Annotated in this window: 231 protein-coding genes, 5 tRNA genes, 1 other RNA gene, 2 pseudogenes and 2 riboswitches (2 of these 241 running past the window's edge); of the genes and pseudogenes, 121 read left to right on the top strand and 118 right to left on the bottom strand. The window is 41.4% G+C overall.

Going from position 1 to position 230,686, the window contains the following annotated elements; translation table 11 throughout:
- Together CKK33_RS11810 and CKK33_RS11815 are read left to right on the top strand one after the other, a co-directional pair.
- Positions 1–906, top strand: the 3' portion of a protein-coding gene (locus CKK33_RS11810) for a sodium:solute symporter (protein WP_095704301.1). 591 nt of this gene lie to the left of the window's left edge; only the last 906 of its 1,497 coding nucleotides appear in the window; its start codon lies beyond the left edge, outside the window; the stop codon is at positions 904–906.
- A gap of 92 nt (positions 907–998) precedes the next feature.
- Positions 999–1,706: a TIGR00730 family Rossman fold protein gene (locus CKK33_RS11815; protein ID WP_095704302.1), complete on the top strand. Its 708-nt coding sequence runs from the start codon at positions 999–1,001 to the stop codon at positions 1,704–1,706.
- 70 nt (positions 1,707–1,776) lie between these two features.
- On the opposite strand, the gene CKK33_RS11820 is transcribed toward CKK33_RS11815, so the two are convergent.
- Entirely contained in the window at positions 1,777–3,735 is a 1,959-nt protein-coding gene (locus CKK33_RS11820) for a redoxin domain-containing protein (protein WP_095704303.1), read from the bottom strand.
- A 108-nt stretch (positions 3,736–3,843) separates the two neighbouring features.
- Here CKK33_RS11820 and CKK33_RS11825 point away from each other — a divergent pair, with 108 nt between their 5' ends.
- Together CKK33_RS11825 and CKK33_RS11830 are read left to right on the top strand one after the other, a co-directional pair.
- Positions 3,844–5,109, top strand: a complete 1,266-nt coding sequence (locus CKK33_RS11825) for a TCR/Tet family MFS transporter (protein WP_095704304.1) — start codon at positions 3,844–3,846, stop codon at positions 5,107–5,109.
- Positions 5,110–5,115: 6 nt separating this feature from the next.
- Positions 5,116–6,378 carry a TCR/Tet family MFS transporter gene (locus tag CKK33_RS11830; RefSeq protein ID WP_095704305.1) on the top strand — a complete coding sequence of 421 codons (1,263 nt, stop codon included), beginning with the start codon at positions 5,116–5,118 and terminating at the stop codon, positions 6,376–6,378.
- Here the strand turns inward: CKK33_RS11830 and CKK33_RS11835 are convergent.
- Positions 6,375–6,968: a DUF502 domain-containing protein gene (locus CKK33_RS11835; RefSeq protein ID WP_095704306.1), complete on the bottom strand. Its 594-nt coding sequence runs from the start codon at positions 6,966–6,968 to the stop codon at positions 6,375–6,377. The two genes, CKK33_RS11830 and CKK33_RS11835, sit on opposite strands and share 4 nt — an antisense overlap.
- Positions 6,969–6,984: 16 nt before the next feature.
- A complete protein-coding gene (locus tag CKK33_RS11840) occupies positions 6,985–9,444 on the bottom strand; it encodes a bifunctional UDP-N-acetylmuramoyl-tripeptide:D-alanyl-D-alanine ligase/alanine racemase (protein WP_095704307.1) in 2,460 nt (819 codons plus the stop codon).
- 57 nt (positions 9,445–9,501) lie between these two features.
- Here CKK33_RS11840 and CKK33_RS11845 point away from each other — a divergent pair, with 57 nt between their 5' ends.
- The 7 genes from CKK33_RS11845 (at position 9,502) to CKK33_RS11875 (ending at position 12,904) form a co-directional block, all read left to right on the top strand.
- Positions 9,502–9,984, top strand: coding sequence for a regulatory protein RecX (locus CKK33_RS11845; protein WP_095704308.1), 483 nt, complete (start codon positions 9,502–9,504; stop codon positions 9,982–9,984).
- A gap of 103 nt (positions 9,985–10,087) precedes the next feature.
- Positions 10,088–10,160, top strand: a tRNA-Gly gene (locus tag CKK33_RS11850).
- Between the two features lie 48 nt (positions 10,161–10,208).
- Positions 10,209–10,293, top strand: a tRNA-Leu gene (locus CKK33_RS11855).
- Positions 10,294–10,464: 171 nt separating this feature from the next.
- Positions 10,465–10,980, top strand: a complete 516-nt coding sequence (locus CKK33_RS11860) for a HEPN domain-containing protein (protein ID WP_095704309.1) — start codon at positions 10,465–10,467, stop codon at positions 10,978–10,980.
- Positions 10,981–11,121: 141 nt separating this feature from the next.
- Positions 11,122–11,499 carry a DUF1304 domain-containing protein gene (locus CKK33_RS11865; RefSeq protein WP_233138199.1) on the top strand — a complete coding sequence of 126 codons (378 nt, stop codon included), beginning with the start codon at positions 11,122–11,124 and terminating at the stop codon, positions 11,497–11,499.
- A gap of 122 nt (positions 11,500–11,621) precedes the next feature.
- Complete coding sequence (locus CKK33_RS11870; RefSeq protein WP_095704310.1) at positions 11,622–12,347, top strand: YoaK family protein; 726 nt, start codon at positions 11,622–11,624, stop codon at positions 12,345–12,347.
- A 173-nt stretch (positions 12,348–12,520) separates the two neighbouring features.
- Positions 12,521–12,904 carry a chorismate mutase gene (locus CKK33_RS11875; RefSeq protein WP_095704311.1) on the top strand — a complete coding sequence of 128 codons (384 nt, stop codon included), beginning with the start codon at positions 12,521–12,523 and terminating at the stop codon, positions 12,902–12,904.
- Between the two features lie 64 nt (positions 12,905–12,968).
- Here CKK33_RS11875 and CKK33_RS11880 read toward each other — a convergent pair whose 3' ends face one another.
- The 4 genes from CKK33_RS11880 to CKK33_RS11895 form a co-directional block, all read right to left on the bottom strand.
- Positions 12,969–13,364 (bottom strand): TraR/DksA C4-type zinc finger protein, encoded by a 396-nt coding sequence (locus CKK33_RS11880; RefSeq protein WP_095704312.1) that lies wholly within the window; start codon positions 13,362–13,364, stop codon positions 12,969–12,971.
- Positions 13,365–13,484: 120 nt separating this feature from the next.
- Entirely contained in the window at positions 13,485–14,315 is an 831-nt protein-coding gene (locus CKK33_RS11885) for a hypothetical protein (RefSeq protein WP_095704313.1), read from the bottom strand.
- A gap of 155 nt (positions 14,316–14,470) precedes the next feature.
- Positions 14,471–15,580 (bottom strand): mechanosensitive ion channel family protein, encoded by a 1,110-nt coding sequence (locus CKK33_RS11890; protein WP_233138200.1) that lies wholly within the window; start codon positions 15,578–15,580, stop codon positions 14,471–14,473.
- Entirely contained in the window at positions 15,580–17,367 is a 1,788-nt protein-coding gene (locus CKK33_RS11895; protein ID WP_095704315.1) for a glycoside hydrolase family 15 protein, read from the bottom strand. The genes CKK33_RS11890 and CKK33_RS11895 overlap by 1 nt, the downstream gene beginning before the upstream one ends.
- 156 nt (positions 17,368–17,523) lie before the next feature.
- On the opposite strand from CKK33_RS11895, the gene glgX reads away from it, so the two are divergent.
- The 5 genes from glgX to CKK33_RS11915 all read left to right on the top strand — a co-directional run bounded on the left by glgX (position 17,524) and on the right by CKK33_RS11915 (position 25,989).
- Positions 17,524–19,644, top strand: coding sequence for a glycogen debranching protein GlgX (glgX, locus tag CKK33_RS11900; RefSeq protein WP_095704316.1), 2,121 nt, complete (start codon positions 17,524–17,526; stop codon positions 19,642–19,644).
- 3 nt (positions 19,645–19,647) lie between these two features.
- Positions 19,648–21,447 (top strand): malto-oligosyltrehalose trehalohydrolase, encoded by a 1,800-nt coding sequence (treZ, locus tag CKK33_RS11905; RefSeq protein WP_095704317.1) that lies wholly within the window; start codon positions 19,648–19,650, stop codon positions 21,445–21,447.
- Positions 21,428–24,229 (top strand): malto-oligosyltrehalose synthase, encoded by a 2,802-nt coding sequence (gene treY / locus CKK33_RS11910; protein ID WP_255404596.1) that lies wholly within the window; start codon positions 21,428–21,430, stop codon positions 24,227–24,229. Before treZ ends, treY begins: the two co-directional genes overlap by 20 nt.
- 11 nt (positions 24,230–24,240) lie before the next feature.
- Positions 24,241–25,416 carry a 4-alpha-glucanotransferase gene (malQ, locus tag CKK33_RS19810; protein WP_255404605.1) on the top strand — a complete coding sequence of 392 codons (1,176 nt, stop codon included), beginning with the start codon at positions 24,241–24,243 and terminating at the stop codon, positions 25,414–25,416.
- A 99-nt stretch (positions 25,417–25,515) separates the two neighbouring features.
- Positions 25,516–25,989, top strand: coding sequence for a VOC family protein (locus tag CKK33_RS11915; RefSeq protein WP_095704318.1), 474 nt, complete (start codon positions 25,516–25,518; stop codon positions 25,987–25,989).
- 49 nt (positions 25,990–26,038) lie between these two features.
- Here CKK33_RS11915 and CKK33_RS11920 read toward each other — a convergent pair whose 3' ends face one another.
- Positions 26,039–26,341, bottom strand: a complete 303-nt coding sequence (locus CKK33_RS11920) for a hypothetical protein (RefSeq protein WP_095704319.1) — start codon at positions 26,339–26,341, stop codon at positions 26,039–26,041.
- Positions 26,342–26,536: 195 nt separating this feature from the next.
- On the opposite strand from CKK33_RS11920, the gene CKK33_RS11925 reads away from it, so the two are divergent.
- Positions 26,537–28,519, top strand: coding sequence for a tetratricopeptide repeat protein (locus tag CKK33_RS11925; RefSeq protein ID WP_095704320.1), 1,983 nt, complete (start codon positions 26,537–26,539; stop codon positions 28,517–28,519).
- A gap of 47 nt (positions 28,520–28,566) precedes the next feature.
- On the top strand, positions 28,567–28,989 hold the full coding sequence (locus tag CKK33_RS11930; protein WP_095704321.1) for a secondary thiamine-phosphate synthase enzyme YjbQ: 423 nt from the start codon (positions 28,567–28,569) through the stop codon (positions 28,987–28,989).
- A 32-nt stretch (positions 28,990–29,021) separates the two neighbouring features.
- On the opposite strand, the gene CKK33_RS11935 is transcribed toward CKK33_RS11930, so the two are convergent.
- The 3 genes from CKK33_RS11935 to CKK33_RS11945 are packed head-to-tail and all read right to left on the bottom strand — an operon-like array spanning position 29,022 to position 32,814.
- Entirely contained in the window at positions 29,022–30,092 is a 1,071-nt protein-coding gene (locus CKK33_RS11935) for an SGNH/GDSL hydrolase family protein (RefSeq protein WP_095704322.1), read from the bottom strand.
- Between the two features lie 3 nt (positions 30,093–30,095).
- Positions 30,096–32,462, bottom strand: coding sequence for an endonuclease MutS2 (locus CKK33_RS11940; protein WP_095704323.1), 2,367 nt, complete (start codon positions 32,460–32,462; stop codon positions 30,096–30,098).
- Positions 32,443–32,814 carry a DUF4296 domain-containing protein gene (locus CKK33_RS11945; RefSeq protein ID WP_095704324.1) on the bottom strand — a complete coding sequence of 124 codons (372 nt, stop codon included), beginning with the start codon at positions 32,812–32,814 and terminating at the stop codon, positions 32,443–32,445. The genes CKK33_RS11940 and CKK33_RS11945 overlap by 20 nt, the downstream gene beginning before the upstream one ends.
- Positions 32,815–32,856: 42 nt before the next feature.
- Here CKK33_RS11945 and CKK33_RS11950 point away from each other — a divergent pair, with 42 nt between their 5' ends.
- Genes CKK33_RS11950 through CKK33_RS11965 form a run of 4 tightly spaced genes read left to right on the top strand, consistent with a single transcriptional unit; the run spans position 32,857 to position 36,103 of the window.
- Complete coding sequence (locus CKK33_RS11950; RefSeq protein WP_095704325.1) at positions 32,857–33,537, top strand: YggS family pyridoxal phosphate-dependent enzyme; 681 nt, start codon at positions 32,857–32,859, stop codon at positions 33,535–33,537.
- Positions 33,538–33,566: 29 nt separating this feature from the next.
- Positions 33,567–34,040 carry a GNAT family N-acetyltransferase gene (locus CKK33_RS11955; RefSeq protein WP_095704326.1) on the top strand — a complete coding sequence of 158 codons (474 nt, stop codon included), beginning with the start codon at positions 33,567–33,569 and terminating at the stop codon, positions 34,038–34,040.
- On the top strand, positions 34,037–34,846 hold the full coding sequence (locus CKK33_RS11960; protein ID WP_158223431.1) for a DUF3298 and DUF4163 domain-containing protein: 810 nt from the start codon (positions 34,037–34,039) through the stop codon (positions 34,844–34,846). The genes CKK33_RS11955 and CKK33_RS11960 overlap by 4 nt, the downstream gene beginning before the upstream one ends.
- The gene (locus CKK33_RS11965; protein WP_095704328.1) at positions 34,847–36,103 is read left to right on the top strand and encodes an aspartate kinase; all 1,257 of its coding nucleotides are present in this window, start codon (positions 34,847–34,849) and stop codon (positions 36,101–36,103) included. It begins immediately after the preceding gene.
- Here CKK33_RS11965 and CKK33_RS11970 read toward each other — a convergent pair.
- Entirely contained in the window at positions 36,096–36,812 is a 717-nt protein-coding gene (locus CKK33_RS11970) for a DUF92 domain-containing protein (RefSeq protein ID WP_095704329.1), read from the bottom strand. The genes CKK33_RS11965 and CKK33_RS11970 overlap by 8 nt on opposite strands.
- A gap of 141 nt (positions 36,813–36,953) precedes the next feature.
- Between CKK33_RS11970 and CKK33_RS11975 the strand changes: the two genes are divergently transcribed.
- Together CKK33_RS11975 and CKK33_RS11980 are read left to right on the top strand one after the other, a co-directional pair.
- Entirely contained in the window at positions 36,954–37,625 is a 672-nt protein-coding gene (locus CKK33_RS11975; RefSeq protein ID WP_095704330.1) for a MarC family protein, read from the top strand.
- 97 nt (positions 37,626–37,722) lie between these two features.
- Positions 37,723–37,796: transfer RNA gene (locus CKK33_RS11980), tRNA-His, on the top strand.
- 37 nt (positions 37,797–37,833) lie between these two features.
- Here CKK33_RS11980 and CKK33_RS11985 read toward each other — a convergent pair.
- The gene (locus CKK33_RS11985) at positions 37,834–38,547 is read right to left on the bottom strand and encodes a 3'-5' exonuclease (protein ID WP_095704331.1); all 714 of its coding nucleotides are present in this window, start codon (positions 38,545–38,547) and stop codon (positions 37,834–37,836) included.
- 9 nt (positions 38,548–38,556) lie between these two features.
- Complete coding sequence (gene pbpC / locus CKK33_RS11990) at positions 38,557–40,950, bottom strand: penicillin-binding protein 1C (RefSeq protein ID WP_095704332.1); 2,394 nt, start codon at positions 40,948–40,950, stop codon at positions 38,557–38,559.
- A gap of 25 nt (positions 40,951–40,975) precedes the next feature.
- On the opposite strand from pbpC, the gene CKK33_RS11995 reads away from it, so the two are divergent.
- Genes CKK33_RS11995 through CKK33_RS12005 form a run of 3 tightly spaced genes read left to right on the top strand, consistent with a single transcriptional unit; the run spans position 40,976 to position 42,896 of the window.
- Entirely contained in the window at positions 40,976–41,701 is a 726-nt protein-coding gene (locus CKK33_RS11995; RefSeq protein ID WP_095704333.1) for a glycosyltransferase family 2 protein, read from the top strand.
- Positions 41,702–42,400: a tRNA1(Val) (adenine(37)-N6)-methyltransferase gene (locus CKK33_RS12000; protein WP_095704334.1), complete on the top strand. Its 699-nt coding sequence runs from the start codon at positions 41,702–41,704 to the stop codon at positions 42,398–42,400.
- Position 42,401: 1 nt separating this feature from the next.
- Positions 42,402–42,896 carry a metallophosphoesterase gene (locus tag CKK33_RS12005; protein WP_095704335.1) on the top strand — a complete coding sequence of 165 codons (495 nt, stop codon included), beginning with the start codon at positions 42,402–42,404 and terminating at the stop codon, positions 42,894–42,896.
- 30 nt (positions 42,897–42,926) lie between these two features.
- On the opposite strand, the gene rnhA is transcribed toward CKK33_RS12005, so the two are convergent.
- The 3 genes from rnhA to CKK33_RS12020 form a co-directional block, all read right to left on the bottom strand.
- Complete coding sequence (rnhA, locus tag CKK33_RS12010) at positions 42,927–43,397, bottom strand: ribonuclease HI (protein WP_095704336.1); 471 nt, start codon at positions 43,395–43,397, stop codon at positions 42,927–42,929.
- A gap of 92 nt (positions 43,398–43,489) precedes the next feature.
- Positions 43,490–43,571 (bottom strand) — tRNA-Leu (locus CKK33_RS12015).
- Positions 43,572–43,653: 82 nt separating this feature from the next.
- On the bottom strand, positions 43,654–44,442 hold the full coding sequence (locus tag CKK33_RS12020; RefSeq protein WP_095704337.1) for an ABC transporter substrate-binding protein: 789 nt from the start codon (positions 44,440–44,442) through the stop codon (positions 43,654–43,656).
- 44 nt (positions 44,443–44,486) lie between these two features.
- Here CKK33_RS12020 and hscB point away from each other — a divergent pair, with 44 nt between their 5' ends.
- The 3 genes from hscB (at position 44,487) to CKK33_RS12035 (ending at position 47,778) form a co-directional block, all read left to right on the top strand.
- Positions 44,487–45,014: a Fe-S protein assembly co-chaperone HscB gene (gene hscB, locus CKK33_RS12025; protein WP_369803561.1), complete on the top strand. Its 528-nt coding sequence runs from the start codon at positions 44,487–44,489 to the stop codon at positions 45,012–45,014.
- A 19-nt stretch (positions 45,015–45,033) separates the two neighbouring features.
- Positions 45,034–45,113 (top strand) — tRNA-Leu (locus tag CKK33_RS12030).
- A gap of 223 nt (positions 45,114–45,336) precedes the next feature.
- Positions 45,337–47,778, top strand: coding sequence for a bifunctional YncE family protein/alkaline phosphatase family protein (locus CKK33_RS12035; protein ID WP_095704339.1), 2,442 nt, complete (start codon positions 45,337–45,339; stop codon positions 47,776–47,778).
- A gap of 128 nt (positions 47,779–47,906) precedes the next feature.
- Here the strand turns inward: CKK33_RS12035 and CKK33_RS12040 are convergent, their stop codons facing one another.
- From CKK33_RS12040 to CKK33_RS19715, 3 genes are all read right to left on the bottom strand, one after another.
- Positions 47,907–48,659, bottom strand: coding sequence for a DUF481 domain-containing protein (locus tag CKK33_RS12040; RefSeq protein ID WP_095705840.1), 753 nt, complete (start codon positions 48,657–48,659; stop codon positions 47,907–47,909).
- Between the two features lie 80 nt (positions 48,660–48,739).
- Positions 48,740–49,306, bottom strand: coding sequence for a hypothetical protein (locus CKK33_RS19710; RefSeq protein WP_233138201.1), 567 nt, complete (start codon positions 49,304–49,306; stop codon positions 48,740–48,742).
- Positions 49,296–49,925 (bottom strand): DNA polymerase IV, encoded by a 630-nt coding sequence (locus tag CKK33_RS19715; protein ID WP_233138202.1) that lies wholly within the window; start codon positions 49,923–49,925, stop codon positions 49,296–49,298. Before CKK33_RS19715 ends, CKK33_RS19710 begins: the two co-directional genes overlap by 11 nt.
- A gap of 70 nt (positions 49,926–49,995) precedes the next feature.
- Between CKK33_RS19715 and CKK33_RS12050 the strand changes: the two genes are divergently transcribed.
- Positions 49,996–50,595: a 2'-5' RNA ligase family protein gene (locus tag CKK33_RS12050; protein ID WP_095704340.1), complete on the top strand. Its 600-nt coding sequence runs from the start codon at positions 49,996–49,998 to the stop codon at positions 50,593–50,595.
- A gap of 1 nt (position 50,596) precedes the next feature.
- Positions 50,597–51,163, top strand: coding sequence for a 2'-5' RNA ligase family protein (locus tag CKK33_RS12055; protein ID WP_095704341.1), 567 nt, complete (start codon positions 50,597–50,599; stop codon positions 51,161–51,163).
- Between the two features lie 54 nt (positions 51,164–51,217).
- On the opposite strand, the gene CKK33_RS12060 is transcribed toward CKK33_RS12055, so the two are convergent.
- The 3 genes from CKK33_RS12060 to CKK33_RS12070 form a co-directional block, all read right to left on the bottom strand.
- Positions 51,218–52,192, bottom strand: coding sequence for a YpdA family putative bacillithiol disulfide reductase (locus CKK33_RS12060; RefSeq protein WP_233138203.1), 975 nt, complete (start codon positions 52,190–52,192; stop codon positions 51,218–51,220).
- A gap of 93 nt (positions 52,193–52,285) precedes the next feature.
- An RNA gene (ffs, locus tag CKK33_RS12065) (signal recognition particle sRNA small type) lies at positions 52,286–52,384 on the bottom strand.
- Between the two features lie 88 nt (positions 52,385–52,472).
- Positions 52,473–52,982, bottom strand: a complete 510-nt coding sequence (locus CKK33_RS12070) for a 2'-5' RNA ligase family protein (protein WP_095704342.1) — start codon at positions 52,980–52,982, stop codon at positions 52,473–52,475.
- A gap of 444 nt (positions 52,983–53,426) precedes the next feature.
- On the opposite strand from CKK33_RS12070, the gene CKK33_RS12075 reads away from it, so the two are divergent.
- The 8 genes and pseudogenes from CKK33_RS12075 to CKK33_RS12110 all read left to right on the top strand — a co-directional run bounded on the left by CKK33_RS12075 (position 53,427) and on the right by CKK33_RS12110 (position 60,058).
- Complete coding sequence (locus CKK33_RS12075; protein WP_095704343.1) at positions 53,427–54,080, top strand: N-acetyltransferase; 654 nt, start codon at positions 53,427–53,429, stop codon at positions 54,078–54,080.
- Positions 54,081–54,178: 98 nt separating this feature from the next.
- Positions 54,179–55,375 (top strand): argininosuccinate synthase, encoded by a 1,197-nt coding sequence (argG, locus tag CKK33_RS12080; protein ID WP_095704344.1) that lies wholly within the window; start codon positions 54,179–54,181, stop codon positions 55,373–55,375.
- Between the two features lie 2 nt (positions 55,376–55,377).
- Complete coding sequence (locus CKK33_RS12085; protein WP_095704345.1) at positions 55,378–55,728, top strand: cupin domain-containing protein; 351 nt, start codon at positions 55,378–55,380, stop codon at positions 55,726–55,728.
- A 40-nt stretch (positions 55,729–55,768) separates the two neighbouring features.
- Complete coding sequence (gene argC / locus CKK33_RS12090; protein WP_095704346.1) at positions 55,769–56,803, top strand: N-acetyl-gamma-glutamyl-phosphate reductase; 1,035 nt, start codon at positions 55,769–55,771, stop codon at positions 56,801–56,803.
- 34 nt (positions 56,804–56,837) lie between these two features.
- A pseudogene (locus CKK33_RS12095) lies at positions 56,838–57,206 on the top strand (four helix bundle protein).
- Between the two features lie 36 nt (positions 57,207–57,242).
- On the top strand, positions 57,243–58,373 hold the full coding sequence (locus CKK33_RS12100) for an aspartate aminotransferase family protein (protein ID WP_095704347.1): 1,131 nt from the start codon (positions 57,243–57,245) through the stop codon (positions 58,371–58,373).
- A 66-nt stretch (positions 58,374–58,439) separates the two neighbouring features.
- Positions 58,440–59,390, top strand: a complete 951-nt coding sequence (locus tag CKK33_RS12105; protein ID WP_095704348.1) for an acetylornithine carbamoyltransferase — start codon at positions 58,440–58,442, stop codon at positions 59,388–59,390.
- Positions 59,391–59,446: 56 nt separating this feature from the next.
- Positions 59,447–60,058 (top strand): FMN-binding negative transcriptional regulator, encoded by a 612-nt coding sequence (locus CKK33_RS12110; RefSeq protein WP_095704349.1) that lies wholly within the window; start codon positions 59,447–59,449, stop codon positions 60,056–60,058.
- On the opposite strand, the gene CKK33_RS12115 is transcribed toward CKK33_RS12110, so the two are convergent.
- Both CKK33_RS12115 and CKK33_RS12120 read right to left on the bottom strand, forming a co-directional pair.
- Positions 60,055–61,305 carry a sodium:proton antiporter gene (locus tag CKK33_RS12115; RefSeq protein WP_095704350.1) on the bottom strand — a complete coding sequence of 417 codons (1,251 nt, stop codon included), beginning with the start codon at positions 61,303–61,305 and terminating at the stop codon, positions 60,055–60,057. The two genes, CKK33_RS12110 and CKK33_RS12115, sit on opposite strands and share 4 nt — an antisense overlap.
- A gap of 9 nt (positions 61,306–61,314) precedes the next feature.
- On the bottom strand, positions 61,315–62,613 hold the full coding sequence (locus CKK33_RS12120; protein WP_095704351.1) for an NAD(P)/FAD-dependent oxidoreductase: 1,299 nt from the start codon (positions 62,611–62,613) through the stop codon (positions 61,315–61,317).
- Between the two features lie 163 nt (positions 62,614–62,776).
- Between CKK33_RS12120 and argB the strand changes: the two genes are divergently transcribed.
- The 3 genes from argB to CKK33_RS12135 are packed head-to-tail and all read left to right on the top strand — an operon-like array spanning position 62,777 to position 65,167.
- Positions 62,777–63,568, top strand: a complete 792-nt coding sequence (argB, locus tag CKK33_RS12125) for an acetylglutamate kinase (protein WP_095704352.1) — start codon at positions 62,777–62,779, stop codon at positions 63,566–63,568.
- Between the two features lie 9 nt (positions 63,569–63,577).
- Entirely contained in the window at positions 63,578–64,393 is an 816-nt protein-coding gene (gene proC, locus CKK33_RS12130; protein WP_095704353.1) for a pyrroline-5-carboxylate reductase, read from the top strand.
- A gap of 9 nt (positions 64,394–64,402) precedes the next feature.
- Positions 64,403–65,167, top strand: coding sequence for a GDSL-type esterase/lipase family protein (locus CKK33_RS12135; protein ID WP_095704354.1), 765 nt, complete (start codon positions 64,403–64,405; stop codon positions 65,165–65,167).
- On the opposite strand, the gene CKK33_RS12140 is transcribed toward CKK33_RS12135, so the two are convergent.
- Positions 65,164–65,346: a hypothetical protein gene (locus CKK33_RS12140; RefSeq protein ID WP_233138204.1), complete on the bottom strand. Its 183-nt coding sequence runs from the start codon at positions 65,344–65,346 to the stop codon at positions 65,164–65,166. The two genes, CKK33_RS12135 and CKK33_RS12140, sit on opposite strands and share 4 nt — an antisense overlap.
- A gap of 104 nt (positions 65,347–65,450) precedes the next feature.
- Positions 65,451–65,645, bottom strand: a complete 195-nt coding sequence (locus CKK33_RS12145; RefSeq protein ID WP_095704356.1) for a cold-shock protein — start codon at positions 65,643–65,645, stop codon at positions 65,451–65,453.
- 260 nt (positions 65,646–65,905) lie between these two features.
- On the opposite strand from CKK33_RS12145, the gene CKK33_RS19815 reads away from it, so the two are divergent.
- Complete coding sequence (locus tag CKK33_RS19815) at positions 65,906–66,034, top strand: hypothetical protein (protein ID WP_255404597.1); 129 nt, start codon at positions 65,906–65,908, stop codon at positions 66,032–66,034.
- Position 66,035: 1 nt separating this feature from the next.
- Positions 66,036–66,359 carry a hypothetical protein gene (locus tag CKK33_RS12150; RefSeq protein WP_095704357.1) on the top strand — a complete coding sequence of 108 codons (324 nt, stop codon included), beginning with the start codon at positions 66,036–66,038 and terminating at the stop codon, positions 66,357–66,359.
- Here the strand turns inward: CKK33_RS12150 and CKK33_RS12155 are convergent, their stop codons facing one another.
- The 5 genes from CKK33_RS12155 to CKK33_RS12175 all read right to left on the bottom strand — a co-directional run bounded on the left by CKK33_RS12155 (position 66,360) and on the right by CKK33_RS12175 (position 71,049).
- Positions 66,360–67,709: a PhoH family protein gene (locus tag CKK33_RS12155; protein ID WP_095704358.1), complete on the bottom strand. Its 1,350-nt coding sequence runs from the start codon at positions 67,707–67,709 to the stop codon at positions 66,360–66,362.
- Positions 67,710–67,792: 83 nt separating this feature from the next.
- A complete protein-coding gene (locus CKK33_RS12160) occupies positions 67,793–68,179 on the bottom strand; it encodes a hypothetical protein (RefSeq protein WP_095704359.1) in 387 nt (128 codons plus the stop codon).
- A 271-nt stretch (positions 68,180–68,450) separates the two neighbouring features.
- A complete protein-coding gene (locus CKK33_RS19530; RefSeq protein WP_158223432.1) occupies positions 68,451–68,588 on the bottom strand; it encodes a hypothetical protein in 138 nt (45 codons plus the stop codon).
- Positions 68,589–69,004: 416 nt separating this feature from the next.
- Positions 69,005–69,763, bottom strand: coding sequence for a TIGR03915 family putative DNA repair protein (locus tag CKK33_RS12170; RefSeq protein WP_095704361.1), 759 nt, complete (start codon positions 69,761–69,763; stop codon positions 69,005–69,007).
- Positions 69,763–71,049: a putative DNA modification/repair radical SAM protein gene (locus CKK33_RS12175; protein WP_233138205.1), complete on the bottom strand. Its 1,287-nt coding sequence runs from the start codon at positions 71,047–71,049 to the stop codon at positions 69,763–69,765. The genes CKK33_RS12170 and CKK33_RS12175 overlap by 1 nt, the downstream gene beginning before the upstream one ends.
- Positions 71,050–71,140: 91 nt before the next feature.
- Between CKK33_RS12175 and CKK33_RS12180 the strand changes: the two genes are divergently transcribed.
- Together CKK33_RS12180 and CKK33_RS12185 are read left to right on the top strand one after the other, a co-directional pair.
- Positions 71,141–71,497 carry a DUF3140 domain-containing protein gene (locus CKK33_RS12180; RefSeq protein WP_095704363.1) on the top strand — a complete coding sequence of 119 codons (357 nt, stop codon included), beginning with the start codon at positions 71,141–71,143 and terminating at the stop codon, positions 71,495–71,497.
- A 46-nt stretch (positions 71,498–71,543) separates the two neighbouring features.
- Complete coding sequence (locus tag CKK33_RS12185) at positions 71,544–71,822, top strand: UBP-type zinc finger domain-containing protein (RefSeq protein ID WP_095704364.1); 279 nt, start codon at positions 71,544–71,546, stop codon at positions 71,820–71,822.
- Positions 71,823–71,928: 106 nt separating this feature from the next.
- Here CKK33_RS12185 and bioB read toward each other — a convergent pair whose 3' ends face one another.
- The 5 genes from bioB to ribD form a co-directional block, all read right to left on the bottom strand.
- On the bottom strand, positions 71,929–72,945 hold the full coding sequence (gene bioB / locus CKK33_RS12190; RefSeq protein WP_095704365.1) for a biotin synthase BioB: 1,017 nt from the start codon (positions 72,943–72,945) through the stop codon (positions 71,929–71,931).
- Positions 72,946–73,063: 118 nt separating this feature from the next.
- On the bottom strand, positions 73,064–74,413 hold the full coding sequence (gene mgtE / locus CKK33_RS12195; protein ID WP_095704366.1) for a magnesium transporter: 1,350 nt from the start codon (positions 74,411–74,413) through the stop codon (positions 73,064–73,066).
- 76 nt (positions 74,414–74,489) lie between these two features.
- A complete protein-coding gene (locus tag CKK33_RS12200) occupies positions 74,490–75,104 on the bottom strand; it encodes a YigZ family protein (protein ID WP_095704367.1) in 615 nt (204 codons plus the stop codon).
- Positions 75,104–75,982: a DMT family transporter gene (locus tag CKK33_RS12205; protein ID WP_095704368.1), complete on the bottom strand. Its 879-nt coding sequence runs from the start codon at positions 75,980–75,982 to the stop codon at positions 75,104–75,106. Before CKK33_RS12205 ends, CKK33_RS12200 begins: the two co-directional genes overlap by 1 nt.
- 10 nt (positions 75,983–75,992) lie before the next feature.
- Positions 75,993–77,042: a bifunctional diaminohydroxyphosphoribosylaminopyrimidine deaminase/5-amino-6-(5-phosphoribosylamino)uracil reductase RibD gene (ribD, locus tag CKK33_RS12210; RefSeq protein ID WP_095704369.1), complete on the bottom strand. Its 1,050-nt coding sequence runs from the start codon at positions 77,040–77,042 to the stop codon at positions 75,993–75,995.
- Between the two features lie 33 nt (positions 77,043–77,075).
- Here ribD and prmC point away from each other — a divergent pair, with 33 nt between their 5' ends.
- On the top strand, positions 77,076–77,945 hold the full coding sequence (prmC, locus tag CKK33_RS12215) for a peptide chain release factor N(5)-glutamine methyltransferase (RefSeq protein ID WP_158223433.1): 870 nt from the start codon (positions 77,076–77,078) through the stop codon (positions 77,943–77,945).
- Between the two features lies 1 nt (position 77,946).
- Here the strand turns inward: prmC and CKK33_RS12220 are convergent, their stop codons facing one another.
- The gene (locus CKK33_RS12220) at positions 77,947–78,852 is read right to left on the bottom strand and encodes a site-specific tyrosine recombinase (protein ID WP_095704371.1); all 906 of its coding nucleotides are present in this window, start codon (positions 78,850–78,852) and stop codon (positions 77,947–77,949) included.
- A gap of 41 nt (positions 78,853–78,893) precedes the next feature.
- On the opposite strand from CKK33_RS12220, the gene aroQ reads away from it, so the two are divergent.
- Positions 78,894–79,313 carry a type II 3-dehydroquinate dehydratase gene (aroQ, locus tag CKK33_RS12225; protein ID WP_095704372.1) on the top strand — a complete coding sequence of 140 codons (420 nt, stop codon included), beginning with the start codon at positions 78,894–78,896 and terminating at the stop codon, positions 79,311–79,313.
- A gap of 36 nt (positions 79,314–79,349) precedes the next feature.
- The gene (locus CKK33_RS12230; RefSeq protein ID WP_095704373.1) at positions 79,350–79,598 is read left to right on the top strand and encodes a hypothetical protein; all 249 of its coding nucleotides are present in this window, start codon (positions 79,350–79,352) and stop codon (positions 79,596–79,598) included.
- A 244-nt stretch (positions 79,599–79,842) separates the two neighbouring features.
- Here the strand turns inward: CKK33_RS12230 and CKK33_RS12235 are convergent, their stop codons facing one another.
- The 4 genes from CKK33_RS12235 to CKK33_RS12250 form a co-directional block, all read right to left on the bottom strand.
- On the bottom strand, positions 79,843–80,532 hold the full coding sequence (locus CKK33_RS12235; RefSeq protein WP_095704374.1) for a Sir2 family NAD-dependent protein deacetylase: 690 nt from the start codon (positions 80,530–80,532) through the stop codon (positions 79,843–79,845).
- A gap of 152 nt (positions 80,533–80,684) precedes the next feature.
- Positions 80,685–81,251 carry a DUF6580 family putative transport protein gene (locus CKK33_RS12240; protein WP_095704375.1) on the bottom strand — a complete coding sequence of 189 codons (567 nt, stop codon included), beginning with the start codon at positions 81,249–81,251 and terminating at the stop codon, positions 80,685–80,687.
- A gap of 51 nt (positions 81,252–81,302) precedes the next feature.
- Positions 81,303–82,400, bottom strand: a complete 1,098-nt coding sequence (locus CKK33_RS12245) for a DUF5074 domain-containing protein (protein WP_095704376.1) — start codon at positions 82,398–82,400, stop codon at positions 81,303–81,305.
- Between the two features lie 10 nt (positions 82,401–82,410).
- The gene (locus CKK33_RS12250) at positions 82,411–84,426 is read right to left on the bottom strand and encodes a TonB-dependent siderophore receptor (RefSeq protein WP_095704377.1); all 2,016 of its coding nucleotides are present in this window, start codon (positions 84,424–84,426) and stop codon (positions 82,411–82,413) included.
- A gap of 98 nt (positions 84,427–84,524) precedes the next feature.
- A riboswitch (cobalamin riboswitch) is annotated at positions 84,525–84,729 on the bottom strand.
- 46 nt (positions 84,730–84,775) lie between these two features.
- On the opposite strand from CKK33_RS12250, the gene CKK33_RS12255 reads away from it, so the two are divergent.
- Both CKK33_RS12255 and CKK33_RS12260 read left to right on the top strand, forming a co-directional pair.
- Positions 84,776–85,960 carry an AAA family ATPase gene (locus CKK33_RS12255; protein ID WP_095704378.1) on the top strand — a complete coding sequence of 395 codons (1,185 nt, stop codon included), beginning with the start codon at positions 84,776–84,778 and terminating at the stop codon, positions 85,958–85,960.
- 70 nt (positions 85,961–86,030) lie between these two features.
- Positions 86,031–86,906: an SRPBCC family protein gene (locus CKK33_RS12260; protein ID WP_095704379.1), complete on the top strand. Its 876-nt coding sequence runs from the start codon at positions 86,031–86,033 to the stop codon at positions 86,904–86,906.
- Between the two features lie 63 nt (positions 86,907–86,969).
- Here CKK33_RS12260 and rplT read toward each other — a convergent pair whose 3' ends face one another.
- From rplT to thrS, 4 genes are all read right to left on the bottom strand, one after another.
- Positions 86,970–87,314 carry a 50S ribosomal protein L20 gene (gene rplT / locus CKK33_RS12265; RefSeq protein ID WP_095704380.1) on the bottom strand — a complete coding sequence of 115 codons (345 nt, stop codon included), beginning with the start codon at positions 87,312–87,314 and terminating at the stop codon, positions 86,970–86,972.
- A 77-nt stretch (positions 87,315–87,391) separates the two neighbouring features.
- On the bottom strand, positions 87,392–87,592 hold the full coding sequence (gene rpmI / locus CKK33_RS12270) for a 50S ribosomal protein L35 (RefSeq protein ID WP_095704381.1): 201 nt from the start codon (positions 87,590–87,592) through the stop codon (positions 87,392–87,394).
- 119 nt (positions 87,593–87,711) lie between these two features.
- Positions 87,712–88,278: a translation initiation factor IF-3 gene (gene infC, locus CKK33_RS12275; RefSeq protein ID WP_095704382.1), complete on the bottom strand. Its 567-nt coding sequence runs from the start codon at positions 88,276–88,278 to the stop codon at positions 87,712–87,714.
- 1 nt (position 88,279) lies between these two features.
- Positions 88,280–90,205, bottom strand: coding sequence for a threonine--tRNA ligase (gene thrS / locus CKK33_RS12280; protein WP_095704383.1), 1,926 nt, complete (start codon positions 90,203–90,205; stop codon positions 88,280–88,282).
- A gap of 141 nt (positions 90,206–90,346) precedes the next feature.
- On the opposite strand from thrS, the gene CKK33_RS12285 reads away from it, so the two are divergent.
- From CKK33_RS12285 to CKK33_RS12305, 5 genes are all read left to right on the top strand, one after another.
- The gene (locus tag CKK33_RS12285) at positions 90,347–91,462 is read left to right on the top strand and encodes a PLP-dependent aspartate aminotransferase family protein (protein ID WP_095704384.1); all 1,116 of its coding nucleotides are present in this window, start codon (positions 90,347–90,349) and stop codon (positions 91,460–91,462) included.
- 132 nt (positions 91,463–91,594) lie between these two features.
- Positions 91,595–91,707, top strand: a riboswitch (SAM riboswitch).
- Positions 91,708–91,945: 238 nt separating this feature from the next.
- Positions 91,946–93,259, top strand: coding sequence for an O-acetylhomoserine aminocarboxypropyltransferase/cysteine synthase family protein (locus CKK33_RS12290; RefSeq protein WP_095704385.1), 1,314 nt, complete (start codon positions 91,946–91,948; stop codon positions 93,257–93,259).
- A gap of 80 nt (positions 93,260–93,339) precedes the next feature.
- Positions 93,340–94,395 carry a homoserine O-acetyltransferase gene (gene metX / locus CKK33_RS12295; protein WP_095704386.1) on the top strand — a complete coding sequence of 352 codons (1,056 nt, stop codon included), beginning with the start codon at positions 93,340–93,342 and terminating at the stop codon, positions 94,393–94,395.
- Positions 94,395–95,627 (top strand): homoserine dehydrogenase, encoded by a 1,233-nt coding sequence (locus tag CKK33_RS12300; RefSeq protein WP_095704387.1) that lies wholly within the window; start codon positions 94,395–94,397, stop codon positions 95,625–95,627. Before metX ends, CKK33_RS12300 begins: the two co-directional genes overlap by 1 nt.
- Positions 95,628–95,720: 93 nt before the next feature.
- The gene (locus CKK33_RS12305; RefSeq protein WP_143822953.1) at positions 95,721–96,923 is read left to right on the top strand and encodes a glycosyltransferase family 87 protein; all 1,203 of its coding nucleotides are present in this window, start codon (positions 95,721–95,723) and stop codon (positions 96,921–96,923) included.
- 78 nt (positions 96,924–97,001) lie between these two features.
- Here CKK33_RS12305 and CKK33_RS12310 read toward each other — a convergent pair whose 3' ends face one another.
- Genes CKK33_RS12310 through CKK33_RS12320 form a run of 3 tightly spaced genes read right to left on the bottom strand, consistent with a single transcriptional unit; the run spans position 97,002 to position 102,464 of the window.
- A complete protein-coding gene (locus CKK33_RS12310; protein WP_095704389.1) occupies positions 97,002–98,483 on the bottom strand; it encodes a dihydrolipoamide acetyltransferase family protein in 1,482 nt (493 codons plus the stop codon).
- A 44-nt stretch (positions 98,484–98,527) separates the two neighbouring features.
- Positions 98,528–99,775 (bottom strand): competence/damage-inducible protein A, encoded by a 1,248-nt coding sequence (locus CKK33_RS12315; RefSeq protein WP_095705842.1) that lies wholly within the window; start codon positions 99,773–99,775, stop codon positions 98,528–98,530.
- A gap of 4 nt (positions 99,776–99,779) precedes the next feature.
- A complete protein-coding gene (locus tag CKK33_RS12320) occupies positions 99,780–102,464 on the bottom strand; it encodes a putative LPS assembly protein LptD (protein WP_095704390.1) in 2,685 nt (894 codons plus the stop codon).
- Between the two features lie 104 nt (positions 102,465–102,568).
- Between CKK33_RS12320 and CKK33_RS12325 the strand changes: the two genes are divergently transcribed.
- Together CKK33_RS12325 and CKK33_RS12330 are read left to right on the top strand one after the other, a co-directional pair.
- A complete protein-coding gene (locus CKK33_RS12325; RefSeq protein ID WP_095704391.1) occupies positions 102,569–103,501 on the top strand; it encodes an N-acetylmuramoyl-L-alanine amidase in 933 nt (310 codons plus the stop codon).
- Positions 103,502–103,519: 18 nt separating this feature from the next.
- Positions 103,520–104,464 (top strand): MlaD family protein, encoded by a 945-nt coding sequence (locus CKK33_RS12330; protein WP_095704392.1) that lies wholly within the window; start codon positions 103,520–103,522, stop codon positions 104,462–104,464.
- A 106-nt stretch (positions 104,465–104,570) separates the two neighbouring features.
- Here the strand turns inward: CKK33_RS12330 and CKK33_RS12335 are convergent, their stop codons facing one another.
- The 4 genes from CKK33_RS12335 to CKK33_RS12350 all read right to left on the bottom strand — a co-directional run bounded on the left by CKK33_RS12335 (position 104,571) and on the right by CKK33_RS12350 (position 107,923).
- A complete protein-coding gene (locus CKK33_RS12335; protein WP_095704393.1) occupies positions 104,571–105,488 on the bottom strand; it encodes a ribonuclease Z in 918 nt (305 codons plus the stop codon).
- An 18-nt stretch (positions 105,489–105,506) separates the two neighbouring features.
- Entirely contained in the window at positions 105,507–105,884 is a 378-nt protein-coding gene (locus CKK33_RS12340; RefSeq protein ID WP_095704394.1) for an STAS domain-containing protein, read from the bottom strand.
- A gap of 47 nt (positions 105,885–105,931) precedes the next feature.
- Positions 105,932–106,876, bottom strand: a complete 945-nt coding sequence (locus tag CKK33_RS12345) for a phosphoribosylaminoimidazolesuccinocarboxamide synthase (RefSeq protein WP_095704395.1) — start codon at positions 106,874–106,876, stop codon at positions 105,932–105,934.
- An 81-nt stretch (positions 106,877–106,957) separates the two neighbouring features.
- The gene (locus CKK33_RS12350; protein ID WP_095704396.1) at positions 106,958–107,923 is read right to left on the bottom strand and encodes a PhoH family protein; all 966 of its coding nucleotides are present in this window, start codon (positions 107,921–107,923) and stop codon (positions 106,958–106,960) included.
- Between the two features lie 103 nt (positions 107,924–108,026).
- Here CKK33_RS12350 and CKK33_RS12355 point away from each other — a divergent pair, with 103 nt between their 5' ends.
- The 3 genes from CKK33_RS12355 (at position 108,027) to CKK33_RS12365 (ending at position 112,431) form a co-directional block, all read left to right on the top strand.
- Positions 108,027–108,803: an S-adenosyl-l-methionine hydroxide adenosyltransferase family protein gene (locus tag CKK33_RS12355; RefSeq protein ID WP_095704397.1), complete on the top strand. Its 777-nt coding sequence runs from the start codon at positions 108,027–108,029 to the stop codon at positions 108,801–108,803.
- 318 nt (positions 108,804–109,121) lie between these two features.
- Positions 109,122–110,948 carry an ABC transporter ATP-binding protein gene (locus tag CKK33_RS12360; RefSeq protein ID WP_095704398.1) on the top strand — a complete coding sequence of 609 codons (1,827 nt, stop codon included), beginning with the start codon at positions 109,122–109,124 and terminating at the stop codon, positions 110,946–110,948.
- Positions 110,949–111,033: 85 nt separating this feature from the next.
- Complete coding sequence (locus tag CKK33_RS12365) at positions 111,034–112,431, top strand: MBL fold metallo-hydrolase (protein WP_095704399.1); 1,398 nt, start codon at positions 111,034–111,036, stop codon at positions 112,429–112,431.
- A 40-nt stretch (positions 112,432–112,471) separates the two neighbouring features.
- On the opposite strand, the gene CKK33_RS12370 is transcribed toward CKK33_RS12365, so the two are convergent.
- Both CKK33_RS12370 and CKK33_RS12375 read right to left on the bottom strand, forming a co-directional pair.
- Positions 112,472–113,200, bottom strand: coding sequence for a (Fe-S)-binding protein (locus tag CKK33_RS12370; protein ID WP_095704400.1), 729 nt, complete (start codon positions 113,198–113,200; stop codon positions 112,472–112,474).
- Between the two features lie 9 nt (positions 113,201–113,209).
- Complete coding sequence (locus tag CKK33_RS12375) at positions 113,210–114,532, bottom strand: MFS transporter (RefSeq protein ID WP_095704401.1); 1,323 nt, start codon at positions 114,530–114,532, stop codon at positions 113,210–113,212.
- A 169-nt stretch (positions 114,533–114,701) separates the two neighbouring features.
- Between CKK33_RS12375 and rnr the strand changes: the two genes are divergently transcribed.
- The 4 genes from rnr to CKK33_RS12395 all read left to right on the top strand — a co-directional run bounded on the left by rnr (position 114,702) and on the right by CKK33_RS12395 (position 120,034).
- Positions 114,702–116,852, top strand: coding sequence for a ribonuclease R (gene rnr, locus CKK33_RS12380; protein ID WP_095704402.1), 2,151 nt, complete (start codon positions 114,702–114,704; stop codon positions 116,850–116,852).
- 69 nt (positions 116,853–116,921) lie between these two features.
- A complete protein-coding gene (locus CKK33_RS12385; RefSeq protein WP_095704403.1) occupies positions 116,922–117,896 on the top strand; it encodes a polyprenyl synthetase family protein in 975 nt (324 codons plus the stop codon).
- A gap of 13 nt (positions 117,897–117,909) precedes the next feature.
- Entirely contained in the window at positions 117,910–118,320 is a 411-nt protein-coding gene (locus CKK33_RS12390) for an energy transducer TonB (protein WP_095704404.1), read from the top strand.
- A gap of 115 nt (positions 118,321–118,435) precedes the next feature.
- Positions 118,436–120,034, top strand: coding sequence for a M1 family metallopeptidase (locus tag CKK33_RS12395; RefSeq protein ID WP_158223434.1), 1,599 nt, complete (start codon positions 118,436–118,438; stop codon positions 120,032–120,034).
- Positions 120,035–120,261: 227 nt separating this feature from the next.
- On the opposite strand, the gene rpmA is transcribed toward CKK33_RS12395, so the two are convergent.
- From rpmA to CKK33_RS12415, 4 genes are all read right to left on the bottom strand, one after another.
- The gene (gene rpmA / locus CKK33_RS12400) at positions 120,262–120,660 is read right to left on the bottom strand and encodes a 50S ribosomal protein L27 (protein WP_095704406.1); all 399 of its coding nucleotides are present in this window, start codon (positions 120,658–120,660) and stop codon (positions 120,262–120,264) included.
- Positions 120,661–120,705: 45 nt separating this feature from the next.
- Positions 120,706–121,014, bottom strand: coding sequence for a 50S ribosomal protein L21 (gene rplU / locus CKK33_RS12405; protein WP_095704407.1), 309 nt, complete (start codon positions 121,012–121,014; stop codon positions 120,706–120,708).
- Between the two features lie 81 nt (positions 121,015–121,095).
- Positions 121,096–121,602, bottom strand: coding sequence for a hypothetical protein (locus tag CKK33_RS12410; protein ID WP_095704408.1), 507 nt, complete (start codon positions 121,600–121,602; stop codon positions 121,096–121,098).
- A 35-nt stretch (positions 121,603–121,637) separates the two neighbouring features.
- Positions 121,638–123,035, bottom strand: a complete 1,398-nt coding sequence (locus CKK33_RS12415) for a dicarboxylate/amino acid:cation symporter (RefSeq protein ID WP_095704409.1) — start codon at positions 123,033–123,035, stop codon at positions 121,638–121,640.
- 47 nt (positions 123,036–123,082) lie between these two features.
- Between CKK33_RS12415 and CKK33_RS12420 the strand changes: the two genes are divergently transcribed.
- From CKK33_RS12420 to CKK33_RS12435, 4 genes are read left to right on the top strand one after another with little or no spacing between them, the layout of a single operon-like run.
- The gene (locus tag CKK33_RS12420) at positions 123,083–123,610 is read left to right on the top strand and encodes a hypothetical protein (RefSeq protein ID WP_198952466.1); all 528 of its coding nucleotides are present in this window, start codon (positions 123,083–123,085) and stop codon (positions 123,608–123,610) included.
- 45 nt (positions 123,611–123,655) lie between these two features.
- A complete protein-coding gene (locus CKK33_RS12425; protein WP_095705843.1) occupies positions 123,656–124,156 on the top strand; it encodes an RNA polymerase sigma factor in 501 nt (166 codons plus the stop codon).
- Positions 124,143–124,733, top strand: coding sequence for a hypothetical protein (locus CKK33_RS12430; RefSeq protein WP_143822954.1), 591 nt, complete (start codon positions 124,143–124,145; stop codon positions 124,731–124,733). The genes CKK33_RS12425 and CKK33_RS12430 overlap by 14 nt, the downstream gene beginning before the upstream one ends.
- Complete coding sequence (locus CKK33_RS12435; protein WP_095704411.1) at positions 124,733–125,248, top strand: N-acetyltransferase; 516 nt, start codon at positions 124,733–124,735, stop codon at positions 125,246–125,248. The genes CKK33_RS12430 and CKK33_RS12435 overlap by 1 nt, the downstream gene beginning before the upstream one ends.
- On the opposite strand, the gene CKK33_RS12440 is transcribed toward CKK33_RS12435, so the two are convergent.
- On the bottom strand, positions 125,196–125,600 hold the full coding sequence (locus CKK33_RS12440; RefSeq protein WP_233138207.1) for a GIY-YIG nuclease family protein: 405 nt from the start codon (positions 125,598–125,600) through the stop codon (positions 125,196–125,198). The genes CKK33_RS12435 and CKK33_RS12440 overlap by 53 nt on opposite strands.
- An 85-nt stretch (positions 125,601–125,685) precedes the next feature.
- On the opposite strand from CKK33_RS12440, the gene CKK33_RS12445 reads away from it, so the two are divergent.
- From CKK33_RS12445 to CKK33_RS12465, 5 genes are all read left to right on the top strand, one after another.
- Positions 125,686–126,465 carry a LexA family transcriptional regulator gene (locus tag CKK33_RS12445; protein ID WP_095704412.1) on the top strand — a complete coding sequence of 260 codons (780 nt, stop codon included), beginning with the start codon at positions 125,686–125,688 and terminating at the stop codon, positions 126,463–126,465.
- A 99-nt stretch (positions 126,466–126,564) separates the two neighbouring features.
- The gene (locus CKK33_RS12450; protein WP_095704413.1) at positions 126,565–126,909 is read left to right on the top strand and encodes a Spy/CpxP family protein refolding chaperone; all 345 of its coding nucleotides are present in this window, start codon (positions 126,565–126,567) and stop codon (positions 126,907–126,909) included.
- Positions 126,910–126,990: 81 nt separating this feature from the next.
- Positions 126,991–128,103, top strand: coding sequence for an 8-amino-7-oxononanoate synthase (locus tag CKK33_RS12455; protein ID WP_095704414.1), 1,113 nt, complete (start codon positions 126,991–126,993; stop codon positions 128,101–128,103).
- Positions 128,100–128,711: a dethiobiotin synthase gene (gene bioD, locus CKK33_RS12460; protein ID WP_095704415.1), complete on the top strand. Its 612-nt coding sequence runs from the start codon at positions 128,100–128,102 to the stop codon at positions 128,709–128,711. The genes CKK33_RS12455 and bioD overlap by 4 nt, the downstream gene beginning before the upstream one ends.
- Positions 128,712–128,734: 23 nt before the next feature.
- Positions 128,735–129,628 (top strand): 3-hydroxybutyryl-CoA dehydrogenase, encoded by an 894-nt coding sequence (locus CKK33_RS12465; RefSeq protein ID WP_369803563.1) that lies wholly within the window; start codon positions 128,735–128,737, stop codon positions 129,626–129,628.
- A gap of 21 nt (positions 129,629–129,649) precedes the next feature.
- Here CKK33_RS12465 and mutS read toward each other — a convergent pair whose 3' ends face one another.
- From mutS to CKK33_RS12485, 4 genes are all read right to left on the bottom strand, one after another.
- On the bottom strand, positions 129,650–132,259 hold the full coding sequence (gene mutS / locus CKK33_RS12470; protein WP_095704417.1) for a DNA mismatch repair protein MutS: 2,610 nt from the start codon (positions 132,257–132,259) through the stop codon (positions 129,650–129,652).
- Between the two features lie 122 nt (positions 132,260–132,381).
- Complete coding sequence (locus CKK33_RS12475) at positions 132,382–133,113, bottom strand: phytanoyl-CoA dioxygenase family protein (RefSeq protein WP_233138208.1); 732 nt, start codon at positions 133,111–133,113, stop codon at positions 132,382–132,384.
- A gap of 50 nt (positions 133,114–133,163) precedes the next feature.
- The gene (gene ccsA, locus CKK33_RS12480; RefSeq protein ID WP_095704418.1) at positions 133,164–135,668 is read right to left on the bottom strand and encodes a cytochrome c biogenesis protein CcsA; all 2,505 of its coding nucleotides are present in this window, start codon (positions 135,666–135,668) and stop codon (positions 133,164–133,166) included.
- A 10-nt stretch (positions 135,669–135,678) separates the two neighbouring features.
- Complete coding sequence (locus CKK33_RS12485; protein WP_095704419.1) at positions 135,679–136,089, bottom strand: cytochrome c maturation protein CcmE; 411 nt, start codon at positions 136,087–136,089, stop codon at positions 135,679–135,681.
- A 150-nt stretch (positions 136,090–136,239) separates the two neighbouring features.
- On the opposite strand from CKK33_RS12485, the gene CKK33_RS12490 reads away from it, so the two are divergent.
- On the top strand, positions 136,240–137,358 hold the full coding sequence (locus CKK33_RS12490) for an SIR2 family protein (protein ID WP_233138209.1): 1,119 nt from the start codon (positions 136,240–136,242) through the stop codon (positions 137,356–137,358).
- A gap of 115 nt (positions 137,359–137,473) precedes the next feature.
- Here CKK33_RS12490 and CKK33_RS12495 read toward each other — a convergent pair whose 3' ends face one another.
- The 5 genes from CKK33_RS12495 to CKK33_RS12515 form a co-directional block, all read right to left on the bottom strand.
- Entirely contained in the window at positions 137,474–138,910 is a 1,437-nt protein-coding gene (locus CKK33_RS12495; RefSeq protein ID WP_095704421.1) for a Glu/Leu/Phe/Val dehydrogenase, read from the bottom strand.
- Between the two features lie 159 nt (positions 138,911–139,069).
- Complete coding sequence (locus CKK33_RS12500; protein WP_095704422.1) at positions 139,070–139,279, bottom strand: CcmD family protein; 210 nt, start codon at positions 139,277–139,279, stop codon at positions 139,070–139,072.
- Between the two features lie 2 nt (positions 139,280–139,281).
- Positions 139,282–139,959, bottom strand: a complete 678-nt coding sequence (gene ccsA / locus CKK33_RS12505; RefSeq protein WP_095704423.1) for a cytochrome c biogenesis protein — start codon at positions 139,957–139,959, stop codon at positions 139,282–139,284.
- Between the two features lie 232 nt (positions 139,960–140,191).
- Positions 140,192–141,385 (bottom strand): carboxypeptidase-like regulatory domain-containing protein, encoded by a 1,194-nt coding sequence (locus tag CKK33_RS12510; RefSeq protein WP_095704424.1) that lies wholly within the window; start codon positions 141,383–141,385, stop codon positions 140,192–140,194.
- Positions 141,373–142,056: a heme exporter protein CcmB gene (locus CKK33_RS12515; RefSeq protein ID WP_095704425.1), complete on the bottom strand. Its 684-nt coding sequence runs from the start codon at positions 142,054–142,056 to the stop codon at positions 141,373–141,375. The genes CKK33_RS12510 and CKK33_RS12515 overlap by 13 nt, the downstream gene beginning before the upstream one ends.
- Positions 142,057–142,205: 149 nt before the next feature.
- Here CKK33_RS12515 and CKK33_RS12520 point away from each other — a divergent pair, with 149 nt between their 5' ends.
- Positions 142,206–143,015 carry an SDR family oxidoreductase gene (locus CKK33_RS12520; protein ID WP_158223435.1) on the top strand — a complete coding sequence of 270 codons (810 nt, stop codon included), beginning with the start codon at positions 142,206–142,208 and terminating at the stop codon, positions 143,013–143,015.
- A 5-nt stretch (positions 143,016–143,020) separates the two neighbouring features.
- Entirely contained in the window at positions 143,021–143,509 is a 489-nt protein-coding gene (locus CKK33_RS12525) for a methylated-DNA--[protein]-cysteine S-methyltransferase (protein ID WP_095704427.1), read from the top strand.
- On the opposite strand, the gene CKK33_RS12530 is transcribed toward CKK33_RS12525, so the two are convergent.
- The 8 genes from CKK33_RS12530 to CKK33_RS12565 all read right to left on the bottom strand — a co-directional run bounded on the left by CKK33_RS12530 (position 143,493) and on the right by CKK33_RS12565 (position 152,823).
- Complete coding sequence (locus CKK33_RS12530; RefSeq protein ID WP_095704428.1) at positions 143,493–145,442, bottom strand: response regulator; 1,950 nt, start codon at positions 145,440–145,442, stop codon at positions 143,493–143,495. The two genes, CKK33_RS12525 and CKK33_RS12530, sit on opposite strands and share 17 nt — an antisense overlap.
- 7 nt (positions 145,443–145,449) lie before the next feature.
- The gene (locus CKK33_RS12535; RefSeq protein WP_255404598.1) at positions 145,450–146,049 is read right to left on the bottom strand and encodes a chemotaxis protein CheB; all 600 of its coding nucleotides are present in this window, start codon (positions 146,047–146,049) and stop codon (positions 145,450–145,452) included.
- A complete protein-coding gene (locus CKK33_RS12540) occupies positions 146,039–146,869 on the bottom strand; it encodes a protein-glutamate O-methyltransferase CheR (RefSeq protein ID WP_095704430.1) in 831 nt (276 codons plus the stop codon). The genes CKK33_RS12535 and CKK33_RS12540 overlap by 11 nt, the downstream gene beginning before the upstream one ends.
- A gap of 13 nt (positions 146,870–146,882) precedes the next feature.
- Complete coding sequence (locus CKK33_RS12545; protein ID WP_095704431.1) at positions 146,883–150,326, bottom strand: response regulator; 3,444 nt, start codon at positions 150,324–150,326, stop codon at positions 146,883–146,885.
- Between the two features lie 95 nt (positions 150,327–150,421).
- On the bottom strand, positions 150,422–150,739 hold the full coding sequence (locus CKK33_RS12550; protein ID WP_095704432.1) for a hypothetical protein: 318 nt from the start codon (positions 150,737–150,739) through the stop codon (positions 150,422–150,424).
- A 112-nt stretch (positions 150,740–150,851) separates the two neighbouring features.
- Complete coding sequence (gene gldC, locus CKK33_RS12555) at positions 150,852–151,181, bottom strand: gliding motility protein GldC (RefSeq protein ID WP_095704433.1); 330 nt, start codon at positions 151,179–151,181, stop codon at positions 150,852–150,854.
- Between the two features lie 9 nt (positions 151,182–151,190).
- On the bottom strand, positions 151,191–151,496 hold the full coding sequence (locus CKK33_RS12560) for a hypothetical protein (protein WP_095704434.1): 306 nt from the start codon (positions 151,494–151,496) through the stop codon (positions 151,191–151,193).
- Entirely contained in the window at positions 151,465–152,823 is a 1,359-nt protein-coding gene (locus CKK33_RS12565) for a DEAD/DEAH box helicase (RefSeq protein ID WP_095704435.1), read from the bottom strand. Before CKK33_RS12565 ends, CKK33_RS12560 begins: the two co-directional genes overlap by 32 nt.
- 148 nt (positions 152,824–152,971) lie before the next feature.
- Here CKK33_RS12565 and CKK33_RS12570 point away from each other — a divergent pair, with 148 nt between their 5' ends.
- The gene (locus CKK33_RS12570) at positions 152,972–153,604 is read left to right on the top strand and encodes a hypothetical protein (RefSeq protein WP_095704436.1); all 633 of its coding nucleotides are present in this window, start codon (positions 152,972–152,974) and stop codon (positions 153,602–153,604) included.
- Between the two features lie 52 nt (positions 153,605–153,656).
- Positions 153,657–154,991 (top strand): dihydroorotase, encoded by a 1,335-nt coding sequence (locus tag CKK33_RS12575; RefSeq protein ID WP_095704437.1) that lies wholly within the window; start codon positions 153,657–153,659, stop codon positions 154,989–154,991.
- A 1-nt stretch (position 154,992) separates the two neighbouring features.
- On the opposite strand, the gene CKK33_RS12580 is transcribed toward CKK33_RS12575, so the two are convergent.
- Both CKK33_RS12580 and CKK33_RS12585 read right to left on the bottom strand, forming a co-directional pair.
- Positions 154,993–155,577, bottom strand: a complete 585-nt coding sequence (locus CKK33_RS12580; RefSeq protein ID WP_095704438.1) for a riboflavin synthase — start codon at positions 155,575–155,577, stop codon at positions 154,993–154,995.
- Between the two features lie 99 nt (positions 155,578–155,676).
- Complete coding sequence (locus tag CKK33_RS12585) at positions 155,677–156,429, bottom strand: hypothetical protein (RefSeq protein ID WP_095704439.1); 753 nt, start codon at positions 156,427–156,429, stop codon at positions 155,677–155,679.
- A 206-nt stretch (positions 156,430–156,635) separates the two neighbouring features.
- On the opposite strand from CKK33_RS12585, the gene CKK33_RS12590 reads away from it, so the two are divergent.
- Positions 156,636–157,091 (top strand): NUDIX domain-containing protein, encoded by a 456-nt coding sequence (locus CKK33_RS12590; RefSeq protein ID WP_095704440.1) that lies wholly within the window; start codon positions 156,636–156,638, stop codon positions 157,089–157,091.
- Position 157,092: 1 nt separating this feature from the next.
- On the opposite strand, the gene accC is transcribed toward CKK33_RS12590, so the two are convergent.
- The 3 genes from accC to CKK33_RS12605 form a co-directional block, all read right to left on the bottom strand.
- Positions 157,093–158,574, bottom strand: a complete 1,482-nt coding sequence (accC, locus tag CKK33_RS12595; RefSeq protein WP_095704441.1) for an acetyl-CoA carboxylase biotin carboxylase subunit — start codon at positions 158,572–158,574, stop codon at positions 157,093–157,095.
- 230 nt (positions 158,575–158,804) lie between these two features.
- Positions 158,805–159,299, bottom strand: a complete 495-nt coding sequence (locus tag CKK33_RS12600; protein ID WP_095704442.1) for an NADH-quinone oxidoreductase subunit B — start codon at positions 159,297–159,299, stop codon at positions 158,805–158,807.
- Positions 159,289–159,900: an NADH-quinone oxidoreductase subunit A gene (locus tag CKK33_RS12605; RefSeq protein ID WP_095704443.1), complete on the bottom strand. Its 612-nt coding sequence runs from the start codon at positions 159,898–159,900 to the stop codon at positions 159,289–159,291. Before CKK33_RS12605 ends, CKK33_RS12600 begins: the two co-directional genes overlap by 11 nt.
- Between CKK33_RS12605 and CKK33_RS12610 the strand changes: the two genes are divergently transcribed.
- Positions 159,899–161,113: an NAD(P)/FAD-dependent oxidoreductase gene (locus CKK33_RS12610; RefSeq protein WP_095704444.1), complete on the top strand. Its 1,215-nt coding sequence runs from the start codon at positions 159,899–159,901 to the stop codon at positions 161,111–161,113. The genes CKK33_RS12605 and CKK33_RS12610 overlap by 2 nt on opposite strands.
- On the opposite strand, the gene CKK33_RS12615 is transcribed toward CKK33_RS12610, so the two are convergent.
- The 4 genes from CKK33_RS12615 to CKK33_RS12630 form a co-directional block, all read right to left on the bottom strand.
- Positions 161,114–162,001, bottom strand: coding sequence for a Nif3-like dinuclear metal center hexameric protein (locus tag CKK33_RS12615; protein WP_095704445.1), 888 nt, complete (start codon positions 161,999–162,001; stop codon positions 161,114–161,116).
- A 1-nt stretch (position 162,002) separates the two neighbouring features.
- Positions 162,003–162,383, bottom strand: a complete 381-nt coding sequence (locus tag CKK33_RS12620) for a VOC family protein (protein ID WP_095704446.1) — start codon at positions 162,381–162,383, stop codon at positions 162,003–162,005.
- Between the two features lie 79 nt (positions 162,384–162,462).
- The gene (locus tag CKK33_RS12625; protein WP_095704447.1) at positions 162,463–162,981 is read right to left on the bottom strand and encodes a c-type cytochrome; all 519 of its coding nucleotides are present in this window, start codon (positions 162,979–162,981) and stop codon (positions 162,463–162,465) included.
- A gap of 70 nt (positions 162,982–163,051) precedes the next feature.
- Positions 163,052–163,897, bottom strand: coding sequence for an SDR family oxidoreductase (locus CKK33_RS12630; protein WP_095704448.1), 846 nt, complete (start codon positions 163,895–163,897; stop codon positions 163,052–163,054).
- Positions 163,898–164,057: 160 nt separating this feature from the next.
- Between CKK33_RS12630 and CKK33_RS12635 the strand changes: the two genes are divergently transcribed.
- Together CKK33_RS12635 and CKK33_RS12640 are read left to right on the top strand one after the other, a co-directional pair.
- Positions 164,058–164,420: a BlaI/MecI/CopY family transcriptional regulator gene (locus tag CKK33_RS12635; RefSeq protein ID WP_095704449.1), complete on the top strand. Its 363-nt coding sequence runs from the start codon at positions 164,058–164,060 to the stop codon at positions 164,418–164,420.
- Positions 164,421–164,425: 5 nt separating this feature from the next.
- Positions 164,426–166,270: a M56 family metallopeptidase gene (locus CKK33_RS12640; protein WP_095704450.1), complete on the top strand. Its 1,845-nt coding sequence runs from the start codon at positions 164,426–164,428 to the stop codon at positions 166,268–166,270.
- Positions 166,271–166,331: 61 nt separating this feature from the next.
- On the opposite strand, the gene CKK33_RS12645 is transcribed toward CKK33_RS12640, so the two are convergent.
- Positions 166,332–167,075: an SDR family oxidoreductase gene (locus tag CKK33_RS12645; protein WP_095704451.1), complete on the bottom strand. Its 744-nt coding sequence runs from the start codon at positions 167,073–167,075 to the stop codon at positions 166,332–166,334.
- A gap of 103 nt (positions 167,076–167,178) precedes the next feature.
- Between CKK33_RS12645 and CKK33_RS12650 the strand changes: the two genes are divergently transcribed.
- The gene (locus CKK33_RS12650; RefSeq protein WP_095704452.1) at positions 167,179–167,571 is read left to right on the top strand and encodes a helix-turn-helix domain-containing protein; all 393 of its coding nucleotides are present in this window, start codon (positions 167,179–167,181) and stop codon (positions 167,569–167,571) included.
- On the opposite strand, the gene CKK33_RS12655 is transcribed toward CKK33_RS12650, so the two are convergent.
- Positions 167,568–168,653: a DNA topoisomerase IB gene (locus CKK33_RS12655; RefSeq protein ID WP_095704453.1), complete on the bottom strand. Its 1,086-nt coding sequence runs from the start codon at positions 168,651–168,653 to the stop codon at positions 167,568–167,570. The two genes, CKK33_RS12650 and CKK33_RS12655, sit on opposite strands and share 4 nt — an antisense overlap.
- Positions 168,654–168,745: 92 nt before the next feature.
- Entirely contained in the window at positions 168,746–169,762 is a 1,017-nt protein-coding gene (locus CKK33_RS12660) for a low specificity L-threonine aldolase (RefSeq protein ID WP_369803565.1), read from the bottom strand.
- A 40-nt stretch (positions 169,763–169,802) separates the two neighbouring features.
- Between CKK33_RS12660 and CKK33_RS12665 the strand changes: the two genes are divergently transcribed.
- The 4 genes from CKK33_RS12665 to CKK33_RS12680 all read left to right on the top strand — a co-directional run bounded on the left by CKK33_RS12665 (position 169,803) and on the right by CKK33_RS12680 (position 173,689).
- Complete coding sequence (locus tag CKK33_RS12665; protein ID WP_143822955.1) at positions 169,803–170,453, top strand: hypothetical protein; 651 nt, start codon at positions 169,803–169,805, stop codon at positions 170,451–170,453.
- On the top strand, positions 170,440–171,144 hold the full coding sequence (locus tag CKK33_RS12670) for a hypothetical protein (RefSeq protein ID WP_095704456.1): 705 nt from the start codon (positions 170,440–170,442) through the stop codon (positions 171,142–171,144). The genes CKK33_RS12665 and CKK33_RS12670 overlap by 14 nt, the downstream gene beginning before the upstream one ends.
- A gap of 72 nt (positions 171,145–171,216) precedes the next feature.
- A complete protein-coding gene (locus tag CKK33_RS12675) occupies positions 171,217–172,308 on the top strand; it encodes an AI-2E family transporter (RefSeq protein WP_095704457.1) in 1,092 nt (363 codons plus the stop codon).
- A gap of 67 nt (positions 172,309–172,375) precedes the next feature.
- A complete protein-coding gene (locus CKK33_RS12680; protein WP_198952467.1) occupies positions 172,376–173,689 on the top strand; it encodes an MFS transporter in 1,314 nt (437 codons plus the stop codon).
- 61 nt (positions 173,690–173,750) lie between these two features.
- Here CKK33_RS12680 and CKK33_RS12685 read toward each other — a convergent pair whose 3' ends face one another.
- A complete protein-coding gene (locus tag CKK33_RS12685; RefSeq protein ID WP_095704458.1) occupies positions 173,751–175,208 on the bottom strand; it encodes an NADP-dependent isocitrate dehydrogenase in 1,458 nt (485 codons plus the stop codon).
- Positions 175,209–175,438: 230 nt separating this feature from the next.
- Between CKK33_RS12685 and CKK33_RS12690 the strand changes: the two genes are divergently transcribed.
- From CKK33_RS12690 to tatA, 3 genes are all read left to right on the top strand, one after another.
- Positions 175,439–176,578: a 5-(carboxyamino)imidazole ribonucleotide synthase gene (locus CKK33_RS12690; protein ID WP_095704459.1), complete on the top strand. Its 1,140-nt coding sequence runs from the start codon at positions 175,439–175,441 to the stop codon at positions 176,576–176,578.
- Between the two features lie 120 nt (positions 176,579–176,698).
- Positions 176,699–177,193, top strand: coding sequence for a 5-(carboxyamino)imidazole ribonucleotide mutase (gene purE, locus CKK33_RS12695; protein ID WP_095705846.1), 495 nt, complete (start codon positions 176,699–176,701; stop codon positions 177,191–177,193).
- An 87-nt stretch (positions 177,194–177,280) separates the two neighbouring features.
- Positions 177,281–177,439: a twin-arginine translocase TatA/TatE family subunit gene (gene tatA / locus CKK33_RS12700; RefSeq protein ID WP_095704460.1), complete on the top strand. Its 159-nt coding sequence runs from the start codon at positions 177,281–177,283 to the stop codon at positions 177,437–177,439.
- Between the two features lie 48 nt (positions 177,440–177,487).
- Here tatA and CKK33_RS12705 read toward each other — a convergent pair whose 3' ends face one another.
- Positions 177,488–178,051: a YqgE/AlgH family protein gene (locus CKK33_RS12705; RefSeq protein ID WP_095704461.1), complete on the bottom strand. Its 564-nt coding sequence runs from the start codon at positions 178,049–178,051 to the stop codon at positions 177,488–177,490.
- A 110-nt stretch (positions 178,052–178,161) separates the two neighbouring features.
- Between CKK33_RS12705 and pdxH the strand changes: the two genes are divergently transcribed.
- From pdxH to CKK33_RS12715, 3 genes and pseudogenes are all read left to right on the top strand, one after another.
- Complete coding sequence (pdxH, locus tag CKK33_RS12710) at positions 178,162–178,809, top strand: pyridoxamine 5'-phosphate oxidase (protein WP_095704462.1); 648 nt, start codon at positions 178,162–178,164, stop codon at positions 178,807–178,809.
- Positions 178,806–179,267 (top strand): annotated as a pseudogene (locus tag CKK33_RS19620) (NADH-quinone oxidoreductase subunit C); the annotation flags it as partial. The gene pdxH and the pseudogene CKK33_RS19620, both read left to right, overlap by 4 nt.
- A gap of 159 nt (positions 179,268–179,426) precedes the next feature.
- Entirely contained in the window at positions 179,427–180,554 is a 1,128-nt protein-coding gene (locus CKK33_RS12715) for an NADH-quinone oxidoreductase subunit D (protein ID WP_233138280.1), read from the top strand.
- A gap of 84 nt (positions 180,555–180,638) precedes the next feature.
- Here the strand turns inward: CKK33_RS12715 and CKK33_RS12720 are convergent, their stop codons facing one another.
- Positions 180,639–181,739: a S1C family serine protease gene (locus CKK33_RS12720; protein WP_095704464.1), complete on the bottom strand. Its 1,101-nt coding sequence runs from the start codon at positions 181,737–181,739 to the stop codon at positions 180,639–180,641.
- A 14-nt stretch (positions 181,740–181,753) separates the two neighbouring features.
- The gene (locus tag CKK33_RS12725; protein ID WP_095704465.1) at positions 181,754–182,320 is read right to left on the bottom strand and encodes an RNA polymerase sigma factor; all 567 of its coding nucleotides are present in this window, start codon (positions 182,318–182,320) and stop codon (positions 181,754–181,756) included.
- A gap of 167 nt (positions 182,321–182,487) precedes the next feature.
- On the opposite strand from CKK33_RS12725, the gene CKK33_RS12730 reads away from it, so the two are divergent.
- The 4 genes from CKK33_RS12730 (at position 182,488) to CKK33_RS12745 (ending at position 183,997) form a co-directional block, all read left to right on the top strand.
- Positions 182,488–182,718 carry a hypothetical protein gene (locus CKK33_RS12730; RefSeq protein ID WP_095704466.1) on the top strand — a complete coding sequence of 77 codons (231 nt, stop codon included), beginning with the start codon at positions 182,488–182,490 and terminating at the stop codon, positions 182,716–182,718.
- 126 nt (positions 182,719–182,844) lie between these two features.
- Positions 182,845–183,069 (top strand): hypothetical protein, encoded by a 225-nt coding sequence (locus tag CKK33_RS12735; RefSeq protein ID WP_095704467.1) that lies wholly within the window; start codon positions 182,845–182,847, stop codon positions 183,067–183,069.
- A gap of 124 nt (positions 183,070–183,193) precedes the next feature.
- Positions 183,194–183,448 (top strand): hypothetical protein, encoded by a 255-nt coding sequence (locus CKK33_RS12740; RefSeq protein ID WP_233138210.1) that lies wholly within the window; start codon positions 183,194–183,196, stop codon positions 183,446–183,448.
- A gap of 111 nt (positions 183,449–183,559) precedes the next feature.
- Positions 183,560–183,997 carry a hypothetical protein gene (locus CKK33_RS12745; RefSeq protein ID WP_095704468.1) on the top strand — a complete coding sequence of 146 codons (438 nt, stop codon included), beginning with the start codon at positions 183,560–183,562 and terminating at the stop codon, positions 183,995–183,997.
- 57 nt (positions 183,998–184,054) lie between these two features.
- On the opposite strand, the gene CKK33_RS12750 is transcribed toward CKK33_RS12745, so the two are convergent.
- Complete coding sequence (locus CKK33_RS12750; protein WP_095704469.1) at positions 184,055–184,222, bottom strand: phosphatidate cytidylyltransferase; 168 nt, start codon at positions 184,220–184,222, stop codon at positions 184,055–184,057.
- A 471-nt stretch (positions 184,223–184,693) separates the two neighbouring features.
- Here CKK33_RS12750 and CKK33_RS12755 point away from each other — a divergent pair, with 471 nt between their 5' ends.
- From CKK33_RS12755 to CKK33_RS12775, 5 genes are all read left to right on the top strand, one after another.
- The gene (locus tag CKK33_RS12755) at positions 184,694–186,145 is read left to right on the top strand and encodes an ATP-binding cassette domain-containing protein (protein ID WP_233138211.1); all 1,452 of its coding nucleotides are present in this window, start codon (positions 184,694–184,696) and stop codon (positions 186,143–186,145) included.
- 104 nt (positions 186,146–186,249) lie between these two features.
- Entirely contained in the window at positions 186,250–187,374 is a 1,125-nt protein-coding gene (gene mqnC / locus CKK33_RS12760; protein WP_095704471.1) for a cyclic dehypoxanthinyl futalosine synthase, read from the top strand.
- Positions 187,375–187,389: 15 nt separating this feature from the next.
- Positions 187,390–187,950, top strand: coding sequence for an SMC-Scp complex subunit ScpB (gene scpB, locus CKK33_RS12765; RefSeq protein WP_095704472.1), 561 nt, complete (start codon positions 187,390–187,392; stop codon positions 187,948–187,950).
- Positions 187,951–188,085: 135 nt separating this feature from the next.
- Positions 188,086–188,271: a hypothetical protein gene (locus tag CKK33_RS12770; RefSeq protein WP_095704473.1), complete on the top strand. Its 186-nt coding sequence runs from the start codon at positions 188,086–188,088 to the stop codon at positions 188,269–188,271.
- 82 nt (positions 188,272–188,353) lie between these two features.
- Positions 188,354–189,472, top strand: coding sequence for an N-acetyltransferase (locus CKK33_RS12775; RefSeq protein ID WP_095704474.1), 1,119 nt, complete (start codon positions 188,354–188,356; stop codon positions 189,470–189,472).
- Between the two features lie 32 nt (positions 189,473–189,504).
- Here CKK33_RS12775 and CKK33_RS12780 read toward each other — a convergent pair whose 3' ends face one another.
- The 3 genes from CKK33_RS12780 to CKK33_RS12790 all read right to left on the bottom strand — a co-directional run bounded on the left by CKK33_RS12780 (position 189,505) and on the right by CKK33_RS12790 (position 192,195).
- Positions 189,505–189,846, bottom strand: coding sequence for a helix-turn-helix domain-containing protein (locus CKK33_RS12780; RefSeq protein ID WP_095704475.1), 342 nt, complete (start codon positions 189,844–189,846; stop codon positions 189,505–189,507).
- Between the two features lie 80 nt (positions 189,847–189,926).
- A complete protein-coding gene (gene murC / locus CKK33_RS12785) occupies positions 189,927–191,282 on the bottom strand; it encodes a UDP-N-acetylmuramate--L-alanine ligase (protein ID WP_095704476.1) in 1,356 nt (451 codons plus the stop codon).
- Between the two features lie 67 nt (positions 191,283–191,349).
- Entirely contained in the window at positions 191,350–192,195 is an 846-nt protein-coding gene (locus CKK33_RS12790) for a universal stress protein (RefSeq protein WP_143822956.1), read from the bottom strand.
- 174 nt (positions 192,196–192,369) lie between these two features.
- Between CKK33_RS12790 and CKK33_RS12795 the strand changes: the two genes are divergently transcribed.
- Together CKK33_RS12795 and CKK33_RS12800 are read left to right on the top strand one after the other, a co-directional pair.
- On the top strand, positions 192,370–192,774 hold the full coding sequence (locus CKK33_RS12795; RefSeq protein WP_095704478.1) for an Rrf2 family transcriptional regulator: 405 nt from the start codon (positions 192,370–192,372) through the stop codon (positions 192,772–192,774).
- A gap of 51 nt (positions 192,775–192,825) precedes the next feature.
- The gene (locus CKK33_RS12800; RefSeq protein ID WP_095704479.1) at positions 192,826–193,464 is read left to right on the top strand and encodes an NAD(P)-dependent oxidoreductase; all 639 of its coding nucleotides are present in this window, start codon (positions 192,826–192,828) and stop codon (positions 193,462–193,464) included.
- A gap of 69 nt (positions 193,465–193,533) precedes the next feature.
- On the opposite strand, the gene prmA is transcribed toward CKK33_RS12800, so the two are convergent.
- The 7 genes from prmA to mce all read right to left on the bottom strand — a co-directional run bounded on the left by prmA (position 193,534) and on the right by mce (position 199,373).
- Entirely contained in the window at positions 193,534–194,370 is an 837-nt protein-coding gene (gene prmA, locus CKK33_RS12805; RefSeq protein ID WP_095704480.1) for a 50S ribosomal protein L11 methyltransferase, read from the bottom strand.
- Between the two features lie 119 nt (positions 194,371–194,489).
- A complete protein-coding gene (tpiA, locus tag CKK33_RS12810; RefSeq protein ID WP_095704481.1) occupies positions 194,490–195,254 on the bottom strand; it encodes a triose-phosphate isomerase in 765 nt (254 codons plus the stop codon).
- Positions 195,255–195,313: 59 nt separating this feature from the next.
- A complete protein-coding gene (locus CKK33_RS12815; RefSeq protein ID WP_095704482.1) occupies positions 195,314–196,528 on the bottom strand; it encodes a putative sugar nucleotidyl transferase in 1,215 nt (404 codons plus the stop codon).
- Between the two features lie 67 nt (positions 196,529–196,595).
- Positions 196,596–196,844, bottom strand: a complete 249-nt coding sequence (locus tag CKK33_RS12820; protein ID WP_095704483.1) for a type B 50S ribosomal protein L31 — start codon at positions 196,842–196,844, stop codon at positions 196,596–196,598.
- A gap of 102 nt (positions 196,845–196,946) precedes the next feature.
- Positions 196,947–198,404, bottom strand: coding sequence for a right-handed parallel beta-helix repeat-containing protein (locus tag CKK33_RS12825; protein WP_095704484.1), 1,458 nt, complete (start codon positions 198,402–198,404; stop codon positions 196,947–196,949).
- Between the two features lie 151 nt (positions 198,405–198,555).
- Entirely contained in the window at positions 198,556–198,963 is a 408-nt protein-coding gene (locus tag CKK33_RS12830) for an SMI1/KNR4 family protein (protein ID WP_095704485.1), read from the bottom strand.
- 11 nt (positions 198,964–198,974) lie between these two features.
- The gene (gene mce / locus CKK33_RS12835) at positions 198,975–199,373 is read right to left on the bottom strand and encodes a methylmalonyl-CoA epimerase (RefSeq protein WP_095704486.1); all 399 of its coding nucleotides are present in this window, start codon (positions 199,371–199,373) and stop codon (positions 198,975–198,977) included.
- Positions 199,374–199,566: 193 nt separating this feature from the next.
- On the opposite strand from mce, the gene CKK33_RS12840 reads away from it, so the two are divergent.
- The 4 genes from CKK33_RS12840 (at position 199,567) to CKK33_RS12855 (ending at position 202,274) form a co-directional block, all read left to right on the top strand.
- The gene (locus tag CKK33_RS12840; RefSeq protein WP_095704487.1) at positions 199,567–200,778 is read left to right on the top strand and encodes an IscS subfamily cysteine desulfurase; all 1,212 of its coding nucleotides are present in this window, start codon (positions 199,567–199,569) and stop codon (positions 200,776–200,778) included.
- 140 nt (positions 200,779–200,918) lie between these two features.
- The gene (iscU, locus tag CKK33_RS12845) at positions 200,919–201,332 is read left to right on the top strand and encodes a Fe-S cluster assembly scaffold IscU (RefSeq protein ID WP_095704488.1); all 414 of its coding nucleotides are present in this window, start codon (positions 200,919–200,921) and stop codon (positions 201,330–201,332) included.
- A 98-nt stretch (positions 201,333–201,430) separates the two neighbouring features.
- On the top strand, positions 201,431–201,757 hold the full coding sequence (locus CKK33_RS12850) for an iron-sulfur cluster assembly accessory protein (RefSeq protein WP_095704489.1): 327 nt from the start codon (positions 201,431–201,433) through the stop codon (positions 201,755–201,757).
- A gap of 67 nt (positions 201,758–201,824) precedes the next feature.
- Positions 201,825–202,274, top strand: coding sequence for a flavodoxin family protein (locus CKK33_RS12855; protein ID WP_095704490.1), 450 nt, complete (start codon positions 201,825–201,827; stop codon positions 202,272–202,274).
- Between the two features lie 16 nt (positions 202,275–202,290).
- Here the strand turns inward: CKK33_RS12855 and CKK33_RS12860 are convergent, their stop codons facing one another.
- The 5 genes from CKK33_RS12860 to CKK33_RS12880 form a co-directional block, all read right to left on the bottom strand.
- The gene (locus CKK33_RS12860; RefSeq protein WP_095704491.1) at positions 202,291–202,908 is read right to left on the bottom strand and encodes a TetR/AcrR family transcriptional regulator; all 618 of its coding nucleotides are present in this window, start codon (positions 202,906–202,908) and stop codon (positions 202,291–202,293) included.
- Positions 202,909–203,132: 224 nt separating this feature from the next.
- Positions 203,133–206,543, bottom strand: a complete 3,411-nt coding sequence (locus tag CKK33_RS12865; RefSeq protein WP_095704492.1) for an efflux RND transporter permease subunit — start codon at positions 206,541–206,543, stop codon at positions 203,133–203,135.
- A 21-nt stretch (positions 206,544–206,564) separates the two neighbouring features.
- Positions 206,565–207,668 (bottom strand): efflux RND transporter periplasmic adaptor subunit, encoded by a 1,104-nt coding sequence (locus CKK33_RS12870; protein WP_095704493.1) that lies wholly within the window; start codon positions 207,666–207,668, stop codon positions 206,565–206,567.
- A 33-nt stretch (positions 207,669–207,701) separates the two neighbouring features.
- Positions 207,702–209,048, bottom strand: a complete 1,347-nt coding sequence (locus tag CKK33_RS12875; RefSeq protein WP_095704494.1) for a TolC family protein — start codon at positions 209,046–209,048, stop codon at positions 207,702–207,704.
- An 80-nt stretch (positions 209,049–209,128) separates the two neighbouring features.
- Complete coding sequence (locus tag CKK33_RS12880; RefSeq protein ID WP_095704495.1) at positions 209,129–209,758, bottom strand: TetR/AcrR family transcriptional regulator; 630 nt, start codon at positions 209,756–209,758, stop codon at positions 209,129–209,131.
- 113 nt (positions 209,759–209,871) lie between these two features.
- Between CKK33_RS12880 and purB the strand changes: the two genes are divergently transcribed.
- The 3 genes from purB (at position 209,872) to CKK33_RS12895 (ending at position 213,970) form a co-directional block, all read left to right on the top strand.
- On the top strand, positions 209,872–211,215 hold the full coding sequence (gene purB / locus CKK33_RS12885) for an adenylosuccinate lyase (protein WP_095704496.1): 1,344 nt from the start codon (positions 209,872–209,874) through the stop codon (positions 211,213–211,215).
- Positions 211,216–211,387: 172 nt separating this feature from the next.
- Complete coding sequence (locus tag CKK33_RS12890) at positions 211,388–211,939, top strand: NifU family protein (protein WP_095704497.1); 552 nt, start codon at positions 211,388–211,390, stop codon at positions 211,937–211,939.
- Between the two features lie 117 nt (positions 211,940–212,056).
- Complete coding sequence (locus tag CKK33_RS12895; RefSeq protein WP_095704498.1) at positions 212,057–213,970, top strand: long-chain fatty acid--CoA ligase; 1,914 nt, start codon at positions 212,057–212,059, stop codon at positions 213,968–213,970.
- A gap of 22 nt (positions 213,971–213,992) precedes the next feature.
- On the opposite strand, the gene CKK33_RS12900 is transcribed toward CKK33_RS12895, so the two are convergent.
- Genes CKK33_RS12900 through CKK33_RS12910 form a run of 3 tightly spaced genes read right to left on the bottom strand, consistent with a single transcriptional unit; the run spans position 213,993 to position 216,341 of the window.
- Entirely contained in the window at positions 213,993–215,000 is a 1,008-nt protein-coding gene (locus CKK33_RS12900; RefSeq protein WP_095704499.1) for a hypothetical protein, read from the bottom strand.
- Between the two features lie 37 nt (positions 215,001–215,037).
- A complete protein-coding gene (locus CKK33_RS12905) occupies positions 215,038–215,658 on the bottom strand; it encodes a CatA-like O-acetyltransferase (RefSeq protein ID WP_095704500.1) in 621 nt (206 codons plus the stop codon).
- The gene (locus CKK33_RS12910; protein ID WP_095704501.1) at positions 215,658–216,341 is read right to left on the bottom strand and encodes an HAD family hydrolase; all 684 of its coding nucleotides are present in this window, start codon (positions 216,339–216,341) and stop codon (positions 215,658–215,660) included. Before CKK33_RS12910 ends, CKK33_RS12905 begins: the two co-directional genes overlap by 1 nt.
- Positions 216,342–216,637: 296 nt before the next feature.
- On the opposite strand from CKK33_RS12910, the gene lysS reads away from it, so the two are divergent.
- Both lysS and CKK33_RS12920 read left to right on the top strand, forming a co-directional pair.
- Entirely contained in the window at positions 216,638–218,359 is a 1,722-nt protein-coding gene (gene lysS / locus CKK33_RS12915; protein ID WP_095704502.1) for a lysine--tRNA ligase, read from the top strand.
- A 181-nt stretch (positions 218,360–218,540) separates the two neighbouring features.
- Positions 218,541–218,807, top strand: a complete 267-nt coding sequence (locus CKK33_RS12920) for a hypothetical protein (RefSeq protein WP_095704503.1) — start codon at positions 218,541–218,543, stop codon at positions 218,805–218,807.
- An 18-nt stretch (positions 218,808–218,825) separates the two neighbouring features.
- Here CKK33_RS12920 and CKK33_RS12925 read toward each other — a convergent pair whose 3' ends face one another.
- The gene (locus tag CKK33_RS12925; protein WP_095704504.1) at positions 218,826–219,377 is read right to left on the bottom strand and encodes a lipopolysaccharide assembly protein LapB; all 552 of its coding nucleotides are present in this window, start codon (positions 219,375–219,377) and stop codon (positions 218,826–218,828) included.
- A gap of 74 nt (positions 219,378–219,451) precedes the next feature.
- Between CKK33_RS12925 and ung the strand changes: the two genes are divergently transcribed.
- Positions 219,452–220,132 (top strand): uracil-DNA glycosylase, encoded by a 681-nt coding sequence (gene ung / locus CKK33_RS12930; protein WP_095704505.1) that lies wholly within the window; start codon positions 219,452–219,454, stop codon positions 220,130–220,132.
- Between the two features lie 38 nt (positions 220,133–220,170).
- On the opposite strand, the gene CKK33_RS12935 is transcribed toward ung, so the two are convergent.
- Positions 220,171–220,806 carry a DUF2306 domain-containing protein gene (locus tag CKK33_RS12935; protein ID WP_095704506.1) on the bottom strand — a complete coding sequence of 212 codons (636 nt, stop codon included), beginning with the start codon at positions 220,804–220,806 and terminating at the stop codon, positions 220,171–220,173.
- Between the two features lie 172 nt (positions 220,807–220,978).
- Positions 220,979–221,449 carry an Lrp/AsnC family transcriptional regulator gene (locus tag CKK33_RS12940; RefSeq protein ID WP_095704507.1) on the bottom strand — a complete coding sequence of 157 codons (471 nt, stop codon included), beginning with the start codon at positions 221,447–221,449 and terminating at the stop codon, positions 220,979–220,981.
- Between the two features lie 129 nt (positions 221,450–221,578).
- Between CKK33_RS12940 and CKK33_RS12945 the strand changes: the two genes are divergently transcribed.
- The 3 genes from CKK33_RS12945 (at position 221,579) to smpB (ending at position 224,706) form a co-directional block, all read left to right on the top strand.
- Positions 221,579–222,229, top strand: coding sequence for a metal-dependent transcriptional regulator (locus CKK33_RS12945; protein WP_095704508.1), 651 nt, complete (start codon positions 221,579–221,581; stop codon positions 222,227–222,229).
- Positions 222,226–224,112, top strand: coding sequence for an Nramp family divalent metal transporter (locus tag CKK33_RS12950; RefSeq protein ID WP_095704509.1), 1,887 nt, complete (start codon positions 222,226–222,228; stop codon positions 224,110–224,112). The genes CKK33_RS12945 and CKK33_RS12950 overlap by 4 nt, the downstream gene beginning before the upstream one ends.
- Before the next feature lie 144 nt (positions 224,113–224,256).
- Positions 224,257–224,706: an SsrA-binding protein SmpB gene (gene smpB, locus CKK33_RS12955; RefSeq protein WP_095704510.1), complete on the top strand. Its 450-nt coding sequence runs from the start codon at positions 224,257–224,259 to the stop codon at positions 224,704–224,706.
- 83 nt (positions 224,707–224,789) lie between these two features.
- On the opposite strand, the gene CKK33_RS12960 is transcribed toward smpB, so the two are convergent.
- The 3 genes from CKK33_RS12960 to CKK33_RS12970 form a co-directional block, all read right to left on the bottom strand.
- Entirely contained in the window at positions 224,790–225,446 is a 657-nt protein-coding gene (locus tag CKK33_RS12960; RefSeq protein WP_095704511.1) for a protein-L-isoaspartate(D-aspartate) O-methyltransferase, read from the bottom strand.
- A gap of 145 nt (positions 225,447–225,591) precedes the next feature.
- Positions 225,592–228,081: a primosomal protein N' gene (priA, locus tag CKK33_RS12965; RefSeq protein WP_095704512.1), complete on the bottom strand. Its 2,490-nt coding sequence runs from the start codon at positions 228,079–228,081 to the stop codon at positions 225,592–225,594.
- Between the two features lie 7 nt (positions 228,082–228,088).
- Positions 228,089–228,475: a DUF423 domain-containing protein gene (locus CKK33_RS12970; protein ID WP_095704513.1), complete on the bottom strand. Its 387-nt coding sequence runs from the start codon at positions 228,473–228,475 to the stop codon at positions 228,089–228,091.
- 86 nt (positions 228,476–228,561) lie between these two features.
- Between CKK33_RS12970 and CKK33_RS12975 the strand changes: the two genes are divergently transcribed.
- Together CKK33_RS12975 and CKK33_RS12980 are read left to right on the top strand one after the other, a co-directional pair.
- Complete coding sequence (locus tag CKK33_RS12975) at positions 228,562–230,154, top strand: hypothetical protein (protein ID WP_095704514.1); 1,593 nt, start codon at positions 228,562–228,564, stop codon at positions 230,152–230,154.
- A 109-nt stretch (positions 230,155–230,263) separates the two neighbouring features.
- Positions 230,264–230,686: the 5' end (the start) of a DUF5723 family protein gene (locus CKK33_RS12980; protein WP_095704515.1), read on the top strand. The gene runs 1,032 nt beyond the window's last position; the window shows 423 of its 1,455 coding nt (coding positions 1–423); its start codon is at positions 230,264–230,266; the stop codon falls past the right edge of the window.

Below are 230,686 nucleotides of genomic sequence, written 5' to 3' on the forward strand. Positions count from 1 at the left end.
CTGTCAATATACTTTATTTGCCGTAGCCTGGACATGAACATCTTTCAGGCAGCGGAGGCCATCAAGAACAGCAGTTATTCAAAGATCTTTTTCCTGGAAGATTTTATGGGTAGCCATTTTCACCTGAGCAAACAGTTCCTCGGTGGTTTGTTCATCACCGTAGGTATGACTGGCCTCGATCAGGACCTAATGCAGAAAAATCTCAGCCTAAGCAATATCAAGGAAGCTCAAAAGAACATGTTCAGCTTTACGGGCGTGTTCGTGGTGATCAATATTTTCTTTTTGAGCGTTGGTGCATTACTGTACATGTATGCGGCTAAAAACGGTATTACCGTTGCCAAGACCGATTATCTGTACCCTACCATTGCTTTAAATTACTTGGGTTTGGTACCCGCCATGGTGTTTATGCTGGGTTTAACAGCAGCTACATTTGCCACTACTGATTCTGCACTTACGGCGCTTACAACATCATTCTGCGTAGACTTTTTAGGCTTCAATAAGCGTAAAGATACCAACAGCAAAAGAATGGTGAACATTCGCCATTATGTGCATATCGCATTTTCAGGATTAATGTTTCTCACCATTATTGCCTTCAATGCGTTAAATAATGACGCGGTGGTAACGGCCATATTTAAAGTAGCATCATATACTTATGGCCCTTTACTTGGTTTATACAGCTTCGGTTTGTTCGTAAGCAAGCGGCAGGTAAATGACAAATTAGTACCATTTATTTGCCTGATTTCTCCGGCGGTTTGCTACTTCCTGAGTACAGATTCAAAAGAACTGTTAGGCGGATATGTATTTGATAACGAACTAATAATTGTGAACGGTTTAATTACATTTGCCGGGTTGTGGATCACTTCTAAACGAAAAGATGAGAAAGCCTTGAGAGTTGAGGTTGCTTAACCCGCTCCCTTTAAAACTTAAATAAATTTTTATTGTAATATGTATCTACTTCCGGCTTCCGATTTACCGGACCTCCGGACTAATTTTGTAACATGACTGGTGAAGAAAAAATAAGACAAGCATTTGAGAACAAGAACTGGCAGGAAATTAAAGTAACCGACTCCTGGCAGATATTTAAAATAATGGCCGAGTTTGTCGACGGCTTTGAGAAACTGGCCAAGATAGGCCCATGCGTATCTATATTTGGTTCAGCACGTACTCAAAACGATAATAAATATTACAAACTGGCTGAAGATACCGCTCGCCTGCTTACCGAACGAGGCTATGGCGTAATAACCGGCGGTGGCCCGGGTATTATGGAAGCAGGTAACAAAGGTGCTTATGAAGCCGGCGGTAAGTCGGTAGGTTTAAACATTGAGTTGCCTTTTGAGCAGTTCCATAATAAATATATCGACAGGGATAAGATATTGGAGTTCGATTACTTTTTTATCCGTAAGGTAATGTTCATGAAATATTCACAGGGTTTTATTATCCTGCCTGGCGGTTTTGGCACCATGGATGAATCCTTTGAAGCTATTACCTTGATACAAACCGGTAAAATAGCTCGCTTCCCCATCATTTTTGTGGGAAAAGATTATTGGAGCGGCCTGTTTAAATGGGTAGAAGAGCGCATGCTGGAAGCTGAACATAACATAAGCCCGGACGACTTGAACCTGTACCGCGTGGTAGATACTGCTGAAGAGGCAGTAGAGCATATTTTCCGTTTCTACGATAAATACGTGCTGAAACCCAATTTTTAAAAAAAAGTCTATAACAAAGAAAGCCGGCCTTACGCAAATAAGGCCGGCTTTCTTTGTTATTTGAAACAACTTACTTGAGCATTGTTACTTTTTGTGTTGATGCTACGGCATCCGGGTCAGAAGCCAGTTCAACCATATTGGTCACTTCATCAAGTACCGCTTCAGACGAACCTGAATAGCCCACATATTTAAACCGGATGTTACCATTTTTATCAATTACAAATTTGGTAGGTATACCATCAACCTTAAATTGAGATACTACTTTTGACTGTCGTCCGTCTTCCCCCTTTTCATCCATTAACACATGGAAAGTATACTTATTGTCGGCAATAAATTTTTGCACGTTTGGCTGGTAATTATCGCCATTCTCCCAGGTATCAATAAACAGGAATTTCACGTTATCATTGTCTTTAAACTTGTTTACAGCCATTTGCATACCGGGGAAAGAGGCCTTACAAGGGCCGCACCAGGTAGCCCAAAAATCAACTACAACAACTTTTCCTTTTAAACTGGCCAGTGATACCTCTTTACCATCAAAGTCTTTTAAAGCAAACGCTGGTGCAGGTGTATTGATCATATCTTTTATGAACTTATCTTTGGCTTTTAGCTCTTTTTGCTTTTCAATACCAGCAAGGTATTCTTTGTAGCCCGCTTCGCTGCCTTTACTTTTTGTATAAGCTATAGCCAATTGGGCCTTAAGGGCATCGGTACTTTTGCCATTTAATATGGTTTTTTCTATTACCTCTTTTGCTTTCGCGTATTGCCCATTAGCATTTAATATAGTAGCATAATGCTCATTTATCTCAGCATCCTGGCCTTTCATGGCATCATAAACGCTTTGTTCATACTTAAGTGCTTCTTTAAATTTGCCCTGTTTATTAAGAATATAGGCATAAGTATCGGCAAACATGTTGTAAGTAGAACGGTTATTCTCCATCAGCTGTGCCGGCGACATATACATACCGCTAAACTTGCCGGCTTTGTATTGCTCATCCAAGATATCTAAGGATTCTTTAGATAATGCTGCAGCTTCATCAAGCTTTTCACCCTTTTCGGCCCAGTTCCAAGCAACACTATTTAAACCTGAAGCTAAGGCCGATTTATTTTTGATCTGCGCGGCCCAATCTTTGTATTTAGCAATATTACCGGCATTTAAGTATGCTCCTGCCAACTGCACCCTAAAATTATCCTGTATCGTATTTTCCTCTGATTTTTCAGGAAATTTAGCAATATACTTTTTGTAAAGCTCTTCCTTTTTAACAAGGTCCTTTTCGTTATGGAACTCTGTCCCTAAAACATTTTTTGCGACCTCGCCATCAGGAAATTTAGCGGCAACAATAGTGCTTAAAGAATCAGCTTGTTTTATCTTACGTGTACGCAAAAACAAATTATACGCAAGTGTAAGATCAGCCTCAGTGGTGCTTTGCGCTAATTGCTGCATCTTGGCGCTGTAAGCTGCTTTGTCGGCCGCGTCCTTAGACATGGCTAACATAGACCAATAATTAGCCTCAAAATCTTTCTTACTTTGCGGGTAATTGGCAAACTCCTGTTTATATAAATTCAAGGCCTCAGGCACATTGGTTTTTATACCCGAGAAATAAGCGCCCATACCACTACCTATCAGGTATGCCTTCATCCCGTTGGCACCCTCCACTGGTTTATTGGCTTTATCATATACCAGGTAAACGTAACCATTATCGTCATTGGTGTCAACGATGCTTGCACTGCTGAGCTTTACAAATAAGGCTTTAGTATTAGCCGGTACAATAAAATCACCTTTAAGCTCATCACCGGCCTTTTTAAGCTCTATATCACTCACCGGGAATTTTTTATTATCTAAAAAATAAACGGATGCTTTAATATCACTCTTACCTTCCAGGGGCGTCCCTGTTGCGTTATAGTTAAGGCTTATTTTTTCTCCTGGTGAGGGAGTATCATCAGACAACCGGAGATGCTTTGCAGACTGTGCAAAGCTGTAATTCATCAACAAAACAGCCGGTATGGTTAAAAGGAGGTTTGGTTTTTTCATGGCAACTATAATTTTAGTCAATTTAATTATTTAGTGTATTAACTTCCAAATATTTATCTTAAAATTAATATGGCTCAAGCGGAAAAAATATTGTTTCTTTAGCTTTTTATGGACGCGCAATTACAACCTAAAAAGAAAAAAGCTGCCCTTAGCTTTATTTTTGTAACCCTACTTATTGATGTTATCGGCTTTGCTATTATCATCCCTGTTTTTCCTAAATTGATAGAGGGGCTTATACATAGTGGAATTAGTGAGGCTACCCGCTATTCGGGCTATTTACTTATGGCCTATTCCGTTATGCAATTCCTGTTTTCGCCATTGGTAGGTAATTTAAGCGATAAATATGGGCGAAGGCCGGTGTTATTGTTTTCTTTATTAGGTTTTGGTGTTGATTATCTTTTCCTGGCATTTGCTAAAACCATTTGGCTATTGTTTGTAGGGCGTGTTATAGCGGGTATCACCGGGGCAAGTTTTACTACCGCTTCGGCTTACATTGCCGACGTAAGCGAGCCTGAGAAAAGAGCACAGAACTTTGGTATGATAGGCGTTGCTTTTGGCCTTGGATTTATTATAGGCCCGGTTATAGGTGGTATACTCGGTAAAATGGACACACATTACCCCTTTTACGCGGCGGCGGCACTTGCCTTGCTCAACGCCGCATATGGTTTCTTTATATTACCCGAATCGCTTGACAAAGAACACCGCCGTGAATTGGACCTGTCACGGGCCAATCCGCTTGGCTCCCTGCTACAGCTGAAAAAATATCCAGCCATATTTGGCCTGGCCGCCTGCCTGTTTGTGGTATACTTTGCAGGGCATGCCGTACAAAGTGTGTGGACTTTTTATACAATGGAAAAGTTTCATTGGGATGAAGATACCGTTGGCTATTCTCTTGGCTTTATTGGCCTGTTGATAGCCGCGGTACAGGGTGGCTTGATACGTGTTGCCATACCAAAATTGGGGCAGGAACGCAGCGTTTGGCTGGGGTTGGTACTTTATGGCATAGGCATGTTGTTGTTTGGCCTTGCCAACAAAAGCTGGATGATGTTTGCCTTTATGATCCCTTATTCATTAGGTGGCATATGCGGCCCTGCCCTGCAAGGTGTTATGAGTAACGAAGTGCCTAAAAATGAACAGGGTGAATTACAGGGCGGCCTTACCAGTTTAATGAGCCTGAGCTCTGTGTTCGGCCCTGGCTTTATGACCTACATTTTTTATTATTTCACTAATAAAAACGCGCCTGTACAACTACCCGGCGCCCCATATTTCATCGCCTCGTTTTTAATGTTTGTAAGCGCGTTGCTTGCCGTACGCAGCTTTAAAAAAACGAAACAATCTGATGATAAATCTTATTATACCGGCAGCATACATTAACCGCACATGACCAAACCCGCCCAACACGGCAAAGCTGCTTTAGGATTCATATTCGTTACTATCTTTATTGATGTACTTGGTTTAGGTATTATTATACCCGTGCTACCTAAATTATTGGAGCAATTAGGACATGTTGACATTAGTACCGCCAGCCAGTACAGCGGTTGGTTAACGTTTACTTACGCTACCATGCAGTTTATTTTTGCGCCGGTGCTGGGTAACCTTAGCGATAAGGTAGGCCGCCGCCCGGTTTTGTTAGTATCATTAGTTGGCTTTGGGATAGACTATGCCTTAATGGCTTTTGCTCCTACTATATTATGGTTATTTGTGGGAAGGTTCATAGCCGGTATAGCCGGCGCCAGTACTACAACGGCAACAGCATATATCGCTGATGTAAGTACAGGAGATAAACGTGCGGCTAATTTCGGATTAATTGGTGCCGCAACAGGTTTAGGTTTTATATTAGGCATAGGACTGGGTGGCTTTTTAAGCGGTGTATGGATAAGATTACCTTTTATTGTAGCCGCGTCCCTGGCTTTATTGAATGCCGCTTACGGATATTTTGTGCTTCCCGAATCTTTATCTTTAAGAAACCGCAGGGCCTTTCAATGGAAACGGGCCAACCCGGTAGGTTCTTTATTACGCCTGCGCAACTATTCACGTGCGGTAAGTACTTTAATTACCGCCTATACCATTGTTTACATAGCTCAAAAAGCAGTAGAAAGCGTGTTACCTTTTTATGTAATAGAAAAATTCCAATGGACCACTTACAGCATTGGTGCGCTGGGCATATTCATTGGCGCGCTCATAGCTGGTATACAAGGAGGATTTGTACGCTGGACCATCCCTAAATTTGGCTTGCAGAAAAACATTATGGCTGGGATAGCCTTTTACGGGATAGGTTTATTAATGATATCCCTAATCAATGTTGGCTGGATGATGTATTTGTGTATGATACCTTATTGCCTGGGGGGTATAGGTGGCACAGCGCTACAGGGCTTCATCTCTGACCGTGTGCCTGCAAATGAACAAGGAGAACTCCAGGGTGCATTAACCAGTTTGGTAAGCATAACCACAGTAATAGGCCCGCTTTTGATGACCTCCGTATTCCACCACTTTACCGAGAAGGGAGCGGCTATATATTTCCCGGGCGCACCCTTTCTTTTAGGCGCCATACTCATGTTTATTAGCGTGGTATTAACTTTAAGAAGTTTTAAAGGTAAGGAAGACGACTCACATCAAATTCCCAAAACTACACCACATATTTAATCCAACCCACTTACACCGCCCGATATAACAAACTTCATCATATCAGCGGCATTTTTATCCAGTGGTTTTACTTTATCAGCAGCAATTATGACGATCTGCCCGGCAAAAGAATATGAATAAGGGAAATAAACCGCTACCTCGCCCGGTAGATTTAGCTTAGCCAGGTCTTTTTGCACCAGAAAACCTATCTTTTTCAGGCCAAACTCATTAACCTCTACAATAACCGGCTCATTAAATTTTTTTTCTTCCCCTACAAATGCCTCGGTAAGGTCCTTAATAGAAGAATACAGAAACTTGAATAAGGGTAACCGGTTAAGCCATCGCGCAAACCACCTTTTTATGGGATCGGTAATCACATTAGTAACCAGCACGCCAGCCACAAGCACTACTACAATAACGGTTACTATACCTAACCCGGGTATGTATAATGGTTTACCATGGCTGTCTACCCAAATCTCGCTACTTAAGTTAAGGGCGCTATCAATACGCGAAACGATCCAGAAAATAAGAAAAAAAGCGGCGCCTAAAGGCACCACTATGAGTAGCCCTTTAATAAAATAATTGAAGAGGGCGCGAAAAATGCGTGTCATTACAGCACAGGTTAAATCACTCGTAAAAGTACACTCTTTTTACACGTTGTGAAACATTTGTCAATATTTCATAAGGGATAGTACCTATCTGCGCAGCCAATTCCTCTATCCGTTGCTGTTCATTAAAAACAATCACTTCATCACCCTCTTTTACTTCAACATTGCTTACATCCAGCATACACATGTCCATCGTAATATTGCCCACTGTAGGTACCAGTGTGCCATTTACCAGCATTTTTCCGACACCGTTGCCAAAAGCGCGCAAATAACCATCCGCGTAGCCAATACGCACTGTGGCTATTTTACCATCACTTTTAAGGCTCCCATTACGCATATAGCCAATAGTTTCTGTGGCGGCAATCTTTTTCACTTGTGAAACGGTTGTTTTTAATGTAGCTATGGGTTGCAAAGCGGTACTATCACGTGGTACCGCGGCATCCACACCATACAGGCCTATCCCCAGGCGAACCATATCATACTGCGCGTTAGGCCATCGGCTGATACCTGATGTATTACTGATATGCTTGATTACGGTATATCCGAGGGTATCTTCAATAGCCTTATAGGCTTTCTCAAAACTGCTTATTTGTTTAAGGGTAAACAGGTCATGCTCAGTCGCATCGCTCGCTACCATATGTGAATATACAGATTGTACCTTAACGTATGGATTAACTTCCAAAAGATCACACAGGGCTTCAACCTCAAATTCCTCAAAGCCTACCCTATGCATTCCTGTGTCAATTTTTAAATGTATGGGATAGTCGCGTATATCATCAGTCTGAGCAAATTTTACAAACTCATCAAACAATAAAAAACTATACAAGGCTGGTTCAAGTTTATGCGCTACCAACTTATCAAAGGCTGCCGGTTCGGGGTTTAACACCATTATTGGTAATGTAATACCGGTTTCCCTTAAATCTATACCCTCATCTGTGTAGGCCACTGCAAGGTAATCTACCCTATTATACTGCAATATATTGGCTACCTCGAAGGTGCCGCTTCCGTAGGAGAAAGCTTTTACCATCACCATGATCTTAACACCCGGGTTAAGTTTACCCTTATAAAAGTTAAGATTATTAAGCAAAGTATTCAGGTTAATTTCCAGTACAGTTTCATGTGCTTTTTGCACCAACGCCCTGCTTATTTTTTCGAACTCGAAGCTCCTTGCTCCCTTAATAAGCACAGTTTCGTTATTCAGGTGAATACGTGTCAGATCTTTTAATAATTCCTCAGTATTATTATAAAAATGCAGCTTAGTGGCTTTAAACAAATCCCGATGTTCTGTTAAATCGCTTCCTACACCTATAAAGCGGTCTATCCCGGCGTTGCTCACCAATTGCGCTATCTGCAAATAAAGCTCATGTTGTTTTAGTCCTGATTGATAAATGTCAGAAAGAATGAGCGTTTTTTTGCTGTGTTGATTTTGCTGCGCCAGGAAGTTGAGTGCTATTTCTAACGACTGGATATCGGAGTTGTAAGAATCGTCTATAATAGAACAATCATTTATGCCGTCTTTTAATTCCAACCGCATGCTCACCGGCGCCAGGCGTTCTATCCTGTCATCACAGACGGCTGGTTCATATCCCATAGCCAGCATGGTAGCCCAGCAAATAATAGCATTTTCTATAGAAGCCTCATCGCGGTAAGGCACCAGGCATTCAATTTCCTGTTCCTTATACATAGCACGCATATAATGTTTACCTAATATAGATGTTTCACTAAAAACATACAACGTGGCGATGTTAAACTTACGGCTCCAGGTAAAACATTTATGCTCACGCATATCTTCCGGAAAGTCTATCAAAAGATCATATTGATAAACGATTTGGCTGCAGTTCCTGAACAGACGCAATTTTTCTTCCAGCTTTTGTTTAGGCGAGTCAAAGCCTTCGTCGTGCGCCGTACCCATGTGCGTAAGCACACCCATTGTAGGCTGTATAATAGCTTCCAGGCTGCTCATCTCGCCTGCTTTAGATATCCCAGCCTCAAATATTGCAAGGTTATTTCCCTCATTAATTTGCCATACCGACAACGGTACGCCTATCTGCGAATTATAACTTTTAGGATTTCTTACAATATTGCGTTCAGGGCTCATTAACTGATAGAGCCATTCTTTTACGATGGTTTTACCGTTGCTACCGGTAATTCCAATTACCTCTATATCAAATTGGCTACGATGGTGCGCGGCCAAAATTTGCAGAGCGGCCAGTACATTATCTACAATAAGGAAATTAACATCAACCGCAACCATCTCTGGTTGGTGTGTTACCACGAAGCTGCGTACCCCAGCGGTGTAAGCATCTGCAATAAATTCATGTCCGTCGCGACGACCATTCAGCGCAAAAAATAAGGAAGCCGGTGCATTGCTTATTCTTCTGCTATCAGTTAATAATATGCTTATTACGCTATCCTGCACTACAGTACCAGAAGCCTTTATTATGTTCTTGATATCTCCAACCGTAAACGTTAATTGCATGGCACTAATTTGATTATATTTCTGTAAAGAGAAGAATTTTAGCGAATATTGGTTTTAATGGAACCCATTAAAAAAACGCGGATAACTGATATAAATGTCGCACAAAAAAAGGCAGAACATTATTGCGCCTACCAGGAACGCGCGCAACAGGAAGTACGTGATAAACTTTATGAATGGGGATTATGGACTGACGCTGTAGAACTAATTATTAGTAACCTGATCTCTGAAAACTTCTTAAATGAGGAACGCTTTGCCAAAGCATATACACAAGGAAAGTTTAATCAAAAAGGATGGGGTAAAATAAAGATAAAACAAAGCCTGAAACAAAAAGGTGTATCGGCCATTTTGATAAAAAAAGCGCTGCAAACCATAGACATGGGTGCCTATTATCACAAATTAAAATTATTGATAGATAAGAAAACCGCAACCATTAACGAAAAAGTTGCCTTTAAGCGCCGTTATAAATTGCAGCAGTACGCACTAAGCCGCGGATATGAAAGCGACATAATAGCAGAGGTTTTGAAAGACAGTGACTTATGAAAAACTTCAAAAAAAGTTAACTTTTTACTTGCAGAAACTTCATTTCTACCTATATTTGCACCACGCAAAAAGCAAAAGATATTTGCATTTGTAAAATAGGCATGCGAAAGTAGCTCAGTTGGTAGAGCACGACCTTGCCAAGGTCGGGGTCGCGAGTTCGAATCTCGTCTTTCGCTCAAATCCCTTCCAATAGAAGGGATTTATTTTTAAAAGGTTAATCACCTGCTCAGATGGTGGAACTGGTAGACACGCAGGACTTAAAATCCTGTTCCCGTAAACGGAGTGCGGGTTCGATTCCCGCTCTGAGTACTTTAAAATGAAGCGATTAGGTGAAAGACACTAATCGCTTTTTTTATTTCGGGTGAAACATTTATTTTCTGTGTTTCGCTATCCATTTTGATATATACCCTATCTTCCTATATTATTGATAACCATCTATTTCTTATCACGCAAATAGTTGCAAGAATTCGAAATACGCTTATGGCAAAGAAAATTCAATCCCAAGAATATTTAATTGCATTCCGTGAAGCAGAGTGTTTTTTAAACGTCGCCAAAATGATTAAAGAAAAAACATTCTTGAAGTCTTTTACTCAAAAGGAAATTGCACAAAGTATAAATTTTGCATACGCCACACATGTTAACCATGCTTACGCATTTGAGTTATATTTAAAATGCCTAATGATTATTGAGAGTGGCGAATATGAACAGGGACATAAACTGCATGATCTTTTTAAATTACTTAGTAGCACTACTAGAACAAATATCGAAAATTACTTTACGTCAAATTTTATTTATAAAAGACGACATAGGCTATATGGTGGAATATTTGAAAAACCATCAATTTATAAACTTTTGGAAGAAGCAAATACAGCGTTTATTGACTTTAGATATTTATTTTCCAGAAAAAACTTACCAACCTACGAACTCGATAACGTTATAGAATGTGTCAGACATGAAATCTATAGATTAAAACCTGAACTAAAAGATATTTGGTAAACGTCTTCTATAGAGAATATTATTATTTTTTAATAACCAAACCAATCTTCGAATGGAAGCTAAAATAGGCTACTAACTTCATTAACTTAGTGAAGTAAATTGTTTTCTCTTTATATGCTATAAAGCTAATGCACACACCTTATGGAATATATGATAACCATTTCATCAAAAATATTTGTAGCAATAGTGGCTTTAGAGCATTTATTCATTTTGTGGATGGAAATGTTTGCCTGGGAAACTGTTGGCAAAAAAGTGTTTAAAAATGCATTGCCCGGTGAATTGTTTAAGCCAACAAAAAGCCTGGCTGCTAATCAGGGATTGTATAACGGATTTCTCGCGGCAGGACTACTATGGAGTTTCTTTATAAATGACGCCGCATGGCAAAAGAACATTGCCATTTTCTTTCTGGCCTGCGTGATCATTGCCGGCATATACGGAAGTATTGTTTCTTCCGGAAAGATATTCTTTACTCAGGCATTGCCAGCAATTTTCGCGTTAATATTTGTGCTACTCACTTAAAACGATCTTCAAATTTGAGCAGGCTAAATTCTTTATTGTTATTGCCAGTTATGCTAATTATGTATAAACTCCGGTAAAAGTGTAATACAGGAAACCTCGATATAATTTTCTTAATTTTAGCCATGCTTCGACATACAGGAGAAAGAAGAAGTTTTGCGCACAATTTGCGCCTGGCGATCTTGTTGTGCCTGAACGCCGGATTTATTAACGCGGCAGGCTTTATAGCGTTTGCCGTACTCACAACTAACGTTACCGGGCACGCGGCGTTATTGGCAGTACACCTTACCAGTGGCCAATGGCGGGCTGCGCGAATGGTAGCTTTATGGCTGATGCTGTTTCTATCCGGCGCATTTGCTTCAAGTTTATATATTGGCAAAGTAGGCCGCCACCGGTCTTTCGCCTATACTGTGCCTATCCTTGTCATTATCGTACTGTTACTGCTGGTGGCCGTATTTGGTTCCGGCTATAAACATACTTTGCCCGAAACTGAATATTTTGCAGGCAGCCTGCTTTTCGCAATGGGTATGCAGAATGCTTTGGTTTCAATGGTGTCTGGTTCAGTGGTACGCACTACCCACCTTACCGGTATGTTTACAGACCTGGGGATCGATCTTTCTACCGCTTTATTATCAAGGAAAAACCTCTCTGCAGCGCTCAAGCGCCGTTTACTACTCCGGCTCGCTATTATTATATTTTTTCTGCTGGGTGGAGTGGCTGGTGGTTTTGCCTTTCAGGGCTTACATTTCAAAGCGTTTTATTTTCCGGTAGCGTTATTGTTGGTAGTACTTTTTTATGACTATTTCCGTATCCGTTTCAAACAAGTTATACGTCATAAACTTCGCCGATAACAAACTTTTCAAAAGATTCAAGTTTAATTTACTGAAATATAACTTCATTGCTACAATGGACTTGCCTATAAGTAAGCAGCTGATCGTTCAAGAATAATTCTCTCCCCTTTTTTAATATGTAATTAACACTCTTATCCTTTATTTGTCGTTAAGTATTAAAACTTATAACATTTATGAAAAAAGCATCACCCCTATGCAAATCAGTTTGTGTGGCTATTCTGTTTTTGTTAATGGCTAAAACAACTTTACATGCACAAACACCTCAGATAAGCACACCTGCTGATTTTAACCGGGCACGCTTATCTATCGATTCATTAGACAAGCAACTCATTAAGCTCATTGGCGAACGTGAACGTGTAGTAAAAGCTATTGGTTTATACAAAGCCAAAAACAATATTCCGCCTTTACAGGCGGCAAGGTTTCAGCAGGTTTTAGATAAGGCTAAAAAAGCCGGAGAATCAGAAGGCCTTTCAGCTGAATTCGTAGAGGATCTAATGAACGCTATCCATAAAGAAAGTTTAAAAATTGAGAATGCCGTAAAAGAAGGGAACCGGTAACTCTTTATAAATAACAAAGCCGTGGTGAATTTCACCGCGGCTTTGTTATCAGCTCACATTTAGTTTAGTTTTGTTTAAGCTTTGCTTCCATGCTCATGGTAGTATGTGGTACAGCCATAAGCCTTTCTTTTTGGATAAGTTTACCTGTAACACGGCAAACTCCATAAGTTTTATTAGCGATACGTATCAGCGCAGCATCCAGTTGTTCTATAAATTTCTTTTGTCTTGATGCCAGCTGATGAAGGCTTTCTTTTTCAAGCGTAGCCGAGCCATCTTCGAGAGTTGAGTATGCGGCCGAAGTATCGTCAGTACCATTAGGGTTACTGTTACCCAATGATGCCGAAAGTGCTTCTAACTCCTCTTGGGCAACGGCCTTTTTTTGCAATATAATTTCTTTGAATTCTTCAAGTTCCCTATCTGAATATCGTGTTCTTTCGCGTAGTTCTGTTTGGTTTTCCATGATGCTTCTAACAAAAATCACACCCCAAGGTTTTGTGCCGTTTGCTTTTTTGGAGCGTAGTTTTTTAATTATTTTAAGATGATATAAGAGTTTAAAAATGTAGTTACAGCCGATTCCAAATTAATGAGGATACAACAATAAAGGCACATTTACCAGCTCGGGCTGATTGAGCATTAACTGCTTACCAATGAAATAATGATAGTGTTGCGAATGATTGATAAGTACAAGCGCATCATTACGCATGCCATGTATCAACACATCAGCTACAGTTGAAATATCTTTTGACGGGATATGATGGAAATTTAAATGCTCCCAATGCGTACACCGCCGTGCTGCCTCATAAAATAACTGCCTGGCAAAATCGGGGCTAAGATCAGGTAGTCCCGATGCGGCCATATGGCCTACATAGATACTGGTTTTAAAAGGCAGTGTTACTTTAGTGAGGTAACCTAAAACATCTGTGCGGCAATATCTTAAATCGGTTATGTATGTTATGCTCCTGAACTTTTTGAATGACCACGATGCGGGTATTAAAAATATAGGCGCGCTTATTTTATTTAATACAGTTTGATAGTCTATCAGTTTTCTACCGCTTACTGCTTTTACCGTTTCGGCACTGATCATTAATAAAGTAACATTATGCGCGTTAATAAAAGCCGCAAGTTTATGGCTATCCATTGATGATATATCCACCTCTTCAATACCAGTAAGTTCGCCTTTAATTGTAGCATTTAAAAGGTTCAGCTTCCTTAATAAAGTATCATCGCCATAAGTATCATCCTCAAACACTTCGGGGTGAGGAAAAGCAAAAGACAATGCTGGTTTGCTTGATTTTATCAGCCGGTTGCCGATAATCAATTTTGCATTGATCGCTTTCGCCATCATTAATGCAGACTCCGCCACATGCCTCGTTTCTACCGAATTGTCATTAATCACAAAAACCGATTTCATAGATAGTATAGATTTAATTCTTGGATGCGAATAGAAAGATATATCGCAAGTTATGGCGGGTTTAACAGCCATAAAATGATAACAATCACATGAATAATTGGTTTTAATTACTAATTAAATAATTTCTAAATATTAAAATCAGATTGCAAATGATATCAGGATTTATTGATATCTGTGTTGGAAATATGTTCAACAGGCTCATTGGCAAGCACATACCTGTTACGGGGTAAAGTTTCAGGATAATGCTCTTGTAAAAAAGCTACCATTTTTTCCCGTATGTCGCAGCGCAGGTCAAAGGCGTTTGATGAATTAGCCGCGCTAACTAATATTCTTAACTCAACAACATTTTCTTTAATATCGGTTACTTGTAGTTTACCTACACGCTTATCCCATAACGGCGACTCGTTGAGTAATCTGAGTAGTTCGTTTCGCATTGCCTCAGCGGGTATTTTGTAATCTACATAAATGAAAACCGTTCCTAATATTTGCGAAGTGGTTCTTGTCCAGTTTTGGAAGGGTTTTTCAATAAAGTAATTAATAGGTAGTATTAACCTGCGTTGGTCCCATATACTGATCACTACGTAAGTAAGTGTGATATCTTCTACCCTGCCCCATTCTCCTTCAACTACTAAAACATCATCAATTCGTATAGGTTGTGTAAAAGCAATCTGGAAACCAGCTAACAAATTGCCTAATGATTTTTGCGCGGCAAAACCAATGATAATCCCACCAATACCCACACCTGTAAGCAAACCTGCACCCAGTTTTCGTACATTCTCAAAACTCAGTAGTATAAGCGCCAGTGTAATTAGTACAATCAAAACAGTGGCAACCTGGCGCACGAATTGTAATTGCGTTCGAACTTTACGCTCCTTAAGGTTATCCTCTTTATTGAAATCATATTTATAGTAAATATAATCCTCAAGTATGGTGATAGCATTGATAAGCAAACTCGCAAAAGATATCAGTAATAGTATACCCAGCCATTTTTTTACATCATCAGCATAATCGTCTTTTAAAGTAAGGTAGGGTAAAAATAAGTTGATAACCAGTAGTGGTATAAAATGGTTAAGCGGGCGGCTAAAATGTGTTATAAACGATTTTAAAAAAGAGTAACTATTGTCTTTTTTGTTCTTGTAATAATTAAGTAAAAGCTTAACAATTACTTTTACGGCTATGCCAATAAGCAGTACTATGGCAATTATAGCCATGTTCCATAGCCAATGCGGCCATGTTTTAGACCAAACGTTTATTTGATTTTCCACTATAAAAATATAGGCCTGTCAAGTTTCATAGCAATACGGTATGCTGCATTCATTAAGCCAACATGGCTATATGCTTGCGGGAAATTACCCCATTGGCTGCCTGTTCTTTCATCAACGTCCTCACTGAAAAGTAATAGATGATTACAATATTTCAACAGTTTTTCAAACTCGCGCACAGCATCATCCAAGCGGCCAACGCATGCAAGTGCTTCTACGTACCAGAAAGCACATATCAAAAAAGTAGTTTTAGGCTTACCGAAATCGTCACTATGAATGTATCGATAGAACAAGCCATCCTCAGTTTTGAGTTCCTTCTCTAATGCTATCAAATGATCCTTTGCCTTTTCTGATACCGGATCAAGGTAATTCATCATGATCAATTGCAGTGTACTGGCATCCAGGTGAGGGCTGCCAACAGCGTGTGTATACACTTTTCGCTCAGGATCGTAGCAGTTTTCTATATGTGCAGCGGCACGTTCCTTAAGCGCTACCGCCCTCTCAACAAGATCGTTGTTGTTAATGGTAAGCGCCATTTTTTCTGCAGCATTGCACCCTGCCCACTGGAATAAATTACTGTAACAATGGATATGGGCTATGTTCCTGAACTCCCAGATCCCCGCGTCTTTTTCGTCAATAGTGCGTTCAATTTTATCCAGTATCGATGATATCCACTTGTCTGAATCTTTGCGTTCCGTAAATACAAAGCGGTGATCAGTATATAATGGCAATAAGGAAACAAGTACCTGCCCATATATATCATTTTGGATATGTTCCGAAGCCTGGTTGCCAATCCTAACCGGCTTGTTACCCATGTAGCCATCCAAATGATCCATAATTACTTCCGTCAGATCTTTTTGGGTGTTAATGCCATATAATGGCTGATACCTGAAGTGCTGCTTATCGCCAAAAGATATATCAGTAACATAACTAAAATACCGCTCCATTTCCTCAAAATGACCTATATGGTTGAGTGAGGTAAGCACATAGTAGGTATCGCGCAGCCAGCAATAGCGGTAATCCCAGTTACGACCGCTCCCCGGGAACTCAGGCAAACTGGTGGTACTGGCAGCAATTATGGCTCCGGTATCCTCGTATTGGTGTATCTTTAAAGCCAGGGCAGAACGGATTACATAAGGCTGATAAAAGCCTGCAATGGAAGAGTGCTTGATCCATAGCCGCCAGTATTCAGTAGTTTCCCTCAAATATTCTTCTGCTATGCCAGTTAATGATTTGTCAATTTCGGCACCATAATTCAACAACAAATATTTGGTTTCATTAAGAGCGAAATACGACTCCTCATCAAGATAGGTCAATGGAATATTGGAGGTAAGTGTCATCCTTTCTTCGCATCCTGTAAATTCAATTGAATCGCTACCCAGCAATTTTTCCCATTTCTTTTGACCGTAGTCGCATACTGGTTCACATTTTACCCGTATACGCGGATTGCCTTCCAATACCTCTATCTTCCTTATTAAAATTAATGGGCGGTAGTAACGGTCATGCTTGCGAAAGCGCGGGGCAAAGTCTGTTACCCGGTATTTACCATTTTCGCAGGTAACCTCTGTTCGTAAAATATTGGTGTTTTCCAGGTAATATTGCTTGGTAGTAAATTCGCCTTTGGGTTTAACAGAAAACTCCCCGCCTTTTTGTTTATCAAGCAATCCACCAAATATAAACTGGCTGTCAAATCGGGGCCAGCACATCCACTCTACATTGGTATCTGTAGCTATGTGTGCCAAAAAAGCGCAATTTCCAATTATCCCGGTTTGATAAGTATGTTTCTCCATCTTGTGGCTTTAAATAACCATAGCAACAACAATAGTTTGTAATTGTTACCAAAAACTATTTAAAGTTTTAAAAGAGTAAACACCTCGAATAAAATTTCTTAGAACGATAATTTTTAAATCCTAAAACATTATTCCTGAAAAAAGTATTTGATATGCATGAGTAATATATATCCCGGAAAACCTTATCCGCTCGGTGCAACGTATGATGGCAAAGGCGTAAATTTCGCCGTTTTTGCTGATAACGCTACAGGAGTTGAATTGTGCCTTTTCCAAACTTCGGAAAATGGCAACGAACCCGAAAAAAGAATTAAGCTAACTGAACGTACCCACCAGGTATGGCACTGCTATATACCCGGAGTTGAACACGGCCAATTATATGGCTACCGGGTTGATGGACCTTACGATCCTGAAAACGGACATCGTTTCAATCGCAATAAATTACTGCTCGATCCATACGCTAAAGCTATCTCCGGAACTATCAATTGGCACGATTCGCTTTTTGGATATGAGGTAGGTAACCCTGATGAAGACTTTAGTTTTAGTCAAACAGACAGTGCTCCGTTTATGCCTAAAGCTGTGGTGGTTGATAACTCCTATGACTGGGAAGACGATCAGCCACCCCGGATACCTTATCATCAGTCTATTATTTATGAGGCCCATGTAAAAGGATTGACACAATTGCACCCCGAAATTCCCGAAGATATAAGAGGAACCTATGCGGCTATTGGTCATCCGGCTTGTGTTAAATATTTGAAAGACTTGGGCATTACCGCTATAGAGTTGATGCCTATACATCAATTTGTGAACGATCGGCATTTAGTAGAGAAAGGCCTAAGTAATTATTGGGGATATAATACTATAGGCTTTTTTGCGCCGGATGTAAGGTATGCCGGTAATGTGCCCTGCGGCGACCAGGTACAGGAATTTAAGCAAATGGTTAAAAACCTGCACAAGGCGGGTATCGAAGTAATACTGGATGTGGTATATAACCATACGGGGGAAGGTAATCATATGGGCCCTACCCTTTCTTTAAAGGGTATAGACAATGCATCTTACTACCGGTTAACAGATGAAAACAAACGTTTTTACAATGACTATACCGGTACCGGTAATACGCTTAACGCTATGCTGCCAAATGTTTTACGTTACATTATGGATAGCTTGAGGTACTGGATAACAGAAATGCATGTTGACGGCTTTAGGTTTGACCTTGCCGCAACCCTTGCCCGTGAATTGCATGATGTTAACCGGTTAAGCGGATTTTTTGACATTATTTACCAGGATCCGATTATCTCGCAAGTGAAGCTGATCGCAGAACCATGGGACATTGGAGAGGGCGGCTACCAGGTTGGTAATTTCCCGCCGGGATGGGCAGAATGGAACGGTAAATTCCGCGATTGTATACGCGATTACTGGGTGGGTGCTGACAGCATGCTGGGCGAATTTGGCCAGCGTTTTACGGGCAGCCCCGACCTTTACCAGGATAATAACCGCAGGCCAACAGCAAGTATCAATTTTATTACCGCTCATGATGGCTTTACTTTAAACGACCTGGTTTCGTACAATGAAAAACATAACGAAGCTAATGGAGAGGACAACAACGACGGGGAGAATCATAACCGTTCGTGGAACTGTGGCGCCGAAGGCCCTACAGATGACCCGGAGGTAAACCAAATTCGCGACAGGCAAAAACGTAACCTGCTTACCACCCTATTTTTATCGCAAGGCGTGCCTATGCTGGTAGCCGGTGATGAATTTGGCCGCACGCAGCAGGGTAATAATAATGCCTATTGCCAGGATAACGAGATATCATGGGTAAACTGGGAATCAGCGGATCAAAACCTGCTGAATTTCACCAAAAGGCTGATTAATATAAAGAAAGACCATCCTGTTTTCCGCAGGAGAAGATGGTTTCAGGGCCAACCCGTTAAAGGCAAAGGGCTTGAAGACATTGCGTGGTTCTTACCTGAAGGTATGGAAATGGAAGATGAGAGCTGGAACCACGACTTCGCTCGCTCTTTAGGTATTTTCCTGAACGGCATGGGCATACACTCGGTAGATAATGAGGGTAACGCTGTCAAAGACGACAATTTCTACATTATGTTCAACGCCCATTATGAGTCGCTTGAATACAAAATACCTGAAAAGCTCTCTCAAAAAAACTGGCATGTGGTTTTAGATACAAGTGACGATAGCGTGCAGGATAAGCAGATCAATAGCAGCGAAAGCATCCATGTACCGGCACGGTCGGTAGTGATACTTTGTAACCCGTTATAAACCATGGAAACGAGCATTAACATGTTGACACCGGGGGTGAAAATAAGCCATGATACGGCAGATATAGTGCTTTGGGCACCTTTTGCAAAAGTAGCGGCTATAGTGATAAAGGATAAGGAAACATTAATGCTGCATCAGCGTGAACGCGGTTATTGGGCTTTGACAACAGATAAGCTACTTGTAGGCGATCAGTACAAATTTAGGCTGGATAACGGAAAAGAACTTCCTGATCCGGCCTCAAAGTACCAACCGGAGGGCGTACATGGCTGGTCGGAAGTGGTTGATCTTAATGCACATAAGCCTCATGATGATGACAGTTGGCAAAATATACCGCTTGCCGAATATATTATTTACGAGTTGCACACCGCCGCATTTACAACCGATGGCACTTTTAAAGGAATAGCGCAAAAACTAAGTTATTTAAAAGAATTGGGCATTACCGCCATAGAAATTATGCCGGTAGCCCAGTTTCCCGGCACGCGAAATTGGGGGTATGATGGTGTATTCCCTTATGCGGTACAAAACTCTTACGGAGGGTACAAAGGCCTTATGCAATTGGTTGATGCCTGCCATAAACAAGGTGTGGCAGTAATATTGGATGTAGTATATAACCACGTTGGGCCCGAGGGTAATTACTTTAACGAATTTGGGCCATATTTTACCTCCAAATACAATACTCCTTGGGGCAATGCAGTCAACTTCGATGATGCAGGCTCTGATGAAGTGCGTAAATACTTTATTGAGAATGTATTAATGTGGTTCAGAGATTTTGGGATAGATGCATTACGCCTGGATGCGGTACATGCCATTAAGGATTTTAGCCCTAAGCATATTTTACAGGAAATGCGTGAAGCTGTAGATGAATTGATGGCAAAAACCGGTAAGAAGCATTATCTAATCATTGAGTTTGACCTTAACGACAAACGATTCATTGATGGTATTGAAAACAACGGCTATGGAATGGATGCGCAATGGATAGATGAATTCCACCATGCATTACGCGTTACCGCCGGAGGCCAGCGGGATGGATATTACGCCGATTTTGACGGGATTGAACACCTTGCAAAAGCATACCAGGACGCGTATGTTTATGATGGCCTATACTCTTATGAACGCCAAAAAACATTCGGGGTAAAAACAAATAATCCCGGAGAGCAGTTTGTGGTGTTTTCTCAAAATCATGACCATGTAGGTAACCGCATGCTGGGTGAGAGAACCAGTATTTTGTTTAGTACCTCCATGCAAAAGCTAATATATGCCGCGGTAATGGTTAGCCCCTACCTGCCCATGTTATTTATGGGGGAGGAATATGGTGAATTAAACCCTTTCTTGTATTTTGTTAGCCATAGCGATGATGAACTCATCACCGCCGTAAGAGAAGGCCGCAAAAATGAATTTAAGGCTTTTCATTCAGATAACGAGGCGCCGGACCCACAAGCAGAACAAACCTTCTTATCCTCCCGCCTTAACTGGAGTTCGTTAGATCAACGTGAGCATCAGGCTATGCTGGCTTATTACCAATTATTAATTGCGCTCAGGAAAAATACACCTGCTTTGAATAACAATGATCGTAATAAATTGGAGATAAGTTTCCATAAAGAAAACCAAACCATTCAACTACACAGGTGGGAAGGCGAACAACATGTATACTGTTACCTTAACTTTTCACAAACAAAGCAGCCTTTTGAATTACCAGCCAATGAACGGCTTAACGTGATCTTCCGATCGGAAGAAAAAACAGACAACCGGGACAACATGCTGCAACCCGAATCGATCATCATTTATGCAAACTGTTATGTTTAATCCGGTGAGCACCTACCGCATACAATTTCACAAAGATTTTACCTTTTCGCAGCTGGATGCTATAATTCCTTATCTCAAACAGTTGGGTGTAAAAACGCTCTATGCATCTCCCATTTTTTCTGCTGTACCAGGCAGTAATCATGGTTACGATGGCACAGACCCGCTTACTATTAACCCGGAAATTGGAACCCTTAACGAATTAAGAAACGTCAGCCGTAAATTAAAGGAGGCGGGCATATCCTGGCTGCAGGACATTGTGCCCAATCACATGGCATTCCATCACCATAATGAATGGCTCATGGACCTCCTAAAGAATGGCCCTGAATCTAAATACAAAAACTATTTTGACCAAAGCCTTGCAGAAGGCACCTTGTTTCATGGGCCAATTATGGTACCCTTTTTAGGCGACGATTTACAAACAGTAATTGACAGTGGTGAACTAAAGCTAATTAATAAGGATAATAATTACTTTTTTTCTTACGCCGATCAGGAGTGGCCAGTGAATAATCACTCGGTTAAAGAACTACAGGTAGAAGATCTTGATGTAATAAATGATAACAAAGAACAACTCCTAAATATAGCCGCTAAGCAACATTACCGCCTGTGCAGCTGGAAAGAAACCGATGAACAAATTAACTATCGTCGTTTCTTTACGGTCAACAGCCTCATTTGTATTAACATCCAAAATAAAGAAGTATTTGACCACTTCCATCAGTTCATACACGAGTTAGTAAAAGAAGATATTTTTCAGGGAATCAGGATTGATCATATTGATGGGCTGTATGATCCCGATAACTATTTAAAAAGGCTAAGAGAGTTGTTGGGTGAACAGGTTTTTATCGTAGCTGAAAAAATCCTCGCTCATCAAGAAGATCTGCCCGCCTGGCCCATACAAGGTACTACAGGTTATGATTTCCTGGCCCAGGTAAACAACTTGTTCACAAACACTAAAGCCAAAAAGCCGTTTAGCCGCATTTATGAGCGTATCACCGGTAATCAGCCGACTATTGATGAGCAGATAAAAGATAAAAAGCGGCTTATACTTACTCATCACATGAATGGTGAGTTAAACAACCTGACAAACCTATATATCGAACAGGGACTGGGAAAATCTGAGGATAAGGAACTCATCAAACACGCTATCGAATCGTTTTTAGTAAACTTTCCGGTTTATCGTCATTACTATAATCAGTGGCCTCTAAGTTCAGCAGAGCAACAGCAGTTAAACGAGCTGACTAATACCGGTTACGACCTTTTTAGTAATCATGGAAATTTAAATAGCAACGATAAGTATTTACAATTTTATCAGCGATGCATGCAATTCAGCGGGCCTTTAATGGCTAAAGGTGTTGAAGACACGCTGATGTATACTTACAACCGGTTTATTGGACACAATGAAGTAGGCGACTCTCCTGCTTTTTTTGGCATCGATACCGATGCTTACCATTTGCTCATGCAAAACCGCAGGCAGAAATGGCCTTCAGCAATTAATGCTACATCAACACATGATACTAAACGGGGCGAAGATGTACGTGCAAGGCTAAATGTATTAACCTATTTGCATGACGAGTGGCAGGAAAAAGTTACGGAATGGCAGGCGCTTAACAAGGATTTGAAAACTAAGGGCGCGCCGGATAGCAATGACGAATATTTCATTTATCAAACCCTTATTGGTACTTATCCTGCACTAAATATAGATACCGAGAACTACGAGGAACGTTTATGTGCCTATTTGGAGAAAGTATTACGCGAAGCTAAAGTACACTCTAGCTGGGCAAATCCCAATGAGGTATATGAAACTGCCGTAAAAGATTTCGCATCCAAACTACTGGATAACACCAGGCCATTTTGGGAGAGCTTTACAACTTTTTGGAAGAAAGTAAAAGATTACGGCGTTGTTAATTCTCTTGCCCAACTTGTACTAAAAATGACCTGCCCAGGAACACCTGACATTTACCAGGGGTGCGAATTATGGGACCTCAGCATGGTTGACCCGGACAACAGGCGACCTGTTGATTATGAATTAAGAAAGCAATACCTGAACAGTGAATACGATATTAATACCCTTTGGGAAAATAGGGATACCGGGCAAATCAAGGCCTGGTTACTCGTAAAACTTCTCGAACTAAGGAGCAACTCACCTGACCTGTTCACATATGGTGAGTACAAAGCTCTAAAAGTTACAGGTAAGCATGCCGATAAGGTAATGGCTTTTGCAAGAGTGCACGAAAACAAATGGATAATAACGGCTGTGCCACTTTCATTGACACAATTTTCAGAAGCCGATATCGAAAGCCTTGAAAATCTTGACTGGGATAATACTAAAATACACCTGCCGGATGATGCTCCTTTATTCATGCATCATTTATTAACGGGCTTTAAAGGGCATATCCGTAAAAATATTAAGCTGAATGAAGTTTTCACTTCCTTGCCCTTAGCTGTTTTAGAACTTACCCAGTCAAACAACCAAAGAAGCGCTGGCGTACTGTTACATATTACGTCACTCCCATCAGGTTTTGGTGTAGGGGATTTTGGACCGGCGGCAAGAACATTTGCCATGCTTTTAAAAAAGGGCATGCAACGATACTGGCAGATATTGCCCTTGAGCCCTGTAACCGCCAGGGACGGATTTTCACCCTATAGTTCCAGCTCCAGCCAGGCAGGCAATATTTCGTTAATAAGCCCTGAGGATTTGGTTGAAGATGGGTTATTGACTGCTCTTGAATTACAGTTTGTCAAAAAAAGGAAAATGATTGGTTTGACTTATCATCTGCGGAGATAATTAAAAAACAACTGCTTGATATAGGCTGGGAAAACTATAAGCTCACTCATACAGAGCTTATGGAAAATGAATTCAAAAACTTTTGCAAAAACGAAGATTGGTGGCTAATTGACTTCGCCTTGTATTGTTTATTAAAAAAACAATATCATCAGGATGCCTGGAACAAATGGCCCGATGAATATAAATACAGGGAGCCGAAGGCTTTGGATGAGCTATCGCGAAACCATATTGATGAAATAGAGAAAATAAAATGGCAGCAATTCATATTTAACCGGCAGTGGCTGGCTTTAAAGAGGTACTGTAATCATTTAGGGATTAAAGTACTTGGCGACCTGCCATTTTATATCAGTTATGACTCGGCTGATGTTTGGGCGAATCCCGACATATTTGAATTGGATAGTAGCCTCAATATGATTAATGTGTGTGGTGTACCACCCGATTATTTTAATGAGGATGGCCAGCGTTGGGGCATGCCGATTTATGATTGGGATAAATTAAAGCAAAACAATTACAACTGGTGGGTTAAGCGTATCCAAAAAAATCTCATATGGTATGATGTACTACGGCTTGATCACTTCCGGGCATTTGCTGCTTACTGGAGTATCCCCGCCGAAGAATCCACAGCAAGGAATGGTAAATGGGTAAAAGGCCCGGGTGATGATTTATTTAAAGTATTAAGTTTAAATTTCCCTGATATGCCTTTTGTAGCAGAAGATCTGGGTGAAATTGATGAACCTGTACATACATTAGCCAACAAGTACCATTTACCAGGCATGAAAGTTTTACAATTTGCTTTTGGGGAAGATGTTGCCGATTCACCGCACATTAACCATCATCACTCACAAAACTCATTTGCTTATACAGGTACGCATGATAATAATACCATATTGGGCTGGTACCGACATGATGCGGATAAAACATCAATTAAAAATCTAAAGAAGTATACTGGTATCAAAAAGATCAATGAAAATAATATCGGCAACATCATGATACGCCAGGCTTTTTCGTCAGTTTCAGATACCGTTATTATTCCCTTACAAGATTGGCTTGGATTAGATGAAAAAGCCCGTATGAATACCCCGGCTACTGAAGCAGATAACTGGACATGGCAGTTAACATCAGACCAAATGATAGCTATCCCGTATAAGCATATGAGGAAGTTCGCTACTTTATTTGGCCGTGCATAAGTAATAATTTGACGTATTCAAGGTGTACACTTGTCGTTTTGTACCTGCATGCAGTTGATGTGTAATATTTAGATTCGTTTTCATTCTAAAGCTAATATCATGAAGAAAATTACGCCTTTTTTATGGTTCAATAACGATTTGCAGGAGGCAATAGAGTTTTATAAATCTGTCTTCAAGAATATTACCATTACTCAAACCAATACCTACCCCGAAGGTGGGCCCGAACCTGCTGGAAAATTAATGACGGCTTCATTTGTTATTGAAGGTCAGGAATTTGTAGCGCTTAACTGCACATCTGGATTCACATTTAATGAGTCCATCTCATTTGTAATTAATTGCGATACACAGGAAGAAATTGATCATTACTGGGAGGAGCTTTCCAAAGGCGGCCAAACATCCTATTGCGGTTGGTTAAAAGATAGGTTTGGCTTGTCGTGGCAAGTAGTACCTTCCATTATGGGTAAGCTCTACAGCGATCCGGATAAACAAAAAACCGCCCGTGTAATGCAGTCCATGATGCAGATGAGCAAATTTGATATAGCAACCTTAATGGCTGCCTACAATGGTGACTAAAAAATTTATTAAGTAAAAAGGCGGTATGACCGCCTTTTTACTTAATAAATTAATAAACCGCGTCAGGCGCTTTATAATCAAATATAAAATCTACAATTTTTTTAAGTTCGGGTATTTTCAATTTAGTACCCTTATATTCCCATTTTTCTTTTTCCTTGTCAATATTTATTTCTCCCAGGAAGTTAGGATCGTTTTCGTCCATAGGCTCATTGGGAATATCCTTGTGGATAAACTTATTCAAAAATCGTGAAGAGAAAATTTTGTATAGGCCGCTGCCCCATACACCTCTTTCAGATACAATTTCCACGTGTTTTTCGGGTTCGTTTCCTGTAACAAGTTTTAAGATTACCATATCGTCTAAATTATATTATTATGACAAAATTTTAAAGCGGTTGTTTGTTTTTTGTGACATTTATAGCGCTTTTCCTTTTAGATATTTTACACCGGCATATTAAAATTTGTACATCATAGTCGCCTTACAGCGAATGTATTTTAATACCTTTGGGTTCCCCTACTTATTGCTGCATGCCCCTAAGAAACTGTTAACGTGAATAACAACACGCTATTATTTAAGCTTCAACATAAAATTCTCATATGCCTGTTTATTGTAACAGGAGTAACTTATGCTTTAGCTTTTGGGCAGGTAAAAAAACAGGAGAATACTGATAGCATTGAGTATTATAATAAGCTTGTTTTACAGTACCGCTATAAAAACCCAGACTCGGCTACCTTTTACGCCAATTTAGGCCTTGCTATGGCCCGCAAGCAACATAACTATGCTGGTGAAGCAAAGATGCTTAATCAGTTGGGGATGATTGATGACAATGTGGGCGACTTTGAATCATCCCGAAAAAAATATCTTAGCGCTTACTCCCTCTATAAAAAAATTAACGATACCAAGGGTATGGCCACAGAGAATATACGCCTGGGAGTTGTCGAAATGAGGAAGGGTGTGTATGATAAATCTATCGACTATTTTTTGCAAGCCTTGCAACTTAGTCAGCGCAACGGCAACAAGTTTGGCCAAATGGAGGGTTACATTACTCTTGGTGAAGCCTTTGCCGGACAAAAGAAATATGACAGGGCTATAGAATATTACCGTATTGCTGAAAGGTTAAACCAGCAGATTCCTTTCTCAAACCTGTCGTTAAACTTATACAATGATATCGCCATAGCCTATCGTGAAACTGGCAGACTCAAAGAAGCTATCCCCTATCTTGTAAAAGGAATACAAAAAAGCGAGGTGCCTCAATATCAGGGGTTAAACATTACGCTTATTAATACCCTCGCTTCAGTTTATGCTAAGGCTGGGGACACTACCTCTTCAATTAAACTGCAGAAATCAGCGCTTGAAAAAGCTAAGAAGATCAATAACTATATCAGGCAGATCCAGATTTTAACGGGCTTAGCTACAACCTATCAACGGAGCAACCTGTCGCAATCATTATATTACTGGCAACAGGCATTTATACTATCTGACAGCCGCAAGGCATACAAGGAGCAAATAGATGAATTAAATGCTATGGCAGACATCTATAGTAAACAAAAAAACTACAAGGCGGCTTACGAAGCACGTGATAAACAATATAAAATTGCCGACGAGTTTTTCTATAAGAAAATGAGCAAACAGATCATCAGTCTGCAAAATGCTTATGAACTTAACCAGTATAAAGTACGTGAACAGCAATTCAGGTACGAGGAAAACCGGCGCATATTCAGGCAGAGGGTGTCATACGGCGTTATTGTAACTGTACTTATCATTTTAGGTATAGTGATCTTCTACTATTTCAGGATGCGCAAACTTAACCTCATGCTGCATCATATTAATGAAGAATTACAGGATCTTAATACGGTTAAAGACAAGTTGTTCTCTATACTGGGGCATGATTTGAGGTCGCCGTTTGTATCTGTCATCAACATGGTTGAAATAATTGATGACGATGAACTGGAACCCGAACAACGAAAAGCCCTGCTTAACCAATTGCAAAAAACCACCAAGGTATCGTTGGAAACCCTTGATAATTTATTGCGATGGGGCCAAAAGCAAATAAAAGGAACCCCCATACACCCATCGGCGTTTAATGCTCGTTTGGTTATTAGTAAAGTAACCGATTTCCTGCTTGATGTTGCCGCTAACAAGCACATCACTATTGAAAACCAGGTAAGTGAACAAACCGGTATTTATGCTGATGCCGACCATTTTGAGTTTATTATACGCAACCTGGTATCTAATGCCATTAAATTCAGTAATGTAAATGGTAAAGTGGTTATTACCGCCGAACAAAAAAATGGGGAAGTTGCCGTTACCGTAAAAGATAATGGTGTAGGCATTGCTCCTGAAAAACTTGCCGATATTTTAGATAGCACCAACGTTAGCACACGCGGTACAAGTAATGAAAAAGGTACCGGTTTGGGTTTGCTGTTATGTAAAGAATTCGCTGAACTCAATGGAGGACGGATTAGCGTAGAAAGTAAGATTGGAGAAGGTTCGGCGTTTACCGTTATCCTAAAAGAAAATAAGACATTTTAAAGGCATTTTCCGGCCAACACTATCAGCATTTTGTTTGTTTACCGTATATGAGAATATTTCAGCAACTGGTTTCACTTGCACCGCGCCAGCGGGGTTTTCATATCATCACCAATGAAGTATTGCATGCATTGCCTCAGATAGGTGAAATAAAAGTGGGTATTCTACAGGTTTTTATACAGCATACTTCGGCTTCATTATGCATTAATGAAAACGCCGATCCTACCGTGAGGCAGGATTTTGAAATGTACTTTAACAAAGCGGTGCCTGAAAATGACCCTGATTATTTGCATGACTACGAAGGCGATGATGATATGCCTGCGCATTTAAAAGCAGCCATGCTGGGAAGTTCAGTATCGATACCTATACATAATGGCCAACTCGCGCTGGGAACCTGGCAAGGAATCTATCTCTGCGAACACCGTAACCGTGGTGGCAGCCGCAACCTGGTGATCACCGCATGGGGCGAGTAAATTTCACAGCTGCCTACCACTAAATGCGTTCTTCACCACTTAAATGTCCTTTTTATATAGGCGATAAGGTCATCAGCCATTGCATTTTGTTCTTTCACACTTGGGTGACCGGGTGTGTTTTTGTAGGCAAAAAAGTGGGTGTAAATATTGGTATCGTTTAGCGCATCAACAGCTTCCTGGATATACACTGGCCAGGGCGAACCTGCTTGTGTAGCATCCATAGAACCAAGCGCACAAATTATTTTGGCTTCGGGATATTTACTTCTGATATTTTTTACAAACTCCCGGTATCGACTGATGATGAATTGCGGTGTGGGTGAGTTATTGCCAAACACTTTTTTAAATTGTTCATGATCTTTTGCTTTAACCAGCCATGAATCGTTCTGAAACAAGTTAATGACTACTATCTCGGGCGTAAACTTGTTAAAATCCCATCGGGTAGTGTCGTGAGCATAAGCCCTGTCATAAATATCAGGCATCACGTAGTCAAACCAACTAATAGTTATACCTATACCGCTTTTAGCTATGCAGTGCATATCGGCATTAAAATACCTGGCTGTAACATTAGCATAGCTGGCAAAACCATTTTCAAAATCGTTATCACCTCTATCCTTACCTGTTGTATCCTCATCAGCCATGCCGCAGGTTATTGAATCGCCATAGTATTCGATACGATGTTTAAAAACCGGCGGCGGCAATAATTGCCCGTCAACACTTAAAGAAAATATCCATGTACGTCCCCAATCGTATTCAGTACGCTTAAACAGCTGTAGCTGATGCTTTCCTTTTGACAAACCCGATGCTAAGGTATATTCTTTTTCCCCCTGAGCCGGTTTCAAAACGTTAGCTACTTTTCCGTCTATCACCACATTATAATAATTCAGGCCTTTTTCGTCGTTGAGTGTTGCTTTAACGGCTGTTCCTTTGAAATTAATAATAACGGATGCTCCTGTCCATGACAATTCTGCCGCAGTATCACGCAGGGGTACACGGCCCATATAAAATATCTTAGGGTTATTAAAATCAACTGTCTCCTGGGCACAACAAATGGCGCTAATGAAACAGTTAAACACAAGTAACAAACATCCTATTTTTTTCATCATTTGTTATTTTAAATACGCGTAAGTGATCCCGTCGCCACCCCTGTCAGGGTGTTCATCCTCCAACCGATCAACCTGATCATACTTTTTCAGATACTGTCGTATCATCTTACGCAATATGCCATCACCTTTCCCATGCAGGATCTTAAGGTTATTAAATCCCATCATCAAAGCACGGTCAAACAACTTTTCTATTGCATGCAGTGCATCTTCGGTACGCATGCCACGCACATCAATTTCGGGACTGAAGCTGGCCATGTCGCCGGTTTGCATGCTACCGCTGCTTTTACGTAGTTCTTTAGGTACTGATGAGCGCGAAACCTTTTCAACACGTTTCTTTTTCACTACCGTACGCAGCTCGCCCATGGCAATTACCACATTGTCCTTTATTAATTCAAGCACCTGGCCGGTGGTATCCGCATCAATCAGCTTAACCCAATCACCGGCTTTTATTTCCTCATTTACCTGCCCTGCCTGTTTAATGGGTTCGGCCTTTACGGTATTTTTCTTTACCTCATTATTAAGGTTCTCACGTAACGCGCGGGTAACATCCTTATCAGCATTGCTGCTTTTTATTTCAGCAATAGTATTTTCAACCAGCTTATTAGCGTTTAGGATAATATTTTTTGCTTCCTGTTTAGCCTCGCGCAAAAGGTTTTTCCTGTTCTCGTCTAAAAATGATTTTAACTCCTCATTTTCGGCAAACAGGGCATTCACGCGGCGTTGTTGCTTATCCAAACGCTGTTTGGTTTCCAATATTTCCTTTTTATCGCGCTCAAGATCTACCAGCAGGCTATCTACCTTTTTTTGTCCGGCGCTTATTTTGCTTTGTGCCAGGCTAAGTACATGTTGCGGTAAGCCTATCTTTTGTGCTATCTCAAAAGCGTATGAACTGCCGGGTTTACCCACCTCAAGCATGTAAAGCGGTTTCATTTCGGTATTATTAAACAGCATTGATGCGTTTTCAATACCCTCGGTGTTACTGGCAAATATTTTTAGGTTAGAATAATGCGTAGTGACCATGCCACGTACTTTTTTGTGATTGAGAGCCTCCAATACCGCTTCCGCGATAGGCCCACCAAATTGAGGATCGGTACCTGTACCAAATTCATCAATAAGTATGAGCGTTTTGCCATTGGCATCCTCAACAAACTTCTTCATTTTGGATAAGTGGGCACTGTAGGTACTTAGATCGCTCTCTATTGACTGGTCGTCCCCAATATCAACAAACAACTGCTTAAATACGCCCGCGATGCTATCAGCCCCTGCCGGTATTAATAAGCCGGCCTGTACCATCATTTGCAGCAAGCCTACCGTTTTCATACAAACGGATTTGCCACCCGCGTTAGGCCCCGAAACAACAATAATGCGTGTATGGTCATCAATATGCACGTTTAGCGGCACTACCGATTTATGCTCCTTTTTAAAATTCAGGAATAACAAAGGGTGTCGGGCATTAAAAAGCCTAAATTTGGCTTCATTTACCAGTTTGGGCATTTCTGCTTCAATTTCAATGGCAAACAATGCTTTTGCCCTTACAAAATCGAGCTTGGTGAGCAAACCATGGTATGACAGCAGCAGTGGCACGTAAGGCCTTAGCTCATCCGTTAAAGCCGTTAATATTTTAATGATTTCTCTGCGACGCTCGAACTCCAGGTCGCGTATGAGATTATTCAGAGAGAAAACTTCTTCAGGCTCCATGTAAACCGTTTGCCCCGAAGCGGATTCGTCATGGATGAACCCTTTTAACTTACGCTTATTTTCTGCCAGTAAAGGAATACACAAGCGCCCATCGCGTACGGTAAGCGATCCGTCGGCTGTCCAGTTATTTGCGGATGCCTGTTTAAATATATGATCTATCCTTTTACGTGCATCCTGTTCTGCCCGTGCTATTCCAGTAGTAATATCCATTAGTTCGCGCGAGGCATTGTTACGCATTTTGCCTTTAGGATCAATCACCTGGTCAATCTTACGCAAAATGGCTTTTTCTATTGGCAAGTGCTCAAACAAGGCTTCCAGGTTTGGGTAAACGCCTACCCGCTCATTAAAATAAGCTATCACCGCGAAAACAGTAGTAAGCGATGCATTTACCTGAAAAAATTCCTCCTCAGATAAAAACGTACCTTCTATTTTGGCTTTATTAGCCAGTGTTTTTATATCATAAAAGTGGTTGATGGGCAGCGCCTCATCATTTTGCAGGATATTTTTAAATTCATTGGCCTGGTTAAGGAATTTAAGGATCAGGTCATAATTGGTCATCACCTGTATCTTATTTACCATTTCCTGGCCCATAATACTCAGGCAGTGCGCCTTAATTAATTCCTTTATTTCGTTAAAGCCAAGTTTATCTGCACTATTGGGGGGGTAAAGCATTCTTCTGTATTGGTTTTTTGTTTATGGAGTCGAGCTTGGCTTTTAGTGCTTTGCTTACCCCATCATATATCGCCTGTATCTTTTCAGGCTGCAGCGCATAGTAGCGATAGCTTTTTTTGAACTGGTCTTCGCTAACGTGGTAGTTCTTAAATAGTGTAACGTATTTTTCCCGACCATACTTATATAGGCTATCGTTAACGGGTGTAATGGTATATAATTCGCCGTCAGCGATATGAAGATCGGTCAGCAGCCTTACCATTTTTTTTTCTTCAATGGTATTGGGTGGCGGCCCTTCCTGTTTACAGGCGGCAAATAGCAATACTGAAAAAAACAAGCTTAGATATTTTTGCATTCTGTAATTTAGCGGCGTTTTAAACAACAAATTTACGGATAAATGAGCATAGCCAATAATATCAGTAACCTAAAAAAAGAAACCGAACCTATAGGTGTAGCCTTGCTTGCGGTATCAAAAACCAAACCCGCGACCGACCTCCAGGAAGCATACGATGCAGGGCAGCGTTTGTTTGGCGAGAACACGGTGCAGGAACTGGTTGAAAAGCAAGAGCAATTGCCAAAAGATATTGAGTGGCACCTGATAGGGCATTTGCAAACCAACAAGGTGAAGTATATTGCCCCGTTTATCAGTATGATACAATCTGTTGATAGCCTTAAGCTATTACAGGAAATTAATAAACATGCTGCAAAAAATAACCGTATTATTGATTGCCTGCTGCAAATTTACATAGCCGATGAGGAAACTAAATACGGACTTGGCTTTGATGAAGCGATAGAACTGTTAAGAAGCGAAGAATACACAACCTTGAAAAATATACGTATACGTGGTTTAATGGGCATTGCCACTAACACCGATAGCGAAAAGCAGATAAAAGAGGAGTACTACGAGCTTAAGACGTTTTTTGATGGCGTAAAGGTTAGCTTCTTTAGAAAAGAGGTTTCTTTTGATATACTATCCATGGGCATGTCATCAGATTATAAAGTAGCGATAGCACAAGGCAGTAATATGATACGTTTAGGAAGTACTATTTTTGGCAGCCGACCTAAGAAAACTGCTTAAACCTTTTACAAATTATTTACCCGTTTCTTATGAGCGACCATTTTTATATTCGCATAGCTACCAAGGCAGATTGCCCCCGTTTAATGGAACTAATACGGGAACTAGCCTTATTTGAGCGCGCACCCGAGCAAGTAACCGTTACGCTTGAGGAGTTTGAAGAAGCGGGATTTGGCAAAAAACCTGTCTGGAAAGCATTTGTAGTTGAAACACATGGCGTGGTTGTTGCGTTTGCATTGTACTATGTGCGCTACTCTACCTGGAAAGGTAGCCGCCTTTATCTGGAAGATCTTATTGTTACAGAGGAGTTTAGAGGTAAAGGCATAGGTAAAATGCTTTTTGACCGCCTTTTTCAGGAGGTTAGGGAGCTTGGATTTAGCGGCATGGTTTGGCAGGTACTCGACTGGAACGAGCCGGCCATTAACTTTTATAAAAAATATGGCGCTGATCTTGATTCCGGATGGATCAACGCGTCGTTATCAAAAGAACAAGTTGCCAACTTATGAAAAACATCTTCACGTTTACCTTTCTGTCAGTAGTGTTGTTAAGCGCCTGCCAGTTTACCACGCCTACTAACAAACAATCACACGACATTTTTAATGATACGCTGGTTTACCAGTACCAAGCCCTGCATGAACGGGCTACAGATTGTGGCAATAAACCCGATAGTAGCTGCACAGCGGTTAACATTAAATATCCGGTATTTAAGGATGCCCGTATGTTAAATGATACCATTACTAAAAGGCTTACCCAAATGTTTTTAATGGATGATAAAATGCCTGATACCAGTGTGACCGCGATGGCAAAAAAATTCATACAAGCATACGACGACTTTAAAAAGAACGAACCTAAATCAGCCATATATTATACGCTTGATAGCTACGCCAAAGTATTATTACAAGACTCTGCCCTGGTTACTTTGGAATGTGGCGGATATACTTTCCAAGGTGGCGCACATGGCGCAAGCTACACCGGTTTTATAAACTGGAACCCTAAAGTAGGTAAGAACATAAATTTAAATGATATTATTGCCGAGGGCAAATACAACGAGTTAACTAAGGTAGCGGAAGGGATATTTCGCAAAAATGAAAAACTTGCAGATACCGCCTCACTGGCTCGTGATTATTTTTTTAAGGATAATAAATTCGCGTTGAATAATAATTTCTCAGTAACCCCAACCGGTTTAAGATTTATCTACAACCAATATGAGATAAAGCCGTATGCCGCCGGTAAAACCGAGTTACTTATTCCCTATTCATCAATTAAAAATATTTTGCGGCCAAATACCGCTGTTAGTCAATTTGTAAAATAAATGCTTGTATTTAAGTTCGGTGGTGCTTCGGTTAAAGATGCACCGGGTGTTATTAATCTCGGTAAAGTAGTTAATAACTATAACGGTAAACAGATCCTGATAGTGGTTTCTGCAATGGGTAAAACCACCAATGCCCTTGAAAAACTTACACAGGCTTATGTAAATGGCAGCGACGAACTTCATGACATATTTGATGGCATAAAAAATTATCACTACGGCTTAATGCACGAGCTATTTGGCGATAATCACCCCGTATTTGATGATGTGGCCAACACATTTGTGGAGATTGACTGGATGATTGAGGATGAGCCGCATGATGATTACGACTTTATTTACGACCAGATAGTTTCCGTAGGTGAATTAGTATCAACACGTATTGTAGCTGCATGGTTAAATCATAATACTGTAGCGTGTAAATGGGTTGACGCACGTGGGTACATACACACCGACAATACTTACAGGGAAGGCAATGTTGACTGGGATAAGACAAAAGCGAGCATCCAGAAAGACATCCCTGCGCTGTTAGAAAAAAGTATAGTGATCACCCAAGGCTTTATAGGTGGCACGTCTGAAAATTTCACCACTACGCTCGGCCGTGAAGGATCTGATTATACAGCTTCTATTTTTGCGGCCTGCCTGGGCGCCGAGTCGGTAACAACCTGGAAAGATGTTCCCGGTATTTTAAATGCCGACCCAAAACTGTTTACAGATACCATTAAGTTTGAAGAACTGTCCTACCAGGAAGCTATCGAGATGACTTATTACGGAGCAAGCGTAATACACCCTAAAACTATTAAGCCCCTGCAAAACGCTAACATCCCTTTACTGGTTAAACCATTTACCAATCCTGACGCGCCGGGCACCATTATTAAACAAAACGCGACGAATAACTTTACTCAGCCGGTAATAATTGTTAAAAATAATCAGGTACTATTATCTGTTTCTGCTAATGATTATTCTTTTATTACAGAAAGCCACTTAAGCGAAATTTTTGCCTGCTTCGCTAAATATCATGTGAAGATCAATATGATGCAAACCTCCGCATTAAGTTTCACAGCTTGTTTTGACTACACAGCCGATCGTTTTGATAAACTTTTAGTAAGTCTAAAAGAAAATTATAAAACGAAGTATAACAGTAAATTAAAGCTCGTTACCTTAAGGCATTATACGGATAAAAGCTTAGAAGAAATTGTTGGCGACAGCACAATTCTAATGAAACAAACCAGCCGTAATACCGCACAGATAGTTATTAAATAAATAGGCTTTGCAGCAGCCATGCTATAATGGCTGCTGCAAACGTATTCATTACATTAACCGTGTTATTACCAATATAACCGCGACGCTCAAGAGTAGCACCCAGAACTGAATCAACTATATTCCCCAAGGTACCGGTGGCAAGAATTATCACCACTGCTTTATATCCTAAAGCAGTGTTATTTATTTGTACGATCAATGCAATAATTGCTGCACCCGATATACCGATCATTGAGCCTTCGAAGCTTACAACGCCGTCTCGCCCCCTTACGTCGGGTTTTAGTGTAATGATGTTGTAAAACCTCCTGCCATATACTGAGCCAAGTTCTGAGGATAATGTATCTGCCGTAGCCGACGCTAAGGAAGCAGCGAGCATTAAATATAAATACAGCGCGTTTGAAGGCGAGAGCCATGCCAGCGCTCCGCATATTGCAGCTATACCGCCGTTGGCTAATACTTGCCAGGCATCGCGTGTTGTTTGCTCGCCGGGCATGCTAAATTTCTGTTTCTCTTGCCTTCTGTGGCTGGTAGCCAAAGTTGATAATATAAAAAATGCAGCTAACTGCGTTAACCCTGCATATCCGGTACCTGCAAATATCAACATAGCCACTATTGCACCTATTATAGCGCCCCAGGCAGTAAGTTTGCCCAATATATAGCTTAAAAACGCCGCTAATGCTATAGAAAATATGGTTATGCTATACCCGATCATGTTTCGCAAAACTAATTATTACATACCATTTAATAGGATAATCCTTAGCCGTAATTGTGATAGGAAACAATAGTGATTTAATAAACTAAAATCTCTCTATAATAAATATATTTGGTAGCCGCGCAACTATGCGCTTGTCACATGCCATCGTTCGAGTCGTTTATACATTTAGTATTTATGGGCATCATTGCCCTTTTTCCGGTAGTTAACCCTGTGGGGTCAGCATTTATTGTAAGCCCCTACTTTGAGCACCTTTCACGTGCCGAAAAGCGTAAGGCCGTAGGCCGCATAGCTTTTTATGGTTTTTGTATTTGCACCGTAGCACTTTTTGCCGGCCATTGGATACTGGAGCTATTCGGTATTTCTATACCTGTAGTGCAGCTTGCCGGGGGTATTATGATTTGTAAAATAGGCTGGGAATTTCTGTCGTCTGATCAGGGATCAGATACAAACGATGAAGCTGTTGAAATAAAAACACCTATATCGGCCTATCAGCAGCTTACCCCTAAACTTTTTTACCCTATTTCTTTTCCTATGACCACCGGCGCAGGTACCATATCAGTACTGTTTACTTTAAGCGCACATGGCGAAAAATTTGGAAGCAGGGAGTATTACATTAATCTGCTGGCAGTAATGATTGCCATAATGGTCATGTGCGTTATGATCTACATTTTGTATCTGAACACCAAAACACTCATTAATTACCTGGGCAGTAATGGCGAAAACATTGTTAACCGCATCTCGGCATTCCTTATTTTTTGCGTTGGTTTGCAGATAGCTATCTCAGGTCTTAGAGCTATATTTAAGTTTTAGCTTGGCACAACAACCTCATTTTGAGTGCCGGAGACGATATTTTTAAAAAATTATTGCAAATAGCAGGCAAATTTCTATTTTTGCATTCCCCAAAACGGTAGGCATAGCTCAGTTGGTTAGAGCACCAGATTGTGGTTCTGGGGGTCGTGGGTTCGAGCCCCATTGCTTACCCAAAAGCCTCTCATGAAAATGAGGGGCTTTTTATTTATCATTCTACCACCGTTACGCATTCCTCTTCAATTAAACTCTCACCACGGTAACGGCGTATGAGTTGTGCTGTAGCCACAACATCTTTCTGGCAATAGGTGCAAATGCGTTCCAAAGCGTTCTCGACCCAATAAACATGGCCAACCTGGCTGCCATCAATATCGTCCTTAGGTGTAGGAATGTCAAATATAGCGGTGAGCAGATTTAAGGACGTATAGCTTTTATAATCGCCGAATTTCCATAGTTCCATAGTATCCAAATGCTGTATCTCCCACGGCTTTTTGCCCTGCATTTGCAAATGCGGCGGGAAAGGTATGCCGTGGATAAGCATCCGACGGCAGATGTACGGGAAATCAAACTCTTTACCGTTATGCGCACACAGGATAACGCTCAATGGTTGTCCGCTCAGCATCCGGGAAAAGTCCTGCAGCAACTTTTTCTCATCATGCCCGGCAAATGATTTTACCCTTAAACCCGGCCGCTTACCGCTACTGTTGATGAAAATACCTACGGATATACAAACTATTTTGCCAAACTCAGCCCAGATACCTGCACGTTCGTAAAACTCCTCGGCCGTGGCCTCGCCTCGCATATTGCGCGTTTTGTGCGACCAAAGCTCCTGCAAAATTTCGGGCATATCCGTATATAAAGGATATTGTGGAACCGTTTCAATATCCAGCACCATCAGGTTTCCAAGGTCGTATTGTTCAAGCATGTTTCTAATCTATTTATTCTTATCCAGTACTTCAAAATTTATGTTGATAGTATTACCAGCGCCATCAACCAGTGTGAGCTTATGTTTACCGGGCGTTGGATTTAAAGCCATTTGCTGATAAGCACTGCTTTGCCCAACAAATGTACCATCCAGATGCCAGAAAATTTTGCTACCAACTACACGATGCGCCGCGTTGCAAATCATTCTGCCACGTTTGCCATCGGCCTCAAGGGGGACATAAACTTTTGCGCCGTCCTTGGGATATATCAATTCCATCGGGTTGGCATCATTTTGCTCACACCCCGGTGCAAAAGGTGGCAGAACATGGTAGCGGTAATTTTTGGTCTTGTAATAATATTCCATGGATGGCGGCAGCACAAACCAGGGCTGATTTACCATCTTATCCGGTGAAACGCAGTTCGCCGTAACCTGGTATTTTCGATCTGCCGACAGATGTACCATTTTATGCCACGGGCAAACCGATGCTTTCAAACAAGTTTTAGGTACATACTGCTCAACCGGATCAGTACAGTACTGCCCGGCGCGGTAACCACTTTCCGTGCAAACGTTGAGCTTTACTAACTCGCCTAATGGCACATCAAACCATTCGCGCGCAGCAGGCAACAAGCGAAATATCTCAAATAAAACCGGCGCGGCGGTATTTATTCCGGTTAATCCCGGTCTGCCCTCGCCATCGGTATTGCCTACCCACACTCCTACCACATATTTGGGCGTAACACCAATTGCCCAGCCGTCCCTAAAACCGAAACTGGTACCCGTTTTCCAGGCTACACGCTGGCTGGAGCTGAACTGTTGCCAAAGCATTTCTTCGCCTGGGCGCATCACTTCCTCCATTGCCTGCAGGGTGTAATAAATTGAACCGGCATCAAGCAGGCCGTTGTTTTGCAGATTTGACTGCTTCAAGGCAGTGTAAAAATATTGTGGGTGATGGTAATCGTTAGCATCATATTTACCGCCGTTTTTGTTGTAATGGTTAAGCACGCGTGCCATATCCGCATAGGCGCCGGTAAGCTCCCATAAGGTATTTTCACCGCCTCCCAGGATAAGCGCGAGCCCGTAATGATCTGCCGGTTGGTTTAGTGTAGTGATACCGGTTCGTTTCAACATATCATAAAAACGCTCGTACTTGTATTGTTGCAGCATTTTTACTGCGGGCACGTTTAACGAGCGCGATAGCGCGTTGGATGCCGGTACGGCGCCATCATACCCGAGATCAAAGTTCTCGGGGTGGTAACCCGCAATTTGTGTAGGCACATCAGGTATTAAACTGTTGGGCAATATCAAGCCATCGTGCAGCATACTGGCGTATAACAACGGTTTGAGCGTACTACCCGGACTTCGCGGTGCGCTTATCACATCTACATCGCTTTCAGTTTCCGGATCTTCACGATGCGAAACATTGCCCACATAAGCTAAAGTAGCGCCGGTTTCCACATCCAGCACAACTGCGGCGAGGTTATTGATGTCGTTAGCTTTTAATACCTGGTGATGCTTTTCTACAACATCTACTACCTGTTGCTGCAGGTTGCTTTTAATGGAGGTAGTGATGCGGGTATCAGATAGGTTAGCAGCCTTAGCATCAGCTTTAAAACGTTGCAGTAAATGAGGAGCAAGCTGCGGTAGTGGCATAGGCTTATCAGGCACCGGCTCAAAACGCGCCAGGGCTGCGGTAGTACTGTCAATGGTACCTTGCTTTTGTAAACGAGCGAGCAGCAAGTTACGTTTCTTCAATAATATCCGTCTGTTCTTGCCCGGGTGTACCAGCGATGGTGAGTTGGGAAGCACGGCCAACGCTGCCATTTCGCCCCAGGATAGTTTATCAGCGCTTCGACCAAAGTATCGCCAGGCCGCTGCATCCAATCCTATTACATTACTGCCAAAAGGTGCATTACTGGCGTATAAAGCCATGATCTCTTTTTTACTGTAACCCAATTCCAGCCGCATTGCCATCATGATCTCCGCAATCTTATTCCAAATGGTACGGTTGTGGTGGGTGGCTAAACGGATCACCTGCATGGTAATGGTGCTGCCTCCGCTGGTTACCCGCTTGTTACGCAGGTTTTGCTTAACGGCCCTGCCAAATGCCAAAGGGTCAAATCCCCAGTGGTGGTTAAAACGCTTATCTTCAAAGGCGATGATACATTTGCTGAATTTATCCGGAACGTTAGGATTATAAGGGAAACGCCATTGTCCGTCTTCGGCGATGGAAGCGCCCAGTAATTGTCCTTTGTCATCATCAATCACATATGATGTGGAGCTTTTGAATAAAGGCTTTGGCAGGCAAAATGCAAACCAAATCAACAAAGCCAGTAAAATAGCGGCACTAATAATTACTTTTGGCCGTTTAACGTACTGTTTTAAACTTTTTTTACTGATTTGCATTATTGCCCGGCGTAAATATCACCCAATGAAAATAGATAAATTATCAATAATTATCCCTGCTTATAACGAAGGCGGTACCATTCACCTTATTTTAAACAAGATAAAAGTGGTTGAATTAATGGATAATATTCAAAAGGAGATTATTATTGTTGACGATTGCTCAAGCGATAATACAGAACAGGCCATCGCGGCTTACTGCAATGAGAACCCTGACCTCAATATACGCTACTTTAAACACCCGGTTAATAAAGGTAAAGGAGCCGCACTGCACACCGGCATAGCCCAGGCAACAGGCAATTATACTATTATACAGGATGCCGACCTGGAGTACGACCCGGCAGAATACAATGACCTGCTGAAACCTATTTGCAAAGGCTTCGCCGACGTGGTTTACGGCTCGCGCTTTATGGGAAGCAACCCGCATCGTATACTTTTCTTTTGGCATACTATAGGTAACCGTTGGCTTACATTCTTAAGCAATTTGCTTAGCAATTTAAACCTTACGGATATGGAAACTTGTTACAAGTTATTTGACACCAAGTTATTACAATCGCTTAAATTGAAAGAGAAACGCTTTGGTTTTGAGCCGGAGGTTACCATCAAAATGTCGCGTGTGCCACAAATACGTATCTACGAGGTGGGCATCTCTTACTATGGCCGTACCTACGATGAAGGCAAGAAAATAGGCTGGAAAGACGGGTTCCGCGCAATTTACTGCATTTTGAAATACGGCCTTTTCAGCACAAAATAAATGAGCATTTTTAAGTTCAAGCAGTTTGATGTTGACCAAACCGGCTGCGCCATGAAGGTGAATACCGATGGCGTTTTGCTCGGTGCCTTAGCCAACGGTACTACAGCCAGACGAATACTGGATATAGGTGCCGGAACTGGTGTTGTGGCGCTGATGCTGGCACAACTTTTTACGCAGGCTTACGTAGATTCGGTCGAGATTGACGACAATGCCGCTGATACCGCCGCCAACAACTTCGCCAACTCAAAGTTTGCCGAACGTTTACAACTCTTTAAGGGCGACTTCGCCAACCTTGAGCGCAAAGAATACGACCTTATAGTTTCCAACCCGCCATTCTTTATTGATTCCCTAACATCAGCAAAACAAAACAAAACACTTGCACGTCATACGGATAGCTCTTTTTTTGATAGATTGGTGAGATTCGCCGCTGAAAATTTAAGTGCTAACGGAATTTGTCAATTAATACTGCCCGTAGCAACCGCCGACTTAGTTAAAGGTATATTGGTTGCAAACTCATTACACTTGCAGGATGTTATCAATATCAGATCATTTGCGGCCGACGTTCCTCACCGCGAGATAATAACTTTTGGTAAAGCTGATGAAACTATCGATCCAACTGACGTAGTAATTTATGAAGCACCGAAAGTCTACACAACACAGTACACATTTCTTTTAAAGGATTTTTTGACCATATTTTAGCATGCAACGCATAGGCCTTATATCCGACACTCACAGCTATCTCGATGATGCCGTTTTTAAACATTTTGATAAATGTGGTGAGATATGGCACGCAGGAGATTTTGGCACCCTTGAACTGGCTGACCAGCTTGCCGCGTTTAAGCCTACACGCGGCGTTTATGGTAATATTGATGGTGCAGACATTCGCCGCGTTTATCCCGAGCACCTACGTTTTAAATGTGAAGAAGTAGATGTATGGATGACACACATTGGAGGTTATCCGGACAGGTATAGTCCGCTGGTGAAGCCGGAGATCTATAATAATCCACCACAATTATTCATTACAGGGCATTCACATATCCTAAAAGCCATTTACGATAAAAAGATCAGTTGCCTGCACCTTAACCCGGGCGCGGCAGGAAAACATGGTTGGCATAAAGTGCGTACATTAATGCGCTTTAGTATTACTGCTGATAAAATCCACGACCTGGAAGTAATAGAATTGGGAGGTCGATAATTTACTGTTAAAAGCTTGCAGTTGTCGGTTTTAGGATTGATACCCGTTAGCTGCCTCCATTTCAAAAACAGAGTCGATCAGGAGGTCTTTCTGTTTTGCTGCAGCTACCGCGAGTTGGTCGCAACGTTCGTTTTCGGGATGGCCGTTGTGGCCGCGCACCCAAACAAACTTTACTTTGTGCAATTTAGCGATGTTAAGATACCGCATCCAAAGATCTTTGTTTTTTTTGCCGGCAAATCCTTTGGCAACCCACCCGTTTACCCAGCGTTTCTCAATGGCGTCTATCACGTACTTAGAGTCGGAATAGACGGTGACGTTTTGATTGGGAGATTTTAATGCTTCCAAAGCCGTGATAACAGCCAGCAACTCCATACGGTTATTGGTAGTTTTACGGAAACCGGCTGATAGCTCCTTGTAATGCTGCCCCGAACGCAAGATAACACCATACCCCCCCGGACCAGGATTGCCGCTTGAAGCACCATCTGTAAAAATCTCAATCATGGGGCAAATGTAAGAAATCAGATAGTACAGAAAACTAAATTAAGAAAAGACAAAAAAAGCCCCGATATTGCTATCAGGGCTTTAAATTACAGTGCGGAAGAAGGGACTCGAACCCCCACGCCTCGCGGCGCCAGATCCTAAGTCTGGTGCGGCTACCAATTACGCCACTTCCGCGTTTGGTTTTTAAGAGACCGCAAAGATAGCGTTTATATATAAACTATAAAATCAAAAGCTGTAATTTTATGTATCTGCCTCATTATTTGGTAGTAATTTTTTTCATCAGGCTGATAAAGTACGCCGGCGAGTATAGCAAACGACTCCCATACCAAGAGAAAAGTTCGCCATCAACCAGGTTTACCCGCGTGTTCGGCAACAACTTTTTAAACTCCTGTATGTGCTTTTCGGCAAATGGATAAGGCTCTGAAGAGAGCAGCAAAACATCAGGATTCAATTTTTTCAGTTCATCATCTGTCAATACAGGATACCTGCCTTCTTTCACGAGGTTATTGAAACCGCAGCTTTGCAGCATGTCATGTATGAAAGTGTCCGCTCCGGCGGCCATATAAGGATTTTTCCAAATGAGGTAAACGCAACTCAAAGTTGCTGACAAGCCCTTCAGTGTTTTAAAGCCCGATTTGATTTCGCTTGCTATCTGCTTGGCTTTTTCAGTTGTGGCTGTTATCTGCCCCACATGCTCGATCATGTCGAGCGCCGTATCCAGGTCGTTTATATCGCTTATCCAAACCGGGTAGTGCTGCATCAAAGCTTCTATCTGGTTTTGCTCGTTCTCTTCCTTGTTGGCGATAATCAGATCGGGCTTAAGGGAATAGATCACCTCCATATTCAGTTGCTTTGTACCGCCGACTTTGGTTACATGCTTCATCTTATCTGCCGGGTAGATGCAGAACTTAGTGATGCCTACGACCCTATCTGCCAGGCCGAGATCAAACAGTAGCTCTGTTTGTGAGGGCACCAGCGAGATGATGCGTTTGGGCCTATCCGGGATATCAACGGCACGGTTCATCTGATCAACAAATAGCGGCATATTTTTAGCTTGATTTCTACAGCAGTAAAATTAGTAGTTTTGCGATGATGAATTATTTTGAATTTTACGACATACCGGAGAGTTTTCACCCGGATGCCGCTCATATAAAGAAACAGTTTTACGCTTTAAGCAAGCAGTTCCACCCGGATTTCCATGCCAATGCCGACGATGAAAAGCAACAGGAAATACTGGAACTTTCTACATTAAACAATAAGGCTTACCAGACTTTAAGTGACCCAAATAAGGTCTTGGAATACATTTTAAAGCTGCATGACCTGGTAAGCGAGGGTGCGAAACCACAATTACCTGCAGATTTTTTAATGGAAATGATGGACATTAATGAGCGCCTGATGGAAATTGAAAGTGCCGAACAGTTTGGCGAGATCAGCGCGGAAGTTGCTGCCATTGAGGGTGATATGAACCAGGAACTGAACAGCCTCACCCGCGATTACGACACTCTGAACGATACCGCCAAAGAAAACCGATTGAATGAAATTGCAAATATCTACTACAGACAAAAATATCTTTTGCGAATTAAAGAGAGTTTAGATACATTTGCAGCCCGCTTATAAGCAAATATGCTTAGCAAATGCCCAGATGGCGGAATTGGTAGACGCGCTGGTCTCAAACACCTGTGGGAAACCGTGCCGGTTCGACTCCGGCTCTGGGTACAAAACCGAAGTAACTGTTGTTACTTCGGTTTTTTTATGCTCTAAAATCTCAAATACTCAACATCCTAAACGTTTATTTGGTGTTATTTTGCAAGCATATCCACCCCTATCCCAACCTTAAATTACATTCAGGCTAAACATTTAAATAACTAATTGTTAAGCTTTTGTTATGCCGATAAATCAACCAAAGCATTGCACTAAATTTGAGCGATAAAACTTTACTATGAAATGTATTTTGTTTACCTGTATTGCTGCTTTAGCAATAACTACTGTTTGGGCTCAAACACCCGGCAAGATCGAAAACACCGGGCAGGTGCTGCTTCCTAATGGTTGGAAACTAAGCCCCGCAGGTACATCGCTACCGCTTGGCGATCTGCCGCTTAATATACAACTATCATCATCAGGGAGATATTTGGCGGTAACAAACAATGGCCAAAGCACTCAATCATTACAACTGATCGATCCGAAACATCAAAAACAGTTGGATAGCAAGATACTGGGTAAATCATGGTACGGCATTGTCTTTAGCCATGACGAACATACGCTTTATGCATCCGGCGGTAACGACAACGTTATTCTAAAATTTGGTATAGCCAATGATAAACTGAATTTGCCCGATACGATTAAATTAGGGGAAGCATGGCCAAAAAATAAGATATGCCCTACCGGATTGGCCGTTAATAAGAGTAATACGCGCCTGTACACGGTAACCAAAGAAGATAGTTCCTTATATATCATCGATCCGGTTAAAAAAACCATTGCAGATAAACTGAAACTCGGGGCCGAAGCCTACAGTTGTATACTGTCACCTGATGAAAAAACGCTTTACATTTCTATTTGGGGCGATGATAAGGTGGCAATGTATGATATAGCCACTAAAAAGCTGACCAAAATTTATACGGGCAGCCACCCTAACGAATTATTGCTTAACAAAAAAGGCACATTATTATTTGTAGCCAACGCTAATGATAATTCGGTAAGCATCATTAATACCGCCAATCACAAAATACTCGAAACCGTATCAACCGCGCTTTTTCCAACCAAATTAACCGGTTCTACAACCAATGGCTTCGCGTTATCCTCCAATGAGAAAACCCTGTATATAGCCAATGCCGATAATAATTGCCTGGCTGTTTTCGATGTATCTAAACCGGGGAACAGTCGTAGCCTTGGATTTATTCCGGTTGGCTGGTATCCAACCAATGTAAAAGTACTCGGTCACAAAATATTGGTGAGTAACGGCAAAGGGTTTAGCTCAATGGCTAACCCTAAGGGCCCTCAGCCCCTGCTTAAAACAGATAACAGTGGTTACCAGCGTGGCGCCATAAACAGCCGGGAGCAATACATTGGCGGTTTATTTAAAGGTACCCTATCATTTATAGACGAACCGAATGAATTAAAACTAAAGGCTTATACCAAACAAGTATATGCTAATACCGCTTTTACCGATCAAAAAACGGCTGTTGCGCCGGGCGAGGCCGGTAACCCCATACCACGAATTGTAGGCCAAAAATCGCCTATTAAATACGTTTTCTATATCATCAAAGAGAACCGCACCTATGACCAGGTATTGGGCGATATGCCGCAGGGTAACGGCGATACTTCGCTGTGCATCTTTGGTAAAAAAACAACACCTAACCTGCACGCCATAGCCAGCGAATTTGCCTTGATGGATAACTTTTATGTGGATGCCGAGGTAAGTGCTGACGGCCACAACTGGAGCACAGCGGCCTACGCTACAGACTTTGTTGAAAAAAACTGGCCAACAAGTTACGGAGGCCGCGGAGGTAATTATGATTATGAGGGTACGCGAAAGGTGGCTTACCCCCGCGATGGCTTTATATGGGATTACTGTAAGCGCGCTGGTGTCACTTACCGTACCTACGGAGAATTTGCTGCCGGTGGCAAAAAGCCCAAAGCGAACATTAAAGCATTGGAGGGGCATTTCTGCCTTCAATCTCCTGAATTTGATTTAAATATTAAAGATATTACCCGCGAAGCGATATGGGAACATGATTTCGACTCGTTGATGAGGATTAACGCGGTACCACGTTTTAACAGTGTACGCTTAAGTAACGACCATACCAGTGGCCAACGCAAGGGTGCCATTTCGCCTACTGCCGCGGTGGCTGATAACGACCTGGCTGTTGGGCGTTTTATACAACACCTTTCCGAAAGCCCGATATGGAAGGAGTCGGCGGTGTTTATTTTGGAAGATGACGCGCAAAATGGCCCCGACCATGTTGATGCCCACCGCTCGCCGGTTTATGTGGTAAGCCCTTATGTAAAGCGCAACGTTGTAATCCACGCCATGTATTCTACCTCAGGGGTACTGCGTACTATTGAACTGATCTTAGGCCTGCCACCCATGAGCCAGTATGATGCCGCGGCTATGCCTTTATTTGAATGTTTTACCGCCAAGCCCGATTTTACACCCTATAAGGCAAAACAAGCGCAGGTTGACCTGGAACAGCGCAACATAGCCAATAATGAAAGCAGCCGTCGTTCAGAGTCGTTCAATCTTGCTAAAGAAGACGCGGCACCCGACCTGGATTTAAATGAGGTGGTATGGAAATACGTTAAAGGAGAAAACTCGGTGATGCCTGCCCCAAAACGCAGCGCCTTCGTGATCTTAGAAAAGAAAAAAGAAGAGGATGATGATTAAGCCATTGGCCAGCGCCCGCGGGTAGAATTGGGTCGGTGATGGTCTCACATACCTGTGGGAGACTGTGCCGGTTCGACTCCGGCTCTGGTTAAAGTTTATTAGGCTATCTAAAAAAACAAAACAAAATCCTAAAACCACTTCTCCAAAGTCAATCCATAAGTAAATAGCAAGTTTTCGCTTAGGGTGCGGTTTACGCGGTTGTAGTTGAGTGACGTGGTGAAGGCCAGCCAGCTTTGTAGTTTAAAGGACAGGTTGGTGGTGGAGCGGATATTAAAGTCGCTCCCGCGGTCAAAAGAGTTTTGCAAAAAGTTAGAGCCATCGAGCACTACCCTATCCCCTATGTTAAACCTAAATTGCAGCCGCAGCGAGTTGCGGAAGGTAGTGTACTCATCGCGTGTGTTATCGGGCAGCATCAGGTCGCTGGTGTCAAATAATACACCTTCGCTCAGGTTAAGGTATGCCACTTTGCTATCTAAAAAGTTATAGGCTATACCAGCGCCGGTAAGCAACTGGTTATTTATCTTAAGCGAGTAGCTGGTATTGTAATTGGCCAATCCCCAGTAGTAAAAATGCGGAATGCCCTTGTACAGGTTAAAGTCTAAAGAGGACGAAAAATCATTATTGCTCAGTATACCGTTCTGCTTGCCATATACCCAACTATTATTAAAGTTAAGCGAAATATCCTTGCGCTTTACATTAAATTTAAGGCCATTATTAAGCAGGTAAGCGCTACCGTCGCGGGTTTTGTTAATAGAGCCGGTTGATTGGAAAGCGGTGTGGTAAAAAGTGCTGTCGTTAAACTGCGCGAAGCTTTTGTTGCCGAGCAGTAAACAGAAGACAATTACGATAAGGGTGATGAAATACGGCCTTTTTATTCCCATAAGCTTTAAAGGCAACATAATTTTATCCTGTTGGTTTGCGAAAATGTCCGCTATACCGCATCATGCATCATCGTCCTGGTTTATTTCGCCAGGAACGGATTGAACGTACGCGCCCCTATTTCCATGCCCGATGCCCGGCAAACGGTTTTGTCCCCAAACCTGAAGTTGATGTTATCCATGGCCTGATAAAGGCGTATTCGCTCTTCGTTATCCTCAAACAAATTGATCTGGTAACTGCCGCTGCACAGGTTGCTCAGGCGCACACCGATCAGCCTGATGGGCCGGTGCTGGTTCCAGGCTTTACGCAGTAAATTTTTTACACCCGGTATCAAAATATGCTCCGCGGCTGTAAAAGCTATCTTTTGTTGTTGGGTATGCGTTTCAAAATTGGCATAGCGTATCTTGATAGCCAGGCATGAGGCCAGCTTGTTCTCGCGGCGCAGCTTGCCGGAGAGCTCCTCTGTCATGGCTATCAGGATGTTCTCCAGGGTGCGCAGGTCTTTAACATCGCTTTCAAAGGTATGTTCGGTGGAGATGGATTTCCTGTCGCCATGTGGCGCTACTTCGCTGTCATCAATGCCATTGGCTTTGTTGTAAATAAACTGCCCCATTTTTCCAAAAACAGCTTCCAGAAATTTAAGGTTCACGCGTTGCAGATCGCCTATCTTCTCCAGTCCGTACTGGTAAAGTTTTTTGGCAGGTACTCTCGCCCAGGCCGGGTATCTTGCGAATATTTAGTGGCGCTAAAAACTCTTTCTCTTTGCCATGTGGTATCCAAAGCTGCCCGTTCGGTTTCGCGCTGTTAGTGGCCATTTTAGCTATTGTTTTGCCCGATGCCATACCAAATGATATGGGCAGGCCGGTATCACGCATCACTTTTTGCCGAAGCTCGGTGGCCAATTTATAGGGATCATAAAATCGGTCCATACCGGTAAGGTCGATGTAGAACTCATCCACCGACGACTTTTGGTACAGCGGCACCATATGATGGATGATTTGTGTTACCTCTCGGGATGCCTCGGAATAGCGTCCATGCGTACCGCGCACCAGCACTGCATGCGGACAAAGCTTTAATGCCTGTTTGGTGGGCATGGCCGAGTGTATGCCAAAAGCACGTGCCTCATAGCTTGCCGAAGACACCACTCCCCTGTCACTTGAACCGCCAATAATTACAGGTTTGCCAATAAGCGAAGGGTCAAACTTCCGCTCAACAGAAACAAAAAAAGAGTCGAGATCAATGTGGACGATGTAGCGCTTTGCATCCATACACAAATATGTAAATTTATTTTTATTTACTAAAATTATTAGCAAAATTTGTAGGCTAAATAAAATATTTATGACAGGTTACGCAGACTATCTTTTCCTTTTATCGCCACCGCAACCTGTTATTGATGAGATAGCGCGTTACAAAAAAGCATCGGCCAAATATATTGGTGAGTTCAGTAGCATGAACGCCCCGGCACATATCGGCATCATGACAGCCGAACGGCAGAAACCCTATTTTGCTGAGCATACTTTGAGCAACATGGAACAGCGTTTGGCCATTATGCCGCCCATACTGTTGCATATTGATGGTTTTAAATACTTTGATCACCTGCACGATAAAAAGACCATCTATGCTGTAATAAGAAACACCCCTGCGGTGGATGATTGGTTTGAATTGATGCGAAAGAACCTGGGCATAAAAAAGGTTTTTGTGCCGCACATTACTGTTTGCCGCAACATACTCAATGAGCAGTTTAATACCCTATGGCCTCATTTCAGGCACAAACGCTGGACGGAGCCGTTTTGGGCAAATGAGTTGACCATAGCCCGCCGAGAAACCTTTGAGCCTTACGCCCAATGGCAAACCTTAAAGCGCATCGCGTTTAAAGGAAACAAGGGCTTTGCCGTCCCAAACAAAACCGACACCAACGAGCAAATAAACTTGTTTTGATATGACTGACGTGCGGCAAATGTTGTTCATGAACCTGATATCGTTACCCGACGAGAGCAACGCGCATATCATGCGGTTCAAACGCGCATGCGCCAAACATATCGGCCAGTTTCCAAGTATCAACTCCAGGGCACATATCTCGTTTCCGCCTTTGGTTTTTGATGAAAACACCTCTGCCGCTTCTTTCAGTTATGATGATTATTACCGGGTAATAGAAAGCATTTTAAGCAACGTGCCTGCTATTAGTTTAAAATTATCGGGATTTGAGTACCTGCAGCATGGCGACCAGTACCGTACGATTTGCGCTGCTTTGGAACTTGACCCTGTAATCATGCGCTGGTTCAGCTTTTTTGAAAAGATCTTTCCCTCGAAACAAAAACTAAGGCCGCATATCACCATTGCCCGGAAGATACCCACCGCATCGTTTAATATCCTTTGGCCGCATTTTCAAAGGATAAATTTTGAGGACCGCTTCACCGTAAGGAACATCACCGTGTTGCATAAACCAAGCTACCAAGCCGGGCCATACCAGTTGTACAAGGATATTTCTCTTAGAAAAGGGAATTAATGTAAATTATCTAAGCAAAAAAGCTATCATTATTCATCCGGTAAATATGAATACTTACTTCTTTGAGAGTATGTCGTTAACAATCATATCCGCGTGTATGCGCGAATTCTCTATAAACCACAGGTGGGTATCCAACCCGCCGCATACCACACCGGCAAGGTAAAGCCCGGGTTGGTTGGTTTCCATGGTTTGCGGGTTGTACTCGGGTATAAACTTATCTGCGGTGAGATTGATGCCTAACTTAGCTAAAAATTCAAAGTTGGGTTTATAACCTGTCATGGCCATCACAAAATCGTTGGGAATGGTCACACGGCCATCAGGTGTATCAATATCTACTTCGGTTTCCCGTATAGCTGCCAGATTACTGTTAAAATATGCTTTAACTGTACCTTCTTTGATGCGGTTAATAATATCCGGCCTTACCCAATACTTTACCCGGTGGCTGATCTCGCTATCGCGTACAACCAGGGTTACGTTCGCGCCTTTGCGATAGGTTTCCAGGGCTACATCAATAGCGGAGTTGCTACTACCTACCACCACCACGTTTTGCATGGCATAGTAATGCGGGTCTTTGTAATAATGCTTAACCTTTGGCAGGTCTTCGCCGGGGATACCGAGGTTGACGGCTATATCGTAAAACCCGGTAGATAAAATTACCTTTTTGGCCTGGTAAGTTTGCTTGGCTGATGTGATCTCGTACCCGCCGTCTATCGGCTTAACGCCTGTAACCTCTTCGAATAAGTTGATCGGTAACTGGTTGGATACCGCAACACGACGATAATATTCCAATGCCTCGGCGCGGGTAGGCTTGTTGTTGATGGTTACAAACGGTATGCCCCCTATCTCCAGTTTTTCTGATGTAGAAAAGAAGGTCATGGTAGAGGGATAATTGTACAGCGAATTAACCAGGCAACCCTTTTCAATAATTACAAAGCTTAGTCCGGCTTTTTGCGCTGCCAAACCGCAGGCAATACCAATAGGGCCGCCACCAATGATCAATATATCAAGCATGGCAGCTAATATAAGCATGGTAGCTGAACAATGTTGAATAACAAAGGCCGAATTTAGAATTATGAAGTTGCGGAGACTTTTCGTGCCTGACCCGAAATATAAGGCACAAAAAATGGGTAAGCTACTTTTATCGCGCCGCTCAACTCTCTACCCTTGCTGCGTTCCCACCCTGGGGGAGTTCAAGAGGAGCTGGCCGTAAAAGACTTACCCGCGGCAAAGATAGAAAAAGATGCGTTTTTGATTAAGAAAATGTTAAAAAAGCCACTTATTTCAGTTACCACACTGATTATGAGAAGATTTAATTAGCTTTAAACAACCATTCAGCAACAAAGTTCCAGGGGCCGCCCTTGTATTCCCATAACATTAAACCTTTTGCGACAGCTTTAAACGGCTCAAAACGTTCTGCAACTTTAACTAATGTTGCCTGCGCAACTACAGGGTCCACTTTGTTTTGTATGGTGATGTGCGGCCAAAGACTATGCTTATCCTGCGGAATGAGCCACTGCTGCCACAAAGCCTGCATACGTTTATGTATCATGAGCAATTGAGGCGATTCTATTTTGTAAGCTACCCCCCTGCCAATGTGCTTGGGCGCAATAATGTCTATTCCAAAAGCGGTTGTTGAAGCGGCAATGTCAGCAATATCACTTAGTATCTGTTGTTCGCCCGCCGGTAACTGATGAAACAGCATTACATGTGCATCAAGCCAGTTACGCTCGGCGGGGAAATATTGCTTACGCAGGGAATCAAAATATTCCTGCGTTTTCTGGTCTGTCTTTAATGTTAATAAAAGTGGATCGGCTTGCATAATCTGCCATTGGCAATACTCGTGCCGAATTCGTAGTTGTTAAGGTTTTATATATTGATTTATACCTGATTGATTAGGTTAATATTTCCGAAGTGTAATGTTTTAGTTTATGGCAGAAATAATCGAAATTTTTTCTTGCATAAATAAAATTTAATGCAATAATTTGCACAAATTTTAAAAGCAACCCATCTTTTAAGAAAAAATGAAAAAACTAAACACAAACAGGATAACTATCAGGGCAGTATTTGCACCTGTTGTCACTTGTTTAGTTTCTGTTGCTTTATTTTTCCTTCCCAACCGACGACGATTGTTTATACCACGGGTTTGAATTTGATCTGAAAAATTTCTACCCAACCTTAAGAAGTTGTTAAACTTCTTTAAACAACGTCCTTCTAATTATCAGGCCATTAACAGCCAATAATTTAACGGTATCTATTTACAATAATGACCATACAAGACTTTGATATAATTGTAGCATCTGCGCAACATGCAGATTTTGCTACTGTGATATGTGATGAAATGGCCGAATCGGCCAAAGCACGGGGCACAGGTATCGCTCAACGTTCGCCAGAATACGTTGCCAACAAAATGTTGGAAGGCAAAGCAGTAATTGCTTTACACAAAGACGGTACCTGGGCTGGCTTTTGCTATATAGAAACCTGGAGCCATGGCGATTTTGTTGCCAATTCGGGCCTGGTGGTGAGTCCGGTTTTCCGCAAGGTAGGTTTAGCTAAAGCAATCAAGAAGGAAATATTCAAATTATCGCGCAAGAAATATCCAAACGCTAAAATATTTGGCTTAACAACTGGTTTAGCGGTTATGAAAATTAACTCTGAGCTGGGTTACGAGCCTGTGACTTATTCTGAATTAACGCAGGATGAAGATTTCTGGAAAGGTTGCAAAAGCTGTGTGAATTACGATATTCTGATGAGCAAAAACCGGAAGAACTGCATGTGTACCGCTATGCTTTTCGACCCGGAAGAAGTGCAAAAACAATACGAGGAGAAGATGAAAAAAATCACTCACAAGGCCACCCTTTTGGAACGTATCGAAGCAGCTATTAAACGCCGCATGGAGAAGCTGGTTGCAGTGCACTAATGATATATCAAATCTATTAAGAAGAATACAACACGCGGTAACCGCGTTTTAAATAAATATCAGGTGCTAAATTGCATCTGTACCATGACAAAACAACAATGGAGAAACAAAAAGTAGTACTGGCATACAGCGGCGGCTTAGATACATCATTCTGCTGCATTTATTTAACACGCGACCTGGGTTACGAGGTGCACTCTGTAATTGTTAACACCGGCGGTTTTAGCGACGAGGAGCTTAAAAATGTAGAAGAACGCGCTTACCAAATGGGCGTTACCTCTCACCATGTGGTAGATGAAACCGAAAACTTCTACAACACTTGCGTGCGTTACCTTATTTATGGTAACGTGTTGAAAAATAACACTTATCCGCTATCGGTAAGTGCAGAGCGTGTTAGCCAGGCTACAGCCATTGCCAATTACGCAAAAGAGATCGGTGCCGTTGCAGTTGCACACGGCAGCACCGGTGCAGGTAACGACCAGGTAAGGTTTGATATGATCTTTAATATCCTTGTCCCGGATGTACAGATCATCACCCCTATCCGCGACCTTAAATTAAGCCGCGAGGAAGAGATAGAATACCTGAAGAAGCATGGTGTTGAGATGAACTTTGAAAAAGCAAAGTATTCTATCAACAAAGGTATCTGGGGTACATCAGTAGGTGGTAAAGAAACGCTTACCTCTCATCTGGGTTTACCCGAGGATGCATGGCCTACACAGGTTACCAGCTCAGCGCCAAAGACGCTTGAATTAGTTTTTGAGCAAGGCGAACTAACAGCCATCGATGGCAACCAATATGATCATCCAACAAAAGCTATACAGACTTTACAAGCCATCGCACAGCCTTACGGTATAGGCAGGGATATCCACGTTGGTGATACCATCATCGGTATCAAAGGCCGCGTTGGTTTCGAGGCAGCGGCTCCAATGGTTATCATAAAAGCTCATCATACGCTTGAAAAGCATGTGTTAACCAAGTGGCAGTTATCCTGGAAAGATCAGTTATCATCTTTCTATGGCAACTGGCTGCATGAAGGTCAGTTCCATGACCCTATTATGCGTAATATCGAGGCTTTCCTTACTGATACGCAAAAACAGGTAAGCGGTAAAGTTTTCGTAGAACTTCACCCTTATCGGTTCCAGGTAATAGGCATCGAATCAGACCATGACCTGATGAGCAACAAATTTGGTAGCTACGGTGAAATGAACAATGCCTGGAGCGGCGAGGATGTTAAAGGCTTCAGCAAGATATTTGGAAACCAGGTGATGATATATCACAAAGTAAACGGGCAAGACTAATTATGGAGAACCCCATTTTTTCGAGAAGTGAATGCTTAAGTACCTACAAATGGGGTGATGACTGCTACGGTTGGAACTATGTTGATACCGACGCGTTGTCAATTAAACAGGAGTTGATGCCGCCTGATACATCAGAACAGCTTCACTATCACGAAAAGGCTTCCCAATTTTTCTTTGTGCTGAAAGGTCGTGCAACTTTTACAATTGACGGCACCATCAGCGTATTAAAACCAGAGCAGGGTATTGAGATTAAACCCGGCCAGCAACACTTTATCAGCAATAAAGAAAGTAGCGACCTTGAGTTTATCCTTTACTCCTCACCATCCACAAAAAATGATCGGGTTAACCTATAGCCCCCTTAACCCCCTAAAGGGGGAATAAAAATTTAGTGTTATGAACAATACTGAAGAAATAAAATCTACTTCTACTCCCCCTTCAGGGGGCGGGGGGGCTATTCGTGCAGGCATTGTTGGCGGTGCCGGTTATACCGGTGGCGAGATGCTGCGCATCCTGATCAATCATCCTAACGTTGACATTATATTTGTGCATAGCAACAGCAATGCGGGCAATCATGTCTATGATGTTCATAAAGATTTGTTTGGCGATACCGACCTTAAGTTTTCGTCTGAACTATCAAACAACATTGATGTACTGTTCCTTTGCGTTGGCCATGGTGATGCACGTAAGTTTTTAGAGGCAAATGAAATAGCTGACCATGTTAAGGTGATCGATCTAAGTCAGGATTTCAGACTAAGTCAAAACTCAACAATAAAAAGTAAAAACTTTATATACGGCTTACCGGAATTGAACAGAGATGCTATTAAAGTTGCAGATAATATTGCTAATCCAGGTTGTTTTGCAACCTGCCTGCAATTAGGATTGCTGCCTCTGGCATCAAAAGGTTTGCTCGAAAATGAGGTACACATTACAGCAACAACGGGATCAACCGGTGCAGGCCAAAGCCTTTCACCTACTTCACACTTCACTTGGAGAAATGATAACCTATCTGTCTACAAGGCATTTAGCCATCAACACTTAAACGAGATAGGGCAATCGTTAAGGCAGTTGCAAATCGGTTTTGATAAGGCCATCAACTTTATACCTTATCGTGGCGATTTTACCCGTGGTATTATTGCATCCATGTACACGGAAAGTAACCTTACCGAAGCGGAGGCCTTAAAGCTTTATCAGGATTATTATGCCGAACATCCGTTTACGCATGTAACCAACAAAGACATAGATCTTAAGCAGATAGTTAACACTAACAAATGCTTTATACAGGTTAAGGTATATGATAATAAAATATTCATTATCAGCATTATGGACAATTTACTTAAAGGCGCATCCGGCCAGGCAGTACAAAATATGAACTTAATGTTCGGCCTGAACGAGAGCGCCGGATTACGATTGAAGGCGATAGGCTTTTAGAGTTGAAGGTCAAAAGTTGAAAGTGTAAAGTAAGATGCAAAATTACAGGGAGTTGATAGTATGGCAAAAATCACATGAGTTTGTGATTGACACATACAAAACTCTAAGTAGTTTTCCTAAAGAAGAGGCTTTTAACTTAGTGAGCCAATTGAAAAGGGCTTCAACATCAATTCCGGCCAACATCGCCGAAGGTTCAGGGAGATTTACTCAAAAGGATTTTGCAAGTTATTTGCAGATTGCTTTAGGTTAGTCTCATGAAGTAGAATACCTGATCTTACTTTCGAAAGATCTGGGCTTCATAACTACAGAGCATTATAATATTCATTCGCAACATATCAATGAAATAAAGGCAATGCTAATTTCATTGATAAAAAAAGTTAGAAACTTAAAAGACCACTATTAATGACTTTTAACTTTCTACTTTAAACTTCGAACTTTTATGAAATTATTCGACGTATATCCAATTAATCCAATCAACATAGTTAAAGGACAGGGTAGCCTGGTTTTTGACGACAAAGGAACCGAGTATCTTGATCTTTATGGCGGTCATGCTGTTATTTCCATTGGCCATACCAACCCGCATTATGTAAAACGTTTAGAGGATCAATTACATCAGATTGGTTTCTATTCAAACTCAATTGAGATACCGCTGCAAAAACAATTGGCAGAAAAGCTGGGCCAAGTTTCGGGCAAGGAAGATTACCAGCTGTTCCTTTGCAATTCTGGCGCCGAAGCCAATGAGAATGCATTGAAGTTGGCATCATTCTATAACGGCAAAAAGAAAGTTATTGCTTTTAAGAAAGCGTTCCACGGCCGTACATCGCTGGCGGTAGCTGCAACCGATAACCCTAAGATTGTTGCACCGGTGAATGAAACCGACAATGTTGTTTTCCTTCCATGGAACGATGAAGCAGCGCTTGAGCAGGCTTTTAAAGATCATGAGGTATCATCAGTTATCATCGAAGGTATACAGGGTGTTGGCGGCATACAGGTTGCACCGGTTAATTTCCTTCAAAAAATACGCTCGCTTTGTGATGAGCACAATGCGGTTTTTATAGCCGACTCGGTACAGTGTGGTTATGGCCGTACAGGTAAGTTCTTCTCGCATGATTTCGCGGATGTTGATGCCGACATTTATTCTATGGCTAAAGGTATGGGTAACGGCTTCCCTGTTGGCGGTATTATTATTTCGCCAAAGATAGCGCCTGCGTATGGCATGTTAGGCACCACCTTCGGCGGCAACCACTTGGCCTGTGCTGCCGGTTTAGCTGTGCTGGAAGTTATTGAGCAAGACAACCTGATGCATAACGCAGCAGAGATTGGTGATTATCTGATCACAGAGCTTAAGAAGTTTGACCAGGTAAAAGAGGTGCGCGGCAGAGGTTTGATGATAGGTATCGATCTGCCGGAAGAATTAGCTAACGTAAAAAAACACCTGCTGTTTAAACACCACATTTTTACCGGCGAGGCTAAACCGAATGTTATCAGGTTATTACCTGCGCTTAACTTAACAAAAGCTCATGCTGATAGGTTCCTGGAAGCATTTACGCAAACTTTAAATAACGCATAACCATATATTTTGCTCAGAGTCTCTCTCCTTTGGATAGAGGCTTAGGGTGAGGCAAAAACGAGGCTCATGAAACTATTTTCTTCTGTAAACGATGTTACTGACGTGCCGGCATTGGTTGCCCAGGCTTTAGCAGCAAAAAAGGATCCTTTTGCCAACAATCATTTGGGTAAAAACAAAACTATTAGTTTGGTTTTCCTTAACCCAAGCTTGCGTACCCGCATGAGCACCCAAAAGGCAGCCATGAACTTGGGTATGAATGTGATAGTGCTAAACATCGATAAAGAAGGATGGGCTTTAGAATTGCGCGATAACGTGATTATGAACGGCACCACCGTAGAGCACATCCGCGAGGCAGCAGCTGTAATGGGCGAATATTCTGACATCATTGGTGTACGTTCTTTCCCGGGCTTAAAAGACCGTGAAGAGGATTACAGCGAAAGTATATTTAATAAGTTTGTTGAGTTTTGTAAAGTGCCGGTAGTAAGCCTGGAGTCGGCTACACGCCATCCATTACAAAGCCTTGCCGATCTGGTTACGATAGAAGAATTAAAAACCAAGGCCCGCCCAAAAGTTGTGTTGACATGGGCCCCGCATATTAAAGCACTTCCGCAGGCCGTACCCAACTCGTTTGCAGAATGGATGTGTAAGGCAGATGTTGATTTTGTGATCACCCATCCCGAAGGATATGCCCTTTCAGAGCAATTCACTAATGGGGCAACCATCACCTGTAACCAGGATGAGGCTTTGAAAGACGCCGACTTTATTTACGTAAAAAACTGGTCGGCTTATGAGCCTTACGGTGCGGTAACCGAAGGTAACGAAGATTGGATGCTAACCAATGCTAAACTGAATGCGTTTGCGCCGGATGCCAAAATAATGCATTGCCTGCCCGTACGCCGTGATCTGGAATTATCTTCCGATATCTTAGACGGCCCGCGTTCGGTAGTTATACATGAAGCAGGTAACCGCGTTTGGGCTGCCCAGGCAGTTTTAAAACAGATGCTGGAAGCTTTATAATAAGCGTTCACAGGTGTCTTGATTCCTGACTCTTGATTTCCTGATTCCCTGCAAACATGTACACACCTAAACCCTTTCAAGTAACTGACCAACAACAGGCTATCAGCTTCATGCAGAAGTTTAGCTTTGCCTCAATGATTACGGTGTTAAACGGTTTGCCTGAGGCAACACATCTGCCTTTTGTGGTTGAACAGCGTGGTAATGACGTAGTACTGCTGTCCCATTTCGCCAGGGCAAACCCACAGGTGAATGTAATTGAGCAGGAGACGTCTTTAGTAATATTCACCGAACCTCATGCCTATATTTCGCCAAAGAATTATGAGAAAGATACTAATGTACCTACCTGGAACTATATAACCATACATGCCTATGGTAAGGCCACACTGGTAAAAGAAGAATCGGCTGTGAGTGCCTTACTTTCCAAAACCATCGGCATTTACGAGCAGGATTATTTAAAACAGTGGAATAGACTGCCGGACGATTACAGGAGCAAGATGATGAATGGCATTGTAGCATTCGAACTTTTAATTACCGATCTGCAAGCGAAATTTAAGCTTAGCCAAAACCGTAGTGAAGCAGAGCAAAATAACATCATCAACAACCTCAGCAACTCTTCTACAGCTAATGAGAAAGAAATCGCAGCTTATATGCAGCAATTAAAACACTAACTCTGTGGGTTGTTTTTGTATATGGCGTTGATAACCTTGTTAAGCGTTAACCCCTGCACAATGATAGAGAATATCACAATAAAATAAGTTCCTGCGAGTATATAGTGCCTGTAGTTTGATGCAGGTAAAGAAAGCGCTAATGCTATTGATATGCCCCCTCGTAAACCTGCCCAGGTTAATATATTTATACTGCCGTAATTTACATTAAGGCTTCTGCGTAAGAAGGTAAGTGGTAGCATAATGCTTCCCCACCGGGCTATTAATATCAAGGCAATGCCTATTGCGCCCGATAGCCAGTAATGCTGCAAAAACGGAAAGTTAACCATCTGTAAGCCTATCATTACAAAAAGCATCGTGTTAAGCAATTCGTCAATCAAGGTCCAAAATTTCTCAAGCGCCTGATGTGAGCGGTCATTTTTATCAACGTTGATGGATCGCCCGCCGGCAAATAAACCTGCAGTAACAACTGCCAGCGGGATAGATAAATGCAGGTAAGTGGCCACTAAAGAGTTGCCCATTACCAGCGCAAAAGACACCAGCACTACGGTTTGAAAATCATCTACCGTTTTCATTAGCCTGTGCGCGAAAAAACCGGTTACAGCTCCCAAAGCAATACCTCCGAATACCTCCTGCACAAACAATAACACCGCTTTACCAAAATCTACATTGTCTATGCCCGACTGGGTGATCTCTAATAAAGTAATAAATAGTACCAGCCCAATGCCATCATTGAATAATGATTCGCCGGATATGATGGTTTCCAGGTTACTGGGTAGCTTTGAGCCTGTAATAATGGCACTTACAGCCACCGGATCGGTAGGCGAAATAAGCGCGCCAAACAACAAGCAATATATGTATGGTATATCAATCTTGAGCAGATGAGTAATGAAGTAAAGCAACGAGCCAAATATTGCTGTTGATATAATAACACCTATGGTGCTCAACATAAAAACAGGCCTCATCTCCTTTTTTAACCGCTTTTTATCCAGATTAAAGGCACTTGCAAACAACAAAAAGCCAAGCATAATATTAAGCACCGTTCTGGAAAAATTGATACTCTTAGCCAGTATGGTAAGGTAATCGGCAATTTTAGGATCCAACTTATCTATTATAATGGTGATAATTGACCCAGCAATAGCCAAAGACATAATGCCAATAGTGCCCGGCAATTTAAGCCAGCGTGCGTTGATGTAAGAATACAGCGCACTTAATATAACCAGTAATGCGATTATCAGGAATAGGTGCATGAGTATTTATTAATATGATACAGGATCAACCGTCATGGTATCTGTTTTAAAATATCTGATAATTAATCTGTTATCACTGTTACGTGTAAAATAGTTGATGGCCCAGTTTAAAAAAACAACAGCCTTGTTACTAAAACCCGCTAATGACAATAAATGCACAAACATCCACAATAACCACGCGAAAAATCCCTGAAACTTAAATTTCTTGATATCAGCTACAGCCTTGTTACGGCCTATGGTAGCCATAGTACCCAGATCATAGTAAACAAAAGGTGTTGTAGGCCTGCCTTCAACAATATTTCGCAGATTCTTTGCCAGATGTTTACCCTGCTGCAAAGCCACCTGTGCCACCCCAGGGTAACCAGCAGGGTTGGCCTCACTTTGTACAGCAGATACATCGCCTATGGCAAAAACATTACTGTATCCTTTTACACGGTTGATGTCATCTGTAATTAATCTGCCGCCTTTGGCAACAACTTCTTCAGGCATACCGCCGGGCACCTCCCCCTTCACTCCTGCTGCCCACAACACATTACGGGTTTGAATTACCTTCCCATCGTCAATTTTTAAAACCAAGCCATTATAACTTGATACATGCACACCGTTATATATCACCACATCCATCTCTTTTAAAAACTTCTTAGCTTTTAAAGAAGCCTGCGAAGACATGGCCGCCAATAACTCAGGCTTACCTTCTACCAGATAAACCTTCATATCGGCATTGCAAAGACCGGGATAATCCTTACATAATATAAATTTGCGCAACTCCGATATGGCACCGGCAAGTTCAACTCCGGTTGGGCCACCGCCAACAATTACAAATGTGAGCAAGGCATCCCGTTCGGCCTTGTCTGTGGTAACCAACGCTTTTTCGAGGTTTTGCAGCATTAAACTACGGATATTAAGCGCCTCCGCAATGTTTTTCATTGGCATGGCATAATGCTCCAACTCCTGGTTGCCAAAAAAATTGGTGTTAGCTCCGGTAGCAATTACCAGGTAGTCGTAAGTGTAATTTCCTGCGGTGGTTATAACAGTGTTGGTTGCAGTATCTATGTTGTCTACGTTGGCTAAATGGAAGGTGAAATTTTTTTGCTTGCTAAATATACGCCTGATAGGAAAACCAATAGAATCCGCCTCAATGGCACCAGTTGCCACCTGGTATAGTAGTGGCTGAAAGGTGTGATAATTGTGCTTATCCAAAAGAAGAACCTCAACGGGGGCATTCTTTAGTTTTTTAGCTAACTGTACACCTCCAAATCCCCCGCCTATTATAATTACCCTTGGTTTTTTGTTATCCTGTTTATTCATAATTGCAATGGTGTTGTGCGACTAAGCTACAAACCTTGATGCATATTGCTAACATGATAAGCAGTTATGTGTTTTAAATGAAGCTATTTTTACAATTGCAGGTAAATTATTCAAACAAACATAAAATAGCTATTATTGCTACCGGACTTATATAGTAACATATATGCAAACGGTACACGTAATTAAAATTGGTGGTAACGTCATTGATAACTCTGAAAATCTGCACAGGTTTTTAAAGGATTTTACCGCACTTGATGGTCATAAAATACTGGTGCATGGTGGTGGTAAGGTTGCTACGCAGATCTCTGAAAGCATGGGTATTGAAGCCAAGATGATTGACGGACGCCGCATAACCGATATTGATACCCTACGCATCGTCACGATGGTTTACGGTGGTTTGATCAATAAGAATATTGTGGCCCAGTTACAGCGATATGGTAACAACGCCATAGGCCTAACCGGTGCCGATGGTAACATGATACACGCCGAAAAGCGTCCGGTAAAAACTATTGATTATGGTTTTGTAGGGGATCTTAAAGAAGACTCAGTAGATGCAGAAAATATTGGCAAATTGCTTGAAGGGGGCTTCACCCCTGTTTTCTGTGCGCTAACGCATGATGGCGAGGGGCAGTTACTCAACACCAATGCAGATACCATTGCATCCGCGTTGGCCGTGGCACTTTCTGATAGATATGAGACTACCTTGATCTATTGTTTTGAGAAGAAAGGCGTGCTGCATGATATTAATGATGAAGATTCTTTAATAAGAGAGATCAACCCCGAACGCTACCACAAACTAAAAGAAGAACAGGTAATACATAGCGGAATGATCCCGAAGTTGGATAACGCCTTTGCTGCTATATCATGCGGGGTTAAAGCAGTGGTGATTGGTCATTCTGATGATTTGGGTCAATTGAAAGGTAAGCAAGCCTTCGGTACACGTTTAAGCGAATAAAAAGAAAACATGGAAACGAAACAACACATAGCCATATTAGGCAGCGGTAATATTGGTTTGGCTTTAGCCAAGGGGTTAGTGAAGGCTGGCATTTTTTCGCCGTCGCAAATTACACTGACTCGCCGTAATGTGGCAGCTTTAGATAATTTGGCCGCGGAAGGCTACAACGTTACAGCGAACAATGCCGAGGCAGTAACTAAGGCGAATATTGTTGTATTGGCTATTTTGCCACAGCAACTCAATAAGCTGCTTGATGAGATAAAACCAGCGGTTAGCCATACTAAGCATTTACTTATTTCTGTGGTATCTGGTGTAAGCTGCCAGGATATTCGTGATCAATTAGCGGTCGATGTTGAGGTGATACGCGCCATGCCAAATACGGCTATAGCAATAGGCCATAGTATGACATGCATTGCAACTGATACGGCCTCGCCTGAAAATATCAGCTTGGTGAAATCGCTTTTTGATACGGTAGGTGTTAGCATACAGATCAACGAGGAGTTAATGACTTCTGCAACAGCCTTGTGTGCCTGCGGTATCGCCTTCTTCCTGCGTTCAATACGTGCTGCCTCTCAAGGTGGCACAGAGATTGGTTTTCATGCGCATGATGCGCTTAAAATGGCGGCACAGACGGCCAAAGGTGCCGCCGACCTGCTGTTGCAATTATCATCGCACCCGGAGCAGGAAATTGACAAGGTTACTTCTCCAAAGGGTTGCACCATAGCCGGGCTAAACGAGATGGAGCACAATGGCTTTAGTTCAGCACTAATAAAAGGTATTAAAACATCAGCCGAGAAAGCGGGTGCGCTTTATAAAAGTGAATAACGTATCATCATGAAAAAGCACTTTAAAAGAGCAGCGATTGCAATATTTTCTTTGGGTTTATTGGCCTTTACCATAGCCAAACCACTTAAAGTAAACATTGTGTTTATCGGTGATAGTATTACCTACGGCCAAAACAAGCCAGACTTACAGCCGTCAGTTTATGCGTTGACATCTTTAAAAGAGAAATTTAAATCCACTCAATTCGTAGAGGCCAACCGTGGCGTTAGCGGATATACTACCAAAAACTTTTTACCGGGAGAGCCCGACTTTGAAAAAGTATTGAAAGATGCGGATACTTTTTACAGTGACAGTTCTGCACAGTTGATCTTCTCTGTCATGCTTGGCACTAATGATAGCGCGATAAATGGCCCTTATGGCGCTCCTGCCTCGACTGAGCAATATCGCAACAACCTGAAAAGCACTGCCGATAGCCTTTTGAAACGTTATCCCAAAAGCAAAATCATTTTCAACTACCCTATTTATTACAGCCCTAACACCTACAATGGCGCTATGTATTTGCAGGCAGGCTTAAATCGTTTACAGAGCTACTTCCCTCAAATAAATGCTTTGGTACAGGATTACCGTACCTCCAAGCCTGGACAAGTATATTCGGGCTACAAAAATGGCTTTGGTGATTTTAAGAAAAATTATCTGCAGCTTTTTATCCCTGAGCAAGGCCATCAGGGAATATTTTACCTGCATCCCAACAAAAATGGCGCTAAGCTACTGGGACAAAATTGGGGAAATGCTTTAGCTAAGGTTATCGATAATTAATTCTTTTTATCTTCATCCCGAGAAGCTTGTTTTTGAGTCGGTGGTGTAGATGTAAGATTGCCAAATTCATCAACGTAAGCAATTTCTTCCGCACTGCTACCACTCTCTTTGCGCTCTTGCTTGCGCTGGGCTTTATCTTCTTTTTTTTTCTGGCGATTTTTTTCGAGTTGTTTCTTCATGAATGTTGCCTGTGATTTAGCCATATTTTATTTACCGGATTTTAATTAAACAAAAAGCACCTGCCGGTTAGGCAGGTGCTACGATGAAATTTTATAGTGATTTTTTAAATTACTTTTACATTTACCGCTGTAAGGCCTTTTTTGCCTTCTTCTACATCAAACGTTACTTTATCGTTTTCACGAATTTCGTCAATGAGGCCAGTTGAGTGTACAAAAACATCGCTTCTGCTTTCACTCTGAGAAATAAATCCAAAACCTTTTGTGGTATTGAAAAACTTTACTGTTCCTTCTTTTTGCATTATTTGTTTTATTTAAGCACGCAAGGTAATCAATTAAATCAAATTTTACTTAAAATAAAAATATTTAACGATATTTTAAATGATGTTTGAAACTATAGCGCTGTATGGTAGCGAGTTAACAGGACGGATAAGCTATAAAATTAAAAAAGCACTGATTTTCAATATATAAAGGTTACCTTTAAAAACCTCCTTAAGGCATTCTGCTACAAAAAGAAAGCGGCTGAAGTATTTTTTGCCGTTGAAAATTTAACTTATATATAATGAGTAAAGAGAAAAAAAGTTCAAGAGAGAACAAAAAAGCGCCGTCTGTTAATGTCAATAAAAAGCAGTCTGATTATCAGTCGGGCAAAAATTCGGTATCGGCAGTTTTACCTGTTAAAAAGAAATAACATGACTGATAAAGATATAAAATTTGAAACCAGCAGGTATTTATATGACCTGGCAAATCTTGCAAAAGAACATGGCTTTAAACCTGAGGAGAACTGGGAATTAAGCATGCAAAGCATGGTAGGCAAAACCAGGATCCAGCGTGATTTTTACCCGAATAACGTGGCAAAAATTTCGCCGGATATAATGCTGCAGGTAATGCACTCGATAAAAACTAAGCTGAATTTGCCATTGACCCAGGAAGAGGAAGCAGCGAATAAACAAACCATTAAATTAGATGAGTTGCAATATTTGGTTGCTTATAATCCTAAGCGCCCGCGTAATTAATTACAAAAGGTCGTTGGCGAGGTTGGCAAGTTCGCTGCGTTCGCCTTTTTGCAAGGTAATGTGTGCATAAAGCGGATGGCCTTTTGCTTTGTCAATCAGGTACGATAAACCGTTACTTTCGGCATCAAGGTATGGCGTATCTATCTGGTATATATCACCGGTAAATATAAATTTGCTATTCTCACCAGCTCTTGAGATAATGGTTTTTACTTCGTGCGGCGTAAGGTTCTGGGCCTCATCTACAATAAAAAAGATCTTACTTAGCGTACGCCCGCGAATGAACGCCAGCGGGGTGATCGAGATCTTATCATTCGTAACCAGTTCATCTAACTTAGCCTGCATCTTGGCGTCATCAACAAACTGGTCTTTTATAAATTTCAAATTATCCCATATAGGTGCCATGTAGGGGTCTATTTTTGATGATACATCTCCTGGCAAAAAGCCAATATCTCTATTACTTAGCGGAATAGTTGGGCGGGTAACAAATATTTGCCGGTAATTTTTACGCTGCTCTAAAGCGCTGGCAAGCGCCAGCAATGTTTTTCCGGTACCTGCGTTACCTTGTATGGTAACCAGTTTGATGTCCGGATGAAGCAAAGCATGAATAGCAAACGCCTGCTCCAGGTTTCGGGGCGCTATGTTCAATACAGGCTGCTCTTCAACTTTTTCTAAAAGCTTTGTTTGGGAATTATAAAATGCAGCCGTTGTATTATTTTTTCCATTCAGGATAACAAAGTGATTACCCGCTTCGTGGGGGATATTTACGGCATCCGCCGGGATGGATTCAGACTTGTTAAGCTTACTTAAAACTTTTTCTGTAACCTTGTTAAGCGTGGTTTTTCCACTGTATAGCTCTTCCAGGTTTTTGACTTTACCCGTTTCGTAATCTTCAGCGAACAGATTTAGCGCCTTTGCCTTTAGGCGTAAGCATATATCTTTTGATACCAGAATAACCTTACGGTCGGGATGCTCAAACTGAACGCCTAAGGCGGCATTAAGTATACGATGATCGGTTTTATCCGAACCGAATACCAGTTCGGCATCGGCACTGGCGTTTGTGGTATCCAGTACAACCTTAAACTGACCCCTGCTCTTACCGCTAAGCGGCAGCCATTGGTTGATAAGGCGACTTTTTGCCAGGTCATCCATGATGCGAATAAAACTACGTGCCTCAAAATTGCGTGTATCATTACCGCTTTTCATGTTGTCCAATTCTTCCAATACCTGTATAGGAATGGCAACATCATGCTCCTGAAAATTTTCGAAGGCGTTGTGATCGTAGAGGATAACTGAGGTATCCAGCACAAATATTTTCTTTTTTCCGTCTGTTTTTCCTGTAGATTCCTTCATACTGACAAAATAGGAATTTGATTTAGGATGTGACAGCAAATGTTGAAAACGATACGATTGTTAGAAAGGCACTAAGCTTCGTATCAGCTTAATGGCTTATTTGACCATTTACCCAATTCACGAAAAATCGAAAGATGTTCAGGCTTAATTAATTTCCTGGCCTCACGGGCATTAACGTTATCGTCGTCAAGATCGAGACGCTTTAAGAAAGTAACGTGTAGTGCATTATTTATGTCGCTATTAACTTTACCCAATACCGCTTCAAAGAATTCAAAAACTCTCCTTACCTCGTCTAAACGACCTGCTGAAATACAGTTATTGGCATACTTGGTGAAAAATTTCACTTGAAGAGTTATCAACCCCTCATAATCTTCATCAAGAACATCGTCTTTTACCGCCGGGAACTGCTCAACCAGTAATTGCAGAAATTCTTGAGTAGATAGTTGAGTTTGATAAATTTTAAATTTCATTTAAGTGTTAAAATCATATAAAATGGAAAACGGAAGCCTCTCTTGCGAAACGACTTCCGTTTTTCCTTCCCTCACATTGGCCGTAGCCCTTGTGAAGCATCAAGTTTTGTGTGATCTTTAACCGACCCGCTCTCCTCGTTGTTATGCTGCGAACGCTGATCTATCTTTTATTCTCTGCGAGTAATGACGGATCAATTTGTTGGTACGTATACAATGCCCATTGTCTGTTACCTTGCGGAGGCGGCTATATCATACCCTGCCAAACCTGAACTTATTCCTGCTCTTGCGAGCATGGTAGCTTTAATGTTTGCGGATACTGATCTGCCTTTCCTCCCGATGGAAAGTCGACACTGTCATCGTTCCGTGCAACACTGATCATCTTCTTCTGTAGTGAATACCGATTTCTCATTGTTACGCTAACGCCGATTCCTGCTGCGATCATTATTTAAGCCCTATCTTTCCGTAGAATTATCTGGCTTATTAATAATACCCCGCTAATTACCTTCCGGGTAAAGTGCCGTAGCACTTTGCTCCTTTTTCGTAATTCAGGCACGCCCCTGATCTTTAGTTCGCCCGAAAGTTCACCCGATTCAGTTTGTGTTATCCTGTGAGGCTGTCAAAGTACGTCGTTCTTGATAATTACAATATCGGGACTTTTTAATATACATGTCAAGTGTTTATTTCAAACACTTTATTAACATTTATTTGATAGTTATCAACATGGTATTTAGTTCAACAAACGTGATTGTGCAAGCTTTTTAACATTTACGGTTGTTAACATAAAGGCTGCATTTTAAGTCATTAAGTATTTCTAAAAGCTAAGCCCTATATTTTTTCTGTCAAATGTTTCCAGTATCTCTTGGGAATATGCCTCACATGCAGCTTGGTATTTTTGCGTGAAGCGATGTTAACGCTCTTAAAGTAGTTTTTCCAAAGATGCTGGTACATATTTTCGTCTTCAGTATAGGCAGCAACAATATCAGTCTGTCGGTTACTTTCAGCAAAATCGAGCGTAATAAACTGCGTATCATGCAGATCGTAGTAAATGCCATATTTACGGCGAAGATCATAAATCATCCACTTCATGTCCGCATACCGGCTTTTGAAATGTTTGATCAATAAGGGCAGCACATTAAAATCCGGCTCAATTGCAGCATAGAACAAACCATCGCGCAGTTTCTGAAAACGGATAAATGCTTCCATACGATGTTTCTCGCGCCTCACCATACGCACTATTTCTGATATGCGCATCACATATTTATTTCCGTAATCCTCTTCAATATTTTCAGGAGAATCAATTGCGTAGCGGATAAAGCCAAGTAGGTTATTATCTTCCCCCGGTATTTCTGCCAAATGAGCGGCATATAGCCGCTGAACGCCAAGTGTAGATAATTTTAGTTTTAATAATTTAAGCACGCGGGCAGCACGGGTTTGATCTGTAACAACGTGCAACTTTTCGTCAAATAATGTTCCCTCCAAATATTCGCCCTGATGTAATTTCACATTGCCTAATTTATGCGCGTAAACATCAAATACAGCCGTTAGCAGCCCTTCAAATGTTCCATCGTAAATTAGAGTGGTCATCAGAACAGATTTAATTGAGTTGGAACATTCTTATTGTACTTACTATGCGAAGTAGCTAATATAAATTGTTTGATGGCACTGCCTGTTAAATCCCTCCGCTCAAATTCTTTGCTTTGGCAGGTAATAAAATATTTGGCCCGGTTAACACTCACCCCCATCCTTTTCAAATGCTCCCAGTTAAGTTTTCCAAACTTACGTGCACTAACAATTTTCTGGGCCGATAATATACCAATACCGGGCACACGTAAAATCATTTTCAGATCGGCCCGATTAACATCCACCGGGAATTCATGCATGTTTCTGATAGCCCAGCTTAGTTTAGGATCAATATCCAGATCAAGGTGCGGCTGCTGATTGTTTACGATCTCGCTTACATGAAAGCCATAATTACGCATCAGCCAATCGGCCTGGTAAAGCCGGTTTTCGCGCACCATGGGTACACTGGTATTAAGTGCGGGCAATCGGCTGTCTTCCAGCACGGGTACATAGCCTGAATAGTATACCCGCCGCAGTTTAAAACTTTTATAAAAATAATTGGCTGAGTGCAGTATCTGGTTATCATCCTCGGGCGTGGCACCAATAATTACCTGTGTACTCTGGCCAGCGGGTGCAAACATGGGAGCTTTTTTAAAAAGTTTCTTTTCTTCGGTGTGTTGGATGATAGCGTTTTTTAGGTAGCTCATTGGTTTGATCATATCCTGATGGCTTTTATCGGGCGCCAACAATTTTAAACCAGCCTCAGTGGGCATTTCTAAATTAACACTTAACCTATCGGCATAAAGCCCTGCTTCGTTCATCAGTTCATCGCTGGCTCCGGGGATAGATTTAAGATGGATGTAACCATGAAAATTATGCTCCAGTCTGAGTTTCTTTGCTACACGAACTAAACGCTCCATAGTAAAATCGGCATCCTTAAATATACCTGAGCTTAGAAACAATCCTTCTATGTAATTGCGGCGGTAAAAGTTGATGGTAAGATCAACCACCTCCTGCACCGTAAAGGCTGCACGCTGTATATCATTACTCTTGCGTGAAACACAATAAGCACAATCGAAAATGCAATGATTAGTAAGCAGGATCTTTAACAGCGAAACGCAACGGCCATCCTCTGTGTAGGAATGGCAAATGCCATTGCTGGCGTTACCAAGACCTTTGTTTTCGTTTTTACGTTTACTGCCGCTACTTGCGCACGATACATCATATTTAGCTGCATCAGCTAAAATATTCAGTTTTTCGGTTATCCTGTCTGCATCCATACAATTCAAAAATACTAATATTTTTAGCATTTATGTCTTAATGAAAAAAAATTTCAATTCCTTTTAGGAATATCTACCTAACGATGGTATGATGTTAGTTACCGGTTAGATAAACATTGCCATGAATACCTCAGAAAAACAAGACAAGCAAAAAAGAAAGAATGAAAAGGCCTATAAAGAATTTAAGGATGCTGTGAACATGAGCGCTTCTGCTCTTGAGAAGTGGTTAAAAACGGAAGAATCAAAAAAAGTGGGATGGGATAGCGGCGATGGTGAATCGATAGGTCATAAATCTGGTGAGCGTATTATCGATATCCTTCACAAAAAGAAGAGCGAGTTAACTGCAGCAGATTATAAACACATGGCAAAAGTGCATGGATATGTTTCACGTCATTTAGCGCAGAAACCAAAAGACGCCAAAGATTCTAACTGGGATTATTCTTTAAAGAATTGGGGACACGATTTTTCTAAAAAGTAAGGCTCAAATAATTGAGCTTTGTTATCTTTAAAAAAACATTACCTGTATGCCAGAGTTAGATCCCGGCTTTTGTCAGCACCTGCAAGCCATCACACAAATAAAATTAAGCGATGAACATGTTTGCGAAGAATGTATTAAACAAGGTACAACCTGGTTTCACTTACGAACCTGCCAAACTTGTGGCGCTACGCTTTGTTGCGACCAATCACCGGAGCAACATATGACCAAGCATTATAATGCAAGCAACCACCCTGTTATTGCCTCTGCGCAACCCGGCGAACGATGGCTTTGGTGCTACCCTGATGAGCAGTTTGTAGAATATTAATGATATATTTTAGTTTAATGAGTAGTGCGGCATTTTATAGCACAAACATGAAACAAATAAGGCACTTGCGTATGCAAGGGCCTTATTTTGTATATCTACTAAATGATTAAAACACTTCGTTAATACTCATTTCGCGCAACTCTTTGGGCTCATTAGGCCGGCCATTCTTGAATGCCTGGCGAGGTTTTAAGCCTAACAGCTCAAACATGAACATGTCCTCATCAAATGTAGGGTTTGGCGTGGTCAATAACTTTTCACCGGCGAATATGGAATTGGCACCAGCCATAAAACATAGTGCCTGCTCAACAGTGCTCATTTCAGTACGGCCAGCTGATAACCTTACTACGGTTTTAGGCATGATAATACGCGTAGTAGCGATCATCCTCACCATATCCCAAACAGATACACGGGGTTGCTCTGCTAATGGCGTGCCTTTAACAGGCACCAAAGCATTGATCGGTACTGATTCCGGATGTTTGGGCAGATTTGAAAGCGTTTTAAGCATAGATATCCTGTCGGCAGTAGTTTCGCCTAAACCGATGATACCACCGCTGCAAACTGATATTTTTGCTTTACGCACATGTTCAAGCGTAGTTAAACGATCATCATAAGTACGGGTGGTAATAATACGCTTGTAATCATCTTCTGAAGTATCCAGGTTATGGTTATAAGCATATAAACCGGCATCGGCCAATCGCTGCGCCTGGTTTTCGGTAAGCATACCTAAAGTACAGCATACTTCCATATCCAGTTCGTTTACGGCTTTCACCATATCCAGTACTTTGTCAAAGTCGCGATTATCGCGCACTTCGCGCCATGCTGCACCCATACATAACCTTGATGCACCACCGTCCTTAGCGCGTTTGGCAGCAGCTACAACCTCTTCTTTAGGCATTAGCGCATGTACATCAACACCGGTACTGTACCGCGCGGCCTGCGGGCAATAAGCGCAATCCTCGGGGCAGCCGCCTGTTTTTATCGAGATCAGTGAACTGATCTGTACCTCGGAATAGTCTTTATTCTCGCGGTGAATAGTCGCCGCACGATAAATCAGGTCTAATAAAGGTGAGTGGTATATTTTTGAGATCTCTTCCTGGGTCCAGTCGTATCTTACTTCAGTCATATAAATTACGTTAACGTTAATTAATGTTGAACTATCGTTTGAAGTGCAAATATTGAAAGATTATTTGCTATTTCCATTACATGGAGGCTTGTTTGATAAAAACCACTGATTATCAATATTATAATAATAGCTTAGTAGCCAACCATAAGGGCAGGAAAAAACCAATACAATCTGTAAACGTGGTGATGATAATTGATGATGCCACGGCAGGATCAATCCCCACGCGTTTTAAAATCAATGGTATTCCCGCACCGGTAATGCCCGCGATAACCAGATTACCGGTCATAGCTAAAAACAACACCACCCCTAACATCGGGTTAGCATCATAAAAATAGGCTACTGCAAAAACTATGAGCCCGTTACAGGCACCATTAATTAAACCTACCAAAGATTCCTTTAAAATAGTGTCATAAGCTTGCCTGTCTGTAAGGTCACTTAATGATATACGGCGCACGGTAACCGCAAGCGCCTGGGTTGCGGTATTCCCTCCCATTCCGGCAATAATGGTCATGTAAGCAGATATAATGGCAAGGGTTTGTACAGTCGCATCGAAGTTACGAATGATGGATGCGGCAAGAAAAGCGGTTGCCAGGTTAATTACCAGCCAAGGCAGGCGGCTTTTAACAGCGGCTTGCCAGTTACCGCTCAGTTCCTCATCCTCAGACACACCGGAAATTTTCAAGATATCCTCAGTATTCTCCTCCTCCATTACGTCAATGATATCATCAACCGTAATGCGGCCCAGCAACTTCATATGATCATCAACCACTGGTATACTTGTAAGGTTATACTGTGATATCAGCTTAGCCACTTCCTCCTGGTCAAGGTCGGCTTTTACAAAAACAGGGTCATGCTTATAAATATCACGCACCCGCATTTCGGCACGGGCCTTTATCAGGTCTTTTATGGAAACGATGCCCTGCAATGTTTTATGCTCATCAACCACGTAGATAGTATAAAACTCCTCCATCTCCTCAGATTGCCGGATGATCTCATCGAGCGCCTCTTTTTTATCGTGCCCGATATTCACACAGATCACCTGCGAATTCATGATACCACCTGCAGTATCTTCGTCGTAATTTAAAAGAGCGCGTATACTGGTCGCGTCTTCCTGGTCTATTTCCTGTAGTATCTCCTGTTGGTCTTCTTCATCTAACTGGCTGATGATATCTGTAGCCACGTCATAATCCAATTCTTCAACAATCTCCGAACGCTTTTCAGGATCAAGGTTAACCAGCAGCTCTTCCGGGTGACTTTCTTCCGTCATCTCGGTGATCACGTCAGACGCTTCTTCGGCGGGCAGGATATTGATAATGCGTTCACGCGCCTCCTGGGGAAGGCGTTCAAATAGAATAGCGATCTCCGAGGCGTGATACTCTTTCAGAACACGCTCTAATTCAGCATCATCACCCTCAAGCGCGGCTTTAATGCGCAGCAGGTCTGATTTATCTATTTCAAATGATTGCATATGCTGGCAATTTAGGGATTTTTATGCGGAAAAGGCGCCTCAAGAGATGCAATTTTCGGTTAGATTTAGCTTAATGTCATCCGCTGTAATCATATTTGATTTTGATACCACTAAGCTTATTGAGCCTGCTCATCACTACCTCCACCTGTGTTTTACGAACAGAAAAACGAATAGCACAATTTAGTTCCGAACGTTGATCTAAAACCTGCAATTGTTCTTCTTTAATAATGCGCATCACATCGTTCATTTGAGGATAATCAAAAGTAATATTATATATATCGTTGATGGTTTTCTCAATTACCGTTGCTTCTAAAAGCACCATCTCTGTAGCGGTCTTATAGGCATTTATTAACCCAGGCACGCCTAAAAGCGTACCGCCGAAATAGCGAACTACAATTACCAGTGTATTGGTAATATCTTTAGATAACAAAGTATTTAATATCGGCCGGCCGGCCGTACCTGAAGGCTCCCCATCATCATTTATTCTGAACACAGATCTGTCGATACCCAGGCGCATAGCCCAGCAGTGATGATTAGCCTTGGGGTGTTCGGATCTAAGTTTTATTAAAATGGGCTTTATATCTGCTTCGCCTGCTATAGGATAAGCGAAGGCCAGGAATTTACTACCCCTATCACGAAAGATCGCTTCCGCAGGAGCAGATATGGTTTTATAAGTATCGTCAAAAAGCATTACCAGTGTAGTATATTCACGATGGTGATCATCGTGATAGAAATTATAGCCAAAGCCAGGCCCAGTTTATTGAGTTTACTTAAACGTTCATGAAAGGCCACCATACCAACAACGGCACCGAGTGTGATAACGCCTATATTCATAGCAGAAAAAACAAGCGATGGACTTGTAGAAAGCGCTTTGTGCGCTTTTAAATAGAACAATATATTCCCAAAGTTGGCTACACCTAAAATCCATCCGAATATGATATGTGCCCAATGAATGCGCGTTTTATGTACGAATACCTTTACCAGCAAACTAACGAATGATATAGCAAAAGCAAGGATATAAATAAAGAAAAGTGACGTTGTATAAGACACAGCAGTGTAAGATGCCACCTTTTTAAAGGAAATATCAATAGCGCCAAAACCTAAAAATACCAGTAGCAAATATATCCAGGCGTTGCTTACTACTTTGCGATTGGCTGTTTGCTTTTGCCAGGGAATAGAACAAAGTATAGCGGCAAAACCTATAACGAAACAAGCCAGTCTTGCCAGGTTAAAACTATCTCCAAATAACAGGAAAGCGGCAAAAAGCGAAATGAATAATGATAGCCTTTGTGCTACATCTGTACGGACAATGCCCGCGACACGTACCGAAGCAGCCATGATCCAAAATATAAGCGGCAGCAGTATACCAACAACTAAATACAGCCAAATAGGTAACTGGCTAAAAGCTACCTGCTTCACATCAGGTTTAAAAAACCACCAGGTTAACAGCATAGCCATGGAGTAATTCCAAACAATGGCTTGAAAAACATCTATTTGGTAGCGCCTTGCCAGTTTTAGCAAAACCGAAACAATAACACTACAGCAAATACTCAGAAAAACGTATAACATTTAATTTAAATTAATGTGGGTTTGTCCAGATCTGCAACCGGTCGTTTCCAACAACATAGTTATCTGTATTTATGTCGGTTATAAATGGAGACCTGATGCCATTATTTAACACGGATGTACCTGTAAAAATACGCGCTTCGTCCCATAACCCGGCATCAATAAAATGCTGCAAAGTTGTGGCTCCCCCTTCTATGATAACAGATTGTATATCCTGCAGGTACAATTGATACATGACGTATTGCGGCACATAGTAATCAAAACTTTCCAGTTGGATGTATTTAACATTTCCTTCTATAGCAAACTTCTTTTCGTTAAAAACAATGGTTTCCACTGTATTATCGAACACATTTAACGATGTATCAAGTTCCAGGTTTCTGTCAATCACTATCCTCTTCGGGGATCTTCCGGCGGCATACCTCACGTTAAGCAGAGGGTTATCTGCCACTACTGTGTTCTTCCCTACCAATATTGCATCTTCTTCTGAGCGCCATTGGTGTACTAATTTACGGCTTTCTGCACCGGTTATCCAATATTGAGAGCCATCTGCCGGGGCAAAAAAACCATCAGTGGTTTGCGCCCACTTAAGTATAATATATGGCCTTTGTTTTTGTACTCGGGTAAAAAAGCGCTTGTTCATGGCAAGGCATTCAGCTTCGAGCAAACCTACTGTTACCTTTATACCTGCATGCTTTAATTTTTCAATCCCTTTACCGTCAACCAACGGGAACGGATCGCGGCAGCCCACTACTACATGTGGTATTTGATGCTTAATGATCAAGTCGGCACAGGGAGGTGTTTTACCATGATGAGCGCAGGGTTCGAGCGATACGTAGATGGTAGACTTTTTTAACAGATCAGTATAATTAACATAGTTGTCTGTCACCATTTTAACAGCGTTTACCTCCGCATGGGCTTCACCATATTTTTGATGGTAACCTTCGCCTATTATCCTGTCTTCATAAACAATAACAGCTCCTACCATTGGGTTGGGGCTTACCTTGCCGGCACCTAAAGCTGCCAGTTCCAGGCAGCGCTGCATATATATTTCCGGTAACGCCATTGTGCAAAAGTAGCTTTTATGTTACTTTGTTGTATGAAAACTATTAAGGATGTAATACTGTCCTTTAAAAACAATCTTCAAAATCTTTATTCGTCTAACGAAGCGATAGCCATTGCCATGCTGGTTTTAGAAAACATGACCGGTATGCAGCGGTCGCGCCTTAAAGCTTTTGAACAAGACGAACTGAGCGGAGAAATATTAGAGAAGATCCACCCCATACTCGAAGAGTTAAAAACAGGTAAACCGGTACAATATATTTTAGGGACCGCGGAATTTTACGGCCTGAGCTTTTTGGTTAATCCGGCTACACTTATACCAAGACCCGAAACCGAAGAATTGGTAGAATGGATATTAGCCAATAAAAAATCAAAAGCACAACAACCCATTTCCGTACTTGATATAGGAACAGGCACCGGATGCATAGCCATATCGCTTAAAAAGCATTTAAACAATGCCCGGTTAAGCGCTATTGACATATCAGAACACGCCCTGAATACTGCCCGCAAAAACGCTACACTTAACCAGGTTGATGTCAGCTTTATTCAGGGAGATATATTAAACATTAAACAAGATTATGAGCTTTCAGGTAGCCAATTTGATATTATTGTAAGTAATCCACCCTATGTTACCGGCACAGATAAAATACTTATGCATAGCAACGTATTAAATTTTGAGCCTCATACAGCTTTATTTGTAACAGATGATGAACCGCTGCTGTTTTATAAAGCGATCGTCCGGGTCGCGTTGAATAGCTTAAAGATAGGCGGTGAATTATATTTTGAAATTAACGAAGCTTTTGGCAAAGAGATGGTTGATCTTTTAACCAATAATTACTTTAAAGACATAGAGTTGAAGAAAGACCTTACCGACCGGGACAGGATGATTAAAGCAGTAAAGTTTTAATTTAGCTACGCGGATGATGGGCTATAATTGTGCTCATTAAAAACTCCTTGTCCAGATGCGTGTAAATTTCGGTAGTAGTAATACTCTCATGCCCCAGCATTTCCTGAACAGCACGCAAGTCGGCCCCGCCTTCCACCAAATGTGTGGCGAAAGAATGGCGAAAAGTGTGCGGACTGATCTTTTGCTTTAAACCAATAACCTGGGCCAGTTCTTTTATCATCAGGAAAACATATACACGCGTTAACCTACGGCCCCTTCGGTTTAAGAAAACTATATCTTCTTCACCTTTCTGAACCGGCACATGCACACGCAGTTGTTCTATCCATATTCTCAAAGCCTTTATAGCCTGTCCTCCAATGGGCACCAAACGCTGCTTATTACCTTTCCCGGTAACTTTAATAAACTCATCATCCTTATCGAGTGATAAGTTTGACAAGCGCAGTTCCGTTAATTCTGACACGCGTAACCCGCAACTATACATTACTTCAAGCATGGCTTTATTTCTGCCGCCCTCCGGTTTTGACAAGTCGATGGCTCCAATAAGAGCATTAATATCTTCTATGCTTAATGTATCGGGAAGTTTGCGCTGGATCTTCGGTACTTCCAACAGTTCAGAGGGGTCGGTGGATATTATATCGTCAAGCAATAAACATTTATAAAAAGCTTTAACACCTGAGATAATTCTGGACTGTGTTGAGGGCACCATACCTAATTCGCTTACCCAGTTTATAAACTCACGCAAATCTCCAAGGGTAAACTTATCAGGTGCCAGCCCTTCTTTACAGGCAATCGCAAACTGATAAAGCTTATTAATATCTCGTATATATGCTTCTACAGAATTGCCGGAAAGCATTCTTTCGATTTTAAGATAAGTATTAAATAATTTTATCGCCGGCGACCACTCCAATTGATTTTAATTTTAACGATTTATAAACTAAGTTTGAGCTAATGAATATACAAATTATTAACGGGCCAAATTTAAACCTTCTTGGCGTTCGCGAAAAGTCTATTTACGGAAATACCGACTTTGAAAGTTATTTGAGCGAATTAAAGGCTCATTTTAAGAATATTGATATCGCTTACTTCCAAAGCAATGTTGAGGGCGAGATCATCAATAAAATTCACGAAGTAGGCTTTACTTATGACGGTATCGTACTAAATGCCGGAGCCTATACCCACACATCTATAGCCATTGCAGACGCTATTGCTGCCATTAAAACACCGGTTATAGAAGTGCATATTTCCAATGTATATAAGCGTGAAGAATTCAGGCACCATTCTAGGTTAGCAGCCAGTTGCAAAGGGGTTATAGCCGGCTTTGGCATGCACTCTTACCGATTGGGTATTGAAAGCCTGCTGATAAGTTAAGATCCTAAAAATATTCTTTAAAAAGCACCTATAGAAATGAGAGTAATAGCAGAACTACCCCATCCTGATTTTAAAATCACCATTATGAGTATGAACCAAAAATTCATTGTAAAGATGGAACAGGGTACACTTGAGCAAACCTACAAAGTGCCCGAGATGGACCTGACCGATGGCGTAAACTCTGTATTTGAAATACTCGATGAGGCTTTTCTTACCAAGGTTGCAGCACGCTTTACCGAAATGGGGACAGACTATCACGAGGCTTATTATAGATATAACTATTAATTGAGATTGGAATTAATAAATATCTGTATTATAATAACTTATAAAATTAAAAAGCATGCGGCCAAATTAAATTTGGCAGCCTATTAAGTATAATACGAATGAATCATAAAAATTGATTCTCAATTACATTATGAATTATAATTTAAATAAAACATTTATTAAACTGAATATCAATAGTTTAAGCATTTAATAAATTCTATACCGAATTTAATTTGGCATAAAATTACTCACTAAAAAGCCAAATTTAGCTTTCATTAGCCAACAACTCCTCTACCAGCATGGACACGCCAATGGTTGCATTAAAGGGCATTTCCACAATTGACCGATTAGCGACTGTTGGGATATTAGGGTCGATGATATATTTGATTACCGTTCGGGGTACATAGTTGATCAGTCCGGCCGCAGGATAAACGGCCAGCGAAGTACCAACTAAAATAAATATATCCGCTTGAGAGCAAAGTGCCGCTGCAGGCTCAATCATGGGTACAGCCTCGCCAAACCAAACCACATGCGCTCGTAACTGTGAACCCAACTCGCAAGTCTCCCCCATTTTTATCTCCCAGCCGTCAATAGGGTAAGTAAGCCGCGGGTTAATGCTGCTTTGCGACCGGGTGATAATACCATGCAAATGCATCACATTTTTAGACCCGGCACGTTCATGCAGGTCGTCGATATTTTGTGTGATGATCTGCACATCATATTTATCCTGCAATTGCGCTAAAGCAAAATGCGCAGCATTTGGCTCAGCCTCCAAAACAGATTTGCGACGCTCGTCGTAAAACTGCTGCACCAGTTCCGGGTTACGTGTCCACGCTTCGGGTGTAGCTACATCCTCAACATTGTAACCTTCCCACAATCCATCGCTATCCCTAAACGTTTTCAAGCCGCTCTCAGCGCTTATTCCGGCTCCTGTGAGCACCACTACTCTTTTCATAAATTAAGTTGTCTGAACCCGAATTTAGAGAATTAAAAGAATCCAGTAAAAGAGTGATCAATTTTACTGATTAAGTGAGTTTTTCGAATTTGAACTCATAAAAAAAGCGGTTAGTTGCCTAACCGCTTTTTGATATTTTGAATTAATGCTTCTTATAATGCCAATTGGCGCTCGGCACGTAAAATGGTGTATTTGCTTTTAGCCAGCTCAAAGCCGCCAAACAAAATAGCGCCATAGATAGCATCACCTATAAGCATATTGGTTTCAAAAGGATAAATGGCCCTCACCAATAAGGTTCCGTAATTAGCCCAGGTATTTGGCATTCCATACACAAATGGCAGATCCATCACCAACCAGTGTATCATTACAGATACTATTGAAGCAGCTATCACATTAAGGGCGGTCACTTTCTTGATCAGTGTGCCTACCCAAACCATCAGCATAAAGCAAGCATACATAAATAACGAACTATTATAGAATGTAAATTTACCCGCGTACATATAATTAATTATCATATCGCTTATAAAAAGCGCTAAAAGAGGCACTACATATGCTTTCCATTTATCTGTAAAGTAAGCACCACCAAATAAGGCAACAGCACCTACAGGAGTAAAATTACTTAAAGCCGGGAACTGTGTATTCACCAGGCGCATTGCTATGGCAGCCAGCACCATGGTTACAAGTACTATATTACGGATGTTTTTGTTTTGGTTTAACATATAAACTTATTGTTGTGCAAATTTACCTAATAAGCAGTGTAAATAAAAGGGCTATTTAGTAAGTAAAACAATAGTGCCAGGGTTAATGCCGGTATCAGTAACGTAACCCTTGTTGTTAACATCCTGGTTTTTACCGGTACTGTTAAAAGTGTACAACCTGCCGTTTGATGAATAATCAATAGCATCGGTTACGTAAACCTGCCCTGTAGCTGCATCTACTGCCAGGGCATAAGGCGCTTTGAACGTAGTACCATCGGTAATGAAATTTTCTTTACGAACCGATTCTGTTTTCACACTGTAAACCGAGATCTTTCCTGAATCAGTAATGTAATATGCATCATCGCCTACCACAATGAATGATGTACCGTAACCGGCGTTAATGTCATTAGAAGCTTTAACTGCATCCGTTTTATTATCAATGATAACTAATTTAGGTTTCGACGGATAGTCGGTACCATAAGCCAAAACGTAAACATCGCCATAAGCATCGGCAGCAATATTAATAGGATTAGTGGTCGTAATATCTATTTTTTTAGTTTCGGTAAGTGTATTTAAATCAATGACAGACACTGTTTTATCAGGGTTTGCATAATCTAAACCGCCGGAGTTAGCAACATATAGTTTACCGTTTGATATCACCATCTCTTCAGGGTTACGGCCTACTGTAATGTATTTATCTACGGTAAGGCTTGCGGTATCTAAAACTGCTACCGTGCCATCATAAGAGGAAATAAAAGCTTTGTTTTTATTGAAAACAATGCTGCGTGGCTGCCTGTCAACGCCTCCATTAGACAGTTTTATTTGTTTAATAGCCTTAGCTGTTTTTGCATCAACTACCTCAATTGTACTTGAAACGTTAACTGCGATGTACATTTTTGAGCCATATACTTTAGCATCGTTACCGGTATCGCCCAAACCACGGCCGTTCTGGGTTTTAAAAATATCTGATATAGTGGTTTGTGATGATATGCTAAAAAAGGTAAGCGAGCTGTTATTGCGGCTAAAGTTACCTTCATTAAGTATATAAATGCCGTTTGCCTTTACAACCGGATCCACCGGATCTGGTGTTACCCTGTCTTTGCGGCATGATGAGAATACCGTAGCGAGTGCTGCTATCGCGATTAAACCTTTAAGTTGAAGTTTGTTCATATTGATATATTTAAATGGTTATTTGCATGGTTAAACGATACGAGCGCCCCGGCATTGGATAGCTCTGGATGATCGCATAGTATTTGTTAAATATGTTGTTTGCCTCTATCGAAAGACGTAAAGGCAAATGATTGATGTTTGTGTTGTAAAGTAGAGAAACATCTCCCACAGCATAGCCCGGTACATTATGCTCGGGGTCATTGTCGCCATTGTAATTTCTTTTTGATGAAATAACCTGGTTGTAGTAAACACCTAACTTTTTAAAGTTTATACCTGCGTTTAAAGCAAAGGTGTGTTTGGGTGTATAAGCTATTTGCTGCAAGTAGGTGCTTGAAGTAGGGTCTGTTACATCAAGCGCTTGCTGGTATGTATAATTCGCCATTAATGAAAGGTACCAGTCACCCAAATTTCTTGTAGCGGTTTTTATACCGAGATCCAGCCCTTTAATATCTACTTTACCGACATTGCTAAAAGAAAAAACAGCCGGATTGGTGCTTGGTATGCCAATGATCTTGTCGCGCACGTTGTTGTAATAAACGTCTGCGCTAACAAACACATAACTTAGCAAGTCGCTAAGGTCTTTATCATAAATAGCCCCAAGGTCATATTGCTTAACTAATTCGGGCTTGATAATTCGATCAACAAAAGCGAAATAATAAAGCTCATCAAGCGTTGGCGCCCGGAAGATGTTTTTGTAAAAAGCCCTTAACTTTAATTCCTTCGAGTTAAAAGGTTGAACCGACAGCATCAACGTTGGCGATAACACCGGTGATTGGTGAAAGGCTTTACCCCTTTCAACTTTCTCGTTGATATAAGTGTGCAACAAATTCCCGGCAAGCTCCCACCTATTAAATTTAACTTTACTCGCCAGCACATTGAGCAATGTGAACCGTGATGGATAAGCATATTTGTAGATGTCGGCATCTACTTTAGTGTATGAACCATCAGCAGCGTAGGATATCGCCCAATTGTTTGTAATGTTGTAAGAGATAGCAGCCGACTGGTAAGCCTCTCGCTGTTTATAATGCTGTAAAATATAACCCTGCGTATTAAAGTAAGGCGAATCCAGGTATCGGGTTTTTAATTGAGAAACCTTGCTGCTCAATAACAATTGCAAACTATTTTTCCAGATATGTTTATACGAAGCTTGCAGTAATATGTCATCGTTATCCAGTTTCTCGCCCGGCGATTCGGTATAGAACACCACAGCACCGGGCAAGCCTCGTTTGGCGTTGTAGAAATTAGCGTGCAGGCTAAAAAGGCTGCTATCGTTCTTATTCCAGTAAAGCGATGCATCGGTTTGTAATGATCGCACCTGGCTGTTATGCCTTGTAGATAGGGTATCACTACCATCATTTGGCGTATTAAATTTATAGCGGCCGTTGGCATTGATGTAGTTACTTGTCATAACTGCCGTCCAGCGCTCACTCAATCGTTGCTGATATAGCACATAAGGATTAAAAAGGCCAAAGCTACCTGCCTTTACTCCTGTAGTGATCTCATAAGGCTTATTTTTACTCAATTGGGGAGGCATAGTTTGCAAGCTGAGCAGGCTTGCGGCGGCAAAAGCCCTCGCTGGTTGCAGCAGGTTATCGGGCTGCCCGTTATAAAGCGTTATAGAGCGGATATTGATCAGGCTGAGTTTACTTAGATCGATCTGTCCGGTTTCTGCATCGTTCAGTTGTAGTCCGTCATAAAAAACCGCCGTATGGCCTGCGCCTAAACCACGTACCGATATGGTTTTTATGCCGCCGATGCCACCGTAATCTTTAATATTAACACCACTGAAGTTTCTAACGGCATCCGCCACGTTAAAAGAGCCTGATTTAATAAAGTCCTGATTGTTAATCTGCTGTGATGGCGTAATTGAGGGGACTACAAGAGCTTTGTGGGCGTTGATAGAAACTTCATTAAGTGTGCGACTGGTGTCTGTTTGTGCAAAAACAGCGGCAACAGGCAGCAATGTGGTTACCAGGGTAGCCCTAAAATAAATTATCGATTTTTTGATTACTTTGCTGCCTTTCATAACTAATAAGCATGGCAGCGAAAAAAGAAATAGCAGACGCAATAACGGGCAATTGATTTGCCGTTGAATCACATCCACGCTTCAATCCACGAAAGCCATGAATAATATAACGCCAAGGCAGGTATTCTGACTTGCTCCCCTTCATCCTGCCTTCCCATGCGCGTTATAGCACACAGTGGCAATTATTACGGATGTTGGTTGACGGAGCTTACAGCTGCGGGACAGTTACGGATTTACACCGTATTCCCTTTTAATCTGACACCAACTTACGGTGGTATCAAAACCTAAAGCGCAGCAAATGTAGTAAACAATTGTTATCTTTAGAAATCAATCATAACTCCTTAACATAATGGCAAATGATATAATAAAAAAGTTAGAGACGCTTGAATCAGTCTTTTCTCCATCTGCACCAATACAGCAAAGAGATTTATTCTTTGGAAGGATAGATCAAATTCAAAAGGTACATAGTGCCGTTTTGGAACGCGGTCAACATGCAGTATTATATGGAGAAAGAGGCGTTGGAAAAACTTCATTGGCTAATATAATTGCCACTGTTCTACCCGATATAATAACTTCCAAAACCACGTGCAATAGAACTGAAAAGTTCAAAGATTTATGGAACAAAGCTCTTAAAAAGGTCGAATTTTCTAATATGGAAAAAAGCATCGGATATAGGGCTCATGAACGGCAAAATATTTATCAACTGAATTTATTTCTACCAGAAAAAGAGGATGTCGACTCAACCGATATCCAAAATATTTTTGAAAATTTAACTAATCCGTTACTATTCATATTCGACGAATTTGATAGTATTGAAGATGAATATACCAAAATCAAATTTGCTGATACAATAAAATCTCTATCAGATAACTCAAGTAATGTTACGATTTTACTTGTAGGCATTGCAGAAAACGTTGATGACTTAATAGGTAACCATCCTTCTTTAGAAAGATGTCTACGGCAAGTCAAAATGCCGCGAATGTCTAAAGAAGAATTAGGGCAAATTGTTACAAACGGATTAAATAAGATTCCATTACAAATAAAACCTGAAATTAAAGGTAAAATTATTGAATATTCATCAGGTTTCCCCCATTATACTCACCTCCTTAGCAAATACGCTTCAAAATCGGCTTTGGAGAATAATAAAAATGAAATAGATCAATCAGATTTCGACTTTGCGGTAAAAGAAGCAATAGAAAATGCTCAACAGCAATTAAGAAATTCTTATCGTAAAGCTACGATTTCCTCGAAAGTAAAAACTCAATTTGAAGATGTACTACTCGCAGTAGCTATTGCCGATACCGATGTATATGAATGTTCAACAACCGGTCAAATTTTAGATGCTTACAATAAACACACAAATAATCAAAAGATAAGAGAGGCCATAACTTATAATTTGGGTATGCTCTGCAAACTTGAGCGTGGCGAAATTTTAGAGAAAATTGGGAAAGGTATAAACATAAAATACAGGTTTGCTAACCCTTTAATGAAAGCTTTTGTGAAATTGGTTGGACACGAAAAAAGTAAACTGTAAGGTAAAATAATTTTTAATAAAACAAATTTGGCATGGTTATGATGGTTGTTTAAAGTATAACAGACACATTATGACAACATTGACAGCACCAAATAGATGGAGAGAAACAACGGCCGATATTGAACCCCGTTCTGAAAGCATCAACCTTTCTCAGGCAGAACGCACATTATCTATAGCTGCAGGTGTTAAACTTGCACTCAGCGGTTTCAAAGGAATATTTAAAAGTCCGTTTAGCAGTATCATCAAATTAGGCGCAGGCGGGTATCTGCTTAACCGTGGCGTTACCGGTCACTGCGACCTATATTCTGCAATGGGCCGTAATTCACTTGAGCCGGTTAACGTGAACATTCGTTCATCTTACCTGGTGAATAAGCCGCGACAGGAAGTGTATGATTTTTGGCGCAAGCTGGATAATCTGCCCCTGTTTATGAAACATCTGGAAAGCGTTGAAATTATTAGCGACACCAGATCACATTGGGTGCTAAAACTGCCAATAGGATCAGCACATGTAAGCTGGGATGCTGAGATTGTTAAAGATGAGCCGGGTTACAGCATCGGTTGGAGTTCTCTACCCGATTCAATGATAGACAATGCCGGCAAGGTTACCTTCCAGGATAGCCCTGATGGTGAAGGAACCTTAATAGATGTAGTAATATCTTACCGACCACCGGCCGGCGGTTTCGGCGGTAGCATTGCCCATATCTTAAACCCGGTATTTAAAAACCTGGTAGATAATGATGTTCGCAACTTTAAGCAGTACATGGATATTGATGGCGGTATGCCTTCAGAGAAATATGACAACGAGCCAGTCGCGATAATCATTGAAGAGACAATCGTCGACTCTGATGACGATAACACGAAAAAGCAACAAGATTCGAAATACAGATCGCACTTAGACGATCTGAATGGCAAACCGGGTAACGGAGCACCAAGCGTAGGATTGTAGTACAGTATTAAATAGAAAAGCCCCCGCCGAATGGCAGGGGCTTTCTTATGCGTTGTGCTAAAATTATTTTACAGCGTCAACGATTGCTTTGAAAGCATCAGGATTGTTCATCGCTAAATCAGCTAATACCTTACGGTTTAAACCGATCTCTTTAGCGGCTAACTTACCCATTAATTGAGAGTAAGATATACCGTGCTGACGTGCACCAGCGTTGATACGTTGAATCCAAAGAGCTCTGAATTCGCGTTTTTTGGTTTTACGGTCGCGGTAAGCGTACTGTAAACCTTTTTCAACTGTGTTTTTAGCAATAGTGTAAACTTTGCTGCGTGAACCCCAATAACCTTTGGCGAGGTTCATGATTCTTTTCCTGCGTCTTCTCGACGCTACTGCGTTAACTGAACGTGGCATTTTGTTTTCTTTTTGGTAGTGAGTGTTCCGTTTATCCGGAAGCTTTTGACTCTAATACCTGGTTAAAAATTAATTAATTACTTGCCGATACAAAGCATACGTTTTACGTTACCCATGTCAGCTTCAGATACTAAACTTGTCTGACCAAGGGCACGCTTACGTTTAGTAGACATCTTGGTTAAGATGTGGCTTTTGTATGCGTTTTTTCTTGCAATTTTACCGGTTCCAGTAAGCTTAAAGCGCTTTTTAGCACTGGAATTGGTTTTCATTTTTGGCATAACTCTATTTATATAAATGTGCAAATGTACAGATATGCAAATGTGCAAATCATTCCACCTGCGGGTTTACTCATTAAACGTTTTCATCTGCACATCTGCACATCTGAAATACGCAAATCTTATTTTTTAGCTGCTTTAGGTGCTACTGTTAAAAACATTCGCTTACCTTCAAGCTTTGGCAGCTGCTCTACTTTACCAACTTCTTCAAGCGCTTGTGCAAAACGAAGCAATAATATCTCGCCCTGTTCTTTGTAAACAATTGCACGGCCTTTAAAGTGAACGTAAGCCCTTACCTTCTCGCCTGATTCTAAAAACTTAGTGGCATGCTTCAATTTGAAATCAAAGTCATGATCATCAGTGTTCGGTCCGAAACGGATTTCCTTGATAACCGTTTGCTTGGCATTACTTTTTATCTCTTTCAGCTTTTTCTTCTGTTCGTAGATAAACTTATTGTAATCCGTTATCTTACAAACCGGCGGGTTAGCGTTTGGAGATATCTCAACCAGGTCAAGTTCAAGCTCTTGCGCTATAGCAAGGGCTTCTTTTAAAGGATAAACCCCCTGCTCAACGTTATCGCCAACAAGGCGCACTTCCTGAGCGCGGATAAACTGGTTAATGTTATGTTCGGCTTCTTTTTTCTTAAAAGGAGGCCTTGGTCCTCTGTTGAAAGGTCTGTTTAATGCCAAGTTATACTGTTATTTCTTTTATTATTTGTTGTTTAAATTCCTCAATGCTCATACTGCCCAAATCTCCTGTACCATGTTTGCGAACAGAAACCTTGCCTTCAGCTGCTTCTTTTTCGCCCACAATGAGCATATATGGTATCTTTTTCACTTCAGCGTCGCGTATTTTGCGACCAATTTTTTCATCCCTAAAGTCAATCAGCCCGCAAATATCGGAATCTTTTAACTCATCTGAAAGTTTTTTTGCATAATCTTCATACTTTTCAGATATCGGAAGTATGATAAATTGCTCCGGGGATAGCCATAACGGGAAATTACCACCGCAATGTTCAATTAATACCGCAACGAATCGTTCCAAAGAACCAAACGGTGCGCGGTGAATCATTACCGGGCGGTGTTTCAGGTTGTCGCTGCCTGTGTATTCCAGTTCAAAACGCTCAGGCAGGTTATAATCTACCTGTATAGTGCCCAACTGCCATTTTCGGCCAAGAGCATCTTTAACCATAAAGTCAAGCTTAGGGCCATAAAAAGCAGCCTCGCCGTATTCAACTACGGTTGGCAAGCCCTTCTCTTCGGCGGCTTCAATAATAGCAGACTCGGCCAGTGCCCAGTTCTCATCTGTCCCTATATACTTCGCTTTATTATTAGGGTCGCGTAGTGATACCTGTGCTGTATAATTATCAAAACCCAAAGCGCTGAAAACGTATAATACCAGGTCGATCACTTTTTTAAACTCGTCCTTCACCTGGTCCGGGCGGCAAAACAAGTGGGCATCGTCCTGAGTAAAACCACGTACCCTGGTTAGGCCATGTAACTCGCCGCTTTGTTCGTAACGGTAAACGGTACCAAACTCAGCCAGCCTAACCGGAAGATCCTTATATGAACGTGGTTTGGCCTTGTATATCTCACAGTGATGCGGGCAGTTCATGGGTTTCAGGAAAAACTCCTCTCCTTCCTGTGGTGTTCTGATCGGCTGGAAAGAATCAGCGCCATACTTTTCATAGTGCCCCGAGGTTACATACAGGTTCTTGTGACCAATATGCGGCGTAATTACCTGCTCGTAACCTGCTTTAACCTGCGCACGCTGTAAAAAGTTTGTTAAACGCTCACGTAAAGCGGTTCCTTTTGGCAACCATAAGGGCAAGCCCATACCCACTTTTTCACTAAAAGTAAATAGTTCCAGCTCTTTCCCTAATTTACGGTGATCGCGCTTTTTGGCCTCCTCGATCATATGCACATATTCAGCAAGTTCACTTGCTTTGGGGAAGGTAACGCCATAAATGCGGGTTAACTGTTTACGGCTTTCGTCGCCGCGCCAGTAAGCGCCGCCCATACTCATTAATTTAACAGCCTTGATATGGCCTGTATTGGGAATATGCGGGCCGCGGCAAAGATCGGTAAAGTTACCCTGGGTATAAAAAGTGATAGAACCGTCAGGCAGGTCCTTTATCAGGTCGAGCTTGTACTCATCACCTTTTTCAGTAAAATATTCAATAGCATCAGCCTTGCTTACCGGCTTGCGAATGTAATCGCTTTTGGTTTTGGCCAGCTCCACCATTTTGTCTTCTATCTTTTTGAACTCTTCAGAAGAAAACTCGCGGTCACCAAAATCAACATCGTAATAAAAGCCGGTTTCAATAGCCGGGCCAATACCAAATTTGGTACCCGGATAGAGCGCTTCCAGTGCCTCGGCCATTAAGTGTGCCGAAGAATGCCAATAAGTAGCCTTTCCTTTCGCGTCGTTCCAGGTCAGCAGCTTTACGCTCGCGTCCTGTTCAATCGGGCGGCTGGCGTCCCAAACTTCGCCGTCAACCTCGGCGGCTAATACATTTCTTGCTAATCCTTCGGAGATAGACTGCGCTATCTGCATAGAAGTGATCCCTTTATCGTAGGCACGAACGGAACCATCTGGTAGGGTAATGTTAATCATCTACAACTATGATTTAAATTTTAATAAATAGTATAAAAACACCGTTCGCATACTAACGCGAACTTAAACTTTCAGCAAAAATAGAATTTTAAGCGCATTTTGCGATATTCTTATTTAATTTGAGCGCTTATATCTACAAAAATGAAAATAGAAACCATCGCTGTACACGCAGGCAACCATACCGATGCAACATCAAAAGCAGTTGTGCAACCCATAATAATGGCAACCACCTTTGAGCGCGATGCCGATGGTGGATTTTCCTCCGGCTACCAATACAGCCGTGCAGCTAACCCTAACAGGGATGCTTTGGAAAAAGTACTGGCTCAATTAGAGAATGGTGCGGATGCTGCCGCTTTTTCATCGGGTAATGCAGCAGGCATGTCTGTTTTTCAATCACTTACACCAGGAACTCACATTATAGCACCTGATGATATGTATCATGGCCTGCGTAATCAGTTGAAACAGCTGTTTGCAGGTATACTGGAATTTGAATTCATAGATGTAAATGATGATGAGATACTTCGCGCCCACATAAAACCCAATACCGAGCTTTTATGGATTGAAACGCCATCAAACCCGCTGCTTAAAATTACGGATATAAAAAAAGCGGTAGCCATAGCTAAAGAGCATCACATTAAAGTGGTTTGCGATAATACATTTGCTACGCCGGTTTGCCAGCAGCCACTCTTACTGGGTGCCGATCTGGTAATGCATTCCTCTACCAAATACTTTGGCGGCCACAGCGATCTGATGGGTGGCGCACTCATTACCGCTGAAAAAGATGAGTGGTGGGAAAAAATACGTAATGTACAAACTATGGGCGGCGCCGTACCCTCCCCTATGGATTGTTACTATTTGGTACGCAGTATTAAAACGCTTCCGTATCGTGTACGCGGCCATGTGCATAATGCTCGCTTACTGGCCGCTTTTCTGGAGAGCCACCCCAGTGTTGAAGAGGTAATGTATCCTGGTTTGGTATCGCACCCGCAAAGTGATATCGTTAAAGATCAAATGCTGCTTCCGGGCGCTATGATGTCTTTTACGTTAAAAGGAGGCGAAGACGAGGCCAAAAAAGTAATCAATGCCTTAAAGATATTTACACAGGCTACCAGTTTGGGTGGTGTGGAAAGTTTGATTGAGCATCGCGCATCTGTTGAAGGGCCCGACACAAAAACACCGTTTAATTTATTAAGGGTATCTGTAGGATTAGAGCATATTGACGATCTGATAGCGGATTTAGAACAAGCTCTTAGTTAATTCAATTAATTGATTATCAATAGATAGTAAAATTAACTAAAAATTTTATTTGGATTATACATTCCTGTTGCCCTATATTTGAAACATTATTTGGTAGCAATACCACGATCAATTTTCCCTCACAAGGATGTTGATTTATAAAGAAGCGGCGAGAGATCAGGCTCTAAGAACCGCTGGCAACCCTGCAAGGTGCAGAAGGTGCCAATTCCTGTCCCGGAAAATAGGTTACCCGGGGGATATAAATTAATAGTCAAATGAAACGTCTGATTTATTTAGCCCAACAAAACACATTGCCAACCCTAACGGGTGTATCTGCTATTTACAATCCTTCTGCTGATTGTATGTGCATGTGTTGCTGCTGCTGTTGATGCAGTACACGTTACCTTTTCTGTTTCCTGAAAAATACGTGTTACCCTGCTTAGGATAGTTCTATCCGTATGCGTTGATCCATCTCAGTTTAAATCATTCTTAAAAGATACTACCATGTCTGCTCTAAAATTCGAAACATTACAACTACATGCCGGTCAGGAAATTGACCCTACTACAGGCTCTCGCGCCGTACCTTTATATCAAACTACATCATACGTATTTAATAATGCCGAACACGGTGCCAACCTGTTTGCATTAAAAGAATTCGGGAATATTTATACCCGCTTAATGAACCCCACTACGGATGTTCTCGAGAAAAGGATCGCGGCTTTAGAGGGTGGTGTTGCAGCTTTAGCCACGGCTTCGGGCCAATCGGCGCAATTCATCGCTCTGAATAACATTTTGCAGGCCGGCGACAACTTTGTTACCTCACCCTATTTATATGGTGGTACTTACAACCAGTTTAAAGTAGCTTTTAAACGTTTAGGTATTGAGGTTCGCTTTGCTGAAGATGATACAGCAGAAAATATTGAAAAACGCATTGATGGCAATACAAAAGCCATTTATTTAGAAAGCATTGGTAACCCGGGCTTTAACATACCCGATTTTGAAAAGATAGCTGAACTGGCTAAACGACATGATCTGCCACTGATAGTAGATAATACATTTGGTGCAGGTGGCTACCTGTTCCGCCCGTTACAGCACGGGGCGCACATCGTAGTTGAATCAACCACTAAATGGATAAACGGACACGGAACCAGCATTGGGGGCGTGATTGTAGATGGTGGCAACTACAATTGGGGCAATGGTAAGTTCTCTCAATTTACTGAGCCAAGCGAAGGCTACCACGGATTGATCTTTAACGATGTGTTTGGCATTAACGGCCCGTTCGGCAACATCAATTTTATAATAAGAGCACGAGTAGAAGGTTTAAGAGATTTTGGCCCAGCACAGTCTCCATTTAACTCATGGCTGAATATACAGGGTTTAGAAACCTTATCATTAAGGGTACAACGCCATGTAGACAATGCCCTTGAACTTGCCAAATGGCTGGAACAACACCCTCAAATAGAGAAAGTAAATTATCCGGGCCTTGAATCGTCACCCCATCACGCTAACGCTAAAAAATATTTAAAGAACGGTTTTGGCGCCGTGCTTTCATTTGAAGTAAAGGGTGGTCAGGGAAACGCGTCAATAGTTATTGATAATTTGAAGCTGGTTAGTCACCTGGCAAATGTGGGCGACTCGAAAACGTTGATTATACAACCATCAGCAACCACACACCAGCAATTGAGCAGCGCCGAACAGCTTTCGGCAGGTGTTACACCGGCGCTTTTGCGGGTATCAGTGGGCATAGAGCATATTGATGATATTAAAGCCGACTTTGAACAGGCGTTTGCTAAAATCAGTGAATCCTTATACGCATAAATTATTTTGATTAGTTTTTTAGTTTTTAAGTGATAGTTACGGGGAGCGGGTCCCTGCTCCCCCAATAACTAAATAATAAAATGAGTACACAGATTTTTACATATACAGAAACTTTTGAACTGGAGCTTGGCCGTAAATTACCAGGTATTGAAGTAGGTTATCATACCTACGGCTCGCTCAATAAAAACCGGGATAATGTAGTGTGGGTATGCCATGCCCTCACTGCAAATTCCGATGTTTTTGACTGGTGGAAAGGACTTTTTGGCCCCGAAGACCATTTTAACCCGGACGATTATTTTATTGTGTGCGCCAATGTTTTGGGGTCGCCTTATGGTAGCACCAATCCTTTAAGTATTAACCCGGCCACAGGGCAGCCTTACTATCTGGCGTTCCCGGAATATACCATCAGAGATATTGTTAAAGCTCATCAACTCCTGGCCGATCATCTGGGAATTGATCATATTGAGCTCCTTCTGGGTGGATCACTGGGTGGCCAACAGGCGTTGGAATGGAGTATTATTGAACCTGAAAGAATAAAGAACCTTATACTGATAGCTACTAACGCCGTGCATTCGCCATGGGGAATTGCTTTTAACGAGTCGCAAAGACTGGCCATTTCTACTGATCGCACTTTTTACGCCGGCAGTCCCGAAGGAGGAGCAAAAGGCTTAAAAACTGCGAGAAGCATCGCGTTATTATCATATCGCAACTACAAAACTTACAGTATTACCCAGCAGGAAACAGGCAATAATATTCCTGAAAATTATAAAGCTGCAGGCTATCAGAACTACCAGGGCCAGAAATTGGTTAACCGCTTTAACGCCTACAGCTACTGGTATCTGTCAAAAGCGATGGATTCACACAATGTTGGCCGTGGCAGGCATGGTGTTGATAATGCCCTTAGCCTGGTTAAGGCGCGTACACTGGTAATTGGTATAAAATCAGACCTGCTTTTTCCCATCGAAGAGCAGCAGTACCTCTTTAGGCATATACCAAAATCAGCTTTTGCCGAGCTGGATTCATTTTATGGACATGACGGTTTCCTGATTGAAACAGAAGATCTTACAAAGGTGATCACATCCTTCCTGAAAACGGATGTAAAAGGAAAAATTATTGAATTGCAAAAAATAGCTTAATGAGCAAGAAACTTAACATTGGCCTCTTTGGTTTTGGCGTTGTTGGCCAGGGGCTTTATGACATTATTAAAACTAAAAATCTTAACCTTGAAATTGTTAAGATAGCCATTAAAAACCCCGAAAAAGAGCGTACGCTACCTAAAGAACTGTTCACTACCGACCGTGACGAGATATTGAACAACCCTGAAATCAATACAGTGGTTGAATTAATAAATGACACAGAAGCCGCTTTCGAGATTGTTTCCAGGGCACTAAGTTCAGGCAAAAACGTGGTATCGGCCAGCAAGAAAATGATCGCTACTTACCTTGATGAACTTATAGAGTTGCAGCACAAACACGGCACGTCATTGTTGTATGAAGGAGCTGTATGTGGTAGTATCCCTATCATACGTAACCTTGAAGAATATTACGATAATGAGTTGCTACATTCCATAAGCGGCATATTCAATGGTTCATCAAACTACATTCTTTCAAAAGGTTTTATTGAGGGGCTTGATTACAATTCTGCATTGAAGCAGGCACAAGATCTGGGCTTTGCAGAAACCGACCCAACAATGGATGTTGGCGGGTATGATGCAAAATATAAGTTAATAATAGCTGCTGCTCATGCTTACGGCGTTGTAATTGATCCGGAAGATGTATTAAACATTGGCATACAAAACCTTGGCGCTAAAGACCTGCAATACGCGCGTGAAAAGAACCTGAAAATTAAACTGGTACCTGTAGCCAAGGAACTTGATGACCGCCATGTAAGCCTTTTTGTACTGCCAAAATTTGTTAATGAAACTGAGTTTCTGTACAATGTAGAGTACGAATACAATGGTGTAACAGTACAGGCCGCGTTTGCCGATCAGCAATTCTTTTTCGGTAAAGGCGCCGGGGGCCACCCTACCGGCTCTGCCGTGTTATCAGACATAGCCGCTTTACGGTATAACTATGCTTATGAATATAAAAAGGCCAAAGGCCTAACTAACTTGCAGTTCACCAATAACGTAGAAATAAACATATATCTGCGTTATGAGGACGAGGCTCTGGTTGAACTACTGGAATTTGACCACATACAAGAACGCTTTTACTCTGGCGATTATAAGTTTGTGATAGGCAAAATAAACCTGCAAAACCTTATTGAACATGCAGATGCCATTGCTAATGGAAGGGCTTTTATAGCCTTTGCCGACCAGCTGACTGGTGTAACATTAGCATCGGCAAAGAAATACGAAGCAGCTATATAACATAGCTACTTATTGGTTAAAGGTTGCCTTGCTAAAACAGGCAACCTTTTTTGTTTTGGTATATTCTGTAATTTAGCGGCTTATAATTTTATAATGGAGAAACTTAAACGCATCCTGTTTAATCGCACATTTGTTGTTTGGCTTTGGTTTGGTCTGAGTTTATTCGCCGTTACTAAAGACATTATTTTACACCCTGAAAACAAAGAAACATCGCATAACAACTATATCATATACAAGCACAACTATCTAAACCTTATACATCAGAAAAGCCTCTTCGGACCCGAACCGCAGTACTATTATGACCTCAATCATTACGGGCCGGTATTTGGTTTAATTATAGCGCCGTTTACTTTCTTTCCCAATCAAATTGGTGTTATACTTTGGGTGCTCTTTCTTACTTGGATAACCTACTACGCTATCATCAAACTTCCGCTCAACGAGCATCAAAAAACAATTGTATTGTTGTTGAATGTAAATGCCATAATGGGTTCTTCCGGCAACGTACAGGTAAATCCGCTCATTGCCTCGTTGGTTATCTTTAGCTTTATATTAATACGCAATCAAAAGGATTTTTGGGCAGCCTTGATGATCATTATTGGTACAGCCATAAAATTGTACGGCATAGTTGGGCTGGCCTTCTTTTTCTTTTCGGACAATAAACTGAAATTCATCCTCAGTCTGCTGTTTTGGTCAGCTGTACTGTTTGTTCTACCCATGCTGGTTTCATCGCCATCATATATCATTCAAACCTATAAAGATTGGTATCCCGACCTGCAAGCCAAGAACGCAGCCAACCTGGTATCATATCGCGGTAATGTAAGCGTAATGGGCATGATCACTAAAATATTTCATGTTAAAAACCTTTCCAACCTATTGGTGCTCGCCCCGGCCCTATTATTATTTGGGGCCTCCATGCTGAGAATTAAATTTTGGCGAAACATAAAATATCAACTACTATTAATAGCTTCTGTATTAGTTTTTACAGTAATTTTCAGTACCGGTTCTGAACCGCCAACTTATATTATCGCGTTTATTGGGTTTGGGATATGGTATGTTAATCTTAAGCGGCCTATTACAGGTTTTGAGCGACTGGTATTTATTTTCACATTACTGTTAACCGGTTTTGGCGCATCAGACCTGTTCCCGCCTGATATAAGAAAAGATTACATTGTAAAATATGCATTACTGGCTTTGCCTGCGTTTATCTTGTGGCTTAAGATAACCTATGAAATGCTGACCAGAAACTTCAATGATGAGGGCCCTGCAACAGTTTTAAACTATCAATCAACCAAGTAAGAACACTAAAAAACAAAGGCTTCCTTTCGGGAAGCCTTTTTACTTAGAACTCACAAATTAAATTAACTATATCTGGTACTATAAACTTCTGTTAGGATCCCACTTTTCAAGGTATTGGGCAACCCTGCTTACAAACGAACCACCCAAAGCACCATCAACCACCCTATGGTCATAAGATAACGAAAGGAACATCATATGCCTTATGGCAATAGCATCGCCTTGCGGGGTTTCTACTACGGCAGGTTTCTTTTTAATGGCACCTACCGCCAAAATAGCTACCTGCGGCTGGTTGATAATAGGCGTGCCCATTACATTACCAAACGAACCTACATTGGTTAAGGTAAAAGTACCATCACGTACGTCGTCGGGGTTTAGTTTATTATTACGGGCTCTGTCTGCCAGGTTATTAACCGCTTTTGTTAAGCCTATTAAGCTAAGCTCATCGGCTTTTTTAATTACAGGCACTATCAGGTTACCGTTTGGTAAAGCTGTGGCCATACTAATGTTGATATCCTTTTTCTTAATGATTTGCGTACCGTTTACCGAAACATTGATCATCGGGAAATCCTTAATCGCTTTTACAACCGCCTCAATAAATATAGGCGTAAAGGTTATCTTCTCCCCTTCGCGCTTTTCAAAGCTGCTCTTAACCCTGTCACGCCACATTACCAGTTCAGTAACATCTGCTTCAACAAATGAAGTTACGTGTGGTGATGTCTGTTTGCTGTAAACCATATGTTCAGCAATCAGCTTACGCATACGATCCATCTCAATGATTTCCTGTCCGCCCGAAACAGAGGTAGTACTTGACGGTGCTGCAGCAGCTTGTTTCGTATTATCGTTACCAGGCTTTTCTTTAGTTACTTCCTGGGCGGGCTGCACTTGTTGCTGGCTATTAACAGGGGCCGGTTGTAGTGGTGTTTCAGGATTGTGATGCCCGGATTGAGTTGTTGATGGTTGCCCGTAAGTTTTTGATGGCTGATAACCGCGTTTATTCAGGTACTCAAGCAGATCATCTTTGGTTAAACGGCCTTCCGCGCCTGTTCCGGGTATACGGTCAAGCTCGTCATTGCTGATGCTCTCCTGCATAGCAATGTTTCTAACTAAAGGCGAATAAAAACGGTTTTCATATTTTACGCCGGTTACAATTGGCTCATCCCTTTCAGCCAGTTGACTGATACCGGGTACCTCTGCGGCATGAACTTCAGTTTCTTCTTTTTCGGTTTCTTGCGGGGCTGTTTCAGTTTGCTGAAATTCAGTTACATGTGTTTCAACAACGGGGTTCTGTGAGGCTTGATCGGCAGAATTTTCATCTCCAGATTCTGTTTCTATTATGGCTATTACAGCACCAACCTGCACTACATCATTCTCTTTGCAAAGCTGCTCAACGAGCTTTCCGGATACAGGAGATGGAACTTCTGAGTCTACTTTATCAGTAGCGATTTCCATAACTGCCTCATCTACTTCAATATAATCGCCCGGCTTTTTGTTCCATTTGATTATCGTCGCTTCCGCAACGCTTTCCCCCATTTTTGGCAGTAATAATTGGTATTTGGCCATAAGCAAAACTATAGTTCAATGACCAAAATTAGGTAATTCAACCGTTAACTTGTAGTTTCTTTTAGTAAAATATTCAACATAAAAAATGCCCTTACAGCACTCTGTTCAATGTTTTGTATGCGTTTATTACTAAATGTGAATTTCTTTACCACAGTTTTATTTGCATTTGCTACTGCAACGTATACAGTACCCACAGGCTTTTCTTCCGACCCTCCGCCGGGCCCGGCAATGCCTGTGATTGCGACAGCAAAATCTGACTTAAACTGGCGTAATGCCCCTTCAACCATTTCTGTAGCTGTTTGCTCACTCACTGCGCCATATTGGTAAAGCGTTTCCTTGCTGACTCCTAATATATCTTCCTTTAACTGGTTGGAATACGAGACAGCGCCACCTAAAAAAACAGACGAAGAACCGGCATGCTGTGTAATTTGATGTGAGAAATATCCACCAGTACAACTTTCGGCAACAGAAAGGGTTAAATGCCTGCTTTCCATTTCATCAAGTACTACTTTTTCTATGGGCTTATCTTCTTCAGCCATTACATTGTCCTTAACACGCTCCACAATTTGTGCGGCAAAGGCGTCTACTTGCTGTTGCAAGAATTCCTTATGCTCACCATATGCGCTCAAACGTAAACGCACCTGCCCCATTTTGGGTAAGTAGGCCAGTTTAATATGAGATGGTAGCGCACTTTCTATATCGGCTATCCTTTCGGCCAGGTATGACTCACCTTCTCCTGCTGTAAGGATGGTTTTGTGGATAATAACGGGGAGTTTAAAAACAGTTTTTAATTTGGGAACCACTTGTTCCTTCACCATATACTGCATTTCAAACGGCACACCCGGCATTGAAACATATACTTTGCCGCCCTCATAAAACCACATACCTGGTGCTGTACCATTGTAATTTTGCAGCACTTCGCAATTCTGCGGTACCTGTGCCTGCATATGGTTTACCTCAAGCATGGGCCTGTTGTAACGTTTAAAACGCTCCAGCACAAGATTTAAAGCCTCCTCGTTCAACACCATCGGCACGTTAAAATACTCGGCAAGGGTTTGCTTGGTTATATCATCCTTTGTTGGGCCTAATCCACCGGTTATCAAAATGATATCTACCCTTGAAGACGCCTCAGCAAGCGCCTTCAGGATATGAGATCGGTCATCCGAAACGGAAGATATCTGCTTAACCCTTATACCTATTAAATTAAGCTGCTGTGCCATCCAGGCCGAGTTGGTATCAACAATCTGCCCTATTAAAATTTCGTCGCCTATGGTTATAATTTCTGCCAGCATATTCTTATCTAAAGCCTGCGTTGTTGGTGTAATCACTTCTTTTACTCAATTTAAGATCTTGTAAAATAGATGCTTTAACCTTAAGTGTTACATTGTAAGATTTGTAGTACCCAAAAGGTAGCCATTGTATAGACAGATCCCAGCAATGCAAATCCCGGTATATGGCAAACGATGTCGCGTCTGATAATCTGCGCGCTTTTAAATCATAAGTAGTATTATACTGCACCTTCCAATTTTTAGTAACACTTACGTCGCCACTGATCATCAGTGTATTTGTAGAAGATGTATTAATAATATTGTTCTGATAATTAAAACTATAGTTAAGGGATACATTCCAGGGAACATTAAAATCTATATATGCGCCCGCATCACCATTAATAAGTGCCAAACGTTGCGCTTGTTCCGGCGTCATGGTTTGTAATGCGGTGCCGGGCGCCGGTACAGCTTTTGGCCGAAATGTAGACGAATTCAAACTGGCACTCATGGAGAAATTAAAATTTCTTAGTACGGGAAATCTGCCGTCCTGCCAGGTATATCGATTAATCTGGCGGGCATACTTTAATATACTACCATTGGATATCGAATCGCGTACCAATGTTACATACGGGTCAAGCGTACCACCAAAGCTGATATTAACCTTTTGATTTAATATAGAGGTATGCCCGTTAATATTAATAGGCGATAATTTAAGAGAATCAGCCGCGAAGTTATAGAAGGTAGAGAAGGTTAAGCCCTGCAATATAGGTATCTTTCTGTCTGTGCCCGAGGTATCCGTGCTTTTAGGTTTTACCTTGGCCTCTATCGTATTATCTAATGAGAAACTTATACCCGCTTGTTTTCCGGCTGAAGGACCGCCATATGGTAAACCATCATATATGGAATATCTTTGGGCATAGTACGGGTACGGAACCGTGGCACTGCTTACTGCTGTTTGATAAAACCCATAACTCGGGTCGCCAAAATCAGGACGGTAGGTAAAACCTATCTGTGGTGTGGTAATGTGGCGTATAGCTTTGATGTTGCCCTTTTTAAATGGTATAACGCCATATATCTTGGTAGAAAAACCAGCGTTTATGCTGTAATCATAGTTACGCGAAAAGCCGGGTACAGTATCTTTAATAGCAATCACCTGCCCTGCCGTAGTTCCCCTGTCAAAACGCTGGCGGATACTTTGCAGGTACCAACGCTCTGTATAGTTTACACCGGTATTAAACTGGAAGTATTTTAAGAATGTGGTATTGAATGCTACAGGTACAGTATGTTGTAGACCACTTTGCAGCCTTTTTGAAAAGGTATTTGATTTAAACAGTTGCGACTCGGGTATATTATTCAGTTTATTGGTACCTACCAGGCTGTAACCAACCGTTATTTTCTGATACCATTTCTGCACGCCAACACGCTCTTTAGAGTCAAACGGACTTAATGTAGCCATGTTAAAGCTAAATGTTGGGAGCTCAAGAGTTACTGTCTTTTGCTGCAAATCCTGGCTATGGCCTAAACTCACGTTTAAGTTAAATGGCGAGTTTGCCCATGTTTTACCATAGGTAATACTTGAACGCAGGGTATTACGCGTAAGCGATTCCAGGTTATAGTTACTTTGGTTTACACTATTGGAGTAAAACGTAGAAGAACCCGCGTTCACTGATGCGCTGAATGTTGTACCAGGATTAGCGTTAGGGTCTTGTTGATGGCTCCACGCAATGTTAAAATCCTTTTGCGCCGGGTCACCGGGAAGGCCATAATTATGCGAACCATAACTCAATGTAAGGCTACCTCCATACTTATATCGCTTTAGATAACGCGCGTTTGTATTCACCTCAAAAGAGCCTCTTGAATACAAAGTAGCCATAGTAGTAAGGTCGATGTTATCATTTATGGCCATGTAATAACCCATGTTGCGCAAAAAGAACCCAAGCTTTTGGTCTTCACCGAACGATGGCAGGATTACACCAGAAGAACGGGAATCCGGCTTCGGGAAAAAACCAAACGGCAAGCCAATTGGTAATGGCACCCCTTCTATTTCCAGATATGCAGGGCCAGAAATGATACGCTTTTTTTGCCCGATACCTTTGGTGATCACCACACCGAAATGCGTTTCGGGATAAGGCAGGTTACAGGTACTGAAGATAACGTCGCGGTAAGCTACTTCATCCTCATTAAGGCGTTTCGCCTGCCCGCCGGATATATAATTACCCTCCTGTTCAGAGGCCGGATTCCATATCTTAACTTTTTTAGTGCGGTAATCAAATATCAGGGAGTCTGACGCAATAGGCTTTTCGTTCTTGGATTTAGATAATGGGCGGCCAACATACCTTTTCGTTTGAGGGTCAATTGACCCTCGGGCGAAAATCAAATGGGTTTTCTCATTAACGCGTATATAATCAGCATCGAGCTCAAAATCTTCATAAGTTACCCGCGCTTTCCCATACAGGTAAGTGATCTTGTTGTCGTTATCAACAAAGGTAGAGTCTTCTGCAACAGATTTTACAATAGATTTTAAGCCACCGGCACCAGGCGTGGTATCCCGGGCAACTATAGCATTTGGCGCATTAGAAGCACGCCCGTTAGCTGCTTTTTCTTTTCCTTTTTTGCCATACTTTATCAGCCTTTGATCTCTTACCGAATCAAGCTTGATAATGGTATCCCTTATAGATAAGCGATGATAGCCCCGCTTTGCAGAAGCCATCATGTTAACTATCAGTACAAATGCAAGCAGAAAAAAAAGCCTAACTAATTTCAAAATTGATTATGAATACTATTTTTGCAGGGTACAGTTAACAGCCCCCAAACATAATGAAAAATAAACTATTGAACAGGTTGAAAAATGCGATTGTTGGTTCATTAGCGCTGCTCATCTGCTTTCCATTATTTTCGTTCAAAGCTATAAAATCCAATAAAAATACTTCTGTTGATACTACCGTTGCCGGCTTTAAGCTCAGCACCGTAATTATTGATGCCGGGCATGGTGTTAAAGCGGAAAATGCTCCGCGCGGACATTATTCACGCGGGGCCGATGGTACTTTTTCTACGGAAAGAAATGTAACGCTGGCCATCGCACTAAAATTGCAGAAGGCCATTGAAAAAGATATAGCTGGTGTAAAGGCGGTTTTAACACGCTCTACAGAGGAAGATGTATCATTTGAACGACGCGCACAGATCGCTAATGAAAATAAGGGAAACCTTTTTATATCCATACACTGCAATTCATTACCTGACAGGGTGATAAGAGAGCGTGTGGGCGGCACCGCCCGTAGGCCAAGATACCGTAACGTGAGGGTGGCTGACCGATCAGGTAAGGGGACTTTATTTTTGATCTACGGACTAAAACGAACAACCGAGGCTGAAAATGAAATAAAAACCAACCAGGTAGAAAATGAAACTGAACTTGATGGTGGTGGATTGGACCCTAACGACCCTGTTGTAATTATACTTACCAATGAGTTCAAGCGCCGTTTCAGAAAGCAAAGTGTAAATATTGCAAACTTAATTAACGAAGAAATTGTTCAGGTTGACGGAAGGCATAGCGAAGGCTTGCGCGAACAGAGTATTTATGTACTTTGCCATGCTGCTATGCCATCCGTACTGGTGGAAACCGGATACATCAATAACCCGGACGATGAACGATATTTAAATTCAGAAGCCGGGCAAACTGAGATTGTTAACTCCATTGTACGGGCCATTACTAAATATAAAAACCAGATGGAAGGTACATCTGCGGCAAACTAATACTTATTTCTACTACTTATGAAAATTTCTAACGAAACTAAAATAGGCGCTCTTACAGCTGTGGCTATAACGGTATTGATATTGGGTTACAGCTTTTTAAAGGGTAACGATGTTTTTTCGGGCTCTAATAAATTTTACGCTATATACCGTAGCGTGGAGGGCTTAACTATTTCTAAACCCATATTAGTAAACGGTTTTCAAATTGGCCGCGTATCAAAAATGGAGTTACAGCCCGATGGCCGCACTATTGTGGAGTTTAAAGTAGATAAGAAGTATAATATACCTGACAATACACTGGCTAAATTACAAAGTACCGACCTATTGGGCGGCAAAGCCATTGTATTTGAATTAGGCAACAGTAGCAAGTACGCCGATAATACGGATACGCTACGCGCGGACATACAAGGCAGCTTGGCGGAAAGCTTACAACCGATCCAAAAGAAAGCTGAGGTTTTGATCTCCAAGGTAGACTCGGCCCTGGCTTCAATTAATCATATCATGAATCCTCGTTTCCAGGCAAATGTTGATAAAAGCTTTACCAGTATTGCCAATTCCTTACAAACACTTGAAGGGACTACGAAAAAGATAGACGCTATAGTTGGCGCGCAAAGCAGCCATATCAATGGTATTATGACCAATGCTGAAGCGGTGTCGGCAAACCTGAAAACAAGTACAGCCAAGTTAAATGGCATATCCGCCAACTTTGAACGCTTTAGTACCGATCTTGCCAATTCCAATATAAAAGGAACGATGGAAAACGCCAATAAAGCCACTGCAGATCTGCAAGCTACTATGGCAAAGATCAACAGTAAAGATGGTTCGCTTGGCTTATTAATGAATGATACCAAAATGTACGACAACCTCACAGCGGCCTCATCAAACCTTAATAACCTTTTCATTGATATTAAGGCACACCCAAGCCGTTATGTACACTTTTCAGTATTCGGTAAAAAGGGAGATTGATTTTAGTTAATTAGATATTAGAAGTTAAAGGTTAGGATGAAAATTCTGACCTTTTTTCATTTCAGCATTTTAGACTAATCGTTAATTAACCGATCTCTGCTATCTATCATTCACTAATCACAAACGTCTTGCCTTCTATTGCAAGGTCTGTTTCAGGGAAAACACTTTGAGCTTCTTCTAAAAGTTCATTGAGGGTTTTGTAACGGGCAGAAAAGTGCCCGATCAATAACCTTTCAGCATTTACTTCATTAGCAACTTGAGCAGCTTGCAATGCAGTTGTGTGATGCGTCTGATTTGCTCTGTCCAGCATATCATGCATAAAGGTAGCTTCGTGATAAAGCACCGTTACATTATTGATCTGTTTAAAATATTGTGGGTTGTACTTTGTATCAGATACGTAAGCGTAACTTTTAGGAGGCGCCGGGGCCATGGAAAGCAAATCATTTTTGTAAATGGTGCCATCTGGCGCCTCATAGTCAAGCCCTTTTTTAATGGATGTATAGTAAGGAACAGGTATTCCAATTTCCTCCACGCGTTCCATTATCAGTTTACGCATCCGCTTTTTTTGCTTAAACAAAAAACCGGTACAGGGTATGCGATGGTCAAGGGGTATAGTTTCTACACAAATATCCTGGTTCTCAAATATCTGGGCTTTTTGTGAAGGATCAGTAAATACGTACTCAATAGGATAATTGAGCGTAGTTTCAGAGTATTTAAGTTGTATTTCTATGATCTCTTTTAACGGAGCAGGACAAAAAAGTTTTAGTCCTTTTTTACGGCCATTAAGGTGCATGGATGATAACAACCCTATAAGGCCCAGGTAGTGATCGCCGTGCAGGTGGCTGATGAAAATATGATCAATGCGGCTGGGTTTTACATCAAACCGCATCATTTGTTGCTGCGTGCCCTCCGCACAGTCAATAAGGTAAAGCTTATCGTTTACATTCACTACCTGTGCGGTAGGATTCCGATTAAAAATTGGGGTTGCAGAGCTGCTGCCCAGTATTGTAACTTCAAACTTCATACCGGGTTAAACAGATAGTTATTTTACCTCTCTCTTCAATTCTTTTTCTATCTCTTCCATAAAGATGAGATCAATCCCCTCTTCACATGTAGGCACAATGGTCAACACGTTGTCTAATTGAGATATCGTTACCAAACGTGATACAGCCTCACTTAAACCGCAAAGGATAAATGACCCGTTTGCATTTTTGCATAACCTGTGCCCTACCAGTAAACTACTAAGACCTGATGAATCAGCAAACTTTACCTGAGAAAGATCAAGAATAATATTACGTTGCCCCTCGGTATTGATAAGGATCAATTCTGATTTTAACTGGGGGGTTACCAGTGAGTTTAGTTTTGATTCGTTAAGCTTGATCAATACATATTTCTCGTGCTTATCAACCGTATATTTCATTTGAATTTATTTAAAAAGCTAAGATATAAATTTTATCTCTAAATGAGTTAGAGCCTGCTAATAGCTGCATTAACGGCCTTTTCTACTCTATCAATCACATTTTCCTGATCGGGCTTAACAAAAGTTTCACCGGTTATTTTCTCATATAACTCTATGTAACGTTGTGATATGGAATCAACGATCTCTTTGGTCATCTCTGGTATCTGCTGGCCATCCTTTCCCTGGAAACCATTCTCGATAAGCCATTTTCTAACAAATTCCTTTGAGAGTTGTTTTTGGGGTTCACTATTTTGCTGGCGCTCCTCGTATCCATCCGCATAAAAATAACGCGACGAATCCGGCGTATGGATCTCATCAATTAAATAAATGGTATCCCCTATCTTTCCAAATTCATACTTGGTGTCAACCAATATAAGTCCCTGGTCAGCAGCAATTTCTGTTCCTCTTTTAAATAAAGCGCGCGTGTATTGCTCCAGCTGGTTGTAATCAGCTTCGCTAACAATGCCACGTTTTAAAATTTCTTCACGGGAAATATCCTCATCGTGGCCAACAGTTGCTTTTGTTGTTGGGGTGATGATAGGCTCAGGCAGTATATCATTTTCTTTTAAGCCTTCGGGCAGTTTTACACCACAAACCTCTCTCCTGCCGGCGGCATACTCGCGAGCTGCATGGCCTGCCAGGTAACCACGTATAACCATTTCTACCTTAAATGGCTCGCATATACGGCCAATAGTTACACTCGGATCAGGAACAGATATTACCCAATTAGGTACAATGTCTGAAGTGGCTTCCAAAAACTTAGCGGCAATTTGGTTCAACACCTGTCCTTTGTAAGGTATAGGCTCAGGAAGCACCACATCAAATGCCGAAATACGGTCAGTAACCACCATAGCCAGGTACTGACCTTTTATCGTGTAAACATCGCGCACCTTGCCTTTGTAAAAGGCTGTTTGCCCTTCAAAATTAAAATGAGTTTCTTTTATAGCGTTCATATCTCTGAGAATCAAGAGACAAAAACCAAGATACAAGATAAGTTCCTGCCTTGATTCTTGACTCTAAAAATCTTGGTTCTATTACTGAATATCTCCGTAAGCTTCCAAAATACGTTTTACCAGTTTGTGGCGCACAACGTCTTCTCCGCTCAGGTAAACAATATCAATTCCTTTTATATCGGTTAAAATGCGCAGCGCGGTGTACAAGCCCGACTGCTGTTTTTTGGGTAAGTCAATTTGTGTTACGTCGCCGGTAACAATAAACTTAGCTGATGGCCCCATACGTGTAAGGAACATCTTCAACTGCATATCCGTAGCGTTTTGCGCCTCGTCCAGGATCACAAAGCAATTGTCAAGCGTACGGCCGCGCATAAATGCTAACGGCGCTATCTCTATGGTACGGTTTTCCAGGTAAAGCTTAAGCTTTTCGGCCGGTATCATATCATCCAGCGCATCGTAAAGCGGGCGCAGGTATGGATCAATCTTTTCCTTTAAGTCACCTGGTAAAAAGCCGAGGTTCTCCCCCGCCTCAACCGCAGGGCGGGTAAGAATGATACGTTTGATCTCTTTATTCTTCAGCGCACGCACGGCCAATGCAACCGCGGTGTAGGTTTTCCCCGTACCGGCAGGGCCAATAGCAAATAGGATATCGCTTTTGGCAAGGCTATCTACCATACGGCGCTGGTTTGGCGTACGCGCCTTAACCATTATCCCATTAGGGCCAAAAACAATCACTTCACTACTGGCAAACTTATCTGTTGCGCTTTCTGCAGTATTTGTAGTGTTTACCGATGGCCTGGCACCAAGTATACGTTCAACATCGTTTACATTAAGGCTCTCATATTTTTCAAGGTGTTGTACCAGGGCATTAAATTTTTCCTGAAAAATATTTAATTCGTTTTCATCGCCCAGTATTTTAACCTCACTGCCGCGCGCAACTATTTTAAGCTTAGGGTATTGTTTTTTTATGATCTCAAAATGATCGTTATTGGGCCCCCACAATACCGCCGGATCTATTTGTTCAATGGATAGTTTTAGCTCGTTCAATACTTGGTGTTTTTTATTGAGTTGCGAATTTTTATGAATTAAAAATTGAATATTTGCACCTTTAAATGCAGTACAAGATTAGCAATAAATATTTATAAAATTAATGGCAATTATAACTTTAACTACTGACCTGGGCGATAAAGATATTTATCAGGCTGCCCTTAAAGGTAGTATTTATAAGTTGTTGCCAACAGCTAATATTGTTGATATTACTAACAATGTACAGGCCTTTAATGTTCAGCAGGCTGCATTTATTTTAAAGAATAGTTACCATTATTTTCCTGAAGGTACCGTACACTTAATTGGTATTGATACGGTATATAGTACTTATACCCGTTACCTCGCTATAAAACACAATAACCACTATTTTGTGGGTGCCGATAACGGTATCTTTTCATTGATGTTTGATAGTGGACCTGATGAAATTGTGGAGATCAACATTATGCAGGACCTTAAGTTTCTGCACTTCCCGCTGGCCGACATTTTTGTTAAAGCCGCCTGCCACCTGGCAAATGGCGGCAGCCTTGCAGAAATTGGGCTACCCGTACCTGGTGTTGAGAATAAGATGAACCTGCAGCCTGTGATAGAAAAAAACCTGATCAAAGGAGTAGTGATATATGTAGACTCATTCCAGAATGTAATTACAAACATCACCAAAGAATTCTTTAACCGGGTACAGCAAGGCCGCCGGTTTGTGCTTTACTTTAAACGTAACGAAACCATTAGCCAATTAAGCTGGCATTACAATGAAGTTCCGGAGGGCGAAAAACTTTGCCTGTTCGGGATCAGCGACCATTTAGAGATAGCTATAAATAAAGGCAACGCCAGTGGCTTGTTGGGCCTAAATATTGGTGATAGCGTAATTATCGATTTCCAGTAGTGCGCATTTTTTTTATAAGTGGCAAGCCTGTTTATTGCAATTATTTTTCATACTTATACTGCACCCATCAGAATTCCTCTTGCAAAATCCGTTAAGGTTGTAAATTGGCCAAGTAACAGCCTAAAGAAAATAATCAGCAGCGTGGCCAATAAAAAGTACCTGCTTTTGGGGAATGATATGATATTAATTACTTAATAACTACCGTCACTATCTAAATAAAACTGATTGTTCTCACCTTTGCGTCAATTTTAGTGCTGTTTATCGTTAAAAGGAAAACAAAGGTGTAATTTTACCCCTTTGTACACACTAATTTAATACATGGCACGAGGACGACTGAATAGTGGCAGTAAGGCGGAAGCAGAATTACCAAAAGCAAAAATAAATCTGGATAGCTTAAAGCGTATCGCCAAGCTCATTTCTTACTTAAGGCCCTATAAGGGCAAGTTTATTGCCGGCATTATTTTTTTATTTATTTCCAGCCTTACAGGTTTAGCTTTTCCCTCCCTTTTGGGTGCGCTGATTGATGCTGCGCAGGGTAAACAGAAGTATGCTTTTTTACCTCCTACTATCAATGCTATTGGCTTATTGGCATTTACTATATTATTTGTACAGGCTTTTGTATCCTTCTTTAGGGTAGTTTGGTTTGTGCAGGTTGCCGAAAAGGCATTGGCAGATATACGCCGCGACACCTATTTCAAGTTGGTTACTTTACCTATGAACTTTTTTGCCAACCGCCGGGTTGGGGAACTAAATAGTCGTATTTCTGCTGATCTTTCACAGATACAGGATACCATGACCACTACTTTTGCCGAGATTATAAGGCAACTGGTATTACTAATAGGTGGCATTACGCTATTAACTATAGTATCTTTTAAGCTAACCCTTGCTCTGCTGCTAATGCTACCAGTACTTATTGTTGTAGCGGTGTTTTTTGGGCGTTTTATTCGTAACTTATCCAGGCAGGCGCAGGATAAATTGGCTGAATCAAATACCATTATTGAAGAAACTTTACAGGGCATTGCCAACGTTAAGGCATTTGTAAATGAGGCTTTTGAAGCTGGCCGTTACAATAAAAACCTGCGCGAAGTGGTAAAAATAGCGGTTAAAGGCGCGGTATATCGCGGCATATTTGCATCATTTATTGTTTTTTGTCTGTTTGGAGCTATTGTAGGTGTAATATGGTATGGCTCTATACTGGTTCATCAGCATGAGCTTTCTGTAGGCAGCCTTACTACTTTTATATTATATTCAATTTTTGTTGGCGCGGCTATGGGCAGTTTTCCAGAATTGTATGCTAACATCCAAAAAGCTGTAGGCGCCAGTGAACGTGTTTTAGAGATCCTGGATGAAAAAGGCGAAGACATCTCTATCAATGTTGAAGACAACGCCATAAAAAAACACATCAATGGCAATCTTGAATTCAATAGTGTTGAATTTGCTTATCCATCCCGTTCTGAAATAACCGTGTTGAAAGATGTTTCCTTCACCGCGAATGCAGGGCAAAAAGTGGCCATAGTTGGCCCGAGCGGTTCAGGTAAATCAACTATGGCGGCTTTAATACTGCAATTTTATCATCCGCAGAATGGCGCTATAAAGTTTGACGGCAAAAATGCTGACCAGTACGCGCTCACTGATATTCGTAACCAGGTAGCTATTGTACCGCAGGATGTATTGCTATTTGGCGGTACTATAGCAGAAAACATTGCCTATGGTAAATTGAATGCATCGCGCGAGGAAATAATTGCCGCCGCTAAAAAAGCAAATGCCGATAGTTTTATTACCGGTTTTCCTGAAGGGTATGAAACTGTAGTGGGCGAGCGTGGTGTAAAGCTTTCCGGAGGACAGCGCCAGCGCATTGCCATTGCAAGAGCCCTACTTAAAAATCCGGCTATCCTCATATTAGACGAAGCCACCTCTTCCCTGGATTCAGAATCTGAACGCTTGGTGCAAGAAGCACTTGAGGTACTCATGAGAGGCCGTACTTCTATCATCATAGCACACCGTTTATCAACCATTCGCGAAGCCGATAAGATTATTGTGCTGGAAAAAGGTAACATTGTGGAAAGCGGCAACCACCGGGAGTTAATAGCCAACGAGAAGGGCTTATACCGATATTTGAGCCAGTTGCAATTTGAGAATGCTTAATTTTTAAGCTTATAGTTGATGGTTCATAGATCATAGTTGAAAAATAGCTGTAATCTATGAACTACTACCCATGAACTAAGACTAAATGAAACTAACTATACACGGGGCAGCCCGGCAGGTAACCGGCAGTATGCACTTGCTGCAGGTTGGCCAATATAAGATATTGATTGATTGTGGACTGGATTATGAGAAGGACCACAATATGCAGATCAACGAAGATTTCGGCTTTAGGCCGGAAGAGATCGACGTTGTAATACTTACGCATGCCCACATAGATCATACCGGTAACTTACCAACGCTTGTACGGATGGGTTTTAACGGGCAGATATTATGCACCCCACCCACGGCAGATCTGACAGAGCTTTTGCTAATGGATTCGGTAAATATTTTCCTGCAAAAAGCTCAAAAAGGCAACAAGCATCGCCGCAGGCATAAACACAGCAGCAGCGGCCCGCAACCCCTGTACTTGCAAAAGCACGTAATGGATACCGTGGAGCGCTTCATCACCATCAACTTTAACAAGCCATTTAAAATAACCGGCGATATTGAAATAACCTTTGTACCAGCAGGGCATTTGCTTGGCGCCGCCGGCGTAGTGTTAAAGGTAAACGACGAGGGTGTAGAAAAAACAATTGCTTTTACCGGTGATATTGGCCGCAAAGGCTACCCTGTACTGAATGACCCTCAGCCTTTACCAAAAGTTGATTACCTGGTATCTGAAGCAACTTACGGAGGCCGCAACCACAGCAAAGGCAAGGGTGTGCAGGAAACGCTTGAAGAGATCATAGATAAGGTTTGTATTAAGGAACAAGGCCGATTAATTATCCCCGCGTTTAGTATTGGCCGTACGCAGTCGCTGGTTTTTGTATTAAATAAGATTTTTAGCAGCGGCGCTTTGCCGCCGGTTAAGGTTTTTGTAGATAGCCCTATGGCAAGTATGGCCACGCAGATCTATCGTAAGCACCACAACCAGGTTAACCCGGAAGCTCAGGAGTTCTATAACACGCAGGGCGACGAGTTTGATTTTGACAACCTTACCTATGTGGAGACTTTGAAAGACAGCAGGCAGGTATCTAATTATTTTGAACCGTGCATTATTATCTCATCAGCAGGTATGCTGGAGGGTGGCCGTATACAGGATCATTTATTCTATAATATTCAAAATTATTATTGCACCATTCTTTTCATTGGCTACTGTGCAAAGGGCACGTTGGGTCATCGCTTACTCCGCGGCGACCCTATTGTGCATATTAAAGACCGCGACCTGGCCGTTTATGCCACCATCAAACAAACTGATGTATTGAGTGCCCACGGCGACCATGAAGACCTTGTGAATAATGTTAGATCACAGGATCCCGATAAACTCAAAGGTGTTTACCTGGTACATGGCGAAACGAGTGCGATGCAGGCGCTGGCGGAGACATTGGAAAATGAGAAATATAAGGTAACTATTCCCGAAAAGGGCATAACCTATGATCTGTAATAGGATAATTTAAATAGCAAATCAGACAGTTTTAGCGCCCTTAGACATTTCCCCATCCGTTTGCCAGTACATCGGCAATGTGCATGGTTTTTAAAGGGATGTTGTTTTTATCAATATATCCTTGCAAATGCAGCATACAGGAAGCATCTGTTGAGATAATGTACTCCGCGCCTGCAGCTATCGCGTTATCAACTTTTTGCTGGGCCATTGCCGTAGATATGGCATCGAACTTTACTGCAAAGGTACCGCCAAAACCACAACAGGTTTCACCGGCTTGCAGTTCAACAAGTTCCAGACCATGCACTTTTTCAAGCAGTTTACGGGGTTCTTCTTTAATATGGCATTCACGCAAACCCGCGCAGCTATCATGGTATACAGCACGCCCGTCAAGTTCGGCACCGAAATAGTCAAACTGTAGTATATTTATCAGGAAATCGCTCAATTCGTATATGTTACCTTGTATGTTCCGGCATTTATTATGCGAGGTGGTATTGGTAAACAAATCATTGTAATAATTACGTACCATGCCGGTGCATGAGGCAGATGGTGAAACAATTACACTATCTTCCTTAAAATCCGAAAGAAATTTACTTCCGATAGTTTTGGCATCATCCCAAAAACCGGAGTTAAATGCAGGCTGACCGCAACAGGTTTGTTCCGGGTTATAGTTAACCGTGCAACCGGCTTTCTCCAGCACCTTTACAGTGTTAAAAGCGGTATCGGGATATAACTGGTCAACAAAACACGGTATAAACAGATCAACGGTCATTGGTAAAAATTAGCTGGCGCTAAATTCCACATTTTTCTTTAAAATTTTCTCGGTTTTTAGCAATGAAAACAACAGCAACAACCCGATGACGAAGAATGTTCCCAATATTAAGGTTGAGTTCCGCATGCTTCCTGTGAGTTCTTCAACAAAACCAAAGCTGAATAAGCCGCCTACAATAGCCAGCTTTTCGGTAACATCATAAAAGCTAAAAAAGGATGCAGTATCGCTAATATTCTCGGGTAAAAATTTGGAATAGGTTGACCTTGAAAGCGATTGTATCCCTCCCATAACCAGGCCCACTACTACCGCTATGATGTAAAATTGTGTTGATGTGGTAGTAAAATAAGCGGCTATGCAAACACCTATCCAAATAAAAACAACAAATATCAGCACCCTTACGTTTCCATATTTATCAGATAAGCGCGACATCAGCGTTGCCCCCACAATGGCCACCAATTGAATAATAAGGATGATGGAGATTAAGGCCGACGTTTCCATCTTTAATTCCTTAGCGGCAAAGCCGGTAGCTACCAGCATAATGGTTTGCACACCCATCGAGTAAAAAAAGAACGATGGTAAAAAACGTTTGAGCAAAGGCATAGTTTTTACCTTTTGCCATACTTTACCTAACTCCTCAAACCCACCTTTTATGATATTTTTGTGGTGTGATTGCGCATTAGGGCTGCCTTTGGGTAAAACGCTGAATGGTATCATGGCAAAGCCTATCCACCATATGCCCACCAATAAAAACGAAAGCCGGGCAGGTAAAGATTTGTCAGTTATCCCAAATATCTCAGGCTTCAACACAAAAGCAAAGCATACCAGTTGCAACAAAACGCTGCCGATATAACCAAAGGTAAAGCCCTTAGCGCTTACCTTGTCCTGCATATCAATCGTGGCTATTTCAGGCAGGTAGGAATTATAAAAAACGAAGCCACCGCTGTAACCAATTGCCGCCAACGCGAAGCAAATTACGCCCAACTCTAACGTGGATGCTTTAAAGAAAAATAATACGCAGCAAGCTAAAGAACCTAATAAGGTAAAGAATTGCATAAATATCTTTTTGTTACCTCTGTAATCAGCAACGGCGCTTAAAACCGGTAGCAGGATAACCATTATCAGATACGCTGTGGCCAGGGCATAATCTGTAAGCGCTGTATTGACAAAACTCATCCCAAAAAAGCTCACTTTATTACCCACGGCTTCATTTTGGGTGATAGCCACATAGTACGCAGGGAAAATAGTTGATGTGATAACAAGATTATACGCCGAGTTGGCCCAATCAAACATGGCCCAGGCGCGTATGGTTTTAGGATTATTTTTTGCTTCCATTGCTGTTTAAAAGTATGCAATTTTCAGCTTTTACAAAACATCTATGATTGCCAGCTCAATTAGTTCATATTAAGTTGCCGCTGCCGCTAACAATAGGCATTTCAAAACTGTTATGTTTGCATTGTACTTTTTAGCTGATACGATTAGTATCTTAGCGCAACAACCATCTATGTCAAAAAAGAAAAAGAAAAATAAATCGTCTATAGACCAGGTGCTAACGCAAATGGTGTTAGACATATTTGAGCAAAACGGGAATACGCCACTTAATTATAAACAAGTATCGGCCAAGTTAAACGTGCGCGACCCTGAGGCACGCGCCGTTATCAATGATATCCTTGACGAAGAAACCTTTAAAGGGGTTTTGAAGGAAATATCTCCGGGTAAATTCCAGCTACTGGAGCTGAAGACCTTTGTTGAGGGCAGGGTTGATCTCACCAATGATGGCTCGGCTTTTATTGTTACCGACGACGAGTTCGAGAGCGACATTTACATAGCCCCACGTAAACTACGAAACGCTCTAAATGGCGATTGGGTGAAGGTGTATGTGTATGCCAAAAGCCGCGGAAAACGCAAAGAGGGTGAGATAATTGAGATACTGAAGCGCCACAAAATGGAGTTTACCGGTGTGGTGCGTTTATCAGAGCATTACGCGTTCTTCCTGGCGGATGACAGAAAAATGATGCATGATATTTTTATTCCGCTAAGCGAATTAAATGGTGCTAAAAATGGCATAAAGGCAGTTGCAGAGATAACTGATTGGCCTGCCGGTGCTAAAAACCCGGTTGGGCGCATAAAGCATGTATTGGGTCAGCAGGGCGAGAACGATACCGAGATGAACGCCATTTTGGCTGAGTATGGTTTCCCTCTCAGCTTCCCCGCGGAGGTTGAACGTGAAGCAGAGGAGATCCAGGATGTGATCTCAGAAGAGGAAATTGCCCGTCGACGCGATTTTAGGGAAGTGCTTACTTTTACCATCGATCCATTTGATGCCAAAGACTTTGATGATGCCTTATCCTTTAAAAAACTGGATAATGGCAATTATGAGGTCGGCGTGCACATTGCCGATGTAGCTCATTATATCATTCCTGATTCTGCCTTGGATAAGGAAGCTTACGAGCGCGGCACATCCGTTTATTTGGTTGACCGGGTAATACCCATGCTCCCCGAGCGCCTGTCAAACGGCTTATGCTCACTGCGCCCTAATGAGGATAAATTATGCTTTGCCGCTGTATTTGAGTTGGATGAAGAAGCTAACATACATAACGAATGGTTTGGCAAAACGGTGATACATTCTGACAGACGTTTTACTTACGAAGAAGTGCAGGAGGTGATAGAAACCCAGCAAGGCGACTTTACCGAAGAAATTTTAAAGCTGAATGCTTTAGCCCACAAACTTCGTGAACGCAAGTTTAAAGCAGGAGCCATCAGCTTTGAAACTACAGAGGTTAAGTTCAAACTGGACGAAAATAGCAAACCTATAGGTGTTTATGTGAAGGAAAGAAAGGACGCGCATAAACTTATTGAAGACTTTATGCTGTTAGCCAACCGTAAAGTTGCCGAGTATGTGAGCAAGATGGGTAAGGGTAAAAATAAATACACCTTTGTTTACCGCGCACACGACTCTCCCAAGCCTGATGCCTTGAACAGCTTTGCGCAATTCGCTGCAAGGTTTGGTTACAAGATCAACACTAAATCGGATAAAGAGATCGCCAAGTCGCTTAATTATCTGATGGAGGATGTAGAGGGAAAAAAAGAGCAGAACGTACTTACACATCTGGCCATACGGTCAATGGCTAAGGCTATTTACACCACAAAGACATCCAGCCATTACGGTTTGGCATTCTCTCACTATACGCACTTCACCTCACCAATTAGGCGATACCCTGATGTGATGGTGCATAGGCTGCTGTTCCACTACCTTAATGGTGGCAAAAGTGCTAATGCCGACCATTATGAGGAGTTATGCAAACACAGTTCGGCAATGGAAAAACGTGCTGCCGATGCGGAACGCGCATCTGTTAAATATAAACAGGCCGAATATCTGCGCGACCAGGTAGGCAATGTGTTTACCGGTATCATCTCCGGCGTAACCGAATGGGGTATGTATGTGGAGTTGACTGAAAATAAATGCGAGGGAATGATACGTCTGCGCGATATTACAGACGATTTTTATACCTTAGACGAAAAGAACTATGCTATTATTGGCCAGCGTAAAAAGAAGATCTATCAGCTGGGTGATGAGGTAAAAATAAAGGTAAAAAGTGTGGACCTGACTAAAAAACAGATTGACTTTACCCTGATAACGAATAATATTTTATAAATGATTTAGTGACTTAGTGGCGGTAGATTAAAATTGACCACCACTAACTACTCACCAATCACGCCCTGAATGAGACAACTCGACGAGCTGCAATCGCTGATTGCCAATTCCGTAGCCGATCTGAAATTCCCCGCATACCCGGCGGAATTATACGAGCCTATCCAATACATACTTGCATTAGGTGGAAAGCGAATGCGCCCTGCCCTTTTGTTAATGGCCTGCGATCTGTTTGGGGGCGATGTTAACGAAGCACTCCCCCCTGCCCTTGCTATTGAGGTGTTCCATAACTTCACGCTGATGCATGATGATATTATGGATAATGCACCAAAACGCAGAGGTAAAACCACTGTTCATGAGAAATGGAACAGCAATGTAGCCATCCTTTCGGGTGATGTAATGCTTATTGAAGGTTATAAGCTGATGATGCAGGTGCGTGAAAATATCCTTCGCACCGTGCTGGATATTTTCAATGATACCGCCGTTGGTGTTTGCGAAGGCCAGCAGTTGGACATGACCTTCGAAACCAAGATCGATATCAGTATCGAAGAATACATCAACATGATTCGACTGAAAACAGCAGTGGTATTGGGTGGCGCGCTCAAGATCGGTGCTTTGATAGGCAATGCTGATATTAAGGATGCGGAACTGCTTTCTGATTTCGGTATTAACTTAGGTATAGCATTCCAGTTGCAGGATGATATACTGGATGTTTATGGGGACCCGGAAAAATTTGGCAAACAAGTAGGCGGCGACATCATCTCCAACAAAAAGACCTACTTATTTATCAAAGCACTTGAACTGGTTGAAGGCAAGGATGCCCAAGAACTTGACCAATGGGTTACTTATAAAACTTTCGATGCTGCAGAGAAAGTAGCTGCAGTTACGGCTATCTACAACAAAGCCAACATTCGTCAGTATGCAGAAGCCGAAATGCACAGCTATGCCGATAAAGCTTTTGCTGCCTTAGATAAACTTACTCTGCCCGAAGAAAACAAACAATACCTGCGCGATTTTGCCGATGGGTTGTTGGTAAGGGAATATTGATATTACAATCACAATGAAGAAACTTTTATTTATCGCTATTTGCCTATTCTTTTTTAATAAAGTAGAGGCCCAGATTACTGATACTGCTAAAGTTGATACGCAAAAATTCGTGCGAGTAGAACAGCCTCCGCAAGTAATCGGTGGAGAATCTAAGCTATTTTTTTACTTAAAAAAGAATTTGAAGTATCCCAAAAGCGCTAAAGAAAACAACATTCAAGGCACGGTGCGGGTAACATTCGTGGTTGAGCGAGATGGTCGCCTAAGTGATATTAAAGTGAAAAAAAGTTTGTCTGAAGATACCGATGCTGAAGCAATCCGGCTAATGTCTGATCCCAAAGCTCCAAAATGGATTCCGGGCATGGAGGGCGGGAAGCCCGTTCGGGTACAATATTCTATCCCTGTTTATTTCAGGTTAGATAATTGATAGTGTAAATCAAGATTCTCGCCAGTAAGCCACAGTCTCGGAAATTTTACAAACATTCCCACCTGCAAATGGTGTCCGCATGCGTACCTTTAAGTGCACCATCACTCCTTTCATAATGAAGAATTTCAAATTAGCAGGATTTGTTATCTGCTTATTTCCTGCGTTCACATTTTGCGCCAGTGCCCAAACATCCGGCGGTAAACTTAAGCCTGAGCAAGCCATCATGGATGTTCGCCATTATAATATTACAGTCAGTTGCAATTTTCAGCAAAGATCTATCGAAGGTAACACCACTGTTGACGTGATAATGAAACAGCCAACCAAAACACTGGTGCTTGATTTGCTGGACTCTCTCCATGTAAGTGATGTAGCGGTTAATGGCAAAAAAGAACCGTTCGAACATAAGAACGGCCTCATCACCATCAGCCTTAATAAAGAACTTGCTGCCGGGAAGGCTGCTATAAAAGTAATTTACAGCGGTAAGCCACGCATAGCTAAAAGACCACCATGGGACGATGGTTTCACCTGGACGCAAGACTCAACCGGTCACCCGTGGCTGGCGGTTACGGCAGAACAAACTGGTGGCAAGATATATTTCCCCTGCAAAGATCATCCAAGCGATGAGCCTAACGAAGGAGCAGATATGTATATCACCGTACCGTCAGACCTTGTAGTTGCCGGTCCCGGTTTACTTAAAAGTATAAGTAAAAAAGGCAATACTGCTACTTACCACTGGCAAACCAAATATACCATCAATAATTACAGCCTGGTTTTTAACGCTGGCGATTACACAGTTGTGAAAGGCTCATACAAATCTGTTGCAGGCAATACTGTTCCTGTGCAATTCTATGTATTAAAGGAACATGCTGCACAGGGTCCTCACCTGGTTGATATGGTTATTAAAGCTGCACAGGCTAAAGAAAAATATTTCGGCGAATACCCGTGGGCAAAAGAGAAGTTAGGCATAGTGGAAACTCCCCACTTAGGTATGGAACACCAGAGCATGAACGCATATGGTAACAAATTCAGGTACACCAAAGTTGGTGGACAGGATTTTGACTGGCTGATGTTCCATGAGTTTGGCCACGAGTGGTGGGGTAACAAAGTTACCGCCCGCGACTGGGCCGATTACTGGATACATGAAGGGATCGACACTTATGCCGATGCGCTGCCCATATTAGATCTGGAAGGCCGGCAAGCGTATATTGATCATTTTAAAAGATCAGCATTTGGTTTTCAAAACAAACAACCAATAGTACTGGGTAAGGACATCGATGAAGCATCGGCATACAATGGCGACATCTACGGCAAAGGCGGCTTCTTTATGCATACACTCCACTATGTAATGGGCGACACCTTGTTCTTTAAAACATTAAAAGGCCTTGCTACCGAACCGCAATTTACCTACGACCATCAGAACGTAACCGATGATGTGGAACGATACTTCAGCAAAGCGTATGGCCAATCGCTGAAACCTTTGTTTGACATGTACCTGCGCACTACAGACAAGCTCGAGATAGATGTAAAAGCCCGTCCAGGCGACAGCTACCAAATTAAATTACAAAATATCAATATGCCTTTGCCGGTAGATGTTGTTATCGATAAAGGCAAGCAGCGCCTGATGCTTTCGCCTCAAGGCCAAACGGTTAGCAGTAAAACTATACCTGTAATAGATCCTGATAGTTGGTATTTGAAGAAAGTGATATTGGAGTAACAACTCATTTTCAGTCTGAGTTTGGTCGAACACTAAAAAAGCCTTTAGCAGTCTGACAAGTACATTTACTGTAATCATCCAAATAGCGTGTAAATAAACTATCTGACTCGTAACTATAATTATTTTCTAAGATTGCCACGTCGCTCCCGCTCCTCGCAATGACATGATAACAACAAAAAGCCCCGATCAAATTTGACCGGGGCTTTTCTTTATCTGTAAGTTGAAGATTACTCTGCGGTTACTTCTTCAGCAGTGTCAGCAGCTTCTTCTTTTTTTGCTTTTGGTGCAGCAGCTTTTTTAGCCTTTGGAGCTTCTTCAACCGCTGGTGCTTCAACTGATTTAGGAGCAACTACTTCAGCAACGGGTGCTTCTTCTAAAGGAAGTACTGATACGTATGAACGGTTATCAGCTTTCTTTTTGAATACAACTTTACCGTCAATAAGAGCGAATAAAGTGTGGTCTTTACCGATACCTACGTTAAGGCCCGGATTGTGTTGGGTACCACGCTGGCGAACAATGATGTTACCTGCAATAGCTGGCTGACCACCAAAAATTTTGATACCTAAACGTTTGCTATGCGATTCGCGGCCGTTTCGTGAACTACCGGCCCCTTTTTTGTGTGCCATTTCTTGATATTTTTAACAGGAAAGTCCTGCAAGTTTAAAATCTAATTATAAAGTGATACCAGTGATCTCGATCTTGGTGAATTGCTGACGGTGACCGTTTTTCTTTTTGTAACCTTTTCTTCTTTTCTTTTTGAAGACGATTACTTTATCACCTTTTAAATGAGACACGATCTTAGCTGATACTTTAGCGCCTTTTAAATCAGAACCTAATTTGAAAGAACCTTCGTTTTCTGCTAACAACACGTTGTCAAATTCAATATTAGCGCCTTCATCTCCCTGTAAGCGGTGTACAAAGATCTGCTGGTCTTTTGCAACTTTAAACTGTTGCCCGGCTATACTTACTATTGCGTACATTGTTGGTTAATTATTATTTTAAATTTTGAGGTGCAAATATATAGATTAATATTTTAAATAGCAATGCGAGGCTAATTAAACTTATTTATTAATACTTCTTAGCCTTGCTTCATTGTCATCGAGTTTACTCTGTATCTCCTTTATCAGCCTTTGATTGGCATCAATAAGCTTATCGTTACCTTGGTAAGCATCGTCAAAAACAACGCGTTTAGTTTTACGCTTATATTTAAATTCGATGATATAACGCATGGAACGTGTTTTAGCATCCTGCTTGGTTTCATTCGATGGAAAATCCCAAAAACCTAATTCTGCTGCTTTACGGTGAAGATAAAGCAAATCGTCTTTGCTTAGCTTCATATGCATTCTAACTAATGAGTCCTGTCGGTTTACAAACTGATAATCGCCTGTAATAGAATTATATTTATTCAAAAGGCTATCATTGTAACCATACTCCAGTTTCAGTCCTTCAAATTCTGAAAACTTATATGGCGCGTTCTTAACCATCATTCCATAGTAATACACACAATAAAGCATAAACGGAACTGCAACACTCAGGATAAGGAATATCTTCTTAGCTTTATTAGACATCTTTTATATAATTATCGAATTTTTGATTTATTGAATTACAGTTCAACATTTCCTTCAGCTTGCGGGCCAAGCTCTCCCTCCCACTTACTTACAACCGCAGTAGCCATAGCGTTACCTAAAACGTTGGTTGCAGAACGCCCCATATCCAAAAGCGGGTCGATACCGATCAATAGCGCCAAGCCGGCTTCTGGAATATTGAACATAGCTACGGTACCTGCAATAACCACCAGTGAGGCGCGCGGCACACCGGCTATACCTTTACTGGTAAGCATAAGTACCAACAGCATTGATAATTGCTGTTGAAATGAAAGATGGATGTTATAAGATTGCGCAAGAAAAAGCGACGCAAAGGTCATATACATCATGGATCCATCAAGGTTAAACGAGTAGCCCAATGGCAGCACGAAACTTACAATTTTATCTTTACAGCCAAAGCGCTCAAGCTCTAACAATACTTTTGGATAAGCAGCCTCACTGGTAGAGGTACTAAAGGCAATCAGTATGGCATCTTTTATCCTGCTGATCAGGTTAAACACTCTGCCCTTCAACACGAAAAACCCTGCTAACACGATCACCAGCCACAATAATAGTAACGAGAAATAGAACTCGCCGATAAAAATTGCATAAGTGGACAAGATGCCCAGCCCCTGTTTAGCTATGATGGCAGTAATGGCACCAAAAACCGCCAGCGGTGCCAGTTGCATTACATAACCGGTTATTTTCAATATCACATGTGCAATAGCATCCAATGCCTTTACAACAACATCACCCTTTTCGCCAATGGCAGCCGTAGCTACCCCGAAGAACAGCGCAAATACCACTATCTGCAATATCTCATTATTGGCCATAGCCTCAACAAAACTTTTGGGGAAAACGTGGCCAATAAAATCACGCAGTGACAAGGCAGTCTTTTGTATCCCGGTAGACAGGTGGCTATCAGGTAATGGCAAATGCATGGCCTCGCCCGGGCGAAAGAAGTTTACCAGCATCATACCTAAAAGTAATGATACCAGTGTGGCACTTAAAAACCATAAAAGAGTCTTACCACCTATCCTGCCCACAGCTTTAATATCGCCAACTTTAGCAACTCCCACCACCAGGGTAGTAAATACCAAGGGTGCTACGATCATTTTTATCAGCCGCAGAAAAACATCGCTAAGAATAGTAAATATTTCCAGTTTGTCTTCTCGTACTTTATCAGCATCCTTACGGATAGTAGCCTGTACGGCACGTTCTTTCTTTAATGCTTTAAAATTTGCAGTGGAAGTATCTTTGGCAACAGCTATTTGCTCATCCAATGTTTTTATATTTACCTCAGCAGCGCTTATCTTGGTATTAATGTTGTTAATAACGGTAGCATTATAAGTATAGCCGGCTATAATGCCCAGCACCAAAGCTATAAAAATGTATAGGGTGAGTTTGCTCTTCTGCATTTGATAATTGTGCGCAAAAATAGGAAAATAAAGCTTAAGGTTAAGGATTGAGTATTAGTACCTACGGATTACAGCAAATTAAGAAAGAATTACAACACCTCCCCGCAGAACAATTAGCGGAATTATGTTTACGCCTCACCCGCTACAAAAAGGAAAACAAGGAGCTATTAGCTTACCTGCTTTTTGAAGCACATAATGAACAGGATTTTATTGAAAATGTAAAAGCAGAGGCCGGTTTTATGTTTAGCCAATTGCCTGTACAACCTTATTTCACAGCCAAGGGCCTGCGCAAGATCTTAAAAATGCTTACCAAATACATCAAATTTATCGGTAACAAAACCGCTGAGGTTGAATTGCTTTTAAATTTTTGCAAAAATTACATGCAGTATGTAGTTAAGCAAACTTCGCATAAACCTATAAGGTTAATTTTAACACGCCAAATAGACAAGATCAAAACTTTGTTAAGCAAACTACACGAAGATCTGCAGTATGATTACGTGAACGACTATGAGCAATTGATTGCCGATGCGGATGGCAAATACGCATGGTTCAGCAAAAAAATTTACGAGTTGTAACTTTTAGTGCTTTACTTTGTCAAACCATTAAAAACTAACCAGCAGGTGGCAGAAAACAACGAAGAAGCTTTCAGGCGAATATATGAGGCCAATTCAAAAAAGATCTTCCATTTATGCTATGGATACACGGGCGATGACGATGCCGCGAATGATCTGTTGCAGGAAACTTTTCTAAAAGTTTGGCAAAATCTGCACAAATTTCGCAACCAGGCATTGATCTCAACCTGGATATATCGTATAGCTGTAAACACCTGTTTAACCTATTTAAGATCAGAGAAACGCCAGGCTAAAGACGAAATAACCCCTCAGCTTGCTGAAACCAAACGAGAGGAATTTTCTGAAAAAAATGAGCAGGTTGCTTTGCTTTACAAGTGTATCTCTAAGCTGGAAGAATCAGAAAGAATTATTATTACGCTGGTGCTTGATGAAGTGCCATATCCCGAAATTGCCGAGGTTTCGGGCATATCAGAGGGGAATTTGAGAGTGAAGATTCATCGTATTAAACAAAAACTGACAGAGTTATATAATCATTATGAAAGACTTTGATCACTTAATGTCGGTTTGGCAGGCACAGCCGCCCAAAGAGCACCTTTCTGTTGATGAGGTAGTTAAACAGGTAAAGAAAGGCATACGCAGTTTTACTACGCGTTTATATTGGGGTATAGTAGCCATGATAGGTACCGTAGCGGCAGCTTTTATACTCATGTTTTTTATGGCATTTAAATCTCCCGCTACTACCTTAGGTATTTTGATCATACTGGTAGCCATGGCCATGTATTTATATATTATGGTGAGGCATTATCATATGCTTAATAAGCATGACCTTACTCAAAACCCAACAGATTATCTCGACAGCCTTAAACAATATCAAAAAGACCGTTCGCGTACAGTAAGCTGGTTCTATTATATATATATACTGTTATTAAGCGCCGGGCTGGCTATGTATTTTGTTGAAGTGCTGGAAACAGCATCGGTTGGCTTTAAAATAACAACGTATGGCTTAACCGCAATTTGGTTCCTTTTCACTACGTTCTACATAAAACCGCGAATGTTAAAAAATGAGGAAGAAAAACTCAATCTGATGATTGACAGGTTGGAACGACTACAGCAACAATTTGATTGATGGCCGTTACATTAAAGCGTGTTGACTTAACCGAAGCAGAACAATTGCTTGCCCTTAGGCAACAAACTTTTTTTGATGCTTTTGCTGCACAAAACGATCCGGTGCATATGCAGGCTTATGCGGAAAAGGTCTTCACAATTGAGAACACCATTGCCGAACTTTCAAACCCTGAATCTGAAATCTACTTCGCGTTGGTAGATAACGAAGTTGCAGGTTACGTTAAACTAAACTTTAATGATGCCCAAACAGAGCCTCAAGGCTCAGAGGCTTTGGAACTGGAACGCATTTATGTACTGGAGAAATTCCAGGGGCAAAAAATTGGTAAATACCTGATGGACTATGCCATTAACAAAGCCATCGAAACCAACAAAAAATATATTTGGTTAGGCGTTTGGGAGCATAACCAAAAGGCGCTTGCGTTTTACCACAGCAAAGGGTTCGTGGTATTTGGTAGCCATCCTTTTAAGCTTGGTACTGATAACCAGAACGACCTTTTAATGAAGAAGCTGCTATAAAAGAACTATTCAACAAAGTGGTATTCTTTCTGATATAAGCCGCAGGTCTTATTCTTTGCGCACTTTCATATTTAAGTCCTGCTGTAAGGTCAATCCAGTCTGTGTTTACAGCACGTATCATTTTTTCTTTTTGCGGGCGTGTATAGGTACTTACAGTTTTAAAACGTTCCAGGGCTTGTTCTTCTGTATTGATCTCTTCGAAATATACTAATCTATTTAGCTGTTGTGCGCTATCAAAAAATAAGGTAGGCATATCGCTGTAAAACTTAATGGTTTTTAAAAGATCTGTGCACATTCCCACATGTAAATTCTTACGATTTCTGTCTGTTATGATATATACGAACCTCTTCATTTGATAAAAAAATTTGCTGTTTGAAATTTAATTGCTAACTTTATGAGCATAAAATTACTAAACATTTTAGCAATTCCAAATTTTTATGTCAAAAATTTCATCAAATATTAAATTTCTTAGGAAAAAGAAAGGGTTAACACAACAGCAATTTGCCGATCAGGTTGGCATAAAACGCTCATTAGTAGGCGCATACGAGGAAGAACGCGCTGAACCCAAATATGAATTACTAAAACAATTAGCAATATTTTTTGACATATCAATTGATGATTTTATCAACGAAACCATTGATGAAAAATGGGCGCCCAAACCTAAAGGAAACCCGGCAAACCTAAGAGTGTTAAGTATTTCTGTTGATAAAGACGATAATGAAAACATTGAGCTGGTACCCATGAAGGCAAGCGCCGGCTACCTAAATGGTTATGCCGACCCTGAATTTGTTGCGCAGCTTCCTAAGTTTTATCTGCCCATGTTTAAACAGGGCACTTACAGGGCATTTGAGATAAAGGGCGATTCAATGCTACCCCTTCACTCTGGCAGCATAATTATTGGTGAGTACCAGGAAAACTGGGCCGATGTAAAAGTTGGCGAAACATATGTTTTTATAACGAAAAGCGATGGCGTAGTATACAAACGCGCGGGCAACAAATATAAGGAAGGCAGAAAAATTAAGTTAATATCAGACAATCCAGTTTACGAACCTTATGAAATTGATGCTGAGGACCTGCTTGAGGTTTGGAAAGCAAAAGCTTACATTTCAACACATTTACCGCAACCAACACCCGAGCCAACTATGGAAAGCTTAACCTCTATGATGGCGCAAATGCAGCGGTCAATAGCCAATCTTAATAAAAAGGACGTCAACTAACCAACCTGGCAACAAATAAGTTACATTGTGCTGCGTTAAACTACTGGTAGCTATATTTATCTTACATATCATTAAAAACTAAAAAATCAATTAGAAGAAATGAAAAAGATGATGATGATCTGCCTGTTTGTGTTAGGGATAACCGCTGTAGGCCATGCGCAAAACCGCATGAGGATGAGTCCTGAAGAACGTGTTAAGCAAATGAAAGAGCAACTGAAGCTGACCGACGATCAGACAGCAAAAATCACGGCTATTTACCAGGCCCAGGCTAAATCTTTTGATAGCCTGCGCAATGCCGGTGGCGATTTCAGAAGCCAGATGCGCCCCATGATGCAAGCTACTAATGATAAGGTAAAAGCGATATTAACACCTGAGCAGGTTGAAGCATGGCAGAAATGGATGCAGGAAATGCGTGCCCAACGCCAGGGTGGCAGTGGCAGATAATGCTAAAACCATCAAATTAAAATAAATTAAATTAAGCGGCCTTGGTGCCGCTTTTTTATTTTAGCCTCAAATTTAAATCGTTTGTCAAAAGCGCTAACATATATAAAATCAAAACTGGATCAACGCGCCGACGCGGGGTCTTTGCGTGCGCTTAAACCTGAAAATGATTTAATAGACTTTTGCTCTAACGACTACCTGGGGTTCGCGCGGTCTGCAGAGCTGAAGGAGCTTATTAAAAAAGAAACAGCTACCCAACATTCGCTAAATGGCTCAACAGGCTCGCGTTTAATATCAGGTAATCTAAAATACACTGAAGCGCTTGAACGTCACATTGCAGTTTTTCACAATGCCGGGGCCTCATTACTTTTTAATTCCGGTTATGACGCTAATGTGGGGCTGTTCTCTTCGCTTCCCCAAAAAGGTGATACCATTATTCATGATGAGTTGATACACGCTTCAATAATTGATGGGGCACGTTTAAGTTTGGCTAACCGCTACAGCTTTAAACATAATGATCTTGAAAGCCTCGAAGCAAAACTAAAAGCAGCGAAAGGAAATTGCTATGTAGTTGTGGAAAGCGTTTACTCCATGGATGGCGATGAGCCACCGTTACAGCAAATTGTTAAATTAACAACAAAATACGATGCCAACTTGATTGTTGATGAAGCACACGCTATTGGCCTGTACCCTAACGGTTTATTGTGCCATCTGGGTTTACAGGATAAGGTTTTTGCGCGTGTAGTTACATTTGGTAAAGCGCTGGGCGTGCATGGAGCCGTTGTGTTAGGTAGTGATCTGCTGCGTAACTACCTAATCAATTTTGCACGCTCATTCATTTACACAACCGCAGCTTCGTTCCATCAGGTGGCAACTATTAAAATGGCTTATGAATTATTAAACCGTTCAGAAGCAACAGTACAACTTTTGAAAGCCAACATAGCTTTGTTTAAAAAGCATATTTATGCACCTACGCTTATAGAAAGTAATAGTGCCATACAATGCATAATTTTAGGTGATAACAATAAGGCAAAAGCGGTGGCGACACATTTACAAAACGCAGGTTTTGATGTACGGGCAATCATGAGCCCTACCGTGGCCATTGGCGCAGAGCGAATACGCATTTGTCTGCATGCGTTTAATACTCCTGATGAGATTATCAAGCTTACATCGGCTATAAATACTTTAATAATATGAGCAATAGTATATTTGTTACCGGTATTGGCACCGGCATAGGTAAGACATTAATCTCTGCTATTTTAGTGGAGAAATTAAAAGCCGATTACTGGAAACCTATACAATCCGGTGATCTTCATGATTCTGACACTTTAAAAGTGCAAAGCCTGGTGAGTAATGATAAAACTGTTTTTCATCAGGAGGCTTATCGTTTAACACAACCTTATTCGCCACATAAATCGGCGGCCTTGGATGGAATTGTTATTGATGAGCAAACAATTATAGCACCTCAGACAGAAAACAACTTGGTAATTGAAGGTGCAGGTGGTTTAATGGTGCCGCTAAACGATAATACCCTGATTATTGATTTGATAAAGCAACTGGAAGCAGAAGTAATTTTAGTTTCTCAAAATTATCTGGGCAGTATCAATCACACTTTACTATCTGTTGAAGCTTTAAGGAACAGGAATATCGGGCTAAGAGGTATTATTTTCAATGGTGAACAAAATACATCTACGGAAGATTATATCATCAACTATACTGGCTTACCACATCTTGGACGGGTACCGGTTTTAGAGGCCATTAACAAACAAACAATTATTGAAGCTGGTTCCTATATTTCGTTATAATTTCAGGAAGTTTGTGTAAACTAATGAGCATGAAAAACATTACAGTTATCGGATCGGGTACTATGGGTAACGGCATTGCGCATACGTTCGCGCAAAATGGTTTTAACGTATCGCTTGTTGATATTAACGAGGCTGCTTTGCAAAAAGCCCTGCAAACCATTGCCGGTAATCTTGATCGCCAGATAAAAAAAGGGACTATAGACGAGGTAGTTAAAACCGCTACCCTTGCCAATATCAAAACTTATACGGATTTAGCAAAAGGTGCTGCCCATGCGGATCTTGTGGTAGAGGCCGCAACCGAAAATCGCGATATAAAGTTGAAACTCTTTAAGCAGCTAAGCGAAGTTTGCAACCCTGAAACCATTCTGGCATCAAACACCTCATCCATATCGATAACTGAAATAGCCGCGGCTACCAGTAATCCCGCCAATGTAATTGGTATGCACTTTATGAACCCGGTACCTGTGATGAAACTGGTTGAAGTGATACGCAGCTATACAACAACAGATGAGGTGACCAAAACGATAATGGATCTTTCTCGGCAGTTGAGCAAAGACCCGGTTGAGGTGAATGATTATCCTGGCTTTGTAGCCAATCGTATCTTGATGCCAATGATAAACGAAGCTATCTACACCTTATTTGAAGGAGTGGCAGGTGTAAATGAGATAGACACCGTTATGAAACTCGGCATGGCGCATCCGATGGGCCCGCTCCAACTGGCCGACTTTATTGGACTGGATGTATGCCTTGCCATATTAAAAGTGCTACATAATGGCTTTGGAAACCCTAAATATGCACCTTGTCCTCTTTTAGTAAATATGGTCACCGCCGGCCATCTTGGTGTTAAAAGCGGAAGCGGCTTTTATAAATACACCGCAGGTAGCAAGGAGTTGGTAGTGGCCGATAAATTTTTATAAAATTTATCGACTATTTCAATATCAGCTTTTTATCAGTCGTTGTATTTCATCCAGTTTCATCAGTGCCTCAACCGGTGTTAGAGTATTCACATCCAGGTTGTTCAGCGTATCGCGGATCTTTACCAAAACAGGATCATCTATCGAGAACATTTGCATTTGCACAGCTTGTTTCTGCACTTTACGAATGCTCTCTTTAATGTGTTCGCCACCGGTGCGCTCGTTCTCCAGTTTTTTTAATATCTCATTAGCCCGGCTCAATACTTTTGGTGGCATACCGGCCAATTTGGCTACGTGAATACCAAAACTGTGCTCGCTGCCACCTGGTACCAGCTTACGCAGAAAGATAATTTGCTGGCCAACTTCCTTAACCGAAACGTTGTAGTTTTTGATACGGTTGAAACTGTTGCTCAATTCATTCAATTCGTGGTAGTGCGTAGCAAAAAGTGTTTTTGCTTTAGCAGCCGGGTGGTTATGCAAAAACTCAGCAATGGCCCAGGCGATAGAAATACCGTCATAAGTGGATGTACCGCGACCAATCTCATCCAGCAAGATCAAACTCCTATCGCTTAAATTGTTGAGGATACTGGCCGTTTCGTTCATCTCCACCATAAAGGTTGATTCGCCGGACGACAGGTTGTCCGATGCCCCCACTCTTGTAAAGATCTTATCAACCAACCCAACTGACGCTGCCTTGGCCGGTACAAAGCAACCCATTTGAGCCATGAGCACGATGAGACCTGTTTGCCTCAGCAATGCCGACTTACCCGCCATGTTAGGGCCCGTGATGATGATGATCTGCTGCGACTCTGAATCCAGAAACACATCATTTGTGATATATTCTTCGCCCAACGGCAGATTCTTTTCTATCACCGGATGGCGGCCGCCTTTTATATCCAGCACACGGCTGTCGTTTACGTTTGGTTTAACGTAGTAATTCTTAATGGATATAGTGGCGAAGTTCAGCAATACATCTAAACGGGCAACAAGTGCCGCATTTAGTTGTATAGGCTTGATATATTCGGCGAGGGTATAAAGCAGATCGTTATACAGCTTGGTTTCCAATGCAAGTATCTTTTCTTCGGCACCTAATATTTGCTCTTCGTATTCCTTCAGTTCAGGCGTGATGTAACGCTCCGCATTTACCAGGGTTTGCTTGCGTATCCAATCAGCAGGCACTTTATCCCGGTGACTGTGAGTAACCTCGAGGTAATAGCCAAACACATTGTTAAACGATACCTTTAAGGACGGGATACCGGTTATCTCTGCCTCGCGTTTTTGTATCTCCAGTAAATATCCCTTGCCGCCGAAAGCGATCTTACGCAGGCGATCCAATTCTTCACTAATACCATCGTTCATGATCATGCCTTTGGCCATTAAAATCGGCGGCTCGGGATGCAGTTCGCGGGCTATTTTCTCGCAAATTGACGTGCAGGGGTTTAGCTGATCGCCGATGGCTTTAAGCGGTTCACTCAGCGATGATTCTGCCAGCTTTTTGATATTCTCAATAGCCAGTAAAGCTTTTTTTAACTGACAAACCTCGCGCGGATTAGCCTTTTGCAAACCTATCTTAGAAATCAATCGCTCGAGGTCTCCTATCTGGCGAATATGGTTTTGCAGGTCTTCCCGTAGTTCTTCTTCCGCTATCAGGTATTCCACTACGCCTAACCTATCCTGTATCGGCTTTATCTCTTTAAGCGGCATCACAATCCAACGTCGCAACATACGCGCACCCATTGGCGAGCAGGTATGGTCTAATATATCAACCAAGGTGGTTGCATTCTCGTTGGCAGAGCCTACCAACTCCAGGTTACGGATGCTGAACCTATCCAGCCATAAATAGCGATCTTCCTCTATCCTGCTGATAGCCGATATATGCTGCAGGTTGCGGTGCTCTGTCTCGTTCAGGTAATGCAACGCTACACCGGCAGCCACAATACCCAAGCCCAATTTATCAATACCAAACCCTTTGAGCGACTTTACGCCGAAATGCTTGAGCAAGGTTTCATTGGCGTAATCGCCGCTGTAGGGCCACTCATCCAACATGTAGGTGTAAAAGCGGTCGCCGAAGTGATCTGTAAAGTCGCCTTTGCGGCTTTTAGGGAATATTACTTCGCTTGGTGAATAGCTTTGCAAAAGCTTATCAATATAATTACTGTTGCCCTGGGCGGTTAAAAACTCACCGGTCGATATATCGATCAGGGCTATACCGATGCTGTTCTTCTCGAAGTATAACGAAGCAAGGTAATTGTTACTCTTCTGTTGCAGGATGTTATCGCTAACTGCAACGCCGGGGGTAACCAGTTCGGTAACCCCGCGCTTTACAATCCCCTTAACAGATTTTGGATCTTCCAATTGGTCGCAGATGGCCACGCGTTGACCGGCGCGAACCAGCTTGGGCAGGTAAGTTTCCAGCGAATGGTGCGGAAAACCGGCCAATTCTATATGTGAGGCAGCGCCATTGGCCCGACGGGTAAGCGTAATACCCAAAATACCTGAAGCCTTAATGGCATCGGCACCAAAGGTCTCATAAAAATCACCCACACGAAAAAGCAATAATGCACCGGGATATTTCGCCTTAATGGCGTTGTACTGCTGCATTAACGGCGTTTCTTTAGTATCGCTCTTAGCCAATTTGTCCTCGCTTTTATTAATCTGCTAATTTAATTGATTGCCCGCGGATATGGTTGATTGTGGAAAATTAGAAAGCGTGTGGAATATTGGGAATTATTTGATTCATCTCACTACGAATAACTTTAAGATAAAGCCAAACGCTCTGACCATTTAATAATTGATGGTAACTCTGCCTTGGCAAACTCAATATGGATTACCTTGCGCGGCTTATTGTTAGTGGTTCGGCTTGAAGCATGCATTAGCAATGGACGCATAATCATAATATCACCTGCCTTTACATTACAGGTATACGGTTTCTCCGTTTTCCAATCAATGGTTTCCGGGCGATAGATCTCTTTTAAATGCGAACCAGGTAGTACTTTTAAGGCGCCGTTGCCTTCGTCTGCATCATCTAAGTGAATGCGAATGGTAAAGTTTTCTTTCAAAATAGCAAGCGGTGGTTGTACAGCAAACTGATTCTGCTTTACTGTCCATGGGCCGTAGCCATCACATTCAACCTTTTTATCTACTGATACAGTAAGATCTTGGTGCCAGGGTACAAACCAATTAGAAGCAGTTGGTTTGTCAAAATAAATAGATTTTACAACAAAGTATTCATCTCCAAATAAATCTCTAATTAAGCTTTTAAGACTTTGGTTAAACACCAAATTACTAAGCTCAGGTACTTCTTTTAATACCTGCCTTATAGCGAATAGATCATGTGTTTTGCGGAAGGTATCCTTGGTTTTATCACCTTTATTTATAGCATTTAATATCGCTGCTAGTTCTACCGAATCATACATATCGCTTACAATAGCAAAGCCATTTATATTAAAAGACTTTTTACCAGGAGAAGTAACCATATCAAAATACAAAGAGCACAAAGTTAATCCCTTTGTGCTCTTTGCAAAATGTTAGTGTAGTCCTACTTTTTGAATTTTGAATTTTGAATTTTGACTTGAGCAGTCGCAGGCTGAACCTTCAGTTCCTTGTTTCTTCTTAAAATCGACATAAAGAAGCCAATAACCATGATAATGGTACCTGCCCAAAGGAAGTTGATGTAAGGGAACTCAACAGCTTTCATCACAATAAATTTTCTTTTGCTTTCAGGCTGTTGATACACCATAATTTCAACCTTGCCTTTGTCAGGGATGATCTTTGAAAAACGTAGCTTCAAACCAACTTCTTCCAGCTTTTTACCGAAGTCAAATATGTTACGGCCTTTTATGAGGTAAACCGGTTCTGTTTTATAAGTTTTGCCCTGGGTAATTACCTCAAGCTGCGCGCCTACGGCAACATCTTTATCACTTAGCGGAATATCTTTAACCTTTACATCCTTATTCAGACTTTTCAGTACGATCTTACCATCACGGTATGGGATGGTGTCGCCAACAGCAACTTCATGAGCAACCGGGGCGTCATAGTTTTTATCATGATCAGCCTCGGGATGGTCGGCATGATTATCTTCCTGCTTAGGTTCGGCACTTATCACGTTGGTCATAGTAATGTGCGTATATAAGTCGCGAGACAGGTAATGCTTGGTATCCGGAGTTGAAGACATACCACCCTGCGATTGTATCACGTTTGGCCTAAGTCTGAATTTCTCCGTCACCTTACCATCTTTTACACGCTCATAATCTATGTTGAACAAATGCTGAGCACCTTCAATGGTATCACCTTTAAAGGTTACATTATACTCACCCATCTTGATGGGCTGATTAAGGTAAAGCAAAAGATTTTCCTTTGGATTCTCTTCTTTGTACGATTCGGCGATGTGTTCCTCTCCCTGCTCGTTTATCGATACTACTTTTTTGGTACCTGCGGCTATCAGCGCGCCCACTAAAAGTAAACCGAAACCGATGTGTGATACAGCAGAACCGGCAAGTTTGTATTTACCTTTAAATGCATCAGACAAAATTTTCCCGTTCGCGAAAACACTATACAGCGATGCAAACATTACCAGCCAGAAAACAAAGCTTAACTTATATAAGCCCGTAGCGTAAATTACCAGAGCGGCAACCAGAGCGGCAAATATGAGGTAAACACCCGAAGTAATAAAGAAGCGGGTGATGTCGGTCTTTTTATATTTGAGGAATTGCGTAACACCGGTTAGCAATGCGATCACAACAGCAAAAGATCCCTGGAAAACGTTATATTGTTTAATAGCCTCGGTAGGTGGTGCCCATTTGGTACCGAATATCAGGTTCCAAACCGGCAGAGATGTTACTACAACTAATTGCAGGCATGACAGGCACAGGAAAACTGCTCCAACGAACATCCAGAACTCGCGTGAGTAAGTATCCTCATCCTTTTTAGTGATAGGCATTTCTTTCCACCGGCTTACCAGCAGGTAAACCATGATGACAAAGAATATAGCCATACCGATAACCAACTGCCAGAACAAGCCAAGGTCGGTAAATGCGTGTACGGAGGTTTCGCCCAATACACCGCTACGCGCAAGGAATGACGAATACCATTCGATTACAAAAGCCAGTAAGGTTAAAAACGCAGCAGTAAAATACGAATGGCCACTGTTCTTGAATACAATAAGCACGTGTACCGCAGCCACCATGATCAACCATGGAAATATCGACGCATTCTCTACAGGGTCCCAAGCCCAAAAGCCATCAAAATTTAATGACTCATAAGCCCAAAACGAACCCATAATGATACCTGTACCCAATATCATACATGCAAACAGCGCGTATGGTATAGCCGCCGGAACCCACTCCTTAAAGCGTTTTTGCCATAAACCCGCAACAGCAAATGCAAACGGCACTACCAGCGATGCCACACCCAGGAACAACACCGGCGGGTGGATGATCATCCAGTAATTTTGCAGCGAAGGATTCATGCCCTTGCCGTCCTTTATAAAATCCAAATAGTTTGGGCTTTTAAAGATAGGCGCTTCCGCCATGGCATCACGTAATAACAAAAATGGGGAGCTGCCAATATGCGCGCTGCCTATTTGCAGCCCTAATATCATAGTACCTAAAACCGCTTGCGATAGCGCCATAATAGCCATGGTAGGCTTTTCCCAGCTTTTTGCCCGCCATATCAGAACGTTACCTAAAACAGCACCCCAAAACATCCATAGCAAAAAGCCACCTTCCTGCCCATTCCAGAAACCTGAAATAAGGTAGTAGGTAGGTAAAGTTTTAGAGGTGTATGACCATGCGTAGTGGTACTCGAAATAATGATTATAAAGGATGTAGAACAAACATACACCCATACCAATAATAGATATGGTGTTTAACCAGTAACCTATCCGGCCCATACGCAACCACGAGTTATCACTGTTTACAGCTTTCTCTGTAGTGGCAAAATAGTAACAGATAAATGAAAAAAGTGCAGAACCGAATGCAAGTACTATAAAAAACTGGCCTAAACTACCCGGAAAAAGGTGTTCGCCCTGATAAGCTATCTCCATTAAAAACTATTTATATGCTGGCGCTTTGCGTTTTAGACTCAGCAACGTTCAATTTATCGTCGGTATATTTAGAAGGGCATTTCATGAGGATTTTTGAAGCATGAAACTCTTTTCCTTTCATAGAGCCGGTTAACACAATTTGCTCCGAACGCTCAAAGTCCTGAGGTTTGGTGCCATCAAAAACCACTTTACATTCTTCGCCTTTATTGTCTTTCATGTAAAAAGAAAAGTAGTTGGCATCCTTAGTGGCATCGTAATACAAAGGTTTGGTTTTGTTTAAATGGCCAACCACATGTAATTCAGCATCAGCTTTACGGGCATCATTAAAAGAGCCGTAAGTGCTGGTATTTGAATAGGTGCTTATGATAACAGCTATTGCAATGGCAATAGTTACTATCCCGAAGATTGCGCTTTTTTTCATTGTTTATACAACTGCACAGAACAGTTTTACAAAAATACAAAACGCAAAGCTAATAATGTTTATTACAAGGGATATTGCTTATTTAGAATTGTTATTGATTAAAGGTAGTTAATTTTTATTAGCTTTATGTATTTAACAACCTTATCAATAATGTATATATCAAATTCTGCCGATATCACGCCGGATAAAATTGACGAAATCCTCAAAGAGCTATCAAAACTTGTAAGTAATCCAACCAGCATAAAGGTTTTAACGGACAAGCTGCCTGAAATTAAAAAGCTTTCCAAGAGAGATATAGTAAAAAAGATTCGAGGTTATTACAAAGCTCAGACACTTGTTCTAGTCTTAGGTGCCGGTGTGTCAATGGACTTTGGGATACCGAATTGGGATGTCCTACTTCAAAAGCTTCTTATTACAACTATTAAAAATGAAGAAACTACATCTACTGTGTTGTCCAAACTTTTCACAAACTTATTTTCTCCAAGCCCTTTGATAGCTGGAAGATACTTACAAAAATACTATGACGATAAAAAATTATCCTTTGAGGAAGCAGTAAGAAATGTACTATATGAAAACTTAGATATAGATAAAAATTCCCCGTTATTAGATGAAATAGTTAAACTATGCGTTGCGCCTGGAAAAAGCCCGAACATTGATAGTATAATAACTTACAACTTCGATGATATATTGGAGCAAAGAATTGAAAAGGTCAAATTAGAACTACCTTACAAGTCAATTTATGGGATAGGCATGAATCCTAACGGCCAACTCCCCATTTTTCATGTTCATGGCTATCTACCCCAATCGGGTAAAATTTCCAGTGACAATCAAATAACCTTTGGAGAAACTGTCTATCATAAACAATATACCGATATTTATAGTTGGAACAATATCGTACAGATAAATAAATTTAGGGACGCTAATTGTGTATTTATAGGTTCATCATTGACTGATCCTAACACCCGAAGACTTTTAGATATTGCAAGAAGACAAAAAGGTGAGGACGAACACTCTCATTTTATTTTCAAAATGAGGCATAAAGAGCCAATTGTGAAGATGCGACTAGAATTACTATTAAGAGAAAACAAAGAGCTTTTAGGGGAAAAAATAGACGCGAATTTAGAATTAGATAAAACCGTTAAATTATTAATTGAGATTATTGAACGATTTGAAGAAACCGATACAGAGTCTTTCGGAGTGAAAACTATTTGGATTGACGAATGGAGTGAAATACCAGAAATATTAAAAGAGATAAGGACGAAAAACTAGTTAAAATGCATTTACAGTTTGATTGAATTTATTTATTAATACAAAAAGCGGCATCTCTGCCGCTTTTGTATTCAAAAGAGAACCTAATCTCTAATCACAAATCACTAATCACCATTTACGGCCACACACCAAGGTTTTGGTATGACACCGCAATTTTGTTAATAGCGCCAACCATAGCCGCATTACGCAGTGTGCCAATGGCTGGGTTGCTTTTGTAGATCTCACGGATCTCGTGGTATGAGCGGATCATAGTATCTTCCAAACCCGAGTTTACCAACTCCAGCTCTGATGCACCTTTTACAATGGTGGCACGTTGGATAGGTGTTAAAGCGATGCCGGTAATCCCTTCTACCATATTTACCAGGTTAAGGTTGGAGTTTTCTTCAAAACGGCGGTTCATGCGGCCAAACGCTACATGGCTCAGGTTTTTTAACCACTCAAAATACGATACGGTTACACCACCAGCGTTAGCATACATATCCGGGATGATCATACCTCCATTTTGGTAAAATATAGCTTCAGCTTCCGGTGAAGTTGGGCCGTTTGCACCCTCAGCAATAATTTTTGCTTTAACGTTGCGGATGTTCGCCTCGGTTATCTGGTTCTCTAAAGCAGCCGGTACAAGAATATCACATGGCTGCTCCAGGCCTTCCATGGTGTTTTTAAACTCTTGTTTGGCTCCTGCATAACCTAAGATAGAACCGGTTGATTTGCGGTGCTGGAACACTGCTTCAACATCTAAACCGTCCTCGTTGTAAACGGCACCTTCAAACTCGCAGATACCTACGATAAGTGCACCAAACTCTGACAAGAACTTAGCTGAGTAATAACCCACGTTACCTAAACCTTGTACGATGACCTTTTTGCCTGATAAACCGGTTGTTAAACCCAGTTTATCCATATCCTCGGCAACGCTTACGCACTCGCGAACGGCAATGGCTACACCACGGCCGGTAGCTTCTCTCCTGCCGGCTATCCCGTGTAATGCAATTGGCTTACCGGTTACGGCACCAAGTGCATCCAGCTGGCCAGGATTCATGGTGGCATAAGTATCGGCAATCCAGCTCATCTCGCGCTCGCCTGATCCGTAATCCGGTGCAGGTACGTCAATGCTTGGACCAATAAAGTTCTTCTTAATTAATTCTACTGTGTAACGGCGAGTAATGTTTTCTAACTCGCCAACGGTGTAATTTTTAGGGTTAATTTTGATACCGCCTTTAGCACCACCAAAAGGTACGTTAACGATGGCACATTTGTAAGTCATTAATGCTGCAAGGGCCATTACTTCGTCTTCGTTCACCATTTCGCTGTAGCGAATACCACCTTTAGTTGGTGACTGGTGGTGAGAGTGCTCAACGCGCCATGCGTCAATAACTTCAAAGCCATTGCCTTTACGTATTGGGAAGCGGAAGCGATAAACGCTGTTACATGATTTGATCTGGTCTAATAAACCGGCATCGTGCTTGGTGAATTGCGCTGCGTGATCGAAGTTTTTACAAACGTCGCCAAAGAAATGCGTTTCCTGGTTCGCAGTCGGGTTATTCGTGCTCATATTTAGATTTTTGGTATAATTATTAATTTCTTAAAAAATTGCTCAAATTTGGTGCTTTTTTTACCAATATCGCAACTATAAAAAAGATGGTGTTTGGTTTACACCTTACCAATCGGCAAGGAAAAACATCATTTAAACAACGCTACAGGGCTTTTTGATTTAATTTTCTTTTTCAATTTTTTTTAAGCGTCTGTCTATGGTAAACAGGTAAATAGCCAGCCCAACAAATACAATGGCTATAGTTGCAACTACTACGTATATCTTGCCGGAGCTGCGTAATACATCAGCCATTTCAACAGTTTTGCTGCCCTGGGCATTTACCGCCACAAAGCTTAACATCAGTACTATCAGGGTTATAAGTTTCTTCATTTTTAGTTAATGGCGTTCTTTTTATGTTCAATTAAGCGAATGCGATAGCGGATGGTAGCTATCCATAGTGATAGCAAACTCCAACCTATAAATGCCGGGTATAACACCAAACGCATGTGACTGTCCAGGTCGTATTTATTAAAGCCGGGATTACCGCCCGCACCGCCCGGGTGAAGCGAATCTGTCATGCGCGGTAACACAAACAATAAAACAATCATTATCGGGAAGGCGAAAATATTGTAGATAGCGGAGATCTTGGCCCGGGTTTGTTCCTCGTCGATAGAATTACGCAGCACCAGGTAAGCGCAATATAGTAGAAAAGCGATAGCAGCGCTGTTCTGTTTAGGGTCGCCGCTCCAGAACTCGCCCCAGGTGTATTTTGCCCAAAGCATCCCGGTTATCAAACCTAATCCGTAAAATATCATACCTGTGTTTACACACTCAACAGCGGCAAGGTCATGTTCCTCTTTCCCTGTGCGTAAGTACAAAACACTAAAGAATACAGAGGTCACCAATGCGGTTAGCATAGCCATCCACATGGGTACGTGGAAATACAGATTGCGAATGGTTTCGTGCAGGATATCCAGGCGTGGCACCTGGAAAAGCATACCGGATATGAGTGTGTAGAACACCAGCACTACAGCCAGCACCTTCCACCAGGTTTTGTATATAAACTTCATATCAAAAATATGCGGCAAAGGTAGCAATAAGATACATCCGATTATATGCCCAGCGTCATATTTAGCAATGTTTTACTATGCAAGCATAACGTTTAATAACTTGTAGCATTTAAGCTTATTTAGTTATCAAATCCTAAACTCTAAAAGAAAAGTCCTAAATGCTAAACGCTAAATAGTAAAGAGAAATTAGGAAGTAGTCCACCAATGTGACGCGTCCTTTAGAGTTTAGGGTTTACTTATCACTTGGTTCATAATCCACCGGCAGCATGTTAGACAGTTTTGATTTGGACCATGTGCCTTCGTTTAAAGGAGCATTTCCTATTACGGTTCCGTTCATATCAAAAACAGCATAGCCGCCGTTCAGGGTGAGCACACTTGCTTCATAATTAGGCATATCCAATGGCCGGTAAAGATCTTTAAAGTCTACCGTTTCCATTTTTTTAGTGTAGGTTACGTATAAATAATGCGGAAATGTAATCGCATATATTCCCGGCTGCTCGGTAGTCCGTAACACATCTCTTGCAACGAGCGGTGGTTTAACTAAATGCTCCTGGTACCATCTGGGCATGCTTTCCTTTTGCAACCAGTACATTACCGAATCGCGGTTATACCCGTTAAATTGCTTTAGCTTTCTTTTAATTACTGCTTCCGGTGGGCGGTTAGGATCAATGCTTCGCGTAAAATCACACATCACGAAGCCTTCTTCCGCAAGCTTGTTTTTATACAAAGAGCGATAGAAATGTCGCGAAGACCCGTAATAAGCTTCATCGCGTTTAACTTTCCATTTTAATTTCTGTTCGGGTGTGCCTGGCAAATCCTCAAACAAAGCGCGCCCACTGTAACTTATTATACCACCAATATTATCACTGGTAAAATCTTTTAGTAAAAATTTTACTTTATAACCGAGCGCATAATTCTCCACTTCAAGAAATTCATCTGTGGAAGCTTCCAATGTTTGTGTCCTGCGCGTGTAGGAGAGATTAAGCACACGAGGATTGGCCACCTTACACAGCTTGGCATTATCAGTAATCCCAATAAATTCTTTTTTAAACTGCTCATAATTCTTTTTCCAGTCGGCGTTAGTAGTGATTACGACCTCGCGCATCATCATTACCTTAGGTGTTAGGCTAATGCTTAGGTCCAAAGTGTTATTATTTACCTGTACCTTTTGAGTGTATTCCTCATAGCCCAATATGGAAACCACTAAGTCATACTGTCCAGGTTTTACGCCACGAAGGGAAAAAGTCCCATCGTCGGCGGTCGCGGTACCATAAGAAGCATTGTTTAAAAAAACGCTGGCTTTAGCAACCGGGGTTGTGCCGCCCTGCGCGGTTATCTTGCCAATGATAACGCCGTTTTGCGCTTTAGTGGCAAAAGGCACCAACAAACAACATATAAAAGCGAAGCGAAAGGTTAATCGCGCCATAAAAAGGGAAACAATATGAGGGATGACGCAATTACTATAACATTTATTGCCAGCAGTGTACCAATATTATTTAAGCTGAGGCTGCGATCAATACCATCCATTGCCGCTTTGCTTACTTTTACTAATATCAGTATAACAGGTATCACCACCGGGAAGCTTAATATCGCCATAAGTGTACCATTATTCCCTGCCTTTGATGCAATGGCCGATATCATGGTAAATACTGTTGAAAAGCTTACGCTACCTAATAATACTACGATAAAATAATATAAAAGATCATCTACTTTATTGGGAAAGAACAGCAGATAAACTACCAAGGCCAGCACGCTAAGCAACGACATGAGCAGCGTATTGTAAATTGTTTTAGAAAGAATGATGGCTTGCGGATGGGCAATAGTATAATAGTATAGCAACCGCGCTTTGTTCTCTTGCAAAAAGCTTTTTGCGACGGCATTAACCGATGCAAAAAGCATAATGATCCAAAAGAGGATATTCCAAACGATGGGGTAACCCGCGCTTTGCTTAAAACCGGGATTTAGATTAAAAGAGATGTAACATACAAAAACCGTAGACACAATATAAAGCAGGATGCCATTGAATGCGTATTTAGAACGCCACTCCAGGATGATCTCCTTCTTTAACAGCTCGATAGTTTGCCCGGCCAGTTTCATTTTGCGAATTTAATGTAAAAAAGTCGGGAAAGTCAGAAAAGTCCGAAAGTCGGGAAGTCAGGAGGACTAAAGATGCCAAGCATTCGACTTTCCGACTCATGGACCTCCGGATTTTTCTGACTTCCCGACTAAAAACTTACCTTAGCAACATGGATAATTTGCGGTTAAATAATAAATGGATATTGGTTACGGGTGCATCATCAGGGCTTGGGCAGGAAATGGCCCGGCAACTGGCTACCCTGCACAAAGCCAATTTGATTATTGCCGCCCGCCGTGCGGATAAACTGGAACAACTTAAAACCGAACTGGAAAAGAATACCGGTGTGCAAGTAAAAGTTGTAGTGGCCGATCTATCAACCATTGAAGGTGCCGACCATGTTATTGAAGAAAGCCTTGGCAATGGCGACTTATATGGTGCCATACTTAATGCCGGCGTCACCTATTTTGGCCGCCACTCACAATTACAATGGGATAAGTTTGAATCCATTTTAAAGACCAATGTTGTAGGTGTAGTACGCATGACCAACGCTTTGGCCAATCACTTTGATAAAAGTAAACAGGAAGGCGGCTTGATGCTGGTATCAAGCATGGCAGGTTTTTTCCCCGTGCCTTATCAAACGGCTTATTCTGCAACTAAGGCTTTTATTAATGCGTTTGGTAATGCACTGCATAACGAACTGACCAATCCTAATTTTTCGATAACCGTGTTTGCTCCCGGCGGCATAGCTACAGAGATGACGCACGGTGCCGAGTTTGGTGAATTACAGGGCTGGTTAATGCCGGTACAACAAGCCGCCAAAGAGGCCATACATGCATTTACTACGCGCAAATTCAACTATGTGCCGGGGTTGATGAACCGTTTAGGTAAAATGTTTATGAAGTTTTTACCTGCAAAATTCATTGGTGGGCGCATGAGTAAAGTTTATTTGAAATCGTTGTTAAAGAGCGAACAACAATAATCAACATGGCAGAGGTTTACTATTTGTCGCCCTTAGGCATTACACACATTGTAGAAGAAGATGGATTTATAATTAAAGTATCTATTCGCGATGAGGAAACCCTTACGCCAACAATTACAGAAGTTGCAGTACTTAACCTGGCCATAAAACAATTGGAGGAATACTTTGCAGGCAGCCGAAAAGAGTTTGATCTGCCATTAAATCAACCGGGCTCTGATTTTCAAAAAACTGTTTGGCAGGAATTGCTAAAAATACCATACGGCACAACTATTACTTACGGACAGCAGTCGCAGAAAATGCAAAACCCGCTGGGTATACGTGCAATTGCCGCGGCCAACGGGCGTAATAATTTATGGATAATTGTGCCATGCCATCGCGTTATTGGCAGCAATGGCAACTTAACAGGGTATGCCGGCGGCTTATGGCGCAAAAAATGGCTGCTTGAACATGAAGCCAAAGTATGCGGCGTTGGGCAAACTACACTGGCATTTTAGGCATAACCCTTCCCTTCAAAAGCTTACTTATTTTATTATGTAGCTCCTGTGCCTCAAATGGCTTAGGCAATACGTCATTCATACCTGAGGAGATAGCCTCTACCTGCTCATGCTCAAATGCCGAAGCAGACAATGAAATAATGGGTATACTACGCTTCGGCTCCTCAAAATCCATACGTATGATACGCGCTGTTTGGTAGCCATTTAATGCCGGCATATGAGTGTCCATCAGTATCAGGTCAAAATCCTGCTCTTTTAATTTTTCAATGGCCTTGTAACCATTATCAGCCACCTCAAACTCAATATTCCAATCTTTAAGCATTTTGGTAACCATAAATTGGTTAATCATATTATCTTCAGCCACCAGCACCCTTGTACTAACAAAAGGTGCAAGTTTGGAGCTTTTTTTTATAACCTTGGGCTCGGTAACCTGTTGAGAGATGGTAAACCAGTTAGTAAAATTGAATATACTCCCCTCACCTACCTTGCTACTCACGGTAAGGTCACCGCCTTTAAGCTCGACTAAACGTTTAACTATCGTTAATCCCAAACCCGTACCACCATATTTATTCGCAGTATCATCTTCAGCTTGCTCAAAAGATTCAAAAATCCGACTAAGGCGGGCTTGCGGTATGCCTATACCTGTATCTTCCACACTAAACTTTAGCTTCACCTTACTATCCTCTGTCTTTTGCAATACGGATACTACAAGTTTTACATACCCCCTATCGGTAAATTTGATAGCGTTACTTAACAGGTTCATCAGTATCTGATTTAATCGCAATGAGTCTAAAAGCAATGTTTCAGGTACATCATTATCTATTTCAAGTAGAAATTCTAAATTTTTCTCGTCGGCCTGATATTTCAGCAACCCATGTACTGAATTAATAATGCTGCGTACATTATTAGGTGTAGGTACAATACTAAATTTACCCGCCTCTATTTTTGACAAGTCAAGTACATCGTTAATTACCCCGAGCAATGATTTTGAAGATGTTTCCAGCATACTAAGCAAATTTTTTTGCTGGTCATTTATCGGAGTTTTATACAGTAAATTGGTAAGGCCAATAATACCGTTAACAGGGGTACGTAATTCATGGCTCATGTTTGCCAAAAATGCTTCTTTTACCTTTTTACCATATTCGGCTGCTTCCTTTGATTTGATAAGTTGTTGCTGATAACTCTTTTGGGGCGAGATATCACTGATATTCATAAAAATGGTGCGTGCCCGGTAAGATATTCTGCACTCAGTCCATATAACGCTCTTATTAAAAGTATTAAACTGAAATTCTGCTACAGACATGGCTACGTTATCTTTTATAATTTCACCAAGTTTTTTCCGAAAAGCCGTCTGATCTCCCTCTATTGCTAAATCAACGATACTTTTACCTAAAGCCTCTTGTGCAGTGTATCCTAAAATAGTTTCTACAGCTGGATTAATGCTCTTTATTCTCAGGTTATCAGCGTTAACTGAACATATAATGTCCGCGCTGTTTCTTACCACCATAGCATAATTCTGCAATTCGTCATTTTTATGCTTAATTTCCTCCTGCGTGCGGGCGAGCTGTATAAACGCGTCAACCTTTGCTGATGTTATGTAAGGGTCAAGTGGCTTATAAAGATAATCTACCGCACCGGCGCCAAAACCTTTAACAGCATACTTGGCTTCCTTGGATATTGCGGTGACAAATATTACCATAATATCTTTGGTGCGAGGGTTGGACTTTAGCATTTCTACCAGCTCAAAACCATCCATTTCTGGCATCTGTACATCTACCAATGCTATGGATATGTGGTTTTCCCAGGCTATTTTTAACGCGTCGTTAGGCGAAGTAGTGGTAAAAAGCTTAATATCATTACGCTTAAGAAGTGCCTCAAGAGCAATAATATTCTCCTCTTTATCATCAACAATCAGGATATTGACAGGATTCATTTATAAATCAGGTATCAGGTGGTGTTTCTAATAATTTAAAAATATCAGTTGTTGAGAGTACATATTCTGCTGCGTGCATATCAATGGCTGATTGGGGCATTTCAGTCATTTCTGCTTCAACGGGGTTTTGTGCAATTGTTAACGCTCCGCTTTGACGCAATTTCAACAATCCTGACGCTCCGTCCTGGTTTGCGCCCGAAAACAGGATGGCGGTAACCTGGTCTTTATATATTTCAGCCACACTCTCAAAGGTTACATCTATAGATGGTTTTGAAAACCATACCGCCTCTGATACATCCAGGCTAAAAAATCCCTGTTTCTCAACAAGTGTGTGATAATTTGCAGGTGCTACGTAAATTGTGTTTATCGCTATCGGTTCCTTATCACTAATTTCTCTAAGGCACATACGGCTGTTTTCAGCAAACAGTTTTTCAATTTCGCTGAAAAAATTTTTTTTACGATGAATAATAATAATTACTGTTTTGGAACATTTAGCCGGTAGCAATTTTACTATACGGTATAACAATTTAAATGAACCTGCCGAGCCACCCAGAAGTAATATTCGAGAGCTTTGCCAACGGTGGATTATATGATCATCAAGAGCCAATTTTTTGGTATATATTTTCCTTTTGATTGATTACCTTGAACTTTTTGCGAAAAATATCTGAGCGAATAGTTTCTTTATTCCCCAGGCATAGGTAACCAAGCGGACACAGGCTATTATAAAATAAATCGAGAATACGATGTTGCAGTTCTGTTTCAAAGTAGATGAATACGTTACGGCAACTTATTAATTGAAATTCGTTGAATACCGTATCAGAAATAAGGTTGTGAACAGAAAATAATGTATTCTGCTTTAGCTCGCTATGTATGGCTGCAGCGTCATACATCATAGTAAAATGATCAGTTAAAGACCCTGGTAAACCGGTAAACAAATAGTTTTCGGCGTAACTTTTTATTTTACGCAAGCTGTAAATACCTTTTTTGGCATAGTTTAACACCTCTGTATTAATATCTGTACCATATATAAAAGAACGTTTCAACAACTTTTCTTCATTCAACAATATGGCAAGTGAATAGGCCTCTTCGCCCGTTGAACAACCGGCACACCAAACCTTAATATGCTGATAAGTGGATAAATAAGGTATTACCTGGGTATGTAAAGATTTGTAAAAAGCCGGGTCGCGAAACATCTCTGTAACGTTTACCGTAATTTCTTCCAAAAACTCCTGAAAGAAGCCGGGATCATTTATCAACAGATGCTTCAGATCATAAAACTCCAGCTTCTTAATCATCATTACCCGGGCAATGCGTCTCCTGAACGAAGCTTCGGTGTAATCGCTGAAGTCAAACCCGTGTATCTTTTTTACAATATCTATCAGTTCTGTTAACTGGGCATCTGTTAAACTCTCTTTAGCATCAGGCATATTCTTCTATCAACTATCCGTCGAGCCATAATTGCATTAAGGATATCAGCCTGTCCATATCTACCGGCTTAGTGATATAGTCATTGGCCCCGGCCGCAATACACTTTTCGCGGTCATCCTTCATGGCCTTGGCGGTTAAGGCAATAACAGGAAGTTTTGCCCATTTGTTTTGCTTTCTTATTTGCCTTGTTGCCTCGTAACCATCCATTTTAGGCATCATGATATCCATGAGTACGATCTCAATATCGGTTACTTCTTCCAGCTTAGCAAGCGCCTCTTCTCCATCATTAGCGATCTCAACAACCAAGTCATAGGTTTCAAGAGCGCTGCTTAATGCAAAAATATTGCGCATATCATCATCTACAATAAGTACTTTTTTACCCTTGATAGCATCTTTTCCTTTAGTGGTCATTTTTTGTTTCGGCTGATTATTGTTAACGGCTTGCGGGGTATTTTCACTTATTTTATTTAAAAAGAGATTCACTTCATCAATTAACCTGTCAGATGACTTGCTTGTTTTAACAACCATTGCATTTGCATACTGCATTAAGCGGTTAACCGAGGTTTTGTCCAGTTCCATTGCTGTGTTAATGATAACCGGCAATGAAATAAATTGATCAACCGCTTTGATCTTATCCAGCAGGTCGAGCCCGGAAATGTCCGGCAGATTAAGGTCTAAAATCACACACTGATATTCGTGCTCGTTCAGCATTTTAAAGGCCGATTCTCCATCAAAAGCCTGATCCACTGTTATACCCTGGCTTTGCATCAGATCTTTTAGCGCCTGGCTTTGCGCCTTGTGGTCTTCAACCAATAGTATTTGTGTAAACTTAGTACCGCTGCGAGCCATAATATCACCGAATAACTTATCAAGAGTTTCGGTATTTACCGGCTTTTTAAGGAAACTTATCGCTCCTTCTTTGCGCACCCGGTTGGCGGCAGCTTCGCCCGCAGACATCAGGTGCACAGGGATGTGCGCGGTTGCTTCGTCCTGCTTTAGCTCTTTTAATATTTGCCAACCGTCTTTTCCTGGTAGCATAATATCTAATATCACAGCATCGGGCTGCTGCTCTTTTATCACCTCAAAAGCATTGGTTCCCTCGTTAACCATTACTGGTTCAAAACCATGATCACGGGCGTAATCCTGTAAAATTATCGCAAAATTAGGATCATCCTCAACAATTACTACAAATGGATCACGATCTGTCGCTGTTGTCTTTTGAGCAACAGGTTGTGGGGTACTTGGCCGCGACATCGGTTGGTAAGTTTCAACTGTTGGCAATACCTCTTCGTCGCTGTTTTCAAATTTCACTTCAAAAGGCAATGTAAGTACAAATTCGCTACCCACACCAGGTTCACTCGTAAGCGTAATATAACCACCCAATAATGCGGCTAACTCCCTGCTAATGGATAAACCGAGACCTGTACCGCCATACTTACGACTGGTAGAACCATCAGCCTGCTGGAAGGCTTCAAATATGATACGTTGTTTATCTGCCGGTATGCCTATGCCGCTATCCTTGATTTTAAAGCTTACTGTTTTAGGACGTGGCCCTGCTACAGCTGTTACGCTTATACTGCCACCCTCAGGGGTAAATTTAAAGGCATTGGAAAGCAAGTTTTTAATCACTTGTTCTACCCTAACCTTATCGGTACTAATCGCTTGCGGAACATCAGACGATCCGGTTTTAAATTCGATCTTTTTATTTATGGCAACCTCTGCGAATAATGATTGCATATCGCTCAATACCTCAGATATGCTTACTTCTTCGGTTTGCATATCCAACTTACCGGATTCAATTTTCGACAGATCAAGGATATCATTGATCAACGTAAGCAAGTCATTACCCGCGTTAAATATCACACTGGCATACTTGATCTGATCTTCAGAAAGGTTAGCCGGTTTATTATCTTTAAGTATGCGCGCCAGCACCAATATACTGTTTAGTGGCGTGCGCAGCTCATGACTCATGTTAGCCAGGAATTCTGATTTGTATCTGCCTGTTGTTTCCAGCTCATTTGCTTTTTGAGTGATAGACTGGCGTGCTTCCTCTATTGCCTGGTTCTTTTCTTCTAAAAGACTTGCTTTTTCTTCCAGTTCGGCATTAATAGTACGTAACTCCTCCTGCTGAACGCGTAACTCTTCCTCTGATGCCTGCAGCATTTCGGTTTTGTTCATGAGTTCCTCATTGGTAACGCGCATTTCTTCCTGCTGCGCTTCTAATTCCTCAGCCTGCTGTTGAGTTTCCTCAAACAGGTCATGCATAATAGTGCGTGCCTGAGCCGTATTTACGGCAATTGCAATATCATTGGCCACACGCTCTATGTAATCTTTTACATGTGCCGGTATTTGGCCACTAAAACCCAGTTCTAAAACACCTTTGAGCTTTTTATCAAAAAGAAATGGAACAATGAAAGTTTCTATATACCCATCCTGAATGATTGACGATTCAATTTGTAAACCATCATTAAGTTTACCGCTTATAATTGCCGACTTTTCGTCTTTAGCAGCTTGCCCCACCCAACCTTCAGAAATACGAATAGACTGCTTGATTTTATCCGGATCTGAAAACGCGTATGAGGCATGAAGTTCAAGTATTTCTTCACTCTCATTTAGTAGATACATGGTACCCGTAAGCGCACCCGAGTATCTGCTAAGCTCGGTAAGGATGTTGTTACTTAATTCCTTTTCGCTTTGCTGCCCCTGCATCTTATCGTTAAGAACAGCGGTTCCGGTGAGCAGCCAATTTTTGGCTTCATTTTCCTCAAGTACTTTTTCAAGTTCAATATTGGCAAGTCTTACTTCTTCCTCTATTTTTTTCTGTCGGTTGAAAGTAGCCTGAATGTAGTAAAACATCAGGATAACGATGGCCATAAACAGTATGCAGCCAATTACAATAACTACAATTGCCTGCCGGGATGCCCTTTCAGAAGCGGCTTTCCTTTCATCAAGCAGGGAGTTCTCAGAATTAATTAAACGGTTATTGATACCTCGTATACTATCCATGTTCTGCTTTCCGCCCAAAAACATCTTATGAGCCACCATATACTCAAGGCCCATTTTATCGCGTGTATCAATGTTGTTTTTTAAAACCTGCAACTGGCGATTTACAAGGTCCTTCAACGTATCAATACGCTTAGTCTGTGCCGGGTTATCAGAAACCAGGTTACTCAGTTGGTATAAATTTTCGGTTATACGAGGTACCGCGGAGTTATAAGGATCAAGAAAAGCTTTATTAGCTGTTGCGCCGTAACCCCGCATACCAGTTTCACCATCAATAAGAAGTTGCAGTATCTCATTGGAGGTTTTAATAACCTTTTGGGTGTGATTGACCCATACGGTATCATCCTCTAATTGCTTTATACTGCTAAAAGAGAGTATGCCAACTAATAACACAAGCAAAACGGATATACCAAAACCCGTTAGGACCTGGTTACGAAAAGAAAGCTTGAACATAGGTTAGATTTGGTTATAGTAGTGCAAATATGTTAAAATAAATGTGTACACAAAACACTTTCAGCACAACAAATACGCAGATAGGAAATTTTAAATTACTGTATGTTAACAGCTTTTCTAAAACCTGTAGCACCCGCAAGTGAAAGTAAAGCGCCGGCAAATAGCAAATACCACCCCCACTTGAAGGCTATTTGTCGTGATAGAAAGCCACTGATGCCTTTAAACGGTATAAAGCCAAAAGTTGTTTTTACCTTAAACACAGCGGCTATAAACAATAAGGTTACTAAAGCAACAGAAGCCCAGGCAGCAATACGTATTACTTTTACCTGGTTGAGTACGGTGCAAAGTATACCAATTACCCCAACCAGCAGCAACGCCATACCATAGGGTTGATTAAGCTTGTAAACATTCATATTGAACAAATGAAACGGCCTTAACAACGGGCAAAAGGTAGCTACAATTAATATAACAAAGCCGAGTAGAGCTAATAATGAAGGAAGGCGCATAAACAAAGCGATAGTTAAATTATTGCCTAATTTCCATTTTATCTGCAAAATGAGCACAATAATCGCGCAGATCTTCTACAATATTATTTTCGCCCGTTGCCCGCAGAAAGGTATCGCCCATAGTTTGCAGCGTTTCGTAGAAAAATCGTTTCATCTCGTCAACCGGCATATCCTTGGTCCAAAGGTCAATTTTCATGGTGTTTCTGTAACTCGGGTCCCAAACAGATAGCATCATGGCTTTTACAGGCACCGCGTCTTCGCCTTTTGCATCGGTTGATTGCCATACAATTTTTTCAGGAACATTATTATCGTCGAGTGTTACAGTTAGCTTAATTTCAGCAGTTTTCATTTAAAGTACTTATTTAACAAGGAAAAATATAATCAGCACCAAAGTTATAAAGCTAAGCTCTACAATCCAGAGGTTTTTGGTAATGGTAAAAAAATTACGGAAAATAAGATCCAGGAATGACACAACGAAACCAAACAGGATAAATATCCAGGCAACGGTTGTACTCCAGTTGCCATTGGGCATGCCTGTGATTTTTACTCCGCTTACGAAAATATAACCGGCCGCGATAAAGAAAAATGCTGTGGCAAAGTTTAGCGGACTAATGCGGAATTTGCGTTGTAGGTTATTTTCTGCCTGATCTTTTATTTCCGCCATATTGTTTAGATGGTTTTTTATTGTTGGGGTTATTTGGATTGCGCTTAGCTTTTGCAGCTTTAAATTTTTTATGCTGGCTGGCTGATTTTTTCTCGTGGAACGCTCCTTTAAAATCAGGATCTTCCTTGCGCTTCTGCATATCAATTTCACGGGCCTGATCCTGCCGTTCCTGGTAAGGGGTTTCCTCAATGAAAACCTCTGCCGGTATATCACGCACAGGGATAGTTTGCCTTATGAGTTTTTGTATTTTGTTAAGGTAATAATCCTCTGCAGGTGTGGCAAAGGTTATGGCTACGCCACTATTAAATGCCCGCCCGGTACGGCCTATGCGGTGTACATAGTCTTCGATAACTACCGGAACATCAAAGTTTATCACATGACTTACATCACTCACATCAATGCCGCGCGAAGCTACATCTGTGGCTACCAGTATCTTTACCTCATCGTTTTTAAAAGAATTGATACTGTTGATCCGTGTATTTTGCCCCTTATTAGCGTGCAGTACTTTTACCTCAGCCTCACCGAACTTACGCGACAAAAACTTAAAAATATCTTCGGCAACTACTCTCGTCTTGCAGAAAACAATCAGCTTTTTAATATCATCTGTGTGATCTAACAAATGCTTGAGGAGATTTACTTTAGTCTTTACATTGGGCACTTTATAAAGCTGTTGTTCAACAGTTTCAGCAGCGGTTGCCTGCGGAGTTACCTCTATTATTGTTGGAAATTCGAGAAAGTTACCGGCCAAATTATGCACTTTATCGCTCATGGTGGCAGAGAACAACAGATTCTGGCGTTTTACGGGTACTACCTCCAGTATCCGGTTGATCTGTGGCATAAAGCCCATATCCATCATCTTATCTGCTTCATCAAGTACCAGCGTCTGTAATTGCTTGGTAACAATGTGGCCAGCCAAATAAATATCCAAAAACCTGCCAGGCGTAGCCACTATAATATCAACACCTTTACTTACCTGTTCTATCTGCGTTTTAGGGCCTATACCTCCAAATAGTACCACAGTGCGTAAATCGGTATTAGTTGCAAACGTTCTTATGTTTTCTTCAATTTGCATAGCCAGTTCGCGTGTAGGCGAAACTATTAACGCCCTGGGATTTCCTCCCTGTGCATACTTAAGTTTCATAAGCAAAGGCAGCACATAAGCAGCTGTTTTGCCTGTACCTGTTTGCGCTATGCCCATTACATCCTGTCCGTTCAATATAGGCGGTATAGCTTTTTGCTGTATAGGTGTTGGCTGGCTGTAACCGGCATCAGAAATGGCATTTAATATTTGCCGGTTAAATTTAAAATCATCAAAAGTTTCTGCCATAGCCGCAAAGATAATGATTAACGACTATAGATGTACTTTGATAGATTATGATTACTATTTCGCTGCTTCTTCAATAAAATTCAAATACTTGCCTTATTAATAGTTTCACTTTATACTTTTGGCTTTTATAAACCCCTGATAAATACGCATGAAAAAAACTCTACTTGCAGCACTTCTGTTATTCTCGTTATCAAGTACCCTATTGGCGCAAACCGGCGAAGGCTATAAATATCTTGGCGGAAGCATATACTTGAACTATAACCGCGACGGCAATACCACCAATTACACATATCCTACCGGCAATGTTGTTTACACCCAGGAACACTTATTAAACCTGAATATAAGCCCGGAATTTGGCTTTTTTATGAGTAAAAACTGGGCACTGGGTATACAACCGGGTTATACCCGCGCATCCGGCAGAGAGGTTTCAAACTTTTATTCTAACCAAAATAGCGCTTCTAACTTCACTACGGTTAACAGTTTCCATACCGATTATATAGGGCTGGCGGTGAATTTGAGGTATTACTGGATGTTTAACGATAAAGTGGGGATATTTCCACAGTTCGGTGTAAGCACGTCGCATATACTCAACGATTTTGGTAACGGCGGTTTAACTATCGGAGGAACACCTAACGTAGTATTTTTCCCCACTCCTAAGCTGGGCGTAAACATGGGTTTTGGCAATGCCAGTTATTATTATAATTACCGAAGCGGTAATACCGTGGTTAACTTGAGTGTAAGTAATAGTTTTAATTTCGGTTTAAATTATTACTGGCGTTAATTGTCCTGATACCACGTATCATTTTCTATCAAGTATTATTTAACTTTATCGTATGTCTTCTATCCTTATAAAAGCAGCCAACATAGTTAATGAAGGTAAACAATTTACCGGTGATGTATTGATAAAAAACGGCTTTATTGACCGTATTGACGGCGCTATAAACACAACTGCCGACCGTGAGATAAACGCGGAAGGTTTATATCTTTTACCCGGTGCTATTGATGACCAAGTGCATTTTCGTGAGCCAGGTTTAACACATAAAGCCGATATTTATACAGAATCGCGCGCGGCGGTAGCAGGTGGTATTACCTCGTTTATGGAAATGCCCAATACGATCCCCAATACGCTTACCCAGGAACTGCTTGAAAATAAATATCAGATAGCAGCGCTGAACTCTCCGGCCAATTACTCATTTTTCATGGGTGCTTCAAATGATAACCTGGACGAGGTTTTGCGTACCGATGAAAAGAACGTTTGCGGGGTAAAGGTTTTTATGGGATCATCTACCGGGAATATGCTGGTAGATAATCCGAACACTCTTGAAAACCTGTTTGCCAAATGCCCCATGCTAATTGCCACACATTGCGAAGATGAAACTACCATTAAGCGCAATCTGGCACATTACCGTGAACTGTTGGGGGACGATATTCCCGTAAGATACCATCCGATCATAAGGGACGAAGAAGCATGTTATTTATCGTCGTCGATGGCGGTAGCATTGGCTAAAAAACACAATACACGTTTGCATATCCTGCATATATCTACCGCTAAAGAAACGCATTTGTTTTCAAATGATATTCCACTGGCCAACAAGAGGATAACCGCTGAAGCATGTATTCATCATTTATGGTTTAGCGATGCAGATTACGAAACAAAAGGCAATTTTATAAAGTGGAATCCGGCAGTTAAAACCGCTAACGATCGCGATGAAATACTAAAAGCAGTACTGGATGGCCGTATTGATGTAATAGCCACCGATCACGCACCGCATACGATCCTGGAAAAACAACAACCCTATCTGCAAGCACCTTCCGGCGGGCCATTAGTACAGCATGCATTAGTGGCTATGCTCGAACTATACCATCACGATAAGATATCATTACCGCAGATTGCCGAGAAAATGGCGCATAATGTAGCCACCATTTTCCAGATAGAAAAACGAGGGTTTATTCGGGAAGGTTACTGGGCCGATCTGGTATTGGTTGATCTGAACAAACCATGGCAGGTAAACAAAGAAAACCTTTTATATAAATGCGGATGGTCACCTTTTGAGGAAACCATTTTCCGCTCACAAGTGATGAGCACCATAGTTTCGGGTAATTTGGTGTATGAAAACGGCCGGTTTAACAATCAAAAAAGCGGACAAAGATTAAGCTTTAACAGATAAATCACCTGTTCATTAAGCGGGCTACATACTTACCTATAATATCAAACTCAAGGTTTACAATGCTACCTTCGCGTACTACATGCAGGTTGGTATGCTCATAGGTGTAAGGTATTATGGCTACGGAGAAATAGCCAGGTCCTGAATTGACTACCGTTAAGCTAATACCATTAACGCAAATTGATCCTTTTTCAACGGTAACATTACCCACCGACGCATCGTACTCAAAGGTGTATTCCCAACTGCCGTTAAGTTCAGTGTAACGGGTACAAATAGCTGTTTGATCAACGTGCCCCTGAACAATATGCCCATCAAGGCGCGCGTTCATCACCATACAACGCTCCAGGTTTACCGGATCACCAACATGTAATTGACCTAAATTAGTTTTATTAAGTGTTTCTTCTATAGCGGTAACCGTATAACTCTGATCGGTAACGCCAACTACAGTCAGGCAAACACCGTTATGTGCCACTGATTGATCTATTTTTAGTTCGTGCACAATTGGCGCTTCAACGGTGATATGCAGGTTGCCTTGTTCTTTTTTTAAGTTGGCTATTTTTCCTAAAGTTTCTATAATTCCGGTAAACATGTTCAAAAGTAATGCTTTTGCAACGCCCTATTGTTAATTAAACATCATAAAAAAAGCGGGTTGTAGTTGCCCGCTTTATATTTTAAATCTAAAAAAAGCTTATTGTATTTCAATGGCAAAGCTTTTGCCGCCGAAAGTGACTTGTGCCTTATGATTACCCAAAAATGTTATGGTGCCGGTAAAGCTAAAAGCCTTACCTACATTTGTTCCGTTCGATACAAATTCAGCTGTTCCGGCAGTAATATCAAATGGTTTAGTTGTAGAATCTATAATCAAACCTTTTAAGTTATAAGCGTTATTCTGAACGATAGTTTCAGTGTCTTTTTTTGTAGTGATTTTATAAACAGAGTTTTGGCTTCCATCAACCTGCATTTTAGAAAATTGGGCAGCCAGGCCCTTTAAGGTGTAATATTCTTTAACGCTGATATCGTAAGTTGAATATGGGTTAAAGCCTGTGTTTACGTAATTACCCGTATAAGTGTAACCGTTAGGCGTATTGTTTTCACAATTGATCACATATTTAAATGAGCCGGTCATTACATCTTTTACAGAATCACCTTTAGTAAAAAGATTATCAAAAGGTTGCTCTATGAATTGCCCGCAGGTAAGATCGTTTATCTTTTTACCATCACGAACGCTGTTTGCAGCAGGTACACCGGCTGTGGTTTTGCTGGCAACAGTATTACCAAGCGCTTTGTAAAGGTTGTTAGCCAATTGCGAGGCAAACTGGGCATCTTTGTTAATAGTAGTGGTAACAGTAGAAACTTTAGTTTCTTTTTTACAAGCGGAATAAATGGTGATAGCCAAAGCGGCTAACGCAAAGAAGGTGAGTGTTCTTAATTTCGTAAGCATACGTAATAAGGTTGATTTATTGTTTATGCAAAACTACTCATTTATAACAAATTATGTAGAGTGATTTTCACTTTACTGAAACAAAATATCTCATAAAGAAATAAGAAAATTGATTGTGAAAAATTAATCTATATTTAATCACACAGAAGACGGGCAATCTTGTTCAATCAGAATATTTTAAACTATACTTATCAATATGTTAATGTATGAATAAGCAGAGTGCTGGTTTACTACTTTTCCGTAATACAACTAAAGCTACAGAGGTTTTCCTTGTGCATCCCGGCGGGCCGTTCTTTGCTAAAAAAGATAATGGCTCATGGTCAATCCCCAAAGGTGAGTTTAACGATGATGAAGATGCCCTGACAGCCGCAAAGCGTGAGTTTAAAGAAGAAACAGGCAAACCAATTGATGGCAACTTCATCAAGCTACATCCCATCAGGCAAAAGAGTGGCAAAACGGTAAATGCCTGGGCGGTTGAAGGCGATATAGACCACACCAATATCACCAGTAACACCTTTGAAATAGAATGGCCGCCACGATCAGGCAAGCGTGCAACATTCCCCGAGATCGATCGTGCCGGGTGGTTTACCTTACAGGAAGCAAAAGAAAAACTTATATTAGCCCAAATAAAACTGGTAGAAGAATTAGAAAGTATCCTTTAACTTACAGGGCCCTTCTGTTCTTTACCCAATTGCTTTCCGCAACGCCCACAGTTTCAGCAACGGCAACTTTTTTGTTATTCAGCAGGCGTTCCATCAGTAGGGCGGCTATTTCTGCTTCATCCGTATCCTCGGTGTTAAGTACGTCCGGGGTAAAATACTTTTTAACGAAATGTGTATCAAAGTTACCCGAAGTAAATGCCTCGTGCTGCATCACAAACTTACCGAATGGTAACGTGGTGGTTATACCCGTGATGATATACTCGTCAATGGCCCTTACCATGCGGTCGATAGCTTCTTTACGGTCTTTACCGTAAGTGATAAGCTTGGCTATCATTGGGTCATAATAGATGGGTATTTCCATGCCTTGCTCAAAGCCATCATCCACCCTAACGCCGGGCCCTTGTGGCGTTATATAGGTTTGAAGGGTGCCAATATCCGGTAGAAAGTTGTTGGCGGGATCTTCGGCATATACTCGCAGTTCCATGGCGTGGCCTTTTATTTTCAAGTCCTCCTGCTTAAAGCTGATGGCATAGCCGCGGGCAATGTTTATCTGCTCTTTTACCAGGTCAATACCGGTGATCAGTTCAGTCACCGGGTGTTCTACCTGCAGCCGGGTATTCATTTCTAAAAAATAGAAATTGAGCTGATCATCCATAATAAACTCTACCGTACCGGCGCCTGTGTAGTTTACCGAGCGCGCAACATCAACTGCGCAACGGCCCATAGCTTCGCGAATCTCTGGTGTTAAAACTGACGAAGGCGCTTCTTCCACCACCTTCTGGTGGCGGCGCTGTACAGAGCAATCGCGCTCAAACAAGTGCACGATGTTTCCATGAGTATCCCCTAATACTTGTATCTCGATATGCCTTGGCGATGATACGTACCGTTCAATGAAAACAGAACCGTCGCCAAACGCTGATGTAGCCTCAGATACGGCCAGATTCATTTGTTCTTCAAAATCAGCTTCGCTTTCTACTATGCGCATACCTTTGCCCCCACCACCGGCTGCGGCTTTGATCAGTATGGGGAAACCTACCTCAACCGCGCGCTGCTTGGCTTCGCTGATGTCGGTGATAGCTTCCTCGGTGCCCGGCACCATTGGAATGTTGTATTTTAAAGCTGCCGCTTTGGCTGATAGCTTATTACCCATTACTTCCATGGCCTCCGGTGATGGACCGATGAGAATAAGTCCGGCCTCGCGCACCAGTCGGGCAAAGGCAGCATTCTCGCTTAGGAAACCATACCCTGGATGTATGCCCTCTGCGCCTGTTTGCTTACAGGCCTCAATGATCTTGGCACCTACCAGATAAGACTGGTTAGATGGCGCAGGACCAATACAAACAGCCTCATCTGCGTAACGTACGTGCAACGCATCACGGTCGGCTTCAGAATAAACGGCTACGGTTTTAATGCCCATTTCACGGGCCGAACGCATTACACGCAGCGCAATTTCGCCGCGGTTGGCTACCAATATCTTTTGCATACTTAACAAATGTAGTTAAAGTAAATGCAGATAAGAACCCTTCATGTCAATTCTCTCCATACTCTTTCGTGCGCCATTCTGAGGAACGTAAGCAACGTAGCAATTGAATAAAGTGCGGCTCTGTTATCGAGGATTGCCATGATATCGCTCGCAATGACGTTGCGAGGGGTTGCGGGTTCACATTGACAGCATAAGACGTATGAGCGTTTACAGGAAAACAGCCGATATATTTAGCTTACTTTAGAGCCGGCAATAATGTGTTCTTTCTCTATTTTCTTTTGTAGCTCCAGTATGGCGCCGATAAGTGCCTCCGGGCGAGGCGGGCAGCCTTGCACGTAAACATCAACTGGTATTACCCTATCCACACCTTTCACCACATGATAACCGTGCTGCCAGTACGGACCACCACAGTTAGAGCACGATCCCATCGAGATCACATACTTTGGATCGGGCATTTGTTCGTAAAGTCGTTTGATACGCTCGGCCATTTTAAAGGTAACGGTACCTGCAATAATGATCACATCAGATTGTCGTGCTGATGGCCGTGGGAATACACCAAAACGGTCAAGATCATAAGTTGAGGCCATTGCACCCATCATTTCAATAGCGCAGCAGGCAATACCAAAACTCATGGGCCATAATGATGATAGTCTTGCCCAATTGAGGAGGTCATCCAGTTTAGTGACCATTATGCCACCATTTTCACTTGTGGTGTCAGGCATCATTGGCAGGCTTTTTAAAAATTGGTTTAAACATAGGTTTGCGTGGCTCTGTAGTGGTATCGGCGGTTGCCGGTTTGTCGGTAGCAGTAGCGGGTACGAGCTCCGCATTAAAATCGCGCACTTTAAACTGGCCTTGTAGGGCATTCACCTGTTCGTATAAATTACGCGGTATTTTAGTAGTGCTGCGCGGTATGTTTAGTTTTGGTTTTATCCAGTTAAGATCGCCCTTAACCCACACGTACGCCAGGCCAAGTATCAGTATCCCCAAGAAAATAAACATTTCTGTGAGCGATATCCATCCCCAGCGGCTATCGGCAGCTATGAGTTGCTTATCGCCAAAAACAGTTGCCCACGGGAAAACAAATACCATCTCAACATCAAACAGCAGGAAAACCAAAGCAATTACATAGAAACGGGAATTGAAGGGCAGCCAGGCATTTCCGGTTGGCTCCTCGCCACATTCGTAAGTACTTAGCTTCTCGGGGTTGGGGTTACGCGGCGACAAAAAGCGGTTCAAGAAGAATAAACCACCTATGGCAACAGTACCTGTAATTAAAAAGATAAGTATCTTTCCAAATTCTGATATTTGCGCAACACCATCCATGACGGCAAATTTAACAAAACAAACCCATTTTGATGCTATAATAATTGGCGGCGGTGCCTGCGGACTCATGTGTGCCGTGCAAGCCGGCTTTTTGGGAAAACGAACACTGGTACTGGAAAAGAATGACCGCGTAGGTGCCAAAATACTCATCAGCGGCGGTGGCAGGTGCAACTATACCAACCTGCATACTACGCACAAGCAATTTATATCCAATAATGAGCATTTCAGCCGCTCGGCGCTGGCGCAATGGACTGTTGATGATACCATTTCTTTTTTTGAAACCTACGGCATTACAGGAAAGGAAAAAACATTAGGTCAACTATTCCCGGCTACCAACAAGGCTAAGGACATTGTTGAAGTGTTCACCGGTTTATGTAACGACCTGGACCAGCACATACTATGTAACACCGAAGTTACTGCCGTACGCCAAACTGCTAATGGTTTTGAGGTAGATACGCTGCACAATAACCGACAGGAAACTTTATTTGCTATGAAAGTAGTTATTGCCAGTGGCGGCCTGCCTATCTCCAAATTGGGTGCTTCAGATCTTGGATTGCGCGTAGCGCGAAGTTTTGGCATGAAAGTTACCACAACCTCGCCTGCCCTGGTACCGCTAACCATTACTGGTAAAGACCAACCATGGTATGAGCAACTATCCGGCAACAGTATATTTTGCCGGGTTTGGAACGATAGGGCAAGTTTTGAGGAAAATATCCTGTTTACCCACTGGGGATTAAGCGGACCGGCCATCCTGCAGATATCATCCTACTGGAAACCCGGCGAGTTAATTTACATTAACATGCTGCCCGGCCAGGACATTGCTGAACTCATAACCAGCGAACGCGAACAAAACGGCAAAAAATCATTGCTGAATTACCTTGCGGGATTGTTCACTAAAAAATTTGCTGATGCACTTAGCGGGCGTTTACCGGTAAATAAAAATCTGGCATCATTATCAAAAACCGACCTGGAAAGTATTAGCAGTTTGATACATGAGTTTAAAGTTAAACCGGCAGGTACTAAAGGTTACGATAAAGCAGAAGTAATGACCGGAGGCGTTAATACCGATGAGCTATCATCAAAAACCCTTGAAGCAAAAAAAATTCCCGGCCTGTTCTTTGGCGGGGAATGCGTTGATGTTACCGGATGGCTTGGTGGTTACAACTTTCAGTGGGCATGGGCAAGCGGCTTCGTTATTGCGCAGAACATTTAATCACATCCATTTAAATGGCTCACCAGATGAAATGTGAGTAACCTGAACGCCTTTCAGTTTTGGCTGCAGCCATGTAGCAAAATACTCCATACCCGGCTCCTCGCTAAAGGCATGCCCAAGAACTATTAATGCCTTTTTGTGTCCAAACAAATTACTATCTCGCATAAATTCAGCTGTCTCCCATTCCGACATTTCGCCAATTATTAGTACATCCGGGTCATCTTGTACTACTGCCGTCATCTGCCGCTTACCTCCCGCCGATCCGGGCAACACAACAACCTTCCTGCATATTTGCTTAACATCGCCAACTACGCGTAAATGCGGTATGCCAAGAGATCTTTTCAGATGCGCCACCAGTTGCTGCACACTTTGCGGAGGCAAACTGAGGCTGTAACCCTTATTACCGTAATATTTAGCCCAGCCGGTTTTTTGTAAAAAACCAATGCCTACAGGGTCGGGATTCATGGCGTGTAACCCATCATGAAAACGCCAGACAGTTATCTTGTACTGGTCCAACAGATCAAGTTTTTCTTTAACAATTGGGTTGTTGGCCACTAAGTTTTTATCATCCGTATGGTTATAAAACGTAGGCTCATGCGCGATGATGAAATTTGCATTTAGTTTGGCAGCTTGTTTTATCACATCTACGGTAGCAAACATAGTGGTGACGATACCGGTAACTGTTTGCCCGGCATCTCCGGCCTTTATCGTGTCAACCGTATTTGCTGATGGTGTAATATTGCCATCCTTATAAATAATATCGATTACCTGTTGAACAGTGTACACTTGAGCAAATGGTACAGACGCAAAACCAGGTATAGCTCTAAAGGCTGCCAATGTGCCTGCAAGGGTTGCCGTTTGGGTGATGAATTTTCTGCGAGTAGTCATATTAATTACCAATGTCTTCCCATAATTCAATGGCGTTTCCTTCCGGATCAAGGATGTGCACAAATTTTCCGTAATCGTAAGAGGCTATTTCATCGATTACAGTAACCCCATCCTTTTTTAATTGCTCAACCAAAGCCTCCAGGTTTTCAACCCGGTAATTGATCATGAAGTCTTTTTTCGATGGCTCAAAGTATTTAGTATCCTCCTTAAAAGGTGACCATACCGTTGTACCTTCTTTTTCCGGTTCGTCGGCATCCCGCCATTTAAACATAGTACCATATGGCTCAACCGGCAGCCCCAAATTATGTGCATACCATTCGTTCATCTTTTTGGGATCCTGGCACTTAAAAAAAATGCCGCCAATGCCTGTGACTTTTTTCATGGTTGGTGTTATTGTTAAGGTTTGTGTTTAGCTTTTATGAAAAAAGCACCCTTTAAGGTGCTTTTGTATTATTTATAAATCATTTACCGCTTGTAGGAGCCCCCGCAGGTGTGGCAGGTTGCTGGCCATCTGCCGGTTTAGGCCCCGGTACCGGCATGTCTGTACGTGGCGGTTTAGGCATTTCAGATGCCCTGATCACTTCAGGATGCGAAACTCCCCTATGGCAGCTGTAACAGTTTATACTGCTTTCTTTATATACTCCGGTACTATCCTTTTCGGCATGGAAATATTTTTTATTGATCTCCTGGGTCATTTTATACATTTCACGCGCCATTTGCTTTTCGGGTTTGGCATCGCTTGCAAAATCCATCTTCTTAGTGTCTTCATTGCGCGCGTGGCAAAAACTACACCTTGCACCCAAAGCATGCTCCCACTCTTCCATGGTTTTATGCATTTCTTCCTTAGAGATATTCTTAGGTAATACTTTAAGATTTTTAAAGTTGGTATCGTCTGCTTGTTTAGCTATGGGCGACATAGCCATAAGTGCTACAGCTGATAGTAAAGCTGTGGTTACGCTGAGTTTTTTGTTGATACGCATGGATAAAATTTATAGGATAAAGCTAATCAAATAATTGTCAATGACAATAGTGTGACACATTTTTTACACATCAAACCAAATACTTACCCACTAACTCCATACTGATATCCCACAATTTATGCCTGTTTGCTTCATCTACGGCTAAAGCGGATGGATTTACCGGGCGCTGATCTTTAAAATACTGCCCGCTTTTTGAATCAATACGCTGCGCTGTTGCCAGATAAATACTGGTTTGCGCACCTTTTTCGGCAGGTATCATAAACGGCCGCATTATCCATAAAAGTAACTTACCCAAACCGCCTATGCCCATACCAAATGAGGTATTTACCAGCCCCGGATGTAACGCGAAGGAACTGATACCTTTTGGCCCCAGTTTGGTTGCCAGAGATCTTGTAAAATAAATATTAAACAGCTTAGCTGTACCATAAGCTTTCCAGGCAGAGTACGGACGGTTTGCCCAATCAATATCATTAAAACGTAACTGACAGTAACGATGAGCTTCCGAGCTTACATTGATGATACGCGCCTGCCCTCTTTCCAAAAGCGGCATGAGGCATTGCACCAATAAAAAATGGCCCAAATGATTGACCGCAAATGTCATTTCGTGGCCATCGGCGCTTAACTTCCTCTCAGGAAATATCCCTCCCGTATTATTAATAAGTACATTTATTCCAAGTAAACTGCTCTTTAAAATATCAGCGGCGTTTCGCACACTTTGTAAATCGCTAAGGTCGCACTCCACTACATAGATGTTTCTGTTCTTAGACGCCGCTATAATCTCGCTTTTAACCTGTTCGCCCTTTTCTACGTTGCGAACAAGCATATAAATAGCATGATCTTTTTTGGCAAGGGCCAGCGCTGTTTCGCGGCCAACGCCGGATGTTGCACCGGTAATAACCGTATTAATAAATGGCATATTATAAGGGGCTTAATAGGTCAAATGTAACAGTTTTTAAAGCCCTGTCAAACTATAAACAAGGCGCTTTACCAATATTTTGTAGCCGAAAGTGTTAAAATTTTGTTAAAACATTTGGATAATTACGAATTGTTCGTAGATTTACGAAAGAATCGTAACAATGGAAAAATTATCAATACAAGAAGAAGAAGCCATGCAAGCTGTATGGCAGGCCGGTAATGGCGTTATTAAGGACATACTCGAACTAATGGAAGAGCCCAAACCACCCTATACTACCCTGGCCTCAACGTTAAAAAACCTTGAACGTAAAGGTTTCGTATTGGCAGAAAAGATAGGCAACTCTTTCCGATACGCCCCCGCTATACAGGAAGAGGAATACAAGAAACGCTTTATGAATGGCTTTGTAAGCGACTACTTCAAGAACTCTTACAAAGACCTGGTTACCTTTTTCGCGAAGGATAAAAAAATAAGCGCTACCGACCTGAAAGAGATCATTAACCTGATTGAAAACCCAAAAAAATAAATCTTATGCCTGCTTTATTTATCTTCCTGTTAAAAGCGAACGCAGCATTGCTACTTTTTTGCGGTGGTTATTACCTCATCTTAAGGCAACTAACGTTTTACACCTTAAACCGTGCCTATTTGATAACAGGTATCCTGTTTGCTACCATATATCCATATGTTGATCTTTCCTCGTTTGCTATCAGGCATGAAGCACTGGCCAAACCTGTTCAAACAGTTATTTATAAATGGCAGTTGCCGGCACAAGAACTATTTAGCCGGCCCAATTACTGGCAATGGCTGATAGTACTGTTTTGGGCAGGTGTGGTATTCCTGGGGATACGGTTTTTAATGCAGTTATTTTCACTTTATATACTATACCATAACTCCAAACCTCAACGCATTCACAACCACAATGTAAGGGTTATAAAAGGCGATGCTGCTCCATTCTCTTTTTGGCGGAGCATTTATATCAACCCTGATAAACATTCGCGAAGCGATTTGGAAGCCATACTGCAACATGAACAGGAACATGTAAATGGCTGGCATACTATTGACATTATTCTGGCCGAGCTAAGCTGTATATTCTACTGGTTTAATCCCGGGATATGGCTCATGAAAAAAGCCGTTAGGGAAAATATTGAGTTTATTACCGACAGACTAATACTGAATAACGGCATGGATAGTAAAAGCTATCAGTACAGTCTCATCAACGTTGGTTTTAATAACCATACCCCCGGAATAGTAAACCATTTCAACTTATCAACCATAAAAAAACGTATTATTATGATGAATGCAAAAAGATCTTCCAGGGCAATGCTTACGCGTTATGCCTTTGTAATACCAACAGTTATAGGCTCTCTATTGGTGTTTACCATTTCAAAAGCTGATGTAGCAAAACCGCTTACCATAAAGTTGGCTAATGCTATTAAACCTGTAAGTATTGCTCTAAAACAAGCTGCTAAAAATACCATAGCGTTTACAGATACTGTACCAGCGAAAGCTACATTTAGCATTAAGGTAGATAACACCAGTAAAAGCGCAAAGGTATTATCCATTAAAACAGGCAGCCCTGCAAAGCAGGCTTTCTTTATCACTACAGATAAAAAAAACAGTCTTGATTCTGCTAATATTGTTGTTGACGGCAAAAAAATATCAAAGTTTGAGCTTGCTAAAATAAATCCTGCAACCATCGCGCATCTTTCTGTAGTTACAGGAGATGCAGCGAAAGCTTATAATGACAAATATGCGTTTGGTAATAATGAAGCTGTAATTGTTATTGATACCAAAGACTCTGAAGCAGGAAAAGACATAGCCAAAAATGTTGATAACCAAAAAGTTGTTGACAGAATTGTTTTTGATAGCGCAAATGGCCATAGTAAAAACGACAAAATCATATTAACTAATGATCTGCGCGGTAAAATATCAGACGTTGTTATCACACGCAATAATGGCAGAACCACTTCTACAAGTTCAAGTTTCTCTACCGGGAGCGGTGCTGTTAGTGTGTCATCAACAAATTACACTGATCAACCTGATAGCGCAATTACCGTTCAAGGCCATAAAACTAAAGGTAGTACTATTTATATTAAAGGCGCTGAACCCTCTACTTTTGGTATGCAGGGTGCAATTACTGTAAAGGGCTACCCTACGGCTATCGCCATTCGGTCAGATAACGCTGATAACATATCAGACAAAGTGATTGTGATTGATGGTAAAGTAGCGAGCGAGAAAGACATGAAAAAACTTTCGGCTTATGATATCAATAGCATAAATATAGCCCGTGGCACATCTGAAGATAGCATCAAATATGGCGACAAGGCTAAAAAGGGTATAATTTATATTACTACTAAAAAAGGAAAAAATAAATAATAAAATTTAGCTTCATAAACGGGCGCCGCGAGGGTGCCCGTTTTTTATTTAGAAGTTTTTATTATTTTAAACCGTAAGTAAGATAGCCCCCATCAACCACCAGTTCGGTACCCGATATATAGCTTGCCGCATCAGATGATAAGAACAATACGGCATTTGCTATCTCATCTGCATTGCCCAACCTTTGCAGGGCGGTTAGTGAGGCAATATGGCCTTTCGCCTCGGCCGGAAGTACACCTTCCAATCCAGGTGTTTGTATAGGGCCCGGGCTTACAATGTTTACGCGGATCTTTCTTTCGGCCAATTCGTTAGCGGCAATTTGCGCTACACGATTAAGCGCACCTTTTGTTGACGAATATATGCTGGTGCCAATATTAGATGCCGTTGCAACAATTGATGAGGTAAACACTACTGAAGCGCCATCCTTTAAATGCGGGATAAACTTCTGAAGCGTAAAGTATGGGCCTTTCACGTTGGTATCAAACTGACGGTCAAAATCAGCCTCTGAAGCCTGTTCTATTGGCGCAAAGCTGGCTATCCCTGCATTCAGGAAAAGTATATCTAACTTTTGGCCGCTCTCTTTAAAGCTGTTTTCCAAAATGGCAATCTCGTCCAGTTTTGATGTATCAGACAATACGGTCTTTAAGTTTGGGCTGTTTATTTCGGCAGCTGCCTTTTCAAGGTTAGCGGTGTTACGGCCTGTGATCCATACATTGGCACCTGCGTTGATAAATGCTTTTGCAGTGGCAAAACCTATTCCTGTTGTTCCGCCGGTTATTACTACGTTTTTGTTTGCGAAATTCATTTTAGTAAAATTTAATTTGACCCTGCAAACTTATAGTAATTGAATTTATTTTAGTTACTTTGTAACCAAAAGTAACAGTAACATTTGAGTAACCAAGTAACTTATGACTGCCAAAGTAAGTACCACAACAGAAACAGTTTTAGCCTGCTGCCCTATTCAAGGCCAAAAGAATATCCGTGCCGTTCATGATGCTATGGATGTGTTAAATGGCAAATGGAAGATCTCTATCATATCATCTATCTGCTATTTTAACAAACGTAGATTTTCTGATATTTTGAATGACGTGGAGGGTATCTCCAACAAAATGTTAAGCAAGGAACTGAAAGAGCTGGAAGCGAACAAACTGATCACAAGAGAGGTATTGAATACGCAACCCATTACGGTTGAATACAGCCTTACCCAGTATGGTTTAACCCTGCGCGATATCATTAACATGCTATCTGACTGGGGTGTAAAGCACCGCGAAATGATTGTAGGTAAAAGAAAAAGCGCTTAACTGGCCACGGCAAGTTTCTCGTGTTCTAACAGATCAAGCAATGCCTTTTCGGCGAGGTTTAGTTCTGCTGATTCGATATCTTTTTTGCCGTCCAATTTATCAATGTATTTGAAAATAGTTTTCTCTTCATAGCTTTTGATAACTGATGGGTGCACATAATATTTTTTACATACGGTGCGTGTGTTGCCCAGGTTAACCGCTACCTCATCAAGTACGCTGACAATTTTCTTTTTGCACTCGCTAACTGTTTCAAATTCGCCGGCCTCTTTAAACGCGTAAAGCGCGCTTACGCTGCCTGCCCATGTACGAAAATCTTTGGCGGTGAAATCCTCGCCGGTAATTCCTTTAAGATAAGTATTGATGTCGCCGGATCCAATGGTGCAGCGGGTGCCATCATCATTATAGTATTGAAACAATTCTTTGCCGGGAATATCACGGCACTGCTTTACCAAACGCGCAAGCTTTTTGCTTTGAAGCGATATTTTGTGCATCACCCCTTTTTTGCCCTTAAACTCAAATTTCATTTTCGAGCCTTCTATCTTCACATGCTTGTCCATCAATGTGGTTAAACCGAAGGAGCCGTAAAGCTTTTTATAAGATTCGTTACCCACACGTATGCTGGTTAGTTCCATTAAACGCACTACCAGTGCAACAACCTTTTCATGATCCAGGTTGCGGCGGTTAAGGTCGTGGTCTACCTGCTGGCGTATGGCTGGCAAATGCGCAGCGAAGGTTTGCAGGCGATGATATTTAGATTGATTACGTATCTGGTTCCAGTGGGTATGGTAGCGGTATTGCTTGCGTCCGGCAGCATCCGTCCCAGTAAATTGCAGGTGGCTGTTATCATATGGCGATATCCAAACGTCGGTATAAGCCGGCGGTATCACCAGACTGTTGAAACGTTTTATCAATTCCTTGTCCTTTACTGATTTCCCTTCCGGATCGAGATAAGTCCACCCCTTGCCTGATTTTTTGCGGGTGTAGCCCGGCGTTGAGTCGGAAACATAACGTAAACCCACGGCTTTTGCTGTGATCTTGGGATCACGGCCAATCTTCTCTAACTTTTTTATCAGGCGGTTCATTGTTAGAGATAACATGCGTTTAAGTTGAAAGTTTTAAGCCTTCAATTTCAAGTCAAATTATTTGTCTATAAGCTAACTTTCGGATCTTATATTTAAGAAAGACTCTTCAAAACCGATACCACATACTCAACCTGATCTGCATGTACATCCAGATGGGTTACAAATCGGATTCGGTGTTTATCGGTACTTCCTGCTTTGATGCCTTTTGCAGCCAGTTTATTTAAAACCGTATCAGCGGGTTCAATGGTATCAAAAAGTACAATATTGGTTTCAACCGGAATGATGTTGCTTACCCAAGCGCAATTAGCCAACTCCCCGGCCAGGATGCGGGCGTGCGCGTGATCGATGTGTAAACGTTCTACATGATGATCCAATGCGAAAATCCCCGCAGCGGCTAAAAAGCCTGCTTGTCGCATACCTCCGCCCAATACTTTGCGTATTCGGCGTGCGTAATTGATAGTCATTTTATCGGCAAGCAGTACTGAACCAACCGGTGCTCCTAATCCCTTTGATAAACACACCGATATACCATCAAAGTAATTACCATACTCAACCGCTTTATCGCCGGTATGGGCAAGCGCATTAAAAATACGGGCACCATCCAGGTGAAGTTTTAGTCCGCGCTCTTTGCACAGTGCGGCAATAGGTGCTATTTGGTTAAGGCTGTAACATGCGCCTCCACCTTTGTTTACCGTATTTTCTAAAACTACCAGACTGGTATGCGGATAATGAATATTATCCGCATTGATCTCCGGTTCTATCATCTCAGCCATAAGTATACCTCTGTAACCGTTTAATAGCCTTGTTGACACTGCTGAGTTAAAGGCAATGCCCCCACCCTCGTAACGATAAACGTGTGCGGTTTGGTCGGCAATTAATTCATCCAGCGGCTGGGTGAAACATTTAATGGCTATCTGGTTAGTCATGGTGCCTGATGGGCAAAACATCGCGGCTTCCATCCCGAACATGGCAGCGGCCTTTTCCTCAAGCACATTTACGGTTTCATCTTCGCCGAAAACATCATCACCAACTCTGGCGCTCCACATGGCCTCAAGCATTAAAGGGGTGGGTTTGGTAACAGTATCGCTACGCAGATCAACATTCATCATGCAGGTTATTGCTTATATTTGTGTCAAATATCTAAAAACAGTGCGTAAAATAACTCTGCTACTTTGTATTATCTGCATTACATTTTTCGCTAAGGCACAAGCTCCCGCTCAGCAATGGGACGAGGGCACCGTATACCATACCACCGGCGAAGTATTTAGCGGACTGGTATCATGGGCGCCCCCTATAAAAGGCCAATATCCTGATGGCGACCAGATACTTTTCAAAAACACCGGCTCGCCCGATATTTTCCCTATACCTTATTTCAAGATAAAAGCATTTACCATGGGGCGCGATAGCTTTGTGGTATCTACCAACATCAACCTTAAAAACAATCCCATATTATTAGTTGAGGTTGATGGGCCGGTAAATCTGTACGCTGCTAAAATATTTAAACAAGGTTTTCCGCTACTCATCGGCTCGGGTGGTGGCGGCGGCCATTTTGGCGTGGGCATGGAGGTAGGCACTGCTATTGGCCGCGGTGTAAAAACCAGCTATTATTTTGGTAAAACACCCAACACCGTTTCTAAATTAGATAAGAAAAACTTTATAGAAGCCATGAGTACCATTTTAGCCGACAAACCCGAAGTGGTAGCTAAAATTAAAGACAAAACTTTTCGTTATGGTGACATGGACGACCTGCTAAAATATTACTACACGGGTAAACTTCCTGTTAACAATGAGCAACAATAAATTTTATAAAATATTCAATAGTGCTGCAATAGCCATCTTGTTTTCGCTTACAGTTCAAAGCGCCTTCGCGCAAAAGTGGCTTCCGGGTTATTTTATTGATGTAAAGGGTAATAAAACCGAGGGCTTTATCTACCCTAACCCGGGCGGTAAAGGCCCAATAAAAGGAGAAGGCTTTATCAATTTTAAAGAAAGCGAAAAAGCAGAACCGTATTCGCTCAGTACAAGCGATTTGCAATCTTTTGTTGCGGGTAAGGATAGTTTTGTTGTAGCCCATGCTCCCGGTAATGAAACATGGAACAAGCAAGAATTTGATTTTGTACGCGTTGCGCTAAACGAAGAGATAAAGATTTATGCTACCCGCGGTGCCGGTAGTGGCGGTGGTAAAAAAATACATGTATCTCCGGGCGTAGGTATTGGTGCAGGCAGCTATGGTGCAGCATATGGCGGTGGCTTAGGAATATCATTTGGCGACGGCGGTGGTGGCAATAACAACAAATTGAGTTACTATTATGGCGGCAATACAGCAACCATGCAACACCTTACCGACGTCAACTTCAGAGACATTATGAGTGAAGTCATGGGCGATGAGCCGGAAGTGGTTGCACAAATACAGGCAGGCAAATATAATTTGCGCAGTATTGAGAAGTTAATACAGTACTTTAATAAGGTAAAGGCTGCCGACAAGCGCTAATTACATTCTTAAAATTCTTTTAAAACTTTTAAGTGTAAAAGATTGTCATTATGAGCAAAGGAACTGCACATAATGCCGCCAAAAAACCATACCCATAATCCTCGTCCTCGTAAAGAACTCACGTTCACCGAAAAAGTATGGCACACCGTTGCCATAGTTGCCTTGCTGGTAGTGGCCATATTGATAGCCCGAGTAGCTTTCAATGTACTACTGATGATATTGGCGGGAGCGCTGATATCGGTCTATTTCCATGGACTTGGAGACATGATAGAACGTAACACCAGATGGAACCGCAAGGTATGCATGACTATTTCTGTGGCGGGCTCTTTTCTTATTTTACTTACCCTACTTTGGTTTATGGGCACTACCATACAAAAGCAAGTTGCGGCATTAAGCGATAGCCTGCCCGAAACCATCAATAATTTCAAAGCCAAATTAGGCTCAACCCCACTTGGTGCAAAAGTGCTGGAATACTTTACGCAGGATAACGGCAACGATAAAATGATGTCAACCGCCAAGAGCTTCTTCAATACAAGCTTTGGTGTACTGGGCGATATTTATATCATCATGTTCCTGGGAATTTTCTTCTCAACGCATCCATCCTTGTATAAAGATGGCATTGTAAAGCTTTTTCCTATGCAGAACAAGCCATTGGCCCGCAAAGTGATCGACCGCACCAGCCAGGCGCTTAAAGGCTGGCTTAAAGGTATGATGTTATCTATGGTGCTTATTTTTATTATGATAACCACCGGTTTATGGATCATTGGTATACCGGTAGCTTTGGTGCTGGCCTTATTAACGGCTCTCTTGAAACTGGTGCCAAACTTTGGGTCGTTAGCTGCCATGATACCCGGTGTTTTATTGGCGCTTACCAAAGACCTTAATACGGCAATCATCACCGCCCTGCTTTATATGGTGTCGCAAACCATCGTGAGCAATATTGTTACCCCACTCATCCAGAAAAAGATGATCAACATCCCTCCTGCTTTAACTATTATTAGTCAGGTAATAATGGGTGTGGTGTCAGGTGTACTGGGCATTATACTGGCGGTACCGCTGCTATCTATCATTATCATACTGGTAGATGAGATCTATGTAAAAAAGATCAATCCGGATGAACCTGACGATAATGAGGTAGGCATGAGCACACCTAACTCCGATTAGGAATAAACGATTTATCGTAGAAACAATTTAAAGGTTGGTAAATTATCCTATTTATAAACCCTTTCTCTTGTTAAGAAATTTACCAGTTTTAAAGGAAAGCGCACGGCTGCGTTACCTCACCTTTTTTTACCTGTATGTGATGCAAGGCATTCCATCAGGTTTTGCCTTAACCGCAGTTGCTAATTATTTAACGGGTAAGGGAATTTCATCACAAGGCGTAGGTACATTTGTTGCCATCGTGGGCATTCCCTGGATCATACAATTCGTCTGGGGGCCTATTATCGATAGGTATCAATTCTCTGTTATTGGCCATCGTAAACAATGGATTGTGCTTACACAGTTTATGGCTTTTATTGCTTCGTTAAGCCTTTTATTAGTACATGACCCCATAAAGCAACTTACCGTGGTATCTATCGCATTTTTTGTGCATAGCAATTTTGCAAGCATACAAGATGCAAGTGTCGATGCAATGGCTATATCCATTGTGCCCGAAAGCGAGCGCGGGCGGGTAAATGCCTTTATGCGCGGCGGTTATTTACTTGGTATTGCCCTTGGCTCAGCAGGACTTTCGACCATACTTTATAAAAGCGGCTTCTTCTACGCGGCATTAATGCAATCATCTCTGCTGCTTATTTTCACTATTATAACTTACATGATCAAACTGGACAAGGCCGATAGCTATATCCCTGCCTTTAATATTCGCAACAAAGCAAAGGTTGTAAAAGAAAAGCTGAACAATCCCGAACTTAAATGGCTATTTAAACAGCTGTATATCGGTATAACTACGCCGAAAAGCCTACGAACTTTTGGCGTTATTGCGTTGGTTTATACATGCAACAGTATATTCATCAGATCATATTCTTATCATCTCATTCATACATTGCATTGGCAGTACAATGCAGTATCTGTTTTGCAGGGCGGTTGGGGAACACTGGCTACGCTTTTGGTTACGCTTGGCGGCGGCGTAATTGCAGATAGGATGGGCGCCACAAAATTGCAAACTAAAGTTATGCTGGCCATTTGTCTGTTTTTGATTGCATTTAACAGCTTAGGAGGCTTATGGCTGCACAAACCGATCAGCGTTTCGGGCCTCATCTTATGGAACTTTGCGGATCCATTGTTTAGCGTTGCTGCCATGCCTGTGCTGATGGCATTGTGCCGCGATAAAGTTGAAGGCTCACAATTTACGGCCTACATGGCGCTGGTAAATTTTTGCGATGTGATGGGTGCCTATATTTCCGGCTGGGCAATGAATTACCTGAGCGCACCAACCATCGGCGCTATGTGCGGTGCATTGTTGTTGTTAGTTCTAATTCTACGCTACATCAAACGACCAAAGTTAATAGAACCGGTACTTTTAAAGCCGCAACTGGAGGTATAACAAAAAAGGCTTGTCTTGAACGAGACAAACCTTTTTAATTTTTGAATTTTGACTTTTGAATTTATTGTCCCTGTGCAAGGGTATAGCCAATTTTGCCGTCGAACTTCATCAGGAATTCAACTGAGCAAACTTTGAAATCATCAGATAGTTCACCGGCAATATGCAGGATCTCTTTTTGTGAAATCTCACCGCCATCTTTTTTCTCAACGCGGATACGGTACTCGTTCACCAGCTCGGTATAGATAGAGCCTGTTGGCCAAACCTGCGTACCACGGTTCGAGATCATCACCAATTGAGTATTCTCGTTTAATTTTCTCTGAGCGATCTCGGCAATTTCGCTTGGTTGTTTGCTTGATTCTACAAACACGTCAACACCAACAATTTCTTCCTTAGTATCGGCCTTAACAACGGTAAGCTTATTTTCAGTAAGGTGTTTCTGGTTAGCTTTGTGCGGGATATCCGGCTGGACAATAACAGCACCCTTAGCAGGTGTTTGGCCCATATTACTAATAATTGCATCGGCAAAAGCCTCGGTATTGGCAGATGGTGTAGACCTGTCGCCAAAATCGCCGGTATGTACGCCCTGTTCTAATGTGTAAAGTAAAGCGTTCTCTATGTTAGCCGCCGCGGTAGTGTAACCCAAATAACGCAGCATCAATATACCTGAAAGCAATAGCGCAGTTGGGTTTGCGATGCCTTTACCCTGGATGTCAGGAGCAGTGCCGTGCACAGCCTCAAAAATTGAGATGTTATCTCCAATATTTGCAGACGGCGCAAAACCCAAGCCACCAACTAAACCGGCACAAAGATCAGATACGATATCGCCCTGCAGATTGGTTAATACAATAGCCTGGAACATTTCCGGGCGTGATACAAGTTTCATACAAAGGTCATCAACAATAATATCTGATGATTCAATATCCGGGTAATCTTTGGCAATCTCGTAAAAGGTTTCCAGGAACATCCCATCGGTAAGTTTCATAATGTTAGCCTTATGGCCGCAAGCCAATTTGGTATAACCTTTACGGCGGGCCATTTCAAAAGCATAACGGATAACCTGCGCACTGCCCGGGCGGGTAATGATACGGCGGCCAACAGCTACGTCGTTGGTAAGCAAGTGCTCAATACCACCGTAAGTATCTTCAATATTTTCGCGAACTATAGTTAAGTTGATAGGAATACCGGCTTTTGAAAAAACAGTATCAACACCATTTAGCGAGCGGAAATCGCGCTGATTGGCATAGGTGTTCCAAACCTTTCGGGCGGTAACGTTAATACTTTTAACGCCTTTGCCTTTTGGTGTTTCCATTGGCCCTTTAAATAGCAGGCCTAAACGTTCAATGGTTTCTTTTGCGGCAGGTGTCATCCCGGTAGAGTGCCCTGCATCAAAATAAGATTTCCCCATTTCAACGTATTCGTACTCGAGAGGAACATTAGCGGCTTCGAAAATGCGAAGAACGGCGGCCATAATTTCCGGCCCTATACCGTCACCTTTAGCTACAGCGATTTTTGTGCTCATAGTAGTGTATATGTGGAGTAAAAACGCTGCAAAGGTATGGTTTTTAAGCTCGTAATTAAATATTTTAATCGCAATTGTGTCAGTTTAACAATTTAACAAACCCCATTAATTAAGCGGTTAAAAAATCTTCAACGGATTGGCTTTATCAACAGATTTTTGACAACAATGATGTAATATCAACCTTAACAATCGCTATTTAAAAGATTTAGGTTAAATTTGCCACTTAACTTATGAAAGCATTTTACGGCGATTTAAGATTAGGAATTTTAGGCGGAGGCCAGTTGGGCCGTATGCTTATACAGCAATCCATCAACTATAACGTTACCGTTAAGGTACTTGACCCCGACCGCGAGGCACCTTGCCGCCGGTTGTGCAGTGAGTTTGTTGTAGGATCATTAAGCGACTACGAAACGGTTTATAACTTCGGTAAAAAAGTTGACCTGCTTACCATTGAGATAGAAAAGGTAAATGTTGATGCGCTGGAACAACTGGAACGCGAAGGTGTTATGGTTTATCCGCAGTCGCGCATTATCCGATTGATACAGGATAAGGGCCTGCAAAAACAATTCTTTAAAGAGAACGAAATTCCTACTGCCGAGTTTCATATCATATCATCTGCGGAACAATTAAGAGAAAGCAGCATCCCGTTCCCGTATATTCAAAAGCTGCGCCGCGATGGTTATGACGGTAAAGGCGTTTATAAGGTGATTGACGAAAGTTACCTTGCCAAAGCTTTCACCGAGCCAAGCCTGATAGAGCGATGGATAGATTTTGAAAAAGAGATTGCCGTAATAGTTGCCCGTAATGAGAACGGTGAAGTAAAAACCTTCCCGATGGTGGAGATGGAATTCAATCCTGAGGCCAACCTCGTGGAGTTTTTAATACAGCCCTCTACCCTGCCGTTCGAAATACATCAGGAAGCCGAAAACATCGCCAAAAAGATTGCGGATACATTAAAAATCGTAGGCATACTGGCCGTTGAAATGTTCCTGACTAAAGACGGCAAAGTGCTCGTAAACGAATTAGCGCCTCGTCCACATAATAGTGGCCACCAAAGTATCGAGGGCAACGTGGTTTCGCAATTCGAGCAACATTTACGCGCCATCTTTAATCAGCCTTTAGGCGATACCACCTGCCTGAGCAATGCCATTATGGTAAACGTTTTAGGCGAAGCCGGTCACGAAGGTCCAGCAGTATATGAAGGAATTGAAAAGATATTAAAATGCGAAGGTGTTTACGTACACCTGTACGGCAAAGCATTAACCAAACCCTTCCGCAAGATGGGCCATGTTACCATTGTAGATGCTGACAGGGAAAAAGCGATTGAGAAAGCACAGTATGTGCAAAAGACGTTGAGAGTGATATCATAAATCATGTCATTGCGAGGATCCCGATGAATATCGGGAGACGCGGCAATCTCATTGCGTTCATCTACGAGCGACGAGATTGCCACGCTAACACTCGCAATGACATACCTTATACAAAGAGATATGAGCCAACCAAAAGTAGCCATTATAATGGGCAGCAAATCAGACCTGCATGTAATGCAGGATGCCGCCGATGTATTAAAAGAATTAGGTGTTGACTACGAGATTACCGTGGTGTCGGCACACCGTACACCTGATAGGATGTTCAGCTATGCACGTGCCGCGGCAGATCGTGGTATAAAGGTGATCATAGCCGGCGCAGGTGGCGCTGCGCACTTGCCGGGCATGGTGGCGTCATTAACACACCTACCGGTTATTGGGGTTCCGGTAAAATCAAGCAACTCTATTGATGGCTGGGATTCTATCCTATCTATTTTACAAATGCCTAACGGTATACCGGTTGCAACCGTAGCGTTAAACGCGGCTAAGAATGCCGGCATTTTAGCCGCGCAGATCCTATCTACCGCTGATGAATACCTGAGCAGTAATTTAATAGCATACAAAGAAGAACTTAAAAAGAAAGTAGAAGACTCCGCCAGGGAAATGGAGGCGAATTAATTTTAGGTTTAAAAACCGCATTAGCTGATACTTCGTTTATGTAAAAAGTTATCAGTACATTTGAATATAATCATTAAATAAAAAGTTATGGGATTAGGTGCACCAGAGATCATTTTGATCATCATCGCGATATTATTACTGTTTGGCGGTAAAAAAATACCTCAATTAATGCGCGGCCTTGGCGAAGGCGTTAAAGAATTTAAAAGCGCTCAAAACGACGCTAAAACAGCCACGAAAGAAGACTAAATTAAAATGCCCCTGTGTTCACAGGGGCATTTTAATTTTAATACCTGTTTAATTCAACGTTGGGTTCTCCGGAAAGTTGGCTATGTGTGCGTACCGCTGCCCAAGTCCTATTACAGCTTCCCGCCAAAGATTTTGTTCATGGTTACTGAATACCGTGTCCGAATTAAAATTATTGGCTACAATCCATGAATCTTCCTGCAATTCATCATCCAACTGGCTTGGCGTCCAGCCAGAATATCCCGTAAAGAATTTTATCTCATCTTCTGTGATCTGGTAATTAGTGATCAGTTGTTTTATTTGCTCAAAATCTCCTCCCCAATAAATACCATCCCATATCTCAATCCCATTATCAATTTTTTGTGGGCAGCGATGAATGTAATGCAGTGTGTTTTCGGCAACAGGGCCACCCATATACACGGGTATTTCTGAGTAAGAAACATCCGGCAAAATATCACCCAACATATAATCGGTCTGATGATTTAGTACAAATCCCATAGCGCCTGCTTCAGAATATTCTGTAAGTAGTATAACCGATCGCTTAAAGTTAGGATCGGTCATAAATGGTTCGGATATCAATAAACGGCCTGCAGCTGGTGCAATATGACTTAGCATAGGTTTAACAGTTTTATAATATTAACGCTTTATGTAAAATTATGTTCATAACTTATTAAAAACAGGCTGTATACTTACTTACGGTATAATTAATTTGTAAGTTTGCGCTAATGGATCAGAAAGAAATTGAAAATCTAAGACAAGACTATACTGCCGCCGCACTCAGCGAAAAGGATGTGGATGCTAATCCTGTAAGGCAGTTTGACAAATGGTTTAACGAAGCTATAAACAATAAGGTACTTGAACCCAATGCGATGACATTGGCTACAGCTACAGCGGATGGCCGCCCATCGGCACGTATTGTTTTACTGAAAGGCTTTAGCGACGACGGTTTTAAGTTTTATACCAATTATCTGAGCCGTAAAGGGCGCGAACTAAGCAAAAACCCCAATGCCGCGCTTTTATTTTTCTGGTGCGATATGGAACGCCAGATACGTATAGAAGGAGTTATTGAGAAATTGGACAAAAAGTATTCAGAAAAATATTTCCACTCCCGCCCTAAAGCGAGCCAAATAGGCGCTATAGTATCACCACAAAGCCAGGAAATAGAAAGCCGTGAGATATTAGATGCCCGCATGAAAGAATTGGAACAACAATATGCTGATAGTGAAGTACCCAAGCCAGCACATTGGGGCGGTTACATTTTAAAACCACGCCTTATTGAATTTTGGCAGGGCGGCAGCGGCCGGTTGCATGATCGTATAGTTTATAAAAAAACCGATAACAAAAACTGGAAAATAGTACGGTTGGCTCCATGAGTTTTGACGAGATAAAGGAACTTTTACTTGCGCGTTTTGGCAATGACGTAATTATTGGTGAAGAAAGAAACGGCTTGCAGCCGGCCTTACTGATAAGGACGGAAAGTATTGCCGATGTATGCCTTGAATTGCGCGACAATCCGTCAACTTATTTTGATTTACTTAATTGCTTATCAGGTATTGATTATGGTACCGAAGCCAACAAATTTGGTGTTGTTTACCATTTAACTTCTATCCCATACCATCTCAGCATAACGCTGAAGGTAAGTGTGGAGAATAACCGCGATGAACTTCACTTGCCGGCAGTACCTACCATTGCACACGTTTATGCCACTGCCGATTGGCACGAGCGGGAAGCCTATGACCTTGTAGGCATATATTTTGAGGGACACCCCGACCTACGCCGTATATTATTACCCGACGATTGGGAAGGCTACCCACTAAGAAAAGATTATATAGCTGCTGAATATTACAAAGGCATAAAAATAGATTACCCGGTAGAATCAAATAACCCTGCCGAGAAAATCACTTACAAAACACCTTTCCAACCCAATCCTAAGTACACCGAGGCACTTAAACGCTATGAACAGAAGATAGCGGATGCCGCAGTGGAAGATATGGTGCTTAACATGGGGCCACAGCATCCGTCAACCCATGGTGTTTTACGCCTGGAGCTTATTACCGATGGCGAAATAGTGAAGGAATTAATCCCCCATATGGGTTACCTGCACCGCTGCTTTGAAAAACATGCCGAGTCATTAACATACCAGCAAACCATTCCCTTTACTGATAGAATGGATTACTTATCATCCATGACCAATGCTCATGCATGGGTTATGGGCGTTGAGCGCATGCTGGGTATTGACCAGGACATACCCAAAAGAATAGAATACATTAGGGTACTGGTTTCAGAACTTAACCGTATAAGTTCTCATTTAATAGCAATAGGCACCTACGGTATTGATATAGGTGCGTTTACCCCGTTCCTATGGTGTTTTCGCGACAGGGAGCATATTATGGGTATGCTGGAGTGGGCATCGGGCTCGCGAATGTTGTATAACTACATTTGGGTTGGTGGCTTGTTTTATGACTTGCCGGTAGGTTTTGAAGAACGCTGCCGGGAATTTGTTGATTATTTTAAGCCTAAAATGGCTGAACTTAATCAGTTATTAACTGACAACCAAATATTTATTAGCCGCACGGCTAACGTTGGCATTTTACCACTCGATGTGGCTATCAATTATGGTTGCACAGGCCCCGTTCTGCGTGGTTCGGGCTTGCGGTATGATCTGCGACGCATTGATGGCTACTCTGTTTATCCGGAACTTGATTTTGAAGTACCGATAGGCAAAGGCGCTATGGGCACTACCGGCGATTGCTGGGATCGTTATAAAGTACGTGTCGATGAGATTGAACAATCATTATACATAATTGAGCAATGCCTTGATCGGTTGCAAAAAGAACTTAAACGTACGCCTGATTTTGACCCACGCGCTAAATTGCCGCGTAAACTTACCCCAAAAGCACAGGATTACTACTTTAGGGCAGAGGGCTCTAAAGGAGAACTTGGGTATTATTTTATCCATAATAATGAACGCTCCGAAGTCCCATTTAGAGTTAAAGCCCGTGGCCCAAGCTACAACAACTTATCTGTTGTACCTGCAATAACTAAGGGGGTAATGATAGCGGATGTCATTGCTATCATAGGTTCGATAGATTTTGTTTTAGGCGAGGTTGACAGGTAGTTGTATTTGCTTTGTCCCCATAGCAATTACAAAAAAGGGCGATACAAGCTAATGCATCACCCTTTACTATTTAATTGTTGATTTTTACTGATTATATACCTTCACCATAAATACATAATTTCGCAGCTTTTTTATTTGTTGCGGGCGGCTGAGGCTGGCCATAGTATTTTTAGTGTTTAAACTCAAAGTTTTTGTGAGCGAGTCTGCCGGGATATTAGATATAGACTTAAGCAGGTAGTTTGATTTTACTGCAAAGCCAACACCCATTGCCTCTGTTTGCTTACCGTTTATAATACCGATGATGTTGCCTTTATTGTCAAGCAGCGGACCACCGCTGTTGCCAGGATTAACCGGTATGTATAATTCATACTCAGTAGTATCACCTTTAAAACCGGTAGCGCCAGTTAAAGCTCCCGGAGCTATTTTTATATCGTTACCCGGATAACCGATGGTGTAAACCTCTTCACCAAGGTCGCTTTTAGCCTTTTTAAAGGTATAAGGTATTGGCCCGAGATTTTTGAAAGCAGTATCAATGATTTGAAGAAATGCGAGGTCATTAGCAGGATCAGTATAAATAACTTTGGTGTGGAATGACTCTCCGGCATCATTTTGCACATATACACTATCACCGCCATTAACCACATGGAAGTTGGTTACAATGTACCCATTGCTACTAATAGCAAAACCAGTACCTCTGAATTTCGCATTAGCAGACGGGCCGCTTTTCACGGTATTAATGATATTTTGCTGCTGTTTACCCAGTCTGTCCTGTTGAGACTTAACACGTTCAACATCAGCTTTTAACTGTTGAAACCTTGGATCTTTGTTACTCAGGTCGCCTGTAATAAACAAGGTTAGCAAAACAGCCAATATTGCTACAGATGCGGCTACAGAAATTTTTGAATGGTGATTGCGCCACATTTGTACAATCCATGAAGGATGCGCCATCAGGTCATCTTTCAACGTGTGCACATCCACTTCCTGATGTATAGCATTTAAACGTGTCTCCAGGTTAACACGCTCATTGTACTGCTTAATTAATGAAGTGAAATTTTTGTGCTCTTCTACCTTTGCACTAACAGCGTTATCTTTTTGACGCAAAAGCTCAAATTCTTCCCGTTCCTGCGGGGTCATCTCACCTGCCAGGTAACGGTCTATCATTTCCAAAAGTTGATTATCTCTCATATGAATCTCACTTTTTATTGTTGAAAAAACAGCTTTTTCAACCTTTGCAAACACTTATATTTCTGTGTTTTCGCATTGTCAGCATTGGTATAGCCAAATCGCTCACATATATCCTGCATGCTGCGGTTATGCATGTAAAAGTCTTCCATAATGGTTTTACAAGGCTCACCAAGCAACTTAAGGGCCTCTCCCATTTTATTGATTTGCATGTCACGCTCTTCATGGCGTTCCACCTCCTCCTCTACCGGCAGGTACTCTTCAAAATCTTTGATATTGCCTGCATTACGGTTAAGCTGTTTAAGCCTTTTAAGCCATAAGCGGCGACATACCGAGTATATATAGGTTTTGAGCTTACTGCTCAACTCAAAATCACCCCGCTTTATTTTATTGTAAAGAACTATAATCGCTTCCTGATAAATATCCTTGGCTTCATCTTCATCTCCATTATTATTGATGATGAGCTGTAAAACCATTGGAAAATAGGCTAAATAAAGCTTTTTGAGTACACTATCAGAGTTATTCAGTATCCCTATGATCACTTCACTATCTGATGGTATCTCCACATTTAACTGATTATTCACTCCTTAATACTTTTTATATTAAATAGTAACCCAAAAAATGCAAAAAAATAGCAAAAGGTAAATGGTGTAACCCCTTGCTGGTTTAAATGTTTTTTAAGCTTAAGCCGTTGTAAGTACAACGGCATCAATTTTGACTATTTAAATTAAACAATATAAAAATAACTATTATGAAAATTAAAATTCACATGGTTGTATTGGCAATAAGTATCGCCACTACATTTGTTGCGTGCAAAGGTAATAATTCTACCCATGTACCGGATAGCACACGCAAGCAGGACAATAGTATGGTTGATAGCAGTGCAGGTAAAAACGGTTCGGCTGCAGGCATTGACAGCGGCTATGATAAATCGGGCAGTGGAGGTACCGATACAATAGAACCTCCTTCAAAAAAGCCATAAAGCATACTTTTAAGTTGTCTGCAGCTAAGTTGTAATAAAAAATTTAAGAATGGGTTACCTTTTTGGTGTTTGGGTATTAATTGGCGTATTTAACAAGATACTTATATTAATTAAAACAAACACAAAATGAAAAATTCATTCAAAGTTGCTTTCTTAGCTCTTGCTATCGCTGTTTCAGCTGCTGCCTGCAAAGGTTCTGGTTCATCTTCTTCTGCAGATTCTGCTAAAACAGATTCAGCTGCTGCTAAAGTTGATTCAGCCGCTACTAAAGTTGACTCTGCTGCTGCTAAAGTTGATTCAGCTGCTGCTAAAGTTGACTCTGCTGCAAAAAAAGACACTACTAAAAAATAATATAGCCCTTAATGGCTGATAAAAAATTACATTGTTAATTTTTTAAGTTTTTTAGAGTTTAAAGAGGTAATCTGCATTTTTTTCAAAAAAGTGGGTTACCTTTTTTAGTTATGGGTATTAAGTAATGAAAAAACTATTAAATCACTTAAAAAAACAAACAATGAAAAATTCATTCAAAGTTGCTTTCTTAGCTCTTGCTATCGCTGTTTCAGCTGCTGCCTGCAAAGGTTCTGGTTCATCTTCATCTGCAGATTCTGCTAAAGCTGATTCAGCTAAAGTTGACTCTGCTGCTACTAAAGTTGACTCTGCTGCTGCTAAAGTTGATTCAGCTGCTGCTAAAGTTGACTCTGCTAAAAAAGATACTGCTAAAAAAATGTAATATCACTTTTAGTAATAAAAAAGCTCCCGTGGTTTTCCCGGGAGCTTTTTTATTGTCTACTCGTTTCAAAACATTGCTAACTTTTTTTGTTTATTGCTAAAGCCAACATTTATGAAATACTCGGATTGGAATAAGTTAAATAAAGAAGAAAAGGAAGGTATTCATTGGCGGCATCATCCGCATATCCGTACCGCTAAAATATTTACGCTTTTAGCTGCATTCCTCTTCGGAATATTCATGCTAACGGTGTTCAGGAACAGGCGTGTACATGTAAATCGCAAACCCAATCAGCTGGAAGCTTTCACGGTAGCTAAAATTTTCGTGAACGAACATTTAAAACAACCGGCTACATCTGTGTTCCCTAAAAATACATTTACAGCAAATATTGATACTGCGCGAGATAGCTATAATATTTCTTCTACGGTGTCTTCACAGGACAGTAGCGGTAAAATGCAGCAAAATTCATGGACAATACATTTAGCATATAAGGGAGGAGATTGGGCTAACCCAAAAAGCTGGCAAATGTTAGAACTTAACATTAGCAAATAATAGTATAATATAATTAGGGTAAAAATTTTTTAATAAAGTCTTTACCCTAAGCTTCGTTTATGATCTGCCCCGGAAAGCAGAAATGATCCAAATAATAACGATAATAACAACAATAACCGCAATTACACCAACGGCCGCGCCGGCTTTAAATATTCCACCAATAACCTCGCATCCACTGAATGTGAATACCAGCAATGCAAGCGCCAGATAGTTTAGTTTTTTCATGATAGATTAATGTAAGATTTATAGCTAAATCATTTACAATAATCAGACCATCAATGAGTATTTAGTTGCTACCCATTGTTTAATACGTCATTCTTCAATTTCTGCGGGTTCTACAGGTAAAAATTGTACTGCAATCAATACAATTGTAATAGCGGCTAAACTCATAGGTACAAGTACCTCTACAGCTGACATAAAAAGTTCCATAGCAAATTATTGGGGGTTATAATTTAAAATACAAATTAACTATTCGCCGTCTCAAAAAAGCTGTTCACAGTAGCAATAACCTAATTTATTAATACTTTAATTAAATATGCAAGTAATGTTAATAACTTTTTAAAAAAATGTAAATAGTTTAAAAAATAAAGCTTTTTATAAATGCAAGACCACATTTAAGTGCATTTACGTTAATATTGGCCAAACAAATAAACGCCTGTAATGCATCATCATTTAATAGCACTTAACAATGTAAGCTTGAAATTTTCAGCTTTTGAGGTACTTAGCAATATTAATTTAAATATCGATGCTGGTGAGCATAGGGCAATTATCGGTAAAAGCGGTTCAGGTAAAACTGTGCTGTTGCAAGTATTGGCAGGTAATATTAGGGTAAACAGCGGGCAAGTCGATTATCATTTTACAGATCCGGCAAACGCAAATGACGAACAATCCTATGATTTTCAGCAGTTCATAGCCTTTGCAGCTAACAAGCATCATTTTAGAAATCTATCCAATACCAACGAGCTATATTATCAGCAACGTTACAACTCGTCTGACTCTGAAGACGCGTTAACCGTAAATCAATATCTGCATCAAATTAAACCCAATAAACATAAAATACCTTATTGGACAGTTAGTAAAACGCTGAAAGCATTAAACCTCGATAGCCTGGCTGATAAAGCGGTCATTAAACTTTCAAATGGCGAAACAAAGCGACTAATGATCGCGGCAGCATTATTAAAAAACCCTGTAGCGTTGCTGTTAGACAACCCTATGACGGGCCTTGATGTACAAACACGCGAATACTTTAATGCCCTCTTCGATGAAATCGCCTCATCCGGAATTACCATGATTATGGTAACGTCGCCGGTAGAAATACCAGCCATCATTAAAAAGATAACCGTTATGGATGGCGGAAGTATTAGTGCCGATATTGAAGCCGATGACTTTGTGGCTACGGACAGTTTTAATGAACAAATTAGTATTGATGATAAAGCCATAATGGCGTTAACGCATACTAATTCAAAGCATCAATACAAGCATATTGTGAATATGCAGCATGTAAACATTAGCTATGGCGATAAAAACATATTATCAGACATCAACTGGCAGGTTTTACCCGGCGAACGCTGGGCACTCTTAGGCGCTAACGGCGCGGGCAAATCAACCCTCTTGAGCTTAATTAATGGCGATAACCCTCAAGTTTACGCAAACAACATTATTTTGTTTGACCGCAAAAGAGGTACCGGCGAGAGCATATGGGATATTAAAAGTAAGATAGGTTTTGTTTCACCCGAGCTTTATCAATATTTTCCTTCTGATAATTCATGCCTGCAAGTGGTGGAAAGCGGATTTTATGATACCCTTGGTTTGTTTAGGCCGAGTATACAGCCCCGCGCTGATTTGGCGCTTAAATGGATGAAAGCGCTTGAAATTGAAAAGTATAGCCGCACCTTGCTAAAAAATATACCTGCAAGCGCCCAAAGGCTATGCCTGCTGGCACGTGCGCTTATCAAAAACCCTGACCTATTAATATTCGACGAACCTTGCCAGGGACTTGACCATCATCAGCAACAACACTTTAAAACTACAATTGATACTATCTGCGCGAATAGCCATGTATCCATGATCTATGTAACGCATTATGAACACGAAATTCCTTCATGCGTGCATAAAATTCTGAAGCTGGATAAAGGTAGATCTATCTGATAGCTATTCGCAGTTAATTATAATTCGCTCTTATACTGACACCCAATTGTAAGCTTTAATCAGCAATACTTCGCCATTACAAGCACACCACGTATATTTGTTGTATGAATACAGCGGATTTGTTACAACGCGCTTTGGCTTTTGATTTTTTAAGCATAGAAGAAGGTGTTTACCTTTATCACAACGCCCCTACTGCCGACCTCATGAACGTAGCCAATCAACTACGTAAAATACAGGTACCACATGGTAAAGTTACCTGGCAGATAGACCGTAATGTTAACACAACCAATGTATGTATTGCCAACTGTAAGTTTTGCAACTTCTTTCGCAGGCCGGGACACGAAGAAAGTTACATAACCGATATTGAAACGTATAAGCGTAAAATTGAAGAGACTTTCCGTTATGGCGGCGATCAACTGCTTTTACAGGGAGGCCATCACCCAGACCTTGGCCTCGAATTTTATACTACACTTTTCCGCCAGTTAAAGGATCTTTATCCTAAACTAAAACTGCACTCATTAGGCCCGCCGGAAATTGCGCACGTTGCCAAGTTGGAAGGCATGAGCCATATAGACGTATTAAGCGCAATGAAAGGTGCCGGCCTGGACTCGTTACCCGGCGCAGGCGCAGAAATATTGAACGACCGTGTTCGCCGCCTGATATCAAAAGGTAAATGTGGTGGTAAAGAATGGTTAGATGTGATGCGTGCTGCACACCAGATTAACCTGCCTACATCAGCCACCATGATGTTTGGACATATTGAAACAATTGAAGAACGCTTTGAGCACTTAGCTTGGATACGCGAAGTACAGTCTGAAAAACCAGAGGGACATTATGGGTTTATCGCCTTTATACCATGGCCTTTCCAGGACGATGGTACGCTACTTAGAAAAGTACGGGGGATTACCAACAATGTAACCGGCGATGAATATATCCGGATGATAGCGCTGAGCCGTATAATGCTGCCAAACATAAAAAATATACAGGCCTCATGGCTAACTGTTGGTAAACAGGTAGCTCAAATATGCCTCCATGCAGGAGCAAACGATTTCGGTTCAATCATGATTGAAGAAAATGTGGTATCAGCAGCCGGCGCTCCGCATAGGTTTACAGCAAAAGGCATACAGGACTCCATACGTGAGGCTGGTTTTGAGCCACAACTTCGCACCCAAAAATACGAATGGCGCGAGATACCTGTGGAGATCGAAGAACAGGTGATAGATTATTAGGACATCCTTTACACAGTGGATAATTTAGAACAATACATAGAAGCGCTAATTTTTGCTTCGGAACAAGGTATACGTACCGAAGAACTTATTTATTGTTTACAGGCGACTTTTAATCATGATTTTACCACTGATGATATTGCCGTTCATCTAAGCAATATCACTAAAAAATACAACCAATCTGTATTGGCTATTGAACTCGTAAAAATCAATAATAGTTATCAGTTTCTTACCAAAAAGGAATACCATACTGCTATAAGCCTGTTACAGATACAACGCTCAAAAAAGAAGTTAAGCCAGGCAGCGTTAGAAACTCTGGCTATTATTGCTTACAAACAACCGGTTACTAAAACAGATGTAGAGCAGATACGAGGTGTTAATTGTGATTATTCCATTCAAAAACTGTTAGAGAAAGAGCTGATAGCGATAAGCGGTAAGTCTGACGCCATAGGTAAGCCGATATTATATAGCACCAGTAATTTATTTATGGATTACTTTGGCATCAATAATATGAACGAACTCCCTCAGCTTAAAGAGATTACAGATGGCAGCTCCACAATTGGTGAGCAAGTCGAATAAATTTAAAAATGATTTTTTATAAATAGGTTTTTAGTTATTTTTACCTGTAAATAAGCATGCCTTTAAGGCAGATAAATTACGAGCAACAAACAACTGATCAATTTAAAAAAGTTTTAAAACGTAAAACATTTTAAGATGGCGACTCCGAAAAAACCTTCTACCAAAAAAATTAGCGATGAGGACGATGACGACTTTGATGACCCACAACCGGGCAAAAAAGTTGCTGATGACGATGATGATTACGACGAGGATATGCCATTAGATGATGATCTGGGTGGTTTTGACGCCTATGATCCTTATGATGACGAAGACGACGATTAAAAAAATCATACAGTTATAAAAAGCATCCGGAACATTCCGGGTGCTTTTTTTTTTAGCTTAGCTCCCTGACCATATTTAGAGAATGACCATTACTGAAGTAAAAAGCAAAGCTGACAAGGCTGCTTTCCTGGATGTTGCCAGAATTATTTATAAAAATGATACTAACTGGATATGCCCGCTCGATAATGATATTGAGGCTGTATTTGATCCAAAAAAAAACAATTTCCATCAGCATGGGAAAGTTACCCGTTGGATCATACGCGATAACGAAGGAAACCTTACCGGGCGTATAGCCGCTTTTATTAATGATAAAAAGGCTTATAATTATGAGCAGCCCACTGGGGGTTGTGGTTTTTTTGAAAGTATTAACCATGAACCTACTGCGTTTATGTTGTTAGATACCGCTAAGAATTGGTTACAGCAACATGGTATGCAGGCAATGGATGGGCCAATTAACTTTGGAGAGAATGATAATTTTTGGGGGCTACTGGTTGAAGGTTTTACTCCACCTTCCTACGGGATGAATTATAACCATGCATACTACGAGGGATTCTTTAAAAAGTATGGGTTTATAACTTTATACGAGCAAATCACCAATCACTTGGATGTGCACCAGCCTTTTTCGGAACGATTTACTAAAATAGCAAATTGGGTAATGGCTAAGCCCGGGTATACCTTCGAACACTTTAAATCGAAGGATATTGAAAAATACGCGAGTGATTTTATAGAAATTTATAACGATGCCTGGAAGGGCTTTGATAATTTTTCGCTCATAACTAAGTCCACAATTACTGAAAGTTTCGAAAAAATGAAAGCGATAATGGATGAGCGACTTATTTGGTTTGCATATATCGACGGAGAACCAGCATCGTTTATTGTGATTGTACCTGATGCCAACCAGATGATTAAACCCCTTAATGGAAAACTAAATCTGTTAGGTAAACTTATTTTCCTGTATCGCCGCTGGAAGGGAGTTACCCGTATGCGTGCTATTGTAATGGGTACCAAACAAAAGTACCAGAAACATGGCCTGGAATCATGCCTGTTTATAAAACTAAAGGAATATGTTTTACCGTTAAAACAGTATAATGAGCTTGAACTATCATGGGTGGGAGATTTTAATAAACAAATGATAGCTATCCACAACGCTGTTGGAGCAACGTTTGGTAAAAAGCACCTTACTTTAAGATATATATTTTAGAAAAGCCCGGGGGACGGGCACCGTCATACATCTCAGGCAGTAACCTTTTTAAGCCGCAGTTCTTCAAAAAGTTCAATCACTTTTTTCTGCAGATCAATTACTTCTGTTTCCCTGTCCATTAACTTTTTGTTTACGCTTTCCAGCTCACTGGCCATTTTCTGATCCTGCTCGCTTTCGTTATACGTAAGTAATTGCACAACCGACATTTCAAATAAAACGGCGATTTGCTCTAAACGGGAAAGATTAATGTCTGTAATACCGGTCTCAATTTTAGAAAACGCAGGAATAGAAATATCTAAACGTTTAGCAACTTCTTCCTGGCTCCAGCCTTTTTGATGGCGTAATAGCCTGATCTTTTTTCCAAGTGTCTTCATACTTTACTTAATTAGGTGAGGGTTTCGCAATAGTTAATAAAGTTATAAAAATATTAATATGAATCCAATTATTAAAATGTTTATAAAAAAATATTTTTCAATATTATTAAATCCAAACCGCCAAAATTACCACTGCTCATCATTAACAGGTTGCACTTTGCCATATCGTGTGTTTTCAGATACTCAAGCAAATTATCTGTAGTGTTAAAAAAGATGAGTTTTTCGTTAGCAAACGCGCTTTTTACAGCCTCTTCTGCATAAGGTTCAATCTGCTTCTGCTCAAATGTTTTACGATCAATAAATACTATGGCTTCATCGGCCATATCCATTGTATGCGCATATTCATTTAAAAAATCTTTGTTAAGGCTACTGAAAGTGTGCAACTCTATACAAGCTACAAGTTTCCTGTCCGGATATTGAGATTTTACAGCCTCAATAGTTGCCTTTAGTTTAGAAGGTGAATGCGCGAAGTCTTTAAATATGGTAGTCGAATCATTTTTCCCTACCACCTCAAGCCTGCGCGCGGCCCCCTTAAAACTCGTAATATGTTCGTAAAATGCCTCTGTATCAATTCCCAGGCTTTCACATACCAATCGTGCGGCTTGCATGTTAAGCAAATTATGCTGGCCAAAAACCTGTAATGGATATTGCTTATTATTAGAAATAATAGTTGTAATACCATTATTAATAATATACTCTGGCAGGTTGTAAGGTATTTTTTGAGTAGCAAGCCGTAAGTTATTAACCATATTATTTACAACCTCATCAGTTTGGCTATAAATAAGTTTGCCACCATGCTGTATGCTCTCCGCGAAAATTCTGAATTGATCTATATAATTTTCAAATGTGGGGAAAACATTAATATGGTCCCAAGCGATGCCACTTATCACACCTATATCTGCCTTATAGATATGAAATTTCGGTCTCCTGTCAATAGGCGAAGCTAAGTATTCATCCCCCTCAATAATAATTACGGGAGCATCATCAGTAAGGCCAACCATAGTTTCAAAGCCTTCCAATTGTGCGCCTACCAGATAGTCGAACTTTTTACCGGCACATTGTAAAACATGCAGTATCATACTGGTTATAGTAGTTTTACCATGGCTACCACCAATAACTACACGTAATTTATTTTTGGACTGCTCATATATATAATCCGGATAAGAATATATTTTTAAGCCAAGCTCTTGGGCTTTGAGCAATTCCGGATTATCAATACGGGCATGCATGCCCAATATAACCGCATCAAGATCGGCCGTTATTTTTTCAGGGTACCAACCTTCTTTAGCGGGTAATATGCCGTATTTTTTAAGCCGGGAAGCAGATGGTTCAAAAAGTATATCATCTGACCCGGTTATGGTAAATCCCTTTTTGTGAAGGGCAATGGCTAAGTTATGCATAGCACTACCGCCTATTGCTATAAAATGTACTCTCATTTTTTTAATGGGTGCAAATAAACACAAAATGCTCTTTCATACCAATTAAAATTATTAACCATAATGCCTATTTTAACAACAAAACAGGCACAGGTGAGCTGGAAGCTAATTGCTGAGAGATACTATTGTGCAAAACTGAACGGAAGAAGCTATATTTATGTGGTAATGCAATTACAATTTCTGCATGATGCTCATCGGCAAAGTTCAACAAACCCTTTATGATATCGGGAGAATTTATAAAATGGTACGTTGGTTTGTAAGTTTGTAGCATGGCTTTTAAGGCGGTTTCTTCTGCCAATTGCTCAACATCGTTGTTATGCTTATGATCAGTATCGATATTGACTACCAACAGGTCAAAATTTTGCTTACCTAAAAGCTTGTGCAGCACTTCAACCGGCACGTTTTCTTTAACTTTCCTGAAATCGCAGGCGATGATGGCCCGTTCAACTTTACGATACTTAAATGCGGGAGGTATAACGATCACCGGTACGGGACTGGCTTTTGAAATGCCAATTACGTGGCTACCTAAGCCATCCCCCTCGCCACTACTATTGCCTACACTACCTATTATAACCAGATCGGCATTATAAGTTTCTATGTTATCAACCACTGCCCGGATCAGATGCGAGCGGTTTACCCATACATCTATTTGTACACCCGCGCGTACTAATTTTTCTAATTTTCGTTTAAGCTTGTTTAAGCCGTTGTAACGCTCATCTAAGCTCTCAAGTATTTCCTGTTCCCGCAGCATTACCATATCAGCATTCGGCAATAACTCCTCGTAAGGAGAGATGTAATATGCGTTTAACAGGATGATGCGTTCCACGTTAGTTTGGTTACTTAACCTGGCAGCAAAGTCGGCGGCATTAAAAGCGGCCTCAGAAAAATCAACAGGTACGAGATAGGTTTTCATGATGATATATTTTAGCGCCTGTTCTTGCAACCGGCAGTCAATGTGTCAAACATAAGCTATACACAAACAACGTTTGTCAAAATGGTTTCATAAATCTCTAAGGCATAAATTTACCTATTGCTTTTTCAAGTTAACACGCTACATTTGTAATGTAATAATTTTTATTACATATTTATGAACGGACGATTCTCCATAGCTATGCATATCATGACGTTGCTTTGCGCCGATGCTCGCCTGCAATCGTCTGATTATTTAGCGGGCAGCATCAATATTAACCCTGTACTGGTTCGTAAGGAACTGAGTAACTTGCTTAAGCATGGCCTCATTAACAGTCAGTTGGGTAAAAATGGCGGTTATAGCTTAGCTAAGCCAGCAAAAGAAATTACCATAGCCAGCATTTACAAGGCAGTAAAGCCCAATGCCATTTTAGGCCAAGCTAAAAATGAGCCTAACCCTGCCTGCCCTATTGGTAAACAGATCAACAACCATTTAAAGACTTTGGACGCGGATATTGAGCGGGTAATGGTTAACAAGCTTGGTGACACTACCCTTGCCGAATTTTACAAAAAATTCGACTGAAAAAAATTTGAAACAATATGTAACAAAATAAATTACATTTTAAACATTAATATGAAAGTAGCAATTATTGGGGCCACAGGCTTTGTAGGCCCGGAATTAGTAAAAGAAGGTATTTTACGTGGATATGAAGTAACTGCCATTGCCCGCAATACAGATAAAGTTAAAAAGCAAGCCGGCGTAACAGCGTTATCGGCAGATGTTAATGATGTGGATGCTTTGGCATCGGCATTATCAGGCCATGATGCGGTGATCAATTCATTTAACGCAGGCTGGACTAACCCTAACCTTTATAACGATTTTCTGCAAGGATCAAGAAACATACAACAGGCGGTAAAAAAGGCAGGCGTTAAACGCTTTGTTACCATTGGTGGTGCAGGCAGTCTGTTTATAGATGGCAAACAATTGGTTGATTCGCCAGAATTCCCTAAAGAGTATTATCCCGGCGCATCAGCCGCACGGGATTACCTGAATGAACTACGTAACGAACAGGAATTGGATTGGACCTTCCTCAGCCCTGCTATTAACCTGCACCCGGGTAAGCGCACTGGTGAATTCCGTTTAAATACTGAGAGCCCTGTATTTAGTGCTGAAGGTAAATCTGACATTTCAACAGCCGACCTTGCCGTTGCCATATTTAATGAATTGGAAAATAACCAGTTTGTTAAACAGCGCTTTACTGTGGGATATTAATATTATTGATTTGATTAACGGATGATTTCACCGATTAGGGAATCGGTGAAATCATTTTTAAGAGTAATCCTAAAGTACAAATTTTGCTGCCACCCATTCTTTATCTTTTTTGTGGGTGATATATTTAAGGTTGTATTTACGAGCCTCTTCCGTAATAATATCCAGATCTGGCGACTCATAAAAACCGCTGAAATATATCTCTCCGCCTGGTGTTAACACTTTAGCGTAGCTCTCCATTTGATCGAGCAGGATGTTGCGGTTAATGTTGGCCAATATAATATCATATTGTTCGGCAGGGATAACTTCTTTTGAACCACAAAGCGCCTTGATATTGTCTACCTGATTTAGCGTCGCGTTTTCGATAGTACTTTCATAACAAACGGGATCATAATCGATAGCGGTTAGATCTGTTGCTCCCAGTTTGGCAGCCAGGATGGCAAGTATGCCAGTTCCGCAACCCATATCCAGTACCTTTTTGCCATCAAAATCATTCTCCAGCATCATTTGCATCATCATAGCAGTGGTTTGATGGTGCCCTGTGCCAAATGCCATTTTCGGGTCGATAACGATCTCGTAGGGGAATTCAGGTTTGGCCTCATGGAAGGTAGCACGCACAAACACCTGATCGCCTATTTGTATGGGTTCAAAATTGCTTTCCCATACCTCGTTCCAGTTTTTTTGAGCAATGAGTGTTATCTCGTAGCTAAATGTGAACATATCACGATAAGGCTCCAGCGCCTCATCCAATACATGCTGGTCAAAGTTATCTACGGGGATGTAGGCCTTAAAGCCAAGATCAAGTTCCTCAAAAGTATCAAAACCTATTTCTCCCAAGGCAGCTATCAGCAGGTCCTGCTGGTAATCCTCAGCAGTAATGGTTGTGAAAAGCAGTTCGTAGTAGTTCATTATTGAAGTATCAAGTATAAAGACATTTACTTTTTACTTGATCAGGATTTATTTAAATCAACAATTAGCAAGAAATCATGGCTTCTTGATACCCGATACTTGCTACTGATACTAAACAATTAATTAAACACCTTTACGATATCTGTAAAGTCACGCGATTTAAGCGAGGCGCCGCCGATAAGGCCACCGTCTATATCAGGTTGTGCAAATAATTCAGGAGCATTTTTAGCATTGCAGCTACCACCGTAAAGAATGGTGGTATCATCAGCAACCTGCTGGCCGTATTTTGCTGCCAGTTCCTGGCGTATAAAAGCATGGATCTCCTGGGCCTGCTCTGATGTAGCGGTAACACCGGTACCAATAGCCCAAACCGGCTCATAAGCCAAAACTATCTGAGAAAATTTATCAGCATCTAAGTGATATACGCCTTCTTGTAGTTGTGTTTTGATAATGTTGAAATGCTCGCCCGCCTCACGTTCCTGCAGTGTTTCACCAATGCAAAAAATAGGTTTTAACCCGTTAGCTAAAGCGGTATCAGTTTTCTGAGCAAGCAACTGGTTAGTTTCGCCAAAGTACTGACGACGTTCCGAGTGGCCCAGGATAACATATGCCGCGCCTACAGATTTTACTTGTTTTGCAGATACCTCGCCTGTATAAGCACCACTTTCGGCCTGATGAGCATTTTGTGCACCGATTGATACACGGCCGTTGCCTTTTGCTAACTGTACAAGGCTGTGCAAATGAATAAATGGGCTGCAAACCACTACTTCCTGAGTACCGGTGGCTTCGTCTTTAACCATATTAAGCACTTCAGAAAAAAGCGATAAACCTTCGTTGTAATCAAGGTTCATTTTCCAGTTTCCGGCTACAATTTTTTTTCTCATGTTGTCGTTTTTAGTTCATAGACTATGGTTGATAGTCCATAGTAGTTAGTTAATAATATTTATGTAGCTGCGTTAATTTTAACGCAACCATTTAGTTCTCTTAATTCTTTTGTTAGCTCAAATACTTCGGTTAGTATTTGCTTCTCAGCATCATCAAATTTACGATGTTCTCTCCGCGCGAATACCCGTTCTGTAGTTTCCATCATTTTGTTGTAGGCGTATTCCTCAAAACCTTCCGCACCACCCCATGAAAAGTCGGGAATAAAATTGGGCGGGTAACCACCGCCAAAAACATTAGCCCCCACTCCTACAACTGTACCGGTATTAAACATGGTGTTAATGCCGCACTTGGCATGGTCGGCCATTATTAATCCGCAAAACTGTAGACCAGTTTTACGCATAGTTTGCGACGCGTAATCCCAAAGCTTTACTTCGGAATAGTTGTTTTTAAGGTTAGAGTTGTTGGTATCTGCGCCAATATTACACCATTCGCCTACTACAGAGTTACCCAAATACCCCTCATGCCCTTTATTTGAATATCCCCATAAAACCGCATTATTAACCTCACCACCTACGCGGCAATAAGGGCCAACGGTAGTGGCGCCGTATATTTTGGTTCCCATTTTTATCTGCGAATTGGAACACAAAGCAAATGGGCCCCTAATGTTAGTACCTTCCCACACTTCTGAGTTAGCCGAAAGATATATCGGGCCGTTGAGGGTGCTAAAAGTACAACATTCTGCTATGGCGCCTTCTTCCGCAAAGAAATCGGCACCTATAATGGTATTGGTACTACTCATAACCGCACTGGTGCGGCCTTTTGTAAGCAAGGTAAAATCCTTCCGTAGTTCTATATCGTTTTTTTTGAAAATATCCTCAGGGTATTTTATGGTAACCGGGATACGCTCGTGGATAATTGAATTCGGATATACCTGCTGCGCCCCAAAGCCCTTAGCATCGTCAGCATTAAGGCGCACTGCTACTAATTGATTACGATAAGTTATTGATTGACCAGTTTTTAATGTAGCGATTGCTTCAACCAATGTTTCATCAGGACAGAATGACCCATTAATGAAAAGGTTATCATCATTAATGACCGCAGGAAATTTAACATGTAAATATTCTTCTGTAAGAAACGAATAGGATTGGTTAAGATGCTTGCCCCATTTTTCGGCGATGGTTAAAATACCAATTCGCAGATCGGCAACCGGTCGGGTGTAGGTTAAAGGCAGAAGTGTATTGCGGGCGTTATCGTCGAAAAGAATAATAGCCATGGGTCAAAAATAAAAAAAGTCCCCTGCTTTTGGCGGGGGACCATTGAATATTTTGTTAAGATAACAATTACTTTTTGTTGTAACGGCTACGGAACTTGTCGATACGACCAGCAGTGTCAACCAACTTCATTTTACCTGTATAAAACGGGTGTGAAGTGTGTGATATCTCTAATTTAACCAATGGGTATTCATTACCATCTTCCCATGTAGTTGTTTCACGGGTATCGATGCATGATTTAGTGATGAAAGAATAGTCGTTAGACATATCTTTAAAAACAACTAATCTATAGTTTGATGGATGCAGATCTTTTTTCATTTTCTTATATTCTTTCTTCTCAAAAGAGGCGCAAATGTAATTAAAAAACTTAAAACAGAAAAGCTAATGTTTAAAATTTTTCAACATTTACACACAACCGCATTATTGATGTTCAGCAGCACCAATGTCAAATGCAGCTCCAGCCGGCCGCTTAATTCCGTAATAGTCAAAAGTTACACCGTATGAGCTTGCATTGGTACCTGTATTTATCAATGGCGATGTTGGCTGCAGATGATAGTTTCCGCCATTAAAATCAATAAACTTACAGGCGTTAATATCATTATTCATATAATTATCTAAAGCCGTAACTTTAACACTACTGTTCATCGGGTGGATAAACACACCGGTTCCGGGTTTAATGATCACATTATTAATAACCAGGTTTACGGGAATAATTACTGAGTTTAATTTAATACCATCTTTTGCAGGCGCTATAATGGTATTATTGATAAACCTGAAATATGGCCCCGGCGTGTAGCGCGAATCAGCAAAAATTCCATTTTCCCCGGCATTAATAATGTAATTATTAAAAATAGTATTATCACCTAAACCAAGCACGATAATTCCATTGCCAGGTGCGTTCTTCACGAGGTTGTTGAAGCAACGGCCGCCTGTACCCTCACCTATCTGTATGCCATTATTTTGCCCGCTTGCAAAAGGCGCTGCACCGGGAGAAAAAATGGTATTATAATATACTGAGCAATCGGCTACCGCGCTGCCTACCTGTATACCTTCACAACCGGAAAAATTGATAACGTTCTTGTAAATCCTGAGGTTCTTAACATCATGTGGCATTACCGTACCGCATGCAGCAGATACCCCATCTTTATAGAAAGAATTTCCTACGTATACCCCTTCGCCGCCAGTGTTATGAATATAATTGTGATGAATAATCACATTACTCATGGTAAAGTTTCCACGCTGGGTGGCAGGATCGCATGTCGGGTCGGTTTTAGCCATGATACCGGCGAAACCACTATTTTTTACCTCGAGATTGGCTATCTCAAAATCCGTACTCAGATCATCCATAGAAACGCCAAGATTACCACCATCAACCACAAAACCAAAATTTATACCCGCTGTTCCAGTACCCAGTAATTTAAAATTCTTACAGTTCTGGGTTTTTAAAGCATATGAAGCTGTTTTAGCTGCCGAAAAAACAACCTGACCACCTTTATTAACTATAATGATGGGTTTAAGCACGGCACCTTTTATATTTTTTAGCAAAAGCGCGCCTCGTGTACCCGCAGGAATATAAATAATGGCTCCTGCCGGTAAATTTGAGCCGTCTACATACCATTGCGATGGCTGAACGGAGATGGTTGTAGTAACAGAGTTAGTAATTATTCGCGCCGGGGCTGAAGTATCGGGAAGTGTAGGATCTGTTCCAACATTTGGTAAGGTACCGATGGCATTATTTGAAGTATCAGGTTTAGCCGAAGGTTGCTGTACCACACTTTGTGGCTTCTCGGGTTTAAGCGTTGGCTTGGCGCACATCATTAAAGACGAAGCCAATAGCGTAGCGGCAAAAGTATTCAGCATTTTCTTAGCAACTTTCATTTGCTCAAATAGATTAATAGGGGATTTTATAATCTTTTCCAGTTTACTTAACGTTTATACGTAATACTTTATTGGATAGTTGCTTTATCTAACACACTTAAAAATGAATTAAAAAAATGACAAATTAGGAATTACAAAGTCAGATATTAGCTCATATAAAAAGCCCCTCGTCTCCTCTTTTAAAACTTTCAATAAATTCGGAGAAGTTATTAGCCACTTGCTTGTAATCGTGTCCAACTATTACATACACGTTGTTAATAGTTGTCGGTTTCTCAAATAATTTAATAGCGTATATGCCACTATGTATCATGTACTCAGCAAAAACAAAGCAGTGTTCGTGATCGGGCAATGTTTTAACTATTTTCCTGTAGTTGGGAATGCCTCCGTAATCGCCCACTTCATCTTTCACCGATTTAAATTCATCTATACCATAGAAAGTGAATAGAAAATCACCGTAGTCAGCCAATTCCTTCTTATCGGTTTTGTGAAAGTATTCTTTCAAATCCTGCGGAATTAAAAGCTTATGTTTAGCTTCAAACATTTCTATCAAGGCATCCATATTAAGAATTATTAGATTGACTGGCACAATTCTATCAATACACCATTTGCGCTCTTTGGATGAACAAAACAAACCAATTTGTTATCTGCACCTCGTTTGGGCTCTTCGTTTAACAGAACAAATCCTTCTGATCTTAAGCGCTCCATCTCGGCTCTGATGTCGTCAATATCGAACGCGATATGGTGTATGCCCTCACCCTTTTTTTCAATAAATTTCGCAATAGGGCTATCGGCACTGGTAGCCTCAAGTAACTCTATTTTGTTAGGGCCGCTTTGCAGAAAAGCTGTTTTAACCCCCTCGCTACGTACTTCTTCAATTTTATAAACACTGGTGTTTAACAACTTAGAGTAAATATCGCCGGCTGTTTCAATACTGTTTACGGCGATGCCTATGTGCTCTATTTTGTTCATTTATTCTTTGGTGGATTATTATTATGAGTAATGATATTTTAAACTGCAGCTCTATGCTTTTAGGTTTAGCTTTTACCTTCACCTCCGTCATGTCCAAATATTGTAAATAAATGGCATCTTAAAGCAATTTATAGCTGCCAAAAGATGCAAAAGTAAAACTTTGCGTATATTTGTATTGTTTAAAATTTACTACATGAACATCCCAATTTATTTAGATAACAACGCAACTACCCCAATGGACCCAAGGGTGCTTGAAGCTATGCTGCCTTACTTTACCAACAAATTTGGTAATGCTGCAAGCCGTAACCACCATTTTGGATGGGTAGCCGAAGAGGGCGTTGATTATGCTCGTGAGCAGGTTGCAAAGTTGATAGGTGCAAGCGAAAAAGAGATCATCTTCACATCAGGCGCTACCGAATCTGATAACCTTGCCATCAAAGGCGTGTTTGAAATGTATAAAGACAAAGGTAACCACATTATAACAGCTGTTACTGAACATAAAGCTGTTTTGGATGCCTGCAAACATGTAGAGAAATTGGGCGGTAAAGTAACTTACCTGCCTGTTAAGGAAGATGGTTTGGTTGATCTTGGCGAGCTTGAAGCTGCCATGACACCTGAGACCATCCTGGTATCTATCATGTATGGAAATAACGAGATAGGTGTTATACAGCCTGTTAAAGAAATTGCGGCCATTGCCCACAAGCATGGTGCTTTGTTTATGACAGATGCTACCCAGGCAGTTGGTAAAATTCCTGTTGATGTAAACGTTGATGGTATTGACCTTTTAGCATTATCAGCACATAAAATGTATGGCCCTAAGGGTGTAGGTGCTTTGTACGTACGCCGTAAAGGACCACGTGTTAAGGTTACTGCCCAGATGGATGGTGGTGGCCACGAGCGCGGTATGCGTTCTGGCACGCTGAACGTTCCAGGTATTGTTGGTTTAGGCAAAGCCTGCGAAATTGCCGGTCAGGAAATGGAAGCCGAAGCAAAACGTCTTTCTGCTTTGCGCGATAAATTGCAAAACGCCCTTACTGAGCTTGAAGAAAGCTATGTAAACGGTAACGTTGAACACCGCTTACCGCACGTTGCTAACATATCATTCAAATATGTTGAGGGCGAAGGTTTAATGATGGCCATGAAAGACTTGGCAGTGTCATCAGGCTCTGCATGTACTTCGGCTTCATTAGAACCATCATATGTGTTAAAAAGCTTGGGTTTGAGCGATGACCTGGCACACTCTTCTATCCGTTTCGGTTTAGGCCGTTTCACAACAGAAGAAGAGGTTGACTACGCCATTGAAGTAACTAAAAAAGCGGTTAACCACCTGCGCGAACTGTCACCACTTTGGGAAATGTTCAAAGAAGGTATTGACCTTAACTCAATTGAGTGGGCAGAACACTAAATAGATTTTAGATGTTAGATATGAGATTTAAGATTTCATATTAAGCGTCGAATCAATAATTTATAATTATAAACACGATTAGAGAGGATAGACAGAGCTCATCTCATATCTAAAATCTCAAATCTTATATCTAAAATATTATGGCTTATTCAGATAAAGTAATTGACCACTACACCAACCCGCGTAACGTGGGTACGTTAGACAAAAGCAGCCACAAGGTTGGTACCGGCCTTGTAGGTGCCCCTGAGTGTGGCGACGTAATGCGCCTGCAAATCCAGGTTGATGATAACAATATCATCACCGATGCAAAATTTAAAACTTTTGGTTGCGGGTCGGCCATCGCTTCTTCATCTTTAGCTACAGAGTGGCTTAAAGGTAAAAGCGTTGACGATGCCATGAAAATAGATAACATGGATATTGTTGAAGAGCTTGCATTGCCACCGGTAAAAATTCACTGCTCAGTATTGGCAGAAGATGCTATTAAGGCTGCCATTAACGACTACCGCGTTAAGAACGGCATGGAGCCAATTGAATTAGAAAAATCGCACCACTAAATTTAGATACAAGAATCAAGAGCCAAGAGCCAAGACCTTTGTTTTTGCTTGAAGGCTTTTATCTTGATTCTTGACTCTTGAGTCTTGATTCTTAAACAATGGTAACTGTAACTGATAAAGCAAAATTGAAAATTGAGCACCTTATGCAGGATAGCGGGCTGGATAGCTCTTATTTTTTGCGTGTGAGTGTGCAGGGAGGAGGCTGTTCCGGCTTGTCATACAATTTGGATTTTGACAACGAGGAGAAAAAAGGCGATCAGTTTTTTGAAGACAAAGGTGTCCGCATGGCTTTGGATATGAAATCTTTCTTATACCTGGCCGGCACAGAGTTGGATTTTAGCGATGGCCTTAATGGTAAGGGTTTTAACTTCCATAACCCTAACGCCACCCGTACCTGCGGCTGCGGAGAAAGTTTCTCTGTATAGTAATATTAAATTAATTGATATTTTGAAAAGGTTGACTATATTTAAATAGTCAACCTTTTGCTTTTGTATGGAAACTAAATCCCTTGTTATACTGGGCAGTAACCGCAAGAACAGCCTTACTGAATCCATTACACGCAAAGCGCTCGCGAATATTGATTTTGACGTTATTGATCTGCTCGACCATACTATTGTCCATTATAATTACGATGGTAATTACCCGGATGCGGATGAGTTTGACAATATTATAAAGCGCATACTTCCTTATGATCAGATAATCTTTGCAACTCCTGTATACTGGTACAGCATGAGTGGCGTAATGAAGGTTTTCTTCGATCGCCTTACCGATTTGATCACTATAAAAAAGGAACTTGGGCGAAGCTTGAAGGGTAAAAATGCTTCTATGATTGCTGTTGGAGCAGATCCGCAGATACCCGATGGTTTTGAAGTACCGTTTAAGCACACCGCGGCATATTTAGGCATTCATTACCAAGGATGCACTTATTATGCTACTAAATAAATAGCAGAGTATTATTTTAGCGTAACCCTCTTACAAAAACATCAATAAGCAACAGGCGCTTATTATGTATCTCATCTAAATGTTCTTTACTTGGGAAACTATATTTTTTTTGTGGCATGGCACCACCCACTTTAATACCATGTAATGCATCTAAAAATACATCGACAATCTCTGCTGCCTCGTAGGTCAAATGCAGGTTTCCCTTATCCACCTCAATTTGTATAGCATCTGTTAACAACTTTATTTCAGCATTACGTATATCAGAGATTGTACTCCATATGCTCTCGGGCAAGTTTTGCTCGTTAAGCTTAAAATAATCAAAAAAATTATAGTTGGTTACGATAAAATCATGATGCTTGTTTACCTGGTACATAAAAGCATCGCGCAAATTACTAAACTGACCAAATTTTTCTTCTAATTGGCGTAGGTAGTCCCCGGCTAATTTTCGCATAACAGCCACATACAGCTCACTTTTATCAGGGAAGTAATAATAGAGCAGTGCTTTGGACATAGATAAGTCGCCAGCAATTTCATTCATGGTAGTTTTAGAATAACCATAATGAAGAAACCTTTGATAAGCTGCCTCTAATATTTTTTCCCGTTTAATATCTTGCTGATCTGTCACCGTACCCATTAAGTATAGCTATATTAAATTAAGTTTAATTACAAAGTTATCAAACCATAACAATACTCATTCGGTTTGCAAAAAAATATGATTTTTAAATGTTAAAACATTCATCACATGTTATCAACATTCAGGTTCGCTAATAGTTATAGCCAAATTATATAAAACCTATAAATAAAAGAGCCGTACCAATTAAGGCACGGCTCTTTACATAATTGATGGTGTACTTAGCTTTATTCTACAGCTAAATCTGTTTTCTCTTCCTCTTTCTTTTTGCCGAAGAAATAGTTTTTAAGGTTAACCCTTATAATGTACATACATGGTACTAATATTAGGGTTATAATAGTAGCGAAACCTAAACCGAAGATCATTGTCCATGCCAGAGGCCCCCAGAAGGCAACGTTATCACCACCGAAGTGAATGTGTGGTTCAAAATGGGTGAACAGGCCTACAAAGTCGATATTGAAACCTACAGCCAAAGGTATTAAGCCTAATATAGCGGCAGTTGCCGTTAGCAACACCGGTGTCATACGTGTGTGGCCGGCTTCTACTACGGCATCATGAAGACTTGCCCCCTGCTCTATCAGCATATCAGTGAACTCTACGAGTAATATACCATTACGTACCACCACACCTGCGAGTGCTATGATACCTACACCGGTCATTACAATGGCCATGGTCATGCCAAAGATGGCGGTACCCAGCAATACGCCGATGATACTAAAGAATATCTCGCTGATGATTATAAACGTTTTACCAATGGAGTTGAATTGTATCATTAGGATGATCAGGATCAAACCAAATGATGTTGCCAATGCACCACCAAGAAAGGTAACTGCTTCTGCCTGGTCTTCCTGGCCACCTCCCTGACGTATCTGTATATCATCGGCTTTTTTGAAGTTAGCTATTGCACGCTTAATATTGGCGTTTACATCATTTGGGTTGTATGGCTTAATTACGTTTGAGCCCAGCGTTAATACCCGGCGTTGTTGTTTACGCTTAATGTTACTGTAAGTATTAGTGTAACGAATATCACTAAAAGCTGATATAGGCACCTGCCTTATTGCACCACCCGTTGCCAAATCACGATAGGTTTCTTTCATATTACGCAACTCGTCAATACTGCTACGTTGATCCTCTTTGGCCCTTACCATTATTTTGTAATCGTCTTCTTTGGTATTCCTGAAGTCGGCCGCCTTCCATCCATAAACTGCTGTTAGCAAATCCTGGGTAACCTGCCCGGTTAAAATACCCTCACGGTTCGCGCGCTCCCTGTCAATATCAAACACAATTTCAGGCTTATCATTCTGCACGTCGGCAATAAGGTTCTCAATACCTGCAATGTTTTGTTTTTCCAGGTATGCCTTTAAGCGGTTGCCGGTCTTTACCAACGAATCAAGGTTGTCACCGGCTATCTCAATACTAATATCTTTTTGTACCGGAGGGCCACTATTTTCCTGTGCAACTGATATTTTAGCACCTGGTATGCCTTGTACAGAACTGCGAATTCTTTTCAATATCTCTTTTGTATCTTTTCCATTTCGTTTGCCAAACTCTACAAAAGCTACTGTTACCTTACCTTTATTTTGATAGTCGCCCTGATCTTCATCAGTTGGATCGGTTACGCCCTTGGTAACATTTGATATGATAGACGAAACGATGTCTTTATCACCTTCTACTACCTTTGCTACTTTTTTCTCTATATCCTCAGTAACCGCATTGGTCGTCGCCTGGTCGGTACCTATAGGCATGGTAATGTACACGTATGCAAAGTTAGGGTCACCGGAAGGGAAAAATTCAGGGGTTTTACCTAACACCGCGGTTAAAACAATAGCCAAAACAAATAAGCCAAACGTACCCATCAGCATGGTTACCGGGCGCTTTACGGCACGCTCTAACCATTTAGCATACCAGTTTTGGAACTTAGGCCACGCGTTTTTTTGAAAACGGTCTATCACCTTTAGCAAAACGAAATGGTTTAACAGGTACAGTATGATGATCAGTACCATAAAATTACCCAACCCTACGTTGATAAAGTAGCTAATAACCGTGGCAATACCGAGATATAGCACTGCTTTTTTAGTAGGCTTATCAAATTTAGGATTATCGTGTTCGCCATCATGATGGGGTTTCATAAAATCAACCGCAAATACCGGGTTCATGATGTAAGCCACAACTAACGATGCCAATAAAGTAATGATCAGAGTGATTGGAAGGAAGAACATAAAGTGCCCTATCAAACTGTTCCAGAATGCCAAAGGTACGAAAGGTGCAAGGGTGGTCATGGTACCCGAGAATACTGGTAAAAACACCTCTCCTGCCGCCATTTTAGCTGCTTCTTTAATTGGCACTTTACCATTGGCAAAAATACGGTGTGTATTCTCAATAACCACAATGGCATCATCTACCACAATACCTAACGCCAGCAGGAATGAGAACAGTACGATCATGTTCAAAGTGAAGCCTATAGCCGGCATTATCAGGAAGGCAATAAAACATGATAACGGAACTGATAATGCTACAAAGATTGCATTGGTGGTTCCCATAAAGAACATCAGGATAACGGTTACCAGAATAAAGCCGATTACAATGGTATTAATAAGGTCGTTTAACGTGGTGCGTGTCTTGTCAGACTGGTCACCTGTTACCGTAATGTTTAAACCCTTTGGGAAAACATCTTTCTGTTTCTCTTTTATCAGCGCATTTATCTTATCTGATGCTTCGATAAGGTTTTCCCCAGCCCTTTTACTAACGTTTAATGTAATTACGTTTTTAAACACATTGCTATTAGGTGTTTTTAAACGGGCATAGCTTTCCTGCTCTAAAAATGAATCTTTAACTTCGGCTATGTCCCGCAAATAAATGGCCTGCCCTTTAGGGTTACGGATGATCATCGCAGCTACTTCATCGGCATTTTTAAAGTCCTTTTTGATATCTATACTTCTGCGAATGCCATCTGTTTTAATTGTACCGGCTGAAGAAAGCACATTCTCTTTACCAATAGTATTATAGATATCATAAAATGTTAATTGTGCTGCCGCCATTTTATTTAGATCAACATTGATCTGAATTTCCGGTGTCAAAGCCCCAACCTCATCAACTTTTGATATCTCACGAAAGCCCTCTATTTCATCTTTCAACAGATCGGCATATTCTTTAAGCTTCTTGAGACCATAATCGCCGGAAATGTTAATGTAAAGAATCGGAAGATCGGCAACGTTAATATCCGATATTACCGGCTCTTTTAAATTCACATCACCCTGAGGCAGGTCCTGCTTTGCTTTATCAACAGCATCTTTAACATCTATCTTGGCATCTTTTATCTTAATATTAGCCTGAAATTCACAGGTAATAATAGACACATTTTGTACCGAATTGGATGTTACCTTCTTTAAACCCTTAAGCGATTTAAGCTGCTTTTCTAACTGACGGGTAACCAGGTTCTCTACGTTTTCCGCAGATTGACCTGCCCAGGTAGTAGTAATAAACACCTTGGATTGCGCTATATCCGGAAAGTTCTCCTTAGGTAAATTGTTATAACTGATAAGGCCTAAAACCGTTATCAGGAACATGAGCACATATATGGCAGTTTTATTGTCAATGGCCCAACTTGAGGGCGCAAATTCTTTTTTAATATCTTTCATATCTATATTAGATAAGGGAGGTTAAATAGCGGATTTAGAAGCCTTAATTTTATCGCCATCTTCAATATCAGCAGCACCTTCGGTTACGATCTGGTCACCTGCTTTAAGTCCCGATAATATCTCGGTAACTCCGCCATAAGTAACGCCTGCTTTAATAGCAGTACGCTTAGCAACACCATTTGCATTTACATAGACATAATCTCCTTCTTCAGAACGCTGGATGGCTTTAACAGGCACTGTTATGGTGTTTGTTTTTGAATAGTCAGCTATCTTTAAAATAGCCGTCATGTTAGGGCGCAGCGTTTTACGCTGGGGTAACTTTACTTCAACCGCAAAACTGCGTGATGTGGGATCAATAGCTTTTGCAGCAAAAGTAATATTGGTTGTTAATGAATCATTAGCATCCGGCACCACTACATTCACCTTATTACCTGTGGCTACACTGCCAGAGTATGATTCAGGAACATCTGCTTTAACTTTTAATACATCAGCATTTACGATGCGGATACCGGTTTGCCCGGGTTGAGCAACCTGGCCCAGTTTAAGATCCATTTGGTCAACTGTACCGTTAATTGGCGATACAATGCGGTACATAGCAGACTGCTCTCTTAAGCTGCCCAATGCTTTTTTGCTGGCTTGTAAATTGGTTTGCGCTTGAAGGAATTGAACTTCAGTACCTATCTTCTGATCCCACAATGCCTTTTGGCGGTTATATAATTGCTGGTTAAGGGCAACCTGCGCTTCTGATTGCGCTATATTTTGCCTTAACACGCTGTTATCTAATTGCACAAGCGTTTGCCCCTTTGAAACATGCTGGCCTGCTTTAACAAATATACCTGTAATAGTACCTGGCGATTGCGGATAAGCAGTTACGTTGTCCTGGGCATCAATTTTACCTTGTATTTGTACATAATTGGTAAATGCGCCACTTTTCACTTCAACTACACCTACCTCAGTTGTTTTTGCCGAATCGGTACTACCCACCTCGGCCTGTAGCTTGGTAATTTTAGCATTTATTTCCTGCTGTTGCTTTTGCAAGTCGGCAAGTTCGGCCTTCTTATCTTTAGGCTTGTTTGAGCATGCTGCCAGTAAAACAAGCGCTGGTATGTATAAATATTTTTTCATGTTGAGTTTTGTATGAGTGATTGAGTTTATCGTTTATTGTATTCTTCCGTATGCTTTGTCTAAATCTACTTTGCTCACTAAAGCGTCGTATAAGCTTTGCACATATGAGTTATCGGCGTTTTCGAGCCCTGTTTGGGCTTGGGTAACTTCAATGCTCGATCCTACGCCTTGCTCATATTTTATTTTAGCTACACGTAATACCTCTCGCGCAAGCTCCTGGTTACGTTTTTGGTTATTAAGCGATTGCAAACTGTTAATGTAGGTAATCTTCGCTTGCTCGGCCTGTAGCGCAAGTGCGTTTTTGATGCTATTAAGATTATTCTGATTTTTTTGAACGGTTATAGCCGATTGCTTTACACGGTTTGTACGCTGGAACCCACTAAATATGGGCACGTTAAGCGTTAAACCAATGTAAGACGACGGAAAGCTGGTGCTGTAAAGGTTTCTGAAACTATTATTCTGATATGACGATGCATAACTTGCATTAGCCGATAAGGTGGGTAAAAACTGTGCTTTCTGCCGCTTTAGGTCAAACTCACTTAACTTAAGGTTGGTTTCCAGTAAACCGTATTCAATACGTTTTTTATAAAAAGTTGTGTCGGTTGCTGTTTCTGCCGCATTTTCGTCAATGTTTACATCAGTGAGCTTATCTTTTAATGTAAGATTAGCGTTAATAGGCATCCCAATTTGAAACTTAAGCAGTTGATAGTTTAAAGCAAGCAACCTTAAGGTATTCTCCCGGTTGGTCACGAGGTTGTTATATTGTACCGCTATCCTGTCAACATCTATCTTTTCAACAAAGCCTTGCTTGTTTTGGGCTGTTGTTTGGTCAACCTGTTGTTTAAGCTGCGCAATATTGGCATCTAACAGTTTTATTTGTTCGTTACTCACCAAAACCTGGTAATAAGCTTTGGTAACATTGCTGATAACATCAATTTTTGTGCGTGTGTAAGCCCTGTTATAAAGTTCTTTGTAAGTTTTACGACTTTGCAATCCAACTATGTAGCTGGGATCAAACAATAACTGCGAGGCACTAACTGCTAAATTAGATTGATATTTCACACCAAATTTAACCGGTATAAAAGTACCGGCTGGCTGCCCAAAAAATTCACCGGGAAGCAACGTGGTTGGCACTTTAAGATAATCCTGAAAACTGGCCTGTCCGTTAATTTGCGGCAAGCCCTGGCCGATAATTTCTTTTACGCGATAGTCGGCACTGGTAACATCAAGCCTTGCATTCACCACCGAGTCTTTATGATTAAGCGCGTAATCAACAGCTTCCTGAACCGAAAAATTATAAGTCACCGGTTCGGGTGGTGTTTGCGAAAAACCTTTAATGCTAACCGTTAGGCACATTAGTAGGGTAAGTATTCGTTTCATTTTTTGAGTGAGTAGTTTATTGTTCGTTTTTATGTTGCAAATTAAACAGAGCTTATTGACAGCCCTATGTCAGCAGTTGTTTAACCAACCATTTTTTCTATGTGTTCGGCCTTATATTTATCTAATAGCTCATGGCCTTTCAACGTACAGATACCATAATTAAAATGCTCTAAAAGTTGATACTGCACTTTCCATGGGCTAAACTGCGATACAGGAAAAATAGCCGTATTAAAGCCCATTTCCACTTGGTTAACACGCATTTTAGCGAGTATGCGGACATCAATATCTGGCCTGATGAACCCTTGATGTATGCCTTTGGTTAAAAGTTCCTCAAGCGTATGTACCAATACTTCTGATTTAAACTTCTGGAATTCGCTCCAGGCGGAAGGATGATACTTTTGCATATCGTGTATGACGATAGGATTGATACGACTGAATATTTCTTCAGAGCATTTCATCATATTGATCATCTCTTCCATAACATTTGCAGAGGAATTGATAATATCCTGTATCTGGCATTCGTCTTCTATCAATTTCTTCTTTACTAAGGCTATCACCAGGTCATTTTTATCGTTAAAAAAATGATAAATGGTTTTTTTAGACATTCCCAAGTGTTTGGCAATGTCATCCATAGTAACACTCTTTATTCCGGCTTGTAAAAAAAGCTCTTCGGCACCTAATATTATACGCTCTATTTGACCATTCGACATGATGGGTCAAAACTATGGAAACATTTTTAGATTTCAAAGTTTCCAATATAAATTACTTCCGGATTACAATCATGCTTTTTCCACATTTGTCTATCTTTGCAAAAAATCTTTAAATGGCTTTAACTTCCCTAACCGCTATATCGCCTATTGATGGCCGTTATCGTACTGCATCATCCGCGCTCGCATCTTATTTCTCAGAATTTGCGCTTATCAAATACAGGGTATTTGTTGAAATAGAATATTTTATAGCCCTGTGCGAGCAACCTCTGCCACAACTGCTTAATTTTGATAACAGTAAAACCGAAAAGTTACGCGACATCTATAAAAACTTCTCAGAGCAGGATGCCAATGATATTAAGGAGATTGAAAAGACCACTAACCACGACGTAAAAGCGGTAGAATATTTTATAAAATCCGAATTTGATAAATTAGGTTTAAGTGAATACAAGGAATTTATTCATTTCGGGTTAACATCCCAAGATATCAACAACACGGCCATACCTTATTCATTTAAAGCCGCACTTGAGGAAGTATACCTGCCAGAACTTAACAAACTCATTAGCCAACTAAAGCAGTATGCCGACGAATGGGCTAATATACCTATGCTGGCACACACACATGGGCAGCCGGCCTCACCTACACGCCTGGGTAAAGAGATAATGGTTTTTGTGGAGCGTTTGGAGAAACAGCTAAATCAACTTTTGGCTGTACCGCATTCGGCAAAATTTGGTGGCGCCACAGGTAACTTTAATGCTCATCATGTAGCTTATCCGGAAATTGACTGGCAAGCTTTCGGTAATAAATTTGTTGACGAAACATTAAAGCTTAATCGCTCACAGTACACTACACAGATAGAGCATTATGACAATTTTGCCGCGCAGTGCGATGCCATGAAACGCATTAACAACATTATTATTGATCTTGACCGCGATATGTGGACCTACATCAGCATGAATTTCTTTAAACAGAAAATAAAAAAAGGAGAAGTAGGTTCCTCGGCCATGCCTCACAAGGTTAATCCGATAGATTTTGAGAACAGCGAAGGTAACCTGGGTATTGCCAATGCCTTGTTTGAGCACCTGGCTGCTAAATTACCTGTCTCACGCCTGCAACGTGACCTAACCGACTCAACCGTACTGCGCAATATTGGCGTACCTGTGGCGCATAGTCTTATTGCATTCAAATCTACCTTGCGCGGATTGAACAAGTTATTATTGAATGAGACTGTCATAAATGCAAGCCTGGAGGCCAACTGGGCTGTAGTAGCAGAAGCTATTCAAACTATTTTACGCCGTGAAGGATATGCTAACCCATATGAAGCGCTGAAGGGCTTAACACGTACCAACAGCCAGGTAAACGCGCAAATTATTGCTGAGTTTGTGGATACCTTAAATGTAAGCGACACCATTAAGCAAGAATTGAAGCAGATAACGCCGCAAAACTATACGGGTATATAATATGTATATTTCAAATCTGCAGATATGCAGATAATAGAAAGATTTAAATCCGCACATCTGAAAGCTGAATAATTGCACATCAGAGCATCGTCATTAACAGGTCAAAAGCGATTTGAATATATGCTTAAACAAAAAGCCTGTTTATATTTGTTCTACTTATAAATTAGAAAAGATGAATATCAACGTATATACAGAAACTACTCCTAATCCGGCAACCATGAAGTTCATTGTGAACAAGTTGCTTATTAATGGTAGTGTGGATTTCCCAACCAGGGAAAGTGCAGATAAATCGCAATTCGCGAAGGAACTGTACAAATTTAACTTTGTTAACGGTGTGTTCTTTGCCAGCAACTTTGTTACGGTTACCAAAACAGAAGGTACCGAATGGGAAGACATTCAACCCATATTAAAAGAATTTGTTAAAGGAGCTGTAGAAGCCGAATATAAAATACAAGAAACAGAAGCACCCGCTGATGTAGAATTTGAAGGTACTGAAACCGAAATAAAAATCCAGCAGATACTAAATGATTACGTTCGCCCGGCTGTTGAACAGGATGGTGGCGCCATTGCTTACCGTTCTTTTGACGAGGGCGTAGTAACTGTAGAGCTTCGTGGCTCATGCAGTGGCTGCCCATCATCAACTATTACTCTTAAAGCAGGTATCGAAAATCTTTTAAAACGTATGGTGCCTGAAGTTACCGAAGTAGTTTCTGAAGCTATGTAATTTACGCCAGGCATTATTTAAAAACGCCGGAACAATAATTCCGGCGTTTTTTTATGCTATTATAATTATTTGTAAAATAGTTAGTTTTGTAGTTACCAAAAATTCAATTATAACTAAATGACTAACATAGCTGAGCAATCAACTATACCCGGCCTTATCCGCACTATAGTAGCTAATATTCATCCGGATACCCATACTTTCCTGATTCATAAAGTTCAGGACAACTGGGTGGAGATATCATACAAAGAAGCACTTGAAAAAATCGACGCTATATCTGCATGGTTTATCAGCATTGGTATACAAAAAGGCGACCGCCTTGCGCTTATTATTGAGAACGGCCCTGACTACATTTATTATGACCAGGCCTTGCAGCAAATAGGAGCTATCAATACCTCTATCTACCCTACTCTTTCAGAAGCAGAGATAGCGTATATATTAAATGATTCGGAGGCTAAAACTATCATTACGGGCAATCCCTTCCTGTGCCGTAAAGTGCTCAAGATTGCCAACAATTGTCCGTCGTTACAATATATATTGCCAGCATTTGATGATTACCAAAAGTTTACAGAAAAACTTGAGTTAAACGCTAAATTGGTTGGCTTTAAGGATGTAATTGAGCAGGGCAAAGTATTGATCACTGAATATAGCCAGGCCATTAACAATTCGCGTGCTGCCGTACAACCAACAGACCTTTCCTGCCTTATTTATACATCAGGTACTACCGGTACCCCTAAAGGTGTGATGTTGAGCCATTACAACCTGGTTGAGAACTGCCGTACCAGCTTAATCCAATTGCCTATTATTGAGAATACGGACATGTTCTTATCGTTCCTGCCGTTATCACACGTGTTTGAGCGTACAGCAACATACTACATCTGTTTAACCATGGGCTGCCAGATAGCATTTGCTCAAAGCCTTGACCTGCTGGCACGCAACATGGCAGAGGTAAAGCCGACGGTGATGTACTGCGTACCACGCTTGTTGGAACGTATCCATGACCGCGCCCTGAAGAACGGTTTATCTGCGGGCGGTGTAAAAACAAAAATATTCAAGTGGGCGCTGGCAATCGGGCGTAAACGCCGACTGTTGAGCGAGGCTAACAAAAAACCAGGACTTATATTAGGCTTGCAACTGAAACTGGCCGAAAAACTGGTTTTTAGTAAGATCAAAGAAAAAACAGGCGGCCGATTGAAAGTACTATTATCCGGAGGCGGTGCCTTGCCAAAAAATATTGGTGAGTTTTTTGGTGATATAGGTATTAAATTGCTTGAGGGATTTGGTTTAACAGAAACCTCGCCGGTGATGGCTGTAACAGAAAATGACCGGATCATTTATGGTACGGTTGGTCGTATTATCCCGGGTATAGAGGTGGCCATACAAAATGTAGATACTAAAGAGATTTACACTATTCAAACGCACCACAATTTTGATCCTGATTTTACGAGCGAGGAAGGTGAAATTATTGTTCGCGGTCATTGTGTAATGCAGGGCTATTGGAAAAAGCCAGAAGAAACCGCGGCAGTAATTGACGCAGATGGTTGGTTCCATACCGGTGATATTGGCCGGTTTTTCCGCGGCAACCTGCAAATTACCGACAGGTTAAAGAACATGCTGGTGAATGCGTACGGGAAAAACGTATATCCTACTCCTGTGGAGAACAACTACCTCAAAAGCCCCAAAATAGAACAGGTATTTTTAATAGGTGACAAACGCGAATATATCACCGCTATTATCGTTCCTTCAAAAGAAAGCCTGCAGGAAACATTTAAACTTGATGATGCTTTCTTTGAAAAACCGGAGCTTTTTATTGAGGATAAAGAGATAACGGACTGGATAGCGCAGGATATCAAACGCCTCTCAACAGAGTTAGCAAAATTTGAACGTATCAAGAATTTCAAGGTAAAACGCGTACCGTTTAGCATGGAAGCGGGTGAGATAACCCCTACCTTAAAAGCCAAACGTAAGGTGATTGAAAAAAAGTATGCGGACGCGATTGATGAACTATATCTGCAAGAGACAGACGAAGATTAACTGTAATTTCTTCCGTTTTAGTTTATTTCTTAGTGGGTGTAAACTTCCATATATCGTTTAGCTGACCGGGGTTACCTGTACCGATGTAGCCGATATTATTGATGGTAAAAGCGATCATATCATAACGTGCAGGGCCATCCAGATAGGTTGATTTTAGCCAGGTATTGCTATCCGCATTATATCGGTACCAATCTGTAGCGGTTTCTTTTGGTGTTGACCCCATGCCAATGTAAGCTGTATTACCGATAACAAATTGCCCGCTAAAAGCCCTGGCCGAACCTGGAAAATCAGCCAGTTTTATCCATTTATCTGTTGAGGGATCATATTGCCATAGGTCTTTCGCGGCAATATCAGGCGAGGCCCCGCCTAATCCAACATAAGCCTTATCACCTATCGCAAAGCCTATTGCTCCAAAGCTCCCCTGCCCCGGATAATCAGCAACCCGTGTCCAGGTATCTGCAACAACATTATAGCGCCATATATCTTTATAATTGGAAGCATAGGCGTTGTCAGTACCTAAGCCCAGATAGCCCGCACCATTTAATGTGAAAGCTATTACATTTTCTCTCTTCCCGCCTGCAAAGGATGCTTTCTGCGTCCACTTATCAGCCAAAGGATCATATTCCCAAAAATCATCGTTTTGAGGTAAACTACTTCCTGGTAAAGCCAATCTTTGCCCGTAACCAGTGCCCACGTAAGCTTTTCCGTTTATAACAAAACCGCGAATATATTCTCCCGATTGCCCCGGATAATCAGCCTTTCTTATCCAACTATCAGCACCCGGGTCGTACTCCCACAAGTCGTTAAGCAGATGAGAATCAAAACCACCGGCTGCATTTCCGCCTATGATGTAACCTTTACCATTTATGCTGAACCCAAATGCGCGTACTCTGCCAAGACCGGGAAAATCACCAAGGCGCTTCCATAACCCGGGTAGCGCATTTTCTGTATTGGGTACAAAAGCCTGCTTTTTACAAGAAAAGCAGAAGACGACAAGTACAACTATCAGGGCAATTCTTTTCAGCAACATAACCGTGGTTTATATGTAAATATAATTTTTCTCGCCGTTAGTTATTGAGTAGCTCCTGAAATAAAGCTACAAAATCGCCCAAGTGCTTACCATCGACTAAGCCATGATGAACGGTCACCGAAACAGGCATGGTCTTAACACCATTATTGTCGGTCATTTTACCATAGGATACTTTAGGCATGCTATCCTCAAACTGGAAACCCCGTGCGTGAGTAAGCCCAGTGAAGTTAAGCCAGGGGATGGCTGATATGTGCATAACATTAGTTACCGGCCGCAGCTCAATGCCTGTACCTGCAGCAACCCGCTCCATTTCTTTTTTCGCATGAGTGGCAAATTCCGAAAGATCCGGATAGTAATCAATGTAAGAAAATCCGAACGTATCATTCGGCCTGCTCACTGTTGCCGAAGCGCCAATGTTATCATATAAATAAACATCGCCATTCTCCACCCGGTATCTGAAATGAACCAGACTATTAGCCGCTTTAAGTGTACAGTGCAGGTAATATAAAAAGAAGGATACGCCCAGCTCTTTCGCTCTTACATAAGCTTTTGTACAATCAACATTTACCGTTGCGCCAAAAAATGATTCCTCAAAACTGTTAAAGAATTTAAAGTGTTCTGTACGTTCCCAGTTGTCAAAGTCGATTTTGGTTTTCATTATAGATAATCCAATATTTCGGTGATGTGCTCCACGTTGCGGAAACGTTCGCTATCAATGCTGTCTTCAATCTGTTCATGCGCCCAGGTAATGTGGTATGGCACATGTACGCCATGCCCTCCTATGTTTAGCACTGGCAAGATATCACTCTTAAGCGAGTTACCTATCATCAGGAACTCGTCCGCTTTAACATCCAAGTGTTTTAGCAATTTTAAGTAGTTGGCATCATCCTTCTCACTCATGATCTCGATGTGATGAAAATAACTGCTCAAACCTGAACGTTTTAGCTTTCGTTCCTGGTCGAGCAGGTCGCCTTTGGTAGCAACTACCAACCTGTACTTATCCTTTAGCGTTTGCAAAACCTGTTCAACACCTTCTAATAGCTCAATAGGCTGATTGAGCATTTGCTTGCCCAACTCGGTGATTTGTTCAACAATGGCAGAGGTCACCGTATTACAGCTTACTTTAAGCGCGGTTTCAATCATAGATAGTACAAAACCTTTTATACCGTACCCGTAAAGCGCCAGATTTTCTATTTCTGTTTTAAATAGCTCCCGCTCTAACTCATGCTGAGAAGCGTATTCGCTTAATAGTGCACAAAACTTTTCTTCTGACGCACGGAAGTAAGGCTCGTTTACCCAAAGCGTATCATCGGCATCAAAAGCAATTACTTTTATGTTCATGATGGTTTATTAAGTTGCAATATTACTCAATTGATGCAAGTTTTGTGAAGTTCGCGACATAAAGTGGTGTTAAGAGAGCTTTAATTTTATTTTACTGGCCTGCAAGTAAAAAGCAAATATGTCATTGAGAGGAGCGACAATTACTTGGCAATCTTACAGACTAATTAAATATGCTTATCCTACGAGACTGCCTCGTTACCGATTGCAATGATATGAGCGTTCAATAAGATGCACCCAAACGCTCGTTTCTAAGTTAAAAATTATATTTTTGCACCCTTATTTAATACGTTTCTACAATGAGTATTGCGTTATCCGAACAGGAAATTTTACGTCGTAAATCGTTAAACGATCTTCGCGAATTAGGTATCAACCCATACCCTGCCGAAGCTTACCCGGTAAACGCCTGGGCTAAAGAGATTACTGAAAACTTTGAAGCCGATCCCGATAAGTATAAACAGGTGATAGTTGCCGGCCGTATCATGACGCGCCGCATTATGGGCAGCGCCTCTTTCTTTGAATTACAGGATAGCACAGGCCGTATACAGATCTACATTAAACGCGATGATATCTGCCCGGATGAAGACAAAACGCTTTACAACACCGTATTTAAAAAGCTTTTAGATATTGGCGATTATGTTGGTATTAAAGGTTACGCATTTATTACCCAAACTGGCGAACTATCCATCCATACCCAGGAACTAACTATTCTATCCAAGTCGCTTAAACCACTACCGATAGTGAAACGGGAGGATGATGGTACTGTGCATGATGGCTTTACTGACCCTGAACTACGTTACCGCCAGCGTTATGTAGACCTGACCGTAAACCCCGATTTTAGACAAATCTTCATCAACCGTTCAAAAGTGATTACCGCTATGCGTAATTACTTTAACGCGCAAGGCTGGATGGAAGTGGAAACACCGATCCTGCAGTCTATACACGGTGGTGCTGCGGCGCGCCCGTTTGCTACACACCACAATACGCTGGATATGCCATTGTTCCTACGTATTGCCAACGAGCTTTACTTGAAACGATTAATCGTTGCCGGTTTTGATGGCGTATATGAATTCGGTAAAATGTTCCGTAATGAGGGTATGGACCGTACCCACAACCCTGAATATACCGCTATGGAGATCTATGTAGCTTATAAAGACTACATATGGATGATGGCCATGGTTGAGGAATGTTTAGAAACCGTTGCGCGTGCCGTGCATGGCGTACCGGTAGTACAGGTTGGCCAACACGAAATAAACTTTGCTGGCCCGTACGAAAAATTATCTATGTACGAGTCGATACAAAAATATACCGGCATTGATGTTTCAGCTATGGATGAAGCCGGCTTACGCAAAACCTGCGGAGAGTTGGGCATTGAAGTTGATGACAGCATGGGTAAAGGCAAACTGGTTGATGAGATCTTCAGTGCCAAAGTTGAGGCTAACCTTATCCAGCCTACCTATATTACCGATTACCCTATTGAGATGACGCCGCTTGCTAAAAAACACCGCAGTAAAGAAGGTTTGGTTGAGCGATTTGAATTATTTGTGAACGGTAAAGAAATAGGCAACGCATATTCTGAACTGAACGACCCTATAGACCAACGCGAACGCTTTGAGGAGCAGTTGGTACTGGCCGGTCGCGGTGACGAAGAAGCGATGGCAATGGATGACGACTTCTTGCGCGCACTGGAATACGGTATGCCGCCTACATCGGGCCTTGGTATAGGTATTGATCGTTTAGTGATGTTGATGACCAACCAGAGCACCATACAGGAAGTATTATTCTTCCCACAGATGCGCCCTGAGAAAAAGGCTAAAGCACCAAGCATAGAGGACTTTACCGCAATAGGCATCCCTTCAGAATGGGTACCTGTATTAAATAAAATGGGGTTCAACAGCGTTGAAGAGTTAAAGGTGGGCAACCCAAATAAGGTATTTAACGACCTTGGCGGTATGCGTAAAAAGCTGAAACTGGAAATAGCTATGCCTGCTAAAGATGAGGTAATGGCCTGGTTCGCATAATAACACTATAGTTTATATCGAAATAGCCGCAAAACACATCATGCGGCTATTTCGATATTTTACCATATGTAAACAACCAGTTATTTATTTCAATAAATCTCCACAATCCTTAACAAAAAAATAAACTGGTAAAAACTTTCATTTAATAGTGGTTGTTGATTTTTATAGCAATACACTATAAATGAACGTTATGACTAACTCCATCCTTGAAATAAACGAAAACGAATACCTGATCAAACTAAACAGGAGAAGTTTTGATCTTTCATTTATTCGCAGTTTGCTGAAAATGGTTGAAGTATCAGCACCTGTTAAAGCTGAACAGCAAAATAAAGAAGAGACTTTTGAAAGCTTTGTATTTGCACCGGCCCCACTAGTTGACAGGCACATTGAACCGAGCGAGAACAACTCTGCTGAGCCCGATTATTTCAGCAAACTCGACGAGAAGTAATTCTGATATTTTTCTTTCTTAGAATTTCGGGCGGTAGTTGCGCACAACCTGTTGCTTATCCATTTGCGCCATTTGTGCCTTCATCATTTTTATCTGATCGGCCAGTAGTTTGTTCTTGTCGTCTTTTGCGGCTTCTTTCATGTACATTTCCGCCTCACGCTTGTTGCGCTTAGCCATTGATATACCCGCCAGGCTCAATTTCGCCAATGCATTATTATGAGACATGCTCATACCCAACTGTAGCGCTTTCTTGAAGTACTTTTCGGCCTTTAACGGCGCGGTACGCGATTCTATCAAACCAATAAGCATATTGTAATACCCCCATTGGTTCTTGTTCAATTCTTTCTCGTAGTTTTTTATACGGTTTAAAAATTCTTCGGCTTTAGTTGTATTCTCTTTACGCAGATAAAACTGCGCTATGATCATATTTTCATTAAAGAAAAAGGTAAGCAGTGTAATGCCACCTAATAAAAAAACGGTTATTCCCCATCCCCAAAAACCAAAGGCACAAAGCGTTACACCGGCACCCATTATAACACAGGCAATAACTAACCTAACTATATTCGACATAATTTGTATTACTATAAAAACAGTGCGCAAATATCGTTATTTGTACGCTAAATAAACATCAGTATTTAATATTTATGGCAGGAGAATTAGACCCTACGTGGAAGCAGCATTTAAGTGCAGAATTTGATAAACCATACATGCAGCAACTGAAAACTTTTTTAAAGGAAGAAAAGGAAGCTGGCCACATCATTTATCCGCGCAATGCTGATATTTTCAATGCTTTTAATATAACGCCATTTGACGATGTTAAGGTGGTGATCTTAGGGCAGGATCCTTATCACGGGCCAAACCAGGCACATGGCCTATCCTTTTCGGTACAAAAGGGTGTAGCCGTGCCACCGTCATTAAAGAACATCTACAAAGAGCTGTCTACCGATATCCCCGGGTTTGTAATACCCAACACCGGCGACTTAACGAAATGGGCGCAACAAGGCGTGCTGTTATTGAACGCTACCTTAACTGTACGTGCGGCAACGGCAGGTTCGCACCAGAAAAAAGGTTGGGAGAAATTTACCGATGCTGCCATCAAAACACTTTCGGACGAGAAGCAAGGGATCGTATTCATCTTGTGGGGCGCATATGCGCAATCGAAAGCAGCCCTTATCAACCCTAACAACCATCACCTTATTATTAAATCAACACACCCATCGCCATTGGCAGTAAGCCATGGCGGGTTCTTTGGTTCAAAACCATTTTCAAAAGCGAATGACTTTTTAGAAAAGCAGGGTAAGAAACCGATTGATTGGCAGATATAATAGTATGGGTGCTTTGTATAATAACATTGTTAGGTTGGTTAGTTTAAGGGAGTATTTACATTTTTCTGCCTGTTGTTGATAATGATAAGCGCAACAATCAAATTAGGTACCCAACATAACCAGGAGACCACACGGTAAGCCGGGAGAAAATCATGAAATATAAACATGATTAACAAGGGCAAAAATACACGTAAAGTGACTGCTGCAAAGGTAAGAGCATAATTTAATGTCATCCAGTTTTGGTGTTGCAGGATATTGCCCCTCTGGATAGTGATGTAGGCTTTAATATTACTGATAAGCCAAATAATAGCCAACGAACTGAAGCCTAACACACAAACCAGCCCACCGGTAGCAAAGAAAGCAATGTATAAACCTGCTACGCTGCTGAGAGTTACTGCAGCAACATAAAATTTACCCATTAATCTATGCGCGTTTATATACCGCTGGCGTAAGTTGGCGCTAAATTGTGCCCAACCGATAAGCAAAGCTATTCCCCCAAATGTAATGTGCGTATAAAAAGTTGCGTTCCAACAAGCACTATTTAAAACAGCTTTAGGCTTTGATTGAAGTAAGCCGCTCGTACGCATATCTACAAAAAAATACAATAACGGATACAAGCCGATAATAACAGCAAAAATTGCAATCGCGATCCAGGGTAGGTTTTTAATCTTCATGATAACTTAGACGATAAGTTGGATGAATCGGTTGCACGAAGATTGGAGCGGAATAATTAAATACCTAAAGACAAGATAAGCTACCCTTGGTATTAAGCAAAACTGTACAATATGAAGGCAGAACTAATCTTGCGGTGTTTCAGCCGAGGTGCAAGAGCTATTGTATTGGTCTTTAATATTCCAACGGAACTATTGGCTCTTTTTTGCTGGTGCTCATGATCATCATGGTTTGGAAGGTTTTAACAACCGATATACGGCTGATCTTTTCCATGATCAATTGTTCGTATGATTTAATGTCGCGTACATAAACCTTCAGCAGAAAATCACACTGTCCGGTCACGTGGTGGCATTCGGTTACTTCTTTAATGGTTTTTATTTCATCTAAAAAAGTTTGTATGGTGTTTTTCTGGTGAAAATCCAGCGATATCTGTATAAATGTTTTGATACCCAGGCCGAGTTTTTCTTCATCTACCAATGCATGGTAACTTTTAATGTACTGTGCATTTTCCAGTTTCCGAACACGTTCAAGAGTTGGGGCTGGTGATAACCCAATTTCATTAGACAACTGCAAATTAGTTATGCGGCCGTTTTCCTGTAATATCTTGAGTATCTGTAGGTCTATTTTATCTAATTCTGACGCCATGGTAAATGCAAATATATACTATTCTCTATCTCACAAAATATAATTTTTTTTAAATATCTCACAACAAAACAATTCAAATACGTGTTTATAATTTTAGGCGAGTCTAAAAAAATTATTAGATTTACTTAAATGAATACATTAGCCGAGGAAAATTATTTAAAAGCCATATACAAATTATCTCTTACTGCAAGGAACGTAAGTACTAACCAAATAGCTGCAGAACTGGCTACTAAAGCATCGTCTGTTACGGATATGGTGCGTAAACTGGCTGACAAAGCATTAGTTAATTATGCCCGATATCAGGGTGTAAGCTTAACTAAAGCCGGCGAAAAGGTGGCATTGAATATAGTGAGAAGGCACAGACTATGGGAACATTTCTTGGTTGAAAAGCTTCATTTTAAATGGCATGAAGTACATGATATGGCCGAAGAAATGGAACATATATCATCAACTGAATTAATAAACCGCCTCGATGCCTTTATGGGGCACCCTACCCGCGACCCGCATGGCGACCCGATACCGGATTGTGATGGTAATATAAAAGCAACAGCCTTAAAGCCGATTTCGGCTGTGAAGCCCAATACTTCAGGGGTTATATCCGGCGTGGGCGACCACACTACTCCGTTCTTACAGTATCTGGAGCAACAAAAGCTTACGATAGGCAAGCGGGTGACGATAAAAGAGATCATCGGTTATGATAACACCGTAATACTGGAAATGGATAATAAACAATTACAAATAAGCCGCGATGTGGCCAACAATATATTAATAGCAATATGACGCAGCACGACTCGCATTCATTAGGTAACGTACACAACACTGTTACTACAGAAAATAAAACCGGCTGGCGAAAAGTGTTATCATTCCTCGGTCCGGCTTACCTGGTTAGCGTGGGTTATATGGACCCGGGCAATTGGGCTACCGACCTTGCCGCCGGCAGCCAGTTTGGTTATAAATTAATATGGGTACTGCTGTTATCTAATCTTATTGCGTTGTTACTGCAGAACCTTTGCGTTAGGTTAGGTATCGTACGTGGCTTAGATCTGGCGCAGGCATCAAAACACACCTATCCGCCATTCGTGAATTTCTGCCTTTACGTAATGGCGCAAATAGCCATTGTAGCTTGCGACCTGGCCGAGATTATTGGTATGGCCATAGGGCTTAATTTATTATTCGGCCTGCCGCTGATCTGGGGGGTATGTATCACCTTGCTTGATACTTTGCTCCTTTTACTATTACTCAATAAAGGCATGCGCAAGTTGGAGGGTTTTATCATCTCATTGATATTCATTGTAGGCGTGGCATTTCTGGCGCAGATGTTTATTGTTAAACCTCATATGATGGATGTTGCCAAAGGTTTTATCCCAACACAATTGAACAGTCAGGCACTGTACATTGCTATTGGTATCATCGGTGCCACGGTAATGCCGCATAATTTATACCTGCATTCTTCATTGGTGCAAACCCGCAAGATAGACCGCTCGGCCGATGGTATTAAAAAAGCCATCACCTATAACTTTTGGGATACCACTATTGCCTTGAACCTGGCTTTCTTTGTGAATGCAGCGATCCTAATATTAGCTGCAGCTGCCTTTTACTATCGCGGGTTCCATGAAGTTGCCGAAATACAGGATGCGCATAAATTGCTCACCAACATTTTCGGTAAGTTGGCCCCTGCGTTATTTGCCATTGCCTTGATTGCCGCCGGGCAAAGCTCAACGGTAACTGGTACTTTGGCCGGGCAGATCATTATGGAAGGTCACCTTAACCTGAGGATTGCCCCATGGCTACGTCGTTTGCTTACCAGGCTGCTGGCTATTATACCGGCTTTCTGTACCATTTTACATGCAGGCGATGAAGGATTAGGCAAATTGCTGATATTAAGCCAGGTAGTATTGAGCTTGCAATTAGGCTTCGCGGTGATACCACTGATACACTTTACATCAGACAAGAAGCGTATGGGCGAGTTTGCTAACAGCGTGCCCATGAAAATTGCGGCCTGGTTCTTCGCGGTAGTTATTGTTGGGCTTAACGTGCGTTTGGTGATACAGGAAATAGATACCTGGGCTACGGAAGGGCCGGGTGCTGCAAATCTGGTTCATTTTGTGATCAGTCCCATCGCTGTATGTATTGGTGTACTTATGCTTTACGTTTTTCTGAGGCCGCTACTATATAAACATGCTAACCAACCGGTGCGGGTACCACACGGTTTGGCATCAACCCTTGATAACCTCGAAGCAGTGCATTATAAGCAGATAGGCATTACTATTGATTTTTCAAGAAATGATCAGGATACGATAAGGCATGCATTGATGCAGGGTGGCAAGCGGGCACATTATAGTCTTATACACATAGTAGAAACAGCCGGAGCCCGTTATTACGGAAAACAGGTTATGGACAGCGAAACTCAAAGCGACGTAGATAATCTGGATAAGTATGTAAAAACACTCAACGACCTGGGTTATAAGGCTGAGGCTAAAATTGGTTTTGGCGGCGCAGCCGGCGCAATCTCGCAAATCACCAAAGAAATGCAAATAGACTTCCTGGTAATGGGTTCGCACGGGCATAAGGTTTTAAAAGATCTGATATTTGGCACAACGGTTGATGCAGTAAGGCATAAGGTTAACGTACCGGTACTGGTTGTTAAACCGCAAAAGAAGTGAGGCAGGACTTAAAGAGTCAGGAGTTAAGAAATGAAAATCGCGAGCCGAAAAAAATTGGATGGCTGTTGGTTGTCTTGATTCGTGATTCCCTTTAATCTTGATTCGCTTAAATAATTGCATATTTGCAATCCCAAAAGTTTAAGGATGGAGCAGAACGTATATATCAAGAATAAAAAAGCCTACTTTGAGTACAGCATACTGGATAAGTATGTGGCCGGCATACAGCTTTTGGGTACTGAGATCAAATCTATCCGTAATGGCAAGGCCAACATAAATGATGCATTTTGCACTTTTATTGATGGACAGTTATATGTGCGCAACCTGCATATTTCCGAATATTCTTACGGTTCGTTCTACAATCACGAGGCCAAGCGCGACCGTGTGCTTTTGCTTCATAAAAAAGAACTGAAAAAGCTGCAGACCCGCGGTGAAGAAAAGGGTTTAACCATAGTTCCTTTAGCATTGTTCATTAGCGAACGCGGATTTGCCAAACTGGAGATAGGACTTGCCCAGGGTAAAAAAACCTACGACAAACGCGAAACCTTGAAAGAGCGTGATACCAAACTGGAAATGGATAGAGCGATGAAGCGGTAGTTTTCAGTTTTAAGTCCGCAGTTTGCATGAGAAAACTGCTGGTTATAAATTGCTAACTGCAAACTATCTATTGCCTACTAAAGCTACCACGCCCTATCGCCTACCAAAGGCACAAACCTAAAGGTGTCTAACACATGGCGTTCATAATCATGTTCGCTGGTTTTAAGCACGGTAACCATTTTTTGTGATTTCTCGTCGCCTACCGGTATTACAATGATGCCGCCAATTTTAAGTTGTTTTAATAAGATTTCGGGCACGGTCGGGGCGCCTGCCGTAACAATGATTTTATCATACGGTGCATCTGAGGCAATGCCAATAGAACCATCACCTAAAAAGAATTTGGGCTTATAACCCATGTATGGCAAAACCTGGATAGTACGTTCATAAAGCTTTTCCTGGCGTTCAATGGTAAATACTTTTGCGCCAAGTTCTAACAATATACAGGTTTGATAACCACAACCTGTTCCTATTTCCAGTACTTTATCACCTTTGCTTATATGCAATAATTCCGTTTGGTAAGCCACGGTATAGGGTTGTGATATGGTTTGCCCCTCACCTATCGGGAAAGCAATATCTTTATAGGCCTGGTTCCAAAATGTTTCATCGAAAAAATAATGCCGGGGCACCTTACCAATAGCCGCTAATACTTTTTCATCCTCGATGCCCTTTTTACGCAATAGCTCAACCAATCGCTTACGGGCCCCTTGCTCGCGGTAATTATCAATAAACTTGTACGCCATAATCCAGTGCTAAAATACTACGAATTGGCCAGTTATTAAGGAGCGCCTTAGCAAATAAACTTTTATCAATTGATTTTAAGAGAGATTATTTTTACACATACACCAAAGCATTTCTCACTAATAGAGGATGTAATAAACCATACAATTAATATGGATCAACATCGGGTTGTACAATACACCCTTTACTTAGTTTTGTGGTTTGAAATAAGGTGATCACCTCTTTTATGAGGGCCTTGGCCTTTACAATAGAAATACTATCGCGCTCAAATTTGAGCATGACCGATTTGATATAAAAGTTACGAATGCGGTTAATTAGCGGTGCCTCAGGCCCAACAACACGCTCCCCAAAGTGTTTACGAAGTTCTGTAGCCAGATATTCGGCCTGGTTATACAATACATCAGGGTCCTTATGCTTGATATACAAATTAATAATACGATAGTAAGGGGGATATTTGAAGCTTTTTCTCTCCTCCATCTCGGTGAAATAAAGATCAGCGTAATCATTATTGATCACCTGCTTAATTACCCGGTGATTAGGGTCATAAGTTTGTATAACTACTTTACCCTGTTTCCCCCGCCTGCCTGCTCTCCCGCTCACCTGTGCCAGCATCTGATAACTGCGCTCGTTTGCCCGGTAGTCCGGATATTTTAACAAACTATCTGCATTAATAATACCTATCACTGTAACATCGGCAAAATCGAGCCCTTTAGCTACCATTTGTGTACCTACCAATATATCTATTTTCTTTTCCTCCAGGTTGTTGAGTATGTTTTGTAACGCATTACGTGAGCGCGTGGTATCCAGGTCCATCCGTGCCAGCTTGGCCTCAGGAATTAAAATTGATAATTCATCCTCCACCTTTTCTGTGCCAAAGCCCTTATATTCCAGGTGAGTTGATCCGCATGCAGGACAAATATTTGGTGGATCTTCCTTGTAACCACAGTAATGACAATGCAGTTTATGCGAATGCTTATGATAGGTAAGGCTTACATCACAGTTAACACATTTCGGTGTATAAGCACAAACTTTACACATAAGTACCGGTGCATAACCGCGCCTGTTTTGGAAAAGTATTACCTGCTCTTTTTGGTCAAGAGCCTGGTAAATATCCTGCACCAGCACACTACTAAAATGCGATTGCATGGTTTTACGCTTAACCTCTTCTGTTATGCTCACCACCTGTATTAGCGGCAGCTGCACACCGCCATAGCGTTCGGTAAGTTCAACTAAACCGTACTTACCTACCCTGGCATTGTAATAACTTTCAAAAGATGGTGTTGCCGAACCCAACAATACCTTGCCTCCGTATTTGTTAGCTAAATAAATGGCCGCGTCGCGGGCATTGTAGCGAGGAGCCGGGTCAAACTGTTTATAAGATGTTTCATGCTCTTCATCCACAATGATGAGCCCTAGGTCTGTAAATGGCAAAAAAACCGATGAGCGGGCGCCGAGAACTACGTTATACTCGCCGTTCAATACTTTCTGCCAAACCTCTACCCGCTCGTTATCATTAAAGCGCGAATGATATACACCAATCGAACTTCCGAAATAGATCCGTAAACGTTCTATAATATGCGTGGTAAGCGCTATCTCCGGTAACAAATACAAAACAGGTCTCCCGGCAGCCATTGCAGCTTCAATTTGCTTTATGTATATCTGCGTTTTCCCGGATGAAGTGACGCCATGCAGCAACACCACATCTTTATGTTCAAATTGTTGCTGTATACTCTCCAATGCATCTTGCTGGGCATCACTTAAAACAAAATTGCTTATGGTGTCTTCATCCTCATCATCGCCCAGGCGCGAAACTGTTTTCTCCTCGATCAGAAAAACATCCTTTTCTACCAGCGAACGGACACTCGAGTCGCCTGCACCGCTCGCTTCAAGCAATTCAGCCTTTGTAACAGTTTTTTGCTGACGCGATAGCTTCATATAAGCCAATACCGCGTCGGCCTGCTTAGGCGCTTTTTTTTCGAGTATGATAAACAGTTCTTCCAGTTTTCCCTGGTTGTAGTATTCGGGATTTAGCTTTATATAAGTGCGTTTACGGGGTTTATAACGATCCGCGACCTCCTCTGATATATGGATAATATTTTTCTCAAATAATGATTTCAATATGGGCATTACCGTTTTTTGCCCCAGCAATTTCACAATATCGCTTACCGTTAACTCCGGCTGAATATCCAGCGCCTCAGTAATTAAATATTCCTTATCATTAAGTTGTGCCTTATCGTACGCCTGCTCTTTGTTGAGCATAACTTTAGTTTCACTGGCCAGCTTAAGGGCCGATGGCAGTGCGGCATTCATTACCTCACCCTCGTTACACAGGTAGTATTCGGCCAGCCATCGCCAAAACTCCAATTGCTTTAACGTTACTACAGGCCTGTCATCCAATATGTCGAGCAAGTATTTAGCCTCATATTTTTCAGGGGCGTGTTCAGTAACCGCGGCTACAATTGCTGTATACAACTTGCTTTTGCCGAATTGCACCACCACCCTTTTTCCTATGGCTATGGAATTATTAAGCTCATAGGGTACACGATAGGTGTAATTTATGCTTATTGCCAAAGGCAATATTACTTCAACAAAAAGCGTTTTACGTGTACCTGAAGCACCTTCGGCGAGCTCTAACATATACCAATTATTTATTCCGGAAAGCCGCTAAGGCCAGAACAACCCATCCTATTATAAACAGCAAGCCACCAATGGGGGTTATTGGCCCAAGAGCTGCTAAACCAGGCATGCCTAACAATTCACGCGTGGATAATAAATAAAGAGATCCTGAAAAAAACACAATGCCCAGTGTGAACATGTAATAGGCAACCGAGATAAGTTTATTTTTAAAACGGGTAAAGGTAGACAGGAACAGCAAAGCAAACACATGGTAAAACTGGTATTGCACAGCGGTATGCCATACTTCCAATTGCTTAGCCGATAGCGAACTTTTTAATGCGTGGGCACCAAAAGCGCCGGCAACAACCGCAATTGCACCCAGCAGCGATGCTGTAATGATGATTTGTTTGTTCATGCAGATATAAAAGGCTAAGTTAACCAAATGAAAGTATTACTTTATTGTGGTACGGTAAAATTCTAAATTGCGCCACAAACACAGGAATGAAACGACTGATTGTTATTACATTAATTTTGATTGCAGCCATAGCTTATGTAACGGTTAAATATTTCACTAACCTAAGTACATCAGCTGCACATGCCGGCAATGTTATCCGTACTATTCCTGATGACGCGGCGCTTGTATTTGAATTTACCAATGAAAACAGCTTTTACGATATTTATAAGGGCAACACCATTCTTGGTAACCTTATAGGCAGAGATCAACTGAGCGAACTTGAAGTTGTAAAGAAGGTTTTGATTGATAACTCGTTACTCAATAAAGCATTTAACGGGCATAACGCGTTCATATCTGTACACCCGGGGGCTAATAACGATTTGCCCTTATTGTTGACCATTTCTGCTAAAAATATAGATGCAGAAAGTATTGATGATATTTCCAAACAGCACCCGGCAGGAATGCTGATCAATCCTTTGAAATTAGGTGAAAGAAAAGGGTATACCATATATTTTAATCAGCTTAAAAAGCGTTTGTTTGTTTTTCACAATGGAGGGAATGTTTTTACCGCCAGTTTTTCTAAAGAATTAGTAGAAAGAGCAGCATCTTACACTGCACCAAAAGAACAGCATCATTTCATGCTGCTTCCAGATCAGCAAAACTCCAACTCACTTATTAATCTTTACGTTAACTACGAGCATTTACAGCCAATTTTTGATCGCCTTTTTATTGCTAATACCGAGATATTCAAACCCTTTAGATTATTAGCCGCATCATCCGCACTCAACCTTAATTATAAAAACGATGCGATCATGTTTAGCGGCTATACTATGCTGCAAACTAATAAACCCGGCAGCTATCTGAGTATTTTCACGCAACAACAACCTGTAGAAAACCATCTGAGAGATCTTTATCCTGTTACAACAGCGTATGCCACAGGATTGGCCGTTTCAGACATTCCGCGTTACTTTGAAAACCTGTCAACATTCCAACAAAAAGCCGGCTTACAGGCGGAAAAAGACGCGTTATTATCAAAAATAAAAACAGAAACTGGTATAAAAATAGAACCGGAATTTGAAAAACTTTCCGGTAACGAATTCGCAGTTATCACTACTCGTTTTAATGAACGTTTCGCTTTAATAGCTGTGAAAAACGGCTCAGAGTTAAGGCCGTTTATGACCAATATCAGCACCATGGTCAATGATGATATTGGCCAATTTAATTACGCCAAAATACCTTATTTTTTACTTGGCGATGTATTCAGCATATTTAAAAAGCCGTATTTCCGCATTATTGATAACTATCTCATACTCGCCAACTCAGTTAATGAGCTTCAAAGTTTCAGCGAAAGTTATTTTAAACGGAGTTTTCTGAGTAAAACCGATAAGTACCTGCCATTTAATAAACTGCTTGCCGAACGGAGCAATATTAACTTTTTGCTGCATTTTAAAAATGCGCAGCAAATACTTAAACAATCGTTAAAGCCACAATTTTTTATTGCTTTTAAAAACAGCGATTTATCTTTTAGTAATTTTTATGGCGCAAGTTTACAGTTTAGCGCAAGTGACAAAAACTACTATACCAATTTTTTCCTTTTACAAAACCCGCCGGATAGCACTGCCACTGTAAAAACCGAATAAATAATATAAAAAACACAACCCACTGTCTTCAAAATCCGTTTAAAAACAGATATTAGTAACCTATTAAGCCTATTGGCAATATTAAGATAGACAGGCATTGCACACATATATGAAGCGTTTATTACTGGCTGTATTTTTACTCACTATCTCAGCTACAGTATTTGGCCAGCAGTTTTCTCAATACAATACCGGTACCCTTTTTGATTCTTTTGAAAACCCTGCGCAAACTACCTTTGTGCCGGATACGAGCCGGTATATTGCGTTTAATTTTTTTATACCTAACCTTGGCAGCAATTTCTTTTTAACGGGCAATGGTCAAGTACCGCTTAAAAGCAGGGCGTTTAACGGAACTTATATAACCGACAACCTGGTTATGGGCCAAAATAAATTTAGCCGGGCTAAAGTTGATGCGATTACTTATTGGTTGATGCTCCGGATTTTTAAAAGCCTTGATGGCGACCAGGAAATAGGTTTTTCGGCACAAACCCGTGCAGAAGGTACAGGCCTTTTTACTGATGAAACCCTACTGTTG

This window comes from Mucilaginibacter sp. MD40 (genome assembly GCF_002288635.1).
Classification (GTDB): Bacteria; Bacteroidota; Bacteroidia; order Sphingobacteriales; family Sphingobacteriaceae; genus Mucilaginibacter.

Bases quoted from the DNA above. Each gene is read 5' to 3' on its own strand.
- purB (WP_095704496.1), top strand. From the start codon at position 209,872: ATGGCTTTAACTTCCCTAACCGCTATATCGCCTATTGATGGCCGTTAT.
- CKK33_RS12730 (WP_095704466.1), top strand. From the start codon at position 182,488: ATGAAAATTAAAATTCACATGGTTGTATTGGCAATAAGTATCGCCACT.
- rnhA (WP_095704336.1), bottom strand. From the start codon at position 43,397: ATGATTGAGATTTTTACAGATGGTGCTTCAAGCGGCAATCCTGGTCCG.
- CKK33_RS12000 (WP_095704334.1), top strand. From the start codon at position 41,702: ATGAGCATTTTTAAGTTCAAGCAGTTTGATGTTGACCAAACCGGCTGC.
- rpmI (WP_095704381.1), bottom strand. From the start codon at position 87,592: ATGCCAAAAATGAAAACCAATTCCAGTGCTAAAAAGCGCTTTAAGCTT.
- CKK33_RS12145 (WP_095704356.1), bottom strand. From the start codon at position 65,645: ATGCAAAAAGAAGGAACAGTAAAGTTTTTCAATACCACAAAAGGTTTT.
- CKK33_RS12655 (WP_095704453.1), bottom strand. From the start codon at position 168,653: ATGAACCGCCTGATAAAAAAGTTAGAGAAGATTGGCCGTGATCCCAAG.
- CKK33_RS12640 (WP_095704450.1), top strand. From the start codon at position 164,426: ATGCCTGCTTTATTTATCTTCCTGTTAAAAGCGAACGCAGCATTGCTA.
- CKK33_RS12465 (WP_369803563.1), top strand. From the start codon at position 128,735: ATGAGCATGAAAAACATTACAGTTATCGGATCGGGTACTATGGGTAAC.
- priA (WP_095704512.1), bottom strand. From the start codon at position 228,081: ATGTTAGAGCTCGCCGAAGGTGCTTCAGGTACACGTAAAACGCTTTTT.
- CKK33_RS12855 (WP_095704490.1), top strand. From the start codon at position 201,825: ATGGAAACTAAATCCCTTGTTATACTGGGCAGTAACCGCAAGAACAGC.
- CKK33_RS12235 (WP_095704374.1), bottom strand. From the start codon at position 80,532: ATGAAAAGAGTAGTGGTGCTCACAGGAGCCGGAATAAGCGCTGAGAGC.
- CKK33_RS12900 (WP_095704499.1), bottom strand. From the start codon at position 215,000: ATGTTGCTGAAAAGAATTGCCCTGATAGTTGTACTTGTCGTCTTCTGC.
- accC (WP_095704441.1), bottom strand. From the start codon at position 158,574: ATGCAAAAGATATTGGTAGCCAACCGCGGCGAAATTGCGCTGCGTGTA.
- CKK33_RS12875 (WP_095704494.1), bottom strand. From the start codon at position 209,048: ATGAAACGAATACTTACCCTACTAATGTGCCTAACGGTTAGCATTAAA.
- CKK33_RS12545 (WP_095704431.1), bottom strand. From the start codon at position 150,326: ATGTTCAAGCTTTCTTTTCGTAACCAGGTCCTAACGGGTTTTGGTATA.
- CKK33_RS12150 (WP_095704357.1), top strand. From the start codon at position 66,036: ATGACTGATAAAGATATAAAATTTGAAACCAGCAGGTATTTATATGAC.
- rplU (WP_095704407.1), bottom strand. From the start codon at position 121,014: ATGTACGCAATAGTAAGTATAGCCGGGCAACAGTTTAAAGTTGCAAAA.
- CKK33_RS12175 (WP_233138205.1), bottom strand. From the start codon at position 71,049: ATGCTAAAAATATTAGTATTTTTGAATTGTATGGATGCAGACAGGATA.
- CKK33_RS12820 (WP_095704483.1), bottom strand. From the start codon at position 196,844: ATGAAAAAAGATCTGCATCCATCAAACTATAGATTAGTTGTTTTTAAA.
- mgtE (WP_095704366.1), bottom strand. From the start codon at position 74,413: ATGCAATCATTTGAAATAGATAAATCAGACCTGCTGCGCATTAAAGCC.
- mce (WP_095704486.1), bottom strand. From the start codon at position 199,373: ATGAACAAAATAGAGCACATAGGCATCGCCGTAAACAGTATTGAAACA.
- CKK33_RS12830 (WP_095704485.1), bottom strand. From the start codon at position 198,963: ATGGATGCCTTGATAGAAATGTTTGAAGCTAAACATAAGCTTTTAATT.
- CKK33_RS12705 (WP_095704461.1), bottom strand. From the start codon at position 178,051: ATGCTAAGTCATATTGCACCAGCTGCAGGCCGTTTATTGATATCCGAA.
- CKK33_RS11830 (WP_095704305.1), top strand. From the start codon at position 5,116: ATGACCAAACCCGCCCAACACGGCAAAGCTGCTTTAGGATTCATATTC.
- CKK33_RS12740 (WP_233138210.1), top strand. From the start codon at position 183,194: ATGAAAAAACTATTAAATCACTTAAAAAAACAAACAATGAAAAATTCA.
- CKK33_RS19715 (WP_233138202.1), bottom strand. From the start codon at position 49,925: ATGGATGCAAAGCGCTACATCGTCCACATTGATCTCGACTCTTTTTTT.
- CKK33_RS12780 (WP_095704475.1), bottom strand. From the start codon at position 189,846: ATGAAGACACTTGGAAAAAAGATCAGGCTATTACGCCATCAAAAAGGC.
- CKK33_RS12540 (WP_095704430.1), bottom strand. From the start codon at position 146,869: ATGCCTGATGCTAAAGAGAGTTTAACAGATGCCCAGTTAACAGAACTG.
- lysS (WP_095704502.1), top strand. From the start codon at position 216,638: ATGAGTATTGCGTTATCCGAACAGGAAATTTTACGTCGTAAATCGTTA.
- CKK33_RS12155 (WP_095704358.1), bottom strand. From the start codon at position 67,709: ATGAAGGAATCTACAGGAAAAACAGACGGAAAAAAGAAAATATTTGTG.
- ung (WP_095704505.1), top strand. From the start codon at position 219,452: ATGGCAGGAGAATTAGACCCTACGTGGAAGCAGCATTTAAGTGCAGAA.
- CKK33_RS12385 (WP_095704403.1), top strand. From the start codon at position 116,922: ATGAGACAACTCGACGAGCTGCAATCGCTGATTGCCAATTCCGTAGCC.
- ccsA (WP_095704418.1), bottom strand. From the start codon at position 135,668: ATGGAGATAGCTTATCAGGGCGAACACCTTTTTCCGGGTAGTTTAGGC.
- treY (WP_255404596.1), top strand. From the start codon at position 21,428: ATGCAAACTGTTATGTTTAATCCGGTGAGCACCTACCGCATACAATTT.
- CKK33_RS12325 (WP_095704391.1), top strand. From the start codon at position 102,569: ATGAAAAATAAACTATTGAACAGGTTGAAAAATGCGATTGTTGGTTCA.
- CKK33_RS11870 (WP_095704310.1), top strand. From the start codon at position 11,622: ATGCTTCGACATACAGGAGAAAGAAGAAGTTTTGCGCACAATTTGCGC.
- CKK33_RS12715 (WP_233138280.1), top strand. From the start codon at position 179,427: ATGGTGCTTAACATGGGGCCACAGCATCCGTCAACCCATGGTGTTTTA.
- CKK33_RS12630 (WP_095704448.1), bottom strand. From the start codon at position 163,897: ATGCCATTTATTAATACGGTTATTACCGGTGCAACATCCGGCGTTGGC.
- CKK33_RS12485 (WP_095704419.1), bottom strand. From the start codon at position 136,089: ATGAAAAAAAGCGCAATCTTCGGGATAGTAACTATTGCCATTGCAATA.
- CKK33_RS12365 (WP_095704399.1), top strand. From the start codon at position 111,034: ATGAAACTAACTATACACGGGGCAGCCCGGCAGGTAACCGGCAGTATG.
- CKK33_RS12180 (WP_095704363.1), top strand. From the start codon at position 71,141: ATGAATACCTCAGAAAAACAAGACAAGCAAAAAAGAAAGAATGAAAAG.
- CKK33_RS12950 (WP_095704509.1), top strand. From the start codon at position 222,226: ATGACGCAGCACGACTCGCATTCATTAGGTAACGTACACAACACTGTT.
- CKK33_RS12940 (WP_095704507.1), bottom strand. From the start codon at position 221,449: ATGGCGTCAGAATTAGATAAAATAGACCTACAGATACTCAAGATATTA.
- CKK33_RS12320 (WP_095704390.1), bottom strand. From the start codon at position 102,464: ATGATGGCTTCTGCAAAGCGGGGCTATCATCGCTTATCTATAAGGGAT.
- aroQ (WP_095704372.1), top strand. From the start codon at position 78,894: ATGAATATACAAATTATTAACGGGCCAAATTTAAACCTTCTTGGCGTT.
- CKK33_RS12255 (WP_095704378.1), top strand. From the start codon at position 84,776: ATGGCAAATGATATAATAAAAAAGTTAGAGACGCTTGAATCAGTCTTT.
- CKK33_RS12285 (WP_095704384.1), top strand. From the start codon at position 90,347: ATGAAAATAGAAACCATCGCTGTACACGCAGGCAACCATACCGATGCA.
- CKK33_RS11970 (WP_095704329.1), bottom strand. From the start codon at position 36,812: ATGATCGGGTATAGCATAACCATATTTTCTATAGCATTAGCGGCGTTT.
- CKK33_RS12960 (WP_095704511.1), bottom strand. From the start codon at position 225,446: ATGGCGTACAAGTTTATTGATAATTACCGCGAGCAAGGGGCCCGTAAG.
- CKK33_RS11815 (WP_095704302.1), top strand. From the start codon at position 999: ATGACTGGTGAAGAAAAAATAAGACAAGCATTTGAGAACAAGAACTGG.
- CKK33_RS12975 (WP_095704514.1), top strand. From the start codon at position 228,562: ATGAAACGACTGATTGTTATTACATTAATTTTGATTGCAGCCATAGCT.
- CKK33_RS12970 (WP_095704513.1), bottom strand. From the start codon at position 228,475: ATGAACAAACAAATCATCATTACAGCATCGCTGCTGGGTGCAATTGCG.
- CKK33_RS12450 (WP_095704413.1), top strand. From the start codon at position 126,565: ATGAAAAAGATGATGATGATCTGCCTGTTTGTGTTAGGGATAACCGCT.
- CKK33_RS12135 (WP_095704354.1), top strand. From the start codon at position 64,403: ATGAAAAAGCACTTTAAAAGAGCAGCGATTGCAATATTTTCTTTGGGT.
- CKK33_RS11845 (WP_095704308.1), top strand. From the start codon at position 9,502: ATGGAACCCATTAAAAAAACGCGGATAACTGATATAAATGTCGCACAA.
- CKK33_RS12645 (WP_095704451.1), bottom strand. From the start codon at position 167,075: ATGAATTTCGCAAACAAAAACGTAGTAATAACCGGCGGAACAACAGGA.
- iscU (WP_095704488.1), top strand. From the start codon at position 200,919: ATGGCTTATTCAGATAAAGTAATTGACCACTACACCAACCCGCGTAAC.
- CKK33_RS12625 (WP_095704447.1), bottom strand. From the start codon at position 162,981: ATGCGTATCAACAAAAAACTCAGCGTAACCACAGCTTTACTATCAGCT.
- CKK33_RS12685 (WP_095704458.1), bottom strand. From the start codon at position 175,208: ATGAGCACAAAAATCGCTGTAGCTAAAGGTGACGGTATAGGGCCGGAA.
- CKK33_RS12185 (WP_095704364.1), top strand. From the start codon at position 71,544: ATGCCAGAGTTAGATCCCGGCTTTTGTCAGCACCTGCAAGCCATCACA.
- CKK33_RS12305 (WP_143822953.1), top strand. From the start codon at position 95,721: ATGGAGAAACTTAAACGCATCCTGTTTAATCGCACATTTGTTGTTTGG.
- CKK33_RS11920 (WP_095704319.1), bottom strand. From the start codon at position 26,341: ATGGTAATCTTAAAACTTGTTACAGGAAACGAACCCGAAAAACACGTG.
- pbpC (WP_095704332.1), bottom strand. From the start codon at position 40,950: ATGCAAATCAGTAAAAAAAGTTTAAAACAGTACGTTAAACGGCCAAAA.
- CKK33_RS12650 (WP_095704452.1), top strand. From the start codon at position 167,179: ATGACTGCCAAAGTAAGTACCACAACAGAAACAGTTTTAGCCTGCTGC.
- CKK33_RS11985 (WP_095704331.1), bottom strand. From the start codon at position 38,547: ATGCTTGAACAATACGACCTTGGAAACCTGATGGTGCTGGATATTGAA.
- CKK33_RS11825 (WP_095704304.1), top strand. From the start codon at position 3,844: ATGGACGCGCAATTACAACCTAAAAAGAAAAAAGCTGCCCTTAGCTTT.
- CKK33_RS12660 (WP_369803565.1), bottom strand. From the start codon at position 169,762: ATGATGAATGTTGATCTGCGTAGCGATACTGTTACCAAACCCACCCCT.
- CKK33_RS12110 (WP_095704349.1), top strand. From the start codon at position 59,447: ATGTACACACCTAAACCCTTTCAAGTAACTGACCAACAACAGGCTATC.
- CKK33_RS12575 (WP_095704437.1), top strand. From the start codon at position 153,657: ATGTCTTCTATCCTTATAAAAGCAGCCAACATAGTTAATGAAGGTAAA.
- CKK33_RS12905 (WP_095704500.1), bottom strand. From the start codon at position 215,658: ATGAAAACCAAAATCGACTTTGACAACTGGGAACGTACAGAACACTTT.
- CKK33_RS12840 (WP_095704487.1), top strand. From the start codon at position 199,567: ATGAACATCCCAATTTATTTAGATAACAACGCAACTACCCCAATGGAC.
- gldC (WP_095704433.1), bottom strand. From the start codon at position 151,181: ATGAAAACTGCTGAAATTAAGCTAACTGTAACACTCGACGATAATAAT.
- CKK33_RS11960 (WP_158223431.1), top strand. From the start codon at position 34,037: ATGAAAAACATCTTCACGTTTACCTTTCTGTCAGTAGTGTTGTTAAGC.
- argB (WP_095704352.1), top strand. From the start codon at position 62,777: ATGCAAACGGTACACGTAATTAAAATTGGTGGTAACGTCATTGATAAC.
- mqnC (WP_095704471.1), top strand. From the start codon at position 186,250: ATGAATACAGCGGATTTGTTACAACGCGCTTTGGCTTTTGATTTTTTA.
- treZ (WP_095704317.1), top strand. From the start codon at position 19,648: ATGGAAACGAGCATTAACATGTTGACACCGGGGGTGAAAATAAGCCAT.
- CKK33_RS12105 (WP_095704348.1), top strand. From the start codon at position 58,440: ATGAAACTATTTTCTTCTGTAAACGATGTTACTGACGTGCCGGCATTG.
- argG (WP_095704344.1), top strand. From the start codon at position 54,179: ATGGAGAAACAAAAAGTAGTACTGGCATACAGCGGCGGCTTAGATACA.
- purE (WP_095705846.1), top strand. From the start codon at position 176,699: ATGAGCCAACCAAAAGTAGCCATTATAATGGGCAGCAAATCAGACCTG.
- CKK33_RS12615 (WP_095704445.1), bottom strand. From the start codon at position 162,001: ATGACTACTCGCAGAAAATTCATCACCCAAACGGCAACCCTTGCAGGC.
- CKK33_RS12745 (WP_095704468.1), top strand. From the start codon at position 183,560: ATGAAATACTCGGATTGGAATAAGTTAAATAAAGAAGAAAAGGAAGGT.
- hscB (WP_369803561.1), top strand. From the start codon at position 44,487: ATGATGAATTATTTTGAATTTTACGACATACCGGAGAGTTTTCACCCG.
- CKK33_RS11940 (WP_095704323.1), bottom strand. From the start codon at position 32,462: ATGCTTTACCCCCCCAATAGTGCAGATAAACTTGGCTTTAACGAAATA.
- CKK33_RS12120 (WP_095704351.1), bottom strand. From the start codon at position 62,613: ATGAATAAACAGGATAACAAAAAACCAAGGGTAATTATAATAGGCGGG.
- CKK33_RS12520 (WP_158223435.1), top strand. From the start codon at position 142,206: ATGGATAATTTGCGGTTAAATAATAAATGGATATTGGTTACGGGTGCA.
- CKK33_RS12435 (WP_095704411.1), top strand. From the start codon at position 124,733: ATGGCCGTTACATTAAAGCGTGTTGACTTAACCGAAGCAGAACAATTG.
- prmC (WP_158223433.1), top strand. From the start codon at position 77,076: ATGAAAACTATTAAGGATGTAATACTGTCCTTTAAAAACAATCTTCAA.
- CKK33_RS12375 (WP_095704401.1), bottom strand. From the start codon at position 114,532: ATGGAAGCAAAAAATAATCCTAAAACCATACGCGCCTGGGCCATGTTT.
- CKK33_RS12550 (WP_095704432.1), bottom strand. From the start codon at position 150,739: ATGAATGTTTACAAGCTTAATCAACCCTATGGTATGGCGTTGCTGCTG.
- CKK33_RS12410 (WP_095704408.1), bottom strand. From the start codon at position 121,602: ATGTCTAATAAAGCTAAGAAGATATTCCTTATCCTGAGTGTTGCAGTT.
- CKK33_RS12230 (WP_095704373.1), top strand. From the start codon at position 79,350: ATGAGAGTAATAGCAGAACTACCCCATCCTGATTTTAAAATCACCATT.
- CKK33_RS12160 (WP_095704359.1), bottom strand. From the start codon at position 68,179: ATGAAATTTAAAATTTATCAAACTCAACTATCTACTCAAGAATTTCTG.
- CKK33_RS12390 (WP_095704404.1), top strand. From the start codon at position 117,910: ATGAAGAAACTTTTATTTATCGCTATTTGCCTATTCTTTTTTAATAAA.
- CKK33_RS12310 (WP_095704389.1), bottom strand. From the start codon at position 98,483: ATGGCCAAATACCAATTATTACTGCCAAAAATGGGGGAAAGCGTTGCG.
- CKK33_RS12870 (WP_095704493.1), bottom strand. From the start codon at position 207,668: ATGAAAAAATATTTATACATACCAGCGCTTGTTTTACTGGCAGCATGC.
- CKK33_RS12245 (WP_095704376.1), bottom strand. From the start codon at position 82,400: ATGAACAAACTTCAACTTAAAGGTTTAATCGCGATAGCAGCACTCGCT.
- tpiA (WP_095704481.1), bottom strand. From the start codon at position 195,254: ATGAGAAAAAAAATTGTAGCCGGAAACTGGAAAATGAACCTTGATTAC.
- CKK33_RS12490 (WP_233138209.1), top strand. From the start codon at position 136,240: ATGTATATATCAAATTCTGCCGATATCACGCCGGATAAAATTGACGAA.
- murC (WP_095704476.1), bottom strand. From the start codon at position 191,282: ATGAGAGTACATTTTATAGCAATAGGCGGTAGTGCTATGCATAACTTA.
- metX (WP_095704386.1), top strand. From the start codon at position 93,340: ATGAGTACACAGATTTTTACATATACAGAAACTTTTGAACTGGAGCTT.
- CKK33_RS12935 (WP_095704506.1), bottom strand. From the start codon at position 220,806: ATGAAGATTAAAAACCTACCCTGGATCGCGATTGCAATTTTTGCTGTT.
- CKK33_RS12440 (WP_233138207.1), bottom strand. From the start codon at position 125,600: ATGAAGAGGTTCGTATATATCATAACAGACAGAAATCGTAAGAATTTA.
- CKK33_RS12070 (WP_095704342.1), bottom strand. From the start codon at position 52,982: ATGCAAGCCGATCCACTTTTATTAACATTAAAGACAGACCAGAAAACG.
- CKK33_RS12790 (WP_143822956.1), bottom strand. From the start codon at position 192,195: ATGAAAACCTATCTCGTACCTGTTGATTTTTCTGAGGCCGCTTTTAAT.
- CKK33_RS12890 (WP_095704497.1), top strand. From the start codon at position 211,388: ATGAATATCAACGTATATACAGAAACTACTCCTAATCCGGCAACCATG.
- bioB (WP_095704365.1), bottom strand. From the start codon at position 72,945: ATGACTGAAGTAAGATACGACTGGACCCAGGAAGAGATCTCAAAAATA.
- CKK33_RS12570 (WP_095704436.1), top strand. From the start codon at position 152,972: ATGAAAAAAACTCTACTTGCAGCACTTCTGTTATTCTCGTTATCAAGT.
- CKK33_RS12800 (WP_095704479.1), top strand. From the start codon at position 192,826: ATGAAAGTAGCAATTATTGGGGCCACAGGCTTTGTAGGCCCGGAATTA.
- CKK33_RS12815 (WP_095704482.1), bottom strand. From the start codon at position 196,528: ATGGCTATTATTCTTTTCGACGATAACGCCCGCAATACACTTCTGCCT.
- CKK33_RS12360 (WP_095704398.1), top strand. From the start codon at position 109,122: ATGGCACGAGGACGACTGAATAGTGGCAGTAAGGCGGAAGCAGAATTA.
- CKK33_RS11935 (WP_095704322.1), bottom strand. From the start codon at position 30,092: ATGATGAAAAAAATAGGATGTTTGTTACTTGTGTTTAACTGTTTCATT.
- CKK33_RS12675 (WP_095704457.1), top strand. From the start codon at position 171,217: ATGCCGCCAAAAAACCATACCCATAATCCTCGTCCTCGTAAAGAACTC.
- CKK33_RS12445 (WP_095704412.1), top strand. From the start codon at position 125,686: ATGTCAAAAATTTCATCAAATATTAAATTTCTTAGGAAAAAGAAAGGG.
- CKK33_RS12100 (WP_095704347.1), top strand. From the start codon at position 57,243: ATGAAATTATTCGACGTATATCCAATTAATCCAATCAACATAGTTAAA.
- CKK33_RS12205 (WP_095704368.1), bottom strand. From the start codon at position 75,982: ATGTTATACGTTTTTCTGAGTATTTGCTGTAGTGTTATTGTTTCGGTT.
- CKK33_RS12945 (WP_095704508.1), top strand. From the start codon at position 221,579: ATGAATACATTAGCCGAGGAAAATTATTTAAAAGCCATATACAAATTA.
- CKK33_RS12865 (WP_095704492.1), bottom strand. From the start codon at position 206,543: ATGAAAGATATTAAAAAAGAATTTGCGCCCTCAAGTTGGGCCATTGAC.
- CKK33_RS12850 (WP_095704489.1), top strand. From the start codon at position 201,431: ATGGTAACTGTAACTGATAAAGCAAAATTGAAAATTGAGCACCTTATG.
- CKK33_RS11885 (WP_095704313.1), bottom strand. From the start codon at position 14,315: ATGAAATCGGTTTTTGTGATTAATGACAATTCGGTAGAAACGAGGCAT.
- CKK33_RS12910 (WP_095704501.1), bottom strand. From the start codon at position 216,341: ATGAACATAAAAGTAATTGCTTTTGATGCCGATGATACGCTTTGGGTA.
- CKK33_RS11860 (WP_095704309.1), top strand. From the start codon at position 10,465: ATGGCAAAGAAAATTCAATCCCAAGAATATTTAATTGCATTCCGTGAA.
- CKK33_RS11865 (WP_233138199.1), top strand. From the start codon at position 11,122: ATGGAATATATGATAACCATTTCATCAAAAATATTTGTAGCAATAGTG.
- CKK33_RS12040 (WP_095705840.1), bottom strand. From the start codon at position 48,659: ATGGGAATAAAAAGGCCGTATTTCATCACCCTTATCGTAATTGTCTTC.
- CKK33_RS12600 (WP_095704442.1), bottom strand. From the start codon at position 159,299: ATGATGCCTGACACCACAAGTGAAAATGGTGGCATAATGGTCACTAAA.
- CKK33_RS11880 (WP_095704312.1), bottom strand. From the start codon at position 13,364: ATGGAAAACCAAACAGAACTACGCGAAAGAACACGATATTCAGATAGG.
- CKK33_RS11930 (WP_095704321.1), top strand. From the start codon at position 28,567: ATGAGAATATTTCAGCAACTGGTTTCACTTGCACCGCGCCAGCGGGGT.
- CKK33_RS12005 (WP_095704335.1), top strand. From the start codon at position 42,402: ATGCAACGCATAGGCCTTATATCCGACACTCACAGCTATCTCGATGAT.
- thrS (WP_095704383.1), bottom strand. From the start codon at position 90,205: ATGATTAACATTACCCTACCAGATGGTTCCGTTCGTGCCTACGATAAA.
- CKK33_RS12610 (WP_095704444.1), top strand. From the start codon at position 159,899: ATGACGGCAAATTTAACAAAACAAACCCATTTTGATGCTATAATAATT.
- glgX (WP_095704316.1), top strand. From the start codon at position 17,524: ATGAGTAATATATATCCCGGAAAACCTTATCCGCTCGGTGCAACGTAT.
- CKK33_RS11835 (WP_095704306.1), bottom strand. From the start codon at position 6,968: ATGACACGCATTTTTCGCGCCCTCTTCAATTATTTTATTAAAGGGCTA.
- CKK33_RS12050 (WP_095704340.1), top strand. From the start codon at position 49,996: ATGACAGGTTACGCAGACTATCTTTTCCTTTTATCGCCACCGCAACCT.
- CKK33_RS12060 (WP_233138203.1), bottom strand. From the start codon at position 52,192: ATGCTTATATTAGCTGCCATGCTTGATATATTGATCATTGGTGGCGGC.
- CKK33_RS12370 (WP_095704400.1), bottom strand. From the start codon at position 113,200: ATGACCGTTGATCTGTTTATACCGTGTTTTGTTGACCAGTTATATCCC.
- CKK33_RS11995 (WP_095704333.1), top strand. From the start codon at position 40,976: ATGAAAATAGATAAATTATCAATAATTATCCCTGCTTATAACGAAGGC.
- tatA (WP_095704460.1), top strand. From the start codon at position 177,281: ATGGGATTAGGTGCACCAGAGATCATTTTGATCATCATCGCGATATTA.
- CKK33_RS11975 (WP_095704330.1), top strand. From the start codon at position 36,954: ATGCCATCGTTCGAGTCGTTTATACATTTAGTATTTATGGGCATCATT.
- rpmA (WP_095704406.1), bottom strand. From the start codon at position 120,660: ATGGCACACAAAAAAGGGGCCGGTAGTTCACGAAACGGCCGCGAATCG.
- CKK33_RS12920 (WP_095704503.1), top strand. From the start codon at position 218,541: ATGAACGTTATGACTAACTCCATCCTTGAAATAAACGAAAACGAATAC.
- CKK33_RS12530 (WP_095704428.1), bottom strand. From the start codon at position 145,442: ATGAATCCTGTCAATATCCTGATTGTTGATGATAAAGAGGAGAATATT.
- CKK33_RS12200 (WP_095704367.1), bottom strand. From the start codon at position 75,104: ATGCTTTTTGACGATACTTATAAAACCATATCTGCTCCTGCGGAAGCG.
- CKK33_RS12250 (WP_095704377.1), bottom strand. From the start codon at position 84,426: ATGAAAGGCAGCAAAGTAATCAAAAAATCGATAATTTATTTTAGGGCT.
- ribD (WP_095704369.1), bottom strand. From the start codon at position 77,042: ATGGCGTTACCGGAAATATATATGCAGCGCTGCCTGGAACTGGCAGCT.
- CKK33_RS12510 (WP_095704424.1), bottom strand. From the start codon at position 141,385: ATGGCGCGATTAACCTTTCGCTTCGCTTTTATATGTTGTTTGTTGGTG.
- CKK33_RS11945 (WP_095704324.1), bottom strand. From the start codon at position 32,814: ATGCAAAAATATCTAAGCTTGTTTTTTTCAGTATTGCTATTTGCCGCC.
- CKK33_RS12750 (WP_095704469.1), bottom strand. From the start codon at position 184,222: ATGAAAAAACTAAACTATCTGGCGCTTGCATTGCTGGTATTCACATTC.
- rnr (WP_095704402.1), top strand. From the start codon at position 114,702: ATGTCAAAAAAGAAAAAGAAAAATAAATCGTCTATAGACCAGGTGCTA.
- CKK33_RS11955 (WP_095704326.1), top strand. From the start codon at position 33,567: ATGAGCGACCATTTTTATATTCGCATAGCTACCAAGGCAGATTGCCCC.
- rplT (WP_095704380.1), bottom strand. From the start codon at position 87,314: ATGCCACGTTCAGTTAACGCAGTAGCGTCGAGAAGACGCAGGAAAAGA.
- CKK33_RS12140 (WP_233138204.1), bottom strand. From the start codon at position 65,346: ATGAAGAAACAACTCGAAAAAAATCGCCAGAAAAAAAAAGAAGATAAA.
- CKK33_RS12075 (WP_095704343.1), top strand. From the start codon at position 53,427: ATGACCATACAAGACTTTGATATAATTGTAGCATCTGCGCAACATGCA.
- CKK33_RS12240 (WP_095704375.1), bottom strand. From the start codon at position 81,251: ATGTTAAACCAAAACAAAAACATCCGTAATATAGTACTTGTAACCATG.
- CKK33_RS12290 (WP_095704385.1), top strand. From the start codon at position 91,946: ATGTCTGCTCTAAAATTCGAAACATTACAACTACATGCCGGTCAGGAA.
- CKK33_RS12085 (WP_095704345.1), top strand. From the start codon at position 55,378: ATGGAGAACCCCATTTTTTCGAGAAGTGAATGCTTAAGTACCTACAAA.
- CKK33_RS12330 (WP_095704392.1), top strand. From the start codon at position 103,520: ATGAAAATTTCTAACGAAACTAAAATAGGCGCTCTTACAGCTGTGGCT.
- CKK33_RS12355 (WP_095704397.1), top strand. From the start codon at position 108,027: ATGGCAATTATAACTTTAACTACTGACCTGGGCGATAAAGATATTTAT.
- CKK33_RS11895 (WP_095704315.1), bottom strand. From the start codon at position 17,367: ATGGAGAAACATACTTATCAAACCGGGATAATTGGAAATTGCGCTTTT.
- CKK33_RS12345 (WP_095704395.1), bottom strand. From the start codon at position 106,876: ATGAACGCTATAAAAGAAACTCATTTTAATTTTGAAGGGCAAACAGCC.
- CKK33_RS12560 (WP_095704434.1), bottom strand. From the start codon at position 151,496: ATGGCGGAAATAAAAGATCAGGCAGAAAATAACCTACAACGCAAATTC.
- CKK33_RS12635 (WP_095704449.1), top strand. From the start codon at position 164,058: ATGGAAAAATTATCAATACAAGAAGAAGAAGCCATGCAAGCTGTATGG.
- pdxH (WP_095704462.1), top strand. From the start codon at position 178,162: ATGGATCAGAAAGAAATTGAAAATCTAAGACAAGACTATACTGCCGCC.
- CKK33_RS12500 (WP_095704422.1), bottom strand. From the start codon at position 139,279: ATGAAGAAACTTATAACCCTGATAGTACTGATGTTAAGCTTTGTGGCG.
- CKK33_RS12775 (WP_095704474.1), top strand. From the start codon at position 188,354: ATGACCATTACTGAAGTAAAAAGCAAAGCTGACAAGGCTGCTTTCCTG.
- CKK33_RS12860 (WP_095704491.1), bottom strand. From the start codon at position 202,908: ATGGGTACGGTGACAGATCAGCAAGATATTAAACGGGAAAAAATATTA.
- CKK33_RS12770 (WP_095704473.1), top strand. From the start codon at position 188,086: ATGGCGACTCCGAAAAAACCTTCTACCAAAAAAATTAGCGATGAGGAC.
- CKK33_RS12430 (WP_143822954.1), top strand. From the start codon at position 124,143: ATGAAAGACTTTGATCACTTAATGTCGGTTTGGCAGGCACAGCCGCCC.
- CKK33_RS12260 (WP_095704379.1), top strand. From the start codon at position 86,031: ATGACAACATTGACAGCACCAAATAGATGGAGAGAAACAACGGCCGAT.
- CKK33_RS19815 (WP_255404597.1), top strand. From the start codon at position 65,906: ATGAGTAAAGAGAAAAAAAGTTCAAGAGAGAACAAAAAAGCGCCGTCT.
- CKK33_RS12340 (WP_095704394.1), bottom strand. From the start codon at position 105,884: ATGAAATATACGGTTGATAAGCACGAGAAATATGTATTGATCAAGCTT.
- proC (WP_095704353.1), top strand. From the start codon at position 63,578: ATGGAAACGAAACAACACATAGCCATATTAGGCAGCGGTAATATTGGT.
- bioD (WP_095704415.1), top strand. From the start codon at position 128,100: ATGAGCAATAGTATATTTGTTACCGGTATTGGCACCGGCATAGGTAAG.
- CKK33_RS12395 (WP_158223434.1), top strand. From the start codon at position 118,436: ATGAAGAATTTCAAATTAGCAGGATTTGTTATCTGCTTATTTCCTGCG.
- smpB (WP_095704510.1), top strand. From the start codon at position 224,257: ATGGAGCAGAACGTATATATCAAGAATAAAAAAGCCTACTTTGAGTAC.
- CKK33_RS12580 (WP_095704438.1), bottom strand. From the start codon at position 155,577: ATGTTTACCGGAATTATAGAAACTTTAGGAAAAATAGCCAACTTAAAA.
- CKK33_RS12315 (WP_095705842.1), bottom strand. From the start codon at position 99,775: ATGCTGGCAGAAATTATAACCATAGGCGACGAAATTTTAATAGGGCAG.
- CKK33_RS12795 (WP_095704478.1), top strand. From the start codon at position 192,370: ATGAACGGACGATTCTCCATAGCTATGCATATCATGACGTTGCTTTGC.
- CKK33_RS12300 (WP_095704387.1), top strand. From the start codon at position 94,395: ATGAGCAAGAAACTTAACATTGGCCTCTTTGGTTTTGGCGTTGTTGGC.
- CKK33_RS11950 (WP_095704325.1), top strand. From the start codon at position 32,857: ATGAGCATAGCCAATAATATCAGTAACCTAAAAAAAGAAACCGAACCT.
- CKK33_RS12415 (WP_095704409.1), bottom strand. From the start codon at position 123,035: ATGCAGAAGAGCAAACTCACCCTATACATTTTTATAGCTTTGGTGCTG.
- CKK33_RS12525 (WP_095704427.1), top strand. From the start codon at position 143,021: ATGGCAGAGGTTTACTATTTGTCGCCCTTAGGCATTACACACATTGTA.
- CKK33_RS12055 (WP_095704341.1), top strand. From the start codon at position 50,597: ATGACTGACGTGCGGCAAATGTTGTTCATGAACCTGATATCGTTACCC.
- CKK33_RS11820 (WP_095704303.1), bottom strand. From the start codon at position 3,735: ATGAAAAAACCAAACCTCCTTTTAACCATACCGGCTGTTTTGTTGATG.
- CKK33_RS12590 (WP_095704440.1), top strand. From the start codon at position 156,636: ATGAATAAGCAGAGTGCTGGTTTACTACTTTTCCGTAATACAACTAAA.
- CKK33_RS12690 (WP_095704459.1), top strand. From the start codon at position 175,439: ATGAAAGCATTTTACGGCGATTTAAGATTAGGAATTTTAGGCGGAGGC.
- CKK33_RS12020 (WP_095704337.1), bottom strand. From the start codon at position 44,442: ATGCCGCTATTTGTTGATCAGATGAACCGTGCCGTTGATATCCCGGAT.
- CKK33_RS12895 (WP_095704498.1), top strand. From the start codon at position 212,057: ATGACTAACATAGCTGAGCAATCAACTATACCCGGCCTTATCCGCACT.
- CKK33_RS12720 (WP_095704464.1), bottom strand. From the start codon at position 181,739: ATGAGAGATAATCAACTTTTGGAAATGATAGACCGTTACCTGGCAGGT.
- CKK33_RS12735 (WP_095704467.1), top strand. From the start codon at position 182,845: ATGAAAAATTCATTCAAAGTTGCTTTCTTAGCTCTTGCTATCGCTGTT.
- CKK33_RS12585 (WP_095704439.1), bottom strand. From the start codon at position 156,429: ATGCTTACGAAATTAAGAACACTCACCTTCTTTGCGTTAGCCGCTTTG.
- CKK33_RS12605 (WP_095704443.1), bottom strand. From the start codon at position 159,900: ATGGATGGTGTTGCGCAAATATCAGAATTTGGAAAGATACTTATCTTT.
- argC (WP_095704346.1), top strand. From the start codon at position 55,769: ATGAACAATACTGAAGAAATAAAATCTACTTCTACTCCCCCTTCAGGG.
- CKK33_RS19530 (WP_158223432.1), bottom strand. From the start codon at position 68,588: ATGAGAAATCGGTATTCACTACAGAAGAAGATGATCAGTGTTGCACGG.
- CKK33_RS12565 (WP_095704435.1), bottom strand. From the start codon at position 152,823: ATGGCAGAAACTTTTGATGATTTTAAATTTAACCGGCAAATATTAAAT.
- CKK33_RS12880 (WP_095704495.1), bottom strand. From the start codon at position 209,758: ATGTCGAATGGTCAAATAGAGCGTATAATATTAGGTGCCGAAGAGCTT.
- prmA (WP_095704480.1), bottom strand. From the start codon at position 194,370: ATGAACTACTACGAACTGCTTTTCACAACCATTACTGCTGAGGATTAC.
- CKK33_RS11915 (WP_095704318.1), top strand. From the start codon at position 25,516: ATGAAGAAAATTACGCCTTTTTTATGGTTCAATAACGATTTGCAGGAG.
- CKK33_RS12620 (WP_095704446.1), bottom strand. From the start codon at position 162,383: ATGAAAAAAGTCACAGGCATTGGCGGCATTTTTTTTAAGTGCCAGGAT.
- CKK33_RS12115 (WP_095704350.1), bottom strand. From the start codon at position 61,305: ATGCACCTATTCCTGATAATCGCATTACTGGTTATATTAAGTGCGCTG.
- CKK33_RS12035 (WP_095704339.1), top strand. From the start codon at position 45,337: ATGAAATGTATTTTGTTTACCTGTATTGCTGCTTTAGCAATAACTACT.
- CKK33_RS12670 (WP_095704456.1), top strand. From the start codon at position 170,440: ATGAGCAACAATAAATTTTATAAAATATTCAATAGTGCTGCAATAGCC.
- CKK33_RS12825 (WP_095704484.1), bottom strand. From the start codon at position 198,404: ATGAAAGTTGCTAAGAAAATGCTGAATACTTTTGCCGCTACGCTATTG.
- CKK33_RS11965 (WP_095704328.1), top strand. From the start codon at position 34,847: ATGCTTGTATTTAAGTTCGGTGGTGCTTCGGTTAAAGATGCACCGGGT.
- CKK33_RS12335 (WP_095704393.1), bottom strand. From the start codon at position 105,488: ATGAAGTTTGAAGTTACAATACTGGGCAGCAGCTCTGCAACCCCAATT.
- CKK33_RS12495 (WP_095704421.1), bottom strand. From the start codon at position 138,910: ATGAGCACGAATAACCCGACTGCGAACCAGGAAACGCATTTCTTTGGC.
- ccsA (WP_095704423.1), bottom strand. From the start codon at position 139,959: ATGAAGTTTATATACAAAACCTGGTGGAAGGTGCTGGCTGTAGTGCTG.
- CKK33_RS11875 (WP_095704311.1), top strand. From the start codon at position 12,521: ATGAAAAAAGCATCACCCCTATGCAAATCAGTTTGTGTGGCTATTCTG.
- CKK33_RS12170 (WP_095704361.1), bottom strand. From the start codon at position 69,763: ATGACCACTCTAATTTACGATGGAACATTTGAAGGGCTGCTAACGGCT.
- CKK33_RS12925 (WP_095704504.1), bottom strand. From the start codon at position 219,377: ATGTCGAATATAGTTAGGTTAGTTATTGCCTGTGTTATAATGGGTGCC.
- CKK33_RS12515 (WP_095704425.1), bottom strand. From the start codon at position 142,056: ATGAAACTGGCCGGGCAAACTATCGAGCTGTTAAAGAAGGAGATCATC.
- CKK33_RS11840 (WP_095704307.1), bottom strand. From the start codon at position 9,444: ATGCAATTAACGTTTACGGTTGGAGATATCAAGAACATAATAAAGGCT.